The following is a 230686-nucleotide window of genomic DNA, read 5'->3' as shown; positions in this document are numbered from 1 at the left end:
GGCTGGCGCAGCGGCACCGGCGGGAGCTGCACGTGCACTGCTACCGGATGCTCGGGTCGTTCGAGGACGCCGAGGACACAGTGCAGGAGACGTTCCTGCGGGCCTGGCGGCGACGGGAGACGTTCGAGGGGCGGTCGACGTTCCGGGCCTGGCTGTACCGGATCGCCACCAACGCCTGCCTGGACCTGCTCGCCAGGCGCCGCCCGGAACCGGCGACCGGCGGCGAGGTGCTGTGGTTGCAGCCCTACCCGGACCGGCTGCTCGACGAGCTGCCCGCAGCCGACGCGGACGAGCCGGAGACCGTCGCCGTCGCGCGGGAGACGATCGAGCTGGCGTACCTGGTAGCGGTCCAGCACCTCGCGCCGCGTCCGCGGGCCGTGCTGATCCTGCGCGACGTGCTCGGCTGGCCGGCGAAGGACGTCGCGGAGCTGCTCGGAGACTCGGTCAACTCGGTCAACAGCGCCCTGCAGCGGGCTCGCGCTGGGATGCGGGAGCACCTGCCCGCCGAGCGGCAGGACTGGACCGGTGGCGAGGAGGACGCCGGCACACGCGAGCTGGTGCGCCGCTTCACCGACGCCAGCGTGACCACGAACATCGACGCGCTCGCCACCATGCTGCGCGACGACGTCCGCTGCTCGATGCCGCCCACGCCGGGCCTGTACGTCGGCCGCGACGCGGTGGTGAACAACTGGGTCGAGGATGGCTTCGATGGCATGACGGGCCTGCGTGCGGTCCCCACCTCGGTGAACCGCCAGCCCGCCGTCGCCTTCTACCACTGGCGCAAGCAGGACGGCGCGTACCTGCCGTTGACGATCGACGTCCTGCGCATCACCGGCGGCGCGATCACCGAGATCGTCACGTTCCACGACGACCAGTTCCCACGGCTCGGGTTGCCTGACCGCCTGCCGGCGGACGGCACGGAGTAGTCCCGTGTGGACGCTCACGCTGCGCCGTGGCGCGCGTGCCGCGGTGGTCACGGCGGAGTGGTACGACGCGTTCGGCGTCGTCACCAGTGGGCGGGTGCAGCTGGAGTTGCGCGACGGCGAACCAGGGCCGGTCCTCGGCCGCGATGCCGGGTTCTGGCTGCGCGGCACCGGCGTCCGCGCGCTGCGCAACCCCGGCCGCCGCACGGCGAGGGTGCGTGTCTTCACGCCCGGGGCCGTCACACGCCAGTCAACACATCCTGTACGCCAGCCTCATCATGAGGGAGACGACATGAACAGCACGAAGGACACCGAGACCGTCGCCGGCCCGACATCGGGCCGCCCCAGCTTCCCCCACCGATTCCGCGGGCTCATCGGCACCGGCGTGATTGCCACGCTCGCGGCGATGGTGACCACCACCGTCGCCGCCGCGCTGGCCCGGGCCGCCGGCGTCGACTTCGAGATCCCCGATGGCGGCGAGACGATTCCGTTGTCCGGGTTCACCGTGGTGACCGGCTTCTTCTCGGTAGTGGGCGTCGTCATCGCCGTGGCTCTGCTCCGGTGGAGCGCTCGGCCCGCCGACCGGTTCGTCTGGACGGCCGTGGCGCTGAGCGCGCTCTCGCTGGTCCCGGCCCTCATCTCGGGGGCGAACGCGGCCACCATCACCGCTCTGCTCGGGCTGCACCTCGTCGCCGCGGCGGTGATGATCCCCGTCCTGACCCGGAGCCTGCGCACCCGGACCAATTGACGCTGACAGTCTCCGTTGCGCGGGTGGGCGGTCACTCCGGTGGCCGCCCGCCCGGTGATGATGGTGGTGCGCTTCTCGTCCGCACTGTCGGCTCGGAGAGTACAACCCGGGTACGCAGGATGGTCGTGATGTATTCACATGTGTCGTCCCGATTCCTCCTAGGCTAGGAATGCCCAGCTTCTGGGCGTACGTCGTCAAGGGAGGATCAGCGGTGCGAATCAGGAGATCAGGGTCCACGATCGTCGCGATGGCAGTGGCGACAGTGGTCGTCATCGCGGGGGGTGTGTTCGCCGGCAGCACGGCGAGCGCCGCCGAGCCCTCCCCGTTCACCGTCGTGGAGGGTTCGATCCGTACGGCGACCGGCACCCCGGTGCCCGCGTCCGGCACGCACGCCTCGCTCTGGGGCAACTCCAGCTACGCCAGCACCAGCATCAGTGGCTCCGGTCGGGTGCTGATCGGGGCCATCGGCGACAACTGCCAGGGCTGGCCGACCGTCCGGGTGACTGTCGACGGCGTCAACGTCGGCCAGACCACAATCGTCAGCGCGACCAGCTACGGCACCTATCCGGTCGGCACGGCGGTCGGCGGGGGTCAGCACACAGTGCGGATCCAGTTCGTCAACGACTTCAGGGCCGACTCCTGCGACCGCAACGTTCATGTCGCGTACGCGCTGATGGAGACCGCGGGCGCCACCGACCCGAAGTTCAGCTTCGCCGTCCTGCCGGACACCCAGCAGGAGGTGCTCAACAGCTCGGACACCCGATTCCTCAACCGCACGAACTGGTTGGTGCAGAACCGGTCCGCGCTGGACCTACGCTTCGTGACCTCCTCCGGCGACGTGGTCAACTGGGACACCCCGGACCACGCGCAGTACGTCATCGCCCGTAACGCGATGCGACCGATCGAGAACGCGGCCATCCCGTACGCGCTGGCGCTCGGCAACCACGACACCCAGGCGACCGGCGTCGGCGGGTCGGCCCGCGACCCCGCCCGCACCCGCGAACTCATCCGCGACACCAGCGTGTTCAACCAGTACTTCACGGTCGGCCAGTACCGCGCGGTCCGGGGGCAGTTCGAGGCCGGCAAGGTCGACAACTCGTATTCGACCTTCACGGCCGGTGGCGTGCAGTGGATGGTGCTGACCCTGGAACTCTGGCCCCGGGTCGCGGCCGTGAACTGGGCCAGGAGCGTCGTCGCCGCCAACCCCCGGCACAACGTCATCGTGGTCACCCACGACTACATCGACGGCAACGGCGCCATCGAGCAGAGCGCCGGGTACGGCGCGACGAGCCCGCAGTACCTCTTCGACAACCTGGTCAAGCAGTACGCCAACATCCGGTTCGTCTTCTCCGGTCACACCGGCATCGCCGCCAACCGGGTCGACACCGGAGTCAACGGGAACAAGATTTATTCGTTCCTCCAGACGTTCCACTCCAACAGCACCAACCCGGTACGTCTGGTCGAGGTCGACACCGCCGCCAACTCGCTGCGGACCTGGATCTACGCGCCGTACACCAACCGGTCGTTCACCGAGTACGACAGGTCGTTCACGGGCATCGGCGTGGTCCGCTGAGGCGTATCCAGTGGGCTCAGGCTGCGTGATCGACTCGGCTTCACTGATGTCGGGGCGCGCCGGTCTGTTCCCACAGCGACTTCATCTCGTCGAAGGCCTGCTCCATCAGCCGCACCATCGCCTGCCGGGCACGCTCCCCGTCGCGTCGCTGGATCGCCTGGGCGACGTCGGCGTGCATCTGGAGGGCCTGCTCATGCGGGTGGTGCGGCATGAGGTGGTGCTTGTGCCGGCCGGTGAGCACCTCCGCGACCAACTCCTGGAGCCGGACGAACATCTCGTTGCCGGAGGCGAGCAGGACGAGCCGGTGAAACTCGATGTCGAGGTGCAGGAAGCGCTCCTCGTCGCCGGCCTCGCCGGCCGCCCACATCTTCGCCGCCAGCCCGACGAGATCGCTGGCCTCGTCCCGGCCGATCCGGCTGGCCGCCAGGTAGGCCGCGTGCGGCTCGACGGCGGTGCGCAGCTCGGTGATCGAGCGGAGCTGGGCCATCCGGCCGGCCGAGGCGAGACGCCAACGGATCACCTGCGGGTCGAAGACGTTCCACGCGCTCGCCGGTCGGATCATCACACCTACCCGTCGGCGCGCCTCGATGAATCCGATCGAGGCCAGCACCCGTAGCACCTCGCGCACGACCGAGCGGGACACGGCGTACCGGTCGACCAGCTCGTCGATGTTGAGGACCGATCCGGGTGCCAGCTCGCCGCCGCAGATGGCGGTGCCGAGGTGGTCGAGGACGCGCGCGTGCAGCCCGGACTCGGCGGGGAGGGTCGGAGCGGCTGCAACCTCTGGTGAGGACGGTTCCACTCAAAGATCATATCATTTGTATCTACCTCTTGAGGTAATCAGCTTTTTCGGCCTAGCATCCGGTTGTTAAGCGGATGTAACGCCGAGGTAGCGGCTCTTACAAGGGCGGCGGCCACGACAGAAGGAGAGACAAGCGTGCGACGTCGATCGATAATCGGCACTTCTCTGGCTGTGGTCGCCGCCATGAGCCTGACCGCCTGTGGCGGCGACGACGGCGGCGAGGGCTCGAAGACCCTCCGAGTGACACTGGTCAACCACGTGTGGACAGAGAACATCAAGAAGGTCCTGCCGGAGTTCGAGAAGCAGTCCGGGCTCACTGTCGAAGTCACCCAGCTCGGTGAGGACCAGCTCTCCGACCAGTACAACGTCAAGCTGAACGCCGGGTCCGACGACCTCGACGTGATGATGTACCGGCCCCTTCAGGAGGGGAAGCTGTTCGGCAAGAACAAGTACCTCGCCGACCTGAGCGAGAAGGTCAAGTCCGACAGCGCCTTCGAGTTCGGTGACTTCCAGGCCGGGCCGCTACAGGCGACGACCTATGAGGACAAGGTCGTCGGACTGCCGATCATCACCGAGCAGGAGGTCCTCTACTACCGCAAGGACCTGCTGACGAAGTCCGGCTTCACAGCGCCGCCCAAGACCCTCGACGAGCTCAAGGCGCAAGCCGCCAAGATCGAGGCCGACAACCCGGGCGTCGCCGGCTTCGTCGCTCGTACCGGCAAGGCCGCAGCGGTCACGCAGTTCTCCAGCTTCCTCTTCAGCTTCGGCGGCGACTTCGTGGACGCCAGCGGCAAGGCCACTGTCAACACCGAGCAGGCCAAGCAGGCGTACGCCTACTACGGCGGACTTCTCAGGGACCACGGCCCGGAGAACATCAGCACCGACATGAGCTGGTCGGAGGCGATGGCGATCTTCACGCAGGGCAAGGCCGCCTTCTACACCGAGGCCAACTCGCTCTACAAGAACGCCACCGACCCGACCAAGTCCAAGGTCGTCGACTCCGTCGGCTTCGCCGCGTTCCCGGCTGGCCCGGCCGGATCGAAGCCGTACAACATCCCGTCCTGGGCGCTCGGCGTGAACGACAGCTCGGAGAACAAGGACAACGCCTGGAAGTTCATCCAGTGGGCCGCAGGCAAGGAGCAGGCGCTGGCGCAGCAGACGGCCGGCGTACCCGGTGCCCGCACCTCGGTCTGGGCGAACCCGGCGGGTACCGCCTCCTACCCGAAGGACCTCGCCGAGGCCAACACGGTCAGCACCGCCAACGGGGTCGGTCACGACCGTCCGCTGGTGGTCAAGGTGGCCCAGGCGCGGGAGATCGTCGGCCAGCCGATCGTCGACGCGATCACCGGCAAGGACGCCGCCAGCTCGGCGGACACGGCGAACGCGGCGTTCCAGAAGTTCCTCGACGACGAGGCGAAGTAACCAACGCGCGGGGCGGCGGAGCCGACGTGCTCCGCCGCCCCGCCGGGACCTGGCCCCCGAACCCGGAGACCCCTCATGTCAGCCGTCATCACCCCCCGCACCGACACGCCCGAGGCCCCTCCGGCGGCCCCGGAAGACTCCGCCTTGTCACGGTGGGCGAACGAACACCGCAAGTGGCTCTTCGCGGCACCCGCCATGGCGTTCGTCGCCGTGCTGATCATCTTTCCGGTGGCGTGGACCGGCTACCTGAGCCTGACCGACGCCGAGGGCTCGGTACGCGCCGAGTCCGAGTTCATCGGCTTCCAGAACTACCTCGACGTGCTCACCGACACCGACCGGTTCTGGCCGGCGGTCTGGCGTACGGTCCTCTTCACCGGCGTCGTGTTGTTCTTCGAGGTCGTTCTCGGCATGGCGATCGCCCTGCTGCTGTGGCGGCCCTTCCGCGGTGAGAAGTGGGTCCGCGTCGCGATCCTGCTGCCGCTGGTGGCCACCCCGGTGGCGGTCGGCATGATGTGGCGCCTGATCTTCGACCCCAACATCGGGATGGCGAACCAACTGCTCGGCTGGATCGGCATCGGCCCCCAACCCTGGCTGGCCGGGCAGCACTCGGCCCTGCCGACGACGATGTTCATCGACATCTGGCAGTGGACGCCGATGGTGGTGCTGATCCTGCTCGCCGGGCTCACCTCGCTCTCCGACGAACCTCAGGAGGCGGCCCGGATCGACGGCGCCAGCAGCTGGCAGCGGTTCCGGCACGTCACCCTTCCGCTGCTGATGCCCACGGTGATCGTCGCCATCCTGCTGCGCGGCATCGACGCGTTGAAGACGTTCGACATCCTCTACGCCACAAAGGGGCGCGGCGGCGGTTCCTTCCACGAGGTCGAGACCCTCAACGTCTACGCGTACGGCCTCAGCTTCGACTACAACGACTACGGCGTCTCGTCGACAGTCCTCATCATCTTCTTCCTGATCATCATCGGGGTGATGTGGGCCCTCACCTATCGCAAGAAGGGGCTGGGCCGATGAAGCCGAGCAAGCCGTACCGGGTGTTCCGCAACTCGGCTCTCGTCGTCGTGGTGTTCGCGCTGATGGCACCCCTGCTGTGGATGATCGCCGCATCGTTCAAGACCAACGTGGACATCTACGACACGGCCAAGGCGTTCGTCTTCTCGCCCAGCCTGAAGAACTACGAGACGGTTCTCCAGCAGGCGAACTACCTCGAGTTCATCGGCAACAGCCTCTGGGTGGCGTTCGCGGCCACCACGCTCTCGCTGCTGCTGGGGGTGCCCGCCGCGTACTCGATGAGCCGGTTCAGCATGAAGAAGTCCGCGCTCGTCGTGCTCATGGCCCGGGTCATCCCCGGCGTCTCGCTCCTGGTGCCCTGGTACTACGTCTTCTCGAACCTGAAGATGGTCGGCGGATTCACGGTGCTGATCCTGAGCCACATGTTCGTGTCGCTGCCGCTGATCGTCTACATCATGATGGGGTACTTCGACGGCCTGCCGGCCGAGTTGGAGGAGGCCGCGCTGGTCGACGGGCTGACCCACATCGGCGCGTTCCGACGGATCACACTGCCGCTGTCGGTGCCCGGCGTCGCGACCGCCGGCATCCTCTCCTTCATCTTCTCCTGGAACAACTTCATGTTCGCCCTGGTGCTCTCCGGCTCGGACACCAAGACACTTCCCGTCGCGATCTTCGACTTCGTCGGCTATGCCAGCATCGACTGGGGCGGCCTGATGGCGGCCGCGACAGTGGTCACCCTGCCGATCATGTTGATCGCCCTGTTCGTGCAGAAGTACGTCGTGTCCGGCCTCACCGCCGGTGCCACGAAGGGCTGACCGGGACATGACGACGATCGCGAAGGTGGAGACGTTCCTGGTCGCGCCCCGCTGGCTGTTCGTCCGGATCGAGACGGTGTCCGGCATCGTCGGCTGGGGCGAGGCGACCTGCGAGGGCAGCTCCGAGACCGTGCGCACGGCCGTCCACCAGCTCAGCGAGCTGCTCACCGGACGGGACGCGCTGCGCATCGAGGACCACTGGCAGGTGCTGACCAAGGGGTCCTTCTACCGGGGCGGCCCGATCCTGGCCAGCGCGGTGTCCGGTCTGGACCAGGCGCTCTGGGACATCGCCGGTAAGCACTACGGCGCCCCCGTGCACCAGCTCCTCGGCGGGCCGGTCCGGGACCGGATCCGGGTCTACGGCTGGATCGGTGGCGACGAGCCCGCCGAGATCCGCGACCAGATCAGCGCCCGGATCGAGGCGGGCCTGACCGCGGTGAAGATGAACGCGTCCGGGCGGATGGGCGCGCTCGCCTCGGTTGCCGACCTCGACGCGGTGGTGCAGAGGGTGGCCGTCGCCCGCGAGGTCCTCGGCGACGACCGCGACGTCGCTGTCGACTTCCACGGTCGGTTCACACTCGCCAACGTCCGCCGGGTCGCCCCGCTCCTGGAGCCGTACCGGCCGTTCTTCCTCGAAGAACCTGTGGTGCCGGAGAACTCGCACCTGATCGGCGAGGTCGTCCGCTGCACCACCACCCCCATCTCGACGGGGGAGCGGCTCTACAGCCGGCAGGAGTTCCTGCCCGTGCTACAGGCCGGCATCGCCGTCGCTCAGCCGGACCTCGCGCACGCCGGCGGCATCACCGAGGTTCGCAAGATCGCCACGTTGGCCGAGCTGTACGACGTGCAGCTCGCCCCGCACTGCCCGCTCGGGCCGATCGCCCTCGCCGCCTGCCTCCAGGTCGGCTTCGCCACACCCAACTTCCTGATCCAGGAGCAGAGCATCGGCATCCACTACAACCAGGGCGCCGAGGTGCTCGACTACTGCCTCGACCAGACTCCGCTGACCTTCGTCGACGGGTACGTGCAGCGGTTGACCGCGCCCGGTCTCGGTATCGAGATCGACGAACACGCCGTGCGGACCGCTGACAAGCGCGGCCACGCCTGGCGCAGCCCGACCTGGCGGCACCCCGACGGCTCCTACGCGGAGTGGTGAGACCCCGACCGGCGAGAACGAAAGGCACCCCGTGAAGATCGTCGCAGCAGACATCATCGTGACCAGCCCCGACCGGAACTTCGTCACCCTCAAGATCACCACTGATGAGGGCATCACCGGCCTGGGCGACGCCACGCTCAACGGCCGCGAGCTCTCCGTCGCCTCGTACCTGCGTGACCACGTCGCCCCCCTGCTGATGGGGCGGGACCCGCACCGGATCGAGGACACCTGGCAGTTCCTGTACCGGTCGGCGTACTGGCGGCGGGGCCCGGTCACCATGGCGGCCATCGCGGCGGTGGACGTCGCGCTCTGGGACATCAAGGCGAAGGCCGCCGGCATGCCGCTGTACCAACTGCTGGGCGGCGCGTCGCGCACCGGCATCATGGCGTACGGGCACGCGTCGGGGCGCGACATCCCCGAGCTGTTCGACTCGATCCGCCGCCACCTCGACGAGGGCTTCCGGTCGATCCGGGTGCAGACCTCGGTGCCGGGGATCAACGCGGTCTACGGCGTGGCCGCGCAACCCAGTTCCACCGGCCAGCGCTACGACTACGAGCCCGCGCAGCGCACCCCGCTGCCCGCCGAGGAGGACTGGGACACCCGCGCGTACCTGCGCCACCTGCCGTCGGTCTTCGAGGCGGTGCGTGGCGAGTTCGGCCCGGAGTTGCCGCTGCTGCACGACGGTCACCACCGGATGACCCCGATCCAGGCCGCCAAGCTCGGCAAGGCCCTCGAACCGTACGACCTCTTCTGGCTGGAGGACTGCACCCCGGCCGAGAACCAGGAGGCGCTGCGGCTGGTCCGCCAGCACACCACCACCCCGCTGGCGATCGGTGAGGTCTTCAACACGGTCTGGGACTACCAGACCCTGATCCGGGAGCAGCTGATCGACTACGTCCGGTCCGCTGTCACCCACACCGGCGGCATCACCGCCATGCGCAAACTGCTCGACTTCGCCGCCCAGTACCAGATCAAGTCCGGCATCCACGGCCCCACCGACATCTCCCCGGTGGGCATGGCCGCGGCCCTGCACCTGGACCTGGCCATCCACAACTTCGGGATCCAGGAGTACATGAAGCACACCCCGCTGGCCAACGAGGTGTTCCGGCAGTCGTTCACCTTCACCGACGGCTACCTGCACCCGGGCGACCAGCCGGGGCTCGGGGTGGAGCTCGACGAGGAGGCGGCGGCCCGGTTCCCGTACGAGCCGGCGTACCTGCCGTTCAACCGGCTCAAGGACGGCACGGTCCATGACTGGTGAGCGGCGCGGCGCCCGGCCCACCCGGCACGTCGTGGTGATGGGCGTCTCCGGGGCCGGCAAGACCACTGTGGCGCGTGGGATCGGCGCGGCGACCGGGCTGACGTTCGCCGAGGCGGACGAGTTCCACTCCCCGCAGAACGTGGCGCGGATGCGCTCCGGCGTACCGCTGGACGACGCCACCCGGTGGCCCTGGCTGCGGGACATCGCCGGGTGGATCGCCGATCGCGGCGCGGAGGGCCGCTCGACGGTGCTGGCCTGCTCGGCGTTGAAGCGGTCGTACCGGGACGTGCTCCGTCAGGGCCCGCTCCGGGTGGACTTCGTGCACCTGGACGGGCCGGAGGAGGTCATCCGAGCCCGACTGGCCCGGCGCGAGGGGCACTACATGCCGGCCAGTCTGCTGGAGTCGCAGCTCGCCACGTTGGAGCCGGCCGAGCCGGACGAGTCGGTGCTCGTACTCGATGTCTCGTTGGCGCCGGAAGCCCTGGTCGCGGCGGCCGTCAAGGGCCTTGGTCTGCCCGCTTCGGTGCCGGTGGGGGAGCAGCGGGACCGTGCGTCCGATCCCACTTCGGGGGCATGTTAGGTTAGCCTTCCCTAAGCGTAAGTGGAGTCTGTCGCCGTGCCCTCATCGATCCGAGCATGACAGTCGCCGAGACCACCGGTGGGGTGGTGCTCCGTCGCGCGCTGCGTCGGCAGCGCGCCCGGGTGGCCGCCGGCATCGCGCTGCTCTGCACCCACCAGGCCACCGAAGCCCTCGTCCCGGTGGCCATCGGCGTGGTCATCGACAGTGCGGTGGCCACCGGGGACGTCAGCGCCCTGCTGCTCTCGCTGGCCGGCCTGGCCGCCCTGTTCACAGTGCTCGCCTTCGCCTACCGGGCCGGCGCGCGACTGGCGTTCGCCGCCGTCGAACACGAGGCGCACGCCACCCGGGTCGAGATCGTCCGCAGCGCCCTCGACCCGCGCGGACGAAGGTCAGGCATGCGTGACGGCGAACTGCTGTCAGTGACGGCCTCCGACGCCGAGCTGTCCGCGCTCGTCGTACGGGTCGCGGGACTCACCGCCGCGGCGCTCACCGCCATCGTGGTCGCGGCCGTCGCGCTGCTCGTCGTCGACATCCCTCTCGGCCTCGGGGTGCTCATCGGCGTACCCCTGCTGGTCGTCGCCCTCCAGCGGATGGCGCCGCTGCTCACCCGGCGCAGCACGTCGCAGCAGGAGGCGCTCGCCGCCACGACCGCCCTCGCCGTCGACCTCGTCAGCGGCCTGCGCGTGCTGCGCGGCATCGGCGCACAGGACCACGCCGCCCGCCGGTACGCGGGAGCCAGCCGTCACGCGCTCGACGTCACCCTGCGTGCCGCCGCCACCAAGGGTCTGCACCTCGGACTCACCACCACTGTCAACGGCCTGTTCCTCGCGACGGTCGCCGGATTCGCCGGTTGGCTCGCGTTACAGGGCCGGCTCACCATCGGCGAGCTCGTCGCCGTGGTCGGGCTGGCCCAGTTCATCGCCGAGCCGGTGCAGACGCTCGGGTACTGCGTCCAGTTGTTCGCCATGGCCCGAGCCTCCGCGGGGCGGGTCGCCCGGGTCCTCGGCGCCGCGCCGGTCGTCCAACCGGGCGACGCCGGGCCGCCCACCCCGACTCCGTTCCGGCTCGCCCTCGACGGCGTCTCGTACGCGGGCCTCGACGACGTCAGCCTGCGCGTCCGCGCCGGTGAGATCCTTGGCGTGCTCGCCTACGACCCGGGCGAGGCCGAGGCGCTGGTCGCGCTGCTGGCCGGTCGGGTGCCCCGCGCGGATCGCCGGGGTACGGTCCGCGTCGACGGCGTGCCCGCCGACGAGCTGCACATCGACGCCGCGCGCGCCGTGGTCCTGGTCGAGCAGCATGACGTGGCGCTGTTCGAGGGGACGCTGCGCGCCAACCTCAGCGCCGGGGCCTCCGTCGACGACGAGGTGCTGCGTGCCGCAGTGCGGGCTGCCGCAGCCGAGGACGTGCTCGCCGCGCACCCGCACGGATTCGACCGTCTGCTCACCGAACGCGGGGCGAACCTCTCCGGTGGGCAGCGGCAGCGGATCGGGCTGGCGAGGGCGCTGGTCGCCGACCCGCCGGTGCTGGTGCTGCACAACCCCACCACGGCGATCGACGCGGTGACCGAGGGGTTGCTCGCCACCAGGCTGGCCGAGGCTCGCGGGGCGGGCACCAGTGGCACGGTGCTGATCACTACGAGCCCCGCGCTGCTGCGGATCACCGACCGGGTCACGGTGATCGACCGGGGACGGGTCGTCGTCGAGGGTCCGCACGAGCGGTTGCTCGCCAGCGACGCCCGCTACCGGGAGGAAACCCTGCGATGACGTCCGAGCCGACCACCCGGCAGCTGCTGCCGACGGCCACCGGCCGGCAGACCTGGGCCACCCTCCGTGGCGAGCTGGCGCTCCTGCCGAGGCTCAGCGCCGTCGCCGGCACGTTGCTCATCGCCGCCGCCGCCACCGGGCTGGTCGCCCCCTGGGTCCTCGGGCGCCTCGTCGACGACGTCATCGCCGGGACCGACACGCCCCGGGTGATCGCCTGGGCCGCCGTGATCGCGGGCGCGGCAGTGCTCGCCGGGCTCCTCACCGCAGTCGGAGCGGCGGTCGCCGCGCGTCTCGGCGAGACAGTGCTGGCCCGACTCCGGGAGCGGGTCCTCGACCGGGCCCTGCACCTGCCCTCGGCCACCCTGGAGCGGGCCGGGACCGGGGACCTGGTGGCCCGCGCCGGCGACGACGTGGCAGTGGTGACGAACGTGATCGCCACCAGCGGCCCCGCCTTCCTCGGCGCGCTGCTGTCCGTCGTGCTGACCGCTGCGGGGCTCTTCGCCCTCGACTGGCGGCTCGGCATCGCCGGGTTGGTCGCCGCCCCGGCGTACGCGGTGGCGCTGCGCTGGTATCTCAAGCGTTCGGTGCCGTACTACGCCCGCGAGCGGGTGGCGACGGGCGAGCGCGCGCAGGCGACGGCCGAGGCGCTGCGGGGCGCGGCCACGGTGCGCGCCTACCGGATGGAGGACGCCCACGTCGCACGGATCGCCGAGCGCTCCGGCGTCGCCCGCGACCTGTCGCTGGAGATCTTCGGTCTCTACACCCGCTTCGGGCTGCGCATCAACCGCTCCGAGTTCGTGGGGCTCGCCGCCGTGCTGCTCGCCGGCTTCCTGCTGGTCCGCGGTGACCTGGCCACCGTCGGCGCCGCCACCACTGCCGCCCTCTACTTCCACCGCCTCTTCAACCCCATCGGCCTGCTGCTGTTCGAGTCGGACTCGGTGTTGCAGGCCGGGGCCAGCCTGGCCCGACTCGTCGGGGTCACCACCCTGCCGGACACCGCGGCCCCCGCCGGCACCGAGCCCAACCGCCACGACCGGGGCGCACCGGCGGCACTGGAGGTGACCGTCCGGCAGCACCGCTACGACGACGGGCCGGTGGTGCTGCGGGACATCGCCCTGCGTCTCGCCCCCGGGGAGCGCGTCGCCCTGGTCGGCGCGAGCGGCGCGGGCAAGAGCACCCTCGCCGGCATCATCGCCGGCATCATCGCGCCCACCGACGGCGCGGCGACCCTGCGCGGCGTGCCGCTGACACAGCTCGACGAGCACCGCCTCCGCCGCGAGATCGCCCTGATCAGCCAGGAGGTGCACGTCTTCGCCGGGCCGCTCGGCGACGACCTGCGCCTCGCCGACCCGGACGCCACCGACGCCGAGATCGCCGCCGCCCTCGACCTCGTCGGCGCCACCGAGTGGGTGCGGACCCTGCCGGACGGCCTCGCCACAGCGGTGGGGGAGGGTGGGCGGCAGCTCACCTCGGCCCAGGCCCAGCAACTCGCGCTGGCCCGCCTGATCCTCGCCGACCCGGCAGTGGCGGTCCTCGACGAGGCGACCGCCGAGGCGGGCAGCGCTGGCGCACGCGACCTCGACCGCGCCGCCGTGGCGGCCACCGAGGGCCGTACCACGCTGATCGTCGCCCACCGACTCAGTCAGGCCGCCACCGCGGACCGCATCGTCGTCCTCGACCAGGGGCGCGTCGCCGAGCACGGCACGCACGCCGAACTGCTCAGGGCCGGGGGCGGGTACAGCAAGCTGTGGCGCTCGTGGAGCATGCCCGACCCGGTGGTCCCGCGAGAACGTGAGAGCGCGGACCAGCCCGTCCCGCGCTGAGCGGCCCCGGTTCCGGCCACCTCGGACATCCGCGAGATCAGCCGAACCTGGGAACCTCGGGAACTTTTCCGGACCGGCCGGCGACCACCAGAGTGCGCGGCCGACCGGCGGCGTTCCGACGACGGCATCTCGGCATGAAGGAGCGCCCGTGGCACACAGGACGGTGGTCTGTGCGGAACGGCGTCGCTGACGACGAGCAGGTGACCCGGTGGGCGCGGGAGGCGGGCCAGGGTGACCGGCAGGCCGCCACGGCGTTCATCCGGGCGCTACAGGACCAGGTCTGGCGGTTCCTGTCGCACCTGGCCGGGCCGGGAGAGGCCGACGACCTGACCCAGGAGACGTTCCTACGGGCAATTCGCAACCTGCCCGGCTTCGCCGGCCGCTCGTCGGCCCGCACCTGGGTGTTCACCATCGCCCGGCGCGTTGCGGTGGATCACGTCCGGACGGCGGTGGCGCGGCCGAGGCTGGCGTCCGTGCCGGACTGGCAGGCGGCGGCCGAGACCGCCGGTGCGGTCATCCCCGGTGCCGACGAGGGCGTGACCCTGCACCAGTTGATCGCCGGGCTGACCCCGGAGCGCCGTGAGGCGTTCGTCGCCACCCAGGTGCTCGGCCTGTCCTACGCCGAGGCGGCGGACGTCTGCCAGTGCCCGGTCGGCACGATCCGTTCCCGGGTCGCCCGGGCGCGCGAGGATCTCGTCGCCGCCTGGCAGGCCGACACCGACCCGAGCCACGGGCGACGAACCGGCTGAGGCGACCCGAGGGCTGCGGGGGCAACCCCCGCTCGGTCGACAGGATGGACGGGGCGCACCTGGCTTCCTAGGATCACGCCGGTGAACACCGAACCTCTCAACATCGCCGGCGTAGCTGGCCCGATCGTCATCGCCACAAAGGCGTTCTTTGGCCACCCCGCCGTCACCGTCGGCGGAGTGCCGGCCCCCAGGACGGGCAGACATTACGCGTTGCCGACAGTGGACGGTGGTGTCGTCCAGGCCACGGTTCGCACAGTTCTCGCCGACCCTCACCCGACTGTGGAGGTCAACGGTGTGCAGCACCGCACCGGGCCACCCATGCCGATCCTCCTGCGCATCCTGGTTCTGCTGCCGATCCTGCTGTTCACCGTCGGCGGCATCCTGGGCGCGTTGGTCGGGGCATTGGGCGTCTGGGGGAACCTGACGATCGCCCACACCCGGATGGCACCCGCCGTCAAGGCGCTCGCCATGGTCGGCGTCGGTATCGGCACTGTCATCGTCTGGCTCGCTGTCGCCGTCGCGCTGAACGCAGCGCTCAGCTAGACCCCATCCGGTCAGCACCACCGGTCGACGACCGGTGGTGCTGACCTGGTGCGGGCACTACGGCCGCTCTACCCCAGGCGGGCCTCGATGGTCTCGATGATGCGCGGACGCAGCTCCGCGGCGCGGATGACGGCGTCCACCGAGCCGACCTCGACGGCGCGGTGGATGTTGTGCACCCGGTCGAACTCCGCGGCCACCTCGCTGAGTTTCTCCGCGCGCACCGACGAGCGCAGCTCGTCGAGCTCCGCGGTCAACGCGGCGCGTTCGGTGCCAGCCGAGGCGGCGGTGCGGGCCTCCAGGTCCCGCACCCGCGGGTCGGCAGCCGTACGAGCGTTGACGTCGGCGGAGAACACCACTGCGGCGGCGGGTGCGCCACCGAGCACCGAGGCGAACGAGCCCTCCAGCGCCAGCACCGTCATGTTCGGGTTCAGCGCCTTCGAGAACACCACGAACGCGCCGCCGTGGTAGCGCGAGATCACGCAGAAGACGATGGGCCCCTGGAAGTTCACGATCGCCCGGCCGATCTCGGCGCCGTACTCCAGTTGCAGCTTGCGCATCGACTCCGGTGAGCCGTCGAAGCCGGACAGGTTCGCCAGCACGACGAGCGGCCGGTTGCCGCTGGCCGCGTTGATCGCCCGCGCGGCCTTCTTCGACGACCGGGGGAACAGCGTGCCCGCCGTGTAGGTGTCCGGGCCGTCGGTGGGCGGGAAGCCGTGCCGGGGCACCGACCGGGACTCGATACCGAGCAGGCAGACCGGGATGCCACCGAGGTGGACGTCCTGCACGACGGCGGTGTCCGCGTCCGCCATGCCGGCCCAGCGCTCCAGCACCGGGTGGTCCTGGTCGGAGAGGGCCCGCATCACCGTACGAATGTCGAACGGCTTCTTGCGGTCCGGGTTTGACTCGACGGAGAAGATCTCCCCGACGGTGGCGAAGGCGCTGCCCGCCACGTCGTGCGGGAAGCTGGAGATGTCGCGGTCGGCCGGGTCGGTGGTGACCGCCCGCCGGGGCGCATCCTCGCCGGGAGCGACGTACGTGTGGTCGTAGTGCGCCATCACGACGTCCCGCGCGGCGGTCAGGTTCGGCGCCCAGTACTGCGCCTGCCCGTTCGGCCCCATCACCCGGTCGTAGCCGCCGATGCCGAAGTTGTCCTCAGCCGACACGCCACCGGAGAAGTCGAGCGACTGCTTGCCGGTGAGCACCATCGCCGAGTCGGGCGTCATCACCAGGATGCCCTTGGTGTGCATGAGCATCGTCGCCTCGGCGTTCCAGTACGGCTGCGCGCCGACGTTGATGCCCGCGACCACGATGTTGATCTCACCGCCGGTCTGGGTGAACTCGACGATCCGCTTGAGCGCCGCCGCCACCCAGTCCATGTTCTCCGTACCGGAGGTCATCGAGATCCGGGCCCCGGCGGACAGCGCCCACCACTCCAGCGGCACCTGCATCCGCTCGGCCAGGTCCAGTGCGGCGATCACGCGCCGGCACTCCGGCTCCGACAGGGCGCCCAGCGACTTCGTCGGGTCGCCGAGCAGCACCACCCGGGTGACACCCTGGGGGTAGCGCTCGGTCGGCGTCGTGACCACCCCGGCGACGATGGCGGCGCTGTTGCGCCCCTTCGGCCGGTCCACCGGCACCAACACGTGGTCGTCGTCGAGGTCGTGCTCGACGAAGTCGCCGAGCCGACCGGTCAGCTCGTACGGGTACACGGTGTTGCGGCTGCTGGCCCGCAGCACCTTGAGCCGGTACTCGTCGAGCGGCTCGATCGGCTCGACCGGCGGCTCCCCGACGGCCAGTTCGGCGCCGCCCGCGGCGTCGAACGAGATCCGTACGGCAATCTTGGTCAGCTCGCCGGTCCGGCGGTCGCGCTGGCGCGCGATGAACAGGATCTCCTCCAGGCCGGCGCCCGCGGTCGTCGGGCGGACCCGCCCGGCGATCATCTCCATCTCCTCGCGGGTCAGCTCGCTCGGCGGCCACACGTAGACCACGATGCGGTTGGTGTTGAAGCGCGTCTTCGACGGCCGCCGCGACTGGGCGCGGCGGATCGAGTCGAGGCAGGCGGCGATGGCGTCCTCTGTCGTCGGCAGGGCGACCAGGCGGCCGTCCTGCTCGCGAAGCTCGGTCAGGTCACGCACCTGCGCGAACGCGACGAGGCGCTCGTCGGCCCGGTTCTCCCGGGCCACGCACTGGAAGAGGTAGACCTCCTCGTCCGACGACGGCAGCCGGGTCAGGTCGAACTTGTGCAGCCGTTCCAGCTGCATCCGCTGCGCGATGTACGGGTGCAGCCCACGGATCAGCCGGTCCTCGGTCAACTGGGCGCCCGACGGGCGGAAGGTGAAGTGGTGGTGCATGACCGCCCCGCCGCGACCCGCGACGGTGGTGGTGACCCGACGGACCTGGGGCGGCAGCGGGTGCGCGGCGATGACCTCGGCCAGCGCGGCCGCCATCGCGTCGAAGTCCTCCGGCTGGTTCTCCCAGCCCAGGTAGATGTCGGCGTCCACGGCGTCCTCGCCGGTGGCCAGCTCGGCCAGCCCGCGCAGGGCGCTGCCCAGCGCGTCGAAGCTGACCGCGGCGGAGACCACGCTCGAGTCGGCGCGCTCGGCGACCACGAACGTGCAGCCCGCGACCTCGCGGGTGCGCACGCTGGTGAGCGACCGGTTGCCGTAGTACCGCCGGGTCAGCACCTCCAACATGACCGCGTTGTCGAGGTGGTCGCGGACGAGTCGCTGGCCGAGCAGCCGGACCAGCGGCTCGGTGCTGCGCACCATCTCGGCGATGCGCTCGGCGCGGTCCGGGGCGTCCGGGTGCGCGTCGAGGTGCCGCAGGTGCCCACGGACCTCGGCGTAGACGCGGGCGCGGTTGCGGCGCAGCAGCGGCTGGGCGAACCAGGCGAACACCACGCCGCGGGCGAGGTCCGCTACCACCGGGAAGCGGACCTGCGTCGCGGCGATCAGCCGCTCCAACGCGAGGCCGGCCGGCTCGCGCAGCGTCTCGTCCGGCGGGGTCTCCCGCAGCCACGCGCGCAGCAGCGCCGCGATGACCTGCGCGTCCGCGGAGGCGCGCTGCTGGGCGAGGAAGATTCGGAAGACGGCGGCTTCGAGGGCCGGGGTGCGGTCCAGGTCGGTGACGCCGTACCGGCCGAGCGCCTTGCCGAGCCTGGTCTGGAAGGCGTCCGGCAGCCCGGCCCGCTCGACGTCGAGGCTCTGCAGGTAGGTGTGGAAGTACTCCCGGGCGCTGTGCACGTGCGCGGCGCCGCCGTCCTCGCCCGTCGGCCGGTTGCGGCTCAGTTCGGCGAGATCGGCGAACACCTCGATGAGGTCGAGTTCGGCGGCCAGGGGCCGCTGACCGGCGTCAGTGGCCGCCCGCCGCGCGCTGAGGTAGTCGTCGAGCACCCGACGGTCGTCGTGCGGGTCGACGTCGAAGCCGAGCAGCAGACCCCGCAGGTCCTCCTGGCCGCGCCTGCTGCGCTGGTACGCCGGGATGTCCGCGTCGGCGGTGGGCAGGTCCAGTTCGACGGTCTCGGTGCTCGGGTCGTCGGCGGCCTCCTCGGCGTCGTCCGCGAGCGGCTCCAGGCGCAGCAGCGGCGCACCCGCCTCCACCTGGCTGCCCACCGACACGGCGCACTCCTTGAGTCGCGCCTTGAACGGCGCCCGCAGCACCGTCTCCATCTTCATCGCTTCCAGCACCAGCACCGGCGCGCCCGCCTCGACCTCCGCGCCGACCTCCAGCGGCGTGGCGACGACCAGCGCGGGCATCGGGGAGCGCAGGACGCCACCCTCGTCCCGGCTGACGCGGTGGGTCACACCGTCCACCTCGACCAGGTGGGTCGGCCCGTACGTGCCGGTGAGCAGGCGGTAGCGGATTCCGTTGACGACGATCTGACCGGTGTGCCGGTCGAAGCGGTCGAGCTCGACGTCGGCGGTGCGCACCACCGGGCCGGCTTCGATGCCGACCCGGAACCGGTGCGCGCCGACCCGCGCCACCCGGGTGCGGTAGCCGACGCCGCGCAGCTTGAGGTCCAACGGTCGGCCGCTGGCGTGCTGCACCTGTGGGCGCCCGCCGGCCGCCGTCGACAGCAGCCGCTGCCGTTCGACGCGCTCCTCCTCCTCGTACGCCTCGATGGCGGCGGCGGCCAGGGCGACAGCGGAGTGGCGGTGCGTGACGAGGCGGCCCTCGCCGCGGACACGGTCGATCCAGCCGGTGTCCGCGCTGGCGTCGATCACCTCGGGCTGGTCGAGCAGGTCGAGCACGAAGCTCTTGTTCGTCGCCCCACCCTCGATGATCACGGTGGTGTTCGCCATGGCCCGGCGCAGCTTGCCGAGCGCCTCGTCGCGGTCCCGGCCGTACGCGATGATCTTCGCGATCATCGAGTCGAAGTCGGCCGGAATGGTGTCACCCTCGCTGACGCCGGTGTCCACCCGGATGCCGGGGCCGCTGGGCAGGTCCAGCCGGGCGATGCGCCCGGGGGACGGGGCGAAGTCGCGGTCGGGGTCCTCGGCGTTGAGCCGCGCCTCGATGGCGTGCCCGCGCTCGGCCGGCGGCGCACCTTCGAGTCGCCCGCCGGAGGCGACGTGCAGCTGCGCCTTGACCAGGTCGAACCCGGTGGTCAGCTCGGTGATCGGGTGCTCGACCTGGAGGCGGGTGTTGACCTCGAGGAACGCGAACAACCGGTCCCCGGGGTGGTAGAGGAACTCGACGGTCGCCGCGCCTCGGTAACCGACAGCCACTGCCAGCCGCTCGGCAGACGTCTTCAGCTCGGCGGCCTGTGCCGGGTCGAGCACCGGTGACGCCGACTCCTCGATGACCTTCTGGTTGCGTCGTTGCACCGAGCAGTCGCGGACGCCGAGCGCCCACGCGGTGCCCTGCCCGTCGGCGATCACCTGGACCTCGACGTGCCGAGCCCCGGTGACCAGGCGCTCCAGGAACACGATGCCGCTGCCGAACGCCCGTGCCGCCTCCTGGCTGGTGCGCTCGTACGCGTCGACCAGCTCGGCCTCGTTCCTGATCACGCGGATGCCGCGCCCGCCGCCGCCCGCTGTCGCCTTGAGCATCAGCGGGTAGCCGACCTCGGCCGCCGAGGCACGTGCGGCGTCCAGGGTCTCGACGGCGCCGCGGCTCCACGGCGCGACCGGCACGCCGACCTTCTCGGCGATCAGCTTCGAGCCGATCTTGTCGCCGAGTTGGCGCATGGCGTCCGCGCTCGGCCCGACGAAGGTGACGCCGATCTTCTCGCACAGCTCGGCGAACGCCGGATCCTCGGCGACGAAACCCCAGCCGACCCACGCGGCGTCGGCTCCGGTCTCGGTCAGGGCGCGCTCCAGCACCGCCAGGTTGAGGTACGGGCGAGCGGACGCCGGGCCGAGATCGTAGGCGATGTCCGCTTCGCGGACGAACGTGGCGTTGCGGTCGACATCGGTGTAGAGAGCCACGGTTTCGAGCTGGATGCCGGTCTCCGCGGCCAGCTCGCGGACCGCGTGGATGAGCCGCATGGCGGCTTCACCACGGTTGACGATGGCGACACGGTTGAACACCCGAAGAACCCCTTAGCTAGACCTCGACCTGCGTGCCGAGAGACGACGGCTCCCAGCAGTGATCACCTTTCCGGCTGGCGGCGGCCAGCGCTATGGCGCAACCACCGAACCCACCGTCCCTCAGTTGTAGGAAGTGCACAAAACTTTTTGGCACCCCCCGGGGATCGTGGCCACCTCCGTCGGCCCGTAACGGCCGCTCCGGCAGTTGATCAAGACGGTGCGGGCGGTTCACGTCCGCAGCCTCCCGTGTTCACCCCCGGGTGATCGGCTGACCAGGAAGATCATCGCCGGTCCGGTCAACCGCCGGCCCGGCTCGACCATCCCGGCCCAGGCCAGGAACGCACCAGGAAAGGAGCGGCAATGAGGTCACCACACCTCGTACGCCCACGTCTGGCGCTGCTGCTCGCGGCGGGGCTGACCACGCTCGTGACGCCGGCCGGCGTCGCCCACGCCGCGACCGCCACGGTACCCGCGACGGCCACCCCGGTCACCATCACCTCGACCGAGCAGCTCGCCCCGGGCCTCACGTACGGCTCGTTCCAGGTGACCACGCCCCGAGGCGTCACCGTCGGTTACCTGCTCACGGCAGACCTGAAGAAGAACGCGGTCTCCCTGGACCTGCTGCACCCGGACTCGGTGGCGCAGCGCACTGTCGTCTCGGCGATGACGAACGAGCAGGGCGCCGTCGCCGGCGTCAACGGCGACTTCTTCAACAACAGCGAGACACACTCCGGCGTCACCCCGACCTACTCGTCGTCCGGTCCGGAGATCGCCGACGGCGGGGAGTTGAAGTTCGCGGTCCCGACCGCGCAGCGTTTCGGCCCCGGCCTCGCCCCGGGCACCTCGACCCGGGACGTGTTCGGCGTCGGCGTGAACGGCAAGGCGCGCGTCGACACCCTGAACCTGGACGGCGAGCTGCGCAGCGCGAAGGGCACCATCGCGCTGGGCGGCCTCAACCAGTACGCGCTCCCGGTCGGCGGCGTCGGCCTGTTCACCGCCGACTGGGGGAGCGCCTCCCGGGTCCGGTCCACCTGCGGCACCGACACCAGCCGCAGCGACCCGTGCAGCACCCACACCTACGAGGTGACCGTCCGCGACGGTGTGGTGACGGCGGTGGGTTCGACGCCCGGTGCGGGCGCGATCCCGGCCGACACCCAGGTGCTGGTCGGCCGGGAGGGCGGCGCGGACGCGCTCGACGACCTTGCCGTCGGTGACCGGGTGCAGGTGCGCGAGAAGCTCGTCTCCGCCGGCAAACCGAAGCTGACCTTCGCGGTCGGTGGCGCGCCGATCCTGCGCGACGGTGCGCCGCTGGCCGGCCTGGACACCAAGACCGCCGCGGTACGCAGCTCGGCCGGTGTCAGCCCCGACGGCCGGACCGTGTACCTGGTCGCCCTGGCTGGCCGCGCCCCGGCCAGCGCCGGGTTCACGATCGCCGAACTGGCCGACCTGATGCGCTCACTCGGCGCGGACGCCGCCGTGAACCTGGACGGCGGTGGTTCGAGCACGGTCGCCGTCCGCGAGCCGGGCCAGGCCGCGGCCACCGCCCGCAACAGCCCATCCGACGGTACGGAGCGAATGGTCGCCAACGGCATCGGCATCTTCGTGGGTAAGCACTGACCGGTGTACCCGCTCGAATGCGCCCCGTCCGGTGCCACCGGACGGGGCGCATTCGCGTACCCGAGACGCCGGGCACCCAGACTGTCGGCCCCCGGTCGGACAATGAGGGCGACCGGAGGGACCCGATGACAGTTCTCGACACCCGGGCGCTCAACCGCGCGACGCTCGCCCGGCAGCTGCTGCTCGACCGCGCCGACCTGCCGGCGCTCGACGCCGTCGCCCACCTCGGTGGCCTTCAGGCCCAGGAGCCGCAGGAACCGTTCATCGGGCTGTGGTCGCGGCTGCGCGCGTTCGACCCGACGGTGCTCTCGACCCTGTTGACCGAGCGGCACGTGGTGCGTACCCACCTCATGCGCCGCACCGTCCACCTGCTCGTCGCCGAGGACGCCGTGGCGTGGCGCCCGCGTCACGACGCCATGCTGCGCCAACGCGTGCTCGGGGTCTACCGCAGCGCGCTCGACGGGGTGGATCTCGACGACCTCGCCGCTGCCGCGAGGGCCGTGGTGGCCGACGGTGAGCCCCGCTCGATGCCCGACATCGGGCGGGCGCTCGTCGATCGCTGGCCGTCGCCGGGGCCGCGGGTGCTGGGCGAGATGGCGGTCGCGCTGCTCCCGATGGCACAGCTGCCGCCGCGCGGGGTGTGGCGGACGAAGGCTGGCGCACGTTACGTCCTGCTCTCCGCGTGGCTCGACCGGGAGATCGCTCCGCCGACCGCGGCGGGGGCCGACCAGGTCGGCCAGTTGCTCGTGCGCCGCTATCTGGCCGCGTTCGGCCCGGCGGCCACTGCCGACGTGCGGGCCTGGTGCGGTCTCGCCGGGATTCCGGCCGCGGTGACCGCGATGCGTGACGAGTTGGTGACCTTCCGGGACGAGCGTGGTCGGAAGCTGATCGACCTCCCGGACGCGCCGCGCCCCGACCCGGAGACACCCGCCCCGGTGCGGTTCCTGCCGGCGTTCGACAACGCGATCCTCGGCTACGACGACCGCAGCCGGATCATCGACGACGCGCACCGACTGCTCTCGGTGGCCGGCGAGCGTGTGGCGCTGATCGACGGTCGGGTCGCGGCGACCTGGAGCGTCGAGTCGGGCACGGTGACCGTCAACCCCCTGCGCGGCCTCTCCCGATCGGAGCGGGACGCGGTGGCCGAGCAGGGGCAGGCGTTGGCGTCCTTCCTCTCCGACAACGACAGCGACCGGGTGCGGGTCGGTTCGTCTCCCCGGTGACGGACCAGCACGGTCCGACCCCGGGGAGACGAAGGCGTCAGTCGACCGTCGGCGGGGCCGTCCTCGCCGCCTCGGCGAGCGCCGCCGCCGCGCCGGCGTACGGGTTGTAGCTGTAGGTGCGGGCCAGACCGCTCGACACGGTGAAGTACGCGGCCGACAGTTTCGCCGGGTCGCTGGCGATCTCGCCACGCGCGGGGGCGTCATTGCCGTCGTCCCAGCCCCAGGGCGCGTTGGCCGAGTTGGTCGAACAGCTCCAGGTGCCGACGCCGCAGTCGCCGGACGTGTCACCGGCGAACGTGCCCAGGCTGGCGAAGAGGCTCAGGTTGGACCGCTGCGCCCACAGGCCGCCGGCGGCGAAGATGTCGATCAGCTGGTACCGCACGTCGCGGTCGTTGCTGCTGCTGGGCGTCTCGGCGACGGTCGACGGGTAGTAGACCAGGCCGTCGCCGTTGATGTCGTACTGCGGGTGTGCCTTGAGGCCGTGGCCCTGTGCTTCCTGCGCTGTCACCGGGTGCTGGAACGTGTCGTGCGGTGACGCCTGGAACCGCAGGGTGCCGTCGATGCTCTCCCCGCCGCTGGTCCAGGTGCTGCCGGTCGGAGTGTAGGAGAAGAAGTCACTGTGCGCGACAGTGACGGCCGCGCGGAGAACGCCGTACGTGGAGCCGTCCCGCTCGATGGCGAACAGCGCGCCCTCACCGTCGTTCTCGTGTTCGGTCTCGAAGAAGGGGTGGTCGGTCCAGTCGCGCGGGTGGAAGAAGAAGTACGTGATGTACCAGTGGGTGCTCGTCTCCACGACGGAGTAGTACACGTGCGCGGCGAGTGCGGTACCCGCCTGGCCGGCCCGGTCCCAGTTGTCGCGTCCGTCCAGGTCGCCGTCGAAGTCGACACTGGTGAGGTAGTCCGACTGGCCGTTCAGGGCGTGGCTGCCGGTGGCGTCCACGTCCTGGTAGTGGATGGGCGCCCAGCGGAGGGCCAGCTCGGCCCGGCTGATGGCGGCGTCGGCGGGGGTCGGTGCGGCCAGCGCGGCGGCCGCCAGCACCGCCGCGATCAGTGCCCGCACTCCCCGGGGTCGCCGGGTCGTGCTGCTTGCGTCGAGCATGGTGTGCTCCCGTGTCCGAACGAATAGATGCCAATAGATCATTCGGGATTCGGGCACCCGGCGGGTGTCAGTGCGGCGACGGGGAAGCAGACGATGTTCGACGAGATCGGGATCAGGTTGTATCGATGTCGGTCGCCTGCCATGCTGTGGTTCGGTCGTGCTCGGGGAGCCAGCGCGCACCAGATCTCCTCCGGTCCACGGGGCGCACGCGGTGACCATGTCACCCGTGCCGGGCAGCCCTCGTCGTCGACCGGATCCCGAGCGCGGCACCGGCTACCACCTCGGTCATCGGTGCCCGGCAACCACGGAGGTACCGATGCTTCGCATGTTCCTCGCTGTCACGACCATGGCGCTGGCCACCTGGACCGGGACGACCACCACCGCCGAAGCGACAGCCATGCCGACGCCAACGCCGTCGGCGACACCGACGCCGGCCTGCCCACCGGCGTTGCCGATCAGCGCCAGCGTCACCGGTGCCACCACCACGAGCCTGACCATCTCGTACGTCATCTTCTTCCGCCCGCCCTGCGGCTACGACCCGCCGATGACAGTCAGCCTCTTCAGCAGCCGGGAGGACGCCCAACAGTGGCGGGCGGCTGTCGCCGAGGTTGTCTCCGGGCCGGATCGCAACGGCTCGGTCACCATCGACCGGCTGGCTCCCGACACGGAGTACTGGTACCGGTTCACCGACGTCGACGGTCGACGCGACCCGTACGTGATCGCCTCGGCCCGGACCGCCTCGCTGACCTCGTGCCGCGCGACGGCCACTGTCGACGCCCGCTGGGGCAGCGGCTTCGTCGCGACGGTCACGGTCCGCAACACCGGGACGCTGCCGCTGGACCAGTGGCGCGTCTCCTGGCGGTGGTCCGGTGACGAGCAGGTCCAGACGGCCTGGGGTGGGGTGGCCGAGACCGCAGGGGCCGATGTCACGGTTCGCAACGCCTCCTACAACGGGACGCTGGCGCTGGACGGGGCGACCACGTTCGGCCTGCTCGTGACGACCAGCGCGGTGCCCGACGGCCTGACCCTGACCTGCGCGCGGTGAACGACGTCCGCCCCGCTCCGGCGCGATGGCGGGAGCGGGGCGGACGTCGTCTCGATCAGGGCTTGCGGGCCACCGCGCCGTAGGCGTCGATCCCGACGGCGTCGGGATCCTCCGGTCGCCACAGCGGGATCGGCACCAGGCCCGGCTCCACCATCGTCAACCCGTCGAAGCAGCTCTCCAGCTCCTCCGGGCTGCGCAGGATGTACGGCGCTCCGCCGCTCTGCGCCAGCCGCTCGGCGCCGGAGACCACCGCCGGGCTGGTGTTGGTGCCGTCCCAGAGCACGAGGTGTGAGCCGGACGGCACCGCGTCCATGGTGCGCCCGACGATCGAGCGCACCACGTCCAGGTCGGGCTCGTAGCCCATCACGCCCATGTACATCACGGCGATGGGCTGGTCGAAGTCGAGCGTCTGCGCCGCCTCGGCGAGGATCTTCTCCGGGTCGTGGTAGTCGGCCGGTACGTAGGTGGTGACACCCTCCGACGTCGTGCTGGCCAGCAGCGCCCGTGCGTGCACCAGCACCATCGGGTCGTTGTCCACGTAGACGATCCGCGAGTCGGGTGCGATGCCCTGGGCGACCGCGTGCGTGTTCTGCATGCTGGGCAGGCCGGTGCCGATGTCCAGGAACTGCCGGATGCCCGCCTCGGCCGCGAGGTGACGCACGGCTCGCACCAGGAACACGCGCGACTGCTGCGCCATGAGGACGATCTCCGGGTAGACCTCGGCGACAGCGTCGCCGGCCGCCCGGTCGGACTGGAAGTTGTCCTTGCCGCCCATCCAGTAGTTCCAGATCCGTGCCGCGTGCGGCACGTCGGGCTGAAGCTTCGCGGCGAGTTCGGGGTCCGGGCCGGCCATGCCTGGCTCCTATCGAGGGGTCGTCAGCTGGGGGTCACCACAGCGGTACGCCCGGGATCGTACTCCGGCAATGTCCACTCTCGACCGGCGGTGGACCCACCGCCGCCGGGCACGGGATCACTGTCGCTGTCACCGGTGGACCACCCCGTTCTGGTACGCCCACACGACGGTCTGCAGCCGATCCCGCGCGCCGATCTTCGCCATGGCGCGACCGAGGTGCGACTTGACGGTGCTGGTCTCGATGAAGAGCCGCTCGGCGATCTCGACGTTCGACAGGCCCTGCGCGAGCAACTCCACGATCTCGGTCTCCCGCGCGGTCAGTTGGTGCGCCGCCGCCGCGTCCGAGCGGGGAGCGGGCGTACGCCTGGCGAATTCCGAGATCACCCGGCGGGTGACGGCCTGGTCGACGAGCCCGTACCCACTGGCGAGGCGACGGATCGCCTCGATCAGCTCCTCGGGCTCACAGTCCTTGAGGATGAACCCGCTGGCACCGGACTCCAACGCGCCGAAGACGTACTCGTCGAGGTCGAAGGTCGTCACGACCAGCACCGCCGGTGGCGTACCGGTCGCCTCGGCGACGATCTGCCGGGTCGCGGTGATCCCGTCGCCGTGCGGCATCCGGACGTCCATGCAGATGACGTCCGGTTGCAGCCGGCGGGCCAGCTCGACGGCGGCGGACCCGTTCGACGCCTCCGCCACGACCTCGATCTCGCCGGACTGCTCCAGGATGACGCGGAAGCCGGCGCGGACGACGGCCTGGTCGTCGACGAGCATCACTCTGATCATGCGGGGGCCTCTTCCTTCGACCGGGATGTGGCGGGACCGTTCGTCGGGAGGGTCGCGGCGACCGACCAGCCGCCGGTCGCCGTCGGGCCGGCGGTGAACGTCGCCCCGATCAGCTGGGCGCGTTCACGCATGCCCACCAGTCCGACGCCACCGGTCCGTGCCGCCGGTACGCGTCGCGGCGCGGCGGGTTCGTTCACCACCTCCAGCGACACCGAGCGGGGCTCGAAGCGGAGCACCACCCGCGCCGCAGCGCCCGGGGCGTGCTGGCGGGCGTTGCTGAGCGACTCCTGCGCGATCCGGTAGAGCGCGACGTCGGCGATCGGCGGCACCTCGCGCTGCTCGCCCTCCTGGACGAACTCCACCGGGCCGGCGAGGCTGCCCGCCGTGCGGACGAGGTCGTCGAGCATGCCCAGCCCCGGCACCGGGGCGGCGCCGTCACCGCCCTCGTATCCCGGCCTGCCGCGCAGCACGCCGACCACCAGCCGCAGGTTGTCCAGGGTCTCCTTTCCCTGGCTACGGATCCAGGCCACACCGGCCTTCGCGGCCGTCGGGTCCCGGTCGATCAATCGCTCGACCGCCGCCGCCTGCACGACCATGCCGGAGAGGTGGTGCGCCGCCACGTCGTGCAACTCCCGGGCCATCCGAGAACGCTCCGCGCCGATCGCCGCCTGGACCTTCGTGTGCTGCTCCCGGATCGCCTCGTCCGCCCGCACCCGGACCAACTCCACGTAGCGCCGGTAGGTGGCCACGTAGCCGCCGACGAACGTCGCGCTGGCGTAGGTCAGGGCGCTCGCCGAGACGTACGCGACGGCAGTCAGCAGATCCGGGATCACCACGACGGCCGCCCCGATCGACTCCACCAGCACGACAGCGCTGACGGCCAGCAGCGCACGGCGGACGGGCAGCAACGACCCGACGGTGTACGCCACGACGAACGGCGCGAGACCCCGGATGGTCGCCTCGGGCAGGGAGAAGCCGATGATGGGCAGTTGGAGGCCGACGATGAGCGCGAGGCAGAGCAGCGGCCGGACCCGACGCAGGCACAGCAGCATCGCCTGCGCGCAGCAGATGGCGACGAGCAGCCAGGCCCGCGTCGGGTCGAACGACACCCCGTCCTCCGGTGCCACGAACCGGAAGAGCACGGTGAACAGGACGAACGTCAGGACGGTCAGCGCCGCGGCAAGCAGGCAGTCCCGGGGGAACACTCCGGTCACCCCGATCCGGGTGAGCCGTCCGTCGAGCCACTTCGTCAGTCGCGGTGTGCCGGGTTCGGTGTCGGTGTGGTCCCTCATGCGGTGCGCATCCTTGCTCCGGATCGTCCCGGGTCGGGCGGGTCAGTAGGAGATGCTAGGCGCGAGCAGGTGGAACTCCACGGCGAACCAGCCCGCGCCGGCGAGGGCGAACAGGATCAGAGCGCTGCCGGTGATCCGCCGCCAGCCGATGTGGCGTCGCACGTCGTCGACGAGTCGGACCGCGGCGGGCAGTACTCCGAGCAGACCGACCAGTTGCAGCACCTGAATGGTGCGCAGGACGGGCCCGGGAACGTCCTGGAGGCTCATGATGCTGCCGATGCTCAGCATCCAACCGGCGAACGCGAGCAGCGTGCCGGCGACCGCGAGGCGGCTCAGGATCCGCGCGGTACGCCCCGCCCGCTCCCGGGGGGCGCGGCCGAGCCGACGGCGGACGATCGCGCCGACCGGCCAGGACAGGACGGTGAGCAGCAGAACGACTGTGGACAGTGCCAGCACCGGTACGGCCACTGTGGAAGCGCGGGCCGGCTCGACGGGCAGCAACGCGAACGCGGAGTCGAAGCTGATCGCCTCGACCCGGTCGTCAGTGGCCCGCATGGCGATCGTGCGCTGCCCGCCGACCTCGCGCCAGACCCAGGGCGCCACCTCCTCGTAGCGGGCGGGGGAGTCCGACAGCGGGCCCGGCTCCACCAGCAACCGGTTTCCGTCGGTGACGCTGACAGTGGTCCGACCGACCAGGCCGATCGCCGTCAGGAAGTTGCTCCCAATCGCCCGCGAGGACTCGTACGTGCCGGCGGCGAGCGCGGCGTGCCTGGCGGTGGTCGCCGGGTCCACGCCGGCGGTCGGCTGGTCGTCGCGGGCGGGGAAGTAGCGGTCGGCGAAGCCGTTCACGATCGACTCGCGAAGCTCGTGACTGTCCAGCGCGCCGGTGCCGTTGCTGTTGAGGGAGAGGAAGATGCCGGCCCGGTCGTCGGGGTAGATCTGCAGGTGCGAGTGGAAGTACTTGGTGTCGCCGCCGTGGCCGAGGATCCGGTGACCGTTGCGGTCCTCGGTGAAGAAACCGAGGGTCATCCGAGGCCCGTCGGCCAGCGTGCCCAGCGACGTCGCGTCGAGTGCCGGCCGCTGCATCAGCTCGCGGGTCGGTTGGTCCAGCAGGGGCGCGAAGCCCACCGGTTCGCCGAGCTGGGCGAGCATGAATCGCCCCATGTCGGTCGCCGGGGCGCTCAACGCACCGGGCGGGGGCGTGCCGACGATCTCGAACGGCGCGGCGGGCCCGGCGGAGGTGTCGTACCCGTTGGACATCCGGTCGCGCAGCGCCTCCGGGAGGGGCTGCTCGAAGGTCGACGACGGCATGCCCGCGCGGTCCAGGATGTTGCGTTGGACGTACTCCTCGAAGCGCGTCCCGCTGACGCGTTCGACGATGTAGCCGGCGAGCGCGTTGCTGTAGTTCGAGTAGGCGGGGACCGTGCCGGGCTGGTAGATCTGCTCCGGTGGGTCGGTCATCAGCGCCCTCCGCAGGTTGAGATCGCCGCCGTCGGTGCCGATGAGGCCGGCGATGCGCTCCTCGAAGCCGGCGGTGTGCGTGAGCAGGTGCCGCAGTGTGACGGCCCGCTCGTAGCGGAGGGGCAGTTCGAAGTCGAGGTACGCCTTGACGTCGGCGTCGAGGTCGAGCTTCCCGCTCTGCACGAGTTGCAGCACCGCGGTGGCGGTGACGAGCTTCGACACCGAACCCATCCGGAACAGATGCCGGTCCGGGTCGACCGGTACGGCCCCGTTGCCGCCGGTGCCGGTGTCGGCGTACCCGTACCCCCGGGTTGTGAGGATCTTGCCGTTGTTCACGACGGCGACGGTGGCTCCCGCGATGCCGGTGCGGTCGAGCGCGGCCGGCAGCAGGCCGTCGAGCCAGGCGTTGACGTCCGAGTCGGTCAGGGCGGAACCCGCCCCGCTCGCGGGTGCCGCCGGAACGTCGATGTGCGGTGCGGGGTCGTGCTGGGGCGCGCCGCAGCCGGCGGCGCCCACGGCGATGACGACAGCGGTCGCCAGCACCGCGGCGAGCCGGACGACAGGCCGGGCGGGTCGGGGTGAACCGGGGGCGAGAAGGGAAAGAGAGCGCATCGTCTGCCAGTGCCTTTCCTGGCGAACGGGTGTCCGGAGCAAATCCGTACGGCGTCACCCGATGCCTTGGGACAAGCCTGTTCGAGTGATCGCCCCGAGCCATCTGGCGCGAGACGGCAATGCGCTTACGACTTGAGGAGGAGGGCGGGTGCGCCGATGGTGGGCAGAGGTGCCGCTCCGGTCGCGTGAACCACCGCCCGTACCGGTGCATCAAACCCTGTGACAGACCCCGCGGAGGAAGGACCACCCATGCGCGGCAACCTGCTCGTCGGTGCGATGCTCACCCTTACGTTCGTCGCCGGTTGCACGTCACCTCTGAAACGGGTCGGCGGCGACGCCGCGCCTGCCGGCTCTCCGTCCGCCAGCGCGAGCCCGCCGAACCCGTCGGCGTCGAGCGCTCCGACGACCGGCAGCGCCGGTCCGAGTACTCCGACCACCCGCAGCGCCACCCCGGGCGCCCCGGCCAACGGCACCTCCCGGCCGGCCGCTGCGGTGAGCGAGATCAGGCGGACCGACTGGCCGAATGCGGTGATCCGCAGTCTGAAGTTCTGCGGTGAGTCCGACGACTCCGTGGTGTTCCGCAACGGGTCCAACGGCCTCGACGTGCCCTGCCGAATCCTGCCGGGTGGCGCCCGGCCGGTGTACGCCGACTTCATCACCGAGGAGCCGGCGAATTCGCCGTCGACCGAGGACGCGCTCGTCCTCGTCGAACTGGGCAACTCCGGCGCCGCGCGGCGGCAGGCCCTCGTGCCGGTTCAGCTCGACTACACCGGCCGGGTGCGGTGGGCGCGGCCGGTCATTCTGGGGGACGCTCCCAGTCCGAGCGGCGACCGGGTCATGACGTTCGTCTCGTATCGCGTCGTGCGTGACAACGCCGTGCAGGCCACCGTCCGCAAGCTCGATGGCGGCACCGAGACACGTCGGTGGCGCACTGTCGACTTCGCCGGGAACTGGGAACGGTACTAGCGTTGTTCGACCATCGAGCCGTTCACCCGCAGCGTGCCGAGGATCTCGTCGGTGCGGTCGACGCCGTCGGTCTGCTTGACCTGGACGTACACGCCGAAGGTGCCGGCGGCCGCGACAAGCGTGACCTCGCTGAACGACGTCTGCGCGCCACCGCATCGCGCCCAGTGCCGGACGGTCCCACTGAACTCGGCGACGGTGACCGCCCGGCCGGCGGCGGGTGCGCATCCGCCGTGATCGGGCAGCGCCGGCTGCTCCGCTCCGCGCAGACCGGGGCTCACTCCCACGAAGACCCCCGGTGTCGCGCTGTCGACATCGGACCACTCGGTGAGGTCGGCCCCGACGAGCAGACCGGGGCCGCGCCCGTCGGGGAGGCCGATCACCGTCGGATCCCAGCCGCCGTCGCGCAGTTGCCGTGCCCAGTCGTCGGGAACGGCCACCGAGACAGCGCCGGTCGAGTCACCCACCCGGGTCCAACCGTGCGGCGCGGTGGCGGCGGTGGCGGACCCGGCCATGACCAGCGTCGCGGTCACCGTGCCGATGGCGGCGAGGATCCGGCGGATGCGCCGCGACGGCGGGCGGGCCGCCAGTTGCCGGCTGGCGAGCAGACCCTCCAACGCGGCGGCGTACGCGGCCGCTGTGGGCCAGCGGCGGTCCGGATCGCGATGCAGCGCCCGGCGGACGGCGCGCTCGACGGCGGCGGGTGCGCGGGGTGCCGCCGCCACCTGCTGCCCGGGCGGCGAGCCGGTCAACATGTGCTGCGTCAGCGCGCCGATCGCATAGACGTCGGCGCGCACGTCGATCCCTCCGCCGGGGACGAGCTGCTCGGGCGCCATGTAGGCGGGTGTGCCGGCCACCACCGTGAACCCGGACGCGTGTGCGAGAGTCTTGGCCAGCCCCAGGTCGGCGACCAACACCCGGTCCCCCGCCGGGGTGGGGTCGAACAGCACATTGGACGGCTTCAGGTCGCGGTGCAGCACCCCGCTGTCGTGCAGCACCGCCACCGCCCTGGCGATGTCGGCGGCGATCCGCAGCGCCGCGCGCACCGGCAACGGCCCGGCGCCCAGCCGGTCGGCGAGCGTACCGCCGGCGGCGTACGTCATCACCAGGTACGGCCGGCCGTCGGGCAGCTCACCGATGTCCAACACCCGGACCAGGTGATCGGAGTCGACCTGCCGCATGAACCGGGCCTCCTGGCGAAAGCGCCCCCGGATGTCGGCCCGCTGGGACCAGTTGTCGGCGAGCACCTTCACGGCCACCGACGAGTGCAGCTCGTCGTCGTACGCCAGCCACACGGTGGCGAACGCGCCGGCGCCGACGGGGCGCGCGATGCGGTATCGGCCGACCTGCGGCGGGATGGACACGGTCGTATTATCCGGCGACCGGGACTCCGGTGACGCCCACGAGCGGGGGAGCGCGGGTGGCGAAGGAATCTGACACCGAGGAGTTGGCGAGGCGGGCGGCGGCCGGCGACAGCACCGCACTCGACGCGCTGCTGGCCGCGATCGGTCCACGGGTGCTGGAGCAGTGCGGGCGGTTCCTGCCCTGTCGGCAGGACGCGGAGGAGGCGGCGCAGGACGCGTTGTTGCAGGTGGCCCGGCACATCCAACGGTTCGAGGGGCGGTCGCTCTTCTCCACCTGGTTGCACACGGTGGTCGCCAACTGCGCCCGCCAGACCTACCGGTCACTGCGGCGACGGGCGGCCGAGCGGCCCAGCGCGCTGCTGCCCGTCGAGGTGGCCGACCCCCGCACCACGAGCGTCATCGCCGGATCGCGCCTCGACCTGCTGGACGCGTTGGACCGGCTGGAGGCGCACCGGCCGGACCTGGCGACGGCCCTCGTGCTGCGCGACCTGTGTCAGCTCGACTATCAGGAGATCGCCGGGCAGTTGGGCATTCCGATCGGCACGCTGAAGTCCCGGATCCATCACGCCCGTCGGTACGTCAGGGAGGCGTTGCGGGGTAGTTGAGCGATGCGTATGCCGATCCGTGGGTTTGCCCCCGATCGGGGGACATCGTTTGACATGTACGCCCAACGCATCTTTGATGGTCGATGTGTCTGTTCGGCGTGGTCGGGCGCTTCTCGTCTGGTCGGGCCGGTCGATGCCCGGAGCCTGGAGGACGGATGCGAGTCATCGCGCGGAGAAGCCCACTACGCCCACGACGGCGGCTGTTGCCGGTGGCGACGGCGGTGACGCTGCTGAGCCTGGCCGTCTGTGTGCCGGCGGCCGCCGCGGCACCGTCGACAGTCGTCGGTGTGGCCAGCGGTCGTTGCCTGGACGTGGTCGGCAACGTCAGAACCGCCGGTGCCGGCATCAACATCTACGACTGCAACGGTCAGGCCAACCAGGCGTGGACCTTCACCTCAGGTGGTGAGCTGCGGGTCTACGACGACACGATGTGCCTGGACGTTGTCGGCCAGGACACCACCGCCCCGGCCGCGGTGCAGATCAACGGCTGCACCGGCGGCGCCAACCAACGCTGGCGGATCACCAGCTCCGGGACCATCGTGGGGGTCCAGTCCGGCCTGTGTCTGGACGTGTCCGGCGCGGGCACCGCCAACAGCACCACAGTCGGCCTCTGGACCTGCAACGGGCAGTCCAACCAGCGGTGGACGACGTCCTTCGGCAGCGCCGACAGTCAGCCGCCGACGGCGCCGGGTAGCCCGCGGGTCAGCGGCCTGACCTGCAACTCGGTCACGTTCGCGTGGAACGCCTCGACTGACAACGTCGCGGTGGCTTTCTACGACATCTACCACGACGGCCAGTTGATGACGTCGGTGAGCGGCACGACGCTCTCCGCCAACCTGACAGTGGTGCCCGGGGCAACCTGGGGCCTGTACGTCAACGCCCGCGACGCCGCCGGCAACGTGTCGCAGGCGAGCGCGACCGTGTCGATCACTCCGCCGCCCTGTCAGGCCGACAGCCAGCCACCGACGGCGCCGCAACAGCTCACCGGCACCGCGTCGGGCACCACTGTGACGCTGCGCTGGGCCGCGTCGACCGACAACATCGGGGTACGGGCGTACGACATCTACCGGGCTGGCGCGAAGGTGGGAACGGTCACCGGCGCGCCGCCCGCGACCACGTTCACCGACAGCGGTCTGACGGCGAACACCTCCTACCAGTACTACGTGGTGGCTCGGGACGCGCAGGACAACGCCTCGTCGCGCAGCGGCACCGCGACGGTGACCACCGGCGCGGCGTGCGCCAGCCCGGTGTGCGGGGTGCGGCAGGTCACCACCGACACCGACATCCCGTGGGGTCTGGTGACGTTGCCCGACGGCAGCGTGCTCTACAACCGCCGCGACGCGCACGACATCATCCAGCTCAACCCGACCACCGGGGCCAAGACGAACCTGGGCACGGTGCCGAACGTGCAGAGCACCGACGGTGAGGGTGGCCTGTTGGGGCTCGCCATCTCGGCCGGTTACTCCAGCGACCGCTGGCTGTACATCATGCACACCTCACCGAGCGACAACCGCATCGTCCGGATCAGGTTGGAGAACGGGCGACTCAACACCGCCAGCGAGCAGGTCCTGCTCAGCGGCATCCGGCGGAACAAGTACCACGACGGTGGTCGCCTGCGGTTCGGCCCGGACGGCAAGCTGTACGCGAGCACCGGTGACGCCCAGAACGGCAACTACGCCCAGGACCGGTCCAGCCTCGAAGGCAAGATCCTGCGGCTCAACCCGGACGGCACCGTCCCCTCGGACAACCCGTTCGGCAACTACGTGTGGAGCTACGGCCACCGCAACCCGCAGGGGCTGGCGTTCGACTCGCAGGGCCGGCTGTGGGAGCAGGAGTTCGGCAACTCGGTGATGGATGAGACCAACCTGATCACCAAGGGCGGAAACTACGGCTGGCCGGCGTGCGAGGGCACCAGTGGCGCCTGCGGTACGGCCGGGTTCATCGCGCCGGCGCGCACCTATCCCACTGCCGAAGGGTCCTGTTCCGGCATCACGGTCGTGCGCGACGCGCTCTACGTGGCCTGCGCCCGAGGGGCTCGGATGTACCGCGCGGTGATCAGCGGCAGCAGCCTGACGAACGTGCAGACCTACTTCAGTGGCACCTACGGTCGGCTGCGGACTGTGGAGCCGGCTCCCGACGGCGGCCTGTGGCTGACCACCACCAACGTCGGCGACAAGGACAGCACCCCGAACAACAGCAACGAGAGAATTCTCCACGTCACGCTGGGCAACTGACCATCGGTGAATCCGTCCGTGCGGGGGCCCTGCGCCTCCGCACGGGCGGGTGGTCCAGCACCCGCTGGCCCAGGCCGCCTGTGCCGGAACCCCGGTCAGTAGGCAGGGCTCGGCCAGTGCGGGTCGTCCCAGCGGGCCGGGCCGGTGAGACCGAGCAGCCTGATCCGGTGCAGCATCTGCGGGTCAGCGCCGATCCTCTGCAACCGGGCCGGCGCGTTCCGCAGCAGCCATGCGGTGAGTGCCGCGCGGAGGACCTCCTTGTCGTCGTCCGTCAGCGTCCAGGTGCTCCACGGCAGTTCGTCGTTGAGCAGGTCGTAGTCCCACTCTGCGAAAGCCTCGGCGAGCCGTTGGTCCGCCACCGGACTGTCCGTCGTCGCCCAGGCGCCGAGCCAGTTGTCGAGCACGCCAGAGGCTTCGACGAGCGTGGCCAGCACCGCGTGCGCCGGCACCTCGGCGTCCGGGTCGGTGAGCGTGACGACCCACCAGGCGTCCAGGAACTCGCGGATCGCCGTCGACTGCTCGGCGGGCCACTGCTGCCCGCGACCGAGCGCGAACGCCCGCCCCGCGTAGTCCATGCTGGCGAGACGCTCCGACTCGCCGCTGACCAACGCCCTGGCGAGTTGGGGCAGGATCCGGCGCAGCATCGCCGCAGGGAAGTCCCAGTCCCCGGCCGAGTAGGTTCGGCGCAGCAGGTCCGGGTCCAGCTCGATGTCCGGGGTCTTGAGTCGGGCGAGTTCCTCGGCGCTGCCCCAGTGGCACTCGCAGTTGCCGTCGTCGGGGTGGGCGGTCATGCCACGGTAGGTGGTGGCGAGATGGGCCAGGGCGGCGTCGAGTCGACGCCGTGGGGGCGTGGGTTGCGTCACGGGGATGCGCCTTCGTGGACTCCGGCGGCGCGGCGGCCGAAGAGCGCGACGTTACACCCTCAGCCGCTGGTCAGGAGCACGAGCTGCTGGGTGGCCCGGGTCATCGCGACGTAGCGGTCGACCGCCCCCTCGATGCCGGTGCCGAACGCTTGCGGGTCGACGAGGACGACCAGGTCGAATTCGAGGCCCTTGGCCTGCTCCGGGCTCAGTGACCGGACCCGGGACGTCGGCGGGATCGTCGGGTCGCCGATCACGCAGGCGATCCCTTCGGCGTGGGCTGTCAACCAGGTGTCCAGGATCGAACCCAGGTCGGCGACCGATCCGTGCACGACGGGCAGCCCGTTGCCCCGGATGGAGGTCGGCACGTTGGCGTCGGGGAGCACGGCCCTGATCACGGGCTCGGCCTCCGCCATGACCTCCGCCGGCGTCCGGTAGTTGATGGTCAACGAGGCCACCGTGACCCGGTCGAGCCCGACCCGCTTGAGGCGTTCCTGCCACGACTCGGCGAACCCGTGCCGGGCCTGCGCGCGGTCTCCCACGATGGTGAAGCTGCGCGACGGGCAGCGCGTCAGCAGCATCTGCCACTGGGCGTCGGTCAGCTCCTGCGCCTCGTCGACGACGATGTGCGCGAACGGGCCGGCCAGCAGGTCCGGGTCGGCGTCCGGCAGCGCCGACTCGTCGACCAGGACCTCGCGCAGGTCGGGTTGGCGCAGCATCGCCAGCAGGCCCTCGCCGTCGTCGTAGGTGTCGGCCGCGAGCAGCTCGTCGACGACCCTGGCCATGTGCTCGCGTTCGACAGCGGCGGCCGGGTCACGCCGACGGGTGCGCCCCGCCCTCTCCGCGTCGCCGATCCGCTGCCGCGCCGCGTCGAGCAGCGGCAGGTCGGACACGGTCCAGGCCCGGGGCTCGTCGCGCTGCAGCTTGCGGGCCTCCGCCGGGCTGAGCCACGGCGCGCACCTGCGCAGGTACGCGGGCACCGACCACAGGTCACCCACGAGATCAGCCGCGTCGAGCAACGGCCAGGCTCTGTTTACCGTCGCCCGCAGCTCCCGGTTGCGCAGCAGCGAGTCGCGGAGCACGGCGTCCGGCTCCTCGCCGTCGTACCTGTCGATGAGGATGGTGAGCAACCCCTCCCAGATCTCCTCGCGCGCCTCGTTGTGCGGGGTGCCCGGACCCGGCGTCTGGAACGCGTCGGCCCAGTCGTCGGCGCTCAGGCGGACGTCGGAGTCGCCGACCGGGACCGTCATCGGGGCGGTCGGTGGGTCCTCGTAGAACCGGACGGCCGCGTCGATCGCCGTGACCAGCTCGGCCGAGGACTTCAGCCGGGCCACGTCCGGGTCGGTGTCGACGGTTGCCGTGGCCCCCTCGGGAACGAGGTCGCGCAGGGTGCAGGTCTGCACGTCCTCCTCGCCGAGGCTGGGCAGGACATCGGCGACGTAGGCCAGGTAGGGCTGGTGCGGCCCCACGAAGAGCACCCCACCCCGGCGTTGACCGAGGCGGGGGTCGGAGTAGAGCAGGTACGCGGTGCGATGCAGGGCGACGACTGTCTTACCGGTGCCCGGACCGCCGTCGACCACGAGGGCACCGGCCGAGCCCGCCCGGATGATGGCGTCCTGGTCGGCCTGGATCGTGCTGAGCACGTCGCGCATCCGCGCCGACCGGGCGCTGCCCAGGCTGGCGATGAAGGCGGACTGGTCGTCGAGCGCGACAGCGTGCCCGACGAACCCGTCCGCTGTGAACACCTCGTCCCAGTAGTCGCTGATCCGGCCGCGGGTCCAGCGGTAGCGGCGGCGGCTCGCCAGGCCCATCGGGTTGGCGTGGGTCGCGCCGAAGAACGGCTCGGCGGCGGGTGAGCGCCAGTCGAGCAGCAGCCGACGGCCTGTGCTGTCGATGAGACCGCGACGCCCGACGTACACCGGCTCACTGTGGTCGGCCTCGACCAGGTGGCCGAGGCAGAGGTCCAGCCCGTAGCGGCTCAGCGAGCGCAGGCGGGCGGTCAGCCGGCGGACCTCGTCGTCGCGGTCGACGGCCTGCCGGCCCTTACCGCCGGGCGCACGACGCGCGGTGTCCAGGCGGTCGGACAGTTCGGCGTTCAGCTGCGCGAGGCTCTGCGCCATGGCCGTGAAGTGCCGCTCGTCCTGGGTGATGAGCGCCGGGTCGGCCTTGGCGGCGAGGTGATCGGGAAGGTCGAACACGGAGGTGGGCAAGGAATCCAATTCATGACTTCCATTTCGGCAGAATTTGGTCTCGGCCGACGATTCTGCGTCATAAATGGGGTCTTGCCGCAAGCCCCCCAGTGCGGTATAAGTTAGAAGTGGCGGGAGGCCGAGTGCCTCCCGTTTTCCGTGTTCAGGGCACGTCGACGACCTCGCGGCCGAGGGGCCAGAAGGCGGCCGGTACGAGCTTGAAGTTGGCGATGCCGAACGGGATCCCGATGATCGTTATGCAGAGAGCGATGCCGGCGAGGATGTGGGAGAGCGCGAGCCACCAGCCGGCCAGCACGACCCAGAGGATGTTCGCCAGGCCGGACCCGACGCCCGCGCCCGGCTTGGGCACCACCGTGCGGCCGAAGGGCCACAGTGAGTAGACCGCGAGGCGCAGCGACGCGACGCCGAACGGGATGGTGATGACCAGGACGAAGCAGATCAGCGCGGCGATGCCGTAGCCGACGGCCAGCACGAGGCCACCACCGAAGACGAGCCACAGCACATTCAGTACGAAACGAATCATTACTCCAGCATGAAACATGCTCGCCACCCGGTCCGCTCGCCCCGTTCCCTCAGCGGGGAACCGCCACCTGGTCTCTCCGCAGGTGTCGCAGATCAGGGCCACCAGATACTCGTCCGGGACGACGGTCATGCTGCTGGTCCGTCCTCGCTCGCGATCGGGAGCACCTGATCCACGCGGGTGATGTGCAGGATGCGCCGGACCCGGGGGTTCGGATCGCGGACGGTGAGGGCCGCGTCGGCGCGAGTCAGCCGCCGGTGCACGTCGAGCAGTAGGCCGATGGCGGCGGCGTCGAGGTGCTGGCAGTCGGACAGGTCGAGCACGACCTGTGCGGGGCGCAGTGCCAGCAGTCGGTCGAACACCGCGCCCACCTCCGGCAGACAGGCCAGATCGAGTTCGGTGACGCGAACCTCGACCAGCGGCAGCGTGGCCCTCGCGGGCAGCACCGGCGTCGCCATTGCCGTACCCCTCTCCCTCGCCTTCGGCTCCTTCTCACCGTGCTGTGCCGGGTTGGCGGTCACTGCAAGGCGCTGTGACAGTTGTGTGACAAACCGCCGGCTGGCGGGCGCGGCTGGCCGAGGGTGATTCCGGGAGGCCGGCACCGACGACCACGTGGTCCGGGCGGGGCACGCCCCCTTCATCAGCGAACGGCTGAGCCCGGGTCTCGGGGTGGATCGGTGGAAGACCTGAGACCAAAGCCAGGGCGACCCGAGGGGACCTCCCGGAGGTCGGCCGGCGTCGGCGGCCACATGCTGGCTGACATGAAACGCGCTGCGCTCTACGTGATCGCCGGACCGGTCGGCATCGTGGCCTACGGCCTGGTCCGGCTGTGGGCAAGATCCGACGGGGTGTACGGCCCCGGGCTCGACTGGCAGGCCGCCCACCTGGTCGCCCTCGCCGGCATGGTGTGCTTCGTCCCGGGTGTGCTCGCGCTGTCCCGTCTGCTGCCCCGCAGTCCGTGGCGCACCGGGGTGGTGGCCGGCACGTTTGTCGGCCTCGCCGCGACGATGGTGCAGTTCGGCGCGGACATCGTCGAGGGGCTGCTGGCCGAGGACCGGGCGGAGATGTCGAGGCTCGGCGCGGAATTCAAGGACATTCCCGGCGTGGAGGTGGCCTTCTACGACGTCGTACCCCAGCTCTTCTTCCTCGGTCTGCTCGTCCTCGCGGGGATGCTCGCGGCCCGACGGCGGCTGCCATGGTGGAGTGTGCCGTTGCTCCTCACCGGCATCGTCCTGCCGGTGGTCACCCTCGACCTGCTTCCCATCGGCGGCCTGTGCATGGCGCTGGCGTTGGCCCCGGCCCTGCCGCTGGTGCGACAGCAGGGCGAGCGTGCCGAGTCGCCGGTCTCCACCCACTGAAAACTCGGGGTGGCGCTGGCCCGAGCGGACCAGCGCCACCCTTCCAGTCCGCTACTTCAGAGCGAGGGTGCGGGCGTCGGCGGCGATGACGCTGGCGACCTCCGCCGGCACCAGCTTGCCGGCCTGCCGGTCGGCGTAGGTGGCCAGCTCGGCGTACTGGGCGTGGGCCAGCTTGATGGTCAGCGCCGTGACGGCGGCCGGGTCCGCGCCCGAGGTGAGGATCAGGTGGCCGAGGCCAGCCTGGCTCACCGTCACGGTGAAGGTGCTGGTCGCGGTGGCGATGCCCTCGGGCCCGGTCGCCTCGGTGGTGATGGTGTGCCGTCCGGCGGTCAGCTTGGCCAGGTCGAGCTTGCGCCCGGCGGCCGACTTCTTACCGTCCAGCGTCACGGTGACGGTGTCCGCGTTGGTCGCGGCGACCGCGATCACCGGCGACTGCGCCCGGTCCAGCCGAGCCCCGTCGGACGGCGAGGTGATCTGCACGGTCGGATCGGCGGAGGCCCGCTGGACGAACGCCGAGTTCCAGCCGACCAGCTCCGCCGCCCGGTTGGTGATGATCGCGTCGGTGCCGATCCGCTCCAGCCGCTGCCACAGGCCGGCGGAGTCCATCGTCCAGGCCATCACGGCTACCCCGGCGGCGTGCAGCGGGGCGACGACCTCCGGCTTGGCCAGCAGCGCGTTGCCGTCCGGGTTGTACGCGGTCAGGTGCAGCTCCTTCGCGAGCGCCACCGGATCGGCGTCCAGGGTGCTGCGGAGCAGACCGAGCGGCAGCTCGGGGGCGATCTCGTAGGTGTACTTCAGGGCGTCCACCTCGAAGCTCTGGATGAAGACCCGGCCCATCATCTGCTCGTCCCGGATCACCTGGATGATCCTGGCGACCTCATCGCGGGTGTGCTTGCCCTTGATCTCCACAAGCAGGTTGCCACCCCGCGTCCGCAGGTCAGCGAGCTGCTCCGCGAGGGTGGGCACCCGCTCGCCGACGTACTGCGGGCCGAACCAGGAGCCGGCGTCGAGGGCCTTGATCTGCGCGGCAGTCAGATCCCGGATGTTGCCGGCGCCGTCGGTGGTCCGGTCGACGGTGCCGTCGTGCAGGATGAACGGGATGCCGTCCTTGCTCGGCTGGACGTCGTTCTCGATCCAGTCGGCGCCGCCCCTGCGGGCGATCTCCTGGGCGACGAGGGTGTTCTCCGGTGCGGCGGCGGACGCGCCACGGTGGGCGATCACTGTGAACGGGCTGCCCTCGGGGCGGAGATAGCCGTTCGGCGCCAGCTCGGTGACCGTGACGTCGTCGTACGACACTGTCGCGCCGTTGACGAGGAGCCCCTGGACGCCGTCGGTGGAACGCTGGAGGCTGCTGGTCCGCATCACCTCCCGCCCGTCGAAGATCCAGCGGGCCTGGTTCCCGTGCACCTCGACGGCGACGCGCACGTCCCGGCCGGTGCCGGCGGCGGACGGGGCGGAGGCGGTGTTCGTCACGACCCAGGCGTCGGCAGTGGTCCGCTGGGCGAATTCGAGCCCGTTGGCGGCGGTGGTGCCGCTGCGCATGGTGGCGATCCACCAGGGGGTCGCGCCACTGGCGGGGACGTCGATGCCGAGCGAGGCCCAGCGGGTGGCGGCCGAGACCGACTCGAAGCGCATGGTCGCCTCGAGGCGGAAGTCGTTCAGGTGCCGACCGAAGGTGATTTTGTTGTTCTCGCTGGAGCTGGCGGAAGTTCCGTACAGTCGACCGTTCTCGACCTTCCAGGTGCCGTCGACAGCGTGCCAACCGGCGGGCAGCGACCCGGCCGAGAAGTTCTCCGAGACGACGACGTTGCCCGGCTCCGCGGTGGCGGGCGACGAGGTCGCGACGGCGACCGCGGCGGCAGCGCCGGTGACGGCGAGAGCGGCGGTGACGGCGGCGGCCCGGGTGCCCAGGCGTGCCCCGGCGCGGCGAGGTGACGGTGATGCGGGTAGGACAGTCATGGTCGCGACGCTACGAAGCACGCCCGAACTGATGATCAATCAAGCATGGCGGTCGCCGGAACGTCGGGTGTACCGCGCTCGATCGGGGCGTCCCGGATCGGTCAGCTCGGCAGGCCGGCGCAGGCGACCCCGTCGACAGTGCACGCCTTCGGGGCGGAACCGGTCAACGATCCATTGACCCGGAACGTCACCCGGACCGAGGCGCTGCCGGGCACCTGAGCGGTGTTCGGGTCCGGCACGAACGTCCACACCGCACCGTCCCGGCTGGCCTGCGCCCCCTCCACGCCGCTGATGCCCAGCGACTCCCGGGGCAGTGTGACCACCAGCGTCCACCCCGACGCCGGGACCGAACCGGGATTGCTGATCGTCACCGTCGCGCCGTAGCTGAGCAGGGCGTTGTCCGTGATGGCGAAGTCCGCCCCCAGGGCGGCCGGGGTGGGTTCGGTGGTAGCGCCGGTCGGTGTGGGTCGGGTCGACGACGCGACGACCGGTGGGACCGACGAGGCCGAGGCGGACGGGGGAGTGGTCACCGCCGGGCTGGTGAGCGCCGGTCGCGCCTGCGCGCGGGGGGTGGTGGACGGCGACGCGCCCACCTGCCCGACCGACGGCGGCGGGTCGAGGGTCACCGGCGTCAGCTTCTCCGGCGTACGCAGCACCCCGACGACGGAGACGCACGTCGCGATCAGCACCCCGAGCGCCGCGACGACGGCCACCCAGGTGGCCCGCGAGACGTCCTCCCGACCGGTGAGCACCCGCCGTGCGGCCGTGACGAGGGCCACGACCCGATCCAGCAGGATGATCGCCACGGTACGGCGTGGCTGGGGTGGTGTTGCCGGCACTGCCAGTCTCTCCTTCAGTTCGTCGCCGGGTGCCCGCCCACGATCCATTCGGATCACGGGTGGCACCTGCCCGGTCACAATCCGCGCAGCCCGACGAGTATCGCCTCGAGCAGATCCTCGGTCGGCAGCTCCGACAGCATCGGCGGTTCGTGCGTCTCGATCAGCCCGGCCGCGAGCAGGTCACCGAGCAGCACCCGGACCGTCCCCAGCGGAAGATCCAACTCGGCACCAACCTCGGCAACCGACACTGGATGGTGACACAGCTCGACGATCCGCGCCTGTTCGGGGAAGAGCGATGTGGGAGGCGTGACCCCCCTCCGGGCGACGACCAGCGAGATCAGGTCGAACTGGCCGCGTGCGGGCGCGGTGCGCCCCCCGGTCATCGTGTAGGGCCGGGCGACCGGGCCCGCGTCGTCGTCGTACCACGCCTCGTCAGTGGTGCCGCTGGTGTGCACCAGTGTCCCCGATCGTCACCGAGGAGGCCGGGCCCAGCGTGATCGGCAGGTGCTGCTCGGCCTGCCCCACGAAGAGCGCCACCTCGTACGCCATGTCACCGACCTCGACGTCGTCACCGGCGATCCGCACGGTGAGGATGGTCCCGTTCGGGATGGTGGCGATGAACAGGAACGCTCGCGACATCTGCACCACGACCTGACGCAGCCGACCCGCGTCACAGGTCCGGGTGGCGGCCAGCCCCAACGCGATCAGGCCGGCGACCACGCCGGAGATCTGCTCGGCCAGCTTCGCCCCCACCCGCCGCGAGCCGCCGAGCGGCAGCCCGTCCGGTGAGAGCACCACGGCGAACTCCGCGCCGTGCACCCGGTCGACCAGGTCGTTCAGGGCGTCGGTCAGGCCGTCCTCGGTGACCACTGCAGACGTCATTGTTGTCTCCTTGCTGTTCTGGTGACTGGCATCTCGACCGTGTCGAGGCTGGTCCTGCCGTGTTCCGGGCCGGTCGGCCCAGGGTGGCGGACCCGCGTCGGCAGCGCGCCGTTGCCGTTGGGGTCGTTCAGGTCGGCGCCGGTGCGGGCCGGTGGGTACGGGGTGCCGGGTGGTGCGCTGGCCGGTGCGCGGCCGGTGCCGGTGACCGTGATCAGCCGGGAGGGTAGGAGCACGACGGCGGCGGTCCCGCCGCGCCGGCTGGGGCGCAGCGAGACGTGGGCGCCGCAGCGGCCGGCCAGGACGGCGGCGGCGTACCAGCCGGCGCGGCCCGCGGGCGGACCGTCCGGTGGCGGATTGCCGAGCAGGTGGTTCGCCTCGGCCAGCGCGGCGACGTCCAGGCCGGGCCCGTCGTCGACGACGAGGACGGCACACCCCTGCGGTCGCTGTTCGCCGCTGACCCGGACTGTGGTGTCCGCCCCGGAGAAGGCCAGCGCGTTCTCGATCAGCTCCGCCAGCAGGTGGATGACGTCAGTGACGGCCGGCCCCGCGAGCGACCACGGCCAGTGCGGCGCGATCAGGACCCGGTGGTAGTCCGGCACCTCGGCTACCGCGCCGCGCGCCACGTCGAGCAGCGCCACCGGGCGTCGCCAGCGGCGGGCGGGTGTCGCGCCGGCCAGGGTGATCAGTTTCTCCACGTTGCGGCGGACCCGGGTGGTGAGGTGGTCGAGTTGGAACAGTTCGCCAGTTTCCTCGGTGGACCGCTCCCGACGTTGCATCCCGTCCAGCAGGCTGAGCTGGTCGCGTAACAGGACCTGGTTGCGTCGGGTCAGCCCCAGGAACAGCTCCCGCTCGGCGCCACCCCCGGGCGTCGCCTCTTCCTGGGCCGGGGCCGGCGTGTCCGGCATCGGCGTCGGGAGGTCCGCGTCGGTCCTTGTCAGTTCGTCGGTCAGGCGTCGGACCGTGCCCGCCCAGCTCAGCAGGAGCACCAGCACGACGATGAGACCGAGCCCCACGACGGCCCCGGTACGCGCGATGAGCACCGCGGCACCGGGGGTGGCCCGCTCGACGCTGCTGCGGGCGGTGTTCGTCACCAGTGCCTGCATCGCGCCGAGGGCGGCGTCCGCCGCGGCCCTCCAGTCCTGGACGGTGAGACCGGCCAGGGCGTTGGCGGTGCCGGCCTGGAGCAGCAGCCGGTCCTCCAGGGCGAGCAGAGCCGCGAACTCGGGGCCGGCCGCGAGGCGCTGATGCTCGGCCTGGCCGTCGGGAGCAAGCCCGACCGCGGCCTCGGTGCGCGCGTACCGCTGGATGTTGACCAGTGCGGTCAGCCGGCGCCGCTCGTCGGCGCCGAGTCGCGCGCCGGTCAGGCCTGCGCTGACCACCGTGTCCTCCCGGGCGAGCAACTCCCGGGCGCGGGCCAGCGCGATCACCGCGCGGGTGTCGGCCGCCAACCCGCTCTCGTACGCGCCCCACTCCGGGCCGTACACCCGGAAGGCGACGTCGATGACCTCGTCGTACCCGTCGACTGCCGCGCCCTGGTCGAGCCGCCCGGTGTCCACCTGGGATCGGGTCGTGCCCAGGCCGTCGAGCCGTCGGACCAGCTCGCCGGCCCGGTCGCGGACGGTGCCGGCGCTGAGCAGCCGAAGGTCGCGGCCCTTGGTGAACTCGCGGATCTCGGCGGCGGCCCGGTCGGTGCCTTCGCGGGCCCCGACCAGCGCGGGCGTCGTCTGCCCCGCCCCGGCGATCGTCTCGGCGGTGATCCGGCGTTCCGTCTGGAGGCTCAGAACCAGGCGGTCGATGGGCTGGCCCAGCGTGTCCGCAAGTGCCCGGACGCGCAGCAGGTCGACGGCATCCTGGCAGGACACGTAGGCCGCGTACGACCAGAGCGTGATCAGCACGGCGGCGAGCACTGCCAGCCTGGTCCGGATCAGCCGAACGTCGTTGCGGGTCATCGGGTCGCCCGCTGTGGCCACGGTTGCCCGGCCGTGTCGCTGGCCCGGTCGGCGACGAGGGTGCGCAGCAGCGCCAGCAGTTCGGCGCGGTTGGCGCAGTTGAGCCGGTTACGCATCCGCGCCACGTGGTGTTCGACGGTCTTGGCCGAGATGAACAGCCGATCGCCGATCTCCCGGTAGGTCAACCCGGCCAGCACCAGCTCGGCGACCTCGTACTCGCGGTCGCTGAGACCGTGCTGCGTGGGCCCGGCGACCCGTGCCGTGCTCGCACCGGTCGTCGGTGTCTGCCCGCTCTGCCCACCGGAGGGCCGTCCCTGCAACGCTCGGGCGCACTCCAGCAGGGTGGTCATCGCCCGCCGGTCCGCGGTGCGGATGGCGGCCTGCCCGGCGAGGCGGGCGCCGTCCCAGCACAACCCGGTGTCGTGCAGCCCGCGCGCGGCGGCCTCCACCCGGGTCGGGTCGACGTCCCCCCGCAGCACCTCCACCCAGCTCTCCGCGGCGGCGGCGACCACTGCCGCGTACCGACTGTGACCAGCGACGGCGAGCAACGCCGTGACGTGTTCGTCGGCGATCGTCGGCACGCCGGTCAGGATGGCGGCGTGCAGCCCGCTCCAGTGCAGCGGCACACTCCACAGGGGCGGGTTGCCGAGGCGGTCGAGCAGCGCACGCCCCTGGTGCAGGTACGGCTCCAGTCGGGCCAGGTCACCCAGCCGCGCGCCGGCGATGGCCAGCTCACCCAGCGGCAGCAGGGTGAACAGGTCGACGGGGTGCCGCACCACGGCCTCCAGCGCCTGCCCCCAACCCCGCTTGAGCGCCCCGAGGTCACTGTTGCGCCGTCCGATGCCCATCCGGATCGCGGCGGCGAAGAGCTGGTCGCGTGACTCCAGTGGCCGCCCGTCGAGCGTCACAGTGGCGAGCCGCTCGCCGGCGGCGTGGATCTCGCCACGGACCATCAGGATCCAGGCCTGCAACAGCCGGTGGCGGCGGGCCATCAGCGGGCCGCCGACACCGGCGCCCAGGGCACGGTGCAGCACCCGCTCGGCGATTTCCAGCTCACCGCAGTGCACAGCCGTCAACGCCGCGAGGGCCGCCGGGCTGTCCGGCAGCAGCGCCGCCCGGCCGTCCGGCTCCAGCAGTGCGGCAGCCTGCACGAGCGCGGAGAGCGCGGCGGTCGGCGAGCCGGTCACGCTCTCCCGTACACCGTTGGCCATCAGTCGGGCGGCGCTGGCGTGCAGTGTCGGGGGTTCGCCCGCCGGGTCACCGGCCGGTGACTCGGTGCTGGCGGCCGGGTCTCCGGTGGCCAGCCCGCCGACGATGGCGAACGCCGCCGCCGAGGCGGTGCCCGACCACCGGAACAGCTCGACGCTGCGGCCGGCGTGACCACGGTGGGCCAGGGCGGTGGCGGCGACCACCGCCGCCTCGGAGCGCTCCGGGGGAGCGGCAGTGGCCAGGAGTCGGTCCGCCAGCCGAAGCGCGTCGTCGAGGTCACCGGCGAGCGCGGCGGCGAGCGCCTGCCGCGCGTTGGGCGCCTGTCCGGCAGCCGTGGCCGCCGCGAACAGCTCGGCGGCGAACGCCGGCTCGTCGGCCAGCGCCTCGTCCGCCGCGGCGGCCAGGGTCGCGGCCGGGCAGTCGCCGAGCGCGCCGACCGCGAGCAGGGATCGGACCAACGGCAGCACCGCGCCACCTCTGGCGAGCTGCAACTCGGTGAGCCGCCGCCAGACCGCTGTCCGCTCGGTGGTGGGGCTGAGTGTCGCGACGGCCCGCCGGACGATCGGTGCGAGCCGGCCGTCAGCGCCGAGCAGCCCGGCCGCCCTTGTCGTGGCGATCAGTTCGTCCACTCCGGCCGGGTCCCGGCCCAGCAGCGCGCCGAGCATGCTCACCGGCAGCGCCCCGCCGGCCGCGACAGCGAGCAGCAGCCGTCGTACCGCGGCTGGCTGAACGTCCAGGTCCGGCCCGAATTCGAGGATGACGGAGCGGGGTGGGTCCACAGTGCCGGCCCGGGTCTCCGCCCCGGCCAGGCCACGGGCCAGCCGTTCCACGTCCCGGGGCACGCCGGCGGTCTGCGTGTGGACGAAGTCGACCAGGTCGGCGGGGCGGCCCAGCTCGGGTGTGGTGGCGAGGTGGGCGGCGGTCTGCTCCCGGGTGAACGGCGTGAGTAGCACGGCCTGCCCGTCGCGTCGCAGGGCGTCGACCAGCTCACTGAACGCCGCTGACCGGGGCCACGGGCGGTGGGCGACCACCACCCGGTGTCGCCGGCCCGCGACGAGACGCAGCAGCGCTTCGGTCCGTGCGTCGTCGAGCAGGTGCGCGTCGTCGACCAGCAGCACGGTGTCGGGGTCGACCTGCTCATCCGGCTCCGGGGCGGCGGTGCGGACGGCGATCCCGGCACGCTGGTGAATGCGTTCCAGCTCGGCGAGGAGCGCGGTCTTTCCGTGACCGGCCGGGCCGGCGACGCCGACGGCGAGGGGGCCGGTCGGATCCTGCGCGACAGTGTCCAGTAGCGCCTGCAACCCCTTGTCCAGGGTCAACCCTGGTGCGGCGAGGTCATTCATGATCATCGGGGTTATCCTTCGCGTCCGCGGCCACGGGCCAGCGCCAGGCGGGACGGCTTCGGCAGTTCCAGTGGGAGGACCCGAACCGGCGGCCGCGGTGGCGGATCGCCCGGAACGGTGTGATGGGTTCGGCGTGGCGCCGGGATCGTGGGCCGCCCGGCGCCGCTGACCGGGGCCGGCACGCGGGCCGGCGGCGGCTGGCGAGGGCGTGGTGACACCACCTGGCAGGCGGCCATCGCCGCCCCGGTGGCGGCGGTCAACTGTGCGTCGGGCTCCACCTCGACGGGCACCGGGAGGGCCGCGCCGATCAGCTCGTTCACGAGCGGGACCCGGGTGGAGCCGCCGGCCAGCAGAACGCCGTCGAGTTGCGCCGGAGTCAGGTCGGCGCTGCGTACGGCCCGGAGCAGGAGGTCGACGGTGGCCTGCACCGTCGGGCGGATCATGGCCTCGAACTGTGCCCGGGTCACCGGCACCCGCGCCGGGCCGCTCGGCAGGGTCAGCACCACGTCGGCAGTGAGGTCGACGGTCAGCACCCGCTTGACCCGGTCACACTCCGCGCGCAGTCCGCGCAGCGCGACCTGTGCCCCGCGACGCCCGGTCGCTGCCAACTCCCGGGCCAGCACGGTACGTGTGTGCTCGGCGAGCGCCTCGTCGAAGTCGGCGCCGCCGATCGAGTCGAGACCCTGTGGGGTGCCGAACGTCTCGTACGTGCCGCGCGGGGTGCGGCGCACCAGAGCGGCCTCGAAACTGTTGCCTCCCAGGGCGTAGACCACTGCGGTGCTGCCCGCGAACCCGCGAGCGGCGTGGCTTTCGGCGACGGTGACAGTGCGGGGCAGCAACGTCACGTGCCGTAGGCCGAGGTCCGACAGGGCCCGGTGCAGCACCTCCCGTCGGTAGGGGCGCCACCCCGCCGGGTGGCTGAGCACTATCGCCTCGGCGGCCCCTCCCTCCAGGGCGTGGACCCGCTCCACCACCCATGCCGCCAGCTCGGCGGTCAGCGTCTGCGGGGCGCACGGCTCGCCGCCGAGCAGCACCGGCACGTCGTCGCCGATCCGGTGGACGAAGTCCCGGGTGGTGCGGCTGCCGTCGTCGGTCACGGGCTCGCCGACGCGCAGCGAACCGTCCTCGGCCAGGCACAACACCGACGGCATGAGGGGTGAGTCGGCGCTCAGCGGGACGGCCTCGGGACGGGTCCAGGTCGCGCCGCGTCGCCGTGCGACGGCGGCGGCCGTGTTGCTGCTTCCGATGTCTATCCCCAGGACGTACGGCATCGTCTCTGTCTCTCCCCGTGAGTCTGCCGGTTGGTGGCGATGGCGTCGGCTGCCCCGACGACCCACCCCCGGCGAACCCCGCGGGCTCCTACGTTCGTACCAGAGATCAGTCCCTGGTCGGGACCCTAATCTCGCCGGGATGGTTTCCCCCTATCCCCCTAACGTACGAGGTGGCGGAGCCCCTAGTTCAACCGGCCCGGATGCGGGCTCAGCCCCGATGCCCGGGGGCGACTCCCGGCAATAGCGTCGTCACTGTCGACGTACGACACCCGCCAATGCCACATCCGAGGAGAACCGGCACATGGACTCGCAGCAGACGCTCCACGACTTCGTGCTCGACCTACTGACGAACCCGGACGCGCGGTCGGCCTTCGACCTCGACCCCGAGGGTGCGTTGCGGGGCGCTGGGCTCACCGACATCACCGCTGCGGACGTGCAGGACGTCGTACCGCTGGTCGTCGACTACGCGCCGGGTGCGGGCCTCGCGCCGTTGGCCTCGCCGGTCGGGCAGCTCGGCCTGGACCCGCTGCTCACCGACACCACCGACGTGGTGGGCCAGTTGCAGAGCGTGGCCCAGCAGATCAGCGTCACCAGCTCGCCCAGTGGCGTGGACGTCAAGGCCGGCGTGCTCGGCGCCATCGCGGTCGACCCGTCGACCGCCGCCGCCGGGGTCACCGTGCTGCCGGGCATCGGTCTGGGCGTCGGTCCGTCCGGCCTCGACACCGACCTGGCCGGCGTCTCCGACGTGGCGCACACCCTCGACGCCGACGTGGTGCAGCCGGTGGACGCGATCGCGGACCCGGTGCTCGGTGACGTGACCGGCACCGTCGGCGACCCGAGCGGTCTGCTCGGCGTCACTGACTCGAACCTGATCGGCGGCGACCTGACCGGTGGTGTCCTCTCCGGCACCCACGGTCAGCTCGGCGGGGTCGTCAGCTCGCTGGGTGTCGACGACACCCTCAACGGGCTGGGCCTCGGGCACGGCGACGGTGTCGTCGGCGGGGTCCCGCCGCTCGACGTGCCGTCGACGGTGGGCGGCGTGACGCACCAGGTGGACAGCCTCCTCCCCGGTGTCACCGACACTGTCGGTGACGTGACCGGTGGGGTCACCGATGGCGTGCTCGGCGACTCACACGCCTCGTCCGATCACGGACTGCTGGGTATCACCGGCGGTCTGCTCTGACCTGGATCTCCGGTCGGAGCGGAGGGCCGGATCGTCTCAGGCGATCCGGCCCTTCCGGGTTCCACATCCGGTCCCTCTTGATAATTAACCTGAAATCCGCACACTTGGTGCGGTGATGGCCGGGATCTGGTTGGACGTGCTGGACGAGATCGCCCGCACCTGCACTGCACACGGTCGCGGTGACCTCCTTCAAACGGTCCGGCAGAAGCGCGCGCAACTGCTGGACCCGACGCTGCGCGTCCTGGTCATCGGTGAGCCGAACCAGGGCAAGAGCCAGCTGATCAACGCGATCATCAACGCTCCGGCCTGCCCGGTCGGCGACGGCCGGACGACGGTCCTGCCGACCGTGGTGCGGCACGCCGAGGCGCCCACCGCGGCGGTGGCACAGGCGCTGCCACCAGCCCCGGGGCACCCCACCGGCACCGCCGACGCGGTGGCGGTCGAGCGGACCCCGGTGGCGCTCAACCAGGTGGCGGCGGGCGTTGCCGGTCTGGTCGGTCGTCGGCCGGGCGGCGGCCCGGCGTACGTCGAGATCGGACTGCCCCGTGCGCTGCTCGGTGCCGGGTTGGTGCTGGTGGACACTCCCGGCACCGACGAGGTCGCCGGCGTCGGCGCCGCCGTTCCGGTCGCCGCGCCGGCCCGCGCGGACACCGTGCTGCTGGTCTCCGACTCCACTCGGGAGTTGTCGGTCGCCGAACTGAACATGCTGCTGCACATCATGCGTTCGCATCCGAACGTGGTGGTGGTGCAGAGCAAGACCGATCTGGTGGCGGACTGGCGCACGGTCGCCGAGCGCAACCGGCAGCACCTGGCCGAGGCGGGGATCCCGGCGACGCTGATCCCGGTCTCGGCGGCGCTGCGACTGCGCGCGGCTGCGGCCGACGACCGTGGGCTCAACGCCGAGTCGGGTTTCCCCGCGTTGATCGCCCGCCTGCAACGCGACCTGGCCGGCAAGGCCGACCACCTGGCCCGGGCGGCGGTGCAGACGGTGGCCCGGACGGTGGTGGAGCAGTTGGCCGCGCCGCTGCGCGCCGAGTTGGCGACCCAGGAGGCCGAGGAGCAGTCCGGGCCGATCTCTCGGCTGCACGCGGCGCAGCGCGAGGTCGACGAGCTGCGCCGGTGCTCCACCCGGTGGCAGAACACGCTGACCGACGAGATCACCGACCTGCTCGCCGACCTTGAGTACGACCTGCGTGACCGGACCCGACAGATCCTGCGCGCGGTGGACGAGGCGTTCGACACCGCGGACCCGTTGGTCGCCTGGGACACCTTCCAGGACTGGCTGGAGCGGAGCCTGGTGGAGGCGGCGGAGGCGAACCACGAGTGGCTGATCCAGCGCTGTGACTGGATCGCCCGGCGGGTGGCCGCCAACTTCGACCGGTACGGCTACGACGTGCTGCCGCCCTGGTCGATGACGATGCCGGACGACATCGGCGAGCGAGTGCCTGAGCTGCAACGGCCGACGATCGACCGGTTCACCACCGGCCAGAAGCTGTTCACCGGCATGAAGGGCTCGTACGGCGGCATGCTGATGTTCGGTCTGGCGACCACCCTGGCCGGCATGCCGATGATCAATCCGGTCTCGGTCGGCATCGGGGCGCTCTTCGGCGGCAAGAGCATCCGTGACGAGAGCAAGCAGTTGCTTCGTCGTCGGCAGGCGACTGTCAAGACGGCCATCCAGCGGCATGTCGACGACTTCTTCGTCCGGATCATCCGAGACTGCCGCGACGCCGCCCGGCAGGTGCAGCGGATGCTGCGGGACCACTTCACCGGGTTGACCGAGGAGCTCCAGGAGGCAATCGTGCAGTCGTTCCGCAGCGCGAAGCAGGAGGCCGACACCGATGCCTCAGTGCGCGAGCAGCGGCAGCGCGAGATCCGGTTGAAGATGACCCGGTTGGCGGCGGTGTACGAGCAGTCTCAGCAGTTGACCGGCGCCCGCTCCGCCCCGCTGTTGCTGGAGCCGCAGGCATGACTGTGGGAGTGCGCCTGGACGAGGCGGCGTGGGGGCTGTTGCACCAGGCCATCGAGCTGTACCAGGACAATCCCCGGGCCGTCGCCGAGCTTCGGCAACAGGTGGCACGGTTGGAGCAACCGCTGCGTATCGCCATCGTCGGCCCGTGGCGATCGGGTAAGTCGACGGTGCTCAACGCGTTGATGGGCGAGGAGATCGCGCCGGTCGAGCGGGCGGACGGGGCCTTCACCTGGTACGAGGACGGGGCCGCCCCGCGCGCCACCGCCTACCCGGTCGGGCAGCCACCACAGGAGTTGGCGGTGGTGAAGTCGGCGACCGGGCTGCGGGTGGATCTGGGCTGGGGTGCGGGGGAGGTGCGGGACATCGTGGTGCGGTGGCCGACGCGGGCGCTACGGCAGATCACCCTGATCGACACACCGGCGGTCACCGGAGGCGCCGAGCAGGGCCGGGCGCCGGTGTTGGAGCGGGTGCTGCGCGATTCGGACGCGGTGTTGTACCTGACCCGCGACGGTCGCGACAGCGACCTGCGGGTGCTGGAGTCCGCACGGGACAGTGCCGTCGGACAGTCCGCTCCGGTCAACGTGATCATGGTGTTGTCCCGCGCCGACGAGACCGGCGGCGGCCGGATCGACGGTCTGCTCACTGCCCGCCAGCTCGCTCGCCGGCACTACCGCGACCCGAGGGTGAACGCGCTCAGCGTCAACGTCGTGGCGTGCAGCGGCATGATCGGTCTGGCCGGTCGGATGCTGGGTGAGTCGGACTTCGCCGCGCTCGCGACACTGGCTCAGGTGCCCCGGGTGGAGCTGGACGTCCACCTGATCTCCGCCGACCGCTTCCTCCGCGGCGAGCTGCCGGTACGGCTGGACACCGAGGTGCGCGCCGCGCTGTTGGGCAGGTTCGGGGTCTTCGGTGTCCGGCTGGCGGCCACGCTGGTGCGCAGTGGCTTCGACAGTCGGGTGAAGCTCTCCGCGGAGTTGATTAGGCGTAGCGGTCTCACCGAGCTGCGCGAGTCGGTGACGCGGTGTTTCATTGATCGCCGGGACGCGCTGAAGGCGCGGTCCGCGCTGGCGGCGGTGGAGGCGCTGCTGCGGGCCGAGCCCACCCGGGGCTCCGCCGAGCTGGTCGGCGCGGTGGAGCAGATCCTCGCGGGTGCGCACGAGTTCCGGGAGTTGCGTCTGCTGGTGGCGTTGCGCAACACCCGGCTGGGGTTCGACGCGGAGCTGGCCGGCGAGGCGCAGCGGCTGGTTGGCGGCGACGGGGTGGGCCTCGCGGCGCGGCTCGGTGTCGAGCATGAGGCCGACGTGCGGCAGCTCTGGGAGGTCGCCTCCGAGGCGCAGTGGCGGTGGCGGGACCGGGCGGAGGATCCTCTGCTTCCGCTGGCGCAGCGGCGGGGCGCTCAGGTGGTGGTCCGTAGTTGCGAGGGGATGATCGCCGAGCTGGCCGCTGGCGGCCGCTGAGCGTCCGACCGCCGGCACGCCGATGGTCGTTTCCGCGTAGCCGGCTCGAACGCAGGTGAGGGGCGGCCGTGGCGGCCGTCCCTCACTCGCGTCGCGCCGGGATCAGCGCGGCTCGTACGTCTGGCAGTCCGCGATGTCCTGACCCGGACCCACCCGGATTGACGGCGCGTGGCACTCCAGCTCGGCGTTGTGCTGGCAGTCGTCCCGCTTGCAGGCACCGACCTGGGCGATGACGCGGTCCAGCCCGCCCTTCGCCGAGGTGTCGATGAACGTGGCGCAGCTGGCGTTCTGCTGCCCGATGGTGATGGCGAACGCGTGGCAGCCGCCGTGGTTGTAGCCGCAGTCGGTGACTGTGCATTCGTGTACCCGCGGCATCTCCAGCATGTCGGTCATGGCGATCTCGCTTCCGTCGGTGCTGCCGGGTCACCGTCATACCCGGCCTCGACGGGACAACTCCCTGTCAGCCACCTCTTTTGGGGACGTTTTGCATAGGCGAGCCTTGCCTAACAGCCGCCGAGTTCGTCCGGATGCCGCACTGGATCAGCCAGCCTCCGGGCCGGATCGTGGCCCGAAAACCGTTATTCGATCTCGATCCACACAGTCGCCCCTGACCTGCGGAGATAACGCTCTCACGGATCGTGGGAGAGTGCTTGACGCGCCAGTGATCCGGGCGCAACGATGCATTCGCATGTCTCGTCCCACCACCGCCAGGCGTGATCGGCGCACGCCGTCCCTCGCACCGCGAAAGGACCCCACTGTGCGCAGATCCCTGAGATCGTGGCTCGGCCTCGCGCTGAGCGCGATCCTCGTGGCCGGCGGCATCGTCGCCTCGCCACCCACGGCCAGCGCCGCACCGTTCACCGTGCTGGTCTTCAGCAAGACCGCCGGATTCCGGCACGGATCCATCGCTCCGGGCATCGCCGCGATCCAGCAACTCGGTGCGGCGAACGGCTTCACCGTCGAGGCCACCGAGGACGCCGCCCAGTTCACCGACGCCAACCTGGACCGGTTCGCCGCGGTGATCTGGCTCTCCACCACCGGCGACGTGCTCAACGCCGCCCAGCAGGCCGCGTTCGAGCGCTACATCACCGGCGGCGGCGGGTACGTCGGCGTGCACTCCGCCTCCGACACCGAGTACGACTGGCAGTGGTACGGGGGACTGGTCGGGGCGTACTTCGCCTCGCACCCGGCCGAGCAGAACGTCACGGTGAAGGTCGCCGACCAGGTGCACCCGTCCACCGCGGGGCTGCCGCAGCGGTGGAACCGCTTCGACGAGTTGTACAACTACCGGACCAACCCCCGCGGCAACGCGCACGTGCTGGCCACGTTGGACGAGACCACCTACACCGGCGGGAGCATGGGTGCCGACCACCCGATCTCCTGGTGCCAGAACTACTCCGGCGGCCGAGCCTGGTACACGGGCCTGGGGCACACCGACGCGTCGTACACCGAGGCGAACTTCCGCCAGCACCTGCTCGGCGGCATCCGGACGGCCGCCGGCGCTGTCGACGCCGACTGCGGCCCCACCGTCTCCAGCAGCTTCCAGCAGGTGGAGTTGGCAAAGGGCGCGGCCGAGACCGGTGAGCCGATGAGCCTCACCGTCCTGCCGGACCGGGGCGTGCTGCACACCTCCCGCAACGGCGTGATCCGGCACACCGACGCCGCCGGCAACACGAAGATCGCGGCGACCCTGCCGGTCTACACCGGCGACGAGGAGGGCCTTCAGGGCATCAAGGCCGACCCGAACTTCGCCACCAACCGCTGGGTGTACGCGTACTTCGCCCCACCACTGAGCACCCCCGGCGGTGGTGCGCCGGCCACCGGCACCCCTGCCGACTTCGCCGTCTGGGACGGCGTCAACCGGCTGGCCCGCTTCACCGTCAACGCGGACAACACCATCAACCTGGCCAGCGAGACGCTGATCCTCAACGTGCCGACCAGCCGGGGCATGTGCTGCCACGTCGGCGGTGACATGGACTTCGACGCGGCCGGCAACCTCTACCTGTCCACCGGTGACGACACCAACCCGTTCGACTCGGCCGGCTTCACCCCGATCGACGAGCGGGCCGGACGCAACCCGGCCTTCGACGCGCAGCGCACCTCGGCGAACAGCAACGACCTGCGCGGCAAGGTGCTCAGGATCAAGCCGAGCGCGGCCGGCGGCTACACCATCCCGGCCGGCAACATGTTCGCCCCGGGCACCGCGCGGACCCGCCCGGAGGTCTACGCCATGGGCTTCCGCAACCCGTTCCGGATGAGCGTGGACAAGGCCACCGGCATCGTCTACCTCGGTGACTACGGCCCGGACGCGGGCACCGCCGACCCGAACCGGGGGCCGGCGGGCAACGTCGAGTTCGCCCGGATCGACAGGCCCGGCTTCTACGGCTGGCCGTACTGCACGGCCCGCAACGACGCCTACAACGACTACACCTTCCCGTCCGGGCCGTCCGGGGCGAAGTTCAACTGCGCCGGCGGGCCGGTGAACAACTCGCCGAACAACACCGGCATCACCCAGCTGCCGCCGGCCATCTCGGCCTGGTTGCCGTACGGCGGCTCCGGCTCCCCGCCGGAGTTCACCGGCGGTGGCCTGTCGCCGATGGGCGGGCCGGTCTACCGGTACGACCCGAACAACACCTCGCCAGTGGCGTTCCCCGAGTACTACGACGGGACCTACTTCGCCGGTGAGTTCGGTCGCCGCTGGATCAAGAACATCAAGCTCGACGCGTCCGGCCAACCGCTGAAGATCAACCCGTTCCCGTGGACCGGCACCCAGGTCATGGACATGGAGTTCGGCCCGGACGGCGCGCTCTACGTGCTCGACTACGGCACCGGCTGGTTCAACGGCGACGCCAACTCGGCGCTCTACCGCATCGAGTACGCCCGCGAGGGCAGGGCACCCGTCGCCAAGGTGTCCGCCACCCCGACCAGTGGCACCGCGCCGCTGACAGTGGGCTTCTCCTCGGCCGGCACCCTCGACCCGGACGGCGACCCGTTCACCTACGCCTGGGACTTCGACAACAACGGCACCACCGACTCGACAGCCGCGAACCCGAGCTTCACGTACACCACCAACGGGACCCGCAGCCCGACGCTGACGGTCCGGGACACCACCGGCAAGACAGCCACCGCGAGCGTTGTCGTCACCGTCGGCAACAGCGCCCCGGTGGTCACCGTGAACACCCCGTTGAACGGGCAGACCTTCACCTTCGGGGACGCGGTGCCGTTCTCGGTCACCGTCACCGACGCCCAGGACGGTGCGATCAACTGCGCCCGGGTGAAGGTGAACTACGTCCTCGGCCACGACTCGCACGGCCACCAGCTCGGCAGCGTGCAGGGCTGCACCGGGGTCATCCAGACCTCGGCCGACGGTGAGCACGACACGGCGGCGAACATCTTCGGCATCATCGACGCCGAGTACACCGACCTGGGCGGTGGCGGCCAGCCGGCGCTGACCACGCACACCCAGGCGGTGCTGCAACCTCGGGTACGCCAGGCCGAGCACTTCGGTGACTCGTCAGGCGTCCAGATCGTCGCCGGGGCGGCCGGGCACGGCGGCGCGGCGGTCGGCTACGTCGACAACAACGACTGGATCTCGTTCCGCCCCTACAACCTGACCGGCGTCCAGTCGTTCAGTGCCCGGGTCGGTGCCCCGGCCGGCGGTGGCGGCACGTTGGAGTTGCGGGTCGACTCGCCGACCGGGCCGCTGGTCGGTTCGGCCACCGTCGTGTCCACCGGCGGGTACGCCACCTTCGCCACTGTCACCGGTGGGGTCACCGCCCCGACCGGCACCCGAACCCTGTTCCTGGTCTTCAAGGGCACCGGCCCGTACTTCGACATCGACGAGTTCACCCTCTCCACCAGCCCCGGCGGTCCCGGCCCTGACCCGGACCCGGACCCGGATCCCGAACCGGGTGCCAACCTGGCCCGGGGCAAGCCGGCGCGGGCGTCCAGCTTCGAGGGCGCGTTCACCGCGGCCAACGCGTTCGACGGCGTGGCCGGTACCCGGTGGGGCAGCGCCTTCGGTGACCCACAGTGGATCGACGTCGACCTCGGTGCCACGTACGCCATCAACCGGGTCAAGCTGACCTGGGAGGCCGCGTACGGCAGCGGATACCAGATCCAGACCTCACCGGACGGCGTCAACTTCACCACGATCCGTACGGTGACCGGCGGCGACGGCGGGGTGGACGACCTGACCGGGCTCAGCGGCTCCGGCCGGTACGTCCGGCTGCTCGGCACCACCCGGGGGACCGCCTGGGGCTACTCGCTGTTCGAGTTCGAGGTGTACGGCGGCAGCGGTGGAACCGGTCCGCCCGGTGGCAACCTGCTGCTGAACAAGCCCACGTCGACGTCGAGCAACGAGGGGGCCGACGTGTCCGGCGCCCAGGCTGTCGACGGCAGCCTCACCACCCGCTGGTCGAGCACGTTCTCCGACCCGCAGTGGATCCGCGTCGACCTCGGCAGCCCGACAGCGATCGGTCGGGTCAAGCTGAGCTGGGAGGCGGCGTACAGCAGCGCGTACCAGATCCAGACCTCGAATGACGGCACCACCTGGACCACGGTGAAGACGGTGACCGGGGCCGACGGCGGCGTGGACGAGCACACAGCTCTCGGCGCCAACGGCCGTTACCTGCGGATCTACGGCACCGCCCGAGGCACGGGATATGGCCACTCGCTCTGGGAGTTGGAGGCGTACGCCAGCTGAACCACCACCTGAGTCCGCCCCCACCGTCGGTTGCCCGGTGGGGGCGAACTCGCCTCGATCATGTGATGCTCAGCAGCTCCGGTGGCCCCCACACGACTACTTCTCATCACGTGATCACGGCACCGCGCCGCCCATGGTCCGCCCCGACGGGCCGCCAATCGTGAGCAGCGCGGCTACGCGTCGCCGCCCGGCTCAGTCGTCGGCGACTGCCACCGGCTCCGAGCCGATGCAGCGCACCTTCAACTCGTACTCCCGGGCCGCCCCCTGGAACGTGACCTCGACGTCGTCGTCCGGGCCCCGGTCCACGTCGCGGACCCGGTAACCCTGCGCGGGCGCCCAGGAGACGAGGCGTACGCCGCCGACGCCGCACTCGGCGACGGCCGTGCCGCCGTCGGTGGCGAAACCCCGGCGCGTCCCGGAGCTGGCACCCGGCGCAGGCCCCGTCATGCCCGGCGCGGCCGAGGCCGTGCTCGTCGGGCCCGGCGCGGCCGAGGCGGTGCTCGTCGGGCCCGGCGCGGCCGAGGCGGTGCCGGTGGGCGCCGGCTCCGGTGCGGCGAGCGCCCGCTCGATCTCGGCCTCGCTGCGCACGCCGCCCGGGGTGCCGGTGAGGCTCTCGCCCACCAGGCGGATCGCGCCCAGTCCGATCAGTGTGGCGATGGCGGCGGTGGCCACCCAGCCGGTGGCGACGAGGATCGAGCGACGGCCCATCCCCTGACTATCCACGATCCGTCCTTGTCGTTTGCACATCCGAACGCTAAGGCGTGGTTAACGTGCGCCGTGCTGCCGGCGGCAGCGGTTAGCCTGCCAGCTGTGGCCCGCCTGTTGCTCATCGAGGACGACCTGACGATCCGTACCCCGCTGATCCGGGCCCTGCGCGAACGCGGCCACGCGGTGGCGGCCGCCTCGACCGCGATGGCCGGCCTCCGCGACGCGCTGGAGGACCGACCCGACCTCGTCGTGCTCGACCTGGGCCTGCCCGATCTGGACGGCCGCGAGCTGCTGCGGATGCTGCGCGCGGTCAGCTCGGTGCCGGTCATCGTGGCCACGGCGCGTGACGACGAGACCGAGATCGTCCGGGTGCTCGACGCGGGCGCCGACGACTACGTGGTCAAACCGTTCACCGCGGCGCAGCTCGACGCCCGCGTCCGGGCGGTGCTGCGGCGGGGCCCCTCCGGCGCCGACGGGCAGGACCCGGCGCTCGTCGTCGGCGGGCTCCGCGTCGACCCCCGGGCACGGCAGGTGACCCTCGACGGGGCGGCGGTCGAGTTGACGCCCCGCGAGTTCGATCTGCTGCACCACCTCGCCGGCCGACCGGGCCAGGTGGTCACCAAACGTGAGCTGCTCACCGAGGTGTGGCAGATCCCGTACGGCGGTGCCGACAAGACCGTCGACGTGCACCTGTCCTGGTTGCGTCGCAAGCTGGGGGAGAACGCCCAACAGCCTCGCTACCTGCACACGGTGCGTGGTGTCGGGGTGCGTCTCGAAGCCCCGGCGGCGCAGCCGTGAGGGCGCGTCTCGCGCTGCTGGTCGCCGCGGTCAGCGTCCTCACCCTCATCGCGTTCCTGGTGCCGTTGGCGCTGCTGGTCCGCACCGTCGCCGAGGACCGGGCCACCGTCCGGGCCACCGCCGACGCGCAGAGCCTGGTGCCGGTGGTCGGCACCGCCGACGCGGCGACCATCCGGCTCACCGTCGAGCAACTCGCCGCGGAGTCCGGTCGACCGGTGAGCGTCTTCCTGCCCGACGGGACGGTGCTCGGCGCCCAGACACCGCGTACGCCAGCGGTGGCTCTCGCCGCGCGCGGGCAGAGCCTCACCGGCGAGTCGGCGGCCGGCCGGGAGGTGGTCATCGCCGTGCAGGGTCGGGCGGACGGCACCGGGGTGATCCGGATCGCGGTGCCGCAGCACGAGCTGACCGCCGGGGTCACCCGGGCCTGGCTGGTGCTGGCGCTGCTCGGCGTGATCCTCGTGCTGATCGGGCTGCTTGTCGCCGACCGGCTGGCGCGCACCCTGGTCCGGCCGATCAGCGACCTCTCGGCCGTCTCACACCGGCTGGCAAACGCCGAACTGGACGCCCGGGTCACGCCGGCCGGCCCACCCGAGCTGCGCGAGGTGGCCGGCGCGCTCAACCATCTCGCCACCCGGATCCAGGTGCTCCTGGTCCAGGAGCGCGAACAGGTCGCCGACCTGTCGCACCAACTGCGTACGCCGCTGACCGCGTTGCGGCTGGAGGCGGAGTCGTTGCGTGACCCGGACGACGCCGCCCGGATCACCGCCGCCGCCGACGGGCTCGAGCGCGCGGTCACCGGGCTGATCCGGCAGGCCCGGTGGCGGCACGCACCGGCGCAACCGGCCTCCTCGGACGCGGCGGCGATCGTCGCGGACCGGGTCGCGTTCTGGTCGGTGCTGGCCGAGGACACCGGCCGGACCGTCACCCTCGACCTGACGCCCGGCCCTCTTCCCGTCGGTGTGGCCGCCGACAACCTGACGGCGGCAGTGGACGCTCTGCTCGGCAACGTCTTCGCGCACACCCCCGACGGGACGCCGTTCGCCGTCCGGCTCGCCCGTGAGGTGGGCGAGGTGGTCCTCACGGTCGCCGACGAGGGCCCGGGCATGCCCGCCGGGGCGATCCGGCGGGGCGCCAGCGCGGCCGGATCCACCGGCTTGGGCCTCGACATCGCCCGACGTGCCGCGCAGAACGCCGGCGGTCGACTGGAGGTGCGGCCCGGCCCGTACGGCGGTGCGCAGGTGCTGCTCCGGCTCGGGCCTCCGACGTCGCCGCGGGACGCATAGGCAGTGCGGTGCCGGGTAGCTGCCAGTCATGGCGCGGTATACGAAACCCGAGCTCAGAGAGCAGATCAAGGAAGAGATCAAGGCTTCGGACAAGGGCGGACGGCCGGGGCAGTGGTCGGCGCGCAAGTCACAGCTGGTCACTCAGGAGTACAAGAAGCGTGGCGGCGGATTCCTGGGCGAAAAGGACGAGCGGCAGAAGTCTCTCCAGCGCTGGGGCAACGAGAAATGGCAGACGAAGGAGGGCGACACCCGTGCGCGCAAGGGCGCCACGACGAGTCGCTACCTGCCCAAGAAGGCCTGGGAGGAGATGTCGGAGAGCCAGAAGCGCGCGACCGATACGAAGAAGCGCGAGGCGTCCCGATCCGGCAGGCAGTACGTCGCCAACACCGGGCCGGCCAAACGCGCGCGTCGGGACGCCACCACGGCCGGACGGATGTCGGAGATGTCGGTCGCGGAGGCGGCCAAGCTGATCCGTGGCCTCGACACGCGACAGCTCAATACCGCGCTGCGTAACGAGCGCGCCAGCAAGGACCGCAAGACGCTCGTCCAGCGGCTGGAGGCGGAACTCAACAGGCGCGGCTAGCCAGGTACGGGCGGATCCGCCCCTGCCGTGCCGTCAAGGCTGCTCTTGTGCCGTCGAGGTCAGGGCACCTGCCCTACGGCCCCGAAGCTCGTCGAGGTGATCCGGTCGTCATCCCGGCGGCGCAGGATCCGCATCTCCGTGGTGGCCCCGGTGCCGGTCAACGGCAGTACCGCCACCGGCGGGGGCACCACTGCGGAGATGCTCGCCGGCGCGATCGTGACCCCGAGGCCGGCTGCGACCAGGTGCGCCAGAGTGGTCCAACTGCTGGCGAGCTGGACGACGCGCGGTGTGTAGCCGGCGTCCAGGCACGGTCGAAGGTTGCGCTGGTAGGCCCGTTCGCCGGCCACCCGGGGGAAGAAGACGAACGGGTCGTCGCGCAGCAGCGCGGCGTCGATGCTGGGGTCTTTCGCGCGCGGGTGGTCGGCCGGCAGGACGGCGACGAAGGTCTCGGTGGCGAACGTGGTGCCGACCAGGTCGTCGTGGTCGTCCGCGTCCCGGACCACGCCGACATCGATCTCGCCGGTCAACAGCCGGTCGACGATCTGCGCCGTGAACGCCTCGTGCAGACGCAGGTGAACGGCCGGATGGTGTTCCCGGAACCGACGGATCGGCCCGGCCAGCCCGAGCTGGATCGCCGAACTGACGAAGCCGATGTCGAAGCGCCCCTGCTCGCCGCGGCCGATGCGGCCCGCCTCGTGCACATCGTCGGCGACGGCGGCCAGCACCCGCCGGCACCGGACCAGGTACGCCTCACCCGCCGGCGTCAGCGTCACCGACCGGGAGGTACGAGCGAACAGCGGCGTACCGATCATCGCCTCAAGCTGGCGGATCTGCTGCGACAGCGGCGGTTGAGCCATCCGCAGCCGTGCCGCGGCCCGACCGAAGTGCAGCTCCTCGGCGACCGCGACGAAGTACCGCAGATGGCGCAGTTCAGGATCCATATGCCAAGGATATAAATTGCTCGGAACAAGATATTGGACGTTCGGATAGTGGGCTCAGAAAATCGAACCATGAACCCGAGCACGCTGACCGTCACGTCCATGACGACCGCCGAGGAGGCCGTGGCCTTCCGGACGTTGAACGAAGAATGGATCTCCCACTTCTTCGCCGCCCTTGAGGAGTCTGACCGCAAGACGCTCGACGACCCGTTCTCGGCCATCGTCGACCCGGGTGGTGACGTGCTGATCGTTCGCGACGGCCGGGAGATCGTCGGCTGTGTCGCACTGATCCGCAGCTCGTCGGAGGTCTTCGAACTGTCGAAGATGGCGGTGACCCCGGCGACCCGCGGGAGGGGCATCGGCCGCCAGCTCATCCGAGAGGCGATCGAGCGCGCCCGCCAGCTCGGCGCGACCACCCTGTTCCTGGTCAGCAGCACCAAGCTTCCGAACGCCGTGCACCTCTACGAAAGTGTCGGCTTCCAGCACGTCGATCCGGAACGGATCCCGCTGTCGCCGTACGCCCGCGCCGACGTTTTCATGCGGATGGCGCTCTGACCGCTCGAAGCCGACGCGCAGTCCCGAGAGGGCGGTGCAGGATCCTCGGCTTAACCCGGCCTTAGTGTCCGGACAGCGCGGTGCTATCCCGATCTGACCGATCCTCGGAGTCGACAACCGAGGAAAGGTGGACACCACGATGAAGCGCACCAATCTGCTTCTGGCGTCGGTCGGCGGGTCGGCGGTGCTGGCGGTGGCCGGGGTCGCGCTCGGCGTCACCGCCGCGAACGACTCGCGGACCGGCGGCACGGCACTCGCCGCGGCGACCGTCGCCCCGCCGGCCACCGACACGCCGTCGGCCCCATCGGGTACGCCGTCGAGCGGCACGCCGTCGTCCGGGACCCCGTCGGTTACGCCGTCCACCGGTAGCGCGCCCGCGGGCAGCGCTGTCGATGAGACGCGTGCCGGTGAGATCGCCCTCGCCAAGGCCGGCGGCGGCCAGATCGTCGAGGTTGAAGCCGAGCAGGAGAACGGCCGGCCGGTGTGGAGCGTCGAGATCGTCGCGGGCGACACCGAGCACGAGGTGGACGTCGACCGGGACAACGGGTCGGTGGTCAAGGCCGAGCAGGAGCCGGTCGACGACGACGACGACGCCGACGAGCCCGACGACGACGATGATGACGGCAACGACGACGACAACGACAACGACTGAGACGACGATTGATCGGCCGCCGCCCGACCCGGAGTGTCTTCCGGGTCGGGCGGCGCTGCCGAATCAACCGGCGGCTCGCGACCCAGGCGTTCGGCCTGTCCTTGACGGATGGCCGGCTGTCCTGGCTGTTTCAGGCCGTCCTTGCGGATGGTCGGTTGTCGCGGCTGTTTCAGGTGGGCGAGGGCCGTCAGCGCCCGACGCGCTGCTCCTGGACCGTCGGTTGCTCCTGGACCGTCGGTTGGTCCTGGGCGAACTGGGTGCGGTACAACTCGTGGTAGCGACCGCCGGCCGCGAGCAGGTCGCTGTGTCGCCCGCGTTCGACGATGCGTCCCGCCTCGACGACGAGGATCTGGTCGGCCGCCCGGATGGTGGAGAGCCGGTGTGCGATGACCACGCTGGTCCGGCCGGTGAGGGCCTCGGCGAGGGCGTCCTGAACCGCGGCTTCCGAGGTGGAGTCGAGATGCGCTGTGGCTTCGTCGAGGATGACCACGCGCGGGCGAGCCAGCAGCAGGCGCGCGATGGTGAGCCGTTGCCGTTCCCCGCCGGACAGGCGGTATCCGCGCTCGCCCACGACGGTGTCTAGGCCATCGGGCAGTGAGCGGATCAGGTCGTCGAGGCGGGCCCGTCGGAGCACCTCCCACATCTCGTCCTCGGTCGCGTCCGGCCGGGCGAACGCCAGGTTGGCGCGGATGCTTTCGTGGAAGAGGTGCCCGTCCTGGGTCACCACGCCCAACGCCGACCGGATCGACTCGGCCGACAGTTCACGCACGTCGACGTCGGCCAGCTTCACCGCGCCGTCCTCGACGTCGTACAGGCGAGGCACGAGCTGCGCGATCGTCGACTTGCCCGCCCCGGAGGACCCGACGAGCGCCACCATCTGCCCGGCTTCGGCGCGGAACGACACACCGTGCAGCACTTCCTCACCGCCGCGCGTATCGAGCTTCGCCACGTCCTCCAGGGACGCTAGCGACACCTTGTCCGCCGAGGGGTAGCCGAACCGGACTCCGTCGAACTCGACAGCGACCGGGCCCTCCGGCAGGGGCCGGGCGTCGGACCTGTCGAGGATCAGCGGCTTGAGGTCGAGGACCTCGAACACCCGCTCGAAGCTCACCAGCGCGCTCATCACCTCGACCCGAGCACTGGCCAGTGAGGTCAACGGTGCGTAGAGCCGCGACAGGAGCAGCGCAAGGGCGACGACGGTCCCGGCGTCGAGGCTGCCCCGTAGGGCGTAGAGACCGCCCAGCCCGTAGACCAGGGCCAATGCCAGCGAGCCGACGACTGTGAGCGCGGTGATGAAGACCCACTGGAGCATCGCCGCGCGGATGCCGATGTCCCGGACCCGACGTGCCCGCGCCGCGAACTCGGCGGACTCCTCGGCCGGCCGCCCGTACAGCTTGACCAGCGTGGCGCCGGGTGCGGAGAAACGTTCGGTCATCCGGGTGCTCATCGCCGCGTTGTGCTCGGCCGCCTCACGCTGCAACTGGGCAAGCTTGGAACCCATCCGGCGGGCCGGGATCACGAAGACGGGCAGCAGGACGAGCGCCAGCAGCGTGATCTGCCAGGAGAAGGTGAGCATCACCCCCAACGTCAGCATCAGCGTGACGGCGTTGCCGACCACACTCGACAGGGTGTCGCTGAAGGCCCGCTGCGCGCCGATCACGTCGTTGTTGAGGCGGCTGACCAGCGCTCCGGTGCGGGTCCGCGTGAAGAACGCCACCGGCATCCGTTGCACGTGGTCGAAGACGGCCGTCCGCAGTTGGACGATCAACCCCTCACCGATGCTGGCGGAGAGGAATCGCGTCACCAGACCCAGCCCGGCTTCGGCGAGCGCGATCACGGCGATCAGGACGGCCAACCGGATCACCACGCCGCTGTCGGCGCCGTCGACTATCGCGTCGACCACCCGCCCGGCGAGAACGGGTGCCGCCACAGTGAGGACCGCCGTCACCACACTCAGCAGCAGGAATCTGATGATCAAAGCGCGGTGCGGCCGTGCGAACTGCGCGATCCGCTTCAAGGTGGCGCGGGACAGCGGTCGCTCATCCTGCGCGTTCATCGCGTGGTGCATGGACATCCACGCGGTAACTTCCATGCTCATTCGTTACCTCCGATGTCGGAGGTTAGGACCTCACCCGAGCTTCAGGTCAAGTCACCGCGCCGGGTGCTCCAGTTCGGCGCGGATCTGGCCGAACACCGCATGGGGGTCGTCCGCCTGCGCGAAACCGATGAAGGTCACCATGCCGAGGGTGTGCTGGTCACCCCACACACAGATGTCAACGCGCAGACCCGTCCTGGCCTGACCGATGCCGCAACGGGCCATCCCGCCCAGCGGGCCCGGCTGGACCGCCTCCACGTTGGTGACGTTCGGCAGTCCGGCGAAGATCCGGTCCACCGTCGCGGTCGGGTCGGCAATCGTGCCGGAAACCGCGCTGACCAGGATGACCCGCTGGTCGTCGCCGGGAATGTGCAGGCCGTCCTGCCGGGAGTAGACCTCGGTGGCCCGGACGAAGGCGGTGCCCAGCGCGCTGGTCGGATCGCCGCTGAGCAGTTTCTTGAAGTTGCCCATGTTCTGCTCGGCCTGCCCGCGCAGCACCCGGTCCACGGACTCGGGCCAGGTGCCCAGAAGCTTGGCTGGCTTGTCGAGACGCATCACCGTCGCGGGCGACGACGACGGGGCGACGGCCGCCGGGGCGGCGGTGTCGGCAGGCCCCGCACACCCGGTCGCGAACAGCAGGATCGCCGCAGCCAGCGTGCGGAGAACCGTCGAGCCAGCCGGCCTTGTGCGCATGGTGACTTCCGCTCTCGTCTCGTGTTGCGCGAGGACGATATCCCACGCCCACGGTGGATCGGCTCCTCGGGCACCGATCGGTCAGCCGCCGGTCTGGGTGATCGCTCTCGGCTGGCGGCGCTTACGTTCGTCGGTGGTAGTGGTTGCGGCGGGGGACCTGTTCGGGGTCGAGCCAGGCGGGTGGGATGAACTGAGGGTGGCCGTCGGCCCCCAGTTGCACAGTCCAGTCGCTGTGATGGAGGTGGCGGTGGTGGTGGCCGCAGAGTAGGACGGCGTTGTCGAGGCTTGTGACGCCGCCGTCGGTCCAGTGGTTGATGTGGTGGGCGTCGCACCAGCGGGGTGGTCGGTCGCACCCGGGGAATGCGCAGCCGCGGTCGCGCAGCACGAGGACGCGTCGTAGTGGGCCGGTGACGAGTCGGCGTTGCCGGCCGACGTCGAGTGGTTGGCCGGCGCCGTTGAGGACGGTGGGCAGGATGGCCGCGTCGCAGGCGAGGCGACGCACGGTTTCCGGAGTGAGTCGTAGACCCGTGTCGAGGGTGCCGGCGCCGAGTTGTCGGGTCAGGTCGTCGTAGTGGGTGGTGATGACGATCTGCGCCGGGTCGCCGCCGTGCTCCGGTAGTTCGCCGGTGCGCAGGCTGAGCCGGCAGAGGTCGGCGAGGGCGTCGTGGCGGCGTTGTCCGGGGGAGCGCTGGTCGTCCGGGCCCACGGGTGCGGTCAGGGGGTCGATGGCGGCGCGCGGCAGACCGGCTGTTTCGGCGTCGAGGGTGCCGGTGAGTCGGAGTCGGCCGTCGGTCTGCTCGGACAGCGTGAGGTGGCGGTCGCGGGTGGCGCGGGCGGCCTCGGCGTCCAAGGCGGCGCGAGCGGCGGCGTCGGCCAGGTCGGGGGCGACGTGGTCGAGGATGCGGGTGCCGAGTTTGCGCAACTGTGTGGGGTCGAAGTGTCTGGCCCAGTCGGTGAGCACGCCCACGGCCTTGTCGGCGGCCTCGCCGCCGGCGGTGGTCTGCACGGTCCTGACGGTATCGGCGATGACCCGGGCCTGCTGCGGGGTGAGGTCTCCGTCAGCGAGGGCTTGCCGGACGCCGGGGCTGCCGGCGTCCAGTGTGGCGGCGAGCTCGACCAGCCGGCGGGCGGCGGAGACGGTGAGCCGCAGTCGTTCGCGCAGCCAGACCGCGGTGGAGGAGGCGCCCTGCCTGCGGGCCGTGCCCCGGCCGTCCAACTCACGGACCAGTGTGAGCTTCACGGCGGCGAGGCGTTGCTCCAGGTGGTGCGCCGCATCGAGCGCCGCGATCAGCTCATGCTCCGGGAGCGCCCAGATGGCTGCGGTCGTGCAGGCGCCGACGGCGTCGTCTGCCTGCGCCAACCCTCCAAACATGGCCCGACAATAGAACAGATGTACGACAAGATTGGTTCCGTCTCGGCACGGTGAGATCAGGTGCGGCTGTCGGGGTTGGTGTACAGCGGTTTGTGGACCCCGTCGAGGTGCGGCGGGGCCGCCGGCGAACAGCCGGCGACCCCGCCACTGATGAACGTGGAAACTACGTACCGTGCCGCCGGCTACCCGATCCGGAACTGCTCGCCGTAGACGGCGAACACCAGTGGCGTGTTGAGGTTGAAGTTGCCGTTGTTGAGGAACACCCGCTGGGCGGTGTCGACGCGGGAGGTGTCCGAGTGGGCCTCCTCCTTCTTCATCTCGATGACCCGCTCGTCGAGGAACGCGTTGAGCCAGGTTCGCTCGTCGCCGCCCTGGGCTGGCGGCTTGGCCCGGTTCAGGGCGCGGTTGCGGATCTGGCGCATGCCCTCGTACCCGTGCATGACGGCCGCGTCGTAGTAGGCGAACTGACCGAGTGCCCGGACCTGGTCGTTCTTGCCGTCGCGTACCGATGGGTTGAAGTAGACCCGGTCGCGTTCGGCCTCCTGGGCGGCCTGGAACACCGAGTCGGTGGCCGCGGTCCGCCAGTCGCGGGTGAAGTTGGGATCGAGCCCGGCGTGCGACGAGGTGCCGTTGACGTTGCGCAGCGCCGGCAGGTAGCCGGCGAGCACGTTGCCCGGCTTGGTGCGGGTGTACGCCTCGACCAGTTCGAGCATGTCGCCGGTGCCGGAGCAGAAACCGATGATGCCGGCGGTGTAGCCCCGCCCGTCGCCGATGTCCTCGATGTAGGAGAACTGCGCGCGCCAGTCGAGCGAGGAGTTCTCGGCGGCCGAGACGAGCTGCATGGCGACGTTCTTCTTCGTCGGGTCGTCGAGGTTGGTGCCGCTCGGGGTGGTGGGCGTGGGCGTGGGGGTGCTGCCGCCGCCCGGCAGGGTCCACAGCTGGTTCGTGGTGCCGCCGCAGGTCCAGATCTGCAACCGGGCGCCGTTCGCGGTGCTCCGGTCGGTGACGTCGAGGCACTTGCCGGAGCCGGAGTTGACGAGCGCGCCGTTGCTGGCGGTCCACTTCTGCGCGCCGGTGTTGTTGCAGTCGTACAGCTGGACCTTGGCGCCGTTGGCGGTTGACGCGGCGGTCACGTCGAGGCACTTGCCGAGTGCTCGGATCGAGTTGTCGGTGTTGCCGACGGTCCACGTCTGGGCCGCGCTGCCGTTGCAGTCGTAGAGCTGGACGGCTGTGCCGTTGGCCGAGCTGGCGGCGGCCACGTCGACGCACTTACCGCCGAGGCCGGTGATCGGGCCGGCGGTCGCGGCGCTCGCCGACGGCAGGCCGTAGCCGACGGCGGCGACGCCGATCAGCAGGGTGCCCACGACGTAGGCGGCTGTTCTCTTGTGAACCATTGGTGTTCCTCGGGGAAGGGGCGGCGTGCCGCCAGCCGGTCGGTGGCCCGGCGCGACGGTTCAGCCCCGGCGGGCACCGCGAGCATCAGGAAACTGTATTAACAGATACCAGTACGTCGATTCCTCGTCAATCGACGACAGCGAGGCGTGACGGCGTCTGTTCATCCCGTCGTTGGCGACACGTACCTGCCGGTCGCTATCGTCGGGCCGTAACTGATCTACGGGCCGGTCCATCGGAACCAGCACCGTCCGACGGACAGAAGATGGTCATGGAGTCGAGTCTGCGCGCTCGGGTGCGAGCCGGTGACCCCGGCGCGTTCGCCGAGCTGTTCGACACGTACGCGCGTTCGGTGTACAACCACGCGTTCCGGCTGACCGCCGACTGGGCCACGGCGGAGGACGTCATGGCCGCCACGTACCTGCAGGCCTGGCGTTCCCGGGAGCGGGTCACCGAGGAGGGCGGGTCGCTGCGGCCCTGGCTGCTCGGCATCGCCACAAACGAGGCCCGCAACCACGCCCGCAGCAACCGTCGCTACCGCAGGGTCGCCGCCGCGCTGCTCGCCTCCGACTTCACACTGCCCGACCACGCCGACGAGGTCGCCGGCCGACTCGACGACAGCCGACGCATCGCCGCCGCCATCGACGCGCTGGCCGGGCTGCGCCGACCCGAACGCGAGGTGCTGACCCTGTGCCTGTGGGAGGGCCTCGACTACGAGTCCGCGGCGGAGGCGCTGGGCGTTCCGGTCGGCACTGTGCGCTCGCGGCTGTCGCGGGCCCGCGCCCGACTCCGTACCCTCGTCGACGCCCCGCCGCACGCCGCACGGCCGCCGGTCGTGGAAGCCTCGCTCGTGGGGGAGGGCAGCCAGTGAGCGCGCCGGACCCGGCCGAGTGGGCGAGGATCGCCCCCCACCCCGGTGACCACGACCTGCCACCGGGCCGGCACGACCTGCACCGCAGCCGCCTGCTGGCGGCGATCACGCAGGAGCCGCGTACCCGAAGAAGGGCCTTCGTGTCGTTGCGGCCCGCGCTCGTGGCGGCCGCGCTGGTCCTGGTCGTGGCGGGGATCGGCGGCGGGCTCGCGACCCGGTCCGGCGACGCGCCCCCGGCCGCGCTCCCGTCACCCGAGACGACCCGTCCGGCCGCTCGGCCGGCACCGCCGGACCGGGCCGCCAAGAACCGTGGGTACGGCACCGTGCGCCAACTCACCGACGCGGCCGACCTGGTGGTCCGCGGCGAGGTGGCGTCGGTGATGGACGGACGGGCGGTCTACCGGGTGGCCGAGGTGCTCTACCGCGCCCCCGGTGCTGCGGTGCCCACCGAGCTGATGGTGGCCGCGGAGCTTTCCGGGACAGCCGGCCGGCCGACAGTCCTCTACCTGGGCCTCGTTGACCCGGGTACGCGCGTCTACCACCCGCTCGGCGGCGAGTTCGGGATCTTCGACCTCGCCGGAGAGACGGCCACCAGCCGGTCAGCGGCGATGTCGGTGACCGGCCTGCGTACCGAGGACGGCACCGCCACGGGTCGTGCGTTCGTCACCACGGTGGCCGAGCTTCGTCAGCTCGCGCGCGAGCGGCAGTGACCCCCTGGAAAGCTGAACCGGGAAAAAATGGAACTCGTGGCCCGGGACGCACAGATAGAAGGCGTAAGCAGTGCCGCGTTCCGAGCGAGACGGCCCGGGACGGCACCGAGACGCGAGGAGCGTTCCATGGCAGTCGACCTTCGCCGTAGCCGGCCGCTGTGGGCCACGGCCGTCGCCGTGCTGTCCGCCGCGGCCCTGGCCGCCTGTGGCAGCGGCGGTGGCGCAGCCCCGGCCGCCGCGCCCGCCCCGAGCAGCGCCGCCCCGAGCAGCGCCGCCACGCCGACCGACGTCGCGCTCCCGCCGATCAAGGGCAAGCTACGCGGGTACGCCACAGTGCGGCAGCTCAGCGACACCGCGGACCTGGTGGTACGCGGTGAGGTCGAGGCGGCCGGATTCCGGGTCGACGAGGTGCTGCGCGCGACGACCGGATCGACGGTGCGGGCCGGGGCGCGGATCACGCTCGCCCCGCTGCCCGCCGGCGTGCCGGACATGGCGCACATGTCGAAGCTCGAGGCCGGCCAGGTCGTGGTGCTCTACCTCGCCCAGGACCCGGCGAACCCGGCGGCCCCGACGTTCCGGACGCTCAGTGGCGACTTCGGCGTGTTCGACCTGAGCGGGTCCGGCGCGGGCGCCGTCGCCACGACCCGCTCGCAGACAATGGCCGTCAGCGGTCTGAACGCCGAGGACCCGGCCGCGTCCGGCCACGGGTTCCGCACCACTCTCGGCCAACTGCGGGCCGTCGCCGCTCAGACGAAGTAGGACGAGTGGGCACGCGGGCGGCACCCGCCGAGTGCCGCCCGCGTGGTCACTGTTCCCGGTAGGTGGCGAGGTCGAAGTCGGCGTGCACGCCGTCGCAGCCCAGGTCCTGCACCCACAGGCCGAGAAACGCGCCGGTGAAGCCCCACGCCGCCGGCTCACCGTCGATGATCAACGCGGCGTGCTCGTCGGACAGGATGGTCGCGTCCAGCTCGACAGGTAGCCGCTGCCAACCGGCGCCGAGGTCGTAGTCGAAGCGCACCACCGGCCCGTCGAAGACGGCCCGCAGACCGACCCGGGTGGCGCCGTCGACGTCGACTGTCAGCTCGGGGTACGCGGTGCGCCGCCCGTTGTCGGAGCTGAGCAGCTCCAGTACCGTCCGGCCGTCGTCGGCCCGGGTCAGGTAGAGGTGGTACCAGTTGAGCGTGTTGTAGTAGGCGGTGATCCCGGCGAGCTGACGGTGGTCGGCCGGTTCGAACTCCACAACGGTCTCCAGCGAGCACTTCCGTGCGCCGACGCGTCGCCCGACCAGGCTGGGGGCCTGTCGACCGACCGGCGACTGTCCACCGTGGATTCGCAGGTACGACGGGCGGGTGTGCAGGTCGATCCAGTCCGGGGTGGCTGGTCGACGCAGCGTCGACCAGCACGGGCCCAGCTCGGGGGCGTCGAAGTGGTCCGTCTCGGGCTCCGCCGGCCACTGGTGCGCGGGCAGGTCGGGCGCGACGACGTCGTCAGCGGGCACCCCTCCGGCGATCCGTGGCCAGCCGCCCGACGGCCACTCGACCCGCTGGATGGCTGTCTCCCGACCCAGCACGCAGTTGCCCAGCGGGGAGTACGGGCGGCCAACCAGGTGGGCCAGGTACCACTCGCCGTTTTGCGTGTGCACCAGGCTGCCGTGACCCGCCTTCTGCAACCGCAGGTCGGGCCGCCCGAAGGAAGTGAGCAGTGGCCCGTCAGGGGCCACCTCGTACGGCCCGAACAGCTCCCGGGACCGCGCCACGGTGACCTGGTGCTCCCAGCTGGTGCCGCCCTCGGCGGTGATCAGCCAGTACCAGCCGTCGTGGCGGTACAGGTGCGGACCTTCGGTGACCCCGGCCGGGGAGCCGGTGAACAGGATGCGGGGGCTGCCGACCAGACGGCGCGCGGCCCTGTCGTACTGCTGGATCTCGATGCCGCCGAAGCGGTCGCGGCCGGGCCGCCAGTCCGCGCTCATGCCCAGCAGCCAGGTGGTGCCGTCGTCGTCGTGGAACAGCGACGCGTCGAACCCGCGCCCGTGCAGTTTCACCGGATCGGACCAGGGGCCGGTGATGTCCTCGGCGGTGACCAGGAAGTTCTGCGGATCCCAGTAGCCGCTGGCGAAGCTGGCCACGTCGCTGTAGACGAGGTGGAACTGACCGTCGTGGTAGGTCAGGTCCGGCGCCCACACCCCGTTCGAGTCGCCGCATCCGCGCAGATCGAGCAGGCGTCGGTCGGTGATGATGCCACCCAGGCTGCGCCAGTTGACCAGATCGCGCGAGTGGTGCACGAGCACACCCGGATACCACTCGAAGGTCGAGGTGGCCAGGTAGTAGTCGTCGCCGACGCGCAGGATCGACGGGTCCGGGTGGAACCCGGCGAGGACGGGGTTGCGGATCGACCGGGTAGCGGTCGCCACGTTAGCGATGTCGGTCGACACGAGCACTCCTCTGGACGGCTGTCTGAAACTTCCGGAAAACCGCACTCCGGATCGCTGGAAGCTCTGCTTACGCTAGCCGGTCTTTTCGCAATAGGACAGAGGTCTTGACCGCTGGGACAACAGCTCGTAGCGTGCCGGCCATCGATCGACATTACCGGCGAAGCAATGAAAGTTTCGGAGATCCATAGCTCCCCACTCCGCCCGTTCAGCCGGATGACGACGCGCCACCGCGAGCAGACCTGAAGTTTCCAGCAGGACGCAGGGGGGACCGTGGGCACTGAGAACGGCCGAAACGTCACCATCGCCATGATCGCGCGGTTGGCCGGAGTCTCCGTGCCCACCGTCTCCCGGGTCATCAACGGCCGTTCTGACGTCGCCCCCGACACCCGGGAGCGCGTCGAGGAGCTCCTCAACCGGCACGGTTACCGCCGCCGCTCACCGTCCCGGCGTACCGACGCCGCCCTCATCGACCTGGTCTTCAACGACCTGGACAGCCCGTGGGCCGTGGAGATCATCCGTGGGGTGGAGGACGTCGGCCAGACCAACGGCGTCGGCACCGTCGTGTCGGCCATCCACTGGCGCATCTCCTCGGCCAAGCAGTGGCTCGACAACATGCGTACGCGCTCCACCGAGGGAATCATCTTCGTGACCTCGATGGTGAACCCACCGTTGCAGGCCGAGCTGCGCCGGCTCCACCTGCCGGTCGTCATCATCGACCCGGCCGGGGTCGACCCGCAGGAGTCACCCACCATCGGCGCCACCAACTGGGCGGGCAGCCTCAGCGCCAACCAGTACCTGATCAGCCTCGGGCACCGCCGCATCGGCTTCATCGCCGGCCCGCCACACCTGATGTGCAGCCGAGCCCGGATGGACGGCTACCGGGCCGCCCTCGGCGCCGCCGGCATCCCCGTCGACGACGCCCTGATCCGCCCCGGCAACTTCTACCACGAGGCCGGCTTCACAGCCGGTACGCAACTGCTGGCCCTGCCCGACCCGCCCACAGCCATCTGCGCCTCCAGCGATCAGATGGCCCTCGGCGTGTACGAGGCGGTCCGCAAACGGGGTCTGCGGGTGCCCGACGACGTCAGCGTGGTCGGCTTCGACGACCTGCCGGAGGTGCGATGGTGCTCGCCACCGCTGACCACCGTCCGGCAACCCCTGGCCGAAATGGGCATGCTGGCCGCGCGGACCGTGCTGCGCCTCGCCGGTGGCGAGAGGACCGAGAGTCCTCGGGTCGAACTCGCCACGGAACTCATCGTCCGCGACAGCGCCGGCCCGCCCCGCTGAGCGGCGCGAACGCGTTCGGTGCTGACGTCAGGCGTCCCGCAGAGCGTCGTCGATGCCGGTCTCCCGCCGGCCGAGGTGTGCCGGGTCCCGACCGGAGAGCAGTTCCAGCGCGGCCTTCAGGCACGCGCCGTTCTCCCGGGACGAACTGAACCACCAGGTCTGGGCGTACCGCTTCGCGCTGTCGTCGCCCACGCCGTTGGCGTCGATGCCGAGGCGCCGGCACAGCGCCACGGCACGCGGAAGGTGGAAGGTCTGGGTCACCACTGTGGCCTGCCGTACGCCGAAGATCCGTTCAGCGCGCGCACACGAGTCGTACGTGTCGAAGCCGGCGTAGTCCGGCACCACCTTGTGCGCTGGTACGCCCCGCTGCACCAGCCAGTTCCGCATCGCGGCGGGCTCGTTGTAGTCGGCGTTCATGTTGTCGCCCGACACCAGGATCGCCCGCACCTTGCCGGCGTCGAACAGCCGCCGTGCGATCTCCAACCGGGCGGTGAGGACGGGTGAGGGCGTGCCGTCGGCGTCCACCTTGGTGCCCAGGACCAGGGCCACTGGGGCGTCCGGCACCTCGGCCTCGCCGTAGAGGTGGCCCTCGGCAATGTCGCGGATCCACGTCACGCTGGCCACAGTGCCGCCGGTCAGCACCACGATCCCCACCGCCAGTGCGAGGACCGTACTGCGGACGAACCGCCGGTGCTCCCCGTACCACCGTCTGGCCGCGCCGAATCGTCCCCGCATGCCGCAAGGCTATTCCGGCCGCGCTCACGACTGTCGTCGGCGTACCCGCTGACCATCCCGACCAGCAAACGAAGGCAGTTGTCTATGGACAATCGCTCACTGTTAGCGTTAACGTGACGGACAGTCGTCGATCCTCGACCGACTTCGGGCCGCTGTGACGGAGCTGTCGCCATTGGCCCGAGGCGGTTGAACGACGATCGTGGCGTGGGGCGGGTGGCACGTTGGCCGGCGCGAGACGGCCCGAGACCACCCCGGGCGACCCGCGCGCCACGCGGCCGAGGCTTGAACGGCCACCGGGATTCCAGGGCACCGCAGCAGCCGGACAGTCGTGCGACGACAGCCGGTTCGCTCACCTGCCCAGCGGGCGCCGATGTTCTGGAGCCCGCACCTGGGCCGCCCTGATGGCGACCGTCGGCCCCAGCCCTGGCCGCCGGGTCGCGTCCCGCTGTTCGGAGTCCGGGCCCGAGCAGCGGGACGCCACCCGGCCCGAGCCAGGGGTGCCCTCAATCTCGGCGGCGCGACATCACCGCCACCGTCTACCGCCGATCCGGCCCACCGGCCGACCTGCGCCGGGCGACGGCCACCAGCAGACCGGTGGCCCGGCTCGGAATGATCCCGAGCCGGGCCGCCCGCCGCACGAGCAACCGACGGGGTACGCCGTCGTCGGTCACCGCGTCAGCTTCGGGTCCACCGCTGGCTGTTAGTGCCGTTGCAGCTCGACAGGACCGCAGGGGTGCCGTTGGCGGTTCCGGCGGCGTTGGGCGTCAGGCAGAGGCCGGACTGCACCCCGGTCACAGTGCCATCGGTGTTGACGTTCCACTGCTGGTTGGTGCCGCCATTGCAGTCCCAGATGATCACCCGGGTACCCGGCGACGTCCCGGCGCCCTCGGCGTCCAGGCACTTCGTGCCGTACACCTGGAGTTGCTTCGCGGCGGTCGACGTCCACTGCTGGTTGGTGCCACCGTTGCAGTCCCACAGCGCCAGCTGCGTGCCGTTGGTCTGCGACCGCGACGGGACGTCCAGGCAGCGGTTGGCGCCGGCGTTGCGCAGCGGCGCGGACGTGCCGCCGGGTGGTGGGGTGGTGGGGCTCGTGCTGTCGAAGCCGAGGAACCGGATGGCCTGCGCGGCGTCGAACGGGATGGAGTGGCCGTACCCCTGGAAGCTGATCGCTTCGACGGGTGCCGTGCCGCCGGTGCCTCCGTAGCGGGTACGGGTGGCGCTGGTCTGCGGGGAGTCGGTGAAGCTGGGGGTCTGCGACACGCCCTGCACGTTGGTCCACTGCTTGATCTGCTCGCCGAAGTTGACGTAGCTCAGTGTGGTGTCAGTGGTGCCGTGCCAGATCTGGAACCGGGGACGCTTGCCGGAGTAGCCGGGGTAGGCGTTGCGGACCAGGTCACCCCACTGCTGCGCCGTCCTGACGATCCGTCCGCCGGAGCACTCGCTGTTCCACTCCGCGCCGTTCGTGGTGGCGAAGCACCCGAACGGAACCCCGGAGGAGCTGAACCCGGCGTGGAACAGGTCCGGGTAGAGGCCGACCATGACGTTGGTCATCATGGCCCCGGAGGAGAACCCACCAACGCCGATCCGGTTGGCGTCGACCGGGTAGCGGTTCCGGACGTAGTCGACCATGGACTTGAGGCCGACCGGATCGCTGCCGCCGTCGCGCCGCAGGGCCTGCGGTGACGAGACGTCCCAACACTTGCTGCTGCGGGTCACCGACGGGTAGATCACGATGAAGCCGTAGCGGTCGGCGAGGGTGCTGAGCCCGAAGCCGCTGTGCACCGCCGGACCACTGCCGGTGCAGTAGTGCAGGGCGAGGAGCAGGGCCGGCTGGGCCGTGACCCGATCCGGCACGTACAGGTGCATCTGGAGGTTCGTCGGGTTGGTGCCGAAGTTGGTCACCTGGGTGAGCGTCGCGGCCGACGCCGGGGTGGCGACAGTGACCACTGCTGTCATCGTCGCTAGGGCCGTCGCCAGCGCGGCGGCCAGCAGTGCGATCCTTGATCTCATCGGCGGTTCCTCTTGTCGTGAGTCGGGGACCCGGCGGCAGCACGGCGGTCCGGTGCGGGCGGTCGACGGCGGCGCCTGGGCGGTCCCGGGGCGCGCGACGTCCGCCGCGCGTCGCCGGCGGCTGCGGACAGATCCTGTTGGGACGTTCACCTGCCCAGGGACGTCCTGACCACTGAGGTCGGGCCAGCGAAGGGCCTCCCGGTGAGCCACGGACGCTGATCGCCCCGCATCGACTGTGAGCGATAACATGCCGTTCGTCAACCCGTAACGTATGACGTCTGTCGATCTCTTGTCGAGCGTTCGCGTCTTCCACAGGTGGAGAGTGGGTGCCACAATGAGGGCGGCGCTCAAGCGGTCACCGCTGGGCCCGGGGGAGGGCCTTCCGCAGGAAGCGGACGGTGGGCACGAACCCGGAGGCCGTCTCATGACCCATCTGCCAGACGCTACTGCCATCTCCGGCGTGGTCGATCTGCTCGTCGGCGTGCTGCAACTGGCCGCCGCGGTCGTCACACTGCTGGCCGCCGTGCATGTCCGTCGGCGTCGTTCCGGGCGCGGCGAGCGCGGCGAAGAGGACGCCTGACACGTCTTGAGATTGTCGAACAGACAGTGCCATTGTGGTACGTCGATGAGGAGCCGCGCGCGAGGCTGACGTCCGTCCACTGGGCAGCCGGGATCCAGATGTGATCTCCGGGGGACGGTGACACGAGCGACGGACCGATCAGGGTCTGCCGTCCACGAGATCGCCCGTCACCGCGTCGCACAGTGACCGGTAGGGCGGCTCATCTGCGCGAAGGAACCCCGCCCATGCGTAAACCGAAGACCCGAACAGCACTCCTGGCGGGCCTGCTGCTCGTCGCGAGCGTGCTCGCGGGCGTCAACCCGTCGACCGCCAGCGCGGCGGCCGACCCGGTCACCGTGACAGTCAACACCCGCGCGGGACTGGCGACCGTGCCGGACACCGCTCTCGGCGTCAACCACGCCATCTGGGATTCGAACCTCGGCACCGCCGAGACGTCGGATCTGCTCAGAGATGCCGGCGTGCAGATGATGCGCTACCCCGGCGGCTCGTACGCCGACATCTACCACTGGAACGACCACACGGCGCCCGGCGGTTACGTCGCGCCGGGGACCGACTTCGACACCTTCATGGCGGCGGTCCGGCGTGTGGGCGCGCAGCCGATGATCATCGCGAACTACGGCACCGGCACGCCGGCCGAGGCCGCAGACTGGGTGCGGTACGCCAACGTGACAAAGGGCTACGACGCGCGTTACTGGACCATTGGCAACGAGAACTACGGCAACGGCCACTACGGGTCCGCGTGGGAGGCCGACGACCACCCCGACAAGAGCGCGACACAGTACGCCAGGCTGGTCGTCGAGTACGCCGACGCGATGAAGGCTGTCGACCCGAGCATCAAGGTCGCCTACGTCGCGTTCGAGTACGTCCGCATCGACGGCTCCCTGCAGACCGGGTCGCACTACAACCCGGGCAGCAGCGGCGACTGCTCGCAGTGGGACCACAACTTCGGCGAGGGGCGCACCGTCCGCTTCCGCTCCTGTGTGGACCAGCCTGCCTGGGCCACCGACACCTGTGACCGGTGGCGGAGCGGGGTCGCCTAGCGCCGGGTGACCTGGACGCCGACCACAGCAACAGGTCGCTGCCCCGCGCGAAGGACGCACAACGGCCCGCCCACGACCGGCGCATCGGTCGGGGGCGGGCTCGCGGGGGTGGCCGGCGGACGGCAGGTTCAACCGACCTGACGGACGGTGAGTGTCGCCGAGCCGGTGTCGTCGGCCCACGGGTCCAGCACGAACGTGTACGTCCCGCGCTTCGGCAGCGGACCCGTCTCGAACCGGCCGGTCCCGCCGATGACGCAGCCGCTGCCCACCGGGTCGCTGTCCGGGCCGGTCAGGAGCAGGATGCCGCACCGGTCGGGCAGGCTCCCGCCGGTCACCTCGGCTGTTACGCGACGACCGGCGTCGGCGGGAAACCTCAGCCGGCTCACCGCACCCGGTCGGCTGACCGTCACTGTGGCGGCCCTGCCGTCCGCGACGGTGTCGGCCTCCTCGTCGTGAGCGTCGCGTAGCCGCACGTCCGCCGAGCCGGTGTCGGTGGAGGTCCCGTCGACCTCCAGCACGTACCGGCCGGTGGCCGGCAGGACGAACCCGTCGACATACCCCTGGCCGCCGATCACGCAGCCACTGGTCACCTGTTCACCGGCCGGGTCCCGCAGGCGCAGCAGGTTGCACCGGTCCGGCACTGTGGCGTCGGTGACCTGGAGGAAGACCTTCTGACCGGCGCGGCCGTCGAAGGACAGGCGGCTGACCGCCCCCGGTTGGGCGAGCGTCGCCCGAACCGCAGGCCCGTCCAGCGTGAGCGTCTTCTCCTCGTCGGATACCGCGACGACCCGTACCGTCGCCCGACCGAGGTCGGCATCCCACGGGTCGAGCACCACCTGATGGTCGCCGGTGACGGTCAACGTGGTCGTGTCGATGAAGCCGACACCGGAGATGACGCAACCGGTCGCCAACTGACGGCCCTGGGGGTCGAGCAGCAGCAACACCCCGCAGCGATCCGGCACCGTGGCGGCCGGCACCTCCACGAAGATCTTCTGGCCGGCCCGGCCCGGCACCTTCATCGCGGCAGTGGCACCAGCCCGGGTCACCGCCAGGTCGACGTCACCGGCAGCGGGAGCGCCGCGCTGCGCGCGGGCGGCGTCCTCGGCGAACGCCACCTGCCCGGTGAGGCCGACATCGAGCACACAGCCGGCCAGGATCTGCGGATCGGTGACACCGGCCCGCCGGCAGACGAGTTCGGCGGTGGCCCGGTTGGGCAGGTCCCCGACGGTGAACAGTCGCTCCGGGAAGCGCCGGTCGGTGAACGTGCCGGTGTTCTGCCCCGGCTCGTAGTCGAACAGCGACAACTGCGCCTCGACGCGCCAACTGTCGGCGAAGCCCGGGTACAGCGCCTCGAACGGGGGCGGCTGCGCCACAGGTTTCCCGCCCCGCACGCTCAGGTCGTCGCCGGGGTCACCGTCATGGTCGCCGAGCAGGCCCTCCAGCGTCCCGGCCCGGGTGGTGGGCGCGCTGACGCTCACGCTCAGCCCCCACACCCCGATCGGCTGCGCGGTCAGTCGGCCGCCGTCCGGCCACTCCACTGTCACAGTGCCGTCTCCCCAGGAGGTGACTGTGCCACCGCGCGGCAGCTTCACCCCGTCGGGCGCGGACACCGGCGCGGCGCCGTTCACCCGGACCGCCGGGCCGTCGGGTGTGACGTACACGCCGACCCGGTCGCCGGCCACCCGAACCGCGACTGCCGAGTTGACTGCCACCACCGAACTGGCCGGGAACATCGTCTGTCGTACCTGGACCTCGAAGTTGTCGCTCGTCGAGCGGGTCAGCACGAACTCCCCGGCGGCCTGGAAGTCGTACCGCAGACCGTCGTAGGTGAGCAGGTGCGGGTCGCCGTTGCTGTTCGCGCACCGGTAACCCTTTCCGATAACCGAGATCGAACAGCCACCACCACCGGGTGGTCGGGGCTTGGGCTGGTCGCAGTCCTTGCCGTTCGAGGGCAGCTTCATCCCACCGTACGACGGGCGCAGCGGCACACCGACCGCCTTGCGGTACGCGTTCTCCGCCAGCACCGCGTGCACCTCGGCGGGGTCCACAGTGCTCGCCTGTTGACCGCCCTGCGTGCAGAACTGGCCCCGGTCGGTGTCGTTCACCTCGTCGAGGGCGTGGTTCATCTCGTGGATGAGGGTGGCGCACTGGTCCTCGGTGAAGCCGGGACCCTCGTCGTCCAGCTTCCGCCCGTCGTTCTCCGGCACCCAGTTGATCTGCACGTCACTACCCGGCACGTACGTGGTGGTGCTGCTCTCCGAGCCGAAGACGGGTCTACGCACCTTGATCGTCTTTCCGGAGCGTTCCAGTTCCTCCAGCACCTTGCCGTTGCCGGAGCTGCGAATCTGGCCGACACAACCGGCGTACTCCGTCTGGAGATCGCTGTTGACGCTGACCACGGCGGACGCCGCCGATGGGGCGACGAGCACCAGCACGCCCGCCAACACGAGACCGAGCCGCGTTCGGCGTCGCATCGCGATCACCCGCCCTTCACCTCGAACGCGACAGTGCCCTGCTCGGCCGTCGCGGCGCAGGCATCCGCCGGCACACCGCGCAGCGGCGCTCGCAGGTAGCCCAGCACCAACCGGTACGCCCCCGGTTGGTCGACCGGCCACCAGGTGACGGTGGCCCCACCCCGCCCGTCCGGCGCGGAGGTGGTCAGCGCCGCGCCGACCGGGCTCTGCGGGTCGCTGCCCAACGTCAGCTCCACAGACCCCCGCGGCGGCACCCGTACCAGGTTCTCGACCAGGTACGCGGTGAAGTCCCGGTAGTAGGCGGCACCGCCGACGGCGGGTGCCACAGCCGTGCCGTCGCGGGTCAACGACATGACAGTCACCGCCCCGTCCGGCACGCGACTGAGGTGGCACTCGGCGTCGCGGTTGTTGACGAGCGTCAGCCGTAGGCTGATCTGCTCACCCACCCGGTACGACGGTTGCCCGGCGCTAACGGTCAGGCCGACCGTCGCCGTGCCGCCGCTCGGGGCCACTGACGGACGCGACCGTCTGCACCCGACGGTGGTGACAGTCAGCAGTAGGGCGAGACCGCCGGCGAGCGCCGCCGTCAGTGCTCGGGGTGCGCCCATGGGCCGCGAGCCTCCTCCGGGTGCCGACGGTCGGCACAGATCCCGGCAAGCCTGCGCCGACGGGTGCCGGGAACGCTGTCGTGATCCGGCCCGGTGGATGTCCGCTAGCCGACCCGCGGGGCCAGAAAACGATCATCGCGGGCGTTATGCTGCGGGATCGGACAGGCGGGGGAGAGGTGGGCGATCATGACGCAGTCGCAACCGGAGGTCGCCCTGCAACCGGACAGGCCGAACGCGGCGCGGATGTTCGACTACTACCTCGGCGGCAAGGACAACTTCGCCGCCGACCGGGCCGCCGCCGAGATGGTGTTGCAGGTCGCGCCGTGGATGCCCGAAGCCGCCCGGCAGGGCCGTGACCTCATCGCCCGGACGGTCCGGCACCTCGTGCAGGAGCGGGGCATCCGACAGATCATCGACCTCGGTTCCGGGCTGCCCACCCGCGACAACGTCCACGAGATCGCGCACCGCATCGACCCGGCCGTGCGGGTCGTCTATGTCGACAATGATCCGGTGGTCTGCGCGCATGGCCGCGCCCTGCTCGCCGACTCGCCGTCGGTGTCTGTGGTGCAGGCCGACCTGCGCGACCCCGCGCAGGTGCTCGGCCACCCGGACATCAGCGCCGCGATCGACGTCGGGCGCCCGGTCGCTGTGTTGATGATGTTCGTACTGCATCTGGTGCCCGACGAGGAGGATCCGCAGCGGATCGTCGCCACCTACCGCGACGCTCTCGCCCCCGGTAGCTACCTGGCGCTGTCGCACGCCAGCACCGACGTGCACCCCGACCTGATGGCCCGGATCTCCGCGATCTACGCCCGGGCGAACAGCCCCTTCGTGCCGCGTGGCCACGCCGACGTCTCCCGGTTCTTCGGTGACTTCGTCCTGGAGCCGCCCGGGCTGGTCAACATGTGGCCGTACGCCGAGCCGCCGGCCACCGACGACCCGCAGGTCGCCCGCACCGGCTACAGCGGCGTCGCCCGCAAGCCCTAGGCCGGCCCGCTGTCGCTCGGACAAAGGGGCGGGCACTGCCACATCCGGCGCCCGCCGTATCACCACCAGATCTTGGACAGTTTCCGTTACGACGTAACGGAAACTGTCCAAGATCTGCACAGGCCCCGGCGTGAAGGCTGTGGTGCGGGCTCCGTCAGCCGACCACTGACCGCAGCGGCACCTTCGCGTCGCGCAACGCGCGCACCAGATCGCTCGCGAACGGGTGTTCGTCCACCTGGAGCCCCTGCGGGTTCGGGATCACGACGTACGCCGAGCCGTTCTTCTCGGACGCCTGCGCGTCGGTGCTGAAGCGTTCGACGATCGCCCGGGTGCGGGGCAGGTCGCCGGCCGCCACCTGGATGGTGATCGGCCGCCACCCGCCGCCCAGGTCCGGCGGCACCGGCGCGGCGGCGGCGTTGGCGCGCGCCGCGTCGACGCCGGCCGGACGGCGGGCGTCGGGCGCGGCGGTCGCCGGGTAGAGCAGCGCGTTGGCGACCAGGTGCAGGCCATTTTCGTTGTACGCGCGGAAGAGCGGATTGAACGCGAAGAGCACCGCTCGACCAGCGCCGGTCGGCTCGTCGACGACGGCTGCGGTGCCCTTCAGCGTCTCCGCCCCGACGGTGTAACCGTTGGCCCAGAAGGTGTCACCCGTCGGGTACGTGAGCACGTTCGTCCCGGTGGTGCTCGGGGTGAGGATCGGGTCGCTGTTGTTGAACTCGAAGTCCTCCGCCGGGCGACCCAGCGCCACCGGGCTGTCCTGGTCGACGTCGACGCGCAGGTGCGAGCCGATCACCAGGTAGTCCGCCGGCTTGGTCTTCTCCGTGGTCGAGGTGAGCCCGGCCGCGCGGGCCACCCGGGTTCCCTCGTTGCGCAGCCCGAGGTAGGTGTGGCCCTGGCCGATCCAGTCGCGCAGGTTGGCCTGCCCGGTGGCGGTCAGACCGCCGGTGGCGCTGTTGCCGTCCGGCACCAGCAGCACTGTCCGCCCGGTGAACGCCTCGGTGTTGTCGTTGATGTCGGCAGTGGTGACCGGCTTCAGGTCGAGGCCCCACCGCTTGCCGAGCACGTAGCGGGCCTCGCCGTGCGAGCCGGAGGTGGTGGAGATGCCGGTGCCCTGGAACAGCCCCACGTCGGGCAGGTCGAGGCGGGTGCCGGAGGGCCGACCGCCCGGGGTGAGGCTGACCCCGAGGGATTCGGCCAGCTCGTCCACGCTCCGGTTCGCAGAGGCGGCTGGGATGGCGACCCGGCTGGTGGCGAGGTCACGGACCAGGGGTACGCCACGGCCGAGGAGGGTGAAGGTGAACTCCGCGGCGGCGGCCGAGTCGAGCGGATACGTGTACGAGCCCCAGGGCCACGCCGCACCGGTGCGCCCGCCGGAGACCTTGCGCACCAATTCGGCCCTCGGCCGGACGGTGTCTCCGGTGTAGATGGTGTTGATGCCCATCAGCAGCGGGTTGCTCCAGGACGACACGTCGTAGAAGTACGGGAACGGGACGTACGGGTCCTCGCCCATGATGGCCTGGATCCAGTGCTTCTGCGGCTGGTCCATCGGGATCCAGTACGCGCCAGCGGGCACTGTCACGTTGGTGGCGCTGCGCCCGCCGAAGACCCGCGCGGTGGGCACCCGGGTCGCCTTCTGCACCTCGTACACCTCGACGTCCATCCGGCGCAGCCGCTCGACGAGTTGGCGGACGTCGGCGAGCTGCCGGTCGGGTAGCAGGAAGTACGAGCGGATGGTGAGGTCCGGCACCGGGAACTGCACCTCGTTGGTGGGCTGCACCACCTCGTTCGGCTCCAGGGTGCCCGCCCGGCCCTGGGCGAGCGCGTCGGTCCAGATGTCGAAGTAGCCGTCCAGGACCTCGCGCTTGTTCGCGGCGGCCCAGCCGAGCGTCGACCACTGGGTGTGGAACTGCTGCTGGACCCGGTCGGCCACGGCCGACGCGCTGCCCTTCTCGTAGGTCATGCCGGCCGCGCCGAACCCGGTGGTCGGCACCGTGTCGCCGTAGCCCATGAAGAACATGTCGTACGTGTCGTAGTTGAAGTAGCACTCGGTGGTGACGGCCTCGTCGCAGGCCCCGTTGAAGCCGAAGCCGGCCTTGTTGGCCTCGCCGATACGGTTGATCCAGTCCACCGCCTCACCGGCGATCTCGTGGTGGATCGGGTCGGCGTTGGGTGGGAAGAAGTACTCCCGGCCGCCCATCTCGTGGGCGTCGATGAACACCTGCGGCGGGTAGCGGCGCAGCAGTTCGAGCTTGCCGTCGGTCTCCTGCTGGGTGCGGGCGAACCAGTCCCGGTTCAGGTCGAAGCCGAACTCGTTCTGCCGGCGGGTCGCGTCGCGGCCGTCCGGGTTCTGAGTGGGGACGATGATGGTGACCAGGTTGTCGTTGCGCTGGGCGACGGCGCAGGACAGGCCCGCCGCCAACTCGTACAGCGTCTTGAGCGCCGCGTCGGCGCCGCTCTTCTCGCCACCGTGCACGTTGGCGGTGACCCAGACGATGGCCGGGCTGTCCTTCGCCGTCCGGGTGGCCGTTCGTGCGCTGGTCCGGCGGGGGTCGCGCAGGTCCCGGATGTCGTCGGCGATCTCGCGTAGCGCGGCGGGCCGCACGTGGCGTTCGTTGGACACCACCGCGTACGGCAACGGCTGGCCGAGCACACTGGTGGTCATCACGCCGGTGACGACCCGGTTCGAGGCGCGATCGACGGCACCGAGGTAGGTCCGGACCTCGTCGTTGGTGACGACCCGCTCCTGCCCGACGCCGAGCGGGAAGCCGAGTACGTGCTCTGGAGTGGGCACAGTGCCCAACCGGGCGGTCGGGTCGTCGCTGCATCGGGAGGGCGGGGCGGCGCTCGCGGCCGGTGTGCCGCCGAGCAGGGGAACCATGCCGAGCAGGAGCGCGATGGTGGCGGCACCTGCCAGCCGCCTGGCGGGGACCATCCGGAACGGACGTGTCGATGGGGCCATGAGTCGTGTTTCCCTTCTCGGGAACAACAGCGCAGTGGCCGGAGCCTATGAACCACCGATACGGCGGTCAAGGGTTCATCGATACTGCTGACTACTCGGCGTGCCGGTTCCGACGCGGACTGGCAGGATGGCGGCGTGGGCTTGTCGTCGTCTGGGAGGAGGAGACGTGCCAGAGATGATCACTCTCTCGGTACATCCGGATCTTCCGTCCGCCGATGCTCGGCGTTCGCTGGCGTCCTGGCTGCGCGCTGAGGATCGGCTGCGGGAGGGGGTTACCACGACGTCCCCCGACGGGATCTCGGCGGACCGCACTGACGTCCTGCGGGTGGCGGCCAGCGATGCGGGCACCGCAATGGTGCTGGTGCAGGCGATCGCCGGCTGGCTGACCCACCGCCGCGACGATGTGACTGTGAAACTCACCAGGCCCGACGGATGGTCGGCCGAGGTGGACGTCCACCGGGCTCGGGACATGGACCAGGTGACGGCGCTCATCGAGGCCGCGGTGCGCGCTGTGACACCCGCGTAGCGGTAACCGGCCCGCCGCCGGCCGAGAGGTCGGCTGGCGACGGGCCGGGTGGCGCACGTGCGGCTACCAGGTGGTCAGGCCGAGGCCGATCGTCTTGGTCAGCGTGGCGTTGTCGTCGTCGCCGTCGAGCGACCAGATCATGGCGCCGGCCAGACCGGCCCGTCGGATGTAGAGCGTCTTCTGCAACACGACCGCCGGATCGTCGTACGTCCACAACGTCGTACCGTCGAACAACCAGGCGTGTCCGGCGCGCAGGTCGCGGTGCACCGTGTAGCCGTTACCGGCCAGGGTCTTGAGCTTCTTGTAGTCCTCGTACCCGGCCTCGAAGGTGGCCGGCGCGGGCCCGGTGGCCGGCTGGAACAGGCCGTTGCCGCCGCCGGTGACGCCGGTCCAGCCGCGACCGTAGTAGGGGATGCCGAGCACGAGTTTGTTCCGTGGCGCGCCACGGGCGATCCACCCGTCGATGGCGACCTCGACGGAGAAGTCCGGGTTGTCCGGGGCGCCCGCCGGGACGCGTAGCGCCGACTGCTGGTTGGCCCGCGCATCCCAGCCGCCGTGGAAGTCGTACCCCTGCACCGTGGCGAAGTCCAGGTACTTGAAGATCTTGCGACCCTCGTAGCCCGCGTCCATGGTGGCCGGGCTGGCCGGAAGGAACGCGGTCAGCGGGTGATGCGCGCGGGTCGTGCGCCCGTACGCGTCGAGCTGCCGGCGGAACTCGGCGAGCAGTTTGGTGAAGTTCTCCCGGTCCTCCGGGCGGATGACGTTGCCGGGCTCACCCTCCCAGTTGGGCCACTCCCAGTCGAGGTCGATGCCGTCGAAGACGCCGGCCCCGGCGCCCGGGGTGGTGCCCGGCAGGTTCCCCTTGAGGTAGAGGTCGATGCAGGACGTGACGAACGTCTTGCGGGAGGCGTCGGTGCGGGCCGCGTTCGAGAAGTACGTCGACCAGCTCCAGCCGCCCAGCGAGATCAGCACCTTCAGTTCGGGGTGCTTTGTCTTGAGCTTGGCGAGCTGGCCGAAGTTGCCGTTGAGCGCCTGGCCCGGTGCGTCCGCGACGCCGTCGACGCTCTCCTCGGCCGGGACGGGGCGCTGGTAGTCGGCCCAGGCGTCGCCCTCGCCCGGCCCACCGTCCACGTAGCACCGACCGTCCTCGCTGACGTTGCCGAAGGCGTAGTTGAGGTGGGTGAGGCGGCTCGCCGCCCCGGAGGTTTCGAGCTTCTTGACCGGGAAGGCCCGGCCGTAGATGCCCCACTGGGTGAAGTAGCCGACCCGGTGGTAACCGGTGCGGCGCTGCTGGTTGTCGCCCGCGCTGGCGGCGCTGGGCGGGGCGGCGGTGAACAGCAGGGCCGCCAGGGTGACAACGGCGGTGAGACGGCGGTGGCGGAATGGTCGCATCGGCACACTCCCACGAGGCATCAAGCAGAATTAGTAAAGACACTTATCTGATTGATGAAGTTAAGCCGATCACCGTCCGGGGTCAAGAGCGTCCAGCCGCATGGGGGATTGTCGCGGCGTTACCGGGCGGTAACGATGCTGTGCCATGGACTCCGCCGTGACTCTGATCGGACTACCCGTCGCCCTCGGCATCATCATGCTCGGTCTGGGTCTCGGACTGACAATTGCGGACTTCCGTCGGGTGGCCCAGCATCCACGAGCCGCCGTCATCGCCCTGGTCTGCCAGGTGCTGGTGCTGCCGGCGCTCTGCTTCTGCCTCGTCCTCGCGTTCGACCTGGCACCCGAGCTGGCCGTCGGCATGATGCTGCTGGCCGCGTCACCGGGCGGCACCACTGCCAACCTCTACAGCCACCTGTTCGGCGGGCACGTGGCCCTGAACATCACCCTGACCGCCATCAACTCGGTGCTCGCCGTGGTCACCCTGCCGATCCTGGTCAACCTGTCGGCGGCGTACTTCCTGCCCGACGGGAAAAGCATCGGCCTGCAGTTCGACAAGGTGCTCCAGGTCTTCGCCATCGTGCTCGTCCCGGTCGCGATCGGAATGCTCATCCGGGCACGCATGCCGCAGGTGGCCGAGCGGTTGAACCGCCCGGTCCGGATCCTCTCCGTCATCGTCCTCGTCGCGGTGATCGCCGGCGCGGTGCTCGGCGAGCGGGAGAACATCGCCGACTACTTCGTCTCGGTCGGCCTGGCGGTGCTCGCCTTCAACCTGCTCAGCCTCGCCATCGGGTACGGGGTGCCGCGCCTCGCCGGTGTCGATCGGAGCGCCGCGACGGCCGCCGGTTTCGAGATCGGCATCCACAACAGCACCCTGGCCATCACCATCGCGCTCAGCCCGGCGCTGCTCAACAGCACCCAGATGGCGATCCCGGGCGCCGTCTACGGCATCGTCATGTTCTTCACCGCGGCGGCCTTCGGCGTCCTGGTGACCCGCGTCGGCGCCCGGTCCGCCACCGCAGTGACGCCCTGACGGCTGACGACGCCCTGGCACCGTCGAGGGTGCCAGGGCGCGGAAACGCTCAGCCGACCTGGTTGTTGTCCTTCTGCGCGCCCCAACCGTGCCAGCGGTCGATCTCGATCAGGGCACTGACCCGGGCCCGCTCCCGGCGTGGGTACGCGTTGCCCGTGTAGTGCTTCGACAACCGGTCGATGTCCGCCAGGCCCTCGTCGGGGCGCAGCTCGGCGACGTGCCCGATGATGCTGACGTGGGTGTACCAGCCGGCCTCGTCGAGCACTGTGAGGGACACCCGGGGGTCGTTGCGGACATGCTCCAGCCGGCGGCGGCTCTCGTCCATGTTCACCAGGATCCGGCCGTCCTCCCACAGGTACCAGGTGGCGGCGGACACCGGCTGGCCACCGTTGCGCAGGGTGGTCATGACGGCGGGGTTCGGCTTCTGGAGCATGGCGACCGCGGCCTCGGGAAGCGGTGGCTTGGACATGAAGTCTCCTCGTCGCGACAACGTTTACCCCTGCACGTTACGCACCCGCCCGCCCGGATCATGGTGCTACAGGTACATCGCGCGTTCAGCCGAGCCAGCGGCCGTCCCGCATGAGGACGCGTCCCTTCAGCTCGTTCGCCTCCCGCCAGGCCTGGATGCGCTGCGGTCGGATCAGAAAGTACTGGTAGGGCTCGTCGAGACCGCTCGGGTCGAAGCCCGTCTTCGTCGCGAACGCAGCACCCGTCTGCGGGCCGAGGTCGGCGATGTCCACCGGCTCGGCGGTGCCGTCGACGATGACGACGTCGCGCGTCGGCCCGAGGCTGAGTCGTACCCGGCCATCAGCCACTAGGTTGCGGCCGGTGATCGAGGCGCGCGGCGTTGAGACGAGGAACGCGGCCCCGTCCCAGAGGAACGACAGTGGGATGAGGTGTACGCCCCCGGGGGAACCCGCCGTCGCGACCCAGAGGTCGATGTCGCTCTCCAGTCTGGCGCGAGTGTCCCGAAGCCTCTGCTCAAGCCCACGCGGCGGAACTTCCGTCATGCTTCCTCCAGTTACTTCGCGGTGGCCAGCGATGAGGCTTCCCAGGCGAAGCCGTCCGGGTCGGTGAAATGCCCGCCGTTGTCCAGACCGAAGGCGGCGGTGTGGAAGCGCTGGGTGGCCGTCGGGTCGGCCACGTCGAGGGTGACGGATGCGATCGATGTCATGGCGATGACGCTATTTGCGGTCGGGTGACCGGTGCTTCTTGATTTCTGACCGGTCTCGCCAGCTCTCCCGAACGGCGCAGATCGAGGACCGGACGGCTCAGCGAAGCTCTTGGATACGGACCAGGTTGCCGGCGGGATCGCGGAAGGCGCAGTCGCGGATGCCGTACGGCTGCTCGGTCGGCTCCTGGACGACCTCGGCGTCGCCGGCCTGCACCTTCTCAAAGGTGGTGTCGAGGTCCCGCGTGGCCAGCAGGATCCAGCCGTAGGTGCCCTTGGCCATCATCTCGGTGATGGTGCGGCGCTCGTCCTCGGTCGCCCCGGGGTCAGCGGCCGGCGGCGCCAGGAGGATGGACGTGCCGGGCTGGTCGACGGGGCCGACCGTGATCCAACGCATCGCGCCCTGACCGACGTCGCTACGGACCTCGAAGCCGAGGGCGTCGCGGTAGAAGGCCAGGGAGGCGTCCGGGTCGGTGTGCGGCAGGGAGCACGTGTGAATCGTGATATCCATGTCGATCATGCTAGGGCTAACGCCGTACCCGCGTGTGCGTCCCCGTTTGCCCCCGGCGAAGATGTGGTCATGAGCGAATCCGCACTGCCCAGGCGTGTCGTCGTCACCGGTGCCACCGGCAAGCTCGGCCGTGCCGTGGTCGCCCACCTGCGCGCCGTGGGCGTCGACGTGCTGGCGGTGGACCGTGCCGGTGGCCGCGACCCGCGCGACGTCAACGGCGAGTTCCTGCTGGTCGACCTGACCGACTACGGGCAGGTGGTGGAGGCGTTCACCGGGGGCGCCGACGAACACGCGGGCGGCGTCGACGCGGTAGTGCACCTCGCGGCGGTCCCGGCCCCGGGGCTGATGTCGAACGCGACCACCTTCGCGAACAACTCCGCCGCCACGTACAACGTGTTCGCCGCGGCCCGGGCGGCCGGGATCAAGCGGGTCGTCTGGGCGTCGAGCGAGACGGTGCTCGGGCTGCCGTTCGACACCCCGCCGCCGTACGCGCCGGTCGACGAGGAGTACGCGCCCCGACCCGAGTCGACGTACTCGCTGAACAAGGCCCTGGAGGAGGAGATGGCCCGGCACTTCTGCCGGTGGGACCCGGACCTGGTCATGGTGGGGCTGCGCTTCTCCAACGTGATGGACGTCGAGGACTACGCGCCGTTCCCCTCGTTCGACGCCGACCCGCAGTTGCGCCGGTGGAACCTGTGGGGCTACATCGACGCCCGCGACGGTGCCCAGGCGGTCGAGCGCGCCCTCGCCCACGACCAGCCCGGTGCCGACGTCTTCGTCATCGCCAACGCCGACACCGTCATGAGCAGGTCCAGCGCCAGCCTGATGGCCGAGGTCTACCCGGGTGTCGAGATCCGCAAGGAGTTGGGTGAGCACGAGACGCTGCTCAGCATCGACAAGGCCCGCCGGGTGCTGGGGTACGAGCCGCAGCACTCCTGGCGGGACCACGTCGACGTGCTGTAGGTCAGCGCGCCGCCTGGTAGGCGCGGCCGACGGTGGTGGCGGTGCTGCCGGTGCGGAACAGCCCGGTCTGGTCCTTGTCGGTGGCGGGCAGGCCGAACCACGCGTACCGCTGTAGCCAGGACAGCCCACCCAGCATCCGGGTCGCCGCGGTGAGGAAGGCGGCCTGCTGTGCCTGGGTGGGGAAGCGGACGCCGTTGGAGAAGTCGATCAGGGCGAACTCGGTGAGCCAGATCGGCAGCTGGTACCTGTCGTGCACGGCCTGCAGGTACGACCTGAGCTGGTTGACCGCGTTGGCGGTGGTGAAGTCGCCGCCGTACCAGTGCAGGGCGATGAAGTCGACGCGGTAGCCGCGCTGTTTCGCCCCGGCCATGAACCGGTCCAGCCACTCGCCCGGTCGGTCGCCGCCCCAGGCCACCGCCGGGCTGCCCAGCGGAAGACCGGTGGCCTGCAACTGCGGCCACAGCTCCAACGCCTGCTCGACTGTCATCTCAGCCTGACCCTTCAGGTCCGGCTCGTTGAACCCGAGCAGGTGGCGGCCGTTCTTCCTGGCCTGTTGCAGGTTGGTGGCGGTGACGCTCTTCGCCCCCCAGATCATCGGGACGAACTCGGCGCCCTTCGGGCTGGTGACGCCCGAATGGGCCACGTCCCAGGTGTAGTACCAACTCGCCCCGGAGTTGGCCAGCGCCTGACTGACGCCGTCGAAGGTCCACACCCCGACGCCCTTGCGCTTCGAGGTCACCGCCGGGGCCGCCGGGGCGACCGGACGCGCCGTCGTCGGCTTCGCGGTAGGCGTCGGCGTCGGCGTCGGGGTCGCCCCCGCCGGGCTCGTCGTGGGGGCGGGCGTGGTCGCGCCGGGTGTGCCCGGCAGTGGGCTCGCGGGCGGGGGCGCGTCGAGCGCCTGCGTCGCCGCCGGGGCGGGCGTCGGCGCGGTCGGCTGCACCACGACGACCACACCGGTCACCAGTACGGCGACCGCGGCGGCCACGACGAGCGGCCACAGCAGTCGCCGCGCACCGATCGGGAGGCGGCCGAGCATCCCGCGTCGGGGTTCCGCGTGGACGCCTCGGTTTCCCCTTGCGGCGTCCGCTTCACCCTGGCCGGTTGCGCGCATCGTCTCGACTCCCTCACCTGGTCGTACCGCTACCTGATGCAGGCGATGACGGAAGATCGCCATCTGCCTCCCCTCAGGAGACTGGCCGACCGGGCCGGGATAACGATTTCCGGAGCTGATGTTGGCCGTCGGTCACCGCCTGATCCTCCGACGGCGCCAACCGGCGCTGCTGGTTGTCACCAGCCGGCCTGTGCGGTCAGGGTCTGTCGCAGGTACGTCTTCGGCCTGGACCCCACTGTCGAGCCGACCACCTCGCCCTGACGGAACACCAGCAGCGTCGGCAGGGACATCACCCGGTAGCTACGGGTCGCTCTCGGGTTCTCGTCGGAGTTGAGCTTCGCCACGACCATCCGGTCACCGAACTCCTGGGCCAGTTCGACGAGGCTCCTCTCGATGGCCTTGCAGGGCGGGCACCAGTCCGCCCAGAAATCGACGACCACGGGCCGGTCGCTGGCCAGCACCAGCTCCGTGAACGTGTCGTCGGTGACAGTGACCAGCGAGCCTACTTCTGCCTTCGGAGGCATGTTTTCTCCCGAGGTGCGATCGCGTGGGTGAGTTGACTGTGCAGTTGCTCCCGCACCGCGCCGAGCCGGTCGATGACGACGTCGACCTCGGCGATCTTGCGCCGCAGCACCACCACCGAGTCCGGGCAGACGTCGCCGGAGGTGTTGCCGGCCCGCAGGCAGGCGACGAACGGGCGGACATCGTCGAGGCCGAAACCGACGTCGAGCAGCGCCCGTATCTCCCGCACGACGCGTAGCTCCGTCTCGTCATAGACGCGGTAGCCGTTGGCGGAGCGCTGCGCCCGTACCAATCCGTGCGCCTCGTAGTAGCGCAGCGTGCGAGGGCTCGTGCCGGCCCGTTCAGCCAGCTCGCCAATGAGCATCCGACCTCCTCCATCGGCCCGTCGCGACAACGCTAAACCTTGTCGTCAGCGTCAAGGCAAGGACCGGGCGAGGCGCGGTAGCTGGCAGAAGTCAGCGGCGCAGGGTCGTCGACGGCGACTCGCCGAACCGGCTCCGATACTCGGTCGCGAACCGGCCGAGGTGCACGAAGCCGTGTCGCAGGGCGACCGTCGTCACGGACACCCCCGGCGCGGCCGAGCGGAGCGTGCGGTGCGCCGCGTCGAGCCGGCAGGCCCGCAGGTACGCGGTAGGGGTGGTCTGCAACTCGCGGCGGAAACAGTCCTGCAGCGTTCGTACGCTCACCCGTAGCGCCTCGGCGACGTCACCGACGGTCAGCGCTTCGCCGTGGTGTTCGGAGATCAGGGCGCAGGCCCGCCGGACGAGACGCCCGGGGTGGGCGTGCTGGCCCGGCTCGGCCAGGAGGTGGGAGTGGCTGTGCCGATGGGCCAGCAACAGCTTGCCGATCAGTGCCTGTTCGAAACGGGCGGCCACCTGCGGGTGGTCGAACAGGGACGCGTCCGCCGGTTGGGACAGCTCGTCGGCGAGGAACGCCACCCCGCGCGCCCACGCCTGCGCGGTCGGCGTGGTCATGAGCATGCCGACGTCGAGGCGGACCGGGTCGTCCACCGGGTGGCCCAGCAGGCGGGCGAGTTCACGGTCGACGGCGCGCCGGTCGGCGTAGAAGATCCGGTGGGGCGATCCCTCGGACCACCGCATGTCCGAGGAGTCGTACGGGGACAGCACCGAGGCGACGTCCGGGGTCGAGGTCACCGTCTGACCGGCGTGCCGGACCATTGTGCTGCCGGCGCTGGGGATCTGAACGAGGTAGAAGGTCTCCAGCGCGGGCGGTTGGATGCGCACCGCCTGCCCGTAGTCCAGGTCGATGACGCCCACCCCGCCCGCCCGACGAGCCGCCATCCGCAGTCGCACGGCGTGCACGCCCGCCTGCGGGGTGAGCCGGTGTGGACAGAAGACCCGACCCACCTCGGCGCGAGCCTGGTCGACGTCGTCCGTCCGGACCGTCACCGCATCCATCCGACACCTCCCGGGCGTCCCGTCGCGCTGACCGTAAGGCGTGACCGGCCCGGACCCGACCCGAAAGCCGCCGACCCGACAGGAAATGGGTCCGGCCGCGTACTGCGGACAGCGCCCGCGCCGCGCGGATAGCGACCTTCCCGATCCGCTCGCTAGCGTGCGACCACCGCGGGCGGTCAGCGCCGGCACGGTTCGTACGTCCTTCGGAGGAGATCATGAGGATTGCCGTCGTCGGTGCCGGATTCGCCGGTGTGAGCGCAGCGAAGGTGCTGCGGCAGAGCGGGTTCGACGTCACAGTGTTCGAGCGCGCGCCAGACGTCGGTGGGGTGTGGAGTCGTACCCGCCGATACCCCGGCCTGCACACCCAGAACGACAAGGGCACCTACCACCTCTCCGACCTGCCGATGCCCGCCGACTACCCGCAGTGGCCGTCGGGAGAGCAGGTCCAGCGGTACCTGGAGAGCTACGTGGAGAAGTTCGACCTGGCCGGCGCGCTGCGCCTGTCCACGGAGGTCGCCTCGGCCGAGCTTGTCAACGACGAGACCGGGTGGCTGGTCACCTCGCGGCCGGCGGGCGCGCAGGCCCCGCTGACAGTGGAACGGTACGACCACCTGATCGTGGCCAACGGCATCTTCTCCGACCCGTTCGTCCCGTCCTTCGACGGGCACGCGAGCTTCACCGAAGCCGGTGGGCGCGTCCTGGCGACGGGGGAGTTCCACGACCTCGAGGCGGCCCGAGGTAAGAACGTCCTCGTGGTCGGGTACGGCAAGTCGTCCTGCGACGTGGCGGTCCCGGTGAGCGAGGTGGCCGCCCAGACCCACGTGGTGGCACGCGAGCTGCTCTGGAAGATGCCCCGCAAGCTCGGCGGTGCGCTCAACTACAAGTACCTGCTGCTCACCCGGATGGGTGAGGCGCTCTTCCGCTACCTGCACCTGAGGGGCTTCGAGCGGTTCCTGCACGGCCCGGGGAACGGTCTGCGCCGACGCATGGTCGACAGCGTCGGCGCTGTCGCGACCCGGCAGTTCAAGCTGCGCGAGCTGGGTCTCGTGCCCAAGGGCAGCTTCGAGGACATCGCCCGCAGCACTGTCAGCCTCGGCACCGAGGGCTTCTTCGAGCGGGTCACCGACGGCCGCATCGCCGTGCACCGGGAACAGGTGATCACCGAGTTGCTTGTCGACGGTGGCCGACCCGCCGCCCGCCTGGCCGACGGCACTGTGCTCCCCGCCGACCTGGTGATCTGTGGCACCGGCTTCCGCCAGCACGTGCCGTTCTTCGACGACGCGTTGCACGCCCGGCTCCAGGACGACGCCGGTAACTTCATGCTCTACCGGCAGATCCTGCCGATCGGCGTGCCGCGGCTGACGTTCGCCGGCTACAACTCGTCGTTCTTCAGCCCGCTCAGCGCGGAGATGGCGGCGGTCTGGACGGCCGCGTACCTGCGGGGTGGGATCACGCTGCCGACCGAGGTTCGGATGCGCGACGAGGTGCGCGCCCGGCTGTTCTGGATGGCGACGCGCACCAACGGGCGGCACGCGCGCGGCACGAACATCATCCCGTTCTCGATGCACAACGTCGACGAGGTGCTCGACGAGTTGGGGCTCAACGTCGGCCCGTTGACCCGTGCCCGGCAGTGGCTGTTCCCCGTCGACCCGGGCTCGTACCGCAGGGTGACGGCACAGATGATCCGGCGTACCGCCGACCCGGTATCCGCCATCAGCGACGGGAGTCCGATAAAGATGGATAAAATACGTAGATAGCGGATCAGGCGGACCGGCAGGCGAGGGAGGCTCGGGGACGATGGCAGGCCATCAGGGTCACCAGCATGGGCTGCCCGTGCCGGCGGCCCTTGCCGGCTGAGCTGTCTCGACGTCCGTGCTGAGGCGCGCCGAGCTCTTCCGTGGCCTCGGGGACAGCAGGAGCCCGAGCTCGGCGACCGTCCTGGAACTACTGTTCGACATCGTCTACGTCTTCGCACTGGCCCGCCTCGCCGGGCGGGTCGCTGACGACCTGACCATTGTCCGGCACACCCTGCTGTCCGAGGCGGGCCAGACCGTCCTGTTCTTCACGGCGCTGTGGATGATCTGGTCGCTCAACGCCCTGCTGTCCAGCACCTACGACCCTCGCCGTCCCGAAATCCAGGCATTCCTGCTGGTGACGATGTTCGGCACCCTGGTGTTGGCTGTCACGTTGCCGCAGGCGTTCGGGCAACGTGGCGTGATCTTCGCCTGCACCTACGTGGTCATTCAGGTCGGCCGACCGCTCTTCCTGGCGTTCGCCCTGCGGGGCCACGCGGTGCACACGTTCTCGCTCCGGGTGCTGACCTGGCACGTGGCGTCCGGCGTGCTCTGGATCAGCGGTGGCATCAGCGGGGGTCTCGGTCGAGGCGTCTTCTGGACCATCGCGCTCGCCATCGAGATGATCGGCGCCGCCACCACCTACCCGCTGCCCCGGATGGGCGGGCCGCAGCTTACCTCCCTGGGAGTCAGCGTCTCGCAGGCGCATCTCGCCGAGCGGTACAACCAGTTCTTCATGATCGCTCTCGCCGAGGTGGTGCTCGAAGCCGGCGCCGCGGTCAGCTTCCCGGGCTTCACCACCGAGGGAACCATCGCCCTCGTCGCCTCGTTCGTGACTGTCGTCTCGTTCTGGCGGATCTACTTCTACCACGTCAGATCCGGCCATGCCTCCACCCCGAGCGGGGAGGGGATCCAGCTGTCGCGGTGGGCGAGCTACAGCCTGCTGCTGATCGTCGGCGGCATCATCTGCACCGCCGTCGGCTTCGGCCAGGTCATCGAGGATCCACACCCGCCGATCGACTGGGCTCTGGTGGCCATCATCTTCGGCGGTCCGGTGCTGTTCCTGGTCGGGCGGAGCACCCTGGAGCGGGAGAGCCGAACCGCGCCACGGTGTCGGGCGCTGTACTACGGCGTGGTGGCGCTGGTCGTGACGGCCCCGGCGATGGTGCTGCTCCCGCCGGTCGCCGTGGCGGCCGTCGCGGCGGTGCTCCTGGCCGGCATAACCCTGTACGACCAGCGAGCCCACAAGCGTGGGGCGGAGACCAACCCGACGCTGTGACGGAGCATTGCGGGCCGACGACTCCTGCGCGTATGGTCATTCGGCACGCCGTCGAGCTGGAAGGAGGTCAGAACAATGTCCGATGTTCTGCGCCCCCTCCGCGCTCCGGCGTCCGCGCGGATCTGACCCGGGGCGCGCGCTTCCCGGAGGACCAACCCATGACTGATCTGGTCATTCGTCCGCTCGTCGCGGGCGAGGAAAACCTGTTCGACTCCATGCCTGATCCGCTGCCCCAACTGCGCCAGGTCGCGTACGCCGACGGAATCGCCGGCGGCGGCTACCGCCCCGAGAACACCTGGGTCGCGCTGCGCGCCGGCCGGTTGGTGGGCCGGGCCGCCTGGCTCCGTCCGCCGGGCGCCGTCGGTGCCCCCTGGTTGGACCGGTTCGATCTGGACGCCGAACCGGAGGTGGGCGCCGAGCTGCTACGCGCCGCCCACGAGGCGCTCGGTGGTCCCGGTCTGTACTACGCCGCGCTGCCGGCACACTGGCGGCGTCGGCCCGAGGTGCTGGCCGTGGTGCAGGCGCCCATGGAGGCCGCCCGGCTCGCCGGGCTGGTCGAGCGGGGGGAGCGGCTCCGCTGTTCCTGGACGGGCACCCCACTGCCGGCATCCTCCGGGCGGTACGACTTCCGCGCGCCCGTCGACGTGGCGGAGATCAAGGCCCTGGTCGCGAGGGTCGCCGAGCCGGACGTGCTGACCGGCGTCGAGATCGCGCGGGTGGTCGGCGGCGTGGATCTCGCCACCGACCCGCTGGCCTGGTTGGGCGAGAACACCGAGGGGTGGCGCATCGCCCTGGCGGCCGGCGACCCGGTCGGGCTGGTCGGCACGGCCGGAGACGCCTGCTACCCCCTGCTCGCCTATCTCGGCCTCCTCGACGAGGCGGCCCGACCCGAACTGCTGGCCGAGGCGGTCCGGGTGCTGGCCGCCGGCGGTGCCCGTGAGGTCATCGCCGACGTGGAATCCCACCGGGTGACGGTGCTGGCGGAGTTGGAGCGGACCGGCTTTCGACAATTGCGGTCCCGGGTCGTCTTCGCGCCGCCGAACAGCCAGGAATAGCTGACCGGGTGCGCCCGGTCACCCGGGCGCACCCCCTCAGCCAGCGCCGGGCGCGGCCCCTGTCAGCATCTGACCATGCCGGAGATCATCGCGCTCCTCGTCGGCGGGTTGGCGCTCGTCGGGGCAGCGATCGCCGGCCTCTACCTCTGGCCGGTGGGCCGCCGCGGGCTACCTGTCGCGCCGCCCCGACCGCCCGACTTCGACACCGCCACCCGTGCCGCCGCGGCCGTCATCGCCGCCGAGACGGCCGACCCGGAGGTGCGGCCTGAGTCGCGCAGCCGGCTGCTGAGCCACGGCTCCCGTACCGGCCGAGCCGTGCTGCTGTTGCACGGATACACCCTCGCGCCCGAGCAGTACGCGGGGTTGGCCGAGGAGTTCTTCGACAGTGGATACAACGTCTGGATCCCCCGGGCGCCCCAGCACGGGACCGTCGACCGGCGGGCCCACCACCGGGTCGAGGCCGGTGAGCTGACGACGTACGCCGCGCAGGGGTGGGCCGTCGCGGCTGCCCTCGGAGACGAGGTCGGCGTCGTGGGGATCTCCGGGGGCGCCGTGCTGGCCGCCTGGCTGGCCCAGGTGCCGGGCAACGTCGTACGGCATCTGCTGTTGCTGTCGCCGTTCTTCGGTCCGAACCCGCGACAGGCGCCGGCCTACGCCGTGAAGCCGCTCATCGTGCTGTACGGGCGTCGCGTTCTCCGGGACCGCGTCACGTCGCGCGGATACTCGCTCGCCGCCGTCACCCAGTACCTGACGATCGCCCGTACCCTGCCGAATCCGCCCCGACGGACCGGACTGCGGACCGCGGCGGTCGCGATCAGCCCGCTCGACGGCGTGGTGGACCTCAGGGCAGCGGTCGACGTGCCACGCCGGATCGCCGACGCGAACGCGATACCGCTGCGGGTGTGCACCCTGCCGGAGACGTTGGGCGTCGAACACAACACCCTCAACCTCGCCGCCCTGGGTGCCGACGGCGACGAGTGGCGCCGACGATACGTCGCGCTCTACGAGGGTGAGCCAGCGCCGACGACCGACGCGCCGACCCACAGATAGCCCTTTCCCCGCCCCGCCCCCGCCGATCTTGCGCTTGTGGTTGTCGACATGGGTGTGATGCCCCTTATGTCGGGACAGTAAGTGCAAGATCGCGGCGCAGGGGGGCGGGGGTAGGGCGGTCTTGCTTGGCGAGGTTCTACTTGCCGTTGAACACCGGAGGGGCGTAGCCGGCCGGCTTGTCGCCGATGCCGAGGCCGGGGCTCACCACCCAGGACTGGTACTGCGGCGTGAACATGGAGTAGAGCAGCGGTACCTTCGGGGCGCTCGCCTCGTCGAGCCGGCGGCGGGCGTCGGCCGGGATCTCGAAGTCGAGCGCACCGAGGTTGCCGGCGAGCTGTTCGGGGCTGCTCGCTCCGATCACCACCGAACCGACGGCGGGCTGGGTGGCCACCCAGTTGATCGCCACTTGCGCCATGCTGCGTCCCACCTCGGCGGCCACGCTTTCCAGCGCCTCGATCACCTGCCAGTCGCCGGGGCTGATCTCCCGACCCGCGGCGTCGGGGTTCGTCAACCGGCCGGTCCCGCTCATACCCTCGCCGGTCCGCCGGTACTTGCCGCTGAGCAGACCACCGCCGATCGGGCTCCACGCGGTGAGCCCCATGCCCAGGGTCTGGGCCATCGTCACGTGCTCCGCCTCGATGCCCCGCGCGACCAGGGAGTACGGCAGCTGCACGTTGATCATTGGGGCCAGGCCGTGCGCCTCGGCGTAGCTCTGCGCGCGGGCCGCGTACCAGGCCGGTACGTCGGAGAGCCCGGCGTACCGGATCTTGCCGGAGCGCACCAGGTCGTCGAGGGTGTGCACGACCTCCTCGACCGGGGTGATCCGGTCCCAGGTGTGCAGCAGGTACAGGTCGATGTAGTCGGTGCCGAGCCGGCGCAGCGACGCCTCCACGGCCCGCATGATGTGCTTGCGGCCGTTGCCGCTGGCGTTCGGGTCGGACGGGTCGACGGTGTTGGTGAACTTGCTGGTGAGTACGAGCCGTTCGCGGACGCCGGCCCGGTCGATCAGGCGGCCGAGGATCTTCTCGCTCTCGCCGGCGGTGTAGAAGTCCGCCGTGTCGATGAAGTTCCCGCCCGCCTCCAGATACTGGCGGAAGATCGGCTCTGACTCCTCCTCGGTCTTGCCGTACGCGGCGTGGAACCCGTCGACGCCGAAGTTCATGGTGCCCAGCGCCAGCCGGCTCACCCGCAGACCGGACCGCCCGAGCAGGTAGTAGTGGTTCACGGTGGTGCCCTCCCGATTGTGGTGTCGGCCCTTTGCGGACCGCGCGTTCCAGACCTTTGCTCGGCAAAAATGGACCTGCAAGTCCAAAACCCGGCGTAGGGTTGGACCCCCAGGGCCAGAACAGGAGTTCTCATGACACGGGCGTTGACTCGCAAGGGCGAGGCGACCCGGGCGCGGATCGTCGCCGGTGCGGCCGCCGAGATCCGTGAGCGCGGCGTCGACGAGGTCCGCCTCGAGGACGTGATGGCCCACACCGGCACCAGCAAGGGCCAGCTCTTCCACTACTTCCCCGACGGGAAGGAGGGGTTGCTGCTCGCGGTGGCCCAGCACGAGGCCGACCAGGTCCTGCTCGACCAGGAGCCGATGCTCAGCAACCTGACGTCCTGGCCGGCTTGGTTGGCGTGGCGCGAGCGGCTGATCGAGCGTTACCGCGCGCAGGGGGTGAAATGCCCGCTCAACGGTCTTCTCGGCCAGACCGGGCGGCGGGCGCCGGGCGCGCAGGCAATCGTGACCGGGCTCATGTGGCGCTGGCAGAGTGCGATCGTCGACGGCATCCGGCACATGCAGTCGACCGGGGACATCGCCTCGGAGGTGGACGCCGACCGCTCCGCCGCGGCGCTGCTCGCCGGCATCCAGGGCGGCGTGCTCCTGCTGCTCTCCACCGGGAAGACCGACCACCTCGAAGCCGTCCTCGACCTCACCATCGACTCGCTGCGGGCCGGTGCCCGAACGGCCTGACCGTGTCAGGATCTGCTCGTCTGGCCGTACCGGTCACAGTCGGAGAGAGGCGGTCGGTCATGTCGGCAGGGACGGCGGCGGCACTGGTGGGCGGCGGAGTCGTGATCTTCGCCGGTCTGCTGTTGGTGATCATCGGCGTGCTGGGGCGTCGCGCTCGGGCCGGGCGACTGGCAGGCCGATACACGTCCCGCCGGGGCAACTCGTCGGACAACAGCTCGTCGAGCATGGGCGGGAGCTGAACCGAAGCCAGCGACGCCGAGTTATTCTTGCGCCCGAGTTGTCGGAGATCGGAGCAGGCGTGGCAGGTGACGACGACATCTCCGGGTGAGCACCCGGACCGGCCGCCGACGGGCGCGTGATCGCGCCTTTGTCGCCGCGGCCTCCGTCGTCATGTCCTGCTCCGCCGGGGTGCCGGTGTGCGCCCCGGATCGTCCTTCTCCGAGGTTCCCCATGTCTGTTCGACCTGCTCTCATCGCCCATGACCTCGTGCGGGTCCGCGGCGACCGCCGGGTGCTCGACGGCGTTTCCCTGACCGCCGCACCCGGCCATCGGATCGGCCTGATCGGTGAGAACGGCACCGGCAAGACGACGCTGCTGCGGGTCCTGGCCGGCGTCGACGTACCCGACTCCGGCACCGTGACCCGCCCGCCGGACGTCGGCTTCCTGCACCAGGAGCTGCCCTTCCATCCATCCAGCACCATCGCCGCGGTCCTCGACGACGCGCTGTGCGAGGCCCGTGCCGACCTCGCCGAACTGGACCGGATCGGCGTCGCGCTCACCGACTCGCCGGAGGGCACCGAGCAGCACCACGGGCTGCTGGCTGCCTACGGTGAGGTTCTGGAACGGGCACAGGACCGCGACGCCTGGGACGCCGACCGGCGTGCCCGGACGGTCCTCGACGGCCTCGGCCTCGGCGGTCTGCCCCACGACCGGACGTTGGGCGCGCTCTCCGGCGGGCAACGCGGCCGGCTCGCCCTGGCGGCGGTGCTGATCCGCCGGCCGAGTGCGCTGCTGCTCGACGAGCCCACCAACCACCTCGACGACGCGGCGGCGGCGTTCTGCGAGGACCAGCTCCGCGCCATGCCGGGGGTGGTCGTGGTGGCCAGTCACGACCGGGCGTTCCTGGACGCGGTCTGCACCGATCTCATCGACCTGGACCCGGCGGTCGAGGGGCCGGTCCGTTTCGGCGGCGGCTACACCGCGTACCTGACGGCGAAGCGCGCCGAGGCGCAACGGTGGCGTCGGCGCTACGACGACGAGCAGGCGCTCCTCGCCGACCTGCGCGAGGCCGCCGCCGTGACCGGGCACCAGGTCGCCCACGGCCGGGGCCCGCGTGACAGCGAGAAGATGGGGTACGGCCACACCGCCGGCCGCGTTCAGAACCAGATCTCCCGTCGCGTCCGCGACGCCGTCCGTCGACTGGAGACGATCGAGCGCGACCCCGTTCCGGTGCCGCCGGATCCGTTGCGCTTCCACGCGTCGGCGCTCGCCGTCGGGGACAGTGACGGGGCCATCGTCACTGTGGACCGGCTGGAGGTTCCCGGCCGACTGCGGGTCGCGCACCTGGAGATCAGGTCCCGCGACCGGCTGTTGGTGACCGGCCCCAACGGCACGGGCAAGTCGACCCTGCTCGCCGTGCTCGCCGGCCACCTGGCCGGTGCCGGAGCGCTCTGGCGGCGACCGGAGCTGCGGGTCGGCCTGCTCGCCCAGGACACCGTCTTCGCTGATGCGCGGCGCACGGCCAGGCAGGTCTTCGACGCGGCCGTCGGCGTGGAGCGGGCTGCTGTCGTACCGCTGTCGTCTCTCGGGCTGCTCGCCCCGGCGGACCTCGACCGCCCGGTGGCCGACCTGTCGGTGGGACAGCGCCGACGGCTCGCCCTGGCGGTGCTCGTCGCCGATCCGCCGGAGCTGCTCCTGCTCGACGAGCCCACCAACCACCTGTCGCCGACGCTGAGCGACGAACTGGAGGACGCCCTGGGCACCGGCCCGGGCGCCGTCGTGGTGGCCAGCCACGACCGCAGACTCCGCTCCCGCTGGCCATCCCGACACTTCCCCCTCCCCCTCACCCCCCTGCTCTGACGGTTGATCATGAAGTTATTGCCCTCCGCGGCGGCGTGTCGTGGCAATAACTTCATGATCAACGGGGTGTGCGTGGGGTGGTTGGAAACGTTTTCGTAACGGGGGGTTGACCTCTCTGGCGCTTGCGGAGCAGACTCCCCGGAAACGTTTACAGCTATCGGGTGGAGGTGCCGGACGTGGGTCGTAAACGTTTACAGGAACCGGCGGACGGTCGGCCCACGGTGCACACCGTCGCCGCCCGCGCCGGCGTCTCCATCGCGTCCGCCTCGCGGGTGCTCAACGGCGTCGGCGGCAGCCCCGAGACGATCCGCAAGGTTCGCGAGGCGGCGGCCGAGGTCGGCTACGTGCCCAACGCGATCGCCCGGTCGTTGCAGTCCCAGCGCACCGGTCTCGTCGCGCTCGCTGTGGAGGACATCGGCAACCCGGTCTACGTGGAGATGATGCGGGCCATCGAGGCAGTTGTCGCGTCCTCCGGGCGGCAACTGCTGGTGCACGCCACCGGTGGGCGGATCGACAACGAGACCGCCCTGCTGCGTCGGCTGGCCAACCGTTACGTGGACGGCATGATCGTCTCGCCGATCCGGGTCACCGACGACCACCTCACCGCGCTGGTGGACAGTCCGGTGCCGGTGGTGGTCGTCGGCCAGCTCGGCGCGGACGCCCCGATCGACAACGTGCGTACCGACTCACGGCACGGTGTGGCGCTGGCCGTGGACCATCTCGTCGCCACCGGCCGCCGGCGGATCGGCTTCGTCAACGGCCCGCTCGACACCGTCCCGGGCGCCGCCCGCGACGCCGGATTCCGGGCGGCCCTGGCCGGACACGGCATCCCGCTCGACGCCGCGCTGATCGAGGTCGGCGACTTCCAGTACGCCGCCGGCCGCGCCGCCACCGAGCGGCTGCTCGCCCGCGCCGACCCGGATGCCCTGGTCTGCGCCAATGACCTCATCGCGGTTGGCGCGCTGCACGCCCTGCTGGTCGCCGGTCGCCGGGTGCCGCAGGACGTGGCACTGGTCGGCATGGACGACACCGAACTGGCCCGGATGATGTTTCCCCAGCTCTCCAGCGTCTCGCTCGGCTCGGCCGAGCGTGGTCGCCGAGCCGCCGAACTGCTTCTGCAACGCATTGCCGACGCCACACTGCCGCCGCGACGCGAGCAGGTGCCGCCGAACCTCGTCGTCCGCGCGTCCAGCGCGGCGACTGTGCCGGCCCCTCGACCCGCCGCCGGCCCACCGACCACCCACCCGTCCAGCGAAGGGGTGACCGCATGACCACCCTGGCCGAGCGGCCGGACGTCGAGCGGGCCGAGCCGGCCCGCCGGCGCAACCGGTTCCGCTCCGACCGCACCACCATCTATCTTCTGTTGCTGCCGTCGCTGCTGCCGATCGTGGTGCTGTCGGTGTTCCCGCTGCTGCGCGGCATCTACCTCGGCTTCACCGACGCCCGCGCCGGGCGCAACGTCGAGGTCAGCTTCACCGGCCTGGCCAACTACCGGGAACTCCTCGGCGACGAGCTGTTCTGGAACTCGTTCAAGATCGGCCTGCTCTGGGCGGTCGGGGTGACGGTGTTGCAGTTCCTGCTCGCCCTCGGGCTGGCGCTTCTGCTCAACCAGCAACTGCGGTTCCGAGGTGTGGCGCGGGTGCTGGCCGTCGTGCCGTGGGCGATGCCGCCCGTCGTGGTCGGCATCCTGTGGAAGCTCGTCTACCACCCCGACGCCGGCCTGATCAACGAGTTCTTCCACCGCATCGGCGCTGACGGACTGCGGACGAACTGGCTGGGCGACTTCAGCACCGCCCTGCCTGCGGTGATCATCGTCGGGGTCTGGGCGGGCATGCCGCAGACCACAGTCGTCCTGCTCGCCGGCCTGCAGGGCGTGGGTCGCGAGCTGCACGAGGCGGCGGCGGTGGACGGGGCGAGCACCTGGCACCGGTTCCGGCACGTCACGCTGCCCGCGCTGGCGCCGGTGATCGTGGCGATCACCTCGCTGGACTTCATCTGGAACTTCAACTCGTTCGGCCTGGTCTACGTGCTCACCGCCGGTGGACCGGGCGGCAAGACGATGCTGCCGATGCTCTTCGCGTACGAGGAGGCGTTCCGCTACGGCAACTACGGCTACGCGGCGGCGCTCGGCAACGTCATGGTCGTGATCATCATCGCGCTGCTCGCTGTCTATCTCCGTCGCCGGCTCAGGGAGGCGAACTGACATGTTCGGAAAACCGAGCCGCACGAGCCGGACGCTTCAGTACCTGGCGCTCGCCGGTTACCTGATCTTCCTCGGGTTCCCGCTGGTCTGGCTGCTCTCCACGGCGTTCAAACCGCCGCGCGAGCTGGTACGCCTGCACCCGACGTTGATCCCGGACAACCCGACCCTGCAGAACTTCGTGCAGGCGTTCACCGAACAGGAGCTGGGTCGGGCGGCGCTCAACAGCCTCCAGGTCTCCCTCGCCTCGGCGGTGCTGACAGTGCTGGTCGCCATGCCGGCGTCGTACGCCCTCGCCCGGTTCCGCTCCAAGCTCGGCACCGCCGCGCTGGGCTGGGTGCTGTTGTCCCAGCTCTTCCCGTTCGTGCTGCTGATCATCCCGATCTTTCTGGTGCTGCGGCAGGTCGGCCTGGCCAACACGCACGCCGGGCTGGTGCTGATCTACGTGGTCTGGGCGCTGCCGTTCGCGCTGTGGATGTTGCAGGGCTTCGTCCGCAACATCCCGAGGGAGCTGGAGGAGGCCGCCTCGGTCGACGGCGCCACCCGGGTGCAGGTCCTGCGGCGGGTGGTCTTTCCGTTGCTCGCCCCGGGTCTGGTCGCGACCGCGCTGTTCTCCTTCATCTCGGCCTGGAACGAGTTCTTCTTCGCACTGGTGCTGATCAAGACCCCGGAGTTGGCCACCCTGCCGGTGGCGCTGGCCCGGTTCGTCGGCATCGAGGGCACCGCCCGGCTGGGACCCCTGGCCGCCGGCTCACTGCTGGCCACGCTGCCCAGCCTGATCTTCTTCGCGTTCATGCAGCGCCGGCTCTCGTCCGGGTCGCTCGCGGGCGCGGTCAAGGGCTGACCCGTCCCCCCAACCACCACCAAGGAGGTAACCCCCATGTTCCGTACCCGATTCCGTCGACTCGCGGCGGGCGCCGCGGTCGCGGTCATCGGCCTCGGCGCGCTCACCGCGTGCGGTGCCGGCGGCGACGACGAGGCCACCTCCGGCCCGGCCAAGCTGCGCTTCCTCAGCCTCGCCTGGCAGAAGGAGTCGTTGCAGGTCAACAAGGATCTGGTCGCCAAGTGGAACGCCGAGCACCCGGACATCCAGGTCGAGTACGTCCAGGGTGACTGGAACTCGGTGCACGACCAGCTGCTCACCTCGTTCGAGGGCGGCGACGCGCCGGACATCGTGCACTACGAGGCGTCCTCGATCGGCGAGTTCAGCAAGCAGGGCTACCTGGCCGACCTCTCCGACCTGGTCTCCGACGACCTGTTGGGCCAGATCGACAAGGGCATCTGGGACACCACCACCGTCGACGGCAAGGTCACCGGTGTGCCGTTCCTGCTGGAGTCGCAGGTCGTCATCGCCAACAAGAAGTTGCTCGACGCCGCCGGTGTCGCGGTGCCGCCGGCCGACGGCGGCTGGACCTGGGACGAGTTCCAGGCCAACGCGCAGAAGCTCACCAAGCCCGGCCAGTACGGCGCGGCCTGGGCGCTGAAGTCGCCGACCAACCGGGTCCTGAACCTGGCGCTCAACTACGACGGCAAATTCTTCTACGGCGACGGTGGCCGCACCGAGGTCAAGGTCGGCGACGCGGAGAAGGAGATCCCGAAGCGGATCCACGACATGCTCTACACCGCCAAGTCCGCCTCCCCGGAGGCGCTCGGCATGAGCGGCGCGGACACCCTGCCCGGCTTCTTCGGCGGCAAGTACGCGATGCTGCCCGGCTCGGTGTCGCTGCGCCAGCAGATGGTCGAGCAGGCGCCGGCCGGCTTCGAGTGGGTCACACTGCCCCCGATCAAGGGGCTCTCCAGCAAGCAGGCCGCCAACCCGCAGACGCTGTCCATCTCCGAGGACAGCAAGCACAAGAAGCAGGCCGCGCAGTTCCTGGAGTACTTCCTGAACCCGACCAACATGGCGGCCCTGGCCAAGGGCGACTGGTTGGTGCCGACCGGCAAGCAGGCCAACGAGGAACTGGTCAAGCTCACCGCCGGCAAGCAGGGCTGGGACGTCGCCGCGGACAGCGCCACGGACCTGACCGTCGCCCCGTTCCAGCAGGCCGACGGCTACCCGGAGTGGAAGACCAAGTACGCCACGCCGGCCCTCCAGCAGTACTTCGCCAACAAGATCACCCTCGATCAGCTCGGCACGCAGCTGGTCGACGGTGGCAAGCAGGTTCTGAGGTAACGACATGTCACTCTTGCTCGACACATCGGTCGGTTGCCTGGTCGGCGCCGCGGTCGGAGACGCCCTGGGTGGCGCCACCGAGACGGCGCTGCCCGAGCAGATCCGCACCCGCTTCGGCGGCTGGGTCGAGGGCATCGTGCCCCCGTACCACGCCGACTGGGCCACCGCGCGGCCCCTCGCGCCGTACCACAAGGGCGACGGGCACATCACCGACGACACGTTGATGACCCACGCCCTGGTCCGCGCGTACGCGGCCAAACGGGACCACCTCGACGCGTACGACGTGGTGGAGCTGCTGGTTCCCGACCTGATCGAGCGGGTGGTGTACATCCCCGACCTGGAGCGCGACGGGGTGACCTTCCACCGGCTCGCGGCCGCCGAGCGGTGGCTGGTCACCCGGCTGCACCACGCTCACGCGGACCCGCGCGAGGCCGGGGTCGGCAACATCGTCAACTGTGGCGCGGCCATGTACATGGCCCCGGTCGGCATCGTCAACGCCGGCGACCCGGCCGGGGCGTACGCCGAGGCGGTGGAGATCGCCGGCGCGCACCAGCACAGCTACGGTCGGGAGGCCGCCGCCGTGTTCGCGGCAGCGGTCGCGGCGGCCGCGACGCCCGGCGCGGGTGTCGAGGACGTCGTCGTGGCGGCGCTGGACCTGGCCCGCGACGGCACCCGCGCGGCCATCGACGCGGTGGTCGAGGAGGCCCGCGGCCACCACGACTGGAAGCAGGCCATCCCGGCGCTGCGGGCCGCCGTCGCCCCCTACGACACGGTGGGGGAGGAGTACCGCAGCCCCGGCCTCGGCGCGCGGCGGCCCAGCCGGCTGCACGCCATCGAGGAACTGCCGGTGGCTCTCGGCATGCTCGTGGTGGCCGGCGGCGACTTCCGGGCCGCGGTGCTCGGCTCGGTCAACTACGGCCGGGACGCCGACTCCACAGCCACCATGGCCGCCGCCATCGCCGGGGCGCTCGGTGGCGCCGACGCGGTGCCGGCGGAGTGGTCCGACGTTGTCGCCACCGCCTCCAGGACCGACCTTGTGGAGCCGGCCCGGGTCCTCGCGACGGTGGCCGGCGAGGTGTTCGAGCGCGACCAGGCCCGGTTCGCCCGCCGGGCGGAGCGGTTCGCCGGGCTGGCCGCCGGTGACACCCGGGGGGTTGGGGGCGAGACCCGGTGAGGATCACCTGGGTTCAGCCGGAGGACCTGCTGCCGCACGAGCTGGCGGCCAGCCGGGACGAGGGACGCGACGTCGCCGCGATCGCCCAGCGGTGGACGGCGGCCGGCGGGGACCTGACCCCACCGGTCAGCGGGGCGTCGGTGACCCCGGCATCGCCGCAGCTGCGGACCCTCGCCACGGAGCTGCTGGACGCCGCCGACGCGTTGCCCGCCCTCGACAGCGCCGACGAGGCCGACGACCTGGCCACGCTGCGCGCCGGATGGCCGACCACCTGGTCGCTGCCGACCGAGGCGGCGTACGACCGGCTGCACGGCGGGTGGCTCGGCCGGGCGGTCGGCTGCCTGCTCGGCAAGCCGGTGGAGAAGATTCCCCGCGAGGGCATCCGGGAGATCCTCACCGCGACCGACCGGTGGCCACTGCGCGACTGGTTCACAGCGAAGGGACTCCCGGCCGACGTGGCCGCCCGCTGGCCGTGGAACCGGCGCAGCGCGCCGACCAGCCTCGCCGAGAACATCGACGGGATGCCCGAGGACGACGACCTGAACTACGCGTTGCTGGCCCTGCGCGTGCTGGAGACGCACGGTCGGGGCTTCACCAGCGCCGACGTGGCGCAGGCGTGGCTGGACTGGCTGCCCGGCGGGCGGGTCTTCACCGCCGAGCGGGTGGCCTACCGCAACCTGCTGCTCGGGTACCCGCCGCCGCAGAGCGCCCGCCGGCACAACCCGTTCCGGGAGTGGATCGGCGCGCAGATCCGCACCGACGTGTACGGCTGGGTCAACCCCGGCCGACCGGACCGCGCCGCCGAGTTGGCGGTGCGGGACGCGACGGTCAGCCATGTCCGGGGTGGGGTGCACGGCGCGCTCTGGGCGGCGGCGCTGGCCGCCGCCGCCCCGGTGGCCGACACGGTGGACGAGGTGCTGGACGCCGCCGAGGCGGTGCTGCCGCCGGGAAGCCGGTTCGCCGCCACGGTCCGGGAGGCGCGTGAGCTCGGCGCGGGGGCCGACGACTGGGAACGCGTTGTCGACGAGCTGTACGCACGGCACGGCCACCTGCACTGGGTGCACGTCCGCAACAATGCCGCGCTGGTGGCCGCCGCCCTCGCGTACGGGCGGGGGGACCTGGAACGGTCGATCACCGCCGTGGTCAGCGGTGGCTGGGACACCGACTCGACCGGCGCGACTGTCGGCGCGGTGACCGGAGCGCTCACCGGTGCGTCCGGGCTGCCGCAGCGTTGGGTGGCCCCGCTACGCAATCGGCTGGCCAGCAGTATCGCCGGCTTCGACGGGATCGGCTTCGACGAGCTGGCCGAGCGGACCCTCGCCCTGGCGCAGCCGGCGACGGAAGGGAGCGTGGCATGAGCGCGCGGGTGGCGGTGGTGGGCAGCAGCAACCTGGACCTGGTGGTCACGGCGTCGCGGTTGCCCCACCCCGGTGAGACGGTGCTCGGCGAGAACTTCCGGACCGTACCCGGCGGCAAGGGCGCCAACCAGGCCGTCGCCGCGGCCCGGGCCGGAGCGGCCTGCGACTTCGTGGGCGCGGTCGGCGACGACGAGTTCGGTACCCGGATGCGGGCGAGTCTCGTCGACGCCGGGGTGGACGTCAGTGGTCTGCGGACCGCCGCGGGCCCCTCCGGCGTCGCGTTGATCGCCGTCGACCGGGACGCGGAGAACTTCATCCTGGTAGCGCCCGGCGCCAACGGCACGCTGACCGAGCTGGACGCGGACGACCGGGCGACGATCGCGGCGGCCGACGTGCTGCTGCTGCAACTGGAGGTGCCGCTGAGCGCCGTGCTCCAGGCGGCGCACTGGGCCCGGGCCGATGGCACCACAGTGGTGCTGAACGCAGCACCCGCCGCCGCGCTGCCCACCGCACTGCTCGACCTCGTCGACGTGCTGGTGGTCAACGAGCATGAGGCGGCGGTCGTCGCCGAGGTCGCCTCCGACGACCCACCGGTGCTGCTCGACGCCCTGCTGAAGCTTGTGCCCCGGGTGGTGCTCACCCTCGGCGCGCGCGGTGCCGCGTACGCCGATCGACACGGCCTGCGTCTCGCGGTCCCGGCGCCGCAGATCGACGCGGTGGACACCACCGCCGCCGGTGACGCGTTCACCGGCGCGCTCGCCGTGGGCTGGGCCGAACGCGGCGGCGCCAGCAGCGAGGACACCGTCACAGCCAGCCTGCGCTGGGCCTGCGCCGCCGGCGCGGCCTGCGCCCAGCAGCCCGGGGCGTCCACCGCCCTGCCCGCCCGGCCGGCCATCGACGCCCTCTACGACGCGACCTACCGAGGTGCACAGTGAGCTTCAACCCGTACGTCCCACGCCCGATCGACAGGCCGACCGAGGTGCCGCTGGGCGGGCACGCCGACCTGAGCACACTGGACGAGGCGAAGATCTTCGCCGCCCCCGCCGACCCGGCCGACTGGCCGGCCTGGCGGGAGCAGATCGCCCGGTGGCGGGTCGACGCCCGGGACCGGATCGGTTATGTCGGCGAGCACTACGACGAGATCGCCGGTGACTGCTTCAGCGTCTGCCTGGCCTGGCTCTGGGACGAGACGCTCTACGACCACGAACGCGGCGTCTTCACCGTCGACGAGTTCCTCGACGCGGCCGGGCGGGACTTCGGCGGCTTCGACGGGGTGGTGCTCTGGCACGCGTACCCGGTGATCGGCCTCGACGACCGCAACCAGTTCGACTGGTACCGGGACGTGCCGGAGCTGCCCGATGTGGTGCGCGCGTTCCAGCAGCGTGGGGTGCGGGTCTTCGTCGACTACAACCCGTGGGACACCGGCACCCGGCGCGAGCCGGGCAGCGACGCCGAGGAGGTCGCCACGCTGGCCGGCAAGCTCGGCGTCGACGGGGTCTTCCTGGACACCCTCAAGGAGGGTGCCGGGGAGCTGCGCGCCGCGCTGGACGCGGTGCGCCCCGGCATGGTCCTGGAGGGCGAGAGCCGGGTGCCGCTGGCCCGCATCGCCGACCACGCGATGTCCTGGGCGCAGTGGTTCGCCGACTCCGAGGTGCCCGGCGTGCTGCGGGCGAAGTGGTTCGAGCGACGGCACGTGCTGCACCACACCCGGCGCTGGCACCGCGACCACCTCGACGAGCTGCACTCCGCCTGGCTCAACGGCGTCGGCGTGCTGGTCTGGGAGAGCGTCTTCGGCGTCTGGGTCGGCTGGAACGAGCGGGACCGCGCGGTGCTGCGGGCGATGCGCCGGGTGCAGGCCAGCCACGCGGCGTGGTTGCGCGCCGAGGACTGGGTGCCGCTCGCCGACCATCCCGGCGACGGCCAGGTGTACGCGTCCCGCTGGACGCACGACGACGAGCCGCTGTGGACCGTGGTGAACCGGGGCGCGGACCACGACGGCCCGTGGCTGGTCACCGACCCGGACGTCGGCCGGCACTTCGTCGACCTGGTCACCGGTGCCGAGTTGACAGTCACCGAGACCGCCGACGGTCGACTGGCGGTGGGCGGTCCGCTCCCGGCCGGCGCGATCGCGGCCGTGGCGCGCGGAGTCGCCTCCGCTCACCGGCACGAGCCGCCGACCGGCGACAAGTCCTTCCCGGCCCGGGTCGCGGTGCGCGGCCGTACGCCGTGGGCACCCCGACCGCAGGTGCCGCCGGGCCTGGTCGCCGTCGAGAGCGGCCGGTACGACCTGGTCGTCCGGCACCGGGTACGGGAGACCGGGCTGTACGGCGAGGCGCCCTACGTCGACGAGTGGAAGCCCCTGCCGCCCCGGCTGCACCACCCCGGCACGCTGCGGCGCAGTGTGCGCCTCGGCCGGTTCGCCATCGCCGTGCACGAGGTCACCCACGGCGAGTACGCCGAGTTCCTGCGCGCCACCGGCTACGGTCCGGTGCGTCCGGAGCGGTTCACCGCCGGCTCCGGCCCGGCCGACGCCCCGGTGACCGGGGTCGAGCTGGCCGACGCGCGGGCGTACGCGGCGTGGGCCGGGCTGCGCCTGCCCACCGAGGACGAGTGGCAGGTCGCCGCCGAGGCGGGGCTGCTCGTGCGGCGGGAACCACTGGTGTGGAACCTGACCGAGAGCGAGCACTCCGACGGTCGTACCCGCTTCGCCATTCTGAAGGGCGGCGCCCAGTACCGGGCGGAGGGCTCCGACTGGTATTTCGACGGCGGCCCGCAACCGGCGGACGTGTCGGTGAAGCTGCTGCTCACCGGCGCTGGTCTGGCCCGTTCCGAACAGGTCGGCTTCCGCTGTGCGGCCGACCTGTCGGAGGCGACGGAGGCGACCCGGTGACCGCGCCACTGGACGGCGTCACCGTCGTTGACCTGGCCACCCTCTTCGCCGGGCCGCTCGCCGCGGCATTCCTCGGTGACTTCGGCGCCGACGTGATCAAGGTGGAGCATCCGGCCAAGCCGGACCCGTCGCGGGGGCACGGCCCGGCCCGCGACGGCGTCGGGCTCTGGTGGAAGGTGCTCGGCCGCAACAAGCGCACAGTCACCCTCAACCTGTCCGACCCGGACGGCGCGGCGTTGCTGCGCCGGCTGCTCGCCGACGCCGACGTGCTGGTGGAGAACTTCCGCCCCGGAACCCTGGAGCGGTGGGGGCTCGGCCCGGCCGAGCTGCACGCCGTCAACCCCCGGCTGGTGATCACCCGGATCAGTGGGTTCGGGCAGGTCGGCCCGTACGCCCGCCGGCCCGGATTCGGCACCCTCGCCGAGGCGATGAGCGGGTTCGCGGCGGCCACCGGGGAACCGGACGGGCCACCCACACTGCCCCCGTTCGGGCTGGCCGACTCGGTGAGCGCGCTCGCCGCCGCGTACGCGGTGATGCTCGCCCTGCGGGCCCGCGACGTCACCGGCACCGGGCAGGTCGTCGACCTCGCCATCATCGAGCCGATCATGGCGATGCTCGGGCCGCAGATCACCTGGTACGACCAGCTCGGCTACGTCCAGCCCCGGCTGGGCAACCGGTCCAACAACAACGCCCCGCGCAACACCTACCGCTGTGCCGACGGGCGCTGGGTGGCTGTCTCCACCAGCGCGCAGAGCATCGCCGAGCGGGTGCTGCGGCTGGTCGGCCGCGGTGAGCTGGTCGACGAGCCGTGGTTCGCCACCGGCAGCGGCCGGGCCGCGCACGCCGACGAGTTGGACGCGGCGGTGAGCGCCTGGGTGGCGCAACGGGACCGGGACGAGGTGGTGGCCGCGTTCGAGGAGGCACAGGCCGCCGTCGCGCCCGTCTACGACGTGCGCGACATCCTCAGCGACCCGCAGTACGCCGCGCTGGGCACCGTGCGCACAGTTCCCGACGAGGAGTTGGGCGAGGTACGGATGCAGAACGTGCCGTTCCGCCTCGCCGAGACGCCCGGCGAGATCCGGCACGCCGGCCGACGACACGGCCAGGACACCGACGCGGTCTTCGGCGCGCTCGGCCTGAGCGCCGAGGAGTTGGCCGCGCTGCGCGAGCGGGGAGTGCTCTGATGCTGTTGAGCTGGCTCTACGTGCCCGGCGACCGCCCCGACCGGTTTGCCAAGGCGGTCGCCTCCGGTGCCGACGCGGTCATCCTCGACCTGGAGGACGCAGTGGTCGCCGGACGCAAGGCGTACGCCCGGGACGCGGTCGCCGAGTTCCTCGCCGAGGCGCACCCGGTGCCCGTGCAGGTCCGGGTCAACGAGCTGACCGGCCCGGACCTCGACGCCGACCTGGCGGCGGTTGCCGGCCGACCCGGGTTGGCCGGGCTCCGACTGCCGAAGGTCGAGTCGGCCGCGACGCTGGCGGCCCTCGCCGAGCGGGTCGACGTGCCAGTGCACCCGCTGATCGAGTCGGCGGCCGGACTGGAGGCCGCGTACCCGATCGCCGCTGCCCACCCGGCGGTGGCCTCGATCGGGCTCGGCGAGGCCGACCTGCGCTCCGATCTGGGGGTGAGCGACGACGACGGGTTGCTCTGGGCGCGCGGCCGGGTGGTGGTCGCGGCCCGCGCGGCCGGTCTGTCCCCGCCGGCCATGTCGGTGTACGCCGACGTCGTCGACCTCGCCGGTCTGGCCGCCTCCTGCGCGGCGGGTCGACGGCTCGGCTTCCTCGGCCGTGCGGCGATCCACCCGCGCCAGCTCCCGGTGATCGTCGACGCGTTCCGGCCGGCCGACCGGGAGGTTGCCCGCGCCGCCGAGCTGCTGGCCGCCGTGGCGGACGCGCACCAGCGGGATTCTGGGACCGTGGTGCTGCCCGACGGCCGGTTCGCCGACCGGGCGATGGTGGCCGCCGCCCGGCGCGTCGTGGACCTCGCCGCCCGCTACGCCGCCTGAGCCTCGCCGGCCGCTCTTCCAGGTCGCCGGTGTGGTGGATGGCCGGGCGGGGCAGCAGTACCCGGCGGATCGAATCCCGCCACTCACCGTTGCTGTCCCGTCCGGTCGAGCTGGCCGCGCTGCTCGACGAGATCGTCACCGCTCGCTGAGCGCGTACGGCTAACCGGGGTCGAGACGATCGAGTCGTGCGAGGTCGGTGGTGCCGGACCGGACCACGGCCGCCGCGAGCGCCACTGTCCCCGGCTGGACTCCGCTCTGCTGCTCAGCGGTGGCGACCCGGACCGACTGCGCGAGATGTGCCCGTAGGTGCCCGGCGAGCAGGCGGTGAAACGACTGCCCGCTGGCCGCCCGCAGCGCTGTCATCTCCGGCGCGGTGACCATGCCCGGCATGTCGTGCCCCTCGTGCGGATTCGTCGTCGGGGCGGCAGCCTCGGCCAGCAGCCGGCGGGCCCGGTCCAGATCGGCGCGCCGGGTGGTGGCCACCTGGGTGGCCGTCCGTCGCCAGGCCGGGTCGGTGGTCCGCGCCGGCACCAGATCGAGAACGGGCAGCAGGCGTTCGGTCATCGCCACAGTCAGTTGCAGCCAGGCGATGTCGGTGGGGTTGAACGCCGTACCAGTGGGCGCCGGGGCGGTCGTCGCCGGTGGCGTGGTCTCGGGTGGTGTGGCGGTGCTGGCCGCGTCCCGTTGCCCGGTGCCACAGCCGGCGACGAGCAGCACGCCGATGAGCACCGTGAACGCCGTGGGCTGGCGCATCCGACCTCCCTTCCCGACCAGGGCGGCGGGCCCGGGTGACCGGACCCGCCGCGTGGTGTGGAGCTGTCGCTCAGATCGGTCGGCCGTCGTGACCGCACTTGATGACGGGACGGATGCAGTCCTGGACCCGGCGGGCCAGCTCGGCCACCGGCCACGCGTTGAAGAAGTCGCCGTGCATCGTGTAGCCCGGCCCGGAGGCCAGCCGGAACCGTGACGGGTCACCGGTGACCGGGTACCGCAGCACCTGCCGCAACTTGGGCACGTGCACCGGGTGGGTGCTCGGGCAGGCCTGGTTCACCGGGTACGCCAGGTGGCTCTTGTGGTCCGGTGAGTCGAGGTCACGGCCGTTCCAGCACTGCGGGAAGTCCAGGTACGACTCCAGCATCGTGCCGGACGGGCAGTTGACGAAGTCCTTCGACGGCGGCACGTGCCCGGCGTGCAGGCAGGACCAGCGGGCGATGCTGTCGTTCGGCCCGGTGGCCTTCGCGTTGCCGGCGACGAGCCGCAGCCCCTGCGGGAACGGCTGGGTGTTCGCGACGACGTCGGCGCGTACGCCCTCACCCAGGTAGTAGAACGTGGCGATCGCCGGCTCCACCGCCACGTTGTCCCGGTACAGGGTCGGCACCCAGTAGGACGAGACGTCCACCCGCGGGTCGCAGGTGGTGGGGGAGTTGACCAGGTCCGGGAGGGTGGTCTTGGCGTTCGTCACAGTGCTGCCGAAGAAGCTGTGCATGTGCGACGCCCCGGGCAGCCCGGGGAAGACGATCGGGTCGTCCGGCAGCCGGTGGCTGTAGGTGCAGTCGGCGGGGAACTCGGCGACCCGGATGGCGTTGGCGCCGAAGTCAGCGCCGGCTCGGCCGGAGGCGGCGTCGGCCCGGTCGGTGGCGGAGACCAGGTACGTGCCGAGTAGCACCAGCAGGGCGCCGATCGCCGTGGCGAGGCGCAGTCGGCGGGGGATGCCGGAGAGGGGTGCGGCCCTGTCCATCGTGACTCCTGTCGGGGACGGGTCAGGGACAGCTCCGGCGCCGCCGCCGAAGGCATCGGAGTTGTGCCTGGCCAGACTGGGTGGTGGCCGGTTGGGGCCGGTGCGAGAGAGCGCTCTCACTGCTCCCCAGCCTCACGCTGAAGTCGACAATTGTCAATACGTGCCGCAGTTGGTGGAAAAGTCGCCGAAGGGCCGGACCCTGTGGGGGTCCGGCCCTTCGGCGTGTGTGCGTGTGGGTGGGTGTCAGCTGGTGGCGTAGCCGCGGGTGGCGATCCAGTCGGCGAGGTGTTCGACGCTGATCTGGTAGGCGGCCTGGTTGGGGTCGGCGGAGTCGGCGATGGTGACGGTGTTGCCGTTGTCGTGGTAGCCGACGACGCTGATGTAGTGCCCGCCCTCGTAGGAGTGGGTGACACCGTCGGTGTCGGTGCTGGTGCCGGCGATGTTGGCGACCACGGCCCTACCGTCGTCAACGGTCTTGACGATGTCGGCGCGCAGGGTGTCGGTCTGCTTGGCGTCGGCGTCGGGGGTGCTGATCTCCACGGACCGGTAGGCGTTGGTCTTACCGGTTTCCTTGTTCAGCACGGGGGTGATGTCGTTGATGGAGTTGGTGCCGGCCTCGGTGGTGCCCATCTCCTTGGCCATGTCATCGACGTTGATGTTCTTACCCTGCACACTCAGGGCGTTACGGGTCGCGGCGGGCCCGCAGTAGTAGAAGTTCGGCTGCGCCTCGTAGCGCACACCCAGTTCCCGCTCACCGTGGCCGCCCTTGCGGTCGGTCTGCGTCTGCGTGGCCGGCTTGCCGGTGGGTGCGGCGAAGGCGGTGGTGACGGGGCCGGCGATGGCGCCTGCGGTGAACGCGAGGCCGGCGGCGGTCAGCGTGGTCTTACGGATCAGATCGGTACGCATGATGGCGTGCTCCTCTGCATCGGGGGTGTGCCCGCACCACCTCACGGGGGGTGGGTGGTGGTGCGGGGAAAGTTCTTGCCCGGCGACCCGCAACAGGGGGTCGGCGTCGGGACAGGGTGTAACCGTTCGCGGCGGCAGGTCATTCCGCTTCCCGCGGGGGTTGGCCGTTGTGGTGCTCGGCCGTGCGGGGGATGCAACTGGGCCGGCCTGCGGGGTGTTCCCGGCAGGGAGTTCCTGGCTGCGGTTCCCGCCGGGGTCGCGGATCATGGGCCGGACTGTTGCGGTGGTCTGCCAGGTATAACGACCCGGCCCGGCCCACGATTCCGCCGCCGGGGTGGCCCCGACCACCCGACATTCATCCCGAACCCGACAAACCATCCACCCCGCCACCCTGTCGAACCCGACACGGTGGTCAGTGCAGGGATGATCCACTCGGGTTCCCGGAAGTCGCGGTGTCCCGCTGCCCGGCATGCCCCGACATCACGAAACCCGAGTGGATCATGCCCGCGTGCACCGTGTCCCCGGACCGCGACTGACCAACAGGTCGGCGTGTGGTGACGTCGACCCTGACCGGGTTGCCGTGTGGGGCGGTAGGGCTGGTTGAGGTTGAGCGGCGCGTCGGGCCTGGTTGGGGTTGGCCGGGTGGTCCGGCCGCGTCTGGTCGGGGTTTCCGCGTCCTGTGGCCGGGCCTTGCCGAGGGTGCGGGTGGTGCGGTGGGTCCTTGTTGAGGTTGCCGCGTCGTTTGGTGCGGTCTGGCCCAGCTCAGCGGAGTGCGAACCCGGCGCAAGATCGTGCTTGATCCAGGAAACAGGGGCCTTCCTCGTGCCACGAGACCACTACATCAAGGATCGAGCACGACCTTGCGGACTTTGGGCAGGGCACGGGAAAGCTCGCACGGCGCGGCCGGAGCGGTTCCGACGTGCGGGTGGGGCAGCCCGAACGCGTCGGACTGCCCCACCCGGGAGCGCACTGACGAGATCAGAACCCGAGGACGCCCCGCCCGCCGACCACCGGCAGTCGCAGTTCGCTGTCGTTCGGTGCGACCCGCAGCTCGGTGCCGCCCAACGGCAGGAGCGTGTACTCCTGGTCGCTGGAGAAGACGACAACGCCGATCCGGTGTCCCGCCGGGAAGATGTAGTCCTTCGGCTCCATGGTCCACCGGTAGTCGTACATTTTGCCCTGCTTGATCGGCTCGGTGCGCGCGGCGCTCTTGCGGTTCTGCGGATCCATCCACCCTCGCGTCACCACGGTCGGGGCGGCGGTCGACCCGGCTGGACCGTAGTCGACAAGGTACGCGGTGAGGTTCGCGTCCGGCTTGTTGTCGACAGCCATCCGCAGCCGCATCTCCGGACGCCCGGAGATGCGTACGCTCTGCGTCAGCTCGGGGGAGCGGTAGGCGAGTCGGTTGGCGCTCGCGGTGTCCGGGTTGGACACCAGGGTGTCCGGGTGGATGGTCCGGCCCTCGTCGACGAAGCTCTGCTCGATCTTGGCCTTCGGCGGCTTGCCGGTGGTGAGCGCGCCGGGTGCCGTGGTGTCGGTGGCCGCGAAGCGCAGACCGACCTGCCGTGCCGCCGGGTCGGGCCAGTTGGCGTACGTGGTGTAGGCGCGGTCCTCGCGCTGGAGCACCGCGGTCGGCTCGTCCATGATGCCGTTGCGGACGTTCCACAGCCAGAAGTCGAACCAGCGGTTCTCGGTCTGCTTGTACGTCCACGTCTGACCGTTGGGCAGGGTCACCGACGCGCTGCTGCCGGGGCCACCGTGGCCGCCCTGGTGCAGCCAGATCTTGCGGGGGACGTCGCGCTTGGCGAGTTGGTCCCACCAGCCGGCGAAGTGCTCGGTCTTCACGTTCCAGTCGTTGAGGCCGTGCACGACGAAGACGCTGGCCTTGACGTCGCGGGCGTCGAGGTAGTCGCGGTCCTGCCAGAACTTCGAGTAGTCGCCGGTGACCCGGTCCTGCTTGGCGGTGATCTCGGCGAGCTCGTCGGCGCACTGCCCCTCGGCGCGTGCCTGCCCGGCGGTGTACTGGGCCAGGATGTCGAGGTCCTCGCCCTGGAAGGTGCCGGGCGCGACGACGAGGCCGTTGGCCCGGTAGTAGTCGTACCAGCTGCTGATCGCGGAGACCGGCACGATGGTCTTGAGCCCCTTGACGCCCGTGGTGGCCACCTGGTTGGGCAGCGTCCCGTTGTAGGAGACACCGGTCATGCCGACCGCGCCGGTGGTCCAGCCGGCGGTGACCGGGGCGCCGTTCACGTCGTACGCCTTCGCCCGGCCGTTGAGCCAGTCGATGACCGCCTTGGTGCCGAGCGTCTCGGCCTGGTCGCCACTGGTCGGGCAGCCGTCCGAGTCGCCGGTGCCGACGCTCTGGCCGAGCACCACCGCGTACCCACGGGGCACGTAGTAGTCGTCCAGCGAGCCGGGCAGGTTGGCTTTCGCCTGGGCCCGTTGTGCGCCGGCGTCGAGGGCGCGACGCCCGTTGCGGTCGGTCAGGCCGTTCTGCGGCAGGTCGTCGACCAGCACGCTCGGGTACGGCACGTCACCCCAGGTGCCCTTGCGGTACGGGCTGTGCTCGAAGATGACGGGCACCTTGAAGCCCTGCGTGGCGGTCTCCCGGGGGCGGGAGATGTCGATCGCCACCCGGTCGGGTCGACCGTCGTGGTCGGTGTCCACCGGGGTCTGGACGAACACACGCTCCTCGATCGCGTCGGCGAGCGAGAACACCGGTTGGGTCATGCCGTCGCTGACCACGATGCCGGTGGGCGTGGTGGGCGTGGGCGGAGCCGCAGCCGCGGGTGGGGCTGCGCTGAGGACCAGGGCGCCGGACACGCCGACGCTCAGGAGTGCCAGATGACGGGGTCGACGCATGCGCGTCTCCCTTCGGTTGGGCTGGTTGCCGGGTAGGCACTGGCCAATCTCGAAGATCCATTCGTCGCCATGCTAGGTCCGCCGGGGCGTCCCGTCGATCCCATCGGTTGTCCACTGTGGTCGGTCAGGGAGTCGGTGGCGTCACCGCGATGATCAGGTGGGAGCGCTGGTCGCTGGCGTTGCGGTAGAGGTGCGCCAGGCGCGAGTCGAAGGTGACCGACTCACCGGCGGTGAGGGTGTACGACTCACCGCCGATCTCGGCGACGACCTCACCGGTGATGACGATCGCGCATTCGGTCGACGGGTGCGCCCACGGTTCGGCTGAGCTGGCGTCGCCGGGTGCGAGGTGGGCCTGGAGCACCTCCAGGTCGCCGCGGCCGGGGGTGAGTCGTTCGTAGGTGATCTGGCCGGGTGGCGCGGCCAGCCTGGTCCGGGCGCCGACGCGGCTGACGTGCACGGGTGGCGCTTCCGGCTCGGAGAACAGCTCCGCGATCGAGGTGTCGAAGACCTGGGCGAGCTTCCGCAGTGTGGAGAGGCTGGGGTCGGTGGCGCCGTTCTCGATCTGGCTGAGCAGGGCGGGGGACACGTCGGCGGCTGTGGCGAGCTGGCGCAGCGTGAGGGAGTGCTGCTGACGCAGGTCGCGGAGGCGGTCACCGAGCATGGGTCCTCGTTCCAAATACAGTGTGGCTGAATCTTGATTGACCAAACTATACGGCCCTGTTTAGGATCACTAAACATCAGGCGGCAATGTTCAGTTCAAGCGAACAAGCCGCACCGAGGCGCGAACCGGACGTCTCCGCCCGGTCTACATCCAACCCCGAGACGACGCCCCCGAGAAGCCCGCGACGCCCGTCCTCCCATCGGCCCGGCCGACGCGTGGTGTCGCCCGCCGGGCGTCGACGCCCCGCGGATCCCGCACAACGGGCCGCGCGATACGAAGGTAGGAACAGCATGTCGGTGTCTCCCCGCCGGCTCCTCGCCGGAGCGTCCGCTCTGGCGACGCTGGCCGTCCTCTCCGTCAGCGCCTGTAGCGCCGGCGGCAGTGGTGGAAACGCGAACGGTACGGCCAAGACTCTCACCGTGAACACCTCGTTCGTGCTCAAGACCCTCGACCCCGGCCGGGTCTACGAGGCAACCGGTCTGACCGCCGTGCACGCCCTCTACGACACCCTGCTCACCTTCAAGGGTTCGGACGTGAGTAAGCCGGTCCCCGCGCTGGCCGAGTCGTACCAGGCGTCGCCGGACGCCAAGACGTTCACCTTCAAGCTCCGGCAGGGCGTGACGTTCGCCGACGGCAGCCCGCTCACCGCCGACGACGTCGTCTTCTCGCTCAACCGGCTGAAGAACATCAAGGGCAGCCCCGCTGTCACCGTCAGCGGCCTGACCGTGACCAAGACCGACGACAGCACCGTAGTGGTCGCCTCGGCCACCCCGGACCCGAACATCCCGGTGGTGCTGTCGATGCCGTCGACAGCGGTGCTCAACTCCACTGTCGCCAAGGAGCACGGCGCTCGCGACGGCGTCGACGCCGCCCAGGGCGACACCGCGCAGCAGTACCTGGACACCAACTCCGTCGGCAGCGGCCCGTACGTGCTGAAGTCCTACGACCCCTCGTCGCAGGTAGTGTTGGAGGCCAACCCGAAGTACTGGGGCACGAAGCCGCAGTTCTCCCGGGTGGTGCTGCGCAACATGGACGTGCAGACCCAGAAGCTCACCATGCAGCGTGCCGAGGCAGCCGAGATCTCCCTGGACATCTCCGGCAAGCTCCTCGACGGACTGCCGGGCAGCCTGCAGACCTCCGGCGTGCAGGACACCGTCTACTTCCTGTTCCTCAACGCCGACCCGGGCGTCTCGGCGGTCACCTCGAACCCGAAGTTCAACCAGGCCCTGCGCGCCGCCATCGACTACCAGGGAATCGCCGCCCTGTACGGCAAGGGCGCAGCCCCCGGCGCCGGGCTGGTCGCACCCGCCTTCCCGGGCGCGCTGCCGGCCGGCGAGGAGTCCAAGCGGGACGTGGCCAGGGCCAAGGCGCTGCTCACCGAGGCCGGCCTGACCAACCCGACGGTGAAGTTCACCTACCCGGCCATCACCTACAAGGGCGTGGACCTCGGCACGGTGGCCACCAAGGTGCAGGGCGACGCCGCCGAGGCCGGCATCAAGCTGGAGCTCAACCCGCAGCCGCTGACCACGTTCCTCGACGAGATGCGCGGCGGGAAGTCGCCTCTCGGATTCACCCCGCAGAGCCTGAACTACCCGGTCGCCGACTCACTGATCAACAACATGGCACCGGGCCAGGCGACAGCGTTGCGCTCCGGCTGGACGGTCGAGCGGGCCGACCCGGCTGTGGTGGCCGCCGGCAGGAAGGTCACCGCGACCCTCGACCTGGCCGGTCGGGCCACCGCCATGCAGGAGTGGCAGCGGCTGATGAACGCGTCCTCGCCGTACCTCGTGCTGGCCAGCAACTCCTCCATCGTCGTGGCGACCACGGACCTGACCGGGGCGGACTACACCGCCGCCGGTTGGCAGGTGGACGTCGCAGCGGTCGGCCGCAAGTAGTCCCGACGACATGACGACAGTCAACGACGGTGAGCCGGGCGCGGTCGCCACGACCGCGTCCCGGCCCCGGGGTGCCCACCCGCTGCTGACCTTCCTGGCGAAACGGGAGGCGGTCACCGCCGGCCTGCTGCTCGGCGTCACGGTGGTGACGTTCGGTCTGGTCAACGTGGTCCCCGGTGACCCGGTCACCGCCAACCTCTCCGACCAGGCGCTCAACGACCCTGCCGCGGTGGCCGCGTTCCGCGAGAAGTGGGGCCTGGACCAGCCGCTCTGGGCCCAGTACCTGCACTACCTGGGGAACCTGCTGCACGGCGACCTGGGTCACTCCCAGCAGACCGGGCGGGCCGTCCTGGACGACCTGCTGCACTACGTGCCGGCGACCCTGGAACTGGCCCTGCCGAGCATGGTGCTGGCGCTGCTCATCGGCACGGGGGTCGGGATGCTCGCGGCGGTCCGCAACGGTCGGCTCACCGACCAACTGGTCCGGGTCGGCGCCCTGCTCGGGCTCTCCACCCCACCGTTCTGGCTGTCCCTGGTCGTGCTCTACGTCTTCTTCTACCAGCTCGGCCTGGCCCCCAGCGGCGGGCGACTCTCCACGGACTTCAGCCCGCCGCCCACAGTCACCGGCATGTACACGGTCGACGGGGCGCTCGCCGGGCAGTGGGACGTCGCCTGGGACGCCGCCCAGCACCTGTCCCTGCCGGTGCTGGTGCTGACCTCGCTGACGGTGGCGATGCTGGTCCGCTTCGTCCGCTCGGCGATGCTCGAGGTGCTCCAGCAGGACTACATCCGGGCCGCGTACGCCAAGGGTCTGCCGACCCGGGTGGTGCTGCGCCGGCACCTGCTGCGCGCCGGCCTCGTCCCGGTGGTCACCGTCTCCGGCCTGGCGTTCGCCTCGCTGCTCTCCGGGACGGTGCTTGTCGAGAGCATCTTCGGCTGGCCCGGCGTCGGCCAGTACGCGTACCGCAGCGCCACGGCGCTGGACCTGCCCGCGATCCTCGGCGTCAGCCTCTTCGTGGCACTGGTCTACACGCTGGTCAACCTGACCGTCGACCTGCTGTACGGGCTCATCGATCCGAGGATCCGGTTGCCATGACGACACTTGCGGACCCGAAGGCGGAGCGGGCCCTGGGCCGACCCCGCTGGCTCGGCCGACTGCGCGGTGGCTCGACCAGCCGACCGGTCTGGCGTCAGCCGATCACGGTGGTGGCGTTGACGATCCTCGGTGGATGGTTGCTGCTGGCGTTGCTCGCCGACGTTCTCGCACCGTACGACCCGCTGGCGCAGAGCCCCGACACGTACGCGTCGCCCTCCGGGGCGCACTGGTTCGGCACCGACTCGCTCGGGCGCGACATCCTCAGCCGGGTCGTCCACGGCGCCCGCCTGTCCATCCCGCTGGCCCTGGCCATCGTCTCGCTGGCCCTGCTGGTCGGCGGGCTGCTCGGGCTGGTCGCCGGGTACGTCGGCCGGTTCGTCGACGAGGCGCTGATGCGCCTGACGGACCTGGTGTTCGCGTTCCCGCAGATCATCCTGGCCATGGCGGTGACTGCGGCGTTCGGCCCGAACACCCGCAACGCCGTGCTGGCCCTGGTCATCGTGTCCTGGCCGGTCTATGCCCGGGTGATCCGCAGCGCCGTGCTGAGCATGCGCGGCGACGACTACCTCAATGCCGCCCGCCTGCTCGGTGTCGGGCCGATCCGGGCGTTGCGCCGCGACGTGCTGCCCAACAGCATCGGCCCGGCGATCGTGCTGGCCACCCTGGAGCTGGGCAACGCTGTGCTGCTGCTCGCCGCCCTGTCGTTTCTCGGCCTGGGCCCCCGCCCGCCGGCCGCCGAGTGGGGCTCGATGGTGGCCCTCGGCGCGCAGGACCTGTCGATGTGGTGGGTGAGCGTCTTTCCCGGCCTCGCCATCCTCACCCTGGTGATGGCGTTCAACGTGCTCGGCGACGCGCTGCGCGACCGGCTCGACCCCCGCTACACGAAGGGACGCTGAGGTGGCACCGCTACTCGACGTCGACTCCCTGGCCGTCACCCTGCCCTCACCGCGTGGCCCGCTGCCGATCCTGCACGACGTGTCGTTGACAGTCGACGAGGGTGAACTGGTCGGCATCGCGGGGGAGAGTGGCTGCGGCAAGAGCCTCACCGCGCAGACCCTGCTCGGGCTGCTGCCCCCGGGGGCAGCGGTCACCGGCTCGGCCCGGTACGCCGACACCGAACTGCTGGGCCTGGACGCCCGGGGCTGGCAGCGGGTCCGTGGCACCGGCATCGCCATGGTCTTCCAGGACCCCAGCGCGGCCCTGCACCCGATGCTCACCGTCGGGCGGCAACTGACCGAGCACATGCGGGTGCACCTGCGGATGGACCGGCGCGCCGCCGGCCGCCGCGCTGTGGAACTGCTCGACCAGGTCCGCATCCCGGACCCGGAGCGGGCGCTGCGCGCGTACCCGCACCAGTTCTCCGGCGGGATGCGGCAGCGGGTCGCCATCGCCATCGCGCTGGCCGCCCGGCCCCGACTGCTGATCGCCGACGAGCCGACGACCGCCCTCGACGTCACAGTGCAGGCCGGCATCCTCGCCCTGCTGGAACGGCTGCGCGCCGAGACCGGGCTGGCCGTCGCGTTCATCACCCACGACCTCGGGGTGCTCAGCGCCCTGACCACCCGTGGCTACATCTTCTACGCCGGGCGGGTCGTCGAGACCGGCCCGACGGGCAGCCTGCTCACCGCCCCCGCCCACCCGTACACGGCCGCGTTGCTCGGCGCCCGACCGCACGGCACCCAGACCGGCGGGACGTTGCGGCCCATCCCGGGCGCGCCGCCGGCACCCGGCGAGGCGCCGCCAGGCTGCCCGTTCCAACCCCGATGCGGGTACGCCGAACCGTCCTGCGGCGAGGCCCCGCCCCCGCTCACCCCCGCCGGCGTCGACCGGTCGGTGGCCTGCGTGGTCCGTCCGCACCTGGAGGTGGCAGCGTGAACACCCCCGCGCGACTGTCCTTCACCGACGTCGAGGTCGAGTACCGTTCCCGAGGACGTGGGCGGGTACGGGCCGTCGCCGGGGTCAGCCTGGAGGTGTCGCCCGGCCAGATCGTCGGGCTGGTCGGCGAGTCCGGGTGCGGCAAATCCACACTGGCCCGCGTCGCGGTCGGGCTCAGCGCTCCGAGCGCCGGCACCGTCGAGTACGCCGGCCGACCGGTCACCCCGCTGGGCTGGCGGCCCCGATCCGGTGCCGAGGTCGGCCTCCAGATGGTCTTCCAGAACCCGTACGCCTCGCTGAACCCCCGGCGCACCATCGGCTCGCAACTCCTCGACGGCGTGCCGGCCGCGGTCACCGGGTCGGCCCGCCGGGCCCGGGTACATGAGCTGCTCGAACGGGTGGCCATGCCGACCAGCGCCGCCCAGCGGTATCCGCACCAGTTCTCCGGCGGTCAGCGGCAGCGTCTGGCGATTGCCCGCGCGCTCGCCCCGGAACCCCGGATGATCATCGCGGACGAGCCGGTCACCGCGCTGGACGCCTCGTCCCAGGCGCAGGTGGTCAACCTGCTCGTCGGGTTGGTCCGCGACCTGGACATGGGCATGCTCTTCATCTCCCACGACCTGGCGTTGGTGCACGAGATCGCCGACGTGACAGCCGTGATGTACCTGGGCCGGATCGTCGAGGCCGCACCCACCCGCGAGCTGTGGCGCGAACCCCGACACCCGTACACCCGGGCGTTGATCGACGCGGTGCCGCAGATCGGGCCCACCCCGCGCCTGCCCGCCATCCTCGCCGGGGAGGTGCCCGACCCGGCCAACGCGCCAACCGGGTGCCGTTTCCGGCCACGCTGCCCGCACGCGTTCGCCCCCTGCGGGGAGCAGCCCCCCACAGTCGACCTGGGTGACCGCAGCGTCGCCTGCTGGCTCACCGACTCCGCAACGGCCCCGACCGTCGCGCGCTCACTCTGAGGACACCCATGCGCATGCCCACCGAACAGGTCCTGGTCAACCTCGCCCTCTACGACGGTGTCCAGGACGCCCTCCAGCCGGATCGCGGCATCTGGATCGACGCCGACGGGATGATCCGTGCCGTCGGTCAGGTCGACGACGTCCTCGCCGAAGCCGGTGCCGCCCCGGTGGTCGACCTGGGCGGCGAGCACGTCATGCCGGGTCTGACAAACATGCACGTCCACCTCTCGTTGGGGTTGCCCGGCCACCTCGCCGACACTGTGCACAGCTCCAACCTGGCCGAGTTGGTGCTGCTGATGGCCGACTCGGCCCGGCGCACCCTGCACTCCGGTGTCACCACCGCCCGCCTCGTCGGGGAGAGCCGGTACGCGGACTTCGCCCTGCGCAGGGGGATCGAGGCCGGCGCTGTCGACGGCCCGCGCATCTTCACCGCCGGGCACGCGCTCTGCTGCACCGGTGGGCACGGCTGGGACGCCGACGCCCTGGAGGCCGACGGCGCGGACGGGTTCCGGCGGGCCACCCGCGAACAGCTCCGCGCCGGCGCCGACCTGATCAAGGTCTGCATCTCCGGCGGGATCGCCGGCCAGCACGAGGCGATCGACACCCCGCAGTTGCTCGACGACGAGATGGCCGCTGTCATCCGCGTCGCGCACGACTGGGGGCGCAAGGTCACCGCGCACGCCGGCCCGGCCGATTCGGTCCGCCGCGCCGTCGAGCTGGGCCTCGACTGCGTCGAGCACGGGTACGAGCTGACCGACGACGTCACCCGACTGATGGCCGAGCGGGGTGTCTGGTACGTGCCGACGATAGTGGTGAGCCGCTGCGAGCAGTTCTTCCGCGACTCCGGGGTGCCCGGCTGGCTGATGGACCGGGCCCTCGCGGCCGGGCCCCGGCACTGGGAGAGCCTTCAGCACGCCATCCGCAACGGCGTGCCGATCGCGCTGGGCAGCGACATGCCCCCGCACGCCGGGTACGACGAGACCACGGCGACCATCCGCGAGCTGGAGTTCATGGTGGACGCGGGGATGTCCGTCGCTGACGCGCTCAAGGCCGCCACCACCCGCCCCGCGCAGTGGCTGGAACGTGCCGACACCCTCGGCACCGTCGAGGCCGGCAAGCATGCCGACCTGCTGGTGCTGCGCGACGACCCGACCCGCTCGGTCTCCGCGTTGCGCACCCTGCACGCGGTGATGAAGGGCGGGGTGGCGTACCGCGACGACCACGGCCGGCTCGGCGTGCCGCGATGAGCAGCATCACGCAGGTCGCCGACGGGTACCTCGACGCGCTCGCCGAGCTGGACCCGCAGGCGGCCGAGGCGGTGGGGCGTACCCCTCGGTCGCACGTCCCGGACCTCTCGCCGGAGGGCTTCGACGGCCGTGCGGAGCTGGCCCGGCGCACCGCGACGGCCGCGGCGGCGGCGACCACGCACGACCCGGGCGAGCGGTCCCTGGCTGATGCTCTGCTCGACCGGCTGGCCAGTGAGGTCGACCTGTACGACGCGGGCTTCACCACCCGACTGCTCGCCCCACTGGCCACGCCTGTGCACCTGCTGCGGCAGCTCTTCGACAATCTGCCCCGGCACACCGAGGACGACTGGGCGGTGGTGGCCGACCACCTGCACCAGGTGCCCGCCGCCCTCGACCGGTACGCCGCGACGCTGCGCCGGTCGGCGCAGCAAGGACAACTGGTCGCCCGCCGCCAGGTGCTGGTGGTCGCCGACCAGTGCACCTCCTGGACCACCGCCGACTTCTACGGGCGGTTGGTCGACGGCTGTCCCGGCGGCCCGCTCGCCGCTCGGCTGCACCGGGGCGCGCGGCTGGCGAGCGCCGCCACCGCCGGTTTCGCCGCGTTCCTCCGCACCGAGCTGGCACTCGCCGCGTCCACTGTGGACGGCGTCGGCGGTGACCTGTACCGGGTCACCGCCCGCAGTTTCCTCGGCGCGACAGTCGACCTGAACGAGGTGTACGAGTACGGCTGGGCGGAGTTGGACCGCACCGCCGCCGAGCTGCGGACCGTCGCGGGCGAGCTGGGCCACTCGCGGGTGGCCTCCGCGCGGGCGGCCCTGGACGCCGACCCGGCCGGTCGGGTGACAGCCGGGCCCGCCCTGGAGGAGTGGCTGCGCCAGCGCACCGAGCAGCTGACCCGGGCCCTCGACGGCACCCACTTCGACATTCCGTCCGCCACCCGCCAGGTGCTGTGCCGGATCAGCCCCGCCACGTCCGGGGTCATGTACTACACGCCGCCCGATCCGGCGTTGACGCGTCCCGGCGCGATCTGGTGGTCGGTGCCCACCGGCGAGTCGACGGTGCCGGTGTGGCGGCACGTCGGCACGCTCTGCCACGAAGGGCTGCCCGGCCACCACCTCCAGCACGCCGTCACCCTCACCACCGCCGCCCTGCACCCGTGGCAGCGCACCCTGTGCCAGGTACACGGGTACGCCGAGGGGTGGGCGCACTACGCCGAGCGCCTCGCCGACGAGATCGGCCTGTACGCCGGCCCGGCCGAGCGGCTCGGCATGCTCGACGGTCAGCTGTGGCGGGCCGCCCGGGTGGTCATCGACCTGGGTCTGCACCTCGGGCTGCCGATCCCGGCCGGCAACGGGTTCACCGAGGAGCGCCGGTGGACGCCAGCGCTCGCGGTGGACGTCCTCACCCGCGTCGTCGGCCTGGACGCCGAGACCGCCCGTTTCGAGGTCGACAGGTATCTCGGCTGGCCGGCGCAGGCCCTGGCCTTCAAGGTCGGCGCACGGCTGTGGCAGCAGGCCCGCCGGGACGCCGAGCGCCGCGAGGGCGCCGCCTTCGACCGGAAACGCTTCCACCACACCGCTTTGGCGCTCGGACCCATGGGACTGGATCCGCTGCGCGCCCGTCTGGCCGACCTGCCCTGCCCCCCCGGCACCGCCGTACCCGATCGGAAGTGACAGCCGATGAGCGATGAGCTCCGCACCACCATCACCGACCTGTACCGGTCCCTCGGCGACCGGTCCGCCTTCGACGCGCACCTGCACCCCGACCTGACGTTCTGGGAGTCTGACGCCGACGGCCTGCTGTCCGGCCTGCCCGCGCTCGACGACCTGCGGGACCGGCGGGCGACCCGGGCGACGGGGTCGGCGCCGATCTCGGTGGCGCCGGAGCACCTGCGCGCCGATGCCTGGGGCGACACGGGTCTGGTCCGCTACGTGCTGCGGGCCCGTTTCACCGACGCCCGCCCGGACGAGTGTTTCCGGGTGACCGATGTGCTGCGCCGCGAGGATGGCTCCTGGCGCATCGTGCACCACCACGCGGAGGCCGTGCGATGAGCGCCGAGGAACCCACCACCGATCTGTACGACCTGCGGGTCGTGGTGGAGCGGATCGAGGGCCGCTCGGTGTGCGGTCTGAAACCGGGCGACCACATCGACCTGACCGGCTCCAACCGGCTCACCATCCCGGCCGGGGGGCACTTCTGCCTGTACGCCCTGGCGGCGTGCCTGCCGTTGCTGGCGGCGAAGCAGCGGGCGCTGGCCGAGGGCGACTGGATGGCCCGGGACAGCCACGTCGCCTGTCCGGACCCGGACGAGCGGCTCATCATGCGCATCGAACGGACCGGCCTTCAGCGCATCCCCACCGAGGAGTTGACGTGAGCGCTGGGCTGGTCGGCATCGGCCTACAGTCCGACAAGTCCGCCGACGAGTACGCGGAACTGGCCGAGCTGACCGAGCGGCACGGCTTCGACGTGTTGTCGGTCTTCGGTGACCTGATGTACCAACCGCCGATCTTCCCGCTGTTGGTGGCGGCCCGGCACACCCGGCGGATCCGCCTGGGCGCGGCGTGCCTCAACCCGTTCACCATGCACCCGGTGGAGGTCGCCGGTCAGGTGGCCGCACTGGACCTGGCCTCGCGGGGTCGGGCCTACCTGGGCCTGGCCCGGGGCACCTGGCTCAACGAGATCGGTGTGCCGCAGGTCCGTCCGATCCGGCGCATCGTCGAGACGGTCGCCGTCGTACGGCTGCTGCTCGCCGGCGACGACAGCGGTTTCCAGGGTCGGGAGTTCACAGTCGCGCCGGGCACGTCGCTGCGGTACACGCCGGCCCGTGCCGACGTGCCGGTCCTCGTCGGCACCTGGGGGCGGCAGACCGCCCGGGCAGCGGCCGGCTTCGCCAGTGAGGTCAAGGTCGGCGGGTCGGCCAACCCGGCGATGGCCCGGATGATGCGCGCCTGGCTGGACGACGCGGCGGTCGCGGGCCGGCATGGCACTGGTGTCGTGCTCGGCGCTGTCACAGTCGTCGACGAGGACGGTGCGATGGCACGTCGGGTGGCGCGCCGGGAGGTGGCCATGTACCTGGCGGTGGTCGCCGCCCTCGACCCGACGATCGAGGTGGACCCGGAGTTGCTGGCCCGGATCCAGCAGCACGTCGGCCGCCGGGAGGACGACCTCGCCGGTGCGCTGATCGGCGACGACCTGCTTGATCTGTTCGCCTTCTCCGGCACGCCCGAGCACGTCGCGGGGCAGGCCGCGGCGGTGTTCGACGCCGGGGCGAGTCGGGTGGAGTTCGGCACCCCGCACGGGTTGACGCCACACGGCGGCATCGACCTGCTCGGCCGGCGGGTGCTCCCACTGTTACGCGGGTGAAAACTCCTCATCAAGGGCCTCGAAGATCACACATTCCTGCATATGATCTTGCGGGAAGCCGCCCGAAGAGGCGCTTTCGTCCACATTAGACGAGGAGCGACATGCTCAGGAAAACGCGATGGCTGTTGGCCGTCGCCGTCACGGCCACGACGCTGACCGCCCTACCGGGCGGCGCTGCCACGGCCGGACCCAGCGACATCGGTCAGACCGGCGCACCCGCAGCCTCGACCGATCCGAAGACCCACACCGTCACCCTGCTGACCGGGGACGTGGTGACCGTCCGAAGCAGCGGCTCGGGCTGCCCTCAGGCCACGATCCGGCCGGTTGACGAGAACACGGTGATCCGTCAAAGCTGCGGCCCCGACGGTCACCTGCACGTCATTCCGGCCCGCGTCGCGTCCCAGATCGGCCCGGTCCTCGACCCCGACCTGTTCGACGTCACCACGCTGATCGCCGACGGCTACGACGACGACAACTCCGCCGAGCTGCCGCTCATCGTGCAGCCCGCCACCGCGTCCGCCCGGGTCGCCGCGCTCGGTGACGTACTGCCGCTGCCCAGCATCGGCGCCGTCGCCGGCCGCGTACCCAAGAAGAGCCCGGCCACCGCGAAGCTCGCGACCAACTCGCTGCTCGCCGGGGCGAAGAAGGTCTGGCTCGACCGTAAGGTCCGGGCCGCCGCCCTGACCGACGCTGGGCGACCCGCCGGCCTGGACCGCAACCTGGGACAGATCGCCGCGCCGGACGCCTGGAAGGCCGGCTACACCGGCAAGGGCGTCCGGGTCGCGGTGCTCGACACCGGCGCCGACTTCACCCACCCGGACCTGGTCGGCCGGGTCGCCGAGCGGGCCGACTTCACCGCCGAGGGCGGCGACGCCGTCGACCACAACGGCCACGGTACGCACGTCGCGTCCACCATCGCCGGCACCGGCGCGGCCGCCCACGGCCAGCGTCGCGGCGTGGCGCCCGACGCCAAGCTGGTGATCGGCAAGGTTCTCGACGACCACGGCTACGGCGACGACTCCGGCATCATCGCCGCGATGGAGTGGGCCGCCACCCGGGCCGACGTCATCAACATGAGCCTCGGCGGCAGCGACCCGGACGACGGCAGCGACCCGCTGTCGCTCGCCGTCGACGCTCTGAGCACGTCCACCGGCGCGCTCTTCGTCATCGCCGCCGGCAACAGCGGCGGCGCCATCTCCTCACCGGGCTCGGCGGCCAGCGCGCTGACCGTCGGCGCTGTCGACCGCGACGACAAGCTCGCCGACTTCTCCAGCCGCGGGCCGCTGGTCACCAGCAACGTGGCCAAGCCGGAACTGGTCGCGCCCGGTGTCGACATCGTCGCGGCCCGGGCTGCCGGCACCAACCTCCAGGACCCGATCGACAGGTACTACGAGGCGATCAGTGGCACCTCGATGGCGAGCCCGCACGTGGCCGGCGCCGCCGCGCTGCTCGTCCAGCGCCACCCGGACTGGACCGGTGAGCGACTCAAGGCCGCCCTCGTCGGCGCCGGCGACCCGCTCACCGGCATCGACCCGTACGCCGTCGGCGCCGGCCGGCTCAACGCGGCCCGGGCCCTCGGTGGCCCCACCAGCGACCAACCGGTGGTCAACCTCGGCACCTTCGCCCACCCGCAGTCCGGAACCAGCGAGACGAAGCTGAGCTGGACCGGTGAGTCGACGACCGTTCTCGACCTCGACGTGTCGATCGTCAACCACGACGGCCAGCCGGTGCCGCGCGGCGCGGCGTCGCTCTCGGCGAGCCGGCTGACGCTCAAGCACGGCACTACCGCCTCGGCGACGCTGCGGGTCAACCGCGCGGCGCTGGCCGCCCGGCCGGGCTTCTACCTGGCCACCGTCACCGCCCGTTCCGGCCGCAAGCTGGTCGCGACGACCCCGGTGAGCTTCTACGTCGAGCAGCCCAGCTACGACCTGACGATCCAGACGAAGCCAATGCCGGGCCTGAAGGACGGCGCGGAGAGCTGGATCAACCTGATGGTCACCAACCTCACCGACCCGGTGATCTACTACGACGGCGCGGGCGGTACGCCCGGAGACACCTTCACGCTGCGGGTGCCGGCCGGCCGGTACGCGGTCCTCGGCTCCTCCGTCGCCTACTACGTCGACAGCGACGTGCTGGAGACGACCCTCGCCGCCGAGGCCGACCTGGACGTGCGCGCCGCCCGGAGCGTGACGCTCGACCCGGCGCGGGCCAAGCCGGTGACGGCGACTGTCGACGGGGTGCCCACCACGCCCACCCGCACCGACCTCACCAACGTGCAGACCGCGCCGAACGGCCTGTCCTGGTGGCACCAGATCAGCGGGTACGGGGCCAGGACGACGGTCCGTACCACAGCGCTGCCCACGCCCACCGTCGGCTCCCGGCGCACCTGGGCGGCGGTCAACCTGGACTCGCCGGCCGGCACCACCAACCCGTACCGCTACAACCTCGTGCACGAGTACGCCGGCGGCGTGCCGGCCGACCCCGCCTTCCGGGTGAACAAGGCCGAGCAGGCCAAGCTCGCCCGGATCGAGGAGCGCTTCCACCAGGTGGACTCGGAGGGGATGGTCACCCAACTGATCCGCAGCGGCTTCACCGCGGACGGGGTGCCGGTGACGCAGACCCATGAGGGGAACCTGCCGCCGTACCGCACCGACTACCTCTCGGCCGGCTACCGCTGGGCCGACGAGGGTGTCTACGGCGGCCTGTCCGCTCAGGAGGCCCCCCGCACCTACCAGCCGGGCAGTCGGCAGACCAAGGTCTGGGCCCGGCAGCCGTTGCACTCCGGCTGGTACGACGACCCGGCCGGCGTCGACCACAGCTGCGCCACCGCGCCGTCACGGACCCGGGGCAACCTGCACATCGACCTGGTGTCGCTGACCGACCAGCACCAGCGGGCCGACTGCCTCCAGGGTGCCTCGATCGGCGTGAACCGCAAGCTGTCCTTGTACCGCAACGGGAAACTGGTCGAGGAGCGGGACCGCCCGCTCGCCGACTTCACAGTGCCGCAGCAGGTGGCCGACTACCGGCTGACCCTCGACGTCGACACGAGCCTGATCCTGCCGATCTCCACCAAGGTCAACACGTCGTGGACGTTCCGGTCGGCCGGGCCGGACGGCACCGGCAGCGTGCCGCTGCCGCTGCTCGCCGTGGACTACGCGCTGCCGATGGACACCAACAACCACGCCACCGGCGGAACGGCGGAACTGGCCGTCCGGCAGATGCGCGGCATCAAGGCGCAGAAGGTGACGTCGTTCCAGGTCTGGACCTCGACGGACGACGGGGCCACCTGGAAGTCGGCCCGGGTCACCGGCAGCGGCGACGGCTACCGGGTCGCGCTGCCGACGGCCGCCGCCGGGCAACCCGTGTCGTTGCGGGTGAAGGCCGCCGCCAAGGGCGGTAGCGGAATCGAGCAGACCATCATCCGGGCGTACCACGCCGGCTGACCGTCGACACAGTGGTGCGACCCGGCTCCGGCCGGGTCGCACCACCAGGTGCCGGACCGTCACTGGCCCTCCCAGACCGCCTTCGCCCCGGAGTCGCCCGTACGGAACACGTAATACACGGTGACGGCCGCGGCCACCAGCGACAACACCTGCAACGCCGGGGTCAGCAGTCGGGGGCGCGCACCCGCGGCGGGACGCGGCGGAACGAGCCGGACCAGTGCCAGGGCCACCACCCCCAACCCGATGCTGGCGTAGAGCGTGATGTCACCGAACTCCTGGTGCGCCTCCAGCTTCGGCAGGAACTCGGGGGTGACCCGCTTGGCGGCGCGCATCCGCTCAAGGAAGGCGTCGCCGGAGAGCTTCGTCAGCAGGGCGGCGACCGGCGCACCCACTGCCAGCAACCCCAGCACCCACCGGGTGTGCGGCCGGATCGGCGGTACGAACGCGTAACCGACAGTCAGCAGAGCCAGCAGCGGCACGAACACGACAGCGGCGTGCAGCAGCAGAGGGTGGGCCGGGATGCCCATGAACTCCTCGAACATCGGCGTCTCCTCCGGTGACATCAGCCTGGACGTTGATCGTCCACACCGGGACGCTATCGGTACCACGCGGGCGTGTCATCCCCGTCGATCACTCACCTGTCGCACCGCGGTGCGGACTCAGGCCGCCGCCGCACGTACGCCGAGGCCGACCAGGATCACGCCGGTCAGTCGATCGAGCATTCGTCGCACCGATGCGGTGCGGAGCAACCGGGCGGCGGCACCGGAGACGACGGTCCAGCCGGCGAGCCAACAGGTGTGCAACGCGGCGTGCGCCGTGGCGAGCAGCACCATCGGCACCAGCACCGGTCGGCCCGGTTCGAGGAACTGCGGTGCCAACGTGAGGTAGATGGCGGCGGCCTTGGGGTTCAGCACGTTGCCGAGCAACCCTTGCAGGTACGGGTGGTCCACGCGCCAGGGCAGCCTTCGGGCGGAAACTGCCGGTCGCCGTTCCGCTCCCGTGCGGCGCGACGCGGACCAGAGCATCCAGAGCCCGAGCCCGACCAGATAACCGGCCCCGACCAGCTTGACCACCCAGAACGCCTGCGACGAGCGGAGCACCAGCGCGGCCAGGCCGACGGCGGCCAGCGTGGCGTGCACGTAGAGCCCGGTCACCGTACCCAGGATCACCCACCAGCCCTGCCGCCGCCCGCCGGCGGCCACCCGCGAGATGACCAGGGTCAGGCTCGCGCCCGGCGTGGCGGTGATCGGCGCGACGGCGAGCAGGAAACCGAGCACCGCGACCCCGTGCATGCTCAGACCACCACCCGGTAGTGGGTGGTGAACAGCCCGGCGTCGTCGTACACGTGGAACGCGACACCGGGTGGTTGGGTCTGGGTGGCCAACGGGCCCTCGCCCTCCCAGGGCATCCGCAGTGTGGAGACCACACCCGGGGCGATCCGCAGTGGACGGCCCGCGAAGGTGCTCGCGGCCGCGGTGTGGAAATGCCCCGTCAGCACGGCGACGACCTGCGGGTGGGCGGCGACGAGCTCGGCCAGGGGGTCGGCCGGCAGCAGCCGCATCGGGTCGATGACCGGGTGGTGCAGCACCACCGGCGGGTGATGCAGGGCGACGAACGTCGGCGTCCCGGCCGGCACCGAACCCAGCTCGTCGGCGAGCCAGGCCATCGTCTCCTCGTCCAGGTGACCGTCGTCCGCGCCGGGCACCGACGAGTCGGCGAGGAGGAAGACCGCCCCGGCCACGTCGTGGCGGGTGTTGATCGGGCCGGTGCCGCCGCCGTCGTCACCGAGCAGACCCTTGCGGTACGCGTCACGCACATCGTGGTTGCCGGGGCAGAGCATCACCGGCAACGGAGAGTCGAAGAGCTTCGCGGCGGTCTCGTACTCGGCCACCTCGCCGTGGTCGGCGATGTCTCCGGTGATCAGGATCGCGTCGACAGGCCGTGGCAGGCCGTGCAGGTAGTCCATGACCCGGGCGGTCCGCTCGGCCGACCGGGGATGGCTGTCGAGGTGGGTGTCACTGAGATGCGCGATGACCAGCACAGGAGCTCTCCTAACGGCTACCAACATCAAGCCGTCAGGGGACACTACTCCCGGCCAGGTCGGCCGCCGCAGCGTGGTGTCCGCCGAGGTCAGCTCCGGGAACGCGGCAGGCAGTCCTTCTTGTACTTGAGGCCCGAACCGCACCAGCAGGCGTCGTTGCGCTCCGGCGGCCAGGCGATCCGTGCGCTGGGCCGCGCCGACACCTCGGCCGCGTAGCCGGCCCGGACCGCCGCGTCGGCCGGATCGCCGCCACGTCGACCGGCGAACGCGGTCAACCCGGCCACTGTCGCGCCGAACACGCCCAACCCGGCCTGGCCTGCTTCCCTCAGCCGAACCAACTCCGTCTCCAGCCGGCCCCGGTGCGCGTCCCAGTCCGGCCCGTACACCTGGGCGAGGGCAGGCTGCTCGGCGAGCAGTCGATCGAACTCGGCCCGCGGCCAGAAGAGCAGATCCGACTCGGCGTCCCGACGCTCCCCGGCCCGACGCACGAGCTGGGTCTCCAGCCGGTCCGCCAGGTCGTCCTGCCGGTCGTGCGGCAGGTTCAGATTGCGGCGTACCCGATGCCGTTGTTGCAGCAGGAAGAAGGCGACACCCGGCGCGTCCGGCGGACCGAGCTCGACCACCGGGTCGACAGCGGTGCTGGCCGGCCCGGCCGCGGCGGTCGCACCTTCGAGCACCGTGTCGACCGCCTCGCTCAGCCACGTCTCGGCGGTCGCCGAACGCCCACCGGCATCCAGCGCGGCACTGACGTAGGCGGGGGCGTCGGGCTGCACGAGCAGCAACGGGCGCAACGCCGTCAACTCCGCCAGCGCCTCGTCGTCACGGCCGCCGGCCCGGAACAGCGCGCGGGCCCGCAGCGCGCGGGCGAACCCGGCCCGAGGGTCATCACCGGACGGGTACGCCGCCAGCGCCTGCTCCGCGTAGCGCAGCGCGGCCTCGGGCCTGGCCCGGATCTCGGCGATCTCCGCGGACAGCGTGAACGCGTCCCCGGCGTCGTCCGGGTCCTCCAGCCGGCCCTGCTCGGCGGCCTCCGCCACGTCGGCGGCGACACCGAGCGGATCGGCGTTCCCGAGCGCCGAGCGGCGAAGTTCGGCGAGGTCAGCCTTGGTGAGTGTCTCTCTCGTCGGCACGATCTCACGGTACGTCGGGGTACGCGCGGAATGCGGGCAGATCACCTGTTACGCCGCTCTCACGCCGCGCCTTCTGCCACCCGCCGGGCGGACTACGACCAGGCACCGGCCGCCGCGGCCCGAGCGGCGTAGGTGTCGAAGTCGAGCGGGTCCCGTCCGAGAACTCGTCGTACCCCGTCGCTCGGTTCGGCGAGATGACCAGCCCGCATCCCGGTGAACAGGGCGTTCAGCGCAGTCGCCGCCTCCGCCGGATAACCCTCGGCGAGCAGCTCCGCGTGGTACTGCTCCGGGGTGAGCTCCTCGTAGCGGATCGAACGGCCGGTCACCCGGGCGATCGTCGCCACCGCCGCGGCGAACGTGAGCGCACGAGGACCGGACAGGTCGTACACCTGTTCGTGGTGACCGGGCGACGTCGGCAACGTCGCGGCCACGTCGGCGACGTCCTGGGCATCGACGAACGGCTCCGGCGTGGCGCCCATCGGCAGGGCCAGCCGCCCGTCGAGCAGCGGTTGGCGAAACAGGTCCTCGCTGAAGTTCTGACTGAAGTTGTTCGGCCGGATGATCGTCCACTCGATGCCGGATGCGCGCACCGCCTCCTCCGCGGCGAGCATGCCGGGGGAGAAGTCACCGACCCGGTCGATCCCCCGGCCGGAGAGCGCCACGATCCGGCCGACACCCGAGTCGACAGCCTGGGTCACGAAGTCGGTGGCCAGCGCCGGGTCCTCCGGAGCGAGCAGGTAGACCGCCGAGACGCCCGCCAGGGCCGGCTGCCAGGTGTCCCGCCGCGACCAGTCGAACCGCACCTCACCGGAGCGAGAGGCGGCCCGGACGGACCGACCCGCGGCCCGCAGCGTCTGGACCAGCCGACGACCGGTCTTGCCGGTGCCAGCCATCACGAGTGTCGAAGATGCGTCCGTCGTCATGACCACCAGTCAACGCGCCCGGCCGAGGGCGGGACATGTCCCGTCGTACGCCAGGCATGTCCGATCGTCCGCGGTCCATCCTCCGCGCTCTATCGTCGGTGGCATGGACCCGTTCGACAATCTGCTGCGCGGTCTGCACGCCAACGGCGCGGCCTTCGGCCGGTCGGTGCTGACGCCGCCGTCGGCGCTGCGGTTCACCGACGGCGCCCCGCTGACGCTCTGCGTCCCGATGCGGGGCGAGGGCTGGATCTCCCACCCGGAGAGCGACAAGCCTCGCCTGGTCCGGGTCGGCGAGGCGGCCACAGTGCGCGGGCCGGCGCCGTTCGTCTTCTCCGCCGACCCCCGGTCGAGCTTCGAGCCCGGGGAACTGCGCGACGTCCGGCGCGGCCAGACCGGCCCGGTCGACCCGGTGGGGGCGGACCACACCGACAGTCTCGTGCTGCTGGTCGGGGTGTACCACGTCCGGGGTCGGGTGCCCCAGCGGCTGCTGGGCGCGCTGCCGCCGGTGCTCGTCGTGCCCGAGGACCAGGACTGCGCCGCGCTGCGCGACTACCTGGACGCCCAACTCGACGCGGGGCGGCACGGACGACAGGTGGTGCTGGACCGCCTGCTGGACTGGTTGCTGGTGTGCACCGTGCGGGACTGGTTCGACCAACCGGAGGCCGAGGCCCCCGGCTGGTACCGCGCGCTGAGCGACGACACAGTCGGCCCGGTGCTGCGCGCCATGCACGACGCTCCCGGTCGCCAGTGGACCCTGGCCAGCCTGGCCGCGCAGGCCGGAGTCTCCCGGTCGACACTGGCCAAACGGTTCACCGCGTTGGTGGGCGAACCGCCGCTCACCTACCTGACCGACTGGCGCATGACGGTGGCCGCCGACCTGCTGTCCGAATCGAGCGCGACTGTCGCCGCCGTGGCACGTCACCTCGGGTACGCGGACGCGTTCGGGTTCAGCGCGGCCTTCAAACGTGTCCACGGCATGAGCCCGAGCCGGCATCGACGGCTCACCCGGGTCGACGCCACCGCGGCCTGAGCGGCAACTCGTCCAGGGCCCAGAGCCGGTCGACGAGAGGTCGCAAAACCAACTAACCACTGTCATCTGCCGTCAACCCGTCGTCGGTAGCGTCCGGTCGCCAGTTTCCCGACCAGGTCGCACAAAGGCGGAATTATGGGCACTGTGGATCGCCGTACGGGAAGTTGACGAGCAGGTGGATGTGGTTTTTGTTCCCGTTGAACTCGACCAGTTCGGTCTCGAAGTCAGCGCACATCGCTCGCATGATTTCTTCCATCCGGGCGAGGTGTCGGTCGCTGAACATTCTGTGCCGGATTTTTGTCATGATGACCAAGCGAGCGTGTAGAGCGAGAACGCGGTGTCCCCCAGTGTGGATGCCGTCAGGGTTGCCATGGGCCGCCGTGGGACACTCGGTTTCGTGCTGCTTCGTTACAACTTCCGGGTCTATCCGGACGCCGTGCAGCGCACCGCTTTGGCGAGGGCGTTCGGGTGTGCCCGGGTGGTGTTCAACGATGGGCTGCGTCTGCGTCAGCAGGCACGCGAGGTCGGCGAGGGGTACGTCTCGGACGCCGAGTTGTCCAAGCGGGTGATCACGCAGGCCAAGAACACGTTGGAGCGGGCGTGGTTGGGTGAGGTGTCTGCCGTGGTGTTGCAGCAGGCACTCGCGGATCTGAACGTGGCGTACCGCAACTTTTTCTCCTCGATCAGTGGCACGCGTAGGGGCCGCACGGTGGCGCCGCCGCGGTTTCGGTCCCGCAAGGACAACCGGCAGGCGATCCGGTTCACCAGGAACAGCCGGTTCAGGGTCCTCGACAACGGTCGACTTCGGCTGCCGAAGGTCGGCGACGTGTCGGTTCGGTGGTCGCGTAGCCTGCCGTCCGAGGCCAGCTCGGTCACGGTGATCCGGGACGCGGCCGGCCGGTACTTCGCCTCGTTCGTCGTCCACACCACCGACGCACCGCTGCCGGAGACGGACTGCGAGATCGGTATCGACCTGGGCCTGACCCACTTCGCGGTCATGTCCGACGGCACGAAGGTCACCGCGCCGAAGTTCCTGCGCCGCGCGTCACACAAGCTCAAGCGGTTACAGCAGGACCTGTCTCGCAAGACCAAGGGCAGCAACCGCCGTAAGAAGGCCGTCGTGAAGGTCGCCCGCGCTCATGCGCGGGTGGCCGACAGCCGACGGGACTGGCAGCACAAGCTTTCGACATCGATCATCCGCGACAACCAAGCGGTGTACGTCGAGGACCTGTGCGTGGTCGGTCTTGGCAGGACCCGGCTCGCGAAGTCCGTGCACGACGCGGGATGGTCGTCGTTCACGGGCATGTTGGAGTACAAGGCTGCCCGGTACGGGCGCAGGTTCGCCCGGGTGGACAGGTTCTTCCCGTCGACCCGGATGTGCTCGGACTGTGGCCGGGTCAACGAGAAGATGACGCTGAACGTCCGAGCGTGGGACTGCCCGTGCGGGGCAGCCCACGACCGGGACGTCAACGCCGCAAAGAATGTCAAGGCCGCCGGACAGGCGGACTTCAACGACCGTGGAGCGCAGGTAAGACCAGCATCCGTGCCGGCACCGCGCGGCGAAGCGGTAACCCACCCGGACGCCGCGTGTTCCACACGCAGCGTGGAGGGAATCGCCGTCCTTCAGGACGGCGAGGATGTCAAGTGAACTCGCAGGTCTTCGACCACACCTCACTGATCAAGTTCCTGGAGGCGCGGTTCGGGCACGGCCGGCCGGACCTGATCGAACAGAACATCACCCCGTGGCGACGGGCCGTCGTCGGTGACCTGACCACGGTCTTCGACTTCCGGCACCCGAACCGCTCGCGCGAGGTCAGGCTGCCCGACAGCGACGACTTCAAGCCCGAGGAGTTGGTCCGGCACCCCGACGAGGTGCCGGTCCCGCCGACGACGGACAAGCGGCTGCCGAAGCAGGAGCACGGGGTACGGCCGATCCCGTACACCCTGCAGGCCGACGGACACCACGGCGACGACTCGTTCCGGATCGACCTCCGCAACTCCGGCGGCGTCACCGCGGTCTTCCAGGTCCGCCAGGCCGGCAGCGCGGACGCCCCACGCAGCTACACCGACCGGCGAGGTCTTTGACCCGGCCCGCACGATGACCGGCCCCGAGCAGGAGCGCTGGCTGCTCGACGGGCTGGGCCAGTCCAAGGCGCGCTGGAACGTCATCGCCCAGCAGACCATCATGGCGGCGTTCGACTACGACCTGGGACCGGGGCAGATCGTCAACCTCGACCAGTGGGACGGGTACCCGCCGGCCCGCTCCCGCATCCTCGACTTCATCGCCACACACTGGGTGTCGAACCCCGTCGTGCTCGGCGGGAACTGGCACACCCACTGGGTGAACGACCTGAAGACCGACCTCACCGATCCCGCCGCGAAGACGATCGCCACCGAGTTCGTCGGCACGTCGATCTCCTCCGGCGCCGGGTGGGACGCCGACGTCCGGGCCGGCCTCGCGGCAAACCCGCACGTCAAGTTCTACAACGGCAGCTACCGCGGGTACGTGATCTGCGACGTCACCGAGCGGCGCTGGCGTGCCGACCTGCGCATCGTGCTGGACGCCCGGGACGCCCTGTCACCGGCGTACACGATCGCGGCGTTCGAGGTGCGCGACGGCGTGCCGGGGGCGTACCGGATCGACGCCGGCGACGGCATCGTCGGGCGGGTCACCGACGCGGCCACCGGCGCTGCTCTGCCGAACGTGCAGGTGACCGTGCTCCGGGAGGACGGCAGCCGACTCGTGGCGAGCACCACCGACCCGTCGGGGGGAGGTTCTCGCCTTCGCGCCGCCGGGCAGCTACACCGTCGCCGTGAACGGGGTCGGCTACGAGCCGGTGAGCCGCCCGGCGACGGTCGTCCAGGGCGCGCCGACGAAGCTCGACCTGCGGCTGACCCGGGCGGCGACCACGGCCGGCGCCGGCCGTGTCATCCCGGCCCGCAGGCCGAGGCGAAGGCGTCCGACCTGGTGCTCGGCAACGACCTGCTGGCCCTGGCCGTCTCGGCGGGCACCGACGACCCGCAACTGTCCGGGGTCACCGTCGGCAAGCCCCTGGACCTGGCCGCGGTCGGACGCCTCGACCAGCTCGACTGGATCAACCTGCCGTACGCCTCGGCGACGCAGCCGCGCGGCACCAACGCGTGGCAGCAGCGGACCGTCCGCTCCAGTGCCGTCGAGGTGCTCTCCGCGACCAGCCCACTGGCGTCTGTCCGCGCCACCGGCGTCAGCACGGCGGTCGCCGACCTCCAGGTCGTCACGACGTACACCGTCCGGCTGAACGAACCGTGGGTGCTGGCGGAGAGCCTCTTCACCAACGTCGGCACGACGTCGCGCACCTTCTGGACCGGCGACGCACTCGACCACGACGGCGCCGGCCAGCGCAGCGGTGTCGCCGGGCACGGAACGATCACCAGCAGCACCCCAACCGACTATCCGCCCGCCGCGCCGTGGATCGGCATGACCGGCTCGGACCGGCAGACCTACGGCCTGCTCTACGAGGAGGCCGACTTCGCCGCGTACAACTGGGTGATGAGCCAACGTCAGGTGACCCTCGCCCCGGGCGGGACGTTTACGCTGCGGCGCCGGATCGTCGCCGTGGACAGCGGTGCCGGCGCCGACCCGTTCGCGGTGCTCGGCCAGCTCTGACCGACACGGGGGTGAGTGGCGCTGCCATCCACCCCGCTCGTCAGGACGTCGGGCGGTCAGAACTCCTCGTACACCGCCGGGTCCTGGTCCGACAGCCGCCCGTCCGGGCGGCCCAGCGCGGTGATGGCCTCGACCTGCGCGTCGGTGAGCTTCATACCGAAGACGTCAAGGTTCTCGACCTGCCGCTGCGGGGAGGCGGCCTTGGGCAGCGGGATCACCTGACGGGCCACGTGCCAGGCGAGGATGGCCTGCGCCGGGCTGACGCCGTGCGCTGTCGCGATCTCCACGACGACGGGGTGCTGCTGCAGGTCGTTGCCGTGGCCGAGCGGGCTCCACCCCTGCACCAGGATGCCCTGCTCCCGGTGGTAGTCGAGCGCTTCCTGCTGCGGAAAGTACGGGTGCACCTCGATCTGGTTGACCACCGGAGCGACCCCGGTCTCGGACACCAGCCGCTCGATGTGCTCGGGCAGGAAGTTGGAGAGCCCGATGTGCCGCACCAGCCCACGCTCACGCGCCTCGATCAACGCCCGCCACGCCTGCACGTACCTGTCGACCTTCGGGTTCGGCCAGTGGATCAGGTACAGGTCGATTCGGTCGAGGCCGGTGCGGAACACACTCTCCTCGATGGTGGTCAGCGCCTCGTCGTAGCTGTGGTGCCGCCCCGGCAGCTTCGAGGTGACGACCAGTTCGTCCCGCACGTCACCGGCCGACCGGGCCGCCCGGCCGACAGCGCCCTCGTTCTCGTAGTTCACCGCCGAGTCGATCAACCGGTAGCCGGTCCGGATCGCCTGGCCGATCGCGTCGACACCCGCCGAGCCGTTCAGCCGGTACGTGCCGAGCCCGATCGCCGGCAGAGTAGTGCCGTCGGCTGCCGTCAGATGGGGAATCGTCATGATCGGAACCCTACCCGCGCGAGCAGTCCCGCAGGCTGGGTCTCTTCCGCCCGGACGGTCCCTCAGGAGGCCCCGTCACCAGCGGGGGCGTCCCTGATGGCGAGTGCGGCCTGGATGAGCGCGGCGTGGGTCAGCGTCTGCGGGTAGTTGCCGAGGTGGGCACCCGTCGCCGGGTCCACCTCCTCGGCGTAGAGGCCAAGTGGGCTGGCGTGGTCGGCCATGGCCCGGAACAACTCGACGGCTTCACGGCGACGCCCGGTGCGGGCAAGGGCCTGAACGAGCCAGAACGAGCAGGGAAGGAACGCGCCCTCGGTGCCGGGGAGGCCGTCACGTCCGGGCGGGTAGCGGTAGAGCAGTGGGCCGCCGGCGGACAGCCGGACCCGGATGGCGTCGATGGTGCCGCGTACCCGGGGTGACTCGGCCCGGTCCATGCCCAGCAGCGGCAGGACGAGCAGCGCCGCGTCGAGATCGGAGGAGCCGTAGCTGCGGACGTAGCTGGCCGCCGTCGCGTCGAAGCCGCGCGTCCGGACCTCGGCGGCGATGGCAGCACGGGCGTTCTGCCAGCGTCGACGTTGACCCTCCCGCACTGGGTGCGTGTCGGCGATGGCCAGGGCACGATCCAGGGCGAGCCAGCCCATGAGCTTGGAATGGACGTGTTGGTCGGGCTCCCGCACCTCCCAGATGCCGGCATCGGGCTGCTGCCAACAACCGGCGACCACGTCGGCGAAACCGCGCACCGCCCGCCACGTCTCGGCGGAGAGGCGGTGCCCGCCCTGGGCGAACGCCCAGGCGGCGTCGATCACCCAGCCGTAGCCGTCGAGCTGGTGCTGACCGGCGGCGCCGTTGCCCATCCGTACCGGACGGCTGTCGAGGTAGCCGGGCCAACCGGGCAGCTCTCGCTCCGCCGGCACCTGCCTGCCATGCAGTGTGAGCAGCGCCGGCAGGCGTGGCCGTTGCAGTCGGCTCGCGTGCAACAGCCACGCGAGGAAACCACGGGCCTCGTCGGTCTTGCCGACACTGAGGAAGGCGCTGACGCCGATGCTGGCGTCCCGGGGCCAGACATAGCGGTAGTCCCAGTTACGTCCCCCACCGGGATCCTCGGGCAGTGACGTGGTCGGTGCGGCCACCGGCGCTTTGCACGGCGAGTAGGTCAACAGCCGCAGGGTGAGCAGACTTCGTACGACGTGTTCCCGGAACGGCAGCCGCTCGTCGATCTCCGCGGTCCAGGCCCGCCAACGGCTCTCGTCCTCAACCAGCAGGTCCCAGGCGGCCGTCGGCTCGACGTGGATCAGCGGTTCGCGGTGGGCCACGGCCAGCACGAGGGTGACCGGACGGCCCGGCCGGACGGTGATCGAGCTGGGCCGACCCGGTTCGATGCCGAACGCGGGCGTGCTGTCCAACGCGACCGCGAGCGCCCCCCACTCACACACGAGGGCCTGGCTCCGGTGGTGGGCTCGTGGCCGGCGGTGCCGTGCGCCGAGGCGGGGATCGAACTCCACCACCGCGTCGACCGGCGCCTGCTCGGCCGACAGCCGTCGCACGATCAGTGTCGCGGGCAGCAGGTGACCGCTGACCTCGGCCACCATCGCCTCGGTGAGGGTCAGCCGGCCGCCGCCCACCGCCCAGGTGGTTTCCAGGGTGGCGGTGTGCTGCCGGTACCGTCGCTCGACGACAGTGGCCGGCCCGGCCGGGCCGACCCGGAACGTTCCTGCTTCCGGGCCCCCGACCAGCCGGCCGAACAGGGGATCGCCGTCGAAACGCGGTACGCAGAGCCAGTCCATCGCGCCGTCACTCGCGACCAGGGCGGCGGTGCGAGTGTCGCCCAGCAGACCGTAGTCGCTGATCGGCGGCCCGTCAGTCATCGAGATCGCTCCCTGCCGAGCCGTGCCGGCGAGCAGCGGGACACGCGGATCACCTGGCCTGCAGGAGTAGCCCGAGAAAGACCCCGTAGATGACGTGGACGACAGCCGTGACCAGGGGCGTCTGGATGCCGTAGTTGACGGCGAACAGCCCGGGTGGCTCCAACACCGCCGTGCTGGCCGGCCCCGCCCGTTGCGAGGCCATCCGCGGGTGGACACCAGGAAGCAGCGGAAGAATCACCGTCAGCGCGATCCCGACGTGCACGATCCCGAGCAGTGCCCCGATCCACCAGGTGGCGCGGTGCAACAGCGCGAACGTGGCCGCGTAACCGAGGGCGAAACCCTGACCGGTGCAGAGGTGCAGGAAGAACCCGACGACCCGCGCCCGATCGGGATCCTCGGTGACGAAGGCCCCGAGCACCAGGGGAAGGTCGAGCCGAGTGAGACCGGCCAGCTGAGCGGAGATCATCGCCGCGGTGAGCGCCGCGGTGGCGACCAACCCGAACAACGCCCATCCGGCCCAGTCCATCTCAGCAGTCGTCGACGCCGCGGGCGTTCTCAATCATCGGTCCACCCTCCGGCTGAACAACGCGAATCCCACGGCCTGGACCGGACACCCACCCCCCGGGTGCCCGGTTTCTCACCATAAGCCCACGAACCTGCCGCGCTGACCCGCTCGCGTAGATGTCCCTTGACGAGTTGACACCGTGTCGGTGCCTTGTCACTGCCTCAGGTAGGCGCTCCACCCATGCCGGCGGTGCGCTGCACGTCGGTCACGGCCAGGACGGCGGTGGTGGGCCGAATGCGCGACGACTGGCCCGCACGGCCAGAGCAGCGAGGGCAGCGTTGGCACCACCGCCGATCACCGCACCGATACCGAACGGTGCCACTCGACCGAGAACGATGATTCCCTGCTTGGTTCCGTACTTCGTGATGAAGTTCCGCCCCAGGACCGTGTTGATCTGGCGCAACGTGGCGACAGGCACCTTGGCGACAACCTGACGCCCCCAGTGTTGCCCGGTGCGCTCGGCGACCCTCGTGATGGTGGCGGAGCCGGAACCGCCGAGCATGATCCCCATCACGATCGTTCGGCGGCGCTCGACCTCGTCGATGCGGACTCCGTGGACTTCAGCGATCGAGAGCGCGAAGAGCGCGCTCAGCTGAAGTGAGGACAGAGCCTCGCCGGCCGTCAGCGCCAGTGCGACGCCCGTGCCGACGCCCGGTGCCGCTGCGGTTCCGCCGACGGCGGCGCCCGCCCCGGTCAACGCGCTGACGTAGATCCGCTCCAGGTTGCGGATCACCTCGGCTGGTGTCGCCTCCGGGTTGCGCTGGCGGGCCCGGGCGAGGTTCTTCTGCACCAGTGGGGTCTGCAGGGCGATTGCCTTGTCCAGCAGGTCGAGGACCCGCTGCCCACGTGCGCCCGCCTCCGGCGCCGGTAAATCGAGGGCGTCGTCTGCCATGCCTTGAACTCCTTGGTGTCACGTCTCAACTGGGCTGCCACTCGACCAACCGATCGGATCTTGCGTCACCTCATTGACCGGTGGACGCCCTTCTGGGTGGGCGAGTTCGTTCCTTCAAGGCGCATTACTGAGCGAGGTCGGCGAGCATGCGCTGGTACGCGATGGGGTGCACGACCGGAACGGCGTACTGGCGGGCCTTCTTGGCCTTGCCGGACATCGAGTCGGGGTCAGCAGCCACCAGGAGGCGGGTCTTCTTGGTGACGTTGTCACCGACCTGGAGCCCTGCCGCCCGAGCATCTTCTTCCCAGGACCACCGCGGTGGTTCCATCGCCCCGGTGAAGACCACCACGTCGCCGGGGCGAAGGCGCCAACTCTTGGTCTGAGGCCGGGCCGGGCCGACGTCACGAGCGGCCTTGAGGGCATGGTCGACGTCGGAGGCTTGTAGCCCGAGCAACGAGGCAACCTGGTCCAGGTCGTGGCGTTCGGCCGACGTGAGGACGTTGTCCTCCAACGCCACGGCCGCCAGACTCGCCAGATAGCTGCGGTGCAGGTGGTCGACGTCGACTCGGGCGAGGCCGAGCTCTTCGGCCGTGGCGACGAGCGCGTCCGCTTCGCTGGCCGAGATATGCCGGTCAAGCAGTGCCTGGTCGAGCAGATCGAGGTACGCGTCCCCCTGTGGTTCGCGGAGCCGCGGGAGCCGGTCCACCAGCCGAGCCAGGAAGTGCTCCTCCCGGTGCCCAGGCTCTCGGCGAGGCACCGGCACCACTGCTTCGGTAGCCAAGGGTGGCCAAGGCGCAGCCGCAGCGGCGTCAATGACGGACGTCCACGGCGGTGGCGTTCCTACGTCCCGCAGATAGCGGGCCAGAAGCTGCGAGGCTGCCCTCGCGTCATGCAGAGCGGAGTGGGCCTGGTGCGGCGGCAACCCCGCCGCGCGACAGCAGTCGTGCAGGCTGCGGCCGGCCGACGGGAGGAAGTGCCCGGCCAGCCGCATGGTGCACAGCCCCTCGGGCAGGCTGATCGGCAGTTCAATCCCCAACCGGCGGTACTCCGCGATGAGGAATGCGGCGTCGAAGTGCAGGTTATGAGCGACCAGCACCCTCCCGCGAAGGAGGCTGGCTACGTGACCTGCGAGCCGACCGAACTCCGGTGCGCGCCGTGCTTCGGCGGCCGAGATGCCGTGGATGAGTTGTGGACCGAGATCCCGGCCGGGGTTGACCAGGCTGCACCACTCGTGCGTCACCTGCCCGGCGTCGTCAAGGTGGATGACGGCGACCTCGACCACGCGGTCGTGCCAACTGGTGCGCAGGCCCGTCGTCTCCAGGTCGATAACTGCGTACACGTCGGGTCGACTCCTTAGATCGTGGCCTGAGCGGAGTTGTCGGCGGCAGCACGCAACCAGGCCAGCCACCGTGGAGGCAACGGTTGTGGCTCGCCCAGAGCGCGCAGGTACTTGCGGCGATACCGTGCCTGTTCCGTGTCCTGCCAGAGCTGAGCGGTCATGGCGACAGCCGACGTCAGGGCCAGCGCCGACCCCGCGACCGGCGATGCGGCGCGGGGCTGCGCGGTGAGCCGGATCGCCACATCCTCGTGATCCGGCACCTCGCTGGGCCAGGCGAGCGGGGCCAGCTTCGACTTGGACACCGCACGCTGCCGGTCGACGGCGTCGCTGTAGGCGGACCGGTGCTCGGTGATCTCCGCGAGTAGGTCGGAGACGGTCAGCACGTTCCCCCGCAGCATGTTGACCAGTTCCTGTGGCAGTACGTGAGCGATCCTCTCCAGGATCGCGACCGGAGCCTCCCGGTCCCACCCCACCAGGCACCGCCCCTGCAACATCCACATGATGCGAACAAGTTGGTCGTCCTGCGCGACTTCATCGAGGCGTACCAGCCACGCCCCGCCGGCGCGTCCGGTCGGGCTGAGCCGCCACACCGCTACCGCCTCGACGCCGTCCGCGTCGGGGCCGACGGCGAGAACAGCATGTCCACGCGCACCGGGCACGTAGTCAACGGATATGGCCAGTTCGCTCTCGGATTCCTCAGGTTCTGTCATCCCACGTCCTTCATGATCGACAACGGGAGCATCACAGTAGGTGTCAATGTGCTCACCCAGGCTCAGCCGGAGCGGCACCTCATCGCGCGTAGCGTCCAGACGCGAGTGTCTGAACAGATCACACGCGCGGGGTGAGCGGTTCAAGTCGCGCGAGCAAGGTGCTCACCTCGGAGTGCAGGCGACGCAGCTCCGCAGCCGTGGGGCCAGCTCGTAGCAGTGGTGGTGCGTGGCGGCGGAGAGCGTCGCCCAGGCGAACGCCACCCGGCGGGCGGTTTCGCCGCCCGGACCGAGCCGGCCGCGCAGCATCAGCTGCTTCGCGCGGCCCTGCCGGCACGCCGCCACGGTCGGCTTCACCCGCCGCCAGTAGGCGTCGATGCCACCTTCGAGGGCGAGCCGGATCAGGCAGGCGCAGGCCCGCGGCCACCAGCCCGCAGTCACCGCGACTGTTCCCAACAGACCGGAGCCGCGTAGAAGCTGATCGGCCGCCGCCAGGCAGCGCTGTGGCGTCGGCGCGGTCACGACAGCGCCGCCGCGAGGAGGCGGGCGTCCGCGACCAGGCCGGGCAGGTCCGCCAGGTACGCACCGTGCACGCCTTCCCGGCATGCCTGGTACGCGTTCACCGCCCGTCGTCCGTGCCGGCGGCCGAGCCAGCCGAGCACGTCACCACCCTTCTCGGCGTCATCGAACACCGCCAACGCGACGGTGGTGGCGACCCGGCGGGACGCGTCCTCGATCGCCTCCTCGATGTCGGCGTGCCGGACACCCCGCGCCACCCGGTTCCGCCAGACCGAGCGGTGGCAGGCCGCTTCGACAGCAGAGCGGCACAGTTCCGCTACCACCGGCCCGCGTACCTCTGCGGGGATCTCCTCGTTGCGCGCCAACGCGTACGCGTCGTTCAGATAGCGGGTCACCGGGTCGGAGCCGGACCGCAGCGTCACCACCGACCTCTCCGCGCGGGTCACCTCGATGATCCGCGCCCTGCCGAGATCGAGCCGGCGCACCGCGTCCGGCAGCCGGGTGTCGTGGGTGAAGACGACCACCTGCCGCTGCTCGGCCAGCTCGGCGAGCACCCGCGCGAGACCGTCCACCTTCGACGGATCCATGCTCTGCACCGGGTCGTCGACCACGATGAACCGGAACGGGCTCTCCGGGGCACAGCTGCGGGGCAGGAACGTCGCCAGCCCGAGCGCCTGCATCTCACCCTGACTCATCACACCCAGCGCCGTGCCGTTGTCGGCGCCGTCCACGCTGACCGGGAAGACGACCCGCCGCCGGGTGTTCGCGCCTTCCAACGTCATCGACCCGAGCTCGACGTTGCTTTCCTGCCGCAGCTGCGCCCAGATCCGCTGCGAGTGCCCGGCGAACGGCGCGACCCGCTCGTTGCGAATCTCTCCACCTGCGTCCTTCAGCCAGGCGCGCGCGGCCTTCAACCGGGCCACTGTCGCCTCCCGCGCCGGCAGTGCGCCGACGGTGGCCACCCACTCGCGCACCTCGGCCGCCGCCGCCCGCCAGCCGGTGTCGCGTTGCCGCAGAAACCCCTCGGCGTACGCGCGGGCCGCGGCGACCGCCGCCACCACCGCCGGGTACCGCGCCGCCAGGTGGTCGGCCAGCTCGGCCGGCTCCCCGGGTACGCGCCGCAGCGCGGCAACGGCGTCACGCAACGCCCCTACCGTCGGCTCCGAACCGGGGCCCTCGGGCACAACCAGGTCATCGATCAGGTGGTGCGTCTGCCGCAGCAGGGCCGTCAGCCGGGTCGTCGCCGTCTGGGCGGCGACGCTGCGCTGCCGAAGCTCAGTGAGCGACTCTGCGGCAGCGGCACGCCAGCCGCCGTCCAGGGTGCCGGTGGCGCAGACCGGGCACGACCCGTCGCCCTCGTCCTGGTGATGTTCGAGGGCGAGGCGAAGCAGCTCGGCGCTCCGCAGCGCGGCCCGGGACCGGCCACCGTCGTACCGCTGGGCCTCGACCGCCGCGTCCCGCAACTGACCGGCGAGGCGGGGCGCCTCGTCGACCGGCGGCGGGGCGAGGGCGGCGAGCTCCCGACAGAGCAGCACCTCCCGGTCGGTAGTCGCCTCGTCCGGCTCGTCGAGGATCGCCGTCACCGCGCCGAGGTCGACAGCGCCCCGGCCACGCAGAAGCACGGCGGCCCGCCGGGCCCGGTCGTCGACGATCCCGTCGAGCGTGGCGACCAGGGCGGCGCGCTGTGCGCGTACCTCCTTGATTGCCGCTTCGTGCGGCCGGATGGCGCGCAGCAGACGCTGGTCGGCGTCGCTGAGCGCGTCCAGCCCGAGGATCGCGAAGAGCGCGTCGAAGAGCTGACTCTGCGTCCCGGCGGCGAGCTTGCCCAGCTCGGCCGCGGTGAGGAACGGCCGGTACAGCTCCAGCGGGCGGGCCAGACCCAGCTCGGAGAGGCCCGCGTGCCGGCCCTGTGCGCTGGTGACCGTCACCTCGGCGTCGGCCAGTTCGGCCCCGACCGGCCAGGCCCGGTTGACCCGGGTCGGGGCGGCCACTCCGTCGACGCGCAGTTCCACACCCACCCAGCAGGGGTCCGGGTTGTGCAGGTTGCGCCACCCCGTACGCCAGACGCTCGTCTTGTCGGCCCACCGGGCGCTGTCCCCGGTGAGGGCGAGTTCGGCGGCCTCGGCGAAGCTGGACTTGCCGGAGCCGTTGCGGCCGACGACCAGTGTGAAGCCAGGGCCGGGGCCGATCTGGATGGTCCGTTCCGGGCCGACGCCACGGAACCCGGCGACGGTCACCGACTTCAACCAGATCCGTTCCGCCGGACCCTCATCGGCGGGGGAGCGGGGGGCGAGCCGGGTCGGAGTACCGGCGAGCGCGGCGGTCAGGTCCTCCTCGCCGGTGAGGGCGGCGAGGACCAGCTCGGCCGTCTCGGTCGGTACGCCGTCAGCGGCGGCGAGGCGGTCGAAGATCAGCTCGATCAGCGGGGCGGCGGTCTGTGCGGGCTGGGTCATTGTCGTCTCCAGGCGTGTGGTGTCCGCGGGCCGACTGCATGTCGGCCCGCCCGGGTGAGCGGTGGAAGTGCGGGTTACCGCTGTCGCGCGGTCAGACCGTGGCGTTCGCGTGCCAGTCGCGCAGGAACGCGTCGACCAAGGCGTGCGCCCGAGGACGCAGGTCGAAGGACTCCTCCCGCCGGCGGCGGGCCATGTGCGACAGGCCGTCGGCGGCCTCGTTGAGGGCGTGGCCGCTGTGACCCTTGACGTGCGCGAACGTCAGGTCGGGGCGGTGGGCCACCTGCTCGGCGAGCCGGACCAGAGTCGGTTTGTCTGACCAGCGGCGCTGCCGCAGGCTGTAGCCGGCGGGCATCGCGTCGGTCTCACCGGCCTGCCAGCGGTGCAGGTACCGCACGGCCGTCAGGCTGTCCAGCAGCACGGTCATGCCCGCTGGCACCTCGTCATACCCGGTGAGCAGGTAGTCGACCGCGCGCAGTTCGTCGACGAGCACTCGGGATCTGCCGGTCGGGTCGAGCCGGCCGGTGCCCCGCCCGAGCAGGCCGTAGTGGCCATCGCTGACCACGTACCCGATGCCACCGGCGCGGCCCTTCCAGCTGGCGTCGGTCGCCGCCACCAGCGGACCGGCCGCCTTCGCCCAGCGCAGCACCCGGCCGCGCCCGCGCTGCTGGTCCGGGCGCGGCGGCGCGTGCTCGGCATGCGCATCAGCGAGGCGCTCGGCGGTGTCGAGCAGCTCGCCTGCGGAGGTCAGCTCGTCGTAGTGGGCGGCGGTGAGGGCGAGGTGGACCGCATCACCGATGCTCTGGCAGTCGTCGCAACGGGTGGCGCGGGTGTAGGGACGAAGGATGAGGACGCGGTCGTGCAGGGGCGGGGGGAGCTGGGTCATGGCGCGGAGGAACTCATCGGGGCGCACGACGCCTCCTGAGGTCCTGTGATGGGGACAGGCTCATCTCACAGCTCCGACACGTCGGTCGCGACGGCGGTCAGCTTGTCGCCGGAGCGTTTCGTGCTGGCCGTCTCCTCCTGCTGGACGGAGGCGGAGTCGCCGGTCACCTCAAAGGTGTTGATGATCGGGTCCTCGGCGCCCTTGACCTCGTACGTCACCTCGTAGGTGCTGGACGGGTCGAGGCCGTCGCCGGTGTAGGTGACGTCGATGCGGTAGGTGATGTTGCAGCCTGCGCTGCCGAAGCACTGCTTCCGCAGCGTCTTGACCTTGAGCTTGAAGTCGCCCTTCGTCGGAGTGTCGTTAACGGGTGCGGGCGGCACCGCCGTCACGGGCGCGGAAGTCGGTGCGGCGGCACTGGTCGGCGCGGACGTGCCGCCCCGCGACTGGGAAGTAGCAGTGGGGGCAGCCTTCCCTTGATCGGGCGACTCCTCACCGTTCATCGTGGCCAGCAGCACGCCGCAGCCGCCGAAGCAGAGCAGCAGCACCAGAACGGCAGCGCCGGCGATGACCCACCGGACCTGGGACCTCTTGCGGATGACGGGCTGCGGGCTCGTTGCGCCCACTGTCTCGGGCTGAGCCGGGGTCTCGGCCGGCGGGTCCGGCTGGTGGTGAGGCTCGGTCATGGTTCTCTCCTCTGTTGAGTGGGAAGCTGTGGAGCTGATGTCATAGACGGATCAGGTCGACGGGATACCGATGACCTCGACCTCGATGCCTTCGTTGCGCAGCGACTTCATGGCCCGGTAGAGCGCGACCTGGGCGAAGGTGAAGAGCGAGTCCGCAGTGAGCGGCTTGCCGGAGCCGAGAGCGATCGCGTAGATGACCTTGCGGGGCTGGAAGGCCAGGTCGATGACCCGTCCAGACGGCTGCCGCTTGACCATCTCGACCAGCGCGGCGCGGGCGTCAGCCTCGTACCGCAGTGCATCGACAGACACCTCGCCCTGAGCAAACAGGTGGCTCAACGCCGAGCTGCCCTTGGCGCGCTTGACGTGGATCAGCTCGTCGCCGGGGCCGAGCAGGTCGCAGGCCTCGAAAGGGTGGGGGTGCTGTTTCGTCCGCAGCAGCTTCCGGTCCAGCAGAGTCAGACCGCAGACCTCCGCGGCGCGGACGTTGTACTTCGCCTCGTCCGTCAGATCGGCGGTCCAGGCTGGGAGCGCAAGGCTGGCCGGGCCGGCCAGGATCTGCTCGATCTCGTCGCGGAGGAACTTGCGGTGCTGGTCACCGATCTCGTACCAGCCGCCCTCGTGCAGTAGGAGCTGACTATCTCCGTGCGGGAGTTGCGCGGTGATCCATCGCGACGCGGCCGTGGAGCCGATCTCCTCCTCGCCCGCCGAGTCCGCGTAGAGGGTGACGCGCCCATTGCAGAGCGACGTCCACCGCTCGCCGTCCGGAACGCCCTCGGTCTGCGCGAGCACGTCCGCCAGCGTGAGCTCCGCCAGGCGTGCCGGGGCCAGGCCTGACTTCGGCACCCGAAGCTTGTACGACTTGACCCGCTCGATCTCGCCGAAGACCCGGCCCGGTACGGCCAGCCCGACCTCCGCGGGATCCGGTAACCGGAGCAGCCGGTCCAGTTGCTCCTCCACCGTCGACAGTCGGGGATCCCGAGCCGGCACCGGTCGGATCTGGGTGATGAACTCCAGGTCGGCGAAGGGTGCTTCCTGCTTGCAGACCCGGTCGATCTCCCGCAGGTCGGCGAGCAGGCTCGCGGGTTCGACACCGAGATGGATGCGCAGGGTGTCGCTGCCCTCGACCGGGGTGGCCTTACCCGTGGCCCGGCAGACGGTCAAGTTCGGGTTGAACGTCCGCCCGCAGACCTGGCCGACGATCTCGCCCCACTTGTCGATGCCGTACATCCGGATGTGCTGACCGCCCGGGACCATGTTGCGGTCGACCCGGCCGGTGGTGCCGAACACCCGTCGGCGCACCTGCTTGATCTCGTCGGGGGCCAGCGAGCGCACCGCGAAGCCGATCCCGAAGCCGGAGTTGGCTAGGTCCAGATCGACCATGTGACGGCCGACGGTGCCGTAGGCGAGCGCGTAAACGTGGTCGTCGACCGCGACGAGCAGCACGGCACCGCCGCTGCTGAACCCCAGGTCGGTCGTCTCCCCTGTCAGCGAGGCGAGCACATCGCACCAGTCGGCCCGCTGGCGCGGCACCGTCCCGTGCACCAGCAGCGCCGGCGCACCGGCCACCCGGCGCTCGTCGATCAGGAAGTCGTGCTGCCGTACGTAGCGGTGGTTCACCGCGTCATGCAGGCCATCGACGGTCGGTGCCACCCGCTCAAGCTGGTAGACCGACGTCAGATAGGTGCCCTCCGGCCGCTCGGGCAGGTCGAGGTCGAAGAGGGTGGGTGCGTCGTAGGGCGGACGGGTGACGTCCTTGCGGACGACACGGCGGTTGGGCGGTCTGGTCGTGGTCGGCTGGCTCGCACGGCGCACGTCGATCTCCTCGCGTTGAGAATCGGGGTGGCGGTGGTGCGGGGGGAGGGGTGCGTCGAGGGCGGGCTTCGCGGGTCCCGCCCTCGACGCGGGTGATCAGCTCACAGGGCGACGTCGACGCCGCCGGAGAACATCGAGTCGTGCAGCTCGAGCTTGGTGAGCTTCACGTTCTTCGGGATGTCGAAGACGACGACGCCGGTCACCTGGTTGCCGGGGTTGATGTCGTTGAGGAACGTCTCGGCGTTCTTGTTCGCGTAGATCGCCGCACCGGAGTCGGCGGAGTACTCGGTGCCGTCGGCCGCGTACGCCTTCTGGCTGCTGCCGTCGAACATCTGCGCTTCCTTGCCGATGTTCTTCACGTTGACCGTGACCAGGCAGAACTGGCCCTGCGCCTTCTGGCCGAGCACGTCGTTGCCGACCTTGGCGACACCGCACTTGGACGACTTCACCGTGAACTCGAACTTCCCGTCCCGGGCCGGCTCGCCAACCTTGGCGGTCTTCGGCTTGTCGTCGCCCTTGGCGCCGCCGGCGGTGGCGCTGGCGCCGCCCGCGTCGTTGCTGGAGTCGCTCGCGTTGTCCGTCGAACCAGCGCCGCAGCCGAGGGCGACGACAGCGGTGGCGAGCAGAGCGAAGGTCGTGGTCTTCCGCATGGCTTCTCCTGAATTGGAGCGTGGCGGCGCTCAGTAACGCCGCAGGGGATGGATTGCGCCGCAACCAGTGCGGCGAAAGCAACGAAAGTAAAGCATCGCGTGAAAACACTGTCAACCATAATGTTGCCATCAACCGTCCGCTGTCCTAGGGTTGCGCTGACTGGTTGTCAACGAGGAGCAGACATGCCACAGGTCACCGCTGCGGAGATCTCCCGCATGGCCGGCGTTAGCCGGGCGACTGTCAGTAACTGGCGCCGCCGCCACACCGACTTCCCGTCGCCCTCCGGCGGGACCGAGACAAGCCCCGCGTACGACCTGGACGCGGTCCGTTCCTGGCTCAGTGGTCGAGGTCAGCTGCCGGCCGAAACGCCGGCGGAGGATCTGCGAGCGGCTCTGCGTGAACGCCCAGAGAAGGGTGAGCCGTTACGGCTGCTGCCGTTGGTGCTCGCCGCGCACCGACTCGACACCGCATACCTCGACAGGGCGCTGGACCTGCCCGACAGGGATCTGATCCGGCGTGCCACCAACCTCACCGGCTATGCGGTGACATACGGTGGCGACGAGGCCCCGGTCGTGCGGGCACTGCTGCGCTGCGTGCGGGCTGACGGCGCGCTCGTCGCCGCCGACCTTCTCGGCGAGCGGGGCGCCGACGATTCGACCACGACCGGCACGTACCGGACACCGGCGGAGGTGGCGGATCTCATGGCCGATCTGCTGTCCGGCCCTGATCAGCGTTTCCCCGCCGACGTGTACGACCCAGCCTGCGGGGTCGGCGGGCTGCTTGCCGCGGCTGCCCGTCGTGGCGCTCGCCAACTGTACGGACAGGATCTGCTGCCGGCTCAGGCGGCGCAGGCCGCGACGCGGCTTGGCCTGCAATTCAGCAAGGTGCGCGCCGACATTCGCGGTGGGGACAGCCTGCGCGACGACGCGTTCCCCGACCTGGGAGCCGGCGGGGTGCTGTGTAATCCCCCGTACGGCAACCGCGATTGGGGCCAGGAGGTCCTCGCCTACGACCCGCGCTGGGTCTTCGGTCTGCCACCGAAGGGTGAGCCCGAGCTGGCGTGGGTCCAACACTGTCTTGCCCACCTCGCACCCGGCGGTCGAGCTGTCCTGCTGATGCCACCCGCGCCCGCCGAACGCGCTTCCGGTCGCCGCATCCGAGCGGAACTGGTGAAGAGCGGGGCGCTCCGAGCGGTCATCGCGCTACCGGCCGGCGCCGCACCACCTCCGCACATCGGCTTGAACCTGTGGATCCTGACGCGATCCGATGACGGAGCTCAGACGGTGCCCGACACCGTGCTCTTCGTCGACGCAGCCGGGCCAGGCCGACAGGGCTGGGAGTCCGTCCGCGACGCCGTGCTCAGTGCCTGGTCGGCGTACGACGGCGGGGTGTTCGAAGCCGTGCCCTCGGTGGCGCGGGCGGTGCCGGTCGTCGATCTGCTCGCCGGGCCGACCGACCTCGCTCCGGCCCGGCACGTTCAGTCGGTGACGGTGGCCATCCGGCCCGCGGATCACCTGCGCCAGGTGCGGCGGAGGCACGCCGAGCTGCGACACGCCGCGGATTCGCTGATCGGCGTGACGGAGCGGAGCGAGCGGTGGACCGCCGCCGGCAAACAGCCGCAGACCTGGCGTACGACGGCTGTCGCGGACCTGCTCCGAGGCGGGGCGCTGACGTTGCTGCGCGCGGTACCCGCTGGTCGCGCTGCCACCGTCGACTCGGACGTCGAGATCCGTGCGGGGGATGTCATCCTGCCGGAGTTGTTCGCCCGGCCCTACCGCGCCCGCGTCGCCACTGCTGAGGACGATGGTCGACCGTTGGGCCGGCAGCACCTTCTGCTGCGTCCCGACCCGCAGCGCCTGGACGCGTGGTTCCTCGCCGGGTTCCTCAGCGCAGAGGAGAACGTCAACGCGGCCGCCACCGGAAGCACCATTGTGCGGGTCGATGTCCGCCGGCTACAGGTGCCGGTCATGACGCTGCCAGATCAGCAACGGTACGGGCGGGCGTTCCGCCAGGTGCAGGAGTTGCGCGAAACGGCCGACACGGTGAGCCGACTCGCCGACGAAGCCGCAGACGCTCTCGGTATCGGCCTGACCGGCGGAGCGCTGCTTCCACCGGACGAGGAGCAAGCGTGACCGATCTTGGGCTGTCACCATTCGCGGGTGACGCGACTACGGTGAGACCCCCACGTGACTGAATTCTGCTGGGACCAGGGGCCCCTCCCGCCCCGACGAGTAGTGAAAGCGAGCTGTTGACGTGAGCACCCACCAGAGCCTGGCCGGTTTCATCTGGTCAGTTGCCGACCTGCTGCGCGGCGACTACAAGAAGTCGGAGTACGGCAAGGTGATCCTTCCGCTGACCGTGCTGCGCCGCCTGGACTGCGTCATGGCGCCGACCCGCAAGGCGGTGTGGGACCGCGATTCCTCGCTGACGCTCACCAACAAGGACCAGTTGCTCCGGCTCGCGGCCGGCCTGCCGTTCTACAACACGTCCAAGCAGAGCTTCGACACCATCGGGTCGTCCGCCCCCGAGGTGGTGAAGAACCTGACCGACTACATCAACGGCTTCTCGCCGAACGCCCGCGAAATCATCGACAAGTACGACTTCCACACGCAAATCACGCGCCTGCAGTCGGCCAAGCTGCTCTATCCGGTGGTGCAGAGGTTCCGGGACATCGACCTCAGCCTGGAGCGGGTCGACAACCACCAGATGGGTTACGTCTTCGAGGAGCTGATCCGGCGTTTCGCGGATGATTCTAACGAAACCGCCGGTGAGCACTTCACGCCACGCGAGGTGATCAAGCTGATGGTGAACCTGCTCATCGGCCCGGACAGCGGGCACCTCACCGGAGCCCCGGTGATCAACGTCCTGGACCCGGCCTGCGGCACCGGCGGAATGCTGTCGGCGGCGGAGGAGGTCATCTCATCGCTCAACCCGAGGGCGACGGTGCGCCTCTTCGGCCAGGAGCTGAACGCCGAGTCGTACGCCATCTGCCGCTCGGACATGATGCTCAAGGGCCAGGAGCCGTCGAACATCCACCTGGGCAACTCGTTCAGCGACGACGGCCACGAGGGCCAACGGTTCGACTACCTCTTGGCTAACCCGCCCTTCGGGGTGGAGTGGAAGAAGGTCAAGGACGAGGTCGACGCCGAGGCCACGCTAGGGCACGCGGGCCGCTTCGGTGCCGGCCTGCCGCGCATCAACGACGGCTCGTTCCTCTTCCTCCAGCACATGGTCTCCAAGATGGAGCCGCCGGAGAAGGGTGGGTCCCGCATCGCCATCGTCTTCAACGGCTCGCCACTGTTCACCGGCGCGGCCGAGTCCGGCGAGTCGAACATCCGCCGCTGGATCCTGGAGAACGACCTGCTCGAGGGCATCGTCGGCCTACCCGACCAGCTCTTCTACAACACCGGCATCTCCACGTACTTCTGGATTCTGTCCAACCGGAAGGCGGAGAACCTCAAGCGCAAGGTGATCCTGCTCGACGCCCGGGACCAGTGGGTCAAGATGCGCAAGAGCCTCGGTGACAAGCGCAAGATGATCTCTGAGGACCAGGTCACCCACATCACCCGGCTCTACGGCCAGGCCCTCACCATCGCCTCGGACGAGTCGCACCCGGACCACGGCAAGGTCAAGGTCTTCCAGACCACGGACTTCGGCTACCAGCGGATCACCGTGGAACGGCCACTCAAGCTCCGCTTCGAGATCACCGAGGAGACCCTCGCCGCGCTCGCGGAGAGCAAACCCCTTTCTCGGTACGCGCACCGCGACGAGCTGATCGGCGCGTTCAAGCCACTGCTCGGCACGGTGTGGCGCACGAAGGCCGAAGCGAAGGACGCCCTCCACGCGGCAGCCGTCGCCGGGGGTGCGCTCTGGCCCACGGGCGCCCCTGGGAAGGCCATCATGGACAGCGTCTCCATCAGTGACCCGGACGGGGAAGTGCAGAAGGTCAAGGGTGAGGTCATTTCGGACCCCGACCTGCGCGACTACGAGAACGTGCCGCTCGCCGAGGACATCCACGAGTACTTCGAACGTGAGGTCCGCCCGCACGTCCCGGAAGCGTGGATCGACGAGAGCAAGACAAAGACTGGGTACGAGATCCCCTTCACTCGCCATTTCTACGTCTACAAGCCACCGAGGCCTCTCGCCGAAATCGACGCTGAGCTCCGCGAACTTGAGCTGCAAATCCAGGGGCTCCTTTCGGAGGTGACGAAGTGACGATCGCCAGCGCGCCTCTGTTTGCCCTCTTGAGAAGCCGAGAGGAATTTGGTAAAGCTGAACTTCCTCTGCTTACAGTCAAATCGGAGGTGGGGGTCGAGCTTCGAGATATGTCCCAAGGGCGATCGCCGAGCGAAGACCTGTCAAAGTACCGCGTCGTTCGAGGAGGGGACCTCGTTGTTAACCGCCTCTGGGCGCGTTTTGGTGCGTATGGTGTTTCACGACAATCGGGAATCATTTCCCCCGCATATTGGGTATTCCAGTTAGAGGAATCCCGGGTTCACCCTGGATTTCTGCACTATTTGCTACGCTCGGCGCCGTACCGCGGCGAAATCGATCGCGTCTCGAAGAACATGCCGCCTAATGGATATGAGTTGCCCTGGGAACGGTTCCGGCGCATCGAAGTCGAACTGCCAGCGATGGAGGAGCAGTGGCGGATTGCCGACTTCCTCGACGCCGAAACCGCCCGTATCGACCGCCTCGTTGAGCTAAAGCTTGGGCAAGCCAGGCTTCTTGATGCGCGGAAGCAGGGTCTGATTTCGGAGCTTTCCGAGCACCTGATCGCGTTGTTCGGAGTCGTGCAGTTGCGCCACGTCATGTTGGAGATCGAGCAGGGCTGGTCGCCTCAATGTGAGGAGCGGGCTGCCGGCCCGAACGAGTGGGGGGTGATCAAAGCGGGGTGCGTCAACGGTGGTAAATTCATCGAGGAGCAACACAAGACTCTTCCAGCCGACGTTGCGCCCCGCATCCAGTATCGATTGCGCTCTGGCGACCTCCTTATGTCAAGGGCGAGCGGATCAGTGGATCTGATTGGAAGCGTTGCTGTGGTTCCGGACCACGTTCGCAAGCTGCTTCTTTGTGACAAGATCTATCGCCTTCGAGTCGATCCTCGACTGAGCTCCGCCCACTTCTTGGCATTCATGCTGCGTTCCCACACCAATCGTGAGCGCATCAAGCTTGGCATATCGGGAGCGGAGGGTATGGCCAACAACCTGCCGACGGCTGTTGTGAAGAGCTGTATTGTGCCTGCTGCTCCGCTCGACGTGCAGGAGCGGTCCGCAGTTGAACTCCAACGCGACATCTCAGCGATCGAAGAACTGCAGCATTTGATCGCCGCGCAGGTCTCGTTGCTGATGGAGCGGCGGCAGGCGCTGATCACGGCGGCGGTTACCGGGCAGTTCGACATGACGACCGGGAGGGGAGCGGACCTGTCGTGAGCGCACACGTCTACAAGGAGCAGGCGTTCGAGGCGACGATCGAGGCTGAACTCCTCGGTCACGGCTGGCACCGAGGGCTGTCCAACGGTTACCGCCCCGACCTCGGCCTCGACACCGGCGAGCTGGATACCTTCATCGGGGCGACCCAGAAGAAGGAGTTCGACCGGCTCATCGCCGCCTATGGCGACCTGGCCACCGCGCAGCGGGAGTTCGCGAAGCGCGTCGCGGTCGAGATCGACAAGCGGGGCGCGCTCGACGTGCTCCGCAACGGGGTGAAGGACCGGGGCGTCACCATTCAGCTCTGCTACTTCCGGCCCGGTCACACTCTCGCGGTCGGCGCGCTCGACGAGTACCAGGCGAACCGGCTCACCGTGGTCCGGCAATTGCGCTACTCGGCGAAGACGGCGGGCGAGCTGGACCTGGGTCTGTTCGTCAACGGCATCCCGATCGCCACGGCGGAATTGAAGAACACGCTGACCGGGCAGGACGTCGAGGACGCGAAGCGCCAGTACCGCAAGGATCGCGATGCCAAGGAGCTGATCTTCGCGCGGCGTACCCTCGTGCATTTCGCCGTTGACCCGCACCTGGTCTTCCTGTCGACGCGGCTTGCCGGGGAACAGACCCGGTTTCTGCCCTTCAACGTCGGCTCGAACGGGCCTGGGGTGTCCGGCGGTGCGGGGAACCCGCCCGCGCCCGCCGACGGCTACCAGACCTCCTACCTCTGGCGGCAGGTGTGGCAGCGGGAAAACCTCCTCGAACTGCTGCAACGGTTCGTGCACGTCGAGGCGCCGAAGAAGGGCAAAGCGATCCCCCACGTCAGCCCGTTGATCTTCCCGCGCTACCACCAGTGGCACGCGGTGCGGCGGATGGTCGAGCACGCCACGGACCACGGGGCGGGCCACAACTACCTGATCGAGCACTCGGCCGGTTCGGGTAAGTCGAACACCATCGCCTGGCTGGCGCACCGACTGTCCACCCTGCACGACGCGGACAACCAACCGGTCTTCGAGAAGGCCATCGTCATCACCGACCGGGTGGTGCTGGACCGGCAGTTGCAGGACACGATCTACCAGTTCGACCACGTAGCCGGAGTGGTCAAGAAGATCGACGAGGACTCGCAGCAACTCGCCAACGCCCTTACCGGCTCGACCGTCCGCGTCATCATCACGACCTTGCAGAAGTTCCCGTTCGTGCTGGACAAGGTCGCTAAACTGGGCCAGCGCCGGTACGCGGTCATCATCGACGAGGCGCACTCGTCGCAGTCGGGGGAGTCGGCGAACGCGTTGAAGAAGGCGCTCGGTCGGCTCGGCTCGGACGACATCGACGCCGACGGCGACCTGCTGACGGCCTCCGCCCTGGCGCGGGGCAAACATGCCAACCTGTCCTACTTCGCCTTCACCGCCACGCCGAAGCAGAAGACGCTGGAGCTGTTCGGCACCCGCAATCCCGGGACCGGCCAGATGGAGCCGTTCCACGTCTACTCGATGCGCCAGGCCATCGAGGAGGGCTTCATCCTCGACGTGCTGCGCAACTACATCACGTACGAGGCGCGGTGGCGGCTGGCCAGCGCGGCGGTCGAGGCCGTGGAGACCGCCGACCCCGAGGTGGATCCGAAAAAGGCCAAGGCCAAGCTGGTACGGGCCGCGGAGCTGCACCCCGAGTCGCAGGACCAACGGGCGCAGATCATCATCGACCACTTCCGGACCGAGGTCAGCGAGCGCATCGGCGAGCGGGCCAAGGCGATGGTGGTGACCCGCTCCCGTGAGCACGCGCTGCGGCTCTACCAGGCGATGCGCAAGTACCTCGACAAGCGTGGTGTCACCGACTGCGCGCCGATCGTGGCGTTCTCCGGCACGCTCACCCTCGACGGCATCGACTACTCCGAGTCGAAGCTCAACGGGTTCTCGGAGGCGGCCCTGCCGGACGCGTTCGCGTACACGAAGGTCGGCGATCCTCAGGCCACGGCCCGCAACCAGACCGAGTACCGCATCCTGGTCGTCGCCGAGAAGTACCAGACGGGCTTCGACCAGCCGCTGCTCGCGGCGATGTACGTCGACAAGCCGCTCGCCAGCGTGGCAGCCGTCCAGACCCTCTCCCGCCTGAACCGCACGCACCCGAACAAGACGCAGGACGACGTCTTCGTGCTCGACTTCGCCAACAAGGCCGAAGACATTCAGAAGTGGTTCAAGCCGTACTTCGAGACCACCATCACCGAACCGACCGACCCGAACCTGCTCTACGACAAGCAGCGCGAGGTGATGGACTTTCAACTCCTGGTCGAGTCGGAGATGGACGCCTTCGCCCGAGCCCTGCTCGCCGCCGATCAACCCTCGATGACCGCCGTGCAACTGGAGAAGGCGCACGCCGCGCTCTACCGGTTCCTTGAGCCGGCGGTCGACCGGTTCAACCACCTGGCCAAGGACGACCGGGACCGCGCTGAGGAGTTCCGCTCGTCGGTGAGCGACTACGTCCGGGCGTACGGCTTCCTGGCCCAGGTCGTCGGGTACGGCGACGAGGATCTGGAACGGCTCTACCTCTACAGCCGTTTTCTGCTCCGGCGGCTGCCTAGCGAGCCGGGTGCTGGCGTGGACATCGGTGCGGCCACCCTGAGCCACCTGCGCATCCGGAAGCGCGCCGAGGAGGACCTGTCGCTGCAACCGTCCGGCGCGCACCTCATCCCCGGCTTCTCGCCCGACGGCGGCGCCGCCCGCCAGGTCGAGGAGAAGCCGCTCAGCGAGGTTATCGAGGAGCTCAACGAACGCTTCGGCTACGACCTCAGCTCGTCCGATCAGATTCTGCTCGTGCAGCAGATCATCTCACTGGCTGAGGACGAGAAGATGCAACAGGTCGCGCTCAACAACGACATCGAACGGTTCGGTCAGGTGGCCGACCCAGAGCTGGACAACATCGTGGCCCGCAACCATGATCGCAACACCACCTTCGTCGGGCGGTACTTCGACAACCCGGAGTTCCAGGCCGCCGTCAAGGCCGAGGCCCGGCGTCGGGCGTACGGGCTGATCCTGAGCCCGTCTCGCGCCGAAGCGTTGCGCAAGCTCCGCAGTCAGGTCTCCGGGGCGAACGAGCAGCGTGCGACAGCGACCAGCGGCGAGTGACGATTCGGGGGAACGCGCGCGGTGAGCGACGTGATACCGGCTGAGGAGTGGGTCTTCGCGGACCGGTACCGCGTCGACGCGCCGATCGGTAGCGGCGGCATGGGTGCCGTCTGGAGCGGCTACGACCGGCACCTGGACCGCCGCGTGGCGATCAAGCTGATGCGGAACACGCCCGGCCCGGCGGTGACGTTCGGCAGCGCGGAGAACGCGGCGTTCAACGAGGCGGTGGCGGCAGACCGGGAGCGGTTCCTGCGGGAGATTCGCACGACCGCCCGTCTCGAACTCCCCGGCATCCCCGCGGTGTACGACTTCGGGATCGAGGAGTCGAGCGGCCGCATCTACCTGGTGATGCAGCTCGTGTACGGGCAGACGCTCGCGGAGCTCATTGCCTCCCGGACCTATGCTTCCGACCCGTGGCCGATCACCTGGGCGGTCGCCATCAGCGCCCAGGTGGCGGCCACCCTCGTCGACGTCCACCGGGTCGACGTCGTCCACCGCGACATCAAGCCCACGAACCTCATGGTCAGCGACGGGGGAGTGGTCAAGGTCCTCGACTTCGGGGTGGCCATCCTGCGCGGCGCGAGTGCCCTCCCACGACTGACCCAGGTCGGCCTGACCGTCGGCAGCCCGCCCTACATGCCGCCGGAACAGGCCCTGGGCAACCCTGTTGGGCCGGCGAGCGACGTCTACGCGCTGGGGTGTGTCCTGTACGAGGCCCTCACCGGGCGGGTGCCGTTCGTGGAGACAACCAGCCGCTCCTACCAGGATCACCATGTCAACACCCCGGCGCCGACGGCACGGGCGCTGCGCGCCGACGTGCCCTCCGACCTCGACAACCTGGTCGCGCGAATGCTGGCGAAGCGGCCCGCTGACCGTCCCTCGGCGGAGGACGTCTACGAGACGCTGCTTCCGATCGCCGCCCAGCCCGGTCCCGCTGGACCCGGCGGCAACCGTGACCCGCGCCGTCCCTTCCTCCGCCCCCTCGCACCCGCGCCGCGCCAGCGGGGAGCCGCCCCCGCTCCTAAGCCAACATCGACGACCTCGGCGCCGCTGAGCGTCGACGAGGCGATCGAGATCCAGCAGCAGGTTGGCGAGCTGGTCCAGGATTCGCAGTTCCAGCAGGCGATCGACCTGCTGGACGAGGCGGTGGGCCGGGCCGCCGCCGAGCCGGCGCTGAAGCTGGAGATGCAGGTGGCTCTGGCATCGACGCTGTGGTTCGCCGACGAGTTCAGTCGGGTGGCGGCCGTCCTCGACGAGATCCTCCCGAAGGTCGACGGTGGGGACGAGTTGACCGTTCTCCACTACTACTCGGGCGTCAGTCACGCCGAGATCGGCAACATCGACGAGGCCGTCAAGCAGCTCACTGACTTCCTCGCCCTCGCCGAGCCGTACGACCCCCTGCACCGGGACGCCACCTACCGCCTCGGCATGATGCTGCCCGCCGTAGGCCGAACGAGCGAGGGTCTTCGACACCTCGAGGCGCTTCGGCCGGCCCTCATCGCGGAGTATGGGTTGGGCTCTGCGCACGTCAGGACATTGGACCGGCGGATCGCCCAGATCAGACGTGGACCCGACCTCTAGCAAGACCGCGGCAACGGAAAGGCTGCGAGGGATGATGATGATTGCAGGCGAGACTGAGGTGGCCATCGTGATGGCTGAGCTGATCGGCCGGCGCGCTGTCTTCCATTCGGAGGCCGACTTCCAGCATGCCTTCGCCTGGGCGCTGCACAGCATGCAGCCGTCGACACAGGTCCGGTTGGAAGTCCGGCAAGCCGGGGGAGAGCGCGTCGACCTGCTGTGCTGGGGACCGCAGGGTCGCACGGCCATCGAGTTCAAATACTTCACCGCACGGTGGGACGGCACAGACCCGGTGATCGGGGAGCGGTTCCGTCTGCGGGAACACGCGGCCGACGATCTGGCCCGACGCAACTTCATCTTCGATGTCGCGCGGCTTGAAGGGCTCTGTGCCGCCGACCCGACCCTGACCAACGGCCTCGCGATCATGTTGACCAACCATCAGCCATTGTGGGCCCCGCCCAGCCGTCCTCGGCTCACGCGCGATCAGCACTTCCGAATCCACGAAGGGCGCACCCTGACGGGCACTCTGCGGTGGGGGACCGAGGGCAGCCACTACGTGGACAACGAGCGGAATCTCGTCGGCCGGTACACGCTCGCCTGGAATGACCACGCCCAGCTCGAAGGAGCGAACGGGCAGTTTCGCTGGCTGGGTGTCGGGATCCGGGTGCCACGATAAGGCTGGACATGACCCAGCTTGGCGCGTGGCCGTTCGCGCGGTCCTTTGACTTCGAGTCCGACGGGCTGGCCCGCTTGCTCGTCAGCGGAAGCTGGCACCCAAAGGCGAGCCGGTTCAGGCAGGTCATCGTCAATGACGATGAACATCGCAGGCACCGTTCGGCGGCAGGCAGCGCGACGGGAGCGCGGTGTTGCCCTCAGGTACCAGGGTGAGCAGCAGACTTGACAGCGGTTGTGAATAGTAGCCATGCGCATCGATCGAAGCGGAGTGCCGCTCCCTCGATGTTCTTGGAGTCGCGGACGGCGACGATGCCGGGAACGTTGGTGGCGACCTCCACGCAGGCGCCGCCGTTGTCGCCGCTGCGGGTGCTCTTGCGCCAGACGGCGCCGGTCAGGTCAGTCATGCCGCATCTCCCCGGAGATCCTCTTGATCATGTCTTTCGATTCTGCCTCGCCGAGGGCCATCGCATCCAGCCCTGCCCAGACGCGTTCGTGCGCGGCTAACTCGTCAGGCTTGTCGAGGTAGAGCGCCCCGGTCAGTGACTCGCTGTAGACGACCGACGGTTCCGGGGCTGCTCTGCCGCCCTTCGTGGGCGGGAAGTCGAGGATCATGACGGTACCGGCGACCGCGCCGGGGTGTGGCCCCGCGGCCAGTGGTAGCACTCGGACGGACACATTCGGTAGCTCTGACACCCTGAGTAGATGGTCGAGTTGCGCGGTCATCACGTTGGGGCCGCCGACCGTGCGTCGAAGCACTGCCTCGGACAACACCGACTCCAGGTGTGGCGCCGGAGGAAGCCGCCGGACGAGGAGCGCCTGCCGCTGAAGCCTTACTTGGACGGCGCGCTCCCTTTCCTCGTCGCTGAGGATCCTGCCGCGCCGGATCAGCGCGTCGGCGTAGCCCTTGGTCTGCAGGATGCCGGGGATCAGAGACTCGTCGAAGCCTCTGAGCCGCGAAGCGGCGGATTCCAGCCCCACGTACAGCTCGAACCAGTTCGGCACCGCATCTCCGTACGCGTGCCACCAGCCCTTCGACTTCGTCTCCGCAGCCAGGCCGCGCATCGCCTCGGTCATCTCCGGCGACACCCCGTACAGCTCGCACATCGCCTTGACGTCGAGCACCCGGACCGAGCCCTGGCCGCATTCGAGGCGCCAGATCTTCTGCCGGCTGTATTCGAGGGCTTCGGCGGCGGCGTCGAGCGTCACCCCGGCCTCGTTGCGGAACTGTCGCAGCAGCCGGCCGAGTTGCCGACGCGGCACTGTCGATCCGATGTCTTCGGGCATCCGCACACTCCCTGGTTTCATCACGCAACACTGCGTGACCCGCTCCTGCAACTCCTACGGGTTTCAGCAAAGAAAGTCAATGCATAACAGCGAAATTGCGGTTTAGAACGTTGCGTTTCCGATGCGGACTGTCGCAGGCTGGTCACAGCACGGCGGCCGGCCGGTCCCCCCGAACGGCCGCCGTGCATCCCCGAACACCCCTCGCCCCTCCGCATGAGGAAGGCAGGCAGACATGAACGCCAGAAACCAGCGACCGGAGCCGCCGCACTCCAGCGCGACCTACCGTTCCGGCGCGTACACCAGTTTGTTGCCGTGGCAGGTGCGCGAGCGCCGCTTCCCGCCGACCGGGCTGGGACGTCGCGGTTTGAACCCCGACGACGTGTACGCCTTCCTCGACCGCGTCGCCGGCGATATGGCCGCGGTCTACGCCGCTCTCGCCGAGAGCCGCCGCGAGACTGCCCGGATCAAGGCCGGCCTGCGTCGCTGGCAGACCGATCAGGCCCGCGCCCGCAACGAGCGGGACCAGGCCCGATGAGCCAGCGGTACGTCATCCACCTGCCCGTCGTTGCCACCGACCTGCCTGCCGCGCAACGCCTGGCCCGGGCCATCGGCCGGTGGATGCTGGTGCTGCCGATGACCGACCCCGGGGAGACCACCGTCTCCGAAGAGGACCATCAGCTCGTCCGGCACCGGGTCTTCTGTGACCTGCGGATGCCAGGCGGCCGGCGTTGCCTGCTCCGCGACGGCCACGACGGCGACTGCTCCCGCCGCCTGCGCCGCTGAGAGGTGCGAAGCCGGAGATAGGCGGAGCTTCTGATCCACGAGGAACTTATTGTCTGGGTCCGGCGCACCCGCGCAAAGACCAACTGCTCCACCTCATGCGAGCGCGACCCGTCGAGGGCGGGCGAAATCCTCCGTAGGTACTCCTTCAGCGGGTCGTACTCGGCGCGGTTCAACTGCGCCAGGCCCGCCGCCTACGCCGCTGATAGCCGATCCAACCCGAGATACCTGCGGCACGGGTGCGCGTGCTGTTACTACTGATCAGGGCATAGGCGATACCGATCCTACGAGCCGTAACCACGCATGGCCATCGATCGATTGCAGGATGTACTCGGCGTGAAGCGCCGGTAATCCTGAAGGGCCAGCTCACGGCTGCAGGGGGATTCATGGGTAGTCCCGCACGTCGCCGTCATACGCCTTCCAGTGAGCGTCAGCTACGCCTGGTGCCAGATCCCACCGCCGAAGCGGTGGCTGCCTTCGGTGCCCGAGTCGCGGAGAAGACCGGTCGAGGCGGTGATCCCGAGGATCAGTTGCGCAGTCCTTTTGAAGAGTTGCTTCGTCGCATGGGCCGGCACCTGGGAGTCGACGCAATTCCCTACGGAGAAGTCCGGCTCGACGTGGTGCGTGCGCGCCCCGACTTCGCCGTGGATGTCGGGGGAGTCCGCGCCGGGTACGTCGAGCTGAAGGCCGACGGGCATGGGATCCCCTCGACCTGGCGCCGCCCCACGAAACGTGAGCGCCTGCAGTGGGAGAAGCTCAAGGCCCTACCGAACGTCCTCTACTCCGACGGCACTGCCTGGGCGAGATACACCTACGGAGAACTAGCCGGCTCCGTCGTCCACCTGGAAGGTGACCTCTCCGGCGGTCGGCGCCCGCTACGAGCGAATGGGCCAGAGTTCGAAGCCCTCATCCAGGAGTTCCTGCTGTGGCAACCCGAACAGCCGCGAACCCTCGCCCAGCTCATCCGGATCGTCGCCGGGCTGTGTCGACTGCTGCGCGACGAGGTTGGTGCGATCCTCGCGGACCCCACCCGTGATCTGGCCCACGAGGAGCTGTCACTGCTCGCCGATGACTGGCGTGACCTGCTGTTTCCCGATCTGGATGACGCCGGCTTCGCGGACGCCTACGCCCAGACCGTCACCTTCGCACTGCTCCTTGCCCGCATCGACGGAATCGTCTTCGACGAGACCCCGATGCACGAGATTGCCCGTCTGCTCGGCAAGAAGCACTCCCTCATGGGCCGGGCCTTGGCGGTGCTGACCGACAACGACGCCGCCTACGAGCTCCGGATGATCGATACCTTGTTGCGGGTCATCGGTTGTGTGGACTGGAGCACCATCGACAACGGGCGGGGTGATATCCACGCCGACTTGTACGAGCGCTTCTTGTCCATCTACGACCCCACGCTGCGGCGGCGCAGCGGATCCTTCTACACCCCACAGCCCGTGGCAGGTGCGGTCGTCGACTTCGTGGACGAGATTCTGCGTGACCGGTTCGATCGTTCGTGGGGGTTCGCCGCCCATGATGTCACTGTCGTGGATCCCGCCATGGGTACCGGAACCTTCCTCGTCGAGGTGTTACGAGCGGTCTCGGCGACGATCGACGCCAAGCAGGGTGCGGGCGCGCGAGGACCCCAATTGCGGCAGTTCTTCCAACAGCGTCTCGTTGGCTTCGAGATCCAGGCCGCGCCCTACGCCGTCACCGAACTTCGGCTGCATCAGGCAATGAAGGCGCAGTTCCGCACCGAACTTCCCCCATCCGAGTACCGTTTCCTCACCGACGCACTGGAAGATCCCGATACTCAACAGGGCCGGCTGCGGGCTGCGTACCGGGTCATCGAACGCTCTCGCCTGGAGGCAAACCGGATCAAGCGTGAGATGCCGGTCATGGTCGTGGTGGGCAACCCTCCGCACGTGGAGAACACGCGAGGCCGAGCACCGTGGATCGAAGAGCGGCGGAAGACTCCCCTCCTTCCGGGGACCCGTCCGGATCGGCCCTCACTCGACGAATTCCGGGTGCCTGGCGGAGGCCGCTACGAGTCGGACCTCTACGGGCTGCCATGGTGCTTCTGGCGCTGGGCGCTGTGGAAGGCGTTCGAGGCTCACCCCGGGGAACCGCAGGGGATCGTGGCCTTCGTGACGCCGTCGAGCTTCGTCAAGGGCAAGTCCTTCGAGGGCATGCGCGAGTACCTTCGACGAACCTGCGACGAGGGATGGATCATCGAGCTGTCCCCTGAGGGGAACCGACCACAGCAACACACCCGCCTCTTCGGTCCGGACGTCGGCCGGCAGCTCTGCGTTGCAATTTTCGCTCGCTACGGCCAGGGCGACCGGACGACCCCGGCGACTGTCAGGACCCTCGCACTGACCGGTGCGAGGGAGGACAAACTCCAGCGGTTGCAGGAGCTGTGCCTCCCCGACCCGGGGTGGCAGCATTGTCGCGCGGACTGGCGGGCGCCGTTCCTGCCAGAATCCGACACCGACTGGGGCCGCTACCCGGGACTGAAGCAGCTCTTTCCGGAGTCGTCCCGCGGTGTGACGGCAGGACGGACCTGGATCTATTCCCCGGACGTCGACACCCTGCGCCGCCGCTGGCGCAGATTTATCCAAGCTGGGGAGGGCCTGCGCCGACGGATGCTGCCCGAGTCCCGGGACCGCAAACTCGACACCGTCGTCCGTCCGCTGCCCGGGATGCCGAGACCGGCCGGGCCGCTCGCTGCGGAGACGGGTCCGGCGCCGACGGCGGTAAGGGTCGCCTACCGCTCCTTTGACCGACAGTGGGTGCTGCCGGACAGCCGGCTCATGGTGATGCCACGACCACCGCTGTGGGCAGTCCGGTCACCGCACCAGATCTACCTGACCGAGCAGAACAGCCAGCCGATCGACAGCGGTCCGGGCGTGACCTTCACCCAGCTGGTACCCGACCTGCACCACTACAATGGACGCAGCGGGCGGGTCTTCCCGCTCTACTGCGACACCTCGACAGAGCGGCCCAACATCGCACCAGGGCTCTGCGTAATGCTGACCGAGAAGCTCGGGACCGAGGTGGCGGCCGCCGATGTGATGGCCTACATCGCCGCAGTCACCGCCCACCCCGGCTACACAGAGCGGTTTCGGCAGGAGCTGCAGCACCCCGGCGTTCGGGTGCCGCTGACAGCGGATGCCAACAGCTGGGCCGAGGCGGTGTCGACCGGTCGCGAGGTGTTGTGGCTCCACACCTTCGGGCAGATCAGCCTGGGCGAGCGCCCGATCTCGTTCCGCGACTTCGTTGACGAGGCGGCGCCAAGGGTGCAAGCGGCGATACCGGACCAGCCGGGAGCCCTCCCCGACAGCATCTCCTGGGACGCGGACAGCGAGACGTTGTTGGTTGGCAGCGGGCGCATCGCTCCCGTTGACCGTCGAGTCTGGGAGTACGACGTCGGTGGGATGAGAGTTCTCCGGCACTGGTTCAACTACCGCTGCGCACACCAACGCCACCGGCGTCGTTCCTCTCCGCTGGATGACGAGGAGCTGAACCAATGGAGTAGCGACCTCACCGACGAGCTGCTGGAGATCCTCGCGGTGCTCGGCGGTTGTGTGGCTGCCGAACCGCGGCAGCTGGAACTACTGGATCGCATCTGCGCCGGTCGGCTGATCTCTGTCGTAGACCTGGCGGCCGCTGGCGTCCTGCCGATACAGGGCGCCGCCAAGCTCACCACGGTTGACGAAGGGCGCAGCCCGAGATTGTTCTGACGACTTCCCGTCGGTGCATCCTTCCGATCGCTTTAGGCAAACGTCAACAGGCGTAGCGGTTGCCCGCGGAACAGTCGTCGTAACCGTCTCCGGATCGGGACTCTCACCGCCCCAGCACCTCCTCGCAGGTGACGTCGTATCCGCTCTGGTGCAGCTTCGCCAACAGCTCGCCCGCCTGTGCCGATCCATCGGGATCGAGGACGTCGCCGGCCGTGGTGATTCGCTGCCTGCTCCGCGCTGAACACCGCAGCCCCAGCACCCGCCGCCTGCGCGGCTGACAAGACAAGCATGTCGGCTATCCGTCACTTCGCTGGCCGCGTCGTTTTGTTCTGCTTCCGTAGCGCGGTGGATCTCATGGACCAGCCGAGCGTGGGGAAGCGCTGGTGACCTCGATGCTGGGCCCGGCATGGACGCGCAAACCCGACACCCCGGAGGACACCGGCCGCCAGCCGCTCGCTGTCGAGACCGTAATCGGCACGCACGCGGCGGCGCTGATTCCCGGCGTCATCACCACCACCCCCCATGCCCGTTACCTTGCTCTACACGCTCGTCTCGCGATCGAGTCGCAGCGGCGCGGCTGGACAGACAAGACGGACCTGGGACAGTTCCGCGCCCTGGTTCGCCGTGCCGAGGTCGTGCTGGGCGCGGTGTCCGTCGCTCACCGTGAGGCGGACGACGACCACCACCTACGGGCGGGCTCCTTCGGGTCACACGGCGTGAACGCCATTCGGCCCGAACTGGACCGGGAACGTGCCATGGATGTCGGTCAACTGGCCGACGCATACAGCCGAGTGCCTGGCGGTTACCTGCAGACGTACGCGGGGATCGAGGCGGTGCTCGGCCTCACCGATGGGGGGCGAATTCCCCTGCCCGGGCCGGCGGCCGACGCCGACCAGCTCGCCGCCCTCGATGAGGTGCTGAGCGTGGCCGAACGGAGGAGGCCGCTTTCCGTGGCGGACCTCGACGCCCTTCGCCACTTGTGCGTGTGCGCCATCGGCGACGCCCCCGACGGAGCGTGCGTGCGGAACGCCTACTTCGGTGACCGCGGCCACCTCGATTACGCCAGAATCCATCGGCGCAGCGCCGCGCTGTTGGTTGGGGCGCTCACCGGCGAGCAGGTCGATGCGGAGTCGATCGACATGTCCATGGACCGGTGGTGCTGCTTCCGGCCAGGGCTGCTGGAGTTGGTGGGCGAGGACCTGCACCCTCATGCCCTCGTTTGGCGTGGTGCGCTGCTGCGCAACTGGTCGGTCTGGGCGTGGCGGCTGATCTGGGCGCGGCTGGTGTCGCCCTTGTCCAGCACCGGCACCCTTGAGCGGGCGATCGCCGAGTTCGTCCGCGCTCTTCCGGACGCAACCGTCCGCGAGGCGCTCGTCGACGGCCTCCCTCCAATGGTCGACCACGTCGGTACCCCATTGCCGGTCGAGCACGACCTGTACCGCGACGCGCTCGACGTTGACGACTGGACGGTGCTGGGAATGCTGCGGCTGCTCGCCGTCGGCGCCCGACGTCTGGACCATCTTGACCCGGTCACCCGGGACGCCTTCGTCGGCACGTCCGCCGACGACCTGGGACCCGGCTACGTCGCCGCGTGGCTCGACCGCGACGCCGACCGCCCGTTGGCCGAGGCCGTCTCCGACCTTGCGGCCGCACTGTTTCATCGCGCCGAATCCGTGAGCCGGCAGAAGATGCAGTGGACCCGATACGGCCTGCGGCTGCCCACCCGTCTGCGCCGCGTCGGCGATCGGTGGCGGCTGGAGGGCCGGGAAGGCCGGGGGGCGGTCTCCCTCCGGCTGCCGACCTTCACGAACGTCATGCAGCAACTGGATGTGGTCGCGCACGACGACGGCACCTGGCGTCCCGGCCGGCACGCCCTGGAGGTGACGTCGTGATGCCGTGGGAGGACCTGCGGGGAGCCGCTCCGCCGGCGCTGCTGCGCGGCCGGCCGCTCGCCGACGCCGAAGAGGTTCTCGTCCTCACGTACACCTGTGACCTGTCCTTCTTCGAGGACGTCTGCCTGCGCGAAGCGCAGGCCGTCCGCGCCCGCACCACCATCATGTACGACGCCGAACAGCTCACCCGGGGGCCCCGGCGGACCGATTACCTGGCCCTGCCGGTCGTCTGCAAGGGAGGCGGGGCATTCCACCCGAAGCTCGTGGTGATCGCCTCCGAGACGGACGCCGTGGTTGCCATCGGGTCCGGCAACGCCACCCCGTCGGGCTGGCACCACAACGCGGAGGTCTGGACGCTGCTGCGCGGCGCAGGCCATACGGTGCCGCAGCTGTTCCATGACCTCGCTGCCTGGCTGAGTCGACTGCCCGCTGCGGTCTGGGTGGAGAGCCTCGGTCGGGAACGCCTCGACCGAGTCGCGGCGCTGCTCACCGCACGTCCGGCGGAGCAGGCCCCCGGCCAGCCGGTGCTGGTGACGACGGCGGCGCGTCCGATCATCGAGCAGCTTCCGGTGCCGGGGACGCCCGTCACGTCGCTCGCGGTCGCCGCCCCGTTCTTCGACCCGCGGGCGGAGGCGCTGCGCCGGCTGATCGACCGCTTCGGACCCGCCGAACTGCACCTCCTGCTCACCCGGGACGTCCAGTGCGACCCGGACGCGCTCGCCCGGGTTGTCAAACGCGCGCCGATGGGCGTGGTCGCCACCCCGAAGAGCAGTCGCTACCACCACGCGAAGATCGTGGAGTGGCAGACGGTCGGCCAGTCGTGGGCGCTGACCGGCAGCGCAAACTGCAGCATGGCCGCCCTGGTCAGGACCATGGCCACGGGTGGAAACTGCGAGCTCGGCCTACTCACCGAGACGGCCCCGTTGATCGACACCGGCGCCGCCCACGAGGTGGACCTGGCGCAGCCGGCGGTTCTGCACGTACGGGAACCCGGCGGACGCCCCCCGTCGGAGGCGACCCTGCGCGTGCTCGGGGTCCGGGTCGACGCCGAGCGGGTGGAGGCCACAGTTCTGGTCGACGCGGAATTGGCCCCGGCATGGCTCTTGGTCGACGGGCTGCGGCTCGACCACCACCACAGCGACGGCAAACTCCACCGCTACGTCGGTGTCCCGGCTGCCGACTGGTCCCTCGTATCCGGTGGACGAGCGACCGTGAGCGTGGAGACGGACATGGGCGTCGAAGTCCGCGACGTGGTGGTGACCGACGTGACTGCCGCACTGTCGCGCATCGACCGCCCGTCCCCGCTGGAACACACGTCGTTGCCGCTCGTCATCGCCGACCAGGCGCACCTGGCCGCGCTAGTCGAGGCGCTCGCCTATCTGGCCTCGGTCCGGCCGGACGGCATCGCCACCCCGCCCGGCATCAACCGGCGGCGCCAGGTGGAAGGTCGGATCAGCGCGGCCGTCGGGCCAGCGCTGCTGCGTTTTACCCTCGGCGTGAACGGCCGGAACCGGCCGACGCCAGCCGACGAAGAGATCTTCGACGACCCGGACGAGGACAATGGCGCTTCGCCCCGGGTCGGGCAGGAGGAGAGAAGGACGACGGCGGAGCGGCCGTCGGCCCGGGCGGAGACTGTCGCGACGGTGCTGGACGCGCTCACGCCGGGCCAGCGCACCCGGCTACGACGTGAGATCGAAGGACTGGTCGACGCGTCGGAGGGGTGGTCGCTGCCGGCGAAGCTGGCCGTCAGCCGGCTGGTGCTGACCTTGGTCGCCGGCGGGCTCTGGCTGGATGCGGCCGACTGGTCCGACCTCCTCTACTGGGTGGTGCTGCAACTCTGGATGACCGACCAGGAAGAGAGCCTGGACGACGAGCACGCGGCCCTCGCCACCATCGGGCTCGTGGCGCTGCGCAGCGGTCTCGACCGCCGGACCGAGCCGGACAGCGAACTCGTCGAGCAATTCGAGGAGCTACGGCAGGCTTACGTGGAATGGACCGACTGGCTCGCGGCGGCGCCGGTGGAGACGGTCCGGCGGTACGCGGCCGGCCTGGGCGGACACACCTTCGGTGTGCTGTTCGGACAGACCAACTTCGTGGCCGAGCTCACCTGGATCCTCGGGCGCACGGCGTTGCACGACGCGGTGGACCGGCTCACGGGTGCCCAGCTCGACAGTGGTTCCGTCGTCCGCGTCACCGGCGGCCGCACCACCCGTCAAGCCGTCATCGCCGCCCTCGACGCCCTGCGTGACTTCCGCGACGTGCAGGTGGCGTCGGAGGGTGAGCCGGCGGTGCACGGCTGGTGGAACGGGCGACGTCTGCTGCTGGTCACCCGGACGGGTGCCACGTGGCGGGCCGAGACCTGGTCGAACCTGATGACCGGTATCGCCGCCTACTCGCGCGGCACCCCATTGCGCCCGCCTGACCGGCGCTGGACGGCGTCCGGACCGGACGACGCCTTCGGAAGTCAGACGAGCAGCCCGTGAGCGAGCCAGACGAAGGGAACCGGATGTCGATTAGGGGCTTCACGATCGCGGAGCGGGTCGCGCAGGAGTTGCTGCGTGCCAGGACGCCGCTCGACGACGACGAACTTGCCCGGCAGCTCGACGTGCAACCGCGGCAGACGATTAACCAGGCATGCCGCCGGTTGGAGCAGAGCCGTCGGCTCCGCAGATACGTCGGCCCTGCCGGCAAGATTGTGAACGAACTCCCGGGGGAGGGCGGAACGTCGGCGGCGATCGTGCGGCAGGAGACCCGGCGGGCACCGACCGCCGGCGACAGCGCGGTGCAACGGCACGCCGAGAGCGTCATGCTCGAGCTGCTCGGCGTCCGGCTGGGCTGCGCGCTCGGCCCTCGGCGATTCATGCTGGAGGATGGGTCCCGGGTCGAGGTCGACGGGGCGGACGAGAACCTGACCGTCCTCGTCGAGGCGTGGGCGCACCAGGGGCCGCCGAAGTCCGCGCAGAAGCACAAGGTGCTCGCCGACGCGTTCCGCCTGATGTTCGTGGCGTCGTCGCTGCCGACCTCGCCGCGCCTGGTGCTCTGCCTCTCTGACCCGGAGGCGGCCCACCATTTCACGACCGCGCGCTCCTGGGCTGCCGCGGCGCTGCGCGGGTTCGGGCTGGCAGTCGAGGTGGTCGAGCTGCCAACGGAGGTGAGGTCGGACATCCTCGCTGCCCAGCAGCGCCAGTACCGTTGAGCTCTGTGCATCGGACTTCGCGCCTTGGTAATTCGCCCGATGGGGATGAGGCAGGATCACCCCCTGTCCCAGGAGGCTGTCGGATCGTAGATCGGCCTCGGGCCGTTCGCCCTGGACCTGCACAGGCGCGAGCTGTCCCTCAGCGCGATCCGCTAGCAGCTGCGTGACGCGCTTGGCCAGTACGGCCAGTGGGGCGACGGCACCTGGACGGTCGTCGAGACGGTCTACCGAACGCGGCTCGCTCGGCTGACTGATTACCTGGCCCAGATGCACGCCACCAACCCCGTCGTGAGGTCGCTCTCGTGGGCCTCCGAGCAGGTCGTGGCGTACGGGGACAGCCCGGTCGCCCCCGATCCCGGCGAGCCATCTGCACGCACCCGCCCAGGCATGCCAGGTCGGGACGACGATGCGGGAATTCGCGGCGGCCGCACGGTCGGCCGACTCCAGGCCGTGCAGGCCATCGTTGCCGTCAGGTTAGCGAGCATCACGACCGGGGGAACGGTCCTGACGCCGCTGACCTTGTGGGCGCGTCGTAACGGTTTGGCACCCAACTCCTGGGGTGATGGGACCGCGCAGCGTTATCGTCTACCAGGATTGCTCGAGCTGGGGAACCCGGCTGAGTAGGTTGCGTCCACCAGTTCCTGAAGATGGCGAATGACGTCGATCTTGTGCTCGGTCTCCGGCAGCTGTTGCTGGCCAGCCGCTACCAGCCCGTTGCGCCAGTGCCTGATGATTTCCCGCTGCGCTGCGGCAGGCAAGCCGTCGATCCACAGCGACCCGAGGTTGTTGTCGACGATCTCCTGCAGGTGGTTGGCGGTCTGCCGGTCCGAGAGGCGGGAGATCAGGAACTCCAGTGTCCAGTCGAACAACCCTCCGGTTGCGGTCCAGTCGACGCCGGGTTTCAGCACGATGAGGCCAGCCATTATTTCCCCACGATGAATACTCGTGGACCGAGGCTCCGGTCCGTAATGAACTGCTCGATTCGGGCCACCTGTTCCGGGTTGAACTGCGCGACGTCCACCGGCACCAGGTCTGCTTTGTCTAAATGTCGCTCAATCTGATACTGCAGTTGTGGCCACTGACGGTCAAAGAACTGGGCCGGAAAGTTGCCCACCGCATCGTAGGTCCGCCCGGCCCCGTCGACCCAGTCGGCAGAGGAGTCCGCTGGAGCGCGCTGCAGCCGTACGCCCACTTCCTGCTCCAACCGGACCGCCGTCTCCGCCTCGCCCGGGCGAAATTTCCCGGTGGCCGGATCCATGCCGAGATCACGGACTCGTTGCTGCTCCACCGTATGGCCTGGAGTCTCGCGAGGCGGCTCAGGCTCTGGCGTGTTCCGGCTCGGCGGCGGCTCACCTTTCAGGAGTCGCCCCAGCGCCTGCTTCAGTTTTTCGATGAGGTCACCGAGCCGGCGCATCTCCGGAATCAGCCGTCGCAGGCTGGTCAGCAGCCCTCGCAGCAGCCGCGCGATCCGCGCCCCCCACGACGCCACAAGCGTCGTCACCTGCTCCATCACCAGCGGCGCGGCAAGCCCGCCGGTGATGAGGAGTTCGCCCGCGTACACGATGATGCGGGACACGCAGGTGGCGATGGCGTCGCGGACCAGGAGCCGGACGGCTGCCACCAGGCCGGCGGCGCCTTCGGTGATCGCGGCCAGGGTGTCGGCGCCCTGGGCGAGGCCGGTGATGGCCTGGTGCTGTTCGGAGGCCCAGGCCCGGTAGGCGGGTCCGGCACTGCCGCCCCAGCCGGCGACGTCGGTGCGGACGGCGCGTGCCAGTTCGGCGGCGTCGTCGCGGAGGGAGCCGGCGACGTTGCGCCAGGTCTGGGCGTGCGCGGTGATCTGCGTCGGGTCGCCGGCGAGCCAGTCCAGCGCCTCGCTGAGTGGCTTGACGTGTTCGATGAGCCAGGCGATCCCGTACTGGAGCAGGGCGCCGACCGGGTCGGAGACGAACGCGAGAGCGTCCAGGCTGGCGCTCACCACGCCGATGCTGCCGTCGATCCAACTGCCGTTGCGGACGCCCTGGGCGATGAGTTCGATGTCCTCGCAGATCCACACGCCCGCCCAGGCGCTGGGCGGGGTGTCCACAGCGGCGGCGACGAGCGGGTTGGCCGTCACGAGCGCTGCCGCACTCCGTCGAGCAGGTGCTTGGCGTGGGCGTCGGACTCTCGGTACCGGTCCGCGCCGACCCGCAGCCTGCCGGCGGTGTCCCGCACCGACGCGGCGGCGCCGCCGATGCCGTCGACAAGGGTTCGTTGCAGGCCGTCGAGCAGCACCGGCATCATCGCGCAGAGTTGCCCGTAGGCGTCGGTGCCCAATCGGACGTGTTGGCCCGCCTGCTGGGCGGTGTCGAGGCTGCTGGCGCAGCGATCGAGGCGTGCGGCGTGGGCGGTCAGGTCGTCCGGGTCGACCTGGATACCGTCACCGCCGGGCATCGTTCGATCCCTGGTCGGGGAGAAGCCGGCCGCGGTACGAGTCGACGATGGTCTGGGCGCTCGGGTCGCCGCCCAATGACTGTGTGACCGCGTCGCTGACCTGTCGGAGCAGGTCGGCGCGCGCGGCAGTGGTGGTCTCCAGGATCTGTCGGGCGCTGTGCGCCGCGGGTTGTTGCCGGATGCGCTCGTCGAGCCGTAGGTCGATCAGCACGCCGGCCGAGTCGACTGTGACGTCGACAGTCCGATCGGCATTGTGGGCGGTGCCGGTCAATTCGCGCATCGTCGCCGACAGCGTTTTCGCGCGTTCCGCCCGTTCGGCGAGCGACGACTCCCACTCGTCGAGTCGGCGCTCCGCCGCGTCCAGCGCAGCGTCGTCCGCCCACATGTCGACCCTCCCCGGGGGACCACCGCCGGCGGCAACCGGCGCGACATCACCGGCACGCTACCAACCGGTCGCCCTACGTGCATGCCCTCGGGATGAACGCCAAGGACGTTGCGCCAGGTGCAGCGAAGCGGCCACAGGAGTGTCGTCTTCGCCGAGGAGGAGTGGCAATCCGAACCACGTGACGGTCAGCTCGACGAAGATTGTCCCCGTGACGAGCGACAACACGCCCCGGGGCTGGACCAGCCGGACCGTCTGGGACAGGCGGTTCAACGCCCCGCTGCGCTCGTTCCTACGTACCGAGACCGGCGGCGCGCGGGTGGTGCTGATCGCCGCGGTGGTGGCTCTGGTCTGGGCCAACCTGCACGTGTCGTCGTACGAGTCGGTCTGGAGCACCTCCTTGTCGGTGCGCCTCGGCGACTGGCAGGTGGCGCACGACGTGCGTACCTGGATCAACAGCGGCCTGATGACGTTTTTCTTCCTGGTCGCGGGGCTGGAGTTGCGCCGCGAGTTCGACATCGGCGAGTTGCGGGAGCGGCGTCGCCTGGCGTTGCCGATGCTGGCCGGGGTCGGCGGCATGCTCGTGCCGATCGCGATCTACCTCGCCATCAACGCCGGGCACACCACAGCGGCGGGCTGGGGCGCGGTGATGGCCACCGACACGGCGCTCGCGCTCGGCGCGCTTGCCGTCTTCGGGCCACGCTTCTCGGAACGGCTGCGGGGTTTCCTGCTGACCGTCGCCGTGGTCGACGATGTGGTGGCGATCGCGGTGCTGGCCATTGCGTACCCGCATCACCCCTCGCTGACGGCGCTGATCGTCGCGGCGGCGATCTTCGGCGTCGTGTTGCTCGTCCGGGGCTGCGGGGTGCGGTTCGGCCCGGTCTACGCGCTGCTCGGGGTGGCTGCCTGGCTCGCCGTCTCGATGTCCGGTGTCGACCCGGTCGCTGTGGGCCTGGTGATGGGGTTACTGACCTACGCCTACGCTCCCGGCCGAGGCGACCTGCAGCGGGCCAGCGACCAGTTCCGGCTCTTCCGGGAACAGCCCACCCCGCAACTCGCCCGGATGGCCCGGGCCGGGCTCACCTCGGCGCTGTCGCCGAACGAACGGTTGCAGACGCTCTACCACCCGTTGGCGAGCTATGTGGTGGTGCCACTGTTCGCGCTGGCCAACGTCGGCATCGTGATCGACGGCGACCTGCTGACCAGGGCCGTGACCTCCCCGGTCACGCTCGGGGTCGTGGTCGCGTACGTCGTCGGCAAGCCGGCCGGGATCGTGGCCACCGCGTGGCTGGTGACCCGGCTCAGCGGCAACCGGTTCCGGCCACCCGTCGGTTGGGTCGCCGTCGTGGGGGTCGGCACGATCTCCGGCATCGGGTTCACTGTCGCGCTCCTGATCGCCACCCATGCCCTGAGCGGCCCGGCCCTGGACGAGGCGAAGTTCGGCATCCTCGTGGCGACGCTCGGCGCGTCGCTGGTCACCTGGCTGGTGTTCCGCTCCGTCGCACGACTCTCGCCGGCGCGGCGGACCCGCGCGTTGTTGGGCGTCACCGAGGGGATCGTCGACCTGATGCTGCCGGTCGATGCGGATCGCGACCACCTGCGGGGGTCTCTTGAGGCACCGGTGACGGTTGTGGAGTACGGCGACTTCGAGTGCCCCTACTGCGGGCAGGCCGAGCCGGTGGTCCGAGAGCTGCTGGCGGACTTCGCCAACGTCCGGTACGTCTGGCGGCACCTGCCGCTCACCGATGTCCACCCGCATGCCCAACTCGCCGCCGAGGCCGCCGAGGCGGCGGGGGAGCAGGGCGCGTTCTGGGAGATGCACGACCTGCTGCTCGCCCACCAGGACGCCCTCAACCCCACTGACCTGCTCGGTTACGCCGAACAGCTCGGCCTGGACCTGGACGGGTTCCGGGAGCACATGGTGAAGCGGATGGGCGTGGACCGGATCGCCGAGGACGTCGACTCCGCCGACCTCAGCGGCGTCACCGGCACCCCGACCTTCTTCATCAACGGCCGGCGGCACCACGGCGCGTACGACATCACCGCGCTCTCGGCGGCGGTGAAGTCGGCGTTCGCGAGCGCGAAGCTCCGCCCCGAGTACCACCCTCGGGATCCCGGCCGCCGCGAGGGCGGGCCGGCGAGCTGACCGACGGGCGCCGCGGTCGGTGCCGCCACGACCACGGGTACGGGTGGACGCCTCGCTCACCCGCCGGCGGTCGCGGCGTCGCTGGATCAACGGGGTCCGCCGCCGTGACCTCCGATCCGCCCCGGCGTCGCGGGGTGCGGAGGTGTTGGTCGGCTCCTTTGGAGCTGAATCGTTTGCGACATCACCGACGGGGCGGCGCTGCCGACTGCGGTTTGCAGTCGGGAGGCGGAAGCGGCAGGCATTCGGTCTGATTCGTTTGCGGCATCAGCTCCAAAGGCAGCGCGCCACAGCTCAGCCCCAGAGCTCAGCCCCAGAGCCCAGCTCCACAGCCCAGCTCCACAGCCCAGCTCCACAGCCCAGGGCCGTGTAAGCCGGGGCCCCGCAGCCAGGGGCTCGGCAGCCCCGCCGCAGCCCTCGCGGCCCAGGCGCCGCGGGCGGTCAGGTGACCGGGAGGGCGGCCAGCCGGTGGGCGCGGCGGCCCGCGACGGCCACGACGACCGCGAGGGCCAGGGCGATCAGGAAGAAGACGTCCGCGCCGGTGAAGGCCGCGTGGAAGCCCGCCGTCGGGTCGGTGGCGGAGCTGGCACGGGTGTACGCGATGGTGAGGATCGCGATGCCGAGTGAGCCACCGAGTTGGTGGGCGACGTTGACGAGGCCGGAGGCGGCACCGGCGTCCTGCGGTTCGACTCCGGCGACGCCGCCCTGGGTCATCAGGATGATCGCAATGCCCTGGCCGATTCCGATCACCAGCAGGGGCAGCAGCACATCCGGGAAGTAGCTGGAGCCGGTCGATATGCGCGACAGCCACGCCATGCCGACCAGGGCGAGAACGAGGGACACGACCAGCAGGACGGGTCGGCCGAGCTGGTTCTGTAGGGGCCGGATGGCGTACACCATGGCGAAGAACATGCCGGTGATGGGCACGTACGCGAAGCCGGTCTGCAGGGCGCTGAGGTGCAGGACCTCCTGGAGGTACTGGCTGAGGAAGTAGAAGGTGGAGAAGGTCGCGCCGACGATGAGGATCCGCCCGGCGTACGCCCCGGAGCGTTCCAGGCTGCGGAAGAGTCGCAGTGGGGTGATGGGCTGTGGTGCCCGGTGTTCGATCAGCGCGAAGGCGCTCAGGAGGATGGCGCCGAGGGCCAACGGGACAACGGTGCCCGGTGCGCTCCAACCGGCCGCGGCGGCCTGGATGAAGCCGTACACCAGGGCGGTCATGCCGCCGGTGGAGGTCAGCGCCCCGCCGAGGTCGAACGTGCCGGCGCGGCGTTCGGTCTCGACCAGGAACCGTGGTGCGAGCAGCGCGATGGCGATGCCGATCGGAACGTTGACGAGCATTCCCCAGCGCCAGGAGAGCAGGTCGGTGAAGACGCCGCCGATGACGATGCCGACGCTGCCGCCGGCGCCGATGACCGCGCTGTAGAGGGCGATCACCCTGGCTCGGGCCCCTGGTTGGGGGTGGTCGGCGACCAGCAGCGCGAGCGTGGAGGGCACCGCGAGCGCGGCGGCGAGACCCTGCACGACGCGGGCGGTGATCAGCCAGCTGCCGCTCTGGGCGAGGCCGGCGGCGAGGGACGCCGCGGTGAACAGGGCGATCCCGGCGAGGAAGACGCGGCGGCGGCCGAGCAGGTCACCGGCTCGGGCGCCGAGCAGGAGCAGGCCGCCGAACGCCAGAACGTAGGCGTTCTGCACCCAGGAGAGCCCGGACTGGGAGAAGCCGAACTGCCGCTGCACGTGCGGCAACGCGGTCGTGATGATCGAGGTGTCCAGCGTCATCATCAGCTGCGAGCCGAGGATGAGCGCCAGGGTGATCCCGCGTCGGGAAGCGGGAGTCGGGGGCATGGTCCGCCTTCTTTCGGGGCTAGACTGATAGGAGACCTCCGAATAAGTGGAGGCGCACTATCACTCTAGTGATAGTCGCCCTCCGGTTGCTAGCGCTGGGAGACATCGGCATCGTGACGGCCCTCACCCACCTGCGCGTGGCCCGCCCGCACCGGGCCGACGCCGCCCGCAACTACGACGCGATCCTGGAGGCTGCCCGGGTCGCCTTCGCCGAGCAGGGCGCGCAGGCTCCGCTGGAGGAGATCGCCCGCCGGGCCGGAGTGGGCATCGCGACGCTCTACCGCAACTTCCCGACCCGGGAGGTGTTGATCGAGAACGTCTATGTCACCGAGGTCGAGGCGGTGTGTGCGACCGCCGGGGAGGCCGAGGGGCTCGCCCCCCGCGACGGCCTGTACGCGTGGCTGCGGCGCTTCGTGGAGTACATCGGGGCGAAGCAACCCCTGGCCGCCGGCCTGAACCGAGAGTCCACCGCCTACCTGGAGTGTCGGCGGGCGCTCTACGCCGCCGGTGGGCCGCTGCTGGATCGGGCCCAGCGGGCCGGCGAGGTGCGCACCGACGTGACGATCGACGACGTCATGCGCCTGGCCAGCGCCATCGCCTCCGGGCACTTCCCCCGCGCCGACCAGCGCGATCACGTGCTCACTGTCGCCCTGGACGGGCTGAGTACGCAGCCGCAGTGACGCCCCCGCGCGTCGATGTCCGAAGTGGAACAGTAGCGGAACGTGTTCGGGGAATCACGATGGACTCGGGACCTTGACTCTCGGGAAACATCGGGCCACCATCTGACAACGTTGTCACAGACCCCCGCCATCTGACAACGTTGTCATGTCTGGAGGCAAGATGTCCGAGCCATCGCCGATCTCACGGCGTACCTTCCTCTCCGCCGGCGCGACGCTGCTGGCGTCGGTCGGGGTGACCGCGGCCCTCCCGGACGCCCTCGCGTCCGCCGCCGTGCCGGCGCCGACCGCCACCCCCACCGACCTTGCCCGGTACCGCCCGGTGACGGTCTCCTCGACCGACTACGCGCCGACGCCGGCCACCTTCGCCGTGGACGGCCTGCCGCAGGTCGGCGTCCGGGGGAGTGGATGGCGCGCCGCCAACGGCGACCCACAGTGGATCTCGGTGGACCTCCAGGCGCTGTGCCGGATCGAGGCCGTCTCGCTGGTCTTCGAGGCCACCCTCACCGACGGGCCGTTCGACGGCAACTACACCGACACCGACGGTGACGAGATCCTCTCCAGCGCCGCCACGGCGTACCGGATCGAGGTCTCCACCGACGGCAGTGCCTGGCGGTCGGTGTACGAGACCAGCGAGGGCCAGGGCGGCACGCAGACCATCAAGCTTCCCGAGCCGGTCACCGCCCGGTGGATCCGGATGACCGCCACGAAGCGCTCGAACAGCAACCCGGTGGGCCTCAACGGCTTCCAGGTCTACGGCGTACCCCTGGCGGGCCGGCCGAAGGCCGAGGGCTGGACCAGTTGGGAGGGTGGCAACACCGGCCCGGCCCCCGAGCTGAGGGTCGCCGCCGACGGCACTGTGCCGCTAGAGTCGGGCTGGTCGTTGACGATGGACGACTTCGCCGGCACCGCCGACGGCGCCGAGCTCTCCCGCGCCGGCGTCGACGTCCGGTCCTGGCTGCCGGCGACGGTGCCCGGCACCGTGCTGGGCACCCTGGTCGAGCAGGGCCACCTGCCCGACCCGGTGGCCGGCTTCAACAACATGCGCATCCCGGAGGCGCTGTCCCGGCACACCTGGTGGTACCGGCGCGCGCTGCGACTGCCGCGCGACCTGGACACCTCGGCCGGCCGACGGATCTGGCTGGAGTTCGACGGGATCAACCACGAGGCGACCGCCTGGGTCAACGGCGTGCAGGTCGGCAGCGTCAAGCACCCGTTCGCGCGGGCTGCCTTCGACATCACCGACGCGTTGGCCGGTCACCGCGGCGAGCACGTCCTCGCCGTCCGGGTCACCCCGATGCCCCACCCGGGCACCCCCGGCGACAAGGGCCCCGACGGTCGTACCTTCCTCCAGTCGGCCCACCACTACCTTGACGCGCCGACCTACCTGGCGGTGTCCGGGTGGGACTGGATGCCGGCCGTCCGTGACCGGGTCACCGGCCTCTGGGACCACGTCCGCCTGCGCAGCACCGGCGCCGTGGTCATCGGCGACCCGCACGTGCAGACCACGCTGCCCGACCTGCCCGGCACCGACACCGCCGAGGTCACCATCCGGGTGCCGGTCCGCAACGCGGCGGCCAGCGCCACCACTGTCACCGTCCGCGCGGAGTTCGACAAGGTACGCGTCGAGTCCACAGTGACAGTCCCCGCCGGGGGGAGCACCACAGTCACATTCACACCGGAGCGCTTCCGCGCGCTGCGGCTGCGCAACCCCCGGCTCTGGTGGCCCAACGGCTACGGCGACCCCCATCTGTACGACCTCACGCTCACCGCCACCGTGAAGCGCTCGGTGAGCGACCGGCGTGCACTCCGCTTCGGTGTCCGCGAGTTCGCCTACGACTGGCACCAGCCGATCGTCATCTCACCGCCCGGAAAGCCGGCGCTGGAGTTCGTCGACGGCGCGGCGACCCAGACCGTCACGTTCGACCGGCAGCACGCCCAGCACGTGCGCATCCAGGCCGGCCAGCGCGCCACCGGTTGGGGAATCTCGATGTTCTCGCTGTCGGTGGCCGACGGCGCCGGCCCGGATCTCGCCCTGCGCCGCGACGCCACCGCGTCGTCCTCGGAGAACGACGGCAACGGTCCCGGCAAGGCCGTGGACGGCGACGCGGCGACCCGCTGGGCCTCGCAGGCCGAGGACAACCAGTGGATCCAGGTCGACCTCGGCGCGGCGGTCGACTTCGACCGGGTCACCATCGTGTGGGAGCAGGCGTACGCGCTGGACTACCGCGTCCAGGTCTCCGCCGACGGGGACGCCTGGACCGACGTGACGTCGGTCAGCAACGACACCCCGCTGGGCAGCCGCGCCACCCAGGTCGAGACGTTCGCCAGCCAGACCGCCCAGCACCTGCGCATCCAGACCGGCGCGCGGGTGACCTCATGGGGCGTGTCCATGTGGGCGCTCTCCGTGCAGCGGCAGGCCGAGCCGGACGTCGACCTGGCCCTGGGCGCAACCGCCACCGCGTCGTCGTCCGACAGCGACTCGAACGGCCCGGACCGGGCCGTCGACGGCAACCCCCGCACCCGCTGGTCGTCGACGTTCGAGGACAACCAGTGGATCCAGGTCGACCTCGGCGCTCCGGTCAGCTTCGACCAGGTCAGCATCGTCTGGGAGCAGGCGTACGCCCGCGACTTCGTCATCCAGGTCTCGGCCGACGGGCAGCGGTGGACCGACGTGAAGTCGGTCAGCAACGCCGTCACCCAACTCAAGATCAGCGTGAACGGTGTGCCGGTGTTCGCCCGGGGCGGCAACTGGGGCTGGGACGAGCTGCTGCGTCGGGTGCTGCCCGACCGGCTGGCCGACACCGTCGAGATGCACCGTGACATGAACTTCACGATGATCCGCAACTGGCTCGGCAGCAGCAACCGCGAGGAGCTGTACCAGGCCTGCGACGAGCAGGGCATCCTGGTGTGGAACGACTTCTGGCAGGCGGGCGCGTTCCTGCCCAACCCGCCCGGCTACGTCGACATCGCCGCCGACACGATCCGGCGGTTCCGCCACCACCCGAGCATCGTGGTGTGGTGTGGCGCGAACGAGGGTGACCCGCCGCCGATCGTGGACGCCGGCCTCAAGCAGGCAGCGGCCACCGAGCACCCGGAGATCCTCTACATTCCCAACTCGGCCGGCGGCATCGTCAGCGGTCACGGCCCGTACCACTGGGTGGAGCCGGCGACGTACAACAACAGGAACACCTACGACACTGGCGCGTTCGGTTTCCACACCGAGATCGGCATGCCTGTGGTGTCGGTGGTCGAGAGCATGCGCAACCTCGTGGGTGACGCGCCGCAGTGGCCGATCGGTGAGGTGTGGAACTACCACGACTGGTCGACCATCGGTAACCAGCGTGTCGGCACGTACCAGGCGGCGATCGACGCGCGGCTCGGTGAGTCCGCGTCGCTCGACGAGTTCGCCACAAGGGCGCAGTTCGTCAACTACGAGAGCCACCGCGCGATGTTCGAGGCGTGGAACGCCAACCTGTGGCAGGACGCCACCGGTCTGCTGCTGTGGATGTCGCACCCGGCGTGGCACAGCACGGTCTGGCAGACCTACGACTACGACCTCGACGTGAACGGCGCCTACTACGGCGCCCGCAAGGGGTGCGAGCCGGTGCACGTCCAGGCCGACCCGGGCACCTGGCAGGTCCGGGTGGTCAACCACACCGCCGCGCCGCTCAGCGGGGTCACGGTGAGCGCCCGACGCTACGACCTGAGCGGCAGGTCGTTGGGTTCGCCCCAGCGGCAGCGGGTGGACGTGGCCCGCTCGGCCACCACGGCAATCTTCCCGCTCGCCGCTCCGGACGGCGGTGGGCTGCACCTGGTGCGACTGGAGCTGCGGGACGGCCGGGACCGGCTGCTCGCGGAGAACACCTACTGGCGCTACGACAAGGCCGAGCAGGTGCGGGCGCTCAACGACGTGCCGAGCACCCGACTGTCGACGTCGTCGAGCACCGTGCGCGTCGTGGACGGGCGCAACACCGTCACCACGACGGTCCGCAACCAGGGTCGTACTGTCGCCGCCCTGGTGCGGCTCGCCGTGCGCGACCAGCGCGGTGAGCGGGTCCTGCCGGCGCGCTACGACGACAACTACTTCTGGCTCCTGCCGGGGGAGAGCCGCGAGGTGCGGATCTCCTGGCCCGCCCGGTCGGGCCTCGCCCGCCAGGTCACGGTGACCGCGCAGGCGTACAACTCCTAGGGGTACGCGGTGGGAAGCGGCGCGGTGCGGGCCGCTTCCCACCGGCGGGGAGGGTCACTTCTTCTTCACGACGGCTTCGCGCCAGATCAGACCGGCGATGCTCGGCCTCACCTCGGTGGTGATCACCGCCATCGCCCGCCGGCTGTACCGGTCATCGGTCAGCTGCGCCACCATGCTCGCCGCCAGGTCCGCGCGCGCCGTGAACAGGCCGTCCGCGACGTCCTGCGCCACCTCGTAGCGGGTGACGGTCGGGTGGTCGAACAACCCGGACGGCCGGGTGATGGTCCAGTCCAGGTCGCTGTCGCGTACGAGGGACTCCATCCGCCGCATGTCCTCGTGCGCGGTGCGGCCTGCCCTGCGGTTGAACAGCGGGTCCAGCACGTTGTTGAAGAAGAACTCGCCGGTCGGGCGCCAGGTGGGGTCCAGCACGCTGGAGCTGACGGTGATCAGGCGCTTGATCCCGTGGCGGTGCATGGCGGCCATGATGTTCGCGTTGCCCCGGGAGTAGACGGTGATCGGCTTCGGGGTGAGGGGGACGCCCAGGCTGGACAGGACGGCGTCGCCGCCGGCCACGGCCCGGTCGACGGCGTCGAGGTCCGTGACGTCCGCGCTGACCACTGTGAGGCCGGGGCGGGGTGGTACGGCGTGCGGGCGGCGGGTGACCGCGACGACCTCGTGGCCGGCGGCCAGGGCCTGCCCGGTGATCTGACGGCCGGTGGGGCCGTTGGCGCCGAAGACGACAGTGCGCATGTGTTCGCTCCTCGCTGGGGGTTGACGGCGTTGACCGTGCCAGCGGGGGAGAGCATTATTCAACCGTGTTGAATAAAACGCGGGGTCGGCCCCGCGGCAACCCCGACACCAAGGCCCGCATCGCCGAGGCCGCCCGCGAGCTGTTCCTGAAGCACGGTTATCCGGGCACCACGGTTCGGGCCATCGCCGCCGCCGCTGGCGTCGACCCGGCGTTGATCAATTACCACTTCGGCTCCAAACAGGGCCTCTTCAGTCAGTCGCTGAACCTGCTGTGCGTCGATCCCACCGCGCTCGACCAGGCTCTGCGGGGCGACCGGGACCAGCTGGCCGACCGCCTGCTGGACTCCGTCACCGGCCTGTGGGACGCCACCGGGCCCGCGCAGAGCCGGATGGCGGTGCAGGATGACGACACGATGCGCGCCCTGCGGGACTACCTGGACGGTGAGCTACGCCTCCGCATCGCTGAATTTCTCGGCGGGCCCGACGCCACGCGACGCGCCACCGCCGCTGTCGGCGTGCTTGGTGGGCTGATCTTCACGCGCTACCTGAACCCGATCCGTTCGATCGGTGGGCTCTCAGCGGTCGACGTCCGGCGGGTCTTCGGGCCGGCGCTGCGTGCAGCCCTGTCCGGCCGAGCCCTGGGCTGAGCGCGCGGCCACCTGATGTGGTCGTTTCGGGCTGTTACCGCATCTCCGCCAAGGTCGAGACCCATGCTGTACGCGGGCAGGGAGCCGCGACGGGGAGGGTGCGGGAGTCGGCGGCGCGCAGGCAGGGGTCCGATCCCGGGGAGACTGGTCATGTCCGACGCGAGCCGCGCCGGGGGCGCGACGCCTCGGTCGACGTCAGGCGCGGTGCGGGTCGCGTTCGCGTTCTGGATCACGCTCGTGGGCACCACCGTGCCGACGCCGCTCTACCCGCTCTACGAGGAGGAATTCGGCTTCGCGTCGTTGACAGTGACAGTGGTCTACGCGCTGTACGCGCTGGGAGTCGTCGTCGGGCTGCTGGTCTTCGGTCGGCTCTCCGATCAGATCGGTCGACGCCCGGTCATCCTCATCGCGCTGCTGCTCTCGGTCGCCGCCGACGCCGTGTTCCTCGCCGCCGTGGACCTGGCGATGATCATCGTGGGTCGGATCCTCGCCGGGCTGTCGGCCGCGCTGATCATCGGCACGGCGACGGCGGCGTTGGCGGAGCTGATCGACCCTCGGCACCCGAAGCGTGCCGCCACCGTGTCGATCTTCGCGAACCTGGGCGGCCTGGCCACCGGCACCCTGCTGTCCGGGATCGTGTCGGACGTGGCACCCGAACCGCTGCGGCTGCCCTGGGTGATCGTGCTGATCCTGGCGTTGATCGCGATCGTCGCGCTGCGCGGGGTGCCGGAGACGGTCCGGGAACGTTCGCCGGTGACGGTGCGGGTGCAGCGGTTGTACGTGCCGGCGAGCATCCGAGGCGCCTTCGTCCGCTCGGCGATCACCGCCGGCGCGGGCTTCGCCGCCCTCGGGGTGCTCACGTCGGTGAGCGGGCTGTTCCTCGGCATGGTCCTGCACGAGACCTCACACACCCTGGCCGCGCTCGTGGTGTTCGTGGCGTTCACCGGCGCGGCGTTCGGCCAGCTGCTGACCCGGGTGTTGTCCTCGCGTGCCGCGCTGGCCAGCGCCTGCGTCGGTCTGGTGGTGGGGGCGGGCCTGCTGGCGTTCAGCATGTGGGTGGCGTTGCTGGCGACGCTGCTGATCAGCGCGGCGATCATCGGGGTCGCGTCCGGGGTGGCGGTCGGCGACGGCATCGCGACGATCACGATGAAGACCGAACCGCGGCACCGGGCCGAGACGGTGTCGACGTACTTCGCCATCCTGTTCGCCATGCTCGGTGTGCCGGCGGTCGGGGTCGGTCTGCTGATCCAGACGATCGGGCTGCGCCCGGCCGGCGAGGTCTTCAGCGCGGTGGTGGCGGTGCTCGCGCTGGTCGTCCTGCTCAGCCTGGTTCGGGGCGGCCGGACCCGGCCCGCGAGCTGATCACCGACCGGGCCTGTTCAGGGTGCCCGGGGTGCCTGGCGAGCCGTTCACTGAGGTCTTGCGGCGGTCATCGTATACAACATACGCTCCCCGAATCGCCCACTCGAGGAGCTCTCCATGACGAACCTCTCCGTCCGCGACACGAACCTGCCCCGCCACCGGGTGCTCCGGGCCGCCGTGGCGGCGGCCGCCGTCGTCTGCACGGTCGTCGCCTGCTCACCGGTGTCCAAGAACGACGGCGGCGACCCGTCCGGCGGCGACCAGGCGGCGGGCCAGGATTCCTTCGGTACGCCCGCCGACCCCGCCGCCGTGAAGCAGGGCGGCAAGCTGGTCATCGCCCTCTCCGCCGAGCCCGACGCGCTGGACCCGACACTGTCGAGAAGCCTCTACTCCCGCTACGTCTTCCAAGCCATGTGCCAGAAGCTCTACGACGTCAACGAGCAGGCGCAGGTCGTACCGCAGCTCGCGACGGCCCTGCCCACCACGAGCGGCGACGGCCGGACGGTGACCATTTCGCTGCGGCCCGGCGTGCGCTTCGCCGACGGCACGGCGTTCGACTCGGCGGCGGTGAAGGCGACCCTGCAACGCCACCTCACCAACGAGCGGTCGGCGCGCAAGAGCGAACTCGGTCCCATCGACGGCGTCGACACCCCGGACGCGCAGACCGTCGTCCTGCGGCTGAAGCAGCCGTTCGCGCCGCTGCTCGGGGCTCTCGCCGACCGGGCCGGCATGATCATGAGCGCCAAGGCGTTGCAGAGCCTCGGCGACGACTTCGCCTCGGCGCCGGTCTGCGTCGGCCCGTTCAAGTTCGCCAAGCGGGTGCAGCAGAACTCCATCGAGGTGGTGCGGGACCCCAACTACTACGACGCGAGCAAGGTGCACCTGGACGCCATCTCATGGCGGATCCTCACCGACGCCAGCATCCGCGCCGCCAACCTGCGCTCCGGCGACGCCCAGGTCGCCGACTCCGTCTCCACCCAGGACGTCGCCTCGCTCCGGCAGGACGCGGCGCTCACCGTCCTCCAGTCGCAGTCCCTCGGCTACCAGGGCCTGACCATCAACGTCGGCAACGTCGACGGTGTCGGCACCGCCCCCAAGCCGATCAACCGCCCCCTCGCCCAGAACGCCAAGGTGCGGCAGGCCTTCGAGCACGCGATCGACCGCAAGGCCCTTGTCGACGCGGTCTTCAACGGCGTGCACACCGCCGCTTGCTCGCCCATCTCACCCGCCAGCCCGTTCTCGTCGCCCGAGGCGCAGACCTGCCCGGCGCACGACCCCGCCAAGGCCAAGCAACTCCTCACCGAGGCCGGTGTGCAGACGCCGTACCCGGTCTCGATGCTCGCCTCGAACACGCCCGACACGCTGCGCCTCGCCCAGGCGTTGCAGTCCATGGTCAAGGACGGCGGGTTCGACCTGAAGATCAACCCGGTGGAGTACTCGTCGCTCCTCGACGAGCAGGACCGTGGCAACTTCGAGCTGCTGCAGCTCGGCTGGAGCGGGCGGATCGACCCGGACGCCAACATCACCAACTTCGTCGGCACCGGCGCCAGCCAGAACGTCGCCGGCTACAGCAACCCGCAGCTCGACACTCTGCTGACCCAGGCCCGGCAGGCCGGCGACGTCGAGGAGCGCAAGAAGCTGTACGGGCAGGCGGTCACGCTGCTTCAGCAGGACGACGCCCTGATCTACCTCTATCGGCAGCGCAACCTGACCGCCGTCAGCAAGCAGATCCAGGGCCTGCAGGTCTACCCGGACGGCGTGATCCGGGCGGCCTTCGCCGGCTTCGGCAAGTAGGCAGTAGTGGCCCGCTATCTGCTCACCCGCGCCTGGCAGTCGGCGCTGACCCTGCTGATGTCGACGATAGTGGTCTTCGTCGGCGTACGGGCGCTGCCCGGCGACCCGGCCCTCGCCCTGGCCGGCGAGGACCGGTCGCCGGAGGCCCTGGAGGCCATCCGGCGGCACTACGGGCTGGACCAGCCGCTGCCGGTGCAGTTCGCCCAGTACGTGGAGCGCATGGCACAGGGCGACTTCGGGGTGTCCATCCGCACCGGCACGCCGGTCTCGTCGATGCTCACGACCGCCCTGCCGGTGACAGTCGAGCTGTCCGTCCTGGCGATCCTCATCGCGGCGGCGCTGGGCGTCGGCGCCGGGGTGCTCGCGGCGGTCCGTCGTGGACGCCCGGCGGAGTGGCTCGCCAACGGCCTGGCCCTGATCGGCCTGTCGGTGCCGCACTTCTGGCTGGGGCTGCTGGCGATCCTCTACCTGTCAGTGGCGACCGGGCTCTTCCCCGCCTCCGGCTTCGTGCCGATCCTGGAGGACCCCGTGGACAACCTGCACCACATCGTCCTGCCGGCGGTGATCCTCGGCACCGGCCTGGCCGCGATCATCATGCGGCAGACCAGGTCGGCGATGCTTGACTCGCTCTCCTCCGACTACGTGCGCACGGCGAAGGCGAAGGGCCTGCGACCGCGCGCCGTCATCACCCGGCACGCCCTGCGCAACAGCCTCATCGTGGTGGTGACCGTCGTGGGTCTCCAACTCGGCGGGCTGATCTCCGGCGCGGTGGTCACCGAACAGATCTTCGGGCTGCCGGGCTTCGGCAAGATGACGATCGACGCGGTCTTCCAACGGGACTACCCGGTGATCCAGGCCGTCGTCCTGCTCACCGCGGCTGCCTACATCGTGATCAACTTCTTCGTGGACCTGCTCTACTCGGTCATCGATCCACGCATCCGGGTGACGGGAGATCCGGCATGACCGTCCTCACCGTACCGATGGCGGAGACCGGCACCGCCAGCATCACCCGGCGTACCCGGGTGCTGCGGCGGCTGCGGCGCAACCCGCTCGCCGTGGTGAGCTTCGTCGTGCTCGCGCTGGCGGGCGTCATCGCGCTGCTCTCACCCTGGCTGGCGCCCTATTCGGTCGACCAGACCGACTTCGCCCGTACGTTCGCGCCTCCGGGCACCGCCGGGCACCTGCTGGGCACCGACGACCTCGGTCGGGACGTCCTCTCCCGCATCATGCTCGGCGCGCGGGCGTCGTTGCAGGTCGGGCTCCTGGCGGTGGCCACGTCACTGGTCATCGGGGTGCCGCTCGGGCTGGCCGCCGGCTACTTCCGGGCCTGGGACGCGGTGATCTCACGCTTCACCGACCTGCTGCTGGCGTTTCCGTTTCTGATCATGGCGGTGGGGTTGGCGGCCATCCGGGGCGCCAGCCTCGGCAACGCCGCGGTGGCCATCGGCATCGCCCAGATCCCCGGGGTGATCCGGGTCGTCCGCTCGGACACGCTTCGCCTCAAGTCGCTGGACTTCGTCGCGGCGGCCGTCGTGGACGGCGCGAGCGACCTGTGGGTGCTGGCCCGGCACATCCTGCCCAACGCGACCTCGGTGATCCTGGTGCAGGCCACTGTCGCCATCCCGGCCGCGATCCTCGGCGAGGCGGTGCTGTCCTTCCTCGGCCTCGGCATCCAACCCCCGGCGCCCAGTCTGGGCACCATGCTGGCCACCGCCCAGCAGTTCGCCGCCCGCGCACCGTGGGCCGCCGTCTTCCCCGGCGTGGTGATCATGGGTCTGGCGCTGGCGTTCAACGTCTTTGGTGACGCCCTGCGCGACGCCCTCGACCCGAAGGGAGACCGGCGATGACCACCGCCTCCGCGCCCGTGTTGGAGATCCGCGACCTGTCGGTGTCGTTCCCGACCGAGACCGGCACCGTCTCGGCGGTCGACGGGGTCAGCCTTGACCTCGCAGCCGGGGAGATCGTCGGGATGGTGGGCGAGTCGGGGTGCGGAAAGAGCGTCACAGCGATGAGCCTCGCGGGGCTGCTCCCGGGCAGCGCCCGGGTCACCGGGTCGGTCCGCCTGGACGGCACCCAACTGGTCGGGGCCCGCGAGTCGGCACTGCGCCGGGTCCGGGGCCGGGAGATCGCCTACATCTTCCAGGAGCCGATGACGTCGTTGAATCCGGTGCTCAGCGTCGGGCGGCAGATCGCGGAGGTGCTCCAGGTCCACGAACGGATGTCCCGACGGGCGGCGCGGGCCCGCGCCGTCGAGCTGTTGACGCTCGTCGGGATCCCGTCCGCAGCCCAGCGGGTCGACAGCTATCCGCACCAGCTCTCCGGTGGCATGCGGCAGCGCGTGATGATCGCGATGGCGGTGGCCTGCGGCCCGAAGGTGCTGGTGGCCGACGAGCCGACCACCGCGCTGGACGTCACCGTCCAGGCCGGCATCCTCCAGGTGCTGCGGGACCTGCGCGACCGGCTCGGTACGAGCGTCCTCATCATCACCCACGACCTCGGCGTGATCGCCGACATCGCGGACCGCGTCGTCGTCATGTACGCGGGCCGGGTGGTGGAACGGGCGCCGGTGGAGGACCTGTTCGCCCAGCCCCGGCACCGGTACACGGCCGGGCTCCTGTCGGCGTCACCGCAGCCGGGCCGGCACGCCGGCACCGACCGGTTGACCGAGATCCCCGGGCTGGTGCCCGTCCTGGCCAGCCAACCCGACGCCTGCACCTTCGCGGATCGCTGCCCGGCCGCCGACGAGCAGTGCCGGGCCGCCGCCCCGCCGTTGGAGGACGTCGGTGGCACCGACCATGTCGCTGCCTGTTGGCACCCCTGCGCGACGGCACCGACGGCAGCTCAGGAGGCGAACCGATGACGCCGCAGCCGAACGCCCTGGAGATCGCGGACCTGGTGATGCACTTCGGCCCGGTGCGTGCCGTGGACGGGGTGTCACTGACCATCCCGCGAGGCCGGGTCACGGCCCTGGTGGGCGAGAGCGGTTCCGGGAAGTCGACAGTGGGCCGATGCGTGGTGCGGCTCGTCGAGCCGACAGCGGGAACCGTCCGGATCGCGGGCACCGACGTCACCCACCTGTCCCGACGGCGGCTGCGTCCCCATCGCGGCGCGGTGTCGATCGTCTTCCAGGACCCGGCCGCGTCACTGGACCCGCGCATGCTGGTGGGCGAGATCGTGGCCGAGCCGCTGCGGCTGGCCGGCAAGCGGATCTCCCGGCGCGAGCGGGACGCCCGCGTCGCCCCCCAACTCGAACGGGTGGGCCTGCGCGCCGAGGTGGCCCGCCGCTACCCCCACGAACTGTCCGGCGGGCAACGCCAACGCGTCAGCATCGCGCGGGCCCTGATCTCCGAGCCCATGTTGCTCATCGCCGACGAACCCACCAGCGCGCTCGACGTGTCAGTGCAGGCGTCGGTGCTCAACCTCCTCGCCGACCTGCAACGCGACATCGGGTTCGCCTGCCTCTTCATCACCCACGACCTGTCCGCTGTCGAGTACCTGGCCGACGACATCGCTGTCATGTACCTCGGTCAACTGGTCGAGACCGGCAGCCGCGAGCGGATCTTCGCCCGCCCCGCACACCCGTACACGCAGGCGCTGCTCTCCGCCGCGCCGGTGGCCGACCCGGTGCGTCAGCGCCACCGTCAGCCGGTGCTGCTCGGTGACGACCTGCCGTCCGCGCTCGACCCGCCGTCCGGCTGCCGGTTCCGGACCCGGTGCCCGCTCGCCTTCGACAGGTGCGCGACGGAGGTGCCGGCGCAGACCGCCATCGGCGACGGCATGGCCGCGTGTCACCTGGTCCGGCCGGACGGCACCGGTCCCGACGTTCGTACCGCAGATCCCAGTGAGGTGTTGTCATGACGTTCACCACCCGACCCACGTTGCAGGGCACCTTCGGCATGGTGTCCTCCACCCACTGGCTCGCCAGCCAGTCGGCGATGGGCATCCTGGAACGCGGGGGCAACGCCTTCGACGCCGCGGTCACCGCCGGGTTCGTCCTGCACGTCGTCGAGCCGCACCTGAACGGGCCGGGCGGCGAGGTGCCGGCCATCGTTGCCACCGCACGGGACCCCCGACCGAAGGTGCTGTGCGGGCAGGGCCCGGCCCCGGCCGGTGCCACCATCGCGCATTTCCGGTCCCTCGGAATGGACCTCATCCCGGGCGCCGGGCCGCTCGCGGCGGCCGTGCCCGGCGCGGTGGACGCCTGGCTCCTGCTGCTGCGCGAGCACGGCACGCTCACCCTCGCCGAGGTGCTGGAGCCGGCGATCGGCTACGCCGCCGCCGGGCACCCGCTGGTGGGCCGGATCGGTGACACGGTGGCGGCCGTCCGGTCGTTGTTCGAGGAACACTGGCCCACCTCCGCCGCGCTCTGGCTGCGCGGCGGCCGACCGCCGGCCGCGGGGGAGTTGGTCACCAACCCGGCGTACGCGGACACCCTGCGCCGACTCGTCGAGGCGGGACGGGCGGCCGGTGCCGACCGGGAGGCCCAGATCGAGGCTGCCCGCCGGGCCTGGAGCACGGGTTTCGTCGCCGAGGCGATCGACGCGTTCAGCCGGCGGCCGTTCCAGGACTCCAGTGGCCGCCCGAACGCCGGGCTGGTCACCGGCGACGATATGGCCGCGTACTCGGCGAGCTGGGAGACGCCCGCCACCCTCGACTGGCACGGCTACTCGGTGGCGAAGACCGGTTTCTGGGGTCAGGGCCCGGTGCTGCTGGAGTCCCTGGCCACACTGGACGCGCTCGACGACCCGGGCGCGTACGACCCGGCGACCGCGGCGGGCGTGCACGCCCAGGTCGAGGCGCTCAAGCTCGCCTTCGCCGACCGGGAGGCCTGGTACGGCGACGGGGCCGACGTGCCCGCCAAGGCGCTGCTCTCGCCGCAGTACGCCAGGGAGCGGGCCGCCCTGATCGGCGATCGCGCGTCGGCGGAGTTGCGGCCGGGGCACCCGGACGGGGCGCAGCCGCGCCTGCCCGCCCACGTCCGACCCGGTGCCGGTCGGCGTACCGGGCCGACGGATGCCACGACGGGAGAGCCGACGGTCCAGTCTGACGGGGTCACCCGGGGCGACACCTGTCACGTGGACGTGGTCGACCGGTGGGGCAACATGATCTCCGCCACCCCCAGCGGCGGCTGGTTGCAGAGTTCCCCGACGATTCCGGAGCTGGGCTTTCCGCTGGGCAGCAGGTTGCAGATGTTCTGGCTGGAGGAGGGCCTCGCCTCGTCGCTGGCGCCGGGCCGCCGCCCGCGGACCACGTTGAGCCCGACGATGGTGCACCGCGACGGCGAGCCGGTGCTGGCCTGCGGCACCCCCGGCGGCGACCAGCAGGACCAGTGGCAGTTGCCGTTCCTGCTGCGGCACCTCGTCGGTGGGCAGAGCCTTCAGGAGGCCATCGACGCGCCGGCGTGGCACACGGTCAGCGTGCCGGGGTCGTTCTATCCCCGCGACATGGAGCCCGGTGTCCTGGTGGTGGAGGACCGGCTCGACGAGGGTGTGCTGGCGGCGCTGCGGGCGTACGGGCACGAGGTGCGGGTCACCGACGGGTGGAGCCTCGGTCGGCTCTGCGCGGTGACCCGTGATCCGGCGACGGGCGTGCTGGCGGCCGGTGCGAACCCCCGGGGGATGCAGGGCTACGCGTGCGGTCGTTAGCGGGCGCCGTAGCCGCCTTCGGCGTTCTCGTACGCCGCTGCGGATGCCGCGTCGAGGTGGTCGAGCGCGGCCCGCTCGGCGCGGTCACCGTCGCCCGACTCGATGGCGTCGACGAGTTGGATGTGCTCGGCCCACGAGTGTGGCGCGCGTTCGGCCGCGCCGAGCCGGAAGACCCACTGGACATGGAGGTAGAGCGACTTGGCGATCGACGACAGCCAGGGGTTTCCGCTGATCTGGAGGATGCGCAGGTGCAGCGTGCTGTTCAGTTCGGCGACGCGGGCCAGGTCGTGGCGCTGTGTCGCCTCGCGGCCCTGGTCGAGCAGGGCGCGCAGGGACGCCACGTCGGCCGCTGTGGCCCGCTCGGCGGCCAGCCGGGCGGCCAGTGTCTCCAGCCGCTGGCGCACGGCGAACATGTCGGTGATGGTCCCGCTGCTTGGTGAGGCGACGACCGCTCCGCGGCGGGGGAGGATCACGACGAACCCCTCCGCCTCGGCGACGCGCAGCGCCTCCCGGACGGGGTTGCGGGAGACGCCGAAGTCCTCGGCGAGCCGGTCCTCGGTCAGCCGTTCTCCGGGAAGGTAGTCGCCGTCGATGATGGCGGTCCGCAGCGCGGCGAGGACCTGATCGCGTAGCGGCAGGTGTTGCGCGCCGAGCTTGTCCCGTAGGTCTTCAGCCACCTGGTTGCCTCTCCGTGAACGTGTCCGGACAAAGTGTATACGAAGAACAATTATTGGAAGGTGGCCGACAGTGTCGAGCACAGCGCCCCGCGTCACCCACCCCCACGTCGCCCCGCGCCGAGACGAGCGCCCGCTGCGGCGACGGCAGGCGCTCGTCGTCGTTCTCACCTTCCTCACCGGGAGCGCCGACGCTCTCGGTTTCCTCGCCCTCGGCGGCGCCTTCGCCAGCGTGATGACCGGCAACATGGTCCTGCTCGGGCTCTCGGCCGGCCGGGGCGAAGCCGACCTGGCTCTGACGTCGGGATGCGCCATCGCCAGCTTCATCGTCGGTGTCCTCGCGGGCGCCCGCGTCGTCGGCTCGGCACAGCCCGACGATCCGGTCTGGCCCCGGCGGGTCACCTGGGCGCTGGTCCTGGAGCTGTCGGTGTTCGTGGTGTTCGCCGTCGTCTGGGAGGTCACCCTGCACACCCCCGACGCGGCTGTCCACCTGGCGTTGCTGATGCTGTCAGCGGTCGCGCTGGGCGTGCAGAGCAGCGCGATCCAACGCTTCGGGGTGTCCGGCCTGTCCTCCACGTACCTGACCGGCACGCTCACCAGCCTGATCGCCGGGGTCGCCGCCCGCAGCCCGTGGGCCAGCCTGCGCCCCAAGGCCCAGGTGCTGCTGGCCCTCATGGTCGGCGCGGCGGTCGGCGCCCTTGTCGCCGTGCACCTGCCGGTCGTCGCCCCGGCACTGCTGATCGTGCCGCTGGTGCTCGTCATCGCCGTGTCCGCGCGGATGCGGGCGTGAGCGTCAGACGCCGCGAGCGAACAGGGCCAGGCGTACCCGGTTCGGGCTGTCGGTCTTGGTCATCAGGCTGGTGATGTGGGTCTTGACGGTGGTGACACCGATGTGGAGTTGGTCGGCGATCTCGGTGTTGGACAGGCCCTCGGCGACCAGGTCGAGCACGTCCCGTTCCCGGGCGGTCAGGCCCGGCAGGGCCGGCGGTGACCCCGGGCGGGCGTGCACCGCGCGCTGCACGAGGCGACGCAGCACCTCCGGACTGAACGGGCTGTCACCGACGGCGGCCCGGCGGATGCCGTCCAGCAGCTCGGTCGGGGGCGCGTCCTTGAGCAGGAACCCGCACGCTCCGGCGGTCAGCGCGGGGTAGAGGTGGTCGTCGTCGCCGAACGTGGTCAGCACCAGGACTCGGGTGGCGGGGCGTTCGGCGAGGATCCGGCTGGTCGCGGTGATCCCGTCGACACCGGGCATCCGCAGGTCCATGACGACGACGTCGGGGAGCAGCCGCCCGGCCAGCGGAATCGCCTCCCGGCCGCTGTCGGCCTCCCCGACGACCTCGATGTCGGGTTGGGCGTCGCAGAGCATGCGCAGCCCGGCCCGGATGAGGTGCTGGTCGTCGACCAGCAGCACCCGGATCACGCCGGCTCCGGCGCGGGCGACCCGGCCGGGGCCTCCCGTTCGCGGGGCACCGACCCGACCGGCGCGGCGGCGGCCACTGCCGGAAGGACGGTCCGTACCCGCCATCCGGTGCCGGTCGGGCCCGCCTCCAACCGGCCGCCGAGGACCTCGACACGCTCGCGCATCCCGGTGATGCCGTGGCCGCCACCGACCGGCACGCCCGCCGGCACCCCGTCGCGCCCGTTGTCGGTGACCTCCCAGTGCACGGAGCCGTCCCGGACAGCGACCACGAGATGCGCGAGCGCTGACGTCCCCACGTGTTTGGCCACGTTGGTCAGCGCCTCCTGGGTCAGCCGCAGCACCGCCATGCCGCGCACCGCGTCGAGTGAACCGATCGCCGGGTCGAGATCGGCCTCCACAGTGACACCCGCCTGCCGGGCCCGGTCGATGGACGCGCCGATCGCCGCCGGCAGCGCGGACGGTTCGATGGCGGTCAGCGCCGCGTCGCCGCGTACCCCGTCGGGGTTGCGCAGCACCGCGACCAGCCGGCGCAGCTCCGCGAGGGCCGCGGTGCCGGTGCCGTGCACGTCGTCGAAGACCTCGCCCACCCGCGGGTCCAGGTCGGTGAGCACGTGCCGGGCCACGCCGACCCGCAGCACCATCGACGCCACATGGTGCGCGACGACGTCGTGCAACTCGCGGGCGATGGCGCTTCGTTCGTCGGCGCGGGCCGCGCGGCTCTCCGACTCGTGCTGGCGTTGCTCGGCCACGGCCCGTTCCACGGCCTGCCGACTCAGCTCCCGGTTGGCGCGGATGACGAGGCCGAGCAGCACCGGCACGCCGACCTCCAGGGCCAGGCCGACGACGCCCGAGGCGACCTGGCGGGCCGTGTCGCCGACCGAGTCGGTCAGGTCCACCACGACCAGCAGCGCGGCGGACAGCCAGATGGTCCGGGGTCGGCGCGCCCGCATGGTGATCTCGAGCAGTGCCCAACTCGCGCCAACCTGGTTGATGGTGAAGTCGTCGACCAGGCAGATCGCGACAGTCAGCAGGGCGGCCTGCGCCACCAGGTTGACCACCGGTCGCCGGTGCGCCGCCAGCGCCACGGCGAACGCGAGCGCCGCGAGGATCCACTGTGTCGTGGTGGGAGTGCTGGTCGAGTGCGGAACGAAGAGCAGGTAGCCCAGCCCGGCGAGGTCGAGCAGCACCATCCGCACGAGCGTGTCCCGCATGTCGAACAGTCGCCCCGGCCAGCTCACGGTGGTCAGCCTAGGTGCTGCGGGCCGGTGGCGACGGCCGCCGGCCGCCGCCACCGGGTCCGGACCGCGAGGTACGCGGCCAGACCGAGCGGTCCGAGCAGGATGGTCAGCAGCAGCACCGGAGCCATCACCAGCGCCGGCACCCCCCGATCGCGGCTGTCCAACCACGCCCACCGCCCGACGAACAGATCGAACGCGATCATGTGCGCCCAACCCGCCGCTGCCCCGGCGGAGGTGCCGAGGAGGTCGCGTACCCCGGCCAGGGTCGGCGACGCCACTGCCGGCAGCACGTCGCCGAACGCCGGCAGCACCAGCAGCGCGTAGATCACCACGACCGGCGCCACGATCAGCGGCGAGGCGATGATCCGGGCGGTCCACGACCAGCGCGGCAGCAGGATCATCAGCGCCCAGAACGGCGCGGCCACCGCGAACGTCAGGGAGAACAGCGTCGCGGTCACGCGGCCAGCGCCAGTTCCGGGCGACGTCGGCGGGCCAGCACCAGGCCGGTGGCGCTCGCCGTCGCGACCACCAGTGCCGCGAGCGCGGCGAGCGTGACGGCGTCCGGCCGCAGCAACGGCTGTTCGCGCAGGGCCTGCCAGGTCAACAGCACAGTGAGTACGCCGTACGCGCCGCCCGCGACGACCAGCAGCCGGGCGCGGGTGCGCTCGTCCAACCGCGTCGCGAACCGGCTCAGCAGGATCGCCAGGATCGGCAGAGCCTGGAGGGCGTGCAGCCCCACGAAGTGCCCGATCCGCAGGTCACCGCCCGTGGTGCTCCAGCCGACAACGGGCAACCCCGGCCCACCGTCGGGCACGCCGACGCTGTGCGCCCCACCGATCCCCTCGATCCCCGGGTCCTGCATCGGCAGCGCCATCGGCACCGCCGCGAGCATGCCCAGCAGGGACAGGCCGAGCCCCCACCCGACGGCGGTCGCGGCGACCCGATCGGGGATCCGCTGGATCAGGACCACGATCCCGATGACGAGGTGCGCGAAGAACAGCACCATGATGGCCGCGCCCATCGCCGCGAACAGCGCGGTGTTCAGGGGTGTGGTGTCGTTGAAGTGGCTGGTCTGCCCGCGTATCACCTGACCGACGATCCACGCGTTCTCGACGACCGCCACCGCGACGATGACGACGACCGCCCTCTCGACGGCCCGGCTGCGTCGCGGCAGCAGGGAGAGCATCCAGGCGAGCGTCGCGCCGTACAGCACGAACGACACAGCGAACTTGAACGGCTTGAGCCAGATCGGCGCCCCGGTCAGGACGCGGGGGTCGACGAGGATGCCGACGACGGCGACGACGCCGAGCACCGCCATCACGGATACCAGGAACATCAGTGGGCGGTTCCAGCGCGTCGCCCGGCGCACAACGGTAGTCATGTCTGTAGATGTTCGTAGCCACGCCCGCCGATCGCGTCCGACCCCGAGCCCCGGTTGCGGCCGCTGGTCGGAGCCCGCCTCCTCCCTGGGTAGGAGACGAAACCCGTCGAGGTCGCTCGGTGATGCTGGCACAATGGCCGGCCTGCCGACCGGACGGGGATCGACGATGACGACCAATGCGGACCGTGTCCAACCGAACGAGACCACAGTGCCGCTGCTGCACTGCCCGGCCCCGGAGGAGACCCTGGCGTTCTGGCGGGCGCTGGGGTTCGAGGTGGCCTACGAGCAGCTCAAGCCGTACGTGTACCTGGCCTTCACCTGGAGTGGGTTCCAGCTGCACTACGGCCCGGCGCCCAAGGACCTGGACCCGGCGAAGGAGCATTCCGGCGGCTGCCTGGTGATGGTGGACGCGGTGGCGTCGTACCACGCGGTGTTCACCGAGGCGATGCGCCGCAGCTACGGCAAGGTGCTCGTCAAGGGCCTTCCCCGGATGACCCGCTACCGCGCCGGGGCGTCGCGGTTCAGCATCGTCGACCCGTCGGGCAACACCATCGTCTTCATCCAGCGGGACGAGCCGATGGAGGTGGAGTACGGCGGGTCGAAGGAGCTTGACGGGCTGGCCCGGGTGCTCGACAACGCGCGGATCCTGCGCGAGTTCAAGATGGACGACCGGGCGGCCTACCGGGCGCTCGACTCGGGGATTCGCCGCCGCGCCGACGACGCCCCGGTGGTCGAGCGGGCGACGGCGCTGGTCGGCCTGATCGAGCTGGCAACCGCGTTGGACAAGGCCGACCGGGTGCCCGAGTGGGGTGCCCTGCTCCGGGCGCTGTCCCTGACCCCGGAGCAGCGGACGCAGGTGGCGCAGTACGTCGCCGACCCCACCCTCCTCGAACCGTGGTGGCCCGACCCGCGCTGACCCCTGACCTCCCGCGCCTCACCCGCCGTCGGCGCAGAGTTGGGAGGTCAGGGCGGTGCGGGCCCACTCTTCCCACGCGTCCGGTGACCAGTCGCGGTCCCGGACGAAGATCAGGTAGAGCTGCGGGCTGAGCAGGCCGAACAGCAGGTCCGCCGCCATCTCGACGGAGAGGCCGGGACGGGTGTCGGGCTTGCCGACCAGGGCTTCGGCCGCCGCGTACTGCACCGTGTAACGCGGGTCGGGGCCGTCCGGCCACTGTGCGGCGATCTCCGGGTCGGTGGCTGCGGCAGCCGCGATCAGCGGCATGATCGGGGCGACCCGGCCCAGGATCTCGCGGGTGCCGTGGACGTGCGCGCGCAATTGCCCGGCTGCGGTGGGCTCGGCGCAAGCGGCGCGAAACCACTCCCGATCCATTGTGGCGACCGGCTCGGTGTCCCCGGCGATGGACGTATCGACGACGTCCTTGAACAGCGTGCGCTTGTTGCGGAAGACGAAGTAGACAGTCTGGACGGCCACGCCCGCCCGGTCCGCGACCTCCTGCAGGCTCGTCGCCCCGTAGCCCTGCGCGACGAACAGCTCGCGAGCCGCCTCGACGACCTTCTCACGGGTGCGGCGGGAGCGCTCGGCTCGCTTGTCAGGCCGCTTGACTCTGTCCATATTGCGAGCCTACCTTTAGAGTCAGTCGCTAGAGTTGCACTCTAAATTCATGGAGGAGACGATGAACCAGCCCCACGTCACCCCGAACCCGGGACCGGACCTGGCCTCGACGCGGCGCGACACGGAGGAGGAGTCCGTCCACCGCGCGCTGGAGGGCTACTACCGCACCGGCAAGCCACCGTGGGACACCGGCGTGACGCCGCCCGAGCTGATCGACCTGGTGGAGGGGCGCGGCGCACTACCGCCCGGCCGCGCCCTCGAACTCGGCTGCGGCACGGGGACCAACGCCACCTACCTCGCCCGGCACGGCTGGGACGTGGCGGCCGTCGACCTGATCGACCGCGCCGTCGACCAGGCCAGGGAGAAGGCCGCGGCGGCGGGAGTGGCCGTACGGCTGCTGCACGGAGACGCCACCCGCCTCGACGAGCTGGACCTGCCAGGCCCCTTCGACCTGTTCTTCGACCTGAGCTGCTACTGCGGGGTCCCACTGCACCGCCGCGACGCCTACGCGGCTGGGCTCACCCAGCGCGCCGCCCCCGGAGCGCTGTTGCTGATGTTCGGGTACGGCCCCGAGCCGCTCGGCAGTCCGATCCCCGAGGTCACCTCGTGGGCGGCGGGTGTCACCGCCGACGAGCTCCGGGCCAGGTTCACCGGCTGGGAACTGATCGACGTCACGCCGGGCACCAACTCGGTGCCGACCTTCTGGTTCACGCTGCGCCGCGACGCCTAGCACCCTGCGGAATTTCGCCCTGACGCGCCGAAGGTCCGCTTCGCCGTAGGGCAACGTCCGCCTGCCCGTCCGGGGATTCCACAGAACGGCACGAAATTACCGCTTTAGGGTAAGTAAGGCCAACCCGCCTAGCTGCTCCGATACCTTTTGAAGGGGAGGAAAACTCGTATTCCTCCCTTCGGGTGCATAAGGAGTCAGAGATGAAGCGCAGCGTCGCGCTCGCGGCAGCCCTCCTGGCAGGCCTGACCAGCGTCGGATCGATCCCGGGGACCGCCTTCGCCGATGGCGGCGGCCCTGGGTACCACGACGACCGCAAGGGGGGTGATCACCACCACGGCGACGAGGGCGCGGTCTTCGTCCAGACCAACAAGGCCGAGGGCAACACCATCAAGGTGTACGACCGCGACGAGGACGGCCGTCTCACCAAGGCCGGCGAGTACGAGACCGGCGGGCTGGGCGGCTTCACCATCGGCGCGCCACTCGACGCGCTGGCCTCGCAGGGTTCCCTGACCTACCACAAGGGGCTGCTGTTCGCGGTGAACGCCGGCAGCAACACCGTGACGGTCTTCCGCGTCGAGGGCACCCGGCTGCACAAGCTCCAGGTCATCTGGTCCGGTGGTCTCCTGCCGGTCAGCGTCGCGGCCCGTGGTGACCTCGTCTACGTGCTCAACGCCGGCGGCGAGGGTTCGGTGCAGGGCTTCGAGCTGCACAAGGGGCGGCTGTCCCGGATCGAGGACGCCAACCGGTCGCTCGGGCTGCACAACGGCAACCCGCCCGCGTTCGGAACCGCCCCGGCCCAGGTCAAGATCGACCCGGACAGCGAGTTCGTGCTGGTGTCCACCAAGGGCGCCAACGTCATGTTCAGCTACGAGATCGGTCGCCACGGCGAACTGTCCCGCAACCCCGTCATCAGCGACGCGGGCAACACCCCGTTCGGCTTCACCTTCGACACCGAGGACTCGCTGCTGGTCACCGAGTCGGGCGCTAACGCGGTCAGCCGGTTCGAGCTGGAGGACGACGGCGCACTCGACCAGGTCGGCCCGTCGGTGCCCAACGGCCAGCAGGCGCCGTGCTGGATCCAGCGCGTCGGCGACTACTTCTTCGTCGCCAACGCCGGCAGCTCCACCATCAGCTCCTACCGGGTCAACGACGACGGCAAGCTGGAAATCGTCAAGAACGTCGCCGCCGACACCAACGGCGGGTCGATCGACATGACCACCAGCGACGGCTTCCTGTACGTGCAGAACGCCACCGCCGGCAACGTGCAGGGCTACGAGGTCAACGACGACGGCTCTCTGAAGCTCGTCACCACAGTGGAGGGTCTGCCGAAGTTCACCGACGGCATCGGCATGGAGGGCATCGCCGCCTCCTGAGCACGCCACCCGCTGGTCCCGGTCGCTCGTCGACCGGGACCAGCTCCTGTCGGGGGTCGCTAGTCGAGGCTGGCCAACTCGTCAGGCGACAGGACCAGCGCCCCGGCGGCCAGGTTCTCGACCAGGTGATCGGGGTCGCCGGTACCGGGGATGGCCAGCAGGTGCGGGCCGCGGCTGAGGGTCCATGCGATCCGCACCTGTGCCGGCGTCACGCCGTGCGTGCGCGCGATGGCCTCCACTGCCGTGTTGGCGGCCACGCCGCCGGTCTCACGTCGGTCCCCGGCGATCGCGAAGAACGGCACGAATGCGACGTTCTGTTCACCGCAGGTACGCACGAGCTGATCCTGCGTACGTCGGGTGTCCACACCGTACGTGTTCTGCACGCAGACCACCGGGGCGATCGCCTGCGCCTGCGCGAGGTGGTGCGGACGGATGTTGGACAGGCCGAGATGCCGGATGAGGCCGGCGTCACGGAGTTCGGCCAGCGCGCCGAAGTGCTCCGCCACCGAGTCCAGCCCGTCCTGGCGCAGGTTCACGACATCCAGCTGGTCGCGGCCGAGTTGGCGCAGGTTCTCCTCGACCTGCCCACGCAGCTGATCCGGCCGGGCCAGCGGCTGCCACTCGCCCGAGGGGTCGCGGCCCGGTCCGACCTTCGTCGTGATGACCAGGTCGTCGGGGTACGGCGACAGCGCCGTGTTGATCAACTCGTTGGCCGACCGGAGCGGCGAGAAGTAGAACGCGGCAGTGTCGATGTGGTTCACCCCGAGGTCGACCGCCTGACGTAGCAATCCGATGACCCGCGCGCGGTCGCTCGCCGCGCCGGCGCTACCCGTCAGGCGCATCGCGCCGAATCCGATCCGATTGACGGTGAGATCGCCGAGCGTCCAGGTGCCAGCGGATTCCGCACTGATTGTGGTGGGCATTGGGCGAACCTAGCCACCGCCGCTGACCTGCGCAGTCGGGCGTCTGCCCGATACCGATCGGGAAGGATCGCTGTTAGGTTATCTATCGTGGGAAGCGCTTTTCCGGCGGCACAGTGACAGCCCGCGGTTCAAACGGATCCTGACCGCATTCGCGTTTGGCGCTGGCGACAGGCCGTCGCGCGCTAGGAGGCCAACCGCTCGCGCGCGGGGCGCGTCGGTCGAGGCAGTTCGGCACCGCCGTCCGGCTTGTTGATCTCCGACCAGACGGCGTCGAGGGAGAGGCCGAGGACGTCGGCGATCGCCGCGATGGTCGGGAAGGCGGGGGTGGCTATCCGGCCGGACTCGATCTTTCGAAGGGTCTCTGGTGAGACGCCCGCGTCCAGCGCGGTGAGGAGCATCGAACGCTCTCCACGGGCTCGACGCAGGAGCGCGCCGAGGCGCTGTCCGCGTTCGAGCTCTTCGGGAGTGAGCGGCAACCTGACCATGTCCCGATTCTAGTACCGGGATAATATGGCCGGGATACTTATTGGTCGCCCGAGGAAGGCGCTGCATGATCGAGATCCTGAGCCCCACCGACGTGCTGCGAGCGAAGGACACCGGCGCGCTGGTCGCCGGCATCCTGCAGACGTTGAAGAGCCGCTGCGTGGTCGGCACCAACCTTCTGGACATCGACCGGTGGGCGCAGGCCATGATCACCGAAGCCGGGGCGCAGTCCTGCTACGTCGACTATGAGCCGTCCTTCGGGCGGGGGCCGTTCGGCCACTACATCTGCACGTCGGTCAATGACGCAGTGCTGCACGGGTTGCCGTACGACTACCCGCTCGCCGACGGCGATCTGCTCTCGCTCGACCTCGCCGTCTCCCACCGTGGGGTCGTCGCGGACTCGGCCATCAGCTTCATGATCGGCGACGTCCGACCACCGGAGAGCGTCGCGCTGATCGACGCGACCGAGCGCGCGTTGCGGGCGGGGATCGCCGCCGCCGGCCCCGGTGTTCCCATCGGTGACATCTCCCACGCGATCGGCTCGGTCCTCAACGCGGCGGGATACTCGGTCAACACCGAGTTCGGCGGCCACGGCGTCGGATCGACGATGCACCAGGACCCGCACGTCGCCAACACCGGGCGCCCCGGTCGCGGCTACCGGCTACGCCCGGGGCTGCTGCTGGCGCTGGAACCGTGGGTGATGGCGGACACCGCCACGCTCGTCACCGATGCCGACGGCTGGACCCTCCGCAGCGCGACGGGCTGCCGGACGGCGCACAGCGAGCACACCATCGCCATCACCGACGACGGTGCGGATGTGCTCACACTGCCGACGCCCTGACCCGTACGGCACGATCGACGCCCTCATCGGTGAGCCGACGACGGGCCACCCACGATGGGCGATTAACCGCCCGTCGAAGGGGCACGTCCTCCGTGGCGCCCTGCCGGGTCGCGTTCAGAATGAACCGATCGGTCATATTTTCCGTGATGACGGTCAGGGTCACCCACCAGAGTCACGGAGGCACGATGTCAACGGTTCGAACTGGTCCGGTCATCGGACTGCTCGTGCAGATCGTCCTGCTGGCGGTGCTGGCGGAGACGGTCGGTCTGGGCACGGCGGGCTGGGTGGCGGGTCTGGCGTACGGGATGGTCCTGTGCGCCCTGCTCAGCAGGGGGATGTCCCGCTCGGGCGCGGGCGCGCTCAGCCCGGCGGACCGGGTGACCCTGAGCCGGGCGATCCTCGTCGGCGGCGTGACGGCCCTGGCCGCCGACTCGTTCGGCCGGTCGGCGCCGGTCACAGTGATGGTCGTCCTCACCAGCGTGGCGTTGGCCCTCGACGCCGTGGACGGGTACGCGGCCCGCCGCACCGGGACCACCAGCGAACTCGGCGCGCGCTTCGACATGGAGATCGACTCCTTCCTGGTCCTGGTGCTCTGCCTGCACGTGGCACCCGCGGTGGGTGCCTGGGTGCTCGTGATCGGCGCGATGCGCTACCTCTACGGCGCCGCGACCTGGGTGTTGGAGTGGATGCGGGGATCCGCGCCGCCGCGGTACTGGAACAAGGTCGTCGCCGCGACCCAGGGCGTGGTGTTGACGGTGGCGATGGCCGACATCCTGCCCGCGCCGCTGACGACAGTGGTGCTCGTGGCGTCGGTGGCACTGCTTGTCGAGTCGTTCGGGCGTGACGTCGCCTGGCTCTGGACGACCCGGCACCTCCGCCACACCGTCATCCACTGCGCCCCGGACGCGACTGTCCAACCGGCCAGCTCGGCGAGCCACAGCACCCCGAGGGCCGCAGCAGGCCTGGCCGAGCTGACCCCGGGCCAGACCGATGGGCTGCAGTGGTCGGACCGTCCCACTGTCACGGTGGCCCGACGCGGGATCGCCCGCGTCTGAGCCGCCCGGACGCCGCGCCCAACAAAGATCATGGAAGGATGCCCGGGTTGTCGCTCTTGACGCGCGTACGGCAGCTGCCGAGCCAAGGACGGAGGGCGATGACTGGCGAAACCTCCGGCGGGACCGCCGACGGCACCGATGCCGAGGAACGGCCGAGACGCTCCGTCGCCGCCCGGCTGACGACAGTGCTGGCCGCGCTGCTCGTCCTGCTCGTCCTCACCGTGCCGTACGACTTCGGCCGGCTCAGCCCGGCGGCGTTCGCGCGGATCCCCCTGGAGGCGCTGCTGGTAGTGGCCCTCCTGCTCGCTCTGCCCGCTCGCGGCAGCCGACTGGTCGCGACGGTGGCCGGCGCGGCACTCGGCCTGCTCGGCCTGTTGAAGCTGCTCGACCTGGGGTTCACCGCCGCGCTGAGCCGGGCGTTCGACCCGGTGCTCGACTGGGCGCTCCTCGACGAGGGGTTCGCCTTTCTCAGCGAGTCGTACGGTCGACCCGCCGCCATCGGCGTCGCCATCACCCTGGCGGTGGTGCTCGTGGGCCTGCCCACACTGGTCACCCTGTCGATGCGACGACTGCGGCGGCTGGTGGTCCGGCACCGCACCGGGACCACCCGGATCGTGGCCGCGCTGGTAGTCGTCTGGGTGGCCTGCGCCGCGTTCAACGTGCGGGTGGTCGAGGGCGTGCCGGTCGCCGACACGTCCGCGACCACACTGGCCAACGGTCACGGCTTCCAGGTGCGCCTGCGCCTCGACGACCGCGAGACGTTCGGCGCGCTGATCGAGGCCGACAGGTACGGTGACACCCCCGGTGACCAGCTACTGACCGCGCTGCGCGGCAAGAACGTGGTCGTCGCCTTCGTGGAGAGCTACGGTCGGGACGCCGTCGAGGACCCGGAGTTCGCGCCGCAGGTCGGTGCGGTGCTCGACAGTGGCACCAGCGAGCTGAGCGCGGCGGGTTTCGCCGCGCAGAGCGGCTTCCTCACCTCGCCGACCTTCGGTGGCGGCAGTTGGCTCGCGCACGACACGCTGCTCTCCGGCCTCTGGATCGACAACGACCAGCGGCACCGCACCCTGCTGGCCAGTGACCGGATGACCCTCAACGGCGCCTTCCGACGGGCGAACTGGCAGACCGTCGGCGTGATGCCCGCCGTCACCAGAGCCTGGCCGGAGGGTTCCTTCTTCGGCTACGACCGGTTCTACGACGCCAGGAAGCTCGCGTACCGTGGCCCGAAGTTCAGCTTCGGCACCCCGCCCGACCAGTACACCCTGGCCAGCTGGCAGCGCCTGGAGCAGGCGAAGCGCGACGGCAATGTGATGACCGAGCTGGCACTGGTGTCGAGTCACGCCCCCTGGACGCCCGTCCCGCCGCTGCTCGACTGGGCCGACGTCGGCGACGGCGGGGTCTACCGTGGGGTCGGCGTGGGCAGGTCGGACGACAAGCGCCGCAACACCGCCCAGATCCGGGCGGACTACCGAAAGTCCATCGAGTACACCCTCGGCGCGCTCATCTCCTACGTGCGGACCTACGGAGACGACGACCTCGTGTTCATCGTCCTCGGTGACCACCAACCAGCCGCTGTCGTCACCGGCGAGAACGCCAGCCACGACGTCCCGATCTCGATCATCACCCGGGACCGGGCCGTGTTGGACCGGATCTCCGGGTGGGGCTGGCAGGACGGGCTGAAGCCCGGGCCGCAGGCGCCGGTCTGGCGGATGGACGCCTTCCGGGACCGGTTCCTGACCGCTTTCGGACCGTAACCCGGCCACCTCTCACGGACTGGACCCCAGACAGATGACGGCTACCACCGACACCAGGATCGCCGCCCTCCGGACCGACCCGACCCTGTCGCTGCTGCACCGGTCGCTGGACGTCTACTACGGCGATCCCGAGCGGGACGCGAGGATGGACGCGTTCTACTCCCGCTTCGTCAGCGGCGGGGACCTCGTCTTCGACATCGGCTCCCACGTGGGCGACCACATCGCCAGCTTCCGTCGCCTCGGTGCCCGGGTCGTCGCTGTGGAACCGCAGCCGCTGTGTCTGCGCGCCCTGCGGGCGATCTACGCCGACGACGACAAGGTGACAGTTGTGGACGCAGCGTGTGGCGCGCTCTCTGGGCGCACCCGGTTGCACGTCAACTCCGCCAACCCCACCGTCTCGACCGCCTCACCGGACTTCGTCCGCGCCGCGAGGGGCGCGGGCGGATGGGAGGGCGAGGTGTGGGACACCGACATCGAGGTCGCGGTGGTCACCGTCGACGCCCTGATCGAGACGTACGGCGTGCCGACCTTCACCAAGATCGACGTTGAGGGTTTCGAGGACGAGGTGCTGGCCGGCCTGAGCCGCCCGCTGCCCGCGTTGTCGTTCGAGTTCACCACCATCGCGCGTGCGGTCGCCGACAGGTGTCTCGATCGCCTGACCGCGCTGGGCTTCGACGGGTTCGACGTCGCGGTGGGCGACGACAAGTCGATGACGTTCCGACGTTGGATGTCAGCGACCGATCTGGCGACGCACCTGCGCGACCTGCCGCACTCCGCGAACTCCGGCGACGTGTACTGCGTGGCGCGCGACAGGCAGACCATCACCACGCCGTAGCCGTACCCGACGTCAGATCATGCGCAGGACGAGCGCGGCGGAGACAGCCAGCTCACGATCGAGCACCTCGTCCGGGGGGACGAACACCATCGCTTGGCCCTCACCGAGGACCACGTCCTCCTGACGGGCCGTGGTGGTGCCATGGAACACGTGGACAGTCACGGTGTGCGGGAAATCCGCCTCGTACGGGCGCGGTCCGCTCCACAGCGGGTGCAGCTCACCCACTGTCAGACCAGTCTCCTCCAGTAGTTCGCGGCGGGCCGCCTCCTCCGGTGACTCGCCGGGCTCGACATGGCCACCCGGCAGGCTCCACTGGCCCGGCGAGACGGCCACATCCTCGTCGCGGTGCTGCAGGAGCACCGCGCCCGACGGATCGACGAGCAGCACGAGGGCGACGCTGTAGGTGGCCATGACGAAACCGTGCCACGTCGCCGCGAGCATGTCGACGACGGTCACGCCCGAGTCGCGTACGCTCCGCGGATGGACCTCGATGATCTTCCCCTTGCCGAGTTCGCGTTTCCGGGGCCACTGCGGGACAAGCTCGTTGACGCGATCCTGTCCGGGGCGAAGACGTCGACGACCGGTCTGCTGGTCGGGTACGAGTGCGCGAACGAGCCGCTGCCCGAGGTGGGTCAACTGTCCGCGGTGGTGGACTCCGCCGGCCGCCGGGTCGCGGCCATCGAGCTGACCGACGTACGGGTGGTCCGCCTCGCCGACGTCGACCTGCCACACGCGCTGGCCGAGGGGGAGGGCGACGAGTCGCTGGCCCAGTGGCGTGCGGGGCACGAGGAGTTCTGGCACAGCGCCGAGGTACGCGCCGAACTGGGCGATCCAGACTTCACAGTGGACGATGACACACTGGTGGTGACCGAACGCTTCCGGCTGGTGCAGGTGGCCTGAGGGTGTCCGACCACTGTGGAGGCCCGAGCAGTGGGCCACGCCGTCGTGCACTGTCACCTATGCTCGGCGCGTGATCCCCCCGGCACTCGAGATCCGCGGCCTGGTCAAGACCTTCGCGGCGCATCGCGCTGTGGACGGCGTCGATCTGACCGTGCACCCCGGCACCTTCCACGGCATTGTCGGACCCAACGGCGCCGGCAAGTCCACCACCATCGGGATGGCAGTCGGTCTGGTCACCCCGGACTCCGGGCAGATCCGGATCCTCGGCCACGACGCGCTGCGCGACCGCCGTGGGACCCGCGCGCTGACCGGCGTGCTGCCCGACGGCCTCGACTTCCCCGAACGCCTCACCGGCGCCGAACTGCTGCGCTACAGCGCCGGCCTGCGCGGGCTGCCCCGGGCCGCGGCCACTGACCGTGCCGCCGAACTGATCGAGGTGCTCGGCCTGGCCAAGGGCGCCGGCACCCCGTTGGCCGACTGCTCCACCGGCACCCGCAAGAAGCTCGGCCTCGCCCAGGCGCTGCTGCACGCGCCCCGGCTGCTCGTGCTCGACGAACCGTTCGAGGCGGTCGACCCGGTCTCCGCGGCCACCATCCGCCGGGTGCTGCGCCGGTTCGTTGCCGGCGGCGGCACCTGCGTGCTGTCCACCCACTCGATGCTGCTCGTCGAGCAGATGTGCGACGAGGTCACCGTGATCCATCAGGGCCGGGTGGTCGCCGCCGGGACGGTCACCGAGGTCGCCGCCGGCAGCAGCCTGGAGGACCGGTTCGTCGAGTTGGTCGGCGCCGAAGCCTCCGGCAGCGCCGGTCTGGACTGGCTGACCGGGGCACGATGAGCGCGGAACTGACCGCCCCCGACCGGTTGGGCGGCACCCTCGGCGCGATGGCGGTACCGGCCCGGATGCGCGCGACGATGCTGCGTCGCTCGTTGCGCGAGCACCCCGGCCCCACGGTGGCCGGTCTGGTCGGTCTGCTCGCCGCCGCCTGGTCGATCCGGTACGCGCTCCGCGGTGACCAGCACACTCTCGGCCTGCTCGCCGGGGCGTGGGTTCTCGGCTGGATCGTGCTGCCCCTGCTGCTCGGCGGCGGTCGTGGCCGGGTCCGCCCGGCCCACCTGCGGTTGGAGCCGATCGGCGGGGTTCCGGCCGCGATCGGTCTGCTCGCCGCGTCGGCGATCGGTATCGGTCCGGCTGTCTCGCTGGTGGCACTCGCCGCGCTGCCGGTGCACGCCACCCGGTACGGCACCGTCGCGGTCCTCGTCACCGCCGGCGGCGCGGTGCTGCTCTGGCTGCTCGGGCTGATCGGCTCGGCCATCGCGCTGGAGGTCGTCGGCCACGCCGGCGGCCCGACCGGGGCGCTGCTCACCGGCGTCTTCACCGGTACGGCGATGGGTGTCGCCGGGTCGCTCTGGGCGGTCTTCCCGTGGGTGTCGGTCCTGCTCGTGGCAGCGCCGGGAGAGGTGGTCCGGGCCATGGCGTACGTGCCGAGCGCCTGGCCGGTCGCCGCCGTGACCGGGCCAACCGGGCAAGGGGTGCGCCTGATGGCGACCCTGGTGGGAATCGTGGCGCTCTGCGCCGCCGCGTACATCATGCTTGTCCGAAGGGTGATCGCCGCCGGCGCGGCGTTCCGGCCGCGCCGGACCGTGGCGGCGTCGACGGCCGCGGTTGAGCGCGAGTGGTGGGCATGGGTTCCGGCCGCGACGCGGGCGGTCGCGGGCCGTGAGTTGCGGGCCTGGACGCGGCATCCGCTGCGGTTGCAGTATCTGGCGTTCGCTGTGGTGTACGGGGCGTTGCTCGCCGGGCTGCCGCTGCTGTCCGACGTGGACCTCCTGCTGCCGTGGGCCGGGCCGCTCGCCGTGCTCGGCGCGGCGGCGATGTCGGCCGGGCTGGTCGGGCTGGACGGCACCGCGCTGTGGCTGCCGCTCACCACACCGGGCGGCGAACGGGCCGAGGTCCGGGGACGGGCAGTGGCCTGGCTGGTGCTGGTCACCCCGATCGGCGTGCTGCTCACCGTCGCCGGCATCCTCCTCGCCCCCGACGTCGACGCGATGGCCGCGCTCTGCACCCTGCCGGCTCTGCTCGGGGCGGGCGCGTCGGTGCCGGTGTGGGTGTCGTTGCTGCGCGTACGCCCGGTGGCCGACCCGCGGCATCCGACCCCGGCCGACAACCCGACCGACATCGTCAGCGTGCTGGTTGCCACAGCGGCCGGGCTGCTCGCCGCCGCGCCGGTGCTCGCCCTGGCCATCTGGGGCCCGTCGGCGGTGGCGCCGCTGTTGCCGCTGGTCGGGCTGCTCGGAGGCGCCGCCGCCTGGTCAGGTGGCGTGTGGTTGGCCGACGAGCGGCTCGCCCGGCGCGGCACGACTGTGCTCGCCGCGGCCGGTCAGCGGAGCCGCCCCCCGGAGACGGCGCTTCCGCTGACCTGGGACGCGCAGTGGTATCGGGAGAACAAGTCGACAGCGTGGGCGCTGGGGTTGCTGACCGTCGGGTGGATTCCGGTGATCCCGCAGGGGCTGATGCCGCTGGCGTTCGGAATCGACAGCGGATGGATCGTGGCCGGTCACCTGAGCGGGAGCGCGCACACGGCGGTGGGGTTGGCAATGGTCGGTCTGGGCGTCGCGATGCTGCTCACCGGCCTGGTGCTGTGGGATCGTCGAGCGCAGCCCGGCGGCTCCTGATCCACAGCTCTACCACAGCGCCAGTTGACCCTCGACCTCGTCCGTGTGTGGCTCCCGGAGCTGCCAGAGGCGGAGCACCCCGAGGCGGGCGTCGTGCGTCATCCACCGCCCGTGTCCACCGGCGGACCGGATCGAGTTCTGGGGCATGTCGACGCCGTAGTCCAGCACGGTCTGTGGGCGCAGCGTGCGGGTGGAAAGCAGGAGATGCTGCTCGGCGTCACCCTCGTCGGTCGCGACGCCGACAATGACCCAGTCGTCGGATACGACGGCCGCGGTCTCGTGCATCCGGTAGTCGTCGGAGTCGCCGAACTCCGGGATGTCGTCGTAGCGGCGCTCTACCCGGGCACTGTCGTCGGCGACATCGCGTATCGCGATCCGGCCGCTGCCGTGCGGCATGGAGAGGTAGAAGCTCCCGCTGGCGTTCATGTCGGCCAGGCAGCCGTTCAAGCTCTGCCCGGCGACCAACCGCCGATCGCCAGTCGTCCAGCGGTAACTGAGGCAGGTCTCCGGTCCCACAGCGACATGCAGCCCGACGTGCTGTCGATTGGCGTCCAGGATGAATGTGGCGAAGCCCTCAACGGTCTGAAGGGGGCGCCGGTCCACCTCGGGCCCGCCCCCGGACGCGTCCAACACGACGAGTTGGTCGCCGGCAGCGTCGGGCAGAAACAACCAGAGAAGGTCGTCCCCGGCCAGGTGACAACTCGGCCGGGGCCAACCTGTCGAGAAGACAGTGCCGTGGTCGACCTCCCAGAGGACCCGGCCATCAGCGCTGCGGACCTGCACCTGGCGGGGGCCCACGAGCGCGAACCGCGACAGGTCCGCAGCCACGCCGACGGCCAGGATCGGGTCCTCGTCGGAGGACTCCCACGCCAGCGCGACGGTCAGGTCCGGGTGCAACACGCGCAGCGAACGATGGCTCCACGCCAGCAACCCCGTGCCGGTCAGCCACTCGACAGAGGCCAGCGGCGTCATCACTGTCTCGGCGATCAGCAACGGGCGCACAGCCGTGAGCCTACGCACGACGAGAAGCTGTGGTCGTGCTCGCAGTCAGGTAGCCATGGCAGTGGATGCCGCAGGCGTTACAGCATCGCCAGAGGGGCCAGGGGGACGCCGTCGACGCCGTCGAGCCTCATCAGCTCGCCCACGCCAGATCCTTGTCCGTTCAGGGGCATCTCGAACCGCCACGACTCGTGCGTCATCTGCGGTTGGAGCTGCGTGGACAGGTCACCCTTGCCCTGGCACCGCTTGCGCAGGCGCTCGTACGCGGCGTCGCGGTCCTCGAATTCGATCGACTTCGCCGTGGGGAGTGCCCGGACGGCCTTCTCCACGGCGGCGCGTTGTTCGTCGGTCGCCGACGACGTGAGCCGGACGATGACGCCGATCCGCGATGGCCGAGGGTCGACGTCCGCGATCCTGAGCGCCACGTCCTGCACGCCGTCGGCCTCAACCATCACCAGTTCGATCGCCTCGGCGATCGACGCGTCGGTGACTGTGGCGTGCAGAAGCTCCGGCATGTACTCCGGTTTGAGGGCCGCCAGCAGGTCGGGCTGGTCCTTCAGATCCGCCTTCTGGCGCTCGTACGCCTGCTCGCGGGTTTCCAGGGACACCTCAGTGACACTGGGCATCGACCGGAGTTGCTGCTCCACGCTGCCCTTCTGCGCCACGGTCACGTCATTGTCGAGGAAGACGGTCAACGCCACGTCCCCGGGTTCCTCTGGCTTCGAGGTGCAGGCGGGAAGGGCGAGCAGGACGACGAGTGACAGTAACGGTGCTCCGCGGCGCATGGGCGCAGATCGTAGCCATCACTCGCGCGCATCGCCGTCCCTTGACAGCTGACGTCGCCGCTGGGAGGTCGTCAGGATCTCGGTGCCGGGGGCTGGTCTTCGTAACAGTGGTCCGCCAGACTGCGCGGTATGCGTGATCGGTGGCGCCGGTGGGCGTGGGTCGGAGTGCTCGTCATCGGGTTGATCCTCTATGTGGCGGTGCTGCGGACCTTGGTCAGCACCAAGAATCCGAACTTCGTACCGGCGTTGATCCTGCTCGGGTCGACGCTTGTGCCGTTGACGTTCCTGACGTTCGCGCAGGCCCGGACCGGGCGGTGGCAGGTGCCGGCGTCGGTGCTGGTGACGTCGGCGTTCTTCGGCGGTGTGATCGGCACTGTGGTCGCCGGCACCCTTGAGTACGACACCCTGCGCGGCCTCGGCACCCTGCCGATGCTGTTCGTCGCGTTGATCGAGGAATCGGCGAAGCTGATCGTTCCGGTGGTGCTGCTGTTCACGGTGGTGGCCCAGCGTCGCCGCCGGGTGCCCTCCGACGGGCTGATCATCGGCATCGCCGCCGGCATGGGGTTCGCCGCGCTGGAGACGATGGGCTACGCCTTCAGCGCGCTGCTGAGTTCGCAGGGCAACATCGGCGCGGTGGAGCAGACGCTCTTCATCCGGGGCCTGACGGCGCCCGCCGGTCACACCGCGTGGACCGGGCTGACCGCCGGCGCGCTCTGGGCGTTGCTGGCGAGCCCGAGCGTCGCTCGGCTCTTCGGGTTCATCGGCACGTTCGTGGGTGTCGTCGTCCTGCACACCCTTTGGGACACGTTCTCCGGTTCGCTGGTCTTCGTCGTGTTGGCGATCATCAGCATCGGCTGGTTGTTCTGGGAGCTGCGCCGCTACCGGACCTTCAGCGACCAGCTGCAACCGCACTGACCAGCGCCGTACTCCCATGCCTCTCCCGGCCCTCGCACCACACTGCCGGGGGAGGCATGACTGTTGGTGATCTCGCTGCGACCGGGCCGGCACCTCATCTAACGTCAGAGTGTTCATATTTGGCGGGATAGGTCGGGAAGGTGCGGCGATGGGGGTGCGCAGCTGGTTCGAGGGCTGGCCGGTCTACCGCCAGCTCACCGGCACGGACCCGCTGGGCCGGGGTGCCGCGGCGAAGTCCGACGGGTCCCGCGCGCTCACCGCCCGCACCGATACCGCCGACAGCGTCGCTCGGTCGGTCTGTCCGTACTGCGCTGTGGGTTGTGGTCAGCGGGTGTTCGTGAAGGACGGGCTGGTCAGTCAGATCGAGGGTGATCCGGACAGCCCGATCTCGCGGGGTCGGCTCTGTCCGAAGGGTTCGGCGAGCAAGAGCCTGGTCACCAGTCCGCTGCGGCAGACCACTGTCCGCTACCGCCGGCCGTACGGCACCGAGTGGGAGGACCTCGACCTCGACACGGCGCTGAACATGATCGCCGATCGGGTCCTGGCCGCCCGGGACGAGACCTGGGAGGACGTCGACGCCGAGGGTCGACCGCTCAACCGGACGCTGGGTATCTCCAGTCTGGGTGGGGCGACGCTGGACAACGAGGAGAACTACCTCATCAAGAAGTTGTTCACCGCGATGGGGGCTCTCCAGATCGAGAACCAGGCCCGTATTTGACACTCCTCCACCGTCCCCGGTCTGGGGACCAGCTTCGGTCGTGGCGGCGCCACCCAGTACCAGCAGGACCTGTCGAACTCCGACGTCATCGTCATCCAGGGTTCGAACATGGCCGAGGCACACCCGGTGGGCTTCCAGTGGGTGATGGAGGCCAAGCGTCGGGGGGCGAAGGTCTTCCACGTCGACCCGCGGTTCACCCGTACCAGCGCGCTGGCTGACTCGTACCTGCCGATCCGGGCGGGCACCGACATCGCGCTGCTCGGCGGGGTGGTGCGCTACATCCTCGACAACGAGCTGGACTTCCGGGAGTACGTCGTCGCCTACACCAACGCCGCGACGATCGTGACCGAGGAGTACGCCGACACCGAGGACATGCACGGCCTCTTCTCCGGCTTCAACGACGACAACGCCACCTACGACCAGGCCAGTTGGCGGTACGAGGGTCACTCGCAGAACCAGACGACCCGCGACAGCGAGACGCAGCGGGAGACGGCGGCCGGGCTGGAGAACGAGTCGCACGGCGCGCCGGTCGGCGGCGAGACCCAACGTGACGAGACGTTGCAGCACCCCCGCTGCGTCTACCAGATCCTCAAGCGGCACTTCGCCCGCTACACCCCGGAGATGGTGGAACGGGTCTGCGGCATCCCGCAGGAGAAGTTCTTCGAACTGGCCCGGGCGTGGACCGAGAACTCCGGCCGGGACCGCACCGGCATGCTCGTCTACTCGGTGGGCTGGACGCAGCACAGCGTCGGCGTGCAGTACATCCGCACCGGCGCGATCATCCAGCTCCTGCTGGGCAACATGGGCCGCCCGGGTGGCGGGGTGATGGCGCTGCGCGGGCACGCCAGCATCCAGGGCTCGACCGACATTCCGACGTTGTTCAACCTGCTGCCGGGCTACCTGCCGATGCCCCACCACGCCGAGCACCCGACCCTGGACAAGTGGGTGGACAGCATTGCGCACCCCGGGCAGAAGGGCTTCTGGGGCAACGCCCGCACCTACGGCGTCAACCTGCTCAAGGCGTACTGGGGTGCCGCGGCCACCGCCGACAACGACTACTGCTACGGGTACATGCCGCGGATGACCGGTGATCACGGCACCTACCAGCAGGTGCTCGACATGATCGACGGCAAGATCAAGGGGTACTTCCTGCTCGGGCAGAACCCGGCTGTCGGTTCGGCGCACGGCCGGGCGCAGCGGCTCGGCATGGCCAACCTCGACTGGCTGGTCGTCCGCGACCTGTTCATGATCGAGAGCGCCACCTTCTGGCAGAACGCGCCGGAGATCGAGACCGGCGAGATCGCACCAGAGCGGTGCCGCACCGAGGTGTTCTTCCTACCGGCCGCGTCGCACGTGGAGAAGGAGGGCACCTTCACCCAGACCCAACGGCTGTTGCAGTGGCGGGAAAAGGCCGTCGAACCGCCAGGCGACGCCCGCTCCGAACTGTGGTTCTTCTACCACCTCGGTCGCGTCATCCGGGAACGGCTCGCGACGTCGACGAAGCCACGCGACAGGGCGCTGCTCGACCTCACCTGGGACTACCCCACGCACGGCCCGCACGCGGAGCCCAGTGCGGAGGCGGTGCTGCGCGAGATCAACGGGTACGACGTGGCCACCGGCCGGCCGCTGGCGTCGTTCACCGAGATGAAGGACGACGGCTCCACCGTAGGCGGTTGCTGGATCTACACCGGGGTGTACGCCGACGGCGTCAACCAGGCGGCCCGCCGCAAACCCGGCTCGGAGCAGTCCCTGGTGGCGCCCGAGTGGGGTTGGGCGTGGCCGGCGAACCGGCGCATCCTCTACAACCGTGCCTCCGCCGACCCCGACGGCAACCCGTGGAGTGAACGCAAACGCTACGTCTGGTGGGACGCGGACAAGAGCGAGTGGACAGGTTACGACGTGCCGGACTTCGAAAAGACCAAACCGCCGTCCTACCGACCGGAGCACGGCGCCTCGGGTGTGGCGGGCATCGCCGGCGACGACCCGTTCATCCTCCAGGGAGACGGCAAAGGCTGGCTGTACGCGCCCACCGGCGTGCTCGACGGACCGATGCCCACCCACTACGAGCCGGTCGAGTCGCCGGTGCGCAACCCGCTCTACCGACAGCAGGCCAACCCGACCCGCAAGGTCTACACCCACCCGATCAACGCGCTCAACCCGAGCCCGCCCCAGGAGCACAGCGACGTCTTCCCGTTCGTGTTCACGGTCAGCCGGCTCACCGAGCACCACACCGCCGGTGGAATGAGCCGGACGGTGTCACCGCTCGCGGAGCTGCAACCGGAGATGTTCGTCGAGGTGTCACCGGAGTTGGCGGCCCTGCGAGGGTTGAGTCACCTGGGCTGGGCCCACCTGGTCACCAGCCGGGCGGCAGTCGAGGCGAAGGTGCTGGTGACCGACCGCGTGACGCCGCTGCGAGTGGATGGCCGAATCATCCACCAGGTCTGGCTGCCGTACCACTTCGGCTACGAGGGCCTGGTGACCGGCGACTCGGCCAACGACCTGTTCGGCATCACCCTCGACCCCAACGTCCTGATTCAGGAGAGCAAGGTCGGCACGTGCGACGTCCGGCCCGGACGACGCCCCAGAGGACAGAACCTGGTGGACCTCGTCGTCGACTACCGGCGGCGGTCGGGCAACCTCGTCCACCGCTATCCGCCGATGGTCACGACCGACGTCGCCGACAGCAGCAGCGACCAGGAGGCCTGACCGATGCCCCACGCCAACGCCCTGTACGGGCCGCTGGACCCCGCACCGGACGCCGGCTACGAGAAACCGCCGCCGCGGATGGGGTTCTTCACCGACACCAGCGTCTGCATCGGCTGCAAAGCGTGCGAGGTGGCCTGCAAGGAGTGGAACGGTGTCCCGGAGAGCGGGCTCGACCTGCTGGGAATGTCGTACGACAACACTGGCGCGCTGACAGCGAACTCGTGGCGGCACGTCGCGTTCGTGGAGCAGCCTCGTTCGGCCGGCTGGGCGACTCCGGCGTTCGCGGGGGACCCGGACGGGCCGGCGATCAGCCCGGTGACGGCGGCGGCCGGTGCGCGCACCAGCACCGACACCGGGACCGACCCCGGCCTGCCCACCGGCTCGCCCGCCGCGGCGGCCCGCATGTCGGGCGGACCGGAGTTTCTGGGGATGCCGGGTGCGCAGCCACCGGGGAGGGGCTCGGGCGCGGAGGGGCGGACGGATTTCCGCTGGCTGATGATGTCGGACGTGTGCAAGCACTGCACCCACGCGGCATGCCTGGATGTCTGCCCGACGGGTTCGCTGTTCCGGACGGAGTTCGGCACAGTGGTGGTGCAGGAGGACATCTGCAACGGCTGCGGTTACTGCATCTCCGCCTGCCCGTACGGCGTCATCGATCAACGCAAGGACGATGGTCGGGCGTGGAAGTGCACCCTGTGCTACGACCGCTTGGGCGCGGGCATGACCCCGGCGTGTGCGCAGGCGTGTCCGACGGAGTCGATCCAGTACGGGGAACTGGACGAGTTGCGGGAGCGGGCCGCCGCGCGCGTCGCGAAGCTGCATGAGCGCGGAATGCCGGAGGCCCGGTTGTACGGGCACGACCCGAACGACGGCGTCGGTGGTGATGGTGCGTTCTTCCTGCTGCTCGACGAGCCGGAGGTGTACGGACTGCCACCGGACCCGATCGTCACCACCCGCGACCTGCCGGCCATGTGGAAGCGCGCCGGCCTGGCGGCGATGACGATGGCGGTAGCCACGGCCGTCGCGTTCCTGGGCAGGCGGCAATGACCCGCGGCGGCGAGCAGCTCACCGTGCCGCCGGCCGACTTCGCCTCCTACTACGGCCGGCCGGTTCTGAAGCCGCCGGTGTGGAAGTACGACATCGCCGGCTACCTGTTCACCGGAGGCCTCGCCGCCGGAAGTGCGCTGATCGGCGCGGGCGCCCAACTGACCGGACGACCCGGGCTGCGCACTGTGGGCCGTTGGACAGCTCTCGGCGGTGTCGCCGCCAGCACGTACCTGCTGGTCCACGACCTCGGCCGGCCGGCCCGGTTCCATCACATGCTCCGGGTGGCCAAGGTGACCTCGCCGATGTCGGTCGGCACCTGGATCCTCGCCGCGTTCGGCCCGCTGGCCGGTGTGGCAGCGGTCGCCGAGCTGGCGCCGCTGCTCCCGCAGCACGGTGTGCTGGGCCTTGCCCGTCGGATCGCACCGCCCGTCGGCAACGTCGCCGGCCTGGCTGCCGCGGCAACTGCGCCAGCGCTGGCGACGTACACCGGGGTGCTGCTCGCCGACACGGCCGTGCCGTCCTGGCACGACGCCTACCCGTCGCTGCCGTTCGTTTTCGCCGGCAGCGCGCTCGCCGCCGCGTCCGGGGTCGGCCTGATCGCGGCACCGGCCGCCGAGACCGCCCCACTGCGACGACTCGCCCTGGCCGCCGCCGCCATCGAGTTTGGCGGAGGGCACCAACTGGAGCGGCAGGGCCTCACCAGCGAGCCCTACAGGCACGGACGCAGCGGCCGGCTGGTCAAGGCGGGACGCGTCCTGCTCGCCGTGGGCACCGCCACCGCGCTGCTCAGCCGACGCAGCCGGGTCCTGGCGGCGATCTCCGGCGCGGCCCTCGTGGCATCGTCGGTCGCCACCCGGTTCGGCGTCTTCGAGGCGGGACGGGTGTCGGCCCGCGATCCGAAGTACACGGTCGTGCCACAACGGGTGCGGCTCGACGAGAAGCGGTCGGCCACCCAGCTCTGAGCGGATCGGCGCAACGGAAGGCGCCCCCTTCAAGGGGACGCCTTCCGTTGCGTTGCAGGAGGTCTGGCCGCTATGGGCCGCCGGGCGTCAGCCGGTGAACAGCTTCGCGGCGGTGATGGCGGTCTGGACGATGCCGTACCCGAGTAGCACCGCGACCAGCAGCCACGACAACCAGAGCCGCCCGGTCTGGCTACCGACGCGCGGCGGCGCGGGCGGCTGGCTGTCGCGCCCGAGAGCGACAGGCTCGGTGATCGTCGCCTTCGCCACGGGCGAGGTCGGTCCCCGGTCCGGTTCGTGGAACCGCTCGGGCACGGAACGCACCAGCAGGTTCGCGATGAACCCGATGGCGAGGATGGCGACCATTGTGAACAGCGCGGGCCGGTACGCCGCAGCGGTGAGGGTGCCGGGCTTGCCCTGGGTGTCGAGGATCCCGTTGATGATCAGCGGGCCGGCGACACCCGCGGCCGACCAGGCGGTCAGGATCCGGCCGTGGATCGCCCCAACCTGGAAGGTGCCGAACAGGTCACGCAGGTAGGCGGGCATGGTGGCGAAACCGCCGCCGTAGAAAGAGATGATCGCGGCGGCGATCAGCACGAAGACCGCTGTCGCGGAGTGGCCGGCCACGGCGAGCAGCAGGTACAGCACCATGCCGACGCCGAGGTAGACCATGTAGATGGGCTTGCGGCCGATGAGGTCGGACGTCGTCGACCAGACGAACCGCCCAGCCATGTTGAACAGCGACAGCACTCCCACGAAACCGGCCGCCGCCGACACCGAGACAGTGGTGGCGGTCCCGTTGTCCCGGAAGAAGTCCTGGATCATCGGGCTTGCCTGCTCCAGGATGCCGATGCCCGCTGTGACGTTGCAGAACAGCACGATCCACAGCAACCAGAAAGACCGGGTACGCACAGCGTTCGACGCCGACACGCTCGCCGTCGTCACCAGCGGTTTGGCGGCGACGCTGGCGGGGTCGAACCCGGCGGGCCGCCAGTCCGGTGCCGGAACCCGGACGTTGAACGGACCGAACATCATGATCACGAAGTAGCCGATGCCGAACGTGACGAAGAGCGCCACGAGGGCATGCCCGGACGCGACGGCGGCCGGGTTGTTGGGGTTGTAGCCGGAGTCGTAGAGGGAGAGCAGTTGGCGCGCGAGCGGGCCGGCGACCAGGGCGCCGCCGCCGAACCCCATGATGGCGAGCCCGGTGGCCAGGCCGGGGCGGTCCGGGAACCACTTGATCAGGGTGGAGACGGGCGAGATGTAGCCGATGCCGAGCCCGATGCCGCCGATGACGCCGTACCCGAGATAGAGCAGCCAGAGCTGCTGGGTCGCGATGCCGAGCGCGCCGACCAGGAACCCGACGGCCCAGAAGCACGCCGAGACGAACATCGCCCGGCGCGGTCCGTTCCGCTCCACCCAACGGCCGCCCACCGCCGCTGACGAGCCCAGCATGACGATGGCGATACTGAAGATCGCCCCGATCGCCGTCTGGCTGGTGTCGAAGTGCGCGATGAGGGAGTTCTTGTAGACACTCGTCGCGTAGACCTGGCCGATGCACACGTGCACGGCCAGGGCCGCGGTCGGGATGAGCCAGCGGCTGTATCCCGGGGGAGCGACAGTGTGCCGAGGATCGAAGACCGACAGCATGGGCATCGTCCACACCTCCTGCGGCCGAACAGGCCGCGACGTTGCCGAGCTGTCGACCCGGCAGTTGGCCGAGCGGCGCCGCCGCAGTGGCGGCCCGGCGCACGTCTGGCGTCAGCCGTTGACCGGCTCAATCTCACGTTACGTGGCAAGACGTTCACGTCATGTCGTTACCGGGAAACGCGGAACCGGAGACGTCGGCTCGTCACCGGCGGCGGCCGGTGGGCCAGCTCGCACGCTTTGCTCTGCTTCAACCGACGCAACACTCAGGGCCCGAAACCGCTGCGCGGGTTGAAGCAGAGCAAAGGTGGCGGCAGGGGGAGTGCCCTCGCTGATTCGCCAGTTCCGGCCTGGGCGCAGAGCGGGGGGGGGGCCAACGGCCCCCCCCCCCCCCCCCCGCGGACGGCGGAGTGTATAGGGGC

193 protein-coding genes and 2 pseudogenes (1 of these 195 only partly in view) are annotated in these 230686 nt (G+C 70.6%); 109 read left to right on the top strand and 86 right to left on the bottom strand.

The genetic code is table 11. The features are described 5' to 3' along the window. The 3 genes from AB0B98_RS02070 to AB0B98_RS02060 form a co-directional block, all read left to right on the top strand. Window positions 1–926: the 3' portion of an RNA polymerase subunit sigma-70 gene (locus AB0B98_RS02070; protein ID WP_357360115.1), read on the top strand. It extends 73 nt beyond the left edge of the window; 926 of the gene's 999 nt are visible here — the last part of the coding sequence; its start codon lies off the left edge, out of view; its stop codon occupies window positions 924–926. A 4-nt stretch (window positions 927–930) separates the two neighbouring features. After that, window positions 931–1671, top strand: a complete 741-nt coding sequence (locus AB0B98_RS02065; RefSeq protein ID WP_357360113.1) for a DUF6069 family protein — start codon at window positions 931–933, stop codon at window positions 1669–1671. Between the two features lie 247 nt (window positions 1672–1918). Continuing rightward, complete coding sequence (locus AB0B98_RS02060) at window positions 1919–3244, top strand: carbohydrate-binding domain-containing protein (protein ID WP_357360111.1); 1326 nt, start codon at window positions 1919–1921, stop codon at window positions 3242–3244. 40 nt (window positions 3245–3284) lie between these two features. Here AB0B98_RS02060 and AB0B98_RS02055 read toward each other — a convergent pair whose 3' ends face one another. Continuing rightward, entirely contained in the window at window positions 3285–4046 is a 762-nt protein-coding gene (locus tag AB0B98_RS02055; protein WP_357360108.1) for an FCD domain-containing protein, read from the bottom strand. 183 nt (window positions 4047–4229) lie between these two features. Here AB0B98_RS02055 and AB0B98_RS02050 point away from each other — a divergent pair, with 183 nt between their 5' ends. The 10 genes from AB0B98_RS02050 to AB0B98_RS02005 all read left to right on the top strand — a co-directional run bounded on the left by AB0B98_RS02050 (window position 4230) and on the right by AB0B98_RS02005 (window position 15181). After that, the gene (locus AB0B98_RS02050) at window positions 4230–5468 is read left to right on the top strand and encodes a sugar ABC transporter substrate-binding protein (protein ID WP_357360106.1); all 1239 of its coding nucleotides are present in this window, start codon (window positions 4230–4232) and stop codon (window positions 5466–5468) included. Between the two features lie 75 nt (window positions 5469–5543). Beyond that, the gene (locus AB0B98_RS02045; protein WP_357360104.1) at window positions 5544–6494 is read left to right on the top strand and encodes a sugar ABC transporter permease; all 951 of its coding nucleotides are present in this window, start codon (window positions 5544–5546) and stop codon (window positions 6492–6494) included. Beyond that, entirely contained in the window at window positions 6491–7306 is an 816-nt protein-coding gene (locus AB0B98_RS02040; RefSeq protein ID WP_357360102.1) for a carbohydrate ABC transporter permease, read from the top strand. Before AB0B98_RS02045 ends, AB0B98_RS02040 begins: the two co-directional genes overlap by 4 nt. 7 nt (window positions 7307–7313) lie before the next feature. Further along, complete coding sequence (gene dgoD, locus AB0B98_RS02035; RefSeq protein WP_357360100.1) at window positions 7314–8462, top strand: galactonate dehydratase; 1149 nt, start codon at window positions 7314–7316, stop codon at window positions 8460–8462. A 31-nt stretch (window positions 8463–8493) separates the two neighbouring features. Continuing rightward, window positions 8494–9723, top strand: a complete 1230-nt coding sequence (gene manD, locus AB0B98_RS02030) for a D-mannonate dehydratase ManD (RefSeq protein ID WP_112619703.1) — start codon at window positions 8494–8496, stop codon at window positions 9721–9723. After that, on the top strand, window positions 9713–10303 hold the full coding sequence (locus AB0B98_RS02025; protein ID WP_357360097.1) for a gluconokinase: 591 nt from the start codon (window positions 9713–9715) through the stop codon (window positions 10301–10303). The genes manD and AB0B98_RS02025 overlap by 11 nt, the downstream gene beginning before the upstream one ends. A gap of 56 nt (window positions 10304–10359) precedes the next feature. Next, window positions 10360–12066, top strand: a complete 1707-nt coding sequence (locus AB0B98_RS02020) for an ABC transporter ATP-binding protein (RefSeq protein ID WP_357360095.1) — start codon at window positions 10360–10362, stop codon at window positions 12064–12066. Beyond that, complete coding sequence (locus AB0B98_RS02015; protein ID WP_357360093.1) at window positions 12063–13889, top strand: ABC transporter ATP-binding protein; 1827 nt, start codon at window positions 12063–12065, stop codon at window positions 13887–13889. The genes AB0B98_RS02020 and AB0B98_RS02015 overlap by 4 nt, the downstream gene beginning before the upstream one ends. A gap of 170 nt (window positions 13890–14059) precedes the next feature. After that, complete coding sequence (locus tag AB0B98_RS02010) at window positions 14060–14638, top strand: sigma-70 family RNA polymerase sigma factor (RefSeq protein WP_357360091.1); 579 nt, start codon at window positions 14060–14062, stop codon at window positions 14636–14638. An 81-nt stretch (window positions 14639–14719) separates the two neighbouring features. Continuing rightward, window positions 14720–15181: a hypothetical protein gene (locus tag AB0B98_RS02005; RefSeq protein ID WP_238667708.1), complete on the top strand. Its 462-nt coding sequence runs from the start codon at window positions 14720–14722 to the stop codon at window positions 15179–15181. 68 nt (window positions 15182–15249) lie between these two features. Here the strand turns inward: AB0B98_RS02005 and AB0B98_RS02000 are convergent, their stop codons facing one another. Then, window positions 15250–20712 (bottom strand): carboxyl transferase domain-containing protein, encoded by a 5463-nt coding sequence (locus tag AB0B98_RS02000; protein WP_357360088.1) that lies wholly within the window; start codon window positions 20710–20712, stop codon window positions 15250–15252. A gap of 360 nt (window positions 20713–21072) precedes the next feature. Between AB0B98_RS02000 and AB0B98_RS01995 the strand changes: the two genes are divergently transcribed. Beyond that, window positions 21073–22329, top strand: a complete 1257-nt coding sequence (locus AB0B98_RS01995; protein ID WP_357360086.1) for a phosphodiester glycosidase family protein — start codon at window positions 21073–21075, stop codon at window positions 22327–22329. Between the two features lie 125 nt (window positions 22330–22454). Next, window positions 22455–23552 (top strand): winged helix DNA-binding domain-containing protein, encoded by a 1098-nt coding sequence (locus AB0B98_RS01990; protein ID WP_357360084.1) that lies wholly within the window; start codon window positions 22455–22457, stop codon window positions 23550–23552. Between the two features lie 37 nt (window positions 23553–23589). On the opposite strand, the gene AB0B98_RS01985 is transcribed toward AB0B98_RS01990, so the two are convergent. Next, window positions 23590–24651 (bottom strand): hypothetical protein, encoded by a 1062-nt coding sequence (locus tag AB0B98_RS01985; RefSeq protein WP_357360082.1) that lies wholly within the window; start codon window positions 24649–24651, stop codon window positions 23590–23592. 316 nt (window positions 24652–24967) lie between these two features. On the opposite strand from AB0B98_RS01985, the gene AB0B98_RS01980 reads away from it, so the two are divergent. After that, window positions 24968–25696: a cellulose binding domain-containing protein gene (locus tag AB0B98_RS01980; RefSeq protein ID WP_357360080.1), complete on the top strand. Its 729-nt coding sequence runs from the start codon at window positions 24968–24970 to the stop codon at window positions 25694–25696. 55 nt (window positions 25697–25751) lie between these two features. Here AB0B98_RS01980 and AB0B98_RS01975 read toward each other — a convergent pair whose 3' ends face one another. The 4 genes from AB0B98_RS01975 to AB0B98_RS01960 form a co-directional block, all read right to left on the bottom strand. Continuing rightward, on the bottom strand, window positions 25752–26549 hold the full coding sequence (locus AB0B98_RS01975; RefSeq protein WP_238667703.1) for an SAM-dependent methyltransferase: 798 nt from the start codon (window positions 26547–26549) through the stop codon (window positions 25752–25754). A 129-nt stretch (window positions 26550–26678) separates the two neighbouring features. Next, window positions 26679–27335: a response regulator transcription factor gene (locus tag AB0B98_RS01970; protein WP_238667702.1), complete on the bottom strand. Its 657-nt coding sequence runs from the start codon at window positions 27333–27335 to the stop codon at window positions 26679–26681. Continuing rightward, the gene (locus AB0B98_RS01965; protein WP_357360077.1) at window positions 27332–28627 is read right to left on the bottom strand and encodes a histidine kinase; all 1296 of its coding nucleotides are present in this window, start codon (window positions 28625–28627) and stop codon (window positions 27332–27334) included. Before AB0B98_RS01965 ends, AB0B98_RS01970 begins: the two co-directional genes overlap by 4 nt. Before the next feature lie 42 nt (window positions 28628–28669). Beyond that, window positions 28670–30700: a serine hydrolase domain-containing protein gene (locus AB0B98_RS01960; protein ID WP_357360075.1), complete on the bottom strand. Its 2031-nt coding sequence runs from the start codon at window positions 30698–30700 to the stop codon at window positions 28670–28672. A gap of 249 nt (window positions 30701–30949) precedes the next feature. Between AB0B98_RS01960 and AB0B98_RS01955 the strand changes: the two genes are divergently transcribed. After that, window positions 30950–31666 (top strand): hypothetical protein, encoded by a 717-nt coding sequence (locus AB0B98_RS01955; protein WP_357360073.1) that lies wholly within the window; start codon window positions 30950–30952, stop codon window positions 31664–31666. On the opposite strand, the gene AB0B98_RS01950 is transcribed toward AB0B98_RS01955, so the two are convergent. Next, complete coding sequence (locus AB0B98_RS01950) at window positions 31663–33027, bottom strand: serine/threonine-protein kinase (protein WP_357360071.1); 1365 nt, start codon at window positions 33025–33027, stop codon at window positions 31663–31665. The two genes, AB0B98_RS01955 and AB0B98_RS01950, sit on opposite strands and share 4 nt — an antisense overlap. A gap of 56 nt (window positions 33028–33083) precedes the next feature. Between AB0B98_RS01950 and AB0B98_RS01945 the strand changes: the two genes are divergently transcribed. After that, window positions 33084–33632 carry an RNA polymerase sigma factor gene (locus AB0B98_RS01945; RefSeq protein ID WP_238667697.1) on the top strand — a complete coding sequence of 183 codons (549 nt, stop codon included), beginning with the start codon at window positions 33084–33086 and terminating at the stop codon, window positions 33630–33632. A 155-nt stretch (window positions 33633–33787) separates the two neighbouring features. Next, a complete protein-coding gene (locus AB0B98_RS01940; RefSeq protein WP_357360068.1) occupies window positions 33788–35866 on the top strand; it encodes a PQQ-dependent sugar dehydrogenase in 2079 nt (692 codons plus the stop codon). Window positions 35867–35961: 95 nt separating this feature from the next. Here the strand turns inward: AB0B98_RS01940 and AB0B98_RS01935 are convergent, their stop codons facing one another. The 4 genes from AB0B98_RS01935 to AB0B98_RS01920 form a co-directional block, all read right to left on the bottom strand. Continuing rightward, window positions 35962–36729 (bottom strand): hypothetical protein, encoded by a 768-nt coding sequence (locus AB0B98_RS01935; RefSeq protein WP_357360066.1) that lies wholly within the window; start codon window positions 36727–36729, stop codon window positions 35962–35964. A gap of 59 nt (window positions 36730–36788) precedes the next feature. Further along, the gene (gene helR / locus AB0B98_RS01930; protein WP_357360064.1) at window positions 36789–38936 is read right to left on the bottom strand and encodes an RNA polymerase recycling motor ATPase HelR; all 2148 of its coding nucleotides are present in this window, start codon (window positions 38934–38936) and stop codon (window positions 36789–36791) included. A gap of 142 nt (window positions 38937–39078) precedes the next feature. Further along, window positions 39079–39459, bottom strand: coding sequence for a YccF domain-containing protein (locus tag AB0B98_RS01925; RefSeq protein ID WP_238668138.1), 381 nt, complete (start codon window positions 39457–39459; stop codon window positions 39079–39081). 125 nt (window positions 39460–39584) lie between these two features. Continuing rightward, window positions 39585–39914: an STAS domain-containing protein gene (locus AB0B98_RS01920; protein WP_357360061.1), complete on the bottom strand. Its 330-nt coding sequence runs from the start codon at window positions 39912–39914 to the stop codon at window positions 39585–39587. Between the two features lie 303 nt (window positions 39915–40217). Here AB0B98_RS01920 and AB0B98_RS01915 point away from each other — a divergent pair, with 303 nt between their 5' ends. After that, window positions 40218–40814: a hypothetical protein gene (locus AB0B98_RS01915; protein ID WP_238667693.1), complete on the top strand. Its 597-nt coding sequence runs from the start codon at window positions 40218–40220 to the stop codon at window positions 40812–40814. Between the two features lie 51 nt (window positions 40815–40865). Here AB0B98_RS01915 and AB0B98_RS01910 read toward each other — a convergent pair whose 3' ends face one another. The 7 genes from AB0B98_RS01910 to AB0B98_RS01880 form a co-directional block, all read right to left on the bottom strand. Further along, window positions 40866–42773, bottom strand: coding sequence for a glycerophosphodiester phosphodiesterase family protein (locus tag AB0B98_RS01910; RefSeq protein ID WP_357360058.1), 1908 nt, complete (start codon window positions 42771–42773; stop codon window positions 40866–40868). Between the two features lie 101 nt (window positions 42774–42874). Beyond that, a complete protein-coding gene (locus AB0B98_RS01905) occupies window positions 42875–43660 on the bottom strand; it encodes a cellulose binding domain-containing protein (protein WP_357360561.1) in 786 nt (261 codons plus the stop codon). Window positions 43661–43686: 26 nt separating this feature from the next. Beyond that, window positions 43687–44067 (bottom strand): DUF742 domain-containing protein, encoded by a 381-nt coding sequence (locus AB0B98_RS01900; protein WP_124773772.1) that lies wholly within the window; start codon window positions 44065–44067, stop codon window positions 43687–43689. Continuing rightward, window positions 44045–44494, bottom strand: coding sequence for a roadblock/LC7 domain-containing protein (locus AB0B98_RS01895; RefSeq protein ID WP_145795838.1), 450 nt, complete (start codon window positions 44492–44494; stop codon window positions 44045–44047). The genes AB0B98_RS01900 and AB0B98_RS01895 overlap by 23 nt, the downstream gene beginning before the upstream one ends. Next, window positions 44491–46443, bottom strand: a complete 1953-nt coding sequence (locus tag AB0B98_RS01890; RefSeq protein ID WP_357360056.1) for a nitrate- and nitrite sensing domain-containing protein — start codon at window positions 46441–46443, stop codon at window positions 44491–44493. Before AB0B98_RS01890 ends, AB0B98_RS01895 begins: the two co-directional genes overlap by 4 nt. Beyond that, window positions 46440–49001: a LuxR C-terminal-related transcriptional regulator gene (locus AB0B98_RS01885; RefSeq protein ID WP_357360054.1), complete on the bottom strand. Its 2562-nt coding sequence runs from the start codon at window positions 48999–49001 to the stop codon at window positions 46440–46442. Before AB0B98_RS01885 ends, AB0B98_RS01890 begins: the two co-directional genes overlap by 4 nt. Window positions 49002–49006: 5 nt before the next feature. Then, a complete protein-coding gene (locus AB0B98_RS01880) occupies window positions 49007–50266 on the bottom strand; it encodes an Hsp70 family protein (protein ID WP_357360052.1) in 1260 nt (419 codons plus the stop codon). A gap of 301 nt (window positions 50267–50567) precedes the next feature. On the opposite strand from AB0B98_RS01880, the gene AB0B98_RS01875 reads away from it, so the two are divergent. The 3 genes from AB0B98_RS01875 (at window position 50568) to AB0B98_RS01865 (ending at window position 54878) form a co-directional block, all read left to right on the top strand. Further along, complete coding sequence (locus AB0B98_RS01875; RefSeq protein WP_145795845.1) at window positions 50568–51449, top strand: IniB N-terminal domain-containing protein; 882 nt, start codon at window positions 50568–50570, stop codon at window positions 51447–51449. A gap of 115 nt (window positions 51450–51564) precedes the next feature. Then, window positions 51565–53421, top strand: a complete 1857-nt coding sequence (locus AB0B98_RS01870) for a dynamin family protein (protein ID WP_357360559.1) — start codon at window positions 51565–51567, stop codon at window positions 53419–53421. Continuing rightward, the gene (locus tag AB0B98_RS01865) at window positions 53418–54878 is read left to right on the top strand and encodes a hypothetical protein (protein ID WP_357360049.1); all 1461 of its coding nucleotides are present in this window, start codon (window positions 53418–53420) and stop codon (window positions 54876–54878) included. Before AB0B98_RS01870 ends, AB0B98_RS01865 begins: the two co-directional genes overlap by 4 nt. Window positions 54879–54980: 102 nt before the next feature. Here the strand turns inward: AB0B98_RS01865 and AB0B98_RS01860 are convergent, their stop codons facing one another. Further along, on the bottom strand, window positions 54981–55271 hold the full coding sequence (locus AB0B98_RS01860) for a DUF1540 domain-containing protein (protein WP_357360047.1): 291 nt from the start codon (window positions 55269–55271) through the stop codon (window positions 54981–54983). 364 nt (window positions 55272–55635) lie between these two features. Between AB0B98_RS01860 and AB0B98_RS01855 the strand changes: the two genes are divergently transcribed. Next, on the top strand, window positions 55636–59583 hold the full coding sequence (locus AB0B98_RS01855; RefSeq protein WP_357360045.1) for a ThuA domain-containing protein: 3948 nt from the start codon (window positions 55636–55638) through the stop codon (window positions 59581–59583). Between the two features lie 192 nt (window positions 59584–59775). Here the strand turns inward: AB0B98_RS01855 and AB0B98_RS01850 are convergent, their stop codons facing one another. After that, entirely contained in the window at window positions 59776–60306 is a 531-nt protein-coding gene (locus AB0B98_RS01850) for a septum formation initiator (RefSeq protein WP_357360043.1), read from the bottom strand. Window positions 60307–60393: 87 nt separating this feature from the next. Between AB0B98_RS01850 and AB0B98_RS01845 the strand changes: the two genes are divergently transcribed. Genes AB0B98_RS01845 through AB0B98_RS01835 form a run of 3 tightly spaced genes read left to right on the top strand, consistent with a single transcriptional unit; the run spans window position 60394 to window position 62955 of the window. Continuing rightward, window positions 60394–61089 carry a response regulator transcription factor gene (locus AB0B98_RS01845; protein WP_357268968.1) on the top strand — a complete coding sequence of 232 codons (696 nt, stop codon included), beginning with the start codon at window positions 60394–60396 and terminating at the stop codon, window positions 61087–61089. Further along, window positions 61086–62372 (top strand): HAMP domain-containing sensor histidine kinase, encoded by a 1287-nt coding sequence (locus AB0B98_RS01840; RefSeq protein WP_357360041.1) that lies wholly within the window; start codon window positions 61086–61088, stop codon window positions 62370–62372. The genes AB0B98_RS01845 and AB0B98_RS01840 overlap by 4 nt, the downstream gene beginning before the upstream one ends. Window positions 62373–62400: 28 nt before the next feature. Further along, a complete protein-coding gene (locus tag AB0B98_RS01835) occupies window positions 62401–62955 on the top strand; it encodes a DUF5872 domain-containing protein (RefSeq protein WP_357360039.1) in 555 nt (184 codons plus the stop codon). A gap of 59 nt (window positions 62956–63014) precedes the next feature. On the opposite strand, the gene AB0B98_RS01830 is transcribed toward AB0B98_RS01835, so the two are convergent. Then, the gene (locus AB0B98_RS01830) at window positions 63015–63896 is read right to left on the bottom strand and encodes a LysR substrate-binding domain-containing protein (protein WP_357360037.1); all 882 of its coding nucleotides are present in this window, start codon (window positions 63894–63896) and stop codon (window positions 63015–63017) included. 69 nt (window positions 63897–63965) lie between these two features. On the opposite strand from AB0B98_RS01830, the gene AB0B98_RS01825 reads away from it, so the two are divergent. Next, window positions 63966–64448, top strand: a complete 483-nt coding sequence (locus AB0B98_RS01825) for a GNAT family N-acetyltransferase (RefSeq protein ID WP_357360035.1) — start codon at window positions 63966–63968, stop codon at window positions 64446–64448. Window positions 64449–64587: 139 nt separating this feature from the next. After that, window positions 64588–65100: a PepSY domain-containing protein gene (locus AB0B98_RS01820; protein WP_357360033.1), complete on the top strand. Its 513-nt coding sequence runs from the start codon at window positions 64588–64590 to the stop codon at window positions 65098–65100. Window positions 65101–65287: 187 nt separating this feature from the next. Here the strand turns inward: AB0B98_RS01820 and AB0B98_RS01815 are convergent, their stop codons facing one another. The 4 genes from AB0B98_RS01815 to AB0B98_RS01800 all read right to left on the bottom strand — a co-directional run bounded on the left by AB0B98_RS01815 (window position 65288) and on the right by AB0B98_RS01800 (window position 70654). Further along, window positions 65288–67198, bottom strand: coding sequence for an ABC transporter ATP-binding protein (locus AB0B98_RS01815; protein ID WP_357360030.1), 1911 nt, complete (start codon window positions 67196–67198; stop codon window positions 65288–65290). Window positions 67199–67249: 51 nt separating this feature from the next. Beyond that, window positions 67250–67888, bottom strand: coding sequence for a hypothetical protein (locus tag AB0B98_RS01810; protein ID WP_357360028.1), 639 nt, complete (start codon window positions 67886–67888; stop codon window positions 67250–67252). 121 nt (window positions 67889–68009) lie between these two features. After that, the gene (locus AB0B98_RS01805; RefSeq protein ID WP_357360026.1) at window positions 68010–69260 is read right to left on the bottom strand and encodes a DUF222 domain-containing protein; all 1251 of its coding nucleotides are present in this window, start codon (window positions 69258–69260) and stop codon (window positions 68010–68012) included. A gap of 182 nt (window positions 69261–69442) precedes the next feature. Further along, window positions 69443–70654 carry a chitosanase gene (locus tag AB0B98_RS01800; RefSeq protein WP_238667673.1) on the bottom strand — a complete coding sequence of 404 codons (1212 nt, stop codon included), beginning with the start codon at window positions 70652–70654 and terminating at the stop codon, window positions 69443–69445. Window positions 70655–70923: 269 nt separating this feature from the next. On the opposite strand from AB0B98_RS01800, the gene AB0B98_RS01795 reads away from it, so the two are divergent. The 3 genes from AB0B98_RS01795 to AB0B98_RS01785 all read left to right on the top strand — a co-directional run bounded on the left by AB0B98_RS01795 (window position 70924) and on the right by AB0B98_RS01785 (window position 72992). Then, window positions 70924–71523, top strand: coding sequence for a sigma-70 family RNA polymerase sigma factor (locus tag AB0B98_RS01795; protein ID WP_357360023.1), 600 nt, complete (start codon window positions 70924–70926; stop codon window positions 71521–71523). Continuing rightward, window positions 71520–72233 carry a hypothetical protein gene (locus tag AB0B98_RS01790; protein ID WP_357360021.1) on the top strand — a complete coding sequence of 238 codons (714 nt, stop codon included), beginning with the start codon at window positions 71520–71522 and terminating at the stop codon, window positions 72231–72233. The genes AB0B98_RS01795 and AB0B98_RS01790 overlap by 4 nt, the downstream gene beginning before the upstream one ends. 126 nt (window positions 72234–72359) lie before the next feature. After that, window positions 72360–72992, top strand: coding sequence for a hypothetical protein (locus AB0B98_RS01785; protein WP_357360019.1), 633 nt, complete (start codon window positions 72360–72362; stop codon window positions 72990–72992). A gap of 46 nt (window positions 72993–73038) precedes the next feature. Here the strand turns inward: AB0B98_RS01785 and AB0B98_RS01780 are convergent, their stop codons facing one another. Further along, window positions 73039–74664, bottom strand: coding sequence for a glycoside hydrolase family 43 protein (locus AB0B98_RS01780; RefSeq protein ID WP_357360017.1), 1626 nt, complete (start codon window positions 74662–74664; stop codon window positions 73039–73041). 270 nt (window positions 74665–74934) lie between these two features. Here AB0B98_RS01780 and AB0B98_RS01775 point away from each other — a divergent pair, with 270 nt between their 5' ends. Next, window positions 74935–75951 (top strand): LacI family DNA-binding transcriptional regulator, encoded by a 1017-nt coding sequence (locus AB0B98_RS01775; RefSeq protein ID WP_238667668.1) that lies wholly within the window; start codon window positions 74935–74937, stop codon window positions 75949–75951. 27 nt (window positions 75952–75978) lie between these two features. On the opposite strand, the gene AB0B98_RS01770 is transcribed toward AB0B98_RS01775, so the two are convergent. The 3 genes from AB0B98_RS01770 to AB0B98_RS01760 form a co-directional block, all read right to left on the bottom strand. After that, the gene (locus AB0B98_RS01770; RefSeq protein WP_357360014.1) at window positions 75979–76686 is read right to left on the bottom strand and encodes an ElyC/SanA/YdcF family protein; all 708 of its coding nucleotides are present in this window, start codon (window positions 76684–76686) and stop codon (window positions 75979–75981) included. 536 nt (window positions 76687–77222) lie between these two features. Next, window positions 77223–77357: a hypothetical protein gene (locus AB0B98_RS01765; RefSeq protein WP_357360012.1), complete on the bottom strand. Its 135-nt coding sequence runs from the start codon at window positions 77355–77357 to the stop codon at window positions 77223–77225. 4 nt (window positions 77358–77361) lie between these two features. Then, window positions 77362–78696 carry a PHB depolymerase family esterase gene (locus AB0B98_RS01760; RefSeq protein WP_357360010.1) on the bottom strand — a complete coding sequence of 445 codons (1335 nt, stop codon included), beginning with the start codon at window positions 78694–78696 and terminating at the stop codon, window positions 77362–77364. Between the two features lie 424 nt (window positions 78697–79120). On the opposite strand from AB0B98_RS01760, the gene AB0B98_RS01755 reads away from it, so the two are divergent. Next, entirely contained in the window at window positions 79121–79276 is a 156-nt protein-coding gene (locus AB0B98_RS01755) for a hypothetical protein (protein WP_357360008.1), read from the top strand. Between the two features lie 224 nt (window positions 79277–79500). After that, window positions 79501–80118, top strand: a pseudogene (locus AB0B98_RS01750) (alpha-L-arabinofuranosidase); the annotation flags it as partial. Window positions 80119–80444: 326 nt separating this feature from the next. Here the strand turns inward: AB0B98_RS01750 and AB0B98_RS01745 are convergent. Together AB0B98_RS01745 and AB0B98_RS01740 are read right to left on the bottom strand one after the other, a co-directional pair. Continuing rightward, a complete protein-coding gene (locus AB0B98_RS01745; RefSeq protein WP_357360006.1) occupies window positions 80445–82790 on the bottom strand; it encodes a VWD domain-containing protein in 2346 nt (781 codons plus the stop codon). Between the two features lie 5 nt (window positions 82791–82795). Then, window positions 82796–83398, bottom strand: a complete 603-nt coding sequence (locus AB0B98_RS01740) for a hypothetical protein (RefSeq protein WP_357360004.1) — start codon at window positions 83396–83398, stop codon at window positions 82796–82798. 186 nt (window positions 83399–83584) lie between these two features. On the opposite strand from AB0B98_RS01740, the gene AB0B98_RS01735 reads away from it, so the two are divergent. Next, entirely contained in the window at window positions 83585–84385 is an 801-nt protein-coding gene (locus AB0B98_RS01735) for an SAM-dependent methyltransferase (protein ID WP_357360002.1), read from the top strand. A gap of 154 nt (window positions 84386–84539) precedes the next feature. On the opposite strand, the gene AB0B98_RS01730 is transcribed toward AB0B98_RS01735, so the two are convergent. After that, entirely contained in the window at window positions 84540–87344 is a 2805-nt protein-coding gene (locus tag AB0B98_RS01730) for a M14 family zinc carboxypeptidase (protein ID WP_357360000.1), read from the bottom strand. Window positions 87345–87519: 175 nt separating this feature from the next. On the opposite strand from AB0B98_RS01730, the gene AB0B98_RS01725 reads away from it, so the two are divergent. Further along, the gene (locus tag AB0B98_RS01725; protein WP_357359998.1) at window positions 87520–87870 is read left to right on the top strand and encodes a hypothetical protein; all 351 of its coding nucleotides are present in this window, start codon (window positions 87520–87522) and stop codon (window positions 87868–87870) included. A gap of 63 nt (window positions 87871–87933) precedes the next feature. Here AB0B98_RS01725 and AB0B98_RS01720 read toward each other — a convergent pair whose 3' ends face one another. After that, window positions 87934–89262 carry a glycoside hydrolase family 18 protein gene (locus AB0B98_RS01720; protein ID WP_357359996.1) on the bottom strand — a complete coding sequence of 443 codons (1329 nt, stop codon included), beginning with the start codon at window positions 89260–89262 and terminating at the stop codon, window positions 87934–87936. Between the two features lie 145 nt (window positions 89263–89407). Here AB0B98_RS01720 and AB0B98_RS01715 point away from each other — a divergent pair, with 145 nt between their 5' ends. After that, the gene (locus AB0B98_RS01715; protein ID WP_357359994.1) at window positions 89408–90292 is read left to right on the top strand and encodes a bile acid:sodium symporter family protein; all 885 of its coding nucleotides are present in this window, start codon (window positions 89408–89410) and stop codon (window positions 90290–90292) included. A 49-nt stretch (window positions 90293–90341) separates the two neighbouring features. Here AB0B98_RS01715 and AB0B98_RS01710 read toward each other — a convergent pair whose 3' ends face one another. The 4 genes from AB0B98_RS01710 to AB0B98_RS01695 all read right to left on the bottom strand — a co-directional run bounded on the left by AB0B98_RS01710 (window position 90342) and on the right by AB0B98_RS01695 (window position 91974). Next, the gene (locus AB0B98_RS01710; protein WP_196926210.1) at window positions 90342–90761 is read right to left on the bottom strand and encodes a PPOX class F420-dependent oxidoreductase; all 420 of its coding nucleotides are present in this window, start codon (window positions 90759–90761) and stop codon (window positions 90342–90344) included. An 85-nt stretch (window positions 90762–90846) separates the two neighbouring features. Further along, a complete protein-coding gene (locus AB0B98_RS01705) occupies window positions 90847–91302 on the bottom strand; it encodes a pyridoxamine 5'-phosphate oxidase family protein (protein ID WP_357359991.1) in 456 nt (151 codons plus the stop codon). 11 nt (window positions 91303–91313) lie between these two features. Beyond that, the gene (locus tag AB0B98_RS01700) at window positions 91314–91466 is read right to left on the bottom strand and encodes a hypothetical protein (RefSeq protein ID WP_357359990.1); all 153 of its coding nucleotides are present in this window, start codon (window positions 91464–91466) and stop codon (window positions 91314–91316) included. A 97-nt stretch (window positions 91467–91563) separates the two neighbouring features. Further along, entirely contained in the window at window positions 91564–91974 is a 411-nt protein-coding gene (locus tag AB0B98_RS01695) for a VOC family protein (protein ID WP_357359987.1), read from the bottom strand. Between the two features lie 69 nt (window positions 91975–92043). Between AB0B98_RS01695 and AB0B98_RS01690 the strand changes: the two genes are divergently transcribed. Then, a complete protein-coding gene (locus AB0B98_RS01690; RefSeq protein WP_357359985.1) occupies window positions 92044–92937 on the top strand; it encodes an NAD(P)-dependent oxidoreductase in 894 nt (297 codons plus the stop codon). Window position 92938: 1 nt separating this feature from the next. Here AB0B98_RS01690 and AB0B98_RS01685 read toward each other — a convergent pair whose 3' ends face one another. From AB0B98_RS01685 to AB0B98_RS01670, 4 genes are all read right to left on the bottom strand, one after another. Next, entirely contained in the window at window positions 92939–93973 is a 1035-nt protein-coding gene (locus tag AB0B98_RS01685; protein WP_357359983.1) for a glycoside hydrolase family protein, read from the bottom strand. Between the two features lie 251 nt (window positions 93974–94224). Beyond that, on the bottom strand, window positions 94225–94572 hold the full coding sequence (gene trxA, locus AB0B98_RS01680; protein WP_357359981.1) for a thioredoxin: 348 nt from the start codon (window positions 94570–94572) through the stop codon (window positions 94225–94227). Further along, on the bottom strand, window positions 94551–94934 hold the full coding sequence (locus AB0B98_RS01675; protein ID WP_357359979.1) for a MerR family transcriptional regulator: 384 nt from the start codon (window positions 94932–94934) through the stop codon (window positions 94551–94553). Before AB0B98_RS01675 ends, trxA begins: the two co-directional genes overlap by 22 nt. 91 nt (window positions 94935–95025) lie before the next feature. Beyond that, window positions 95026–95979 (bottom strand): AraC family transcriptional regulator, encoded by a 954-nt coding sequence (locus AB0B98_RS01670; protein ID WP_357359977.1) that lies wholly within the window; start codon window positions 95977–95979, stop codon window positions 95026–95028. A 224-nt stretch (window positions 95980–96203) separates the two neighbouring features. Between AB0B98_RS01670 and AB0B98_RS01665 the strand changes: the two genes are divergently transcribed. The 4 genes from AB0B98_RS01665 (at window position 96204) to AB0B98_RS01650 (ending at window position 101165) form a co-directional block, all read left to right on the top strand. Continuing rightward, a complete protein-coding gene (locus AB0B98_RS01665; RefSeq protein ID WP_357359975.1) occupies window positions 96204–97745 on the top strand; it encodes an NAD(P)/FAD-dependent oxidoreductase in 1542 nt (513 codons plus the stop codon). A 115-nt stretch (window positions 97746–97860) separates the two neighbouring features. Next, window positions 97861–99060, top strand: a complete 1200-nt coding sequence (locus AB0B98_RS01660) for a low temperature requirement protein A (protein WP_357359973.1) — start codon at window positions 97861–97863, stop codon at window positions 99058–99060. Window positions 99061–99218: 158 nt separating this feature from the next. Further along, complete coding sequence (locus tag AB0B98_RS01655; protein WP_357359971.1) at window positions 99219–100115, top strand: acetyltransferase; 897 nt, start codon at window positions 99219–99221, stop codon at window positions 100113–100115. A gap of 75 nt (window positions 100116–100190) precedes the next feature. Next, window positions 100191–101165 (top strand): alpha/beta fold hydrolase, encoded by a 975-nt coding sequence (locus AB0B98_RS01650; RefSeq protein ID WP_357359969.1) that lies wholly within the window; start codon window positions 100191–100193, stop codon window positions 101163–101165. 136 nt (window positions 101166–101301) lie between these two features. Here the strand turns inward: AB0B98_RS01650 and AB0B98_RS01645 are convergent, their stop codons facing one another. Further along, window positions 101302–102390, bottom strand: coding sequence for an aldo/keto reductase (locus AB0B98_RS01645; protein WP_357359967.1), 1089 nt, complete (start codon window positions 102388–102390; stop codon window positions 101302–101304). Window positions 102391–102522: 132 nt separating this feature from the next. On the opposite strand from AB0B98_RS01645, the gene AB0B98_RS01640 reads away from it, so the two are divergent. The 13 genes from AB0B98_RS01640 (at window position 102523) to AB0B98_RS01580 (ending at window position 117007) form a co-directional block, all read left to right on the top strand. Beyond that, the gene (locus tag AB0B98_RS01640; protein WP_357359965.1) at window positions 102523–103128 is read left to right on the top strand and encodes a TetR/AcrR family transcriptional regulator; all 606 of its coding nucleotides are present in this window, start codon (window positions 102523–102525) and stop codon (window positions 103126–103128) included. Window positions 103129–103187: 59 nt separating this feature from the next. Further along, window positions 103188–103367, top strand: coding sequence for a hypothetical protein (locus AB0B98_RS01635; protein ID WP_238667638.1), 180 nt, complete (start codon window positions 103188–103190; stop codon window positions 103365–103367). Between the two features lie 211 nt (window positions 103368–103578). After that, window positions 103579–105207 (top strand): ABC-F family ATP-binding cassette domain-containing protein, encoded by a 1629-nt coding sequence (locus tag AB0B98_RS01630; RefSeq protein ID WP_357359962.1) that lies wholly within the window; start codon window positions 103579–103581, stop codon window positions 105205–105207. A gap of 176 nt (window positions 105208–105383) precedes the next feature. Continuing rightward, the gene (locus AB0B98_RS01625; protein ID WP_238667636.1) at window positions 105384–106478 is read left to right on the top strand and encodes a LacI family DNA-binding transcriptional regulator; all 1095 of its coding nucleotides are present in this window, start codon (window positions 105384–105386) and stop codon (window positions 106476–106478) included. After that, window positions 106475–107410, top strand: coding sequence for a sugar ABC transporter permease (locus AB0B98_RS01620; RefSeq protein ID WP_357268835.1), 936 nt, complete (start codon window positions 106475–106477; stop codon window positions 107408–107410). Before AB0B98_RS01625 ends, AB0B98_RS01620 begins: the two co-directional genes overlap by 4 nt. Window position 107411: 1 nt before the next feature. Next, a complete protein-coding gene (locus tag AB0B98_RS01615) occupies window positions 107412–108251 on the top strand; it encodes a carbohydrate ABC transporter permease (RefSeq protein ID WP_238667634.1) in 840 nt (279 codons plus the stop codon). A gap of 36 nt (window positions 108252–108287) precedes the next feature. Further along, the gene (locus AB0B98_RS01610) at window positions 108288–109580 is read left to right on the top strand and encodes a sugar ABC transporter substrate-binding protein (protein ID WP_357359959.1); all 1293 of its coding nucleotides are present in this window, start codon (window positions 108288–108290) and stop codon (window positions 109578–109580) included. Window positions 109581–109584: 4 nt separating this feature from the next. Beyond that, window positions 109585–110754, top strand: coding sequence for an ADP-ribosylglycohydrolase family protein (locus tag AB0B98_RS01605; protein ID WP_357359957.1), 1170 nt, complete (start codon window positions 109585–109587; stop codon window positions 110752–110754). Next, a complete protein-coding gene (locus tag AB0B98_RS01600; RefSeq protein ID WP_357359955.1) occupies window positions 110751–112112 on the top strand; it encodes an ADP-ribosylglycohydrolase family protein in 1362 nt (453 codons plus the stop codon). Before AB0B98_RS01605 ends, AB0B98_RS01600 begins: the two co-directional genes overlap by 4 nt. Then, the gene (locus AB0B98_RS01595) at window positions 112109–113047 is read left to right on the top strand and encodes a ribokinase (RefSeq protein ID WP_357359953.1); all 939 of its coding nucleotides are present in this window, start codon (window positions 112109–112111) and stop codon (window positions 113045–113047) included. The genes AB0B98_RS01600 and AB0B98_RS01595 overlap by 4 nt, the downstream gene beginning before the upstream one ends. Continuing rightward, window positions 113044–115002, top strand: a complete 1959-nt coding sequence (locus AB0B98_RS01590; RefSeq protein WP_357359951.1) for an SUMF1/EgtB/PvdO family nonheme iron enzyme — start codon at window positions 113044–113046, stop codon at window positions 115000–115002. The genes AB0B98_RS01595 and AB0B98_RS01590 overlap by 4 nt, the downstream gene beginning before the upstream one ends. After that, on the top strand, window positions 114999–116186 hold the full coding sequence (locus AB0B98_RS01585) for a CoA transferase (RefSeq protein ID WP_357359949.1): 1188 nt from the start codon (window positions 114999–115001) through the stop codon (window positions 116184–116186). Before AB0B98_RS01590 ends, AB0B98_RS01585 begins: the two co-directional genes overlap by 4 nt. Beyond that, window positions 116186–117007: a CoA ester lyase gene (locus AB0B98_RS01580; protein ID WP_357359947.1), complete on the top strand. Its 822-nt coding sequence runs from the start codon at window positions 116186–116188 to the stop codon at window positions 117005–117007. Before AB0B98_RS01585 ends, AB0B98_RS01580 begins: the two co-directional genes overlap by 1 nt. A gap of 159 nt (window positions 117008–117166) precedes the next feature. Here AB0B98_RS01580 and AB0B98_RS01575 read toward each other — a convergent pair whose 3' ends face one another. The 5 genes from AB0B98_RS01575 to AB0B98_RS01555 all read right to left on the bottom strand — a co-directional run bounded on the left by AB0B98_RS01575 (window position 117167) and on the right by AB0B98_RS01555 (window position 123174). Further along, window positions 117167–117760, bottom strand: a complete 594-nt coding sequence (locus tag AB0B98_RS01575; protein WP_357359945.1) for a DUF305 domain-containing protein — start codon at window positions 117758–117760, stop codon at window positions 117167–117169. A gap of 70 nt (window positions 117761–117830) precedes the next feature. Continuing rightward, entirely contained in the window at window positions 117831–118745 is a 915-nt protein-coding gene (locus AB0B98_RS01570) for a DUF1996 domain-containing protein (protein ID WP_357359942.1), read from the bottom strand. A gap of 243 nt (window positions 118746–118988) precedes the next feature. Continuing rightward, a complete protein-coding gene (locus AB0B98_RS01565; RefSeq protein ID WP_357359940.1) occupies window positions 118989–119651 on the bottom strand; it encodes a C39 family peptidase in 663 nt (220 codons plus the stop codon). Between the two features lie 978 nt (window positions 119652–120629). Beyond that, window positions 120630–122513, bottom strand: coding sequence for a Xaa-Pro dipeptidyl-peptidase (locus AB0B98_RS01560; RefSeq protein ID WP_357359938.1), 1884 nt, complete (start codon window positions 122511–122513; stop codon window positions 120630–120632). A 124-nt stretch (window positions 122514–122637) separates the two neighbouring features. Then, window positions 122638–123174, bottom strand: coding sequence for a helix-turn-helix domain-containing protein (locus AB0B98_RS01555; protein ID WP_238669543.1), 537 nt, complete (start codon window positions 123172–123174; stop codon window positions 122638–122640). A 290-nt stretch (window positions 123175–123464) separates the two neighbouring features. Here AB0B98_RS01555 and AB0B98_RS01550 point away from each other — a divergent pair, with 290 nt between their 5' ends. From AB0B98_RS01550 to AB0B98_RS01500, 11 genes are all read left to right on the top strand, one after another. Continuing rightward, window positions 123465–125069: an ABC transporter substrate-binding protein gene (locus tag AB0B98_RS01550; RefSeq protein ID WP_357359936.1), complete on the top strand. Its 1605-nt coding sequence runs from the start codon at window positions 123465–123467 to the stop codon at window positions 125067–125069. A 10-nt stretch (window positions 125070–125079) separates the two neighbouring features. Beyond that, on the top strand, window positions 125080–126165 hold the full coding sequence (locus tag AB0B98_RS01545; RefSeq protein ID WP_357359934.1) for an ABC transporter permease: 1086 nt from the start codon (window positions 125080–125082) through the stop codon (window positions 126163–126165). Next, window positions 126162–127061, top strand: coding sequence for an ABC transporter permease (locus tag AB0B98_RS01540; RefSeq protein ID WP_357359932.1), 900 nt, complete (start codon window positions 126162–126164; stop codon window positions 127059–127061). The genes AB0B98_RS01545 and AB0B98_RS01540 overlap by 4 nt, the downstream gene beginning before the upstream one ends. A 1-nt stretch (window position 127062) precedes the next feature. Continuing rightward, a complete protein-coding gene (locus AB0B98_RS01535; protein WP_357359930.1) occupies window positions 127063–128040 on the top strand; it encodes an ABC transporter ATP-binding protein in 978 nt (325 codons plus the stop codon). Next, complete coding sequence (locus AB0B98_RS01530; RefSeq protein WP_357359928.1) at window positions 128037–129008, top strand: ABC transporter ATP-binding protein; 972 nt, start codon at window positions 128037–128039, stop codon at window positions 129006–129008. Before AB0B98_RS01535 ends, AB0B98_RS01530 begins: the two co-directional genes overlap by 4 nt. 14 nt (window positions 129009–129022) lie before the next feature. Next, on the top strand, window positions 129023–130255 hold the full coding sequence (locus tag AB0B98_RS01525) for an amidohydrolase family protein (protein WP_357359926.1): 1233 nt from the start codon (window positions 129023–129025) through the stop codon (window positions 130253–130255). Beyond that, window positions 130252–131928 carry a DUF885 domain-containing protein gene (locus tag AB0B98_RS01520; protein ID WP_357359924.1) on the top strand — a complete coding sequence of 559 codons (1677 nt, stop codon included), beginning with the start codon at window positions 130252–130254 and terminating at the stop codon, window positions 131926–131928. The genes AB0B98_RS01525 and AB0B98_RS01520 overlap by 4 nt, the downstream gene beginning before the upstream one ends. A gap of 6 nt (window positions 131929–131934) precedes the next feature. Next, a complete protein-coding gene (locus AB0B98_RS01515) occupies window positions 131935–132306 on the top strand; it encodes a nuclear transport factor 2 family protein (protein ID WP_357359922.1) in 372 nt (123 codons plus the stop codon). Further along, window positions 132303–132629 (top strand): TIGR04076 family protein, encoded by a 327-nt coding sequence (locus tag AB0B98_RS01510; RefSeq protein WP_357359920.1) that lies wholly within the window; start codon window positions 132303–132305, stop codon window positions 132627–132629. Before AB0B98_RS01515 ends, AB0B98_RS01510 begins: the two co-directional genes overlap by 4 nt. Further along, on the top strand, window positions 132626–133618 hold the full coding sequence (locus tag AB0B98_RS01505; RefSeq protein ID WP_357359918.1) for an LLM class flavin-dependent oxidoreductase: 993 nt from the start codon (window positions 132626–132628) through the stop codon (window positions 133616–133618). Before AB0B98_RS01510 ends, AB0B98_RS01505 begins: the two co-directional genes overlap by 4 nt. 101 nt (window positions 133619–133719) lie before the next feature. After that, complete coding sequence (locus tag AB0B98_RS01500) at window positions 133720–137061, top strand: S8 family peptidase (RefSeq protein ID WP_357359916.1); 3342 nt, start codon at window positions 133720–133722, stop codon at window positions 137059–137061. A 59-nt stretch (window positions 137062–137120) separates the two neighbouring features. Here AB0B98_RS01500 and AB0B98_RS01495 read toward each other — a convergent pair whose 3' ends face one another. The 5 genes from AB0B98_RS01495 to AB0B98_RS01475 form a co-directional block, all read right to left on the bottom strand. Next, the gene (locus tag AB0B98_RS01495; RefSeq protein WP_238669531.1) at window positions 137121–137603 is read right to left on the bottom strand and encodes a DUF2231 domain-containing protein; all 483 of its coding nucleotides are present in this window, start codon (window positions 137601–137603) and stop codon (window positions 137121–137123) included. Between the two features lie 117 nt (window positions 137604–137720). Continuing rightward, a complete protein-coding gene (locus tag AB0B98_RS01490) occupies window positions 137721–138353 on the bottom strand; it encodes a LysE family translocator (protein WP_357359913.1) in 633 nt (210 codons plus the stop codon). Window positions 138354–138355: 2 nt separating this feature from the next. After that, entirely contained in the window at window positions 138356–139102 is a 747-nt protein-coding gene (locus tag AB0B98_RS01485; RefSeq protein WP_357359911.1) for a metallophosphoesterase, read from the bottom strand. Window positions 139103–139191: 89 nt separating this feature from the next. Next, window positions 139192–140232: an SEC-C domain-containing protein gene (locus AB0B98_RS01480; protein WP_357359909.1), complete on the bottom strand. Its 1041-nt coding sequence runs from the start codon at window positions 140230–140232 to the stop codon at window positions 139192–139194. Between the two features lie 92 nt (window positions 140233–140324). Continuing rightward, a complete protein-coding gene (locus tag AB0B98_RS01475) occupies window positions 140325–141155 on the bottom strand; it encodes an NAD(P)H-binding protein (protein ID WP_357359907.1) in 831 nt (276 codons plus the stop codon). Between the two features lie 103 nt (window positions 141156–141258). On the opposite strand from AB0B98_RS01475, the gene AB0B98_RS01470 reads away from it, so the two are divergent. Continuing rightward, the gene (locus AB0B98_RS01470; RefSeq protein ID WP_357359905.1) at window positions 141259–142185 is read left to right on the top strand and encodes an AraC family transcriptional regulator; all 927 of its coding nucleotides are present in this window, start codon (window positions 141259–141261) and stop codon (window positions 142183–142185) included. A 133-nt stretch (window positions 142186–142318) separates the two neighbouring features. On the opposite strand, the gene AB0B98_RS01465 is transcribed toward AB0B98_RS01470, so the two are convergent. Beyond that, on the bottom strand, window positions 142319–142540 hold the full coding sequence (locus AB0B98_RS01465) for a transposase (RefSeq protein ID WP_357360557.1): 222 nt from the start codon (window positions 142538–142540) through the stop codon (window positions 142319–142321). A gap of 42 nt (window positions 142541–142582) precedes the next feature. Between AB0B98_RS01465 and AB0B98_RS01460 the strand changes: the two genes are divergently transcribed. The 3 genes from AB0B98_RS01460 to AB0B98_RS01450 are packed head-to-tail and all read left to right on the top strand — an operon-like array spanning window position 142583 to window position 145831. Next, window positions 142583–143833, top strand: coding sequence for a transposase (locus tag AB0B98_RS01460; RefSeq protein ID WP_357359903.1), 1251 nt, complete (start codon window positions 142583–142585; stop codon window positions 143831–143833). Continuing rightward, window positions 143830–144270, top strand: a complete 441-nt coding sequence (locus AB0B98_RS01455; protein WP_357359900.1) for a hypothetical protein — start codon at window positions 143830–143832, stop codon at window positions 144268–144270. The genes AB0B98_RS01460 and AB0B98_RS01455 overlap by 4 nt, the downstream gene beginning before the upstream one ends. Window positions 144271–144283: 13 nt before the next feature. Continuing rightward, a complete protein-coding gene (locus tag AB0B98_RS01450; protein WP_357359898.1) occupies window positions 144284–145831 on the top strand; it encodes an alkaline phosphatase D family protein in 1548 nt (515 codons plus the stop codon). A gap of 56 nt (window positions 145832–145887) precedes the next feature. Here AB0B98_RS01450 and AB0B98_RS01445 read toward each other — a convergent pair whose 3' ends face one another. The 12 genes from AB0B98_RS01445 to AB0B98_RS01390 form a co-directional block, all read right to left on the bottom strand. After that, on the bottom strand, window positions 145888–146724 hold the full coding sequence (locus tag AB0B98_RS01445; protein WP_357359896.1) for an aldo/keto reductase: 837 nt from the start codon (window positions 146722–146724) through the stop codon (window positions 145888–145890). A gap of 62 nt (window positions 146725–146786) precedes the next feature. Next, complete coding sequence (locus AB0B98_RS01440) at window positions 146787–148586, bottom strand: glycoside hydrolase family 15 protein (RefSeq protein ID WP_357359894.1); 1800 nt, start codon at window positions 148584–148586, stop codon at window positions 146787–146789. A 49-nt stretch (window positions 148587–148635) separates the two neighbouring features. Continuing rightward, window positions 148636–149112, bottom strand: coding sequence for a hypothetical protein (locus AB0B98_RS01435; RefSeq protein ID WP_357359892.1), 477 nt, complete (start codon window positions 149110–149112; stop codon window positions 148636–148638). A gap of 244 nt (window positions 149113–149356) precedes the next feature. Beyond that, window positions 149357–150043 carry a hypothetical protein gene (locus AB0B98_RS01430; RefSeq protein ID WP_238669521.1) on the bottom strand — a complete coding sequence of 229 codons (687 nt, stop codon included), beginning with the start codon at window positions 150041–150043 and terminating at the stop codon, window positions 149357–149359. 124 nt (window positions 150044–150167) lie between these two features. After that, complete coding sequence (locus AB0B98_RS01425) at window positions 150168–151382, bottom strand: exonuclease domain-containing protein (RefSeq protein ID WP_357359890.1); 1215 nt, start codon at window positions 151380–151382, stop codon at window positions 150168–150170. A 14-nt stretch (window positions 151383–151396) separates the two neighbouring features. Then, the gene (locus tag AB0B98_RS01420; protein ID WP_357359888.1) at window positions 151397–152092 is read right to left on the bottom strand and encodes a DUF6218 family protein; all 696 of its coding nucleotides are present in this window, start codon (window positions 152090–152092) and stop codon (window positions 151397–151399) included. A 162-nt stretch (window positions 152093–152254) separates the two neighbouring features. Beyond that, window positions 152255–152611 carry a hypothetical protein gene (locus tag AB0B98_RS01415; RefSeq protein WP_357359886.1) on the bottom strand — a complete coding sequence of 119 codons (357 nt, stop codon included), beginning with the start codon at window positions 152609–152611 and terminating at the stop codon, window positions 152255–152257. Next, window positions 152608–155061, bottom strand: a complete 2454-nt coding sequence (locus AB0B98_RS01410; protein WP_357359884.1) for an AAA family ATPase — start codon at window positions 155059–155061, stop codon at window positions 152608–152610. Before AB0B98_RS01410 ends, AB0B98_RS01415 begins: the two co-directional genes overlap by 4 nt. A 91-nt stretch (window positions 155062–155152) precedes the next feature. Next, window positions 155153–155971: an RNase H family protein gene (locus tag AB0B98_RS01405; RefSeq protein WP_357359882.1), complete on the bottom strand. Its 819-nt coding sequence runs from the start codon at window positions 155969–155971 to the stop codon at window positions 155153–155155. A 38-nt stretch (window positions 155972–156009) separates the two neighbouring features. After that, complete coding sequence (locus tag AB0B98_RS01400; RefSeq protein ID WP_357359880.1) at window positions 156010–156627, bottom strand: hypothetical protein; 618 nt, start codon at window positions 156625–156627, stop codon at window positions 156010–156012. A gap of 51 nt (window positions 156628–156678) precedes the next feature. After that, a complete protein-coding gene (locus tag AB0B98_RS01395; protein WP_357359878.1) occupies window positions 156679–158439 on the bottom strand; it encodes a DUF6119 family protein in 1761 nt (586 codons plus the stop codon). Between the two features lie 101 nt (window positions 158440–158540). Continuing rightward, entirely contained in the window at window positions 158541–159089 is a 549-nt protein-coding gene (locus tag AB0B98_RS01390; RefSeq protein WP_357359876.1) for a DUF4352 domain-containing protein, read from the bottom strand. 183 nt (window positions 159090–159272) lie between these two features. On the opposite strand from AB0B98_RS01390, the gene AB0B98_RS01385 reads away from it, so the two are divergent. The 6 genes from AB0B98_RS01385 (at window position 159273) to AB0B98_RS01360 (ending at window position 169889) form a co-directional block, all read left to right on the top strand. Next, the gene (locus tag AB0B98_RS01385; protein WP_357359874.1) at window positions 159273–161222 is read left to right on the top strand and encodes an N-6 DNA methylase; all 1950 of its coding nucleotides are present in this window, start codon (window positions 159273–159275) and stop codon (window positions 161220–161222) included. Between the two features lie 121 nt (window positions 161223–161343). Further along, a complete protein-coding gene (locus tag AB0B98_RS01380; protein WP_357359873.1) occupies window positions 161344–163305 on the top strand; it encodes a class I SAM-dependent DNA methyltransferase in 1962 nt (653 codons plus the stop codon). Then, window positions 163302–164522: a hypothetical protein gene (locus AB0B98_RS01375; protein WP_357359871.1), complete on the top strand. Its 1221-nt coding sequence runs from the start codon at window positions 163302–163304 to the stop codon at window positions 164520–164522. Before AB0B98_RS01380 ends, AB0B98_RS01375 begins: the two co-directional genes overlap by 4 nt. After that, window positions 164519–167635, top strand: coding sequence for a DEAD/DEAH box helicase family protein (locus AB0B98_RS01370; protein ID WP_357359869.1), 3117 nt, complete (start codon window positions 164519–164521; stop codon window positions 167633–167635). Before AB0B98_RS01375 ends, AB0B98_RS01370 begins: the two co-directional genes overlap by 4 nt. Before the next feature lie 21 nt (window positions 167636–167656). Further along, entirely contained in the window at window positions 167657–169216 is a 1560-nt protein-coding gene (locus tag AB0B98_RS01365; protein WP_357359867.1) for a serine/threonine-protein kinase, read from the top strand. A gap of 31 nt (window positions 169217–169247) precedes the next feature. Then, window positions 169248–169889: a hypothetical protein gene (locus AB0B98_RS01360; RefSeq protein WP_357359865.1), complete on the top strand. Its 642-nt coding sequence runs from the start codon at window positions 169248–169250 to the stop codon at window positions 169887–169889. 196 nt (window positions 169890–170085) lie between these two features. On the opposite strand, the gene AB0B98_RS01355 is transcribed toward AB0B98_RS01360, so the two are convergent. Together AB0B98_RS01355 and AB0B98_RS01350 are read right to left on the bottom strand one after the other, a co-directional pair. Continuing rightward, window positions 170086–170292 carry a DUF397 domain-containing protein gene (locus AB0B98_RS01355; protein ID WP_357359863.1) on the bottom strand — a complete coding sequence of 69 codons (207 nt, stop codon included), beginning with the start codon at window positions 170290–170292 and terminating at the stop codon, window positions 170086–170088. Continuing rightward, entirely contained in the window at window positions 170285–171172 is an 888-nt protein-coding gene (locus AB0B98_RS01350) for a helix-turn-helix transcriptional regulator (protein WP_357359861.1), read from the bottom strand. Before AB0B98_RS01350 ends, AB0B98_RS01355 begins: the two co-directional genes overlap by 8 nt. 232 nt (window positions 171173–171404) lie before the next feature. Between AB0B98_RS01350 and AB0B98_RS01345 the strand changes: the two genes are divergently transcribed. The 6 genes from AB0B98_RS01345 (at window position 171405) to AB0B98_RS01320 (ending at window position 180771) form a co-directional block, all read left to right on the top strand. Then, window positions 171405–171707 carry a DivIVA domain-containing protein gene (locus AB0B98_RS01345; protein ID WP_357359859.1) on the top strand — a complete coding sequence of 101 codons (303 nt, stop codon included), beginning with the start codon at window positions 171405–171407 and terminating at the stop codon, window positions 171705–171707. Then, entirely contained in the window at window positions 171704–171955 is a 252-nt protein-coding gene (locus AB0B98_RS01340) for a hypothetical protein (RefSeq protein ID WP_357359857.1), read from the top strand. Before AB0B98_RS01345 ends, AB0B98_RS01340 begins: the two co-directional genes overlap by 4 nt. A 560-nt stretch (window positions 171956–172515) precedes the next feature. After that, complete coding sequence (locus AB0B98_RS01335) at window positions 172516–175683, top strand: type ISP restriction/modification enzyme (protein WP_357359855.1); 3168 nt, start codon at window positions 172516–172518, stop codon at window positions 175681–175683. 383 nt (window positions 175684–176066) lie between these two features. Then, on the top strand, window positions 176067–177575 hold the full coding sequence (locus AB0B98_RS01330) for a hypothetical protein (RefSeq protein ID WP_357359853.1): 1509 nt from the start codon (window positions 176067–176069) through the stop codon (window positions 177573–177575). Next, window positions 177575–180058 carry a hypothetical protein gene (locus tag AB0B98_RS01325; RefSeq protein ID WP_357359851.1) on the top strand — a complete coding sequence of 828 codons (2484 nt, stop codon included), beginning with the start codon at window positions 177575–177577 and terminating at the stop codon, window positions 180056–180058. Before AB0B98_RS01330 ends, AB0B98_RS01325 begins: the two co-directional genes overlap by 1 nt. After that, window positions 180055–180771 carry a hypothetical protein gene (locus tag AB0B98_RS01320; protein WP_357359849.1) on the top strand — a complete coding sequence of 239 codons (717 nt, stop codon included), beginning with the start codon at window positions 180055–180057 and terminating at the stop codon, window positions 180769–180771. Before AB0B98_RS01325 ends, AB0B98_RS01320 begins: the two co-directional genes overlap by 4 nt. A 578-nt stretch (window positions 180772–181349) precedes the next feature. Here the strand turns inward: AB0B98_RS01320 and AB0B98_RS01315 are convergent. From AB0B98_RS01315 to AB0B98_RS01300, 4 genes are read right to left on the bottom strand one after another with little or no spacing between them, the layout of a single operon-like run. Next, window positions 181350–181694, bottom strand: coding sequence for a hypothetical protein (locus AB0B98_RS01315; RefSeq protein WP_357359847.1), 345 nt, complete (start codon window positions 181692–181694; stop codon window positions 181350–181352). Further along, on the bottom strand, window positions 181694–182884 hold the full coding sequence (locus tag AB0B98_RS01310) for a WXG100 family type VII secretion target (RefSeq protein WP_357359845.1): 1191 nt from the start codon (window positions 182882–182884) through the stop codon (window positions 181694–181696). The genes AB0B98_RS01315 and AB0B98_RS01310 overlap by 1 nt, the downstream gene beginning before the upstream one ends. Beyond that, window positions 182881–183201: a type VII secretion target gene (locus AB0B98_RS01305; protein ID WP_357359843.1), complete on the bottom strand. Its 321-nt coding sequence runs from the start codon at window positions 183199–183201 to the stop codon at window positions 182881–182883. Before AB0B98_RS01305 ends, AB0B98_RS01310 begins: the two co-directional genes overlap by 4 nt. Beyond that, on the bottom strand, window positions 183188–183586 hold the full coding sequence (locus tag AB0B98_RS01300) for a YbaB/EbfC family DNA-binding protein (RefSeq protein WP_357359841.1): 399 nt from the start codon (window positions 183584–183586) through the stop codon (window positions 183188–183190). Before AB0B98_RS01300 ends, AB0B98_RS01305 begins: the two co-directional genes overlap by 14 nt. Before the next feature lie 208 nt (window positions 183587–183794). Here AB0B98_RS01300 and AB0B98_RS01295 point away from each other — a divergent pair, with 208 nt between their 5' ends. Continuing rightward, window positions 183795–185729 carry a Na+/H+ antiporter NhaA gene (locus tag AB0B98_RS01295; protein WP_357359839.1) on the top strand — a complete coding sequence of 645 codons (1935 nt, stop codon included), beginning with the start codon at window positions 183795–183797 and terminating at the stop codon, window positions 185727–185729. Between the two features lie 438 nt (window positions 185730–186167). On the opposite strand, the gene AB0B98_RS01290 is transcribed toward AB0B98_RS01295, so the two are convergent. Next, complete coding sequence (locus tag AB0B98_RS01290; RefSeq protein WP_357359836.1) at window positions 186168–187568, bottom strand: MFS transporter; 1401 nt, start codon at window positions 187566–187568, stop codon at window positions 186168–186170. Window positions 187569–187681: 113 nt separating this feature from the next. Between AB0B98_RS01290 and AB0B98_RS01285 the strand changes: the two genes are divergently transcribed. Both AB0B98_RS01285 and AB0B98_RS01280 read left to right on the top strand, forming a co-directional pair. Beyond that, window positions 187682–188248 (top strand): helix-turn-helix domain-containing protein, encoded by a 567-nt coding sequence (locus tag AB0B98_RS01285; RefSeq protein ID WP_357359834.1) that lies wholly within the window; start codon window positions 187682–187684, stop codon window positions 188246–188248. Between the two features lie 160 nt (window positions 188249–188408). Beyond that, the gene (locus AB0B98_RS01280; RefSeq protein ID WP_357359832.1) at window positions 188409–192437 is read left to right on the top strand and encodes a discoidin domain-containing protein; all 4029 of its coding nucleotides are present in this window, start codon (window positions 188409–188411) and stop codon (window positions 192435–192437) included. A gap of 54 nt (window positions 192438–192491) precedes the next feature. Here AB0B98_RS01280 and AB0B98_RS01275 read toward each other — a convergent pair whose 3' ends face one another. Then, window positions 192492–193187: an NAD(P)H-binding protein gene (locus tag AB0B98_RS01275; RefSeq protein WP_357359830.1), complete on the bottom strand. Its 696-nt coding sequence runs from the start codon at window positions 193185–193187 to the stop codon at window positions 192492–192494. A gap of 65 nt (window positions 193188–193252) precedes the next feature. Here AB0B98_RS01275 and AB0B98_RS01270 point away from each other — a divergent pair, with 65 nt between their 5' ends. From AB0B98_RS01270 to AB0B98_RS01235, 8 genes are all read left to right on the top strand, one after another. Then, window positions 193253–193834, top strand: coding sequence for a TetR family transcriptional regulator (locus tag AB0B98_RS01270; protein WP_357359828.1), 582 nt, complete (start codon window positions 193253–193255; stop codon window positions 193832–193834). A 150-nt stretch (window positions 193835–193984) separates the two neighbouring features. Beyond that, window positions 193985–195196, top strand: coding sequence for an MFS transporter (locus tag AB0B98_RS01265; protein ID WP_357359826.1), 1212 nt, complete (start codon window positions 193985–193987; stop codon window positions 195194–195196). A 117-nt stretch (window positions 195197–195313) separates the two neighbouring features. After that, window positions 195314–196990: an ABC transporter substrate-binding protein gene (locus AB0B98_RS01260; protein WP_357359824.1), complete on the top strand. Its 1677-nt coding sequence runs from the start codon at window positions 195314–195316 to the stop codon at window positions 196988–196990. Between the two features lie 6 nt (window positions 196991–196996). Further along, window positions 196997–197953, top strand: coding sequence for an ABC transporter permease (locus AB0B98_RS01255; RefSeq protein WP_238669491.1), 957 nt, complete (start codon window positions 196997–196999; stop codon window positions 197951–197953). Next, complete coding sequence (locus tag AB0B98_RS01250) at window positions 197950–198837, top strand: ABC transporter permease (protein WP_091399349.1); 888 nt, start codon at window positions 197950–197952, stop codon at window positions 198835–198837. The genes AB0B98_RS01255 and AB0B98_RS01250 overlap by 4 nt, the downstream gene beginning before the upstream one ends. Then, window positions 198834–199850, top strand: coding sequence for an ABC transporter ATP-binding protein (locus AB0B98_RS01245; protein ID WP_357359821.1), 1017 nt, complete (start codon window positions 198834–198836; stop codon window positions 199848–199850). The genes AB0B98_RS01250 and AB0B98_RS01245 overlap by 4 nt, the downstream gene beginning before the upstream one ends. Further along, window positions 199847–200848, top strand: a complete 1002-nt coding sequence (locus AB0B98_RS01240) for an oligopeptide/dipeptide ABC transporter ATP-binding protein (RefSeq protein WP_112589347.1) — start codon at window positions 199847–199849, stop codon at window positions 200846–200848. Before AB0B98_RS01245 ends, AB0B98_RS01240 begins: the two co-directional genes overlap by 4 nt. After that, window positions 200845–202635 carry a gamma-glutamyltransferase family protein gene (locus tag AB0B98_RS01235; protein WP_357359818.1) on the top strand — a complete coding sequence of 597 codons (1791 nt, stop codon included), beginning with the start codon at window positions 200845–200847 and terminating at the stop codon, window positions 202633–202635. Before AB0B98_RS01240 ends, AB0B98_RS01235 begins: the two co-directional genes overlap by 4 nt. Here AB0B98_RS01235 and AB0B98_RS01230 read toward each other — a convergent pair. Continuing rightward, window positions 202632–203312, bottom strand: coding sequence for a GntR family transcriptional regulator (locus AB0B98_RS01230; protein ID WP_167457549.1), 681 nt, complete (start codon window positions 203310–203312; stop codon window positions 202632–202634). The genes AB0B98_RS01235 and AB0B98_RS01230 overlap by 4 nt on opposite strands. 70 nt (window positions 203313–203382) lie before the next feature. Here AB0B98_RS01230 and AB0B98_RS01225 point away from each other — a divergent pair, with 70 nt between their 5' ends. Beyond that, window positions 203383–204099, top strand: a complete 717-nt coding sequence (locus tag AB0B98_RS01225) for a YoaK family protein (RefSeq protein WP_357359815.1) — start codon at window positions 203383–203385, stop codon at window positions 204097–204099. A gap of 3 nt (window positions 204100–204102) precedes the next feature. Here the strand turns inward: AB0B98_RS01225 and AB0B98_RS01220 are convergent, their stop codons facing one another. From AB0B98_RS01220 to AB0B98_RS01205, 4 genes are read right to left on the bottom strand one after another with little or no spacing between them, the layout of a single operon-like run. Next, window positions 204103–204729 carry a response regulator transcription factor gene (locus AB0B98_RS01220; protein ID WP_238669486.1) on the bottom strand — a complete coding sequence of 209 codons (627 nt, stop codon included), beginning with the start codon at window positions 204727–204729 and terminating at the stop codon, window positions 204103–204105. After that, complete coding sequence (locus tag AB0B98_RS01215) at window positions 204726–205967, bottom strand: histidine kinase (RefSeq protein ID WP_357359813.1); 1242 nt, start codon at window positions 205965–205967, stop codon at window positions 204726–204728. The genes AB0B98_RS01220 and AB0B98_RS01215 overlap by 4 nt, the downstream gene beginning before the upstream one ends. A gap of 5 nt (window positions 205968–205972) precedes the next feature. Beyond that, window positions 205973–206425: an ABA4-like family protein gene (locus tag AB0B98_RS01210; RefSeq protein WP_357359811.1), complete on the bottom strand. Its 453-nt coding sequence runs from the start codon at window positions 206423–206425 to the stop codon at window positions 205973–205975. Further along, the gene (locus tag AB0B98_RS01205; RefSeq protein WP_357359809.1) at window positions 206422–207348 is read right to left on the bottom strand and encodes a hypothetical protein; all 927 of its coding nucleotides are present in this window, start codon (window positions 207346–207348) and stop codon (window positions 206422–206424) included. Before AB0B98_RS01205 ends, AB0B98_RS01210 begins: the two co-directional genes overlap by 4 nt. Window positions 207349–207514: 166 nt before the next feature. On the opposite strand from AB0B98_RS01205, the gene AB0B98_RS01200 reads away from it, so the two are divergent. Then, on the top strand, window positions 207515–208264 hold the full coding sequence (locus AB0B98_RS01200) for a glyoxalase (protein WP_357359807.1): 750 nt from the start codon (window positions 207515–207517) through the stop codon (window positions 208262–208264). Between the two features lie 18 nt (window positions 208265–208282). Here the strand turns inward: AB0B98_RS01200 and AB0B98_RS01195 are convergent, their stop codons facing one another. Further along, window positions 208283–208921 (bottom strand): helix-turn-helix domain-containing protein, encoded by a 639-nt coding sequence (locus tag AB0B98_RS01195; RefSeq protein WP_357359805.1) that lies wholly within the window; start codon window positions 208919–208921, stop codon window positions 208283–208285. A gap of 61 nt (window positions 208922–208982) precedes the next feature. On the opposite strand from AB0B98_RS01195, the gene AB0B98_RS01190 reads away from it, so the two are divergent. Continuing rightward, entirely contained in the window at window positions 208983–209651 is a 669-nt protein-coding gene (locus tag AB0B98_RS01190) for a class I SAM-dependent methyltransferase (protein WP_357359802.1), read from the top strand. Between the two features lie 200 nt (window positions 209652–209851). Continuing rightward, a complete protein-coding gene (locus tag AB0B98_RS01185; protein WP_357359800.1) occupies window positions 209852–211024 on the top strand; it encodes a beta-propeller fold lactonase family protein in 1173 nt (390 codons plus the stop codon). A 59-nt stretch (window positions 211025–211083) separates the two neighbouring features. Here the strand turns inward: AB0B98_RS01185 and AB0B98_RS01180 are convergent, their stop codons facing one another. Continuing rightward, on the bottom strand, window positions 211084–211947 hold the full coding sequence (locus AB0B98_RS01180; protein WP_357359797.1) for an aldo/keto reductase: 864 nt from the start codon (window positions 211945–211947) through the stop codon (window positions 211084–211086). A 182-nt stretch (window positions 211948–212129) separates the two neighbouring features. Further along, window positions 212130–212432: a helix-turn-helix transcriptional regulator gene (locus AB0B98_RS01175; protein WP_238669477.1), complete on the bottom strand. Its 303-nt coding sequence runs from the start codon at window positions 212430–212432 to the stop codon at window positions 212130–212132. A gap of 65 nt (window positions 212433–212497) precedes the next feature. Between AB0B98_RS01175 and map the strand changes: the two genes are divergently transcribed. The 4 genes and pseudogenes from map (at window position 212498) to AB0B98_RS01155 (ending at window position 216915) form a co-directional block, all read left to right on the top strand. Further along, window positions 212498–213271, top strand: a complete 774-nt coding sequence (gene map, locus AB0B98_RS01170; protein ID WP_357359795.1) for a type I methionyl aminopeptidase — start codon at window positions 212498–212500, stop codon at window positions 213269–213271. A 185-nt stretch (window positions 213272–213456) separates the two neighbouring features. Continuing rightward, a pseudogene (locus tag AB0B98_RS01165) lies at window positions 213457–214131 on the top strand (CDP-alcohol phosphatidyltransferase family protein); the annotation flags it as partial. 293 nt (window positions 214132–214424) lie between these two features. After that, complete coding sequence (locus AB0B98_RS01160) at window positions 214425–216080, top strand: sulfatase-like hydrolase/transferase (RefSeq protein WP_357359792.1); 1656 nt, start codon at window positions 214425–214427, stop codon at window positions 216078–216080. A gap of 34 nt (window positions 216081–216114) precedes the next feature. Then, the gene (locus tag AB0B98_RS01155; RefSeq protein WP_357359790.1) at window positions 216115–216915 is read left to right on the top strand and encodes an FkbM family methyltransferase; all 801 of its coding nucleotides are present in this window, start codon (window positions 216115–216117) and stop codon (window positions 216913–216915) included. Between the two features lie 12 nt (window positions 216916–216927). On the opposite strand, the gene AB0B98_RS01150 is transcribed toward AB0B98_RS01155, so the two are convergent. Continuing rightward, entirely contained in the window at window positions 216928–217371 is a 444-nt protein-coding gene (locus tag AB0B98_RS01150; RefSeq protein ID WP_357359788.1) for an NUDIX domain-containing protein, read from the bottom strand. Window positions 217372–217395: 24 nt separating this feature from the next. On the opposite strand from AB0B98_RS01150, the gene AB0B98_RS01145 reads away from it, so the two are divergent. The 3 genes from AB0B98_RS01145 to AB0B98_RS01135 all read left to right on the top strand — a co-directional run bounded on the left by AB0B98_RS01145 (window position 217396) and on the right by AB0B98_RS01135 (window position 220488). Further along, entirely contained in the window at window positions 217396–217815 is a 420-nt protein-coding gene (locus AB0B98_RS01145) for an ASCH domain-containing protein (protein ID WP_357359786.1), read from the top strand. 70 nt (window positions 217816–217885) lie between these two features. After that, window positions 217886–218650 carry an ABC transporter ATP-binding protein gene (locus AB0B98_RS01140; protein WP_357359784.1) on the top strand — a complete coding sequence of 255 codons (765 nt, stop codon included), beginning with the start codon at window positions 217886–217888 and terminating at the stop codon, window positions 218648–218650. Further along, on the top strand, window positions 218647–220488 hold the full coding sequence (locus tag AB0B98_RS01135; protein WP_357359782.1) for a hypothetical protein: 1842 nt from the start codon (window positions 218647–218649) through the stop codon (window positions 220486–220488). Before AB0B98_RS01140 ends, AB0B98_RS01135 begins: the two co-directional genes overlap by 4 nt. Before the next feature lie 9 nt (window positions 220489–220497). On the opposite strand, the gene AB0B98_RS01130 is transcribed toward AB0B98_RS01135, so the two are convergent. Both AB0B98_RS01130 and AB0B98_RS01125 read right to left on the bottom strand, forming a co-directional pair. Then, entirely contained in the window at window positions 220498–221490 is a 993-nt protein-coding gene (locus AB0B98_RS01130) for a hypothetical protein (RefSeq protein ID WP_357359780.1), read from the bottom strand. A gap of 77 nt (window positions 221491–221567) precedes the next feature. Then, a complete protein-coding gene (locus tag AB0B98_RS01125) occupies window positions 221568–222272 on the bottom strand; it encodes a permease-like cell division protein FtsX (RefSeq protein ID WP_357359778.1) in 705 nt (234 codons plus the stop codon). Window positions 222273–222401: 129 nt separating this feature from the next. On the opposite strand from AB0B98_RS01125, the gene AB0B98_RS01120 reads away from it, so the two are divergent. The 4 genes from AB0B98_RS01120 to nrfD all read left to right on the top strand — a co-directional run bounded on the left by AB0B98_RS01120 (window position 222402) and on the right by nrfD (window position 228620). Continuing rightward, entirely contained in the window at window positions 222402–223187 is a 786-nt protein-coding gene (locus AB0B98_RS01120) for a PrsW family intramembrane metalloprotease (protein ID WP_238669468.1), read from the top strand. Window positions 223188–223335: 148 nt separating this feature from the next. Then, a complete protein-coding gene (gene fdh, locus AB0B98_RS01115) occupies window positions 223336–226611 on the top strand; it encodes a formate dehydrogenase (RefSeq protein WP_357359775.1) in 3276 nt (1091 codons plus the stop codon). Between the two features lie 3 nt (window positions 226612–226614). Further along, complete coding sequence (locus tag AB0B98_RS01110) at window positions 226615–227658, top strand: 4Fe-4S dicluster domain-containing protein (RefSeq protein ID WP_357359773.1); 1044 nt, start codon at window positions 226615–226617, stop codon at window positions 227656–227658. Next, window positions 227655–228620, top strand: coding sequence for an NrfD/PsrC family molybdoenzyme membrane anchor subunit (gene nrfD / locus AB0B98_RS01105; protein WP_357359771.1), 966 nt, complete (start codon window positions 227655–227657; stop codon window positions 228618–228620). Before AB0B98_RS01110 ends, nrfD begins: the two co-directional genes overlap by 4 nt. An 87-nt stretch (window positions 228621–228707) precedes the next feature. Here the strand turns inward: nrfD and AB0B98_RS01100 are convergent, their stop codons facing one another. Further along, window positions 228708–230267, bottom strand: coding sequence for an OFA family MFS transporter (locus AB0B98_RS01100; RefSeq protein ID WP_357360554.1), 1560 nt, complete (start codon window positions 230265–230267; stop codon window positions 228708–228710). Between the last annotated feature and the right edge of the window lie 419 nt (window positions 230268–230686).

Origin of the sequence: Micromonospora sp. NPDC048947 (assembly GCF_040649495.1) — a bacterium.
GTDB classification, from domain to species: Bacteria; Actinomycetota; Actinomycetes; order Mycobacteriales; family Micromonosporaceae; genus Micromonospora; species Micromonospora alfalfae.
The sequence above is the reverse complement of the archived record's forward strand: the minus strand, read 5'-3'. Positions and strand labels throughout refer to the sequence as shown.

Bases quoted from the DNA above. Each gene is read 5' to 3' on its own strand.
- AB0B98_RS02060 (WP_357360111.1), top strand. From the start codon at position 1,919: ATGGCAGTGGCGACAGTGGTCGTCATCGCGGGGGGTGTGTTCGCCGGC.
- AB0B98_RS02050 (WP_357360106.1), top strand. From the start codon at position 4,230: ATGAGCCTGACCGCCTGTGGCGGCGACGACGGCGGCGAGGGCTCGAAG.
- AB0B98_RS02045 (WP_357360104.1), top strand. From the start codon at position 5,544: ATGTCAGCCGTCATCACCCCCCGCACCGACACGCCCGAGGCCCCTCCG.
- AB0B98_RS02040 (WP_357360102.1), top strand. From the start codon at position 6,491: ATGAAGCCGAGCAAGCCGTACCGGGTGTTCCGCAACTCGGCTCTCGTC.
- dgoD (WP_357360100.1), top strand. From the start codon at position 7,314: ATGACGACGATCGCGAAGGTGGAGACGTTCCTGGTCGCGCCCCGCTGG.
- AB0B98_RS02025 (WP_357360097.1), top strand. From the start codon at position 9,713: ATGACTGGTGAGCGGCGCGGCGCCCGGCCCACCCGGCACGTCGTGGTG.
- AB0B98_RS02020 (WP_357360095.1), top strand. From the start codon at position 10,360: ATGACAGTCGCCGAGACCACCGGTGGGGTGGTGCTCCGTCGCGCGCTG.
- AB0B98_RS02015 (WP_357360093.1), top strand. From the start codon at position 12,063: ATGACGTCCGAGCCGACCACCCGGCAGCTGCTGCCGACGGCCACCGGC.
- AB0B98_RS01995 (WP_357360086.1), top strand. From the start codon at position 21,073: ATGAGGTCACCACACCTCGTACGCCCACGTCTGGCGCTGCTGCTCGCG.
- AB0B98_RS01990 (WP_357360084.1), top strand. From the start codon at position 22,455: ATGACAGTTCTCGACACCCGGGCGCTCAACCGCGCGACGCTCGCCCGG.
- AB0B98_RS01985 (WP_357360082.1), bottom strand. From the start codon at position 24,651: ATGCTCGACGCAAGCAGCACGACCCGGCGACCCCGGGGAGTGCGGGCA.
- AB0B98_RS01980 (WP_357360080.1), top strand. From the start codon at position 24,968: ATGCTTCGCATGTTCCTCGCTGTCACGACCATGGCGCTGGCCACCTGG.
- AB0B98_RS01975 (WP_238667703.1), bottom strand. From the start codon at position 26,549: ATGGCCGGCCCGGACCCCGAACTCGCCGCGAAGCTTCAGCCCGACGTG.
- AB0B98_RS01970 (WP_238667702.1), bottom strand. From the start codon at position 27,335: ATGATCAGAGTGATGCTCGTCGACGACCAGGCCGTCGTCCGCGCCGGC.
- AB0B98_RS01965 (WP_357360077.1), bottom strand. From the start codon at position 28,627: ATGAGGGACCACACCGACACCGAACCCGGCACACCGCGACTGACGAAG.
- AB0B98_RS01960 (WP_357360075.1), bottom strand. From the start codon at position 30,700: ATGCGCTCTCTTTCCCTTCTCGCCCCCGGTTCACCCCGACCCGCCCGG.
- AB0B98_RS01955 (WP_357360073.1), top strand. From the start codon at position 30,950: ATGCGCGGCAACCTGCTCGTCGGTGCGATGCTCACCCTTACGTTCGTC.
- AB0B98_RS01940 (WP_357360068.1), top strand. From the start codon at position 33,788: ATGCGAGTCATCGCGCGGAGAAGCCCACTACGCCCACGACGGCGGCTG.
- AB0B98_RS01925 (WP_238668138.1), bottom strand. From the start codon at position 39,459: ATGATTCGTTTCGTACTGAATGTGCTGTGGCTCGTCTTCGGTGGTGGC.
- AB0B98_RS01920 (WP_357360061.1), bottom strand. From the start codon at position 39,914: ATGGCGACGCCGGTGCTGCCCGCGAGGGCCACGCTGCCGCTGGTCGAG.
- AB0B98_RS01915 (WP_238667693.1), top strand. From the start codon at position 40,218: ATGAAACGCGCTGCGCTCTACGTGATCGCCGGACCGGTCGGCATCGTG.
- AB0B98_RS01910 (WP_357360058.1), bottom strand. From the start codon at position 42,773: ATGACTGTCCTACCCGCATCACCGTCACCTCGCCGCGCCGGGGCACGC.
- AB0B98_RS01905 (WP_357360561.1), bottom strand. From the start codon at position 43,660: ATGGATCGTGGGCGGGCACCCGGCGACGAACTGAAGGAGAGACTGGCA.
- AB0B98_RS01895 (WP_145795838.1), bottom strand. From the start codon at position 44,494: ATGACGTCTGCAGTGGTCACCGAGGACGGCCTGACCGACGCCCTGAAC.
- AB0B98_RS01890 (WP_357360056.1), bottom strand. From the start codon at position 46,443: ATGACCCGCAACGACGTTCGGCTGATCCGGACCAGGCTGGCAGTGCTC.
- AB0B98_RS01885 (WP_357360054.1), bottom strand. From the start codon at position 49,001: ATGATCATGAATGACCTCGCCGCACCAGGGTTGACCCTGGACAAGGGG.
- AB0B98_RS01880 (WP_357360052.1), bottom strand. From the start codon at position 50,266: ATGCCGTACGTCCTGGGGATAGACATCGGAAGCAGCAACACGGCCGCC.
- AB0B98_RS01875 (WP_145795845.1), top strand. From the start codon at position 50,568: ATGGACTCGCAGCAGACGCTCCACGACTTCGTGCTCGACCTACTGACG.
- AB0B98_RS01870 (WP_357360559.1), top strand. From the start codon at position 51,565: ATGGCCGGGATCTGGTTGGACGTGCTGGACGAGATCGCCCGCACCTGC.
- AB0B98_RS01865 (WP_357360049.1), top strand. From the start codon at position 53,418: ATGACTGTGGGAGTGCGCCTGGACGAGGCGGCGTGGGGGCTGTTGCAC.
- AB0B98_RS01860 (WP_357360047.1), bottom strand. From the start codon at position 55,271: ATGACCGACATGCTGGAGATGCCGCGGGTACACGAATGCACAGTCACC.
- AB0B98_RS01835 (WP_357360039.1), top strand. From the start codon at position 62,401: ATGGCGCGGTATACGAAACCCGAGCTCAGAGAGCAGATCAAGGAAGAG.
- AB0B98_RS01830 (WP_357360037.1), bottom strand. From the start codon at position 63,896: ATGGATCCTGAACTGCGCCATCTGCGGTACTTCGTCGCGGTCGCCGAG.
- AB0B98_RS01825 (WP_357360035.1), top strand. From the start codon at position 63,966: ATGAACCCGAGCACGCTGACCGTCACGTCCATGACGACCGCCGAGGAG.
- AB0B98_RS01820 (WP_357360033.1), top strand. From the start codon at position 64,588: ATGAAGCGCACCAATCTGCTTCTGGCGTCGGTCGGCGGGTCGGCGGTG.
- AB0B98_RS01815 (WP_357360030.1), bottom strand. From the start codon at position 67,198: ATGAGCATGGAAGTTACCGCGTGGATGTCCATGCACCACGCGATGAAC.
- AB0B98_RS01810 (WP_357360028.1), bottom strand. From the start codon at position 67,888: ATGCGCACAAGGCCGGCTGGCTCGACGGTTCTCCGCACGCTGGCTGCG.
- AB0B98_RS01805 (WP_357360026.1), bottom strand. From the start codon at position 69,260: ATGTTTGGAGGGTTGGCGCAGGCAGACGACGCCGTCGGCGCCTGCACG.
- AB0B98_RS01800 (WP_238667673.1), bottom strand. From the start codon at position 70,654: ATGGTTCACAAGAGAACAGCCGCCTACGTCGTGGGCACCCTGCTGATC.
- AB0B98_RS01795 (WP_357360023.1), top strand. From the start codon at position 70,924: ATGGAGTCGAGTCTGCGCGCTCGGGTGCGAGCCGGTGACCCCGGCGCG.
- AB0B98_RS01785 (WP_357360019.1), top strand. From the start codon at position 72,360: ATGGCAGTCGACCTTCGCCGTAGCCGGCCGCTGTGGGCCACGGCCGTC.
- AB0B98_RS01770 (WP_357360014.1), bottom strand. From the start codon at position 76,686: ATGCGGGGACGATTCGGCGCGGCCAGACGGTGGTACGGGGAGCACCGG.
- AB0B98_RS01760 (WP_357360010.1), bottom strand. From the start codon at position 78,696: ATGAGATCAAGGATCGCACTGCTGGCCGCCGCGCTGGCGACGGCCCTA.
- AB0B98_RS01755 (WP_357360008.1), top strand. From the start codon at position 79,121: ATGACCCATCTGCCAGACGCTACTGCCATCTCCGGCGTGGTCGATCTG.
- AB0B98_RS01745 (WP_357360006.1), bottom strand. From the start codon at position 82,790: ATGCGACGCCGAACGCGGCTCGGTCTCGTGTTGGCGGGCGTGCTGGTG.
- AB0B98_RS01740 (WP_357360004.1), bottom strand. From the start codon at position 83,398: ATGGGCGCACCCCGAGCACTGACGGCGGCGCTCGCCGGCGGTCTCGCC.
- AB0B98_RS01735 (WP_357360002.1), top strand. From the start codon at position 83,585: ATGACGCAGTCGCAACCGGAGGTCGCCCTGCAACCGGACAGGCCGAAC.
- AB0B98_RS01730 (WP_357360000.1), bottom strand. From the start codon at position 87,344: ATGGCCCCATCGACACGTCCGTTCCGGATGGTCCCCGCCAGGCGGCTG.
- AB0B98_RS01725 (WP_357359998.1), top strand. From the start codon at position 87,520: ATGATCACTCTCTCGGTACATCCGGATCTTCCGTCCGCCGATGCTCGG.
- AB0B98_RS01720 (WP_357359996.1), bottom strand. From the start codon at position 89,262: ATGCGACCATTCCGCCACCGCCGTCTCACCGCCGTTGTCACCCTGGCG.
- AB0B98_RS01715 (WP_357359994.1), top strand. From the start codon at position 89,408: ATGGACTCCGCCGTGACTCTGATCGGACTACCCGTCGCCCTCGGCATC.
- AB0B98_RS01710 (WP_196926210.1), bottom strand. From the start codon at position 90,761: ATGTCCAAGCCACCGCTTCCCGAGGCCGCGGTCGCCATGCTCCAGAAG.
- AB0B98_RS01705 (WP_357359991.1), bottom strand. From the start codon at position 91,302: ATGACGGAAGTTCCGCCGCGTGGGCTTGAGCAGAGGCTTCGGGACACT.
- AB0B98_RS01700 (WP_357359990.1), bottom strand. From the start codon at position 91,466: ATGACATCGATCGCATCCGTCACCCTCGACGTGGCCGACCCGACGGCC.
- AB0B98_RS01695 (WP_357359987.1), bottom strand. From the start codon at position 91,974: ATGGATATCACGATTCACACGTGCTCCCTGCCGCACACCGACCCGGAC.
- AB0B98_RS01690 (WP_357359985.1), top strand. From the start codon at position 92,044: ATGAGCGAATCCGCACTGCCCAGGCGTGTCGTCGTCACCGGTGCCACC.
- AB0B98_RS01685 (WP_357359983.1), bottom strand. From the start codon at position 93,973: ATGCTCGGCCGCCTCCCGATCGGTGCGCGGCGACTGCTGTGGCCGCTC.
- trxA (WP_357359981.1), bottom strand. From the start codon at position 94,572: ATGCCTCCGAAGGCAGAAGTAGGCTCGCTGGTCACTGTCACCGACGAC.
- AB0B98_RS01675 (WP_357359979.1), bottom strand. From the start codon at position 94,934: ATGCTCATTGGCGAGCTGGCTGAACGGGCCGGCACGAGCCCTCGCACG.
- AB0B98_RS01665 (WP_357359975.1), top strand. From the start codon at position 96,204: ATGAGGATTGCCGTCGTCGGTGCCGGATTCGCCGGTGTGAGCGCAGCG.
- AB0B98_RS01655 (WP_357359971.1), top strand. From the start codon at position 99,219: ATGACTGATCTGGTCATTCGTCCGCTCGTCGCGGGCGAGGAAAACCTG.
- AB0B98_RS01650 (WP_357359969.1), top strand. From the start codon at position 100,191: ATGCCGGAGATCATCGCGCTCCTCGTCGGCGGGTTGGCGCTCGTCGGG.
- AB0B98_RS01640 (WP_357359965.1), top strand. From the start codon at position 102,523: ATGACACGGGCGTTGACTCGCAAGGGCGAGGCGACCCGGGCGCGGATC.
- AB0B98_RS01635 (WP_238667638.1), top strand. From the start codon at position 103,188: ATGTCGGCAGGGACGGCGGCGGCACTGGTGGGCGGCGGAGTCGTGATC.
- AB0B98_RS01630 (WP_357359962.1), top strand. From the start codon at position 103,579: ATGTCTGTTCGACCTGCTCTCATCGCCCATGACCTCGTGCGGGTCCGC.
- AB0B98_RS01620 (WP_357268835.1), top strand. From the start codon at position 106,475: ATGACCACCCTGGCCGAGCGGCCGGACGTCGAGCGGGCCGAGCCGGCC.
- AB0B98_RS01615 (WP_238667634.1), top strand. From the start codon at position 107,412: ATGTTCGGAAAACCGAGCCGCACGAGCCGGACGCTTCAGTACCTGGCG.
- AB0B98_RS01610 (WP_357359959.1), top strand. From the start codon at position 108,288: ATGTTCCGTACCCGATTCCGTCGACTCGCGGCGGGCGCCGCGGTCGCG.
- AB0B98_RS01605 (WP_357359957.1), top strand. From the start codon at position 109,585: ATGTCACTCTTGCTCGACACATCGGTCGGTTGCCTGGTCGGCGCCGCG.
- AB0B98_RS01595 (WP_357359953.1), top strand. From the start codon at position 112,109: ATGAGCGCGCGGGTGGCGGTGGTGGGCAGCAGCAACCTGGACCTGGTG.
- AB0B98_RS01580 (WP_357359947.1), top strand. From the start codon at position 116,186: ATGCTGTTGAGCTGGCTCTACGTGCCCGGCGACCGCCCCGACCGGTTT.
- AB0B98_RS01575 (WP_357359945.1), bottom strand. From the start codon at position 117,760: ATGCGCCAGCCCACGGCGTTCACGGTGCTCATCGGCGTGCTGCTCGTC.
- AB0B98_RS01570 (WP_357359942.1), bottom strand. From the start codon at position 118,745: ATGGACAGGGCCGCACCCCTCTCCGGCATCCCCCGCCGACTGCGCCTC.
- AB0B98_RS01565 (WP_357359940.1), bottom strand. From the start codon at position 119,651: ATGCGTACCGATCTGATCCGTAAGACCACGCTGACCGCCGCCGGCCTC.
- AB0B98_RS01560 (WP_357359938.1), bottom strand. From the start codon at position 122,513: ATGCGTCGACCCCGTCATCTGGCACTCCTGAGCGTCGGCGTGTCCGGC.
- AB0B98_RS01555 (WP_238669543.1), bottom strand. From the start codon at position 123,174: ATGCTCGGTGACCGCCTCCGCGACCTGCGTCAGCAGCACTCCCTCACG.
- AB0B98_RS01550 (WP_357359936.1), top strand. From the start codon at position 123,465: ATGTCGGTGTCTCCCCGCCGGCTCCTCGCCGGAGCGTCCGCTCTGGCG.
- AB0B98_RS01545 (WP_357359934.1), top strand. From the start codon at position 125,080: ATGACGACAGTCAACGACGGTGAGCCGGGCGCGGTCGCCACGACCGCG.
- AB0B98_RS01540 (WP_357359932.1), top strand. From the start codon at position 126,162: ATGACGACACTTGCGGACCCGAAGGCGGAGCGGGCCCTGGGCCGACCC.
- AB0B98_RS01525 (WP_357359926.1), top strand. From the start codon at position 129,023: ATGCCCACCGAACAGGTCCTGGTCAACCTCGCCCTCTACGACGGTGTC.
- AB0B98_RS01520 (WP_357359924.1), top strand. From the start codon at position 130,252: ATGAGCAGCATCACGCAGGTCGCCGACGGGTACCTCGACGCGCTCGCC.
- AB0B98_RS01515 (WP_357359922.1), top strand. From the start codon at position 131,935: ATGAGCGATGAGCTCCGCACCACCATCACCGACCTGTACCGGTCCCTC.
- AB0B98_RS01510 (WP_357359920.1), top strand. From the start codon at position 132,303: ATGAGCGCCGAGGAACCCACCACCGATCTGTACGACCTGCGGGTCGTG.
- AB0B98_RS01500 (WP_357359916.1), top strand. From the start codon at position 133,720: ATGCTCAGGAAAACGCGATGGCTGTTGGCCGTCGCCGTCACGGCCACG.
- AB0B98_RS01495 (WP_238669531.1), bottom strand. From the start codon at position 137,603: ATGTTCGAGGAGTTCATGGGCATCCCGGCCCACCCTCTGCTGCTGCAC.
- AB0B98_RS01490 (WP_357359913.1), bottom strand. From the start codon at position 138,353: ATGCACGGGGTCGCGGTGCTCGGTTTCCTGCTCGCCGTCGCGCCGATC.
- AB0B98_RS01475 (WP_357359907.1), bottom strand. From the start codon at position 141,155: ATGACGACGGACGCATCTTCGACACTCGTGATGGCTGGCACCGGCAAG.
- AB0B98_RS01470 (WP_357359905.1), top strand. From the start codon at position 141,259: ATGGACCCGTTCGACAATCTGCTGCGCGGTCTGCACGCCAACGGCGCG.
- AB0B98_RS01450 (WP_357359898.1), top strand. From the start codon at position 144,284: ATGACCGGCCCCGAGCAGGAGCGCTGGCTGCTCGACGGGCTGGGCCAG.
- AB0B98_RS01445 (WP_357359896.1), bottom strand. From the start codon at position 146,724: ATGACGATTCCCCATCTGACGGCAGCCGACGGCACTACTCTGCCGGCG.
- AB0B98_RS01440 (WP_357359894.1), bottom strand. From the start codon at position 148,586: ATGACTGACGGGCCGCCGATCAGCGACTACGGTCTGCTGGGCGACACT.
- AB0B98_RS01435 (WP_357359892.1), bottom strand. From the start codon at position 149,112: ATGGACTGGGCCGGATGGGCGTTGTTCGGGTTGGTCGCCACCGCGGCG.
- AB0B98_RS01430 (WP_238669521.1), bottom strand. From the start codon at position 150,043: ATGGCAGACGACGCCCTCGATTTACCGGCGCCGGAGGCGGGCGCACGT.
- AB0B98_RS01420 (WP_357359888.1), bottom strand. From the start codon at position 152,092: ATGACAGAACCTGAGGAATCCGAGAGCGAACTGGCCATATCCGTTGAC.
- AB0B98_RS01410 (WP_357359884.1), bottom strand. From the start codon at position 155,061: ATGACCCAGCCCGCACAGACCGCCGCCCCGCTGATCGAGCTGATCTTC.
- AB0B98_RS01400 (WP_357359880.1), bottom strand. From the start codon at position 156,627: ATGACCGAGCCTCACCACCAGCCGGACCCGCCGGCCGAGACCCCGGCT.
- AB0B98_RS01390 (WP_357359876.1), bottom strand. From the start codon at position 159,089: ATGCGGAAGACCACGACCTTCGCTCTGCTCGCCACCGCTGTCGTCGCC.
- AB0B98_RS01385 (WP_357359874.1), top strand. From the start codon at position 159,273: ATGCCACAGGTCACCGCTGCGGAGATCTCCCGCATGGCCGGCGTTAGC.
- AB0B98_RS01360 (WP_357359865.1), top strand. From the start codon at position 169,248: ATGATGATGATTGCAGGCGAGACTGAGGTGGCCATCGTGATGGCTGAG.
- AB0B98_RS01355 (WP_357359863.1), bottom strand. From the start codon at position 170,292: ATGACTGACCTGACCGGCGCCGTCTGGCGCAAGAGCACCCGCAGCGGC.
- AB0B98_RS01350 (WP_357359861.1), bottom strand. From the start codon at position 171,172: ATGCCCGAAGACATCGGATCGACAGTGCCGCGTCGGCAACTCGGCCGG.
- AB0B98_RS01345 (WP_357359859.1), top strand. From the start codon at position 171,405: ATGAACGCCAGAAACCAGCGACCGGAGCCGCCGCACTCCAGCGCGACC.
- AB0B98_RS01340 (WP_357359857.1), top strand. From the start codon at position 171,704: ATGAGCCAGCGGTACGTCATCCACCTGCCCGTCGTTGCCACCGACCTG.
- AB0B98_RS01335 (WP_357359855.1), top strand. From the start codon at position 172,516: ATGGGCCGGCACCTGGGAGTCGACGCAATTCCCTACGGAGAAGTCCGG.
- AB0B98_RS01325 (WP_357359851.1), top strand. From the start codon at position 177,575: ATGCCGTGGGAGGACCTGCGGGGAGCCGCTCCGCCGGCGCTGCTGCGC.
- AB0B98_RS01315 (WP_357359847.1), bottom strand. From the start codon at position 181,694: ATGGCTGGCCTCATCGTGCTGAAACCCGGCGTCGACTGGACCGCAACC.
- AB0B98_RS01305 (WP_357359843.1), bottom strand. From the start codon at position 183,201: ATGCCCGGCGGTGACGGTATCCAGGTCGACCCGGACGACCTGACCGCC.
- AB0B98_RS01300 (WP_357359841.1), bottom strand. From the start codon at position 183,586: ATGTGGGCGGACGACGCTGCGCTGGACGCGGCGGAGCGCCGACTCGAC.
- AB0B98_RS01290 (WP_357359836.1), bottom strand. From the start codon at position 187,568: ATGCCCCCGACTCCCGCTTCCCGACGCGGGATCACCCTGGCGCTCATC.
- AB0B98_RS01280 (WP_357359832.1), top strand. From the start codon at position 188,409: ATGTCCGAGCCATCGCCGATCTCACGGCGTACCTTCCTCTCCGCCGGC.
- AB0B98_RS01275 (WP_357359830.1), bottom strand. From the start codon at position 193,187: ATGCGCACTGTCGTCTTCGGCGCCAACGGCCCCACCGGCCGTCAGATC.
- AB0B98_RS01265 (WP_357359826.1), top strand. From the start codon at position 193,985: ATGTCCGACGCGAGCCGCGCCGGGGGCGCGACGCCTCGGTCGACGTCA.
- AB0B98_RS01260 (WP_357359824.1), top strand. From the start codon at position 195,314: ATGACGAACCTCTCCGTCCGCGACACGAACCTGCCCCGCCACCGGGTG.
- AB0B98_RS01250 (WP_091399349.1), top strand. From the start codon at position 197,950: ATGACCGTCCTCACCGTACCGATGGCGGAGACCGGCACCGCCAGCATC.
- AB0B98_RS01245 (WP_357359821.1), top strand. From the start codon at position 198,834: ATGACCACCGCCTCCGCGCCCGTGTTGGAGATCCGCGACCTGTCGGTG.
- AB0B98_RS01240 (WP_112589347.1), top strand. From the start codon at position 199,847: ATGACGCCGCAGCCGAACGCCCTGGAGATCGCGGACCTGGTGATGCAC.
- AB0B98_RS01235 (WP_357359818.1), top strand. From the start codon at position 200,845: ATGACGTTCACCACCCGACCCACGTTGCAGGGCACCTTCGGCATGGTG.
- AB0B98_RS01205 (WP_357359809.1), bottom strand. From the start codon at position 207,348: ATGACTACCGTTGTGCGCCGGGCGACGCGCTGGAACCGCCCACTGATG.
- AB0B98_RS01200 (WP_357359807.1), top strand. From the start codon at position 207,515: ATGACGACCAATGCGGACCGTGTCCAACCGAACGAGACCACAGTGCCG.
- AB0B98_RS01195 (WP_357359805.1), bottom strand. From the start codon at position 208,921: ATGGACAGAGTCAAGCGGCCTGACAAGCGAGCCGAGCGCTCCCGCCGC.
- AB0B98_RS01190 (WP_357359802.1), top strand. From the start codon at position 208,983: ATGAACCAGCCCCACGTCACCCCGAACCCGGGACCGGACCTGGCCTCG.
- AB0B98_RS01185 (WP_357359800.1), top strand. From the start codon at position 209,852: ATGAAGCGCAGCGTCGCGCTCGCGGCAGCCCTCCTGGCAGGCCTGACC.
- AB0B98_RS01180 (WP_357359797.1), bottom strand. From the start codon at position 211,947: ATGCCCACCACAATCAGTGCGGAATCCGCTGGCACCTGGACGCTCGGC.
- AB0B98_RS01175 (WP_238669477.1), bottom strand. From the start codon at position 212,432: ATGGTCAGGTTGCCGCTCACTCCCGAAGAGCTCGAACGCGGACAGCGC.
- map (WP_357359795.1), top strand. From the start codon at position 212,498: ATGATCGAGATCCTGAGCCCCACCGACGTGCTGCGAGCGAAGGACACC.
- AB0B98_RS01160 (WP_357359792.1), top strand. From the start codon at position 214,425: ATGACTGGCGAAACCTCCGGCGGGACCGCCGACGGCACCGATGCCGAG.
- AB0B98_RS01155 (WP_357359790.1), top strand. From the start codon at position 216,115: ATGACGGCTACCACCGACACCAGGATCGCCGCCCTCCGGACCGACCCG.
- AB0B98_RS01145 (WP_357359786.1), top strand. From the start codon at position 217,396: ATGGACCTCGATGATCTTCCCCTTGCCGAGTTCGCGTTTCCGGGGCCA.
- AB0B98_RS01135 (WP_357359782.1), top strand. From the start codon at position 218,647: ATGAGCGCGGAACTGACCGCCCCCGACCGGTTGGGCGGCACCCTCGGC.
- AB0B98_RS01125 (WP_357359778.1), bottom strand. From the start codon at position 222,272: ATGCGCCGCGGAGCACCGTTACTGTCACTCGTCGTCCTGCTCGCCCTT.
- AB0B98_RS01120 (WP_238669468.1), top strand. From the start codon at position 222,402: ATGCGTGATCGGTGGCGCCGGTGGGCGTGGGTCGGAGTGCTCGTCATC.
- AB0B98_RS01110 (WP_357359773.1), top strand. From the start codon at position 226,615: ATGCCCCACGCCAACGCCCTGTACGGGCCGCTGGACCCCGCACCGGAC.
- nrfD (WP_357359771.1), top strand. From the start codon at position 227,655: ATGACCCGCGGCGGCGAGCAGCTCACCGTGCCGCCGGCCGACTTCGCC.
- AB0B98_RS01100 (WP_357360554.1), bottom strand. From the start codon at position 230,267: ATGCTGTCGGTCTTCGATCCTCGGCACACTGTCGCTCCCCCGGGATAC.